Here is a 229,748-nt window from a genome sequence, read left to right on the forward strand (position 1 = left end):
ACCACCGATACCGCTACCCGTGCGCCAGCCGTACGCAATGCAGACTGATAGGCCACCTCCAGCGCCTGATCAAAGCGGCCATCCGCCGCGTAGCTTCTCGCCTGATCTAATAGCTCGCGGGCCTGAAAAAGAAAGTGAGCCCGCTTCGCGCCCTGCTTGCCAGCGAAGCGACCGATAGAGCGGGACTGCGTTGCGGAAATAATCTGTGCCATTGTTTTTCTCCTGTACTGCGCAAATAACTAACCGTGTTCGATTGCCGTTTACTTTAAGTAGCCAACCGGACATCTAGCTTCTATTATAGTTCACCTGTTCGAATTAATCAAGAGTTTCACCAGCCATAACCCCCCGTATATCGAACATTGTTCGAACTTTTCCTTGTTCGACTGAATAACCCCACCCCACCCTCGTCCGCCGGTAGCCGCACGTATCTGGTGTGATAGATACTGTGAGTTTCGAAATCCGCCGCTTAACCCCGCAAGAGTTCTCAATGTTGTCTCCTCAGCTCGTGGAGATCTACATCGAGGCAATGGGCTATGACCCGGTCACGTTTTCGCGCAGTGTTGACCATTGGCGGACGGATTCCATGCGCCCAGGGTTTACAGCGCTTATCGCCACGCATGACAACGGCGTCGTGGGTGTGGCATATGGATTTTTGGGGTCCCCGGATAGCTGGTGGGATTCCGAACTGCGCCGCGCCCTGCGCCGCAATGGCGGCCCAACGGAGTCCGAATGGCGCATGCTGCGCAGCTACTTTGAGGTGGCTGAAGTACACGTGTTGCCGTCTTTTCAAGGACACGGTTTAGGTAGGCAGCTACTAAAAGGTTTGCTATGGAATATCCCTGCCCACTACGGCTTATTGTCAACGCCGGAAGCGCCACAGGAAGCCAACGGGGCTTTTCGCCTCTACCGCTCCGTGGGTTTCTTTGATGTCGTGCGCCACCATCGCTACCCCGCAGATCCCCGGCCTTTCGCCATTTTGGGAGTGAGCCTGCCACTATAAACCTGCGTTATTTCTTCTTGGCGCTAGGCGGTATCGTGTGGAGATGTGACTATGACGAATATTCCTGAGCTTGCGGATATCCCCGGCGCGGTGCGCGAAAAATTAGCCATCTTCTTGGACCAGCGCCGGGATCACGTGGCAGAGATTGGCGCCCCGGTCAGTTCCGCCATGAGCTTCTTGGAATCGTTCGTCCTCGACGGCGGAAAAAGGGTGCGCCCCATGTATGCGTGGGCGGGTTACCTCGCCGCAGGCCGCGGTTCGGAATCCCCTGAGGCCATGCTGCGCGCGGCGTCCTCGCTGGAGTTCATCCAAGCTTGCGCACTTATTCACGATGACATCATTGACGCGTCGAATACCCGGCGCGGGAAACCGACGGTGCATCGGGAAGCAGAGCGCCTCCACCGTGAATCCGATTTCTTAGGGGATCCGGAGTTCTTTGGCACGTCCGTCGCCATCTTGGTGGGTGATTTTGCGCTGGTCTATGCCGAGGATATGTTTCAGGATTCTGGGCTTAGCTCGGAGGCTTTGCAGCGTGCGCGCAAGCCCTGGCGGGGAATGCGCACCGAGGTTTTGGGTGGCCAATTGCTCGATATTTCCCTCGAGGCAGCCGGTTCCGAATCGGTAACGCTGAGCAATTCCGTCAATCGCTATAAAACCGCAGCTTATACCATCGAGCGGCCCCTGCATTTGGGCGCTGCCATCGCGGGTGCGAGCGAAGAGTTAATCTCGGCTTTCCGCGGTTATGGGCACGATATCGGCATTGCCTATCAGCTGCGCGATGACCAACTTGGGGTCTTTGGGGATCCTGCGATCACTGGCAAGCCCGCCGGCGACGATCTGCGGGAAGGCAAGCGCACGGAGCTTCTCGCCCTAGCGCTCCAGCGCGCCGATGAACGCGATCCCAGCGCCGCCGCTACCCTGCGGAAATTCATTGGCCGCACTTCGGATCCGCAGGACTTGCTGCGCCTATCCCAAATCATTGCGGATTCCGGCGCCCCCGATGAGATTGAGCGCCGCATTACCGCATTGACGGAATCCGGGTTGGCTCATTTGCGTGCGGCGAACGTGGACCCGCAGATCACGGAAACGCTAGAGCACCTAGCAATTCAGGCAACGACGCGCCAAAAGTAGGGATTATTGTGGCCAAAACCTATTCCCTGCCAGTCCCCCGCGCGCTCCCGCTGGGCCTCGTGGCCTCGTGCGTGCTCCTTTTCTCGTCCTTTTCCAGCGGCTCGACTCGCAATCGCGGCGGCGTGCTCGAAGCGCTCAATATCGGCTTTTTGTCGTATGGTCACGGGCGCAACCTCGGGTTGGTGCTGTATTGGGTAGGCATTTTCCTCCTCGCCGCCGCCTGGGTGCTTGCCAGGCGCATGATTATTCGCCGGCAGCTTAAGAACCCGAGCCCGGAGGGAGGAGTGCGCGAGTTACAACGCATCCTTATCGCATGGGTGACCCCGCTGCTTTTCGCAGGCCCCGTGGCTTCGCGGGACGTGTATTCCTACCTCATGCAGGGCGCCATGGTCCGCGATGGGTTCGACCCGTATACCGAGGGCGCCGCCGTCAACCCGGGGCCTTTCCTGCTAGAAGTCTCACAAGATTGGCGCAATACCACCACCCCGTACGGGCCGCTGCACCTGTGGATTGGCAAGATCATCACCACTGTCGTGGACGATAACGTCACCGCCGGGATCATCATCTATAAGCTGCTTTCCCTGTCAGGCTTTGTCCTCATTGCGTGGACGGTACCACGCATCGCCCGAAAGCTCGGCGCGGATCCGGCGGTCGCGCTGTGGATCGGCGTTGCCAACCCGCTCATCATCTTGCATCTTATCGGTGGCATGCACAATGAATCCCTCATGGTTGGCTTGGTGTCCTTGGGGCTTTTGGCCGCGCTGCACCAGCGCTTCCACGCCGCGCTGCTGTTAGTCGGCACGGCGGTGGCGATGAAGGCTACCGCGATCTTTGCCGCCCCCTTCATCGTTTGGCTCATGCTGCACCGCTACGCGCCCAAGGGTTCTACCGCGGTGCGCACGGCGGTGGTCTTCTTCTGCTCAGGTGTCATCGCGGCCGTGGAAATCATCGCCTCAGTGGCGCTTATTACCTGGGCCTCTGGCACCTCTTGGGGCTGGCTTTCCCAAGTAAGCGGAAACTCCAAGGTGATTAACCCCTTGGCGGGCCCGACATTGGCCGCGGACATCATCGTCCCAGCGGTCCACATTTTTGACCCTGACGCCTCTTATAACGCCATTTTGGGGGTTCTACGCACGATCGCGATGGTATGCATGCTCATCGGATTGGTCATCGTATGGTGGCTAAGCCGGCATACGGCCCGCGATGCGATTATGGGCACCGCGGCGGCCTACCAGGTTGCCTTCGTCTTCAACTCGGTGACTCTGCCGTGGTACTACGCCTCCATCTTTACGCTTATGGGCACCTTCCGCCCGCCGCTGTGGCTGCTGAAGTTTACTTCTGGCGTAGCGCTATTTATTAGCTTGAGCTTTTCCGGCGACGGCAACCACCAGCTCTATAACTGGTTCTGGGTCATTGGCGTCATCGTATTGTCTTGGTCCGCAACGCAGTGGATGTTCGATGGCGTTGGTCCCAAAGGCCCTCAACGCCCTAGGCGCAGGGCTAAAAAGCAGACGCCTGTGCCCGCCGAATAACTTCGCGCGCAAGGTGTCCGTGCAGGGCATCGATAGGCCGGCCTGGCAAGGAGACATCTGCGGTAAAAAGGTGGCGCAGGATTTCTTCGTCGTCATAGCCGCCATCGGAAAGCACGGTAATAACGGCCGTGACATGCTTGGCGATGCTCCCCTTATCATTGAAAAATGCGAGCGGCACGCGCTTGCCTTCGGGTGAGTCCCAAACAATGAATTTGCGGTCCTGGAGCAGGTCATAAGCGCGCGTAATGGGAAGACCCAGCTTGTCTGCCACCTGCTGCATGCTGAGCAGCTCTTCGCCGGCCAATAAGGAATTCAGGGAATTTTCTGCATTAGTCACGCCACCTACTTTAACGCTGCCTAGGGGATCGGCCATACTGGGAGGTATGACTAGGTTGGAAATTGGTGACGTGTTGGAAGACCGTTACCGCATCGATCGCCCCATCGCCCGCGGCGGTATGTCTACCGTCTATCGCTGCGTGGATATGCGTTTGGGCCGCCAAGTGGCCGCAAAGGTCATGGATGAGCGCTATGACGATGACCCGGTTTTTATCAAGCGCTTTTCCCGCGAGGCCCGCGCGATGGCGCGATTGCAGCACCCCAACCTCGTGGCCATTCATGATTTTTCCGCCGATGGCGAGCCCATCTACCTCATCATGGAGCTTATCGATGGCGGCACCTTGCGCGAGCTGCTTGCCGAAGGCGGCCCGCTTACCGTCCCCGCCGCATTATCGACGCTGCGCAGCGTGCTCCAAGGATTGACCGAGGTGCACTCGACGGGGCTTATCCACCGCGATATTAAGCCGGATAACGTGCTCATTACCTCTCATCACCGGGTGAAATTGGGCGATTTCGGCTTGGTGCGTGCGAGGAATGCGCAGGCGACCTCGAATATGATCGTCGGCACCGTCTCGTATTTGGCGCCGGAACAGGTCACCGGTGAGGACATAACCCCCGCCACCGACGTGTACTCCGCAGGAATTGTACTTTTTGAACTCCTGACTGGAACCGTGCCCTTCTCCGGGGATACCCCGATCGCGCACGCTACCGCACGCCTATACGCGGATGTTCCCGCCCCATCCACACGGGGTGAGGACGTACCCAAGCTTGTTGATGCCCTCGTGGCCACCGCCACTGCCCGCGATCCCCGCGAGCGCTTTGCCGATGCCGGGGAATTTTTAGATGCCCTCGAGGATATTTGCCGGGAATTGGATCTGCCCACGGTCACCATCCCGGTCCCCCGCAATGCCGCTGCTGCGCGCACCGCGCAAACGCCCACTGACTATTCCGGCATCGGCGCCACGGATGTATTTGAGCCCACGCGGACCATCCCGCAGGGCGCCACCGAGCACTTGGACGGCGGGCCCACCGAGGTCATTCCTCCCGAGCCGGATCCGCAGCAGCCGGACTTTGAAACGCGCCTCGACGTACCCAAGGCGCCCGTGGACGATTACCCGGGGCCGGCCCCGGCGCCTGTCCCCGCCCCAGCGCCGGCTGCGGGCGTGGGCGCGGCAGCAGCGCAGCCCCCGGCGCAGGCGGCAGAAGAAGAACCCGCTGAGCGGCCACTAACCAATCGCCATCCAGCCTCACTGCTGGTCTTTCTCCTCGCAGTGGTGGTGGCAACCGGTGCGGTCGCTATCAGCGGGTGGTGGTTTGGTTCCTCCTATTACGAAGGAACCCCTTCCCTCTGGGTCTAGAGGGAACTAGTTCCGCAGCATCTCCGCGATGAGGAAGGAGAGCTCTAGGGACTGTTGCGTGTTCAGGCGCGGATCCACGGCGGATTCGTAGCGGCCCGGCAGATCCAGGTCGGTGATGTCCTCGGCGCCGCCGAGGCATTCCGTGACATCTTCGCCGGTGAACTCGAGGTGCACGCCGCCCGGGTGGGTGCCCAAATCGCGGTGTACCTCGAAGAAGCCCTGCACCTCGTCGACGATCTTGTCGAAGTGGCGGGTCTTGTACCCGTTGGACGAGGTAAAGGTATTGCCGTGCATGGGGTCGGACTGCCACACCACGGTGTGCCCGGAGTCTTCGACGGCCTTGATGATGGGTGGCAAAACACTGCGGACCTTGTCGTGCCCCATGCGGGAGATGATGGTCAAGCGGCCGGGCTCGCGGTTGGGATCCAGCTTTTCGGCATATTCCACGGCCTGCTCAGGCGTGGCACCAGGTCCGAGCTTGATGCCCACGGGGTTGCCGATCATGGCGGCAAAGTTGACGTGGAAGTCATCCAGGCCACGAGTGCGCTCACCAATCCACACTTGGTGCGCGGACAGGTCATAGAGCTTGGTGTCTCCATTATCGTCCTGGCCTAAGCGCAGCATGGAACGCTCGTAATCCTTCAGCAGCGCCTCGTGCGAACAGTAAATTTCCGCCGAGTGCAAGGTGGAGTCCTGCACGCCGCAGGCGTTCATGAACTTCAAGCCATTTTCGATCTCGCGGGCCAAGTCTTGGTAGCGAGCACCGGCGCGCGATTTACGGACGAACTCGCGGTTCCATTCGTGCAGGCGGTAGAGATCAGCGGTACCAGAGGAGGTCAGGGAGCGCACCAAGTTCATCGCCGCAGAAGAGTTAGCGTAGGCGCGGATCATGCGGGCCGGGTCGTGACGGCGATCCTCATCGGTGGGTTCCACGCCATTGACAATGTCCCCGCGGTAATTCAACAAGCCATTCGCGTCCGTATCAGAAGAACGCGGCTTCGCATACTGCCCAGCAATGCGTCCTAACTTCACCACTGGAACGGAAGCGCCATAGGTCAAAACGACGGCCATCTGCAGCAAGGTCTTGACGTTGCCACGAATATGCGGTTCGGTATTCGATTCAAAGGTTTCGGCACAATCGCCGCCTTGCAGGAGGAAGGCGTTGCCTAGTGCGACATCGGCAAGCTGCCGCTTAAGCTTCTCAATCTCCGGGGCAACCACGATGGGCGGCACCGACTCGAGAATCTTGCGCACGTTATCGGCTTGGGTGGGATCCCAACTGGGCTGTTGCTTTGCGTCACGCTTGATGACGTCCTGGAAGACCTCCTCAATGCCCTCTGGCAAAGGTGGAAGATCAGGCAGAACACTTTGCGGAATATCTACTGTCCAACTCACTCTTCCATTTAACCATCTGCTGCCTGTCGATTGGTAGTTAAATGCTAGAAATTGATTCTATTGCCCTTGGACAAGGGCAAGACCTCGGTGCAGGCGCGGAATTTGGCGAGGTTATGGCGGGCATCGACAAGCGCATCGTGATTGCCCCTAGGCACGGCCGGCAAGCTGGGGCGGCCGGCGAACTCCCATAGCTGCTTCAGCTCGCGGGTATAGCGCGGCAGCCGCTTGGGCAAGCTCGCCATATCTCCCCACAACTGCGCCAAAACCACGTGGTCATACGCACCGACCCAAGCCCACAATTCAATAGGCGTAGAACTGCGCGTGAGAAACTCCAGGATTTCCGTGCGAATGGTGCGCGCCGGCTTCCATGCGGAATCCTGGGGGCTGGGCAGCTTGGCCAACACGTTTTCCTTAACCCATGAATTGGCCTTTGACGGGTCAAAATCCGTCGATACGGCATAATATTCACTTCCGTTTTCACCGACGATGCCGATGGAGACCAATTCAATGGTCTTGCCATCCTCGATAAATTCGGTGTCATAGAAGTAACGCACGTCTCCCAAGCCTAGCGCTGCAGCGATGGGCGCGGGAAATTGGCCCCGCGATCGCGCCACTGTAAAGTTTTGCGGGTGAGCAGAACCGATAATAAAGCCCTGTGGACCACCGCCCTCCCCTTAATCCTGTCCGCGCTTGCGGCGCTGTGGTGGATTATCGATATTCCTGCCTTATTCTCCGGCGATTTTCGCGCCTTTTACCACATTGACCTCGATGTTTACCGCGAAGGTGGTGCCGGCTTCGGCAGCGATCTTTATGACCGCGACTATTTCGTAGGCACCGACCGCAACTTTTCCCTGCCATTTACCTACCCACCATTTGCGGCCCTGCTCTTCGCCCCGCTGCAGTGGATCCCCCTTACCACTGCCGCCGTGATGATCACGATCCTCTCCGCAGTCGCATTGTGGGTCTGCATTGCGCTGGTATTGCGCTCCCTCAACTGCCAGGAATGGACGGCCTGGGCGCTTTTTGCCGCCATGCTGGCCGAGCCGATTACACAGACTTTTAGCTTCGGCCAGATCAACATCCTGCTAACCGCACTCGTGGTCATCGATTTGCTTTGGGTGAAAAAGGCTCGCGGCGTTCTGACCGGCATCGCCATTGCCATCAAGCTAACCCCCGCCGTCTTTTTGGCCGTATTCTTCGTCCGCCGCGAATGGAAGGCCTTCTTTACTACCCTGGGTTCCTTCGTGGCCGCCGGCCTCATAGCCTTTGTTGCCAATCCACATAGCTCGATTGAGTATTGGACCTCCACCTTGCGCGATTCCGAGCGCATCGGCGGCCTAGCCTATAGCGCCAACCAGTCCCTGCGCGGGCTGTTTACCCGCTTAAGCCCCGATAACGCAGAAACTCTGTGGCTCATTGGCGTGATCGTCGTCATCGCAATTGTGTGGTTTGCCATGGAGCGCCTTTCCCACGGCAATCAAGTCGTGCTCATGCTGCTGGCGGCATCCGTTTCGCTACTGTGCTCCCCCGTATCGTGGTCGCACCACTTCACCTGGCTGGTATTAGCAGGCGTCTACTTGGTTGCGAGCCGCCGCTGGTTCCTCGCCGCGCTCACTTGGCTATCGCTATTTGCCCGCGGACACTGGCAAGTTCCGCATACCGAGGACCAGGAACTAGATTGGACGTGGTGGCAGCACATCGTTGGCAATGACTACGTCATTATTACCGTGTTGTTGGTTGTTTGTTCGCTACCATTGGCTCTACGGCGGGGCGGCGCCGATCGATCCGCGGCGGAACCAGTGTCCAGCCAAGGATAGGGACCTTCCCCAGTGCCCACAGCGCCAGCGAAGAAATGGCCGTAAAGATAAAGCACATACCGATCCAGAACCACGTGTTTTCCAGCGGCCACGCTCCAGCCAAGGACACGACATAATCGTGATGCGCCATGTAGTACCCATAGCCCACGGTCAAGCCAATAGGGTGCGACAGATAAATAGGTAGCGTGTGCCGTCCGACGAACTTCACGCCTTCTGCAATCCACGGAATATGGCTAATGAGCACGGCCCCAATAATGCCCGCAGGCACCTCCAGAGTCTGTTCCACGAGGCGCACTAATAGGTTGATATCTCCCCAACCCAAAAAGTCCGCGCCCAGCAGGGGCCAGTTAAAAGCAACATCAGCATCGTTGCCGTCCCACACATGGCGCAGGGCCAGGCCTGCACAATAAGCGCCGATGGCAGAGGCATAAGCTCCAACACTACGCATGCTCCACGAGCCGTGGAACACCTCTTCTGCAGCAGTGGCGAAACGCGTGATTGGCTCGCGAAGATAGGCGGCGCCTACAAAGATGGGAAGGAACATAATGGCTTTGCCAATAAACTGAAATTGTTCCTGCCACGGAATAAAAAGCACGGGAGTAAAGCTCAGTCCAATTCCTGCCCACGCCGGTAAGGCACGCACACACCACAAAAATATATTGAACAAAATGAGCGCGTGGATAAACCATGCCATCGTATGACCAAGCAAAAGATTTTGCACCATCTCGGTCATACCCATGGAGGAGTCACCGAAAACCCACTGGTATTCCAGCTGTTTGGTCATATGCTCCACGGACATCCACACCAAATAAGGGATGAGGAAAAACCAGAGCCGGCGGGTAAATAACTCCGCGAAACTATAACGAAAGACTTTATAAGAGAAGTAGCCGGAGACCAGAAAGAACAGAGGAAGGCGCAGGGGGTCGAGAAAGGTATTGAGAGTTGCTAGCCACGTTTGTTCGGCCTCTGGCACCTTCAGCGTGATGTGCAGGAGCACCACGCCGATGATAGAAATTCCTTTTGCGGTATCCGGCCACGCTAAGCGGGCCTGAGGAATTGCAATTACCTCCCTTTAATCTCCGCACCGGCGGGGTACCCGTGGCCGGCCTTTAATGATTCCTTTACATCAGCCGCATAGACATCCACATAGGGATTGCCGGAGAGCTCGGCTAATGTCCCCATGACCATGTCCGTGAACGCGCGAATGGTCTCGTGCTGCTGCGGATCCATGCCGTGTTCGCGCGCCCAATCGTGCGGGTAAATGGGGTCTCCCACGCGCACTCCCACCTTGGCGGGACGGACAATCCACGAGCCGATCGGGTTAGCCTTGCGGGAATTGATCATGGCGATGGGATACACCGGCTGATTGGTCTCCATGGCAATACGCCCCATCCCGGTACGCCCCTTGTACACACGTCCATCAGGGGACCGCGTGCCCTCTGGGTAGATACCAAAGAGATCACCGCGCCCCAAAATTTTCCGCGCGGTCTCGAGCATGGCCTGGCTGGCTGATTCATGATCCCGCTCGATGGGAACTTGCCCGACGGAGCTAAAGAACCATTTCTGCATGCCGCCCACGAGCCCGGGGGTGGTGAAATACTCCGACTTGGCCAAAAAAGTAATTTGGCGCGGGCACAGCAGGGGGAAGAAGAAGGAATCCATCACCGCTTGATGGTTAGACACCAAAATCGCGGGTCCCTCAGCAGGGATTTTTTCCATCCCTTCTGACCAAGGGCGGTTCCATACACGCAGGGCGGGACCGAAAAAGATGTGCTTAAACGCCCAGTACCATTTGTTTTTCATCTCCAGCTCGTCCTTCGCTCATTCTAGTGGCCGCGGCGGGCCAGGTCAGCTACGCCAATCATACCTGCTGCCGAGCCCAATTCCGCGGTTGCAACGCGAGCAAGGGGACGATGCCCAGCACCGACGATATCCCGGCTCATGGCCGCGGTGGCTTCCTCTAAGTACATATCTGCGTCTTGGGACACCCCGCCGCCAATTACAATGAGCTCTGGATCGAGCACATCAGCCACGATGGATAGGCCTTGACCCAACCACTGCCCAAAGTTCTCCATTACCGCAATACCGAGTGGGTCTCCCCCACGCGCCGCGCGTGCAACCTGCTCACCGGTGGGATACGGCGGCAAGGAGGTCTCATAGTCTGACCGCAGTTCGCGCGCGGTATCCGGCAGGGCCGTGCCAGAGGCATAGCGCTCCAAGCAGCCCCGTTTGCCACACGAGCACTGCCTGCCATTCGGCACCACAACGATATGGCCAAATTCCGGAGCCGTTCCAAACGCGCCGCGATAGATGGTGTCTTGGGTCATCAAGGTAGCGCCGATGCCGGTGCCGACCGCAAAAAATACCCAATCCTTCGCGCCACGCCCCGCGCCAAAACGCCATTCTCCCCAAGCTGCGGAATTGGCATCATGCTCCAGCCGGACGTGCAGACCCAAGCGCTCCGCGAGATTTTTCCGGACGGGCGCATTCCGCCACGGTAGGTGCGGGGCGAAGCGGACGGTCTCACACTCTGGATCCAAAAATCCTGCAACGGCAAGGCCCACCGCGCCCACGGGATATTCGGCGCGCAGCTCCTCGACGATTGCCACCAAGTCATCATCAAGTTGGCGCGGGTCCCCCGAGGTTGGCATAGTGCGACTCGCGAGGATTTCTCCGTCTCGAGTAATTACTCCACCGCGCACATTGGTGCCACCGACATCGAAGCCGATAGTAAGATCGGCGGAGTTGTTTTCAAGCATGGATATCAGAATATACCGACAACCGGGCCAGGGTCACATCAAGCCATAAGCTTTCTCAGCCGTTGCCCCATGATCTCCCAGCTCCAGTGCTTTTCGACGTGCCTGCGACCCGCCTGCCCCATACGAGTACGCATTTCTGGCGAGCGCAAGAGCGCTTTCAAAGCATCCACGAGCTCATCAACGGACGCGCCCTTGACGACGATCCCTGTCTCCTCTGTAACAGTCTCCGGTGCTCCCCCAGAATCACCTGCAACAACCGGGACCCCGCATGCTTGTGCCTCTAAGTAGACAATTCCCAGGCCCTCCACGTCCAAGCCTCTGCCGCGGGTGCGAGCTGGCATGGCAAAAATATCCGCAGCATGAAGCGCGGTTTCAATGCTGGGGGCCGGCTGAATCACCGCATCGGGGCAATACATCTCCGCCAATTCTTGTAAAGCATCGTGATAACGCCCGCGCCCAATCAACATCAGCTGCACATCGGGAAATTCTTCTCTGACCTGCGGCATTGCCCGCAATAATTGGTCTTGGCCCTTGCGCGGGACTAACCGGGAAATGCAGACGATGGTAGGCCCGCTCACCCCGAACTCCGCCTTCGCTGCTGCGCGCTGGGCAGGGGTTACGGGAGAAAGCGTTCCAAGGCTGACCCCAGAAGGCAAATGAGCCCACTCTGGGTGTGGGCCAAAAGGCCCGCGCAGGCGCCGCAGAGTGTAACTCGAGATATATGTAATGACGTCGGCGTTATTTCCTATCAACCGCAGGCACTGCCGGGCCAGCGGGACCATAGACCAGCCCACCTCGTGGCCATGCGTCGTTGCCACCACGCGGCGCGCCCCTGCCTGGCGCGCGGCCTTGCCCATGAGCGCCAGCGGTGCTGCCGCACCAAACCACACAATGTCAATGGATTCTTGCCGGATAATCTCCTGCATGCGGCGTGTGGTTGCCGGGGTGGGCAGCATCACGCGGTGTGGCCACCGAATGACTTTATAGACGACCGAGGCGTCATAGTCCTCGGGCGGCTCTTGGGTTGAAGCGAATACTACGACATCGTCTGGGTCGAGCGCTTCTAGGTAGTCCCGCAGGTAGGACTGGATTCCTCCAACTTTGGGAGGAAAGTCATTCGTTACCAGCAGTATGCGGGCCACTTAGAATCGTGCAGTCCCCGAAATAGGCATCGAGTTAAGCGGTACGACCTGCACCGGCACGCCATAGGTCGAGGCGTGTACTACCTGGCCGTTGCCAATGTACATACCAACGTGGGTAACTCCTGGGTAGTAGCCCACGATATCGCCAGGCTGCAGCTGGTCAACCGGCACGGACGTACCACCGGAAATTTGTGCCTGCGAGGTGCGCGGAATGGTCTTTCCAATCTGCTGGTATGCCCAATACATCAGGCCAGAGCAGTCGAACTGGTTCGGGCCGGCAGAACCCCAGCCGTAGGGCGAGCCCAACTTGGACAGAGCCGCAGAGCTAGCGCCATCGGCGATCTCTCCCAAGTCGAAATCCGGCTTATCCGTGCCACCGAATTGTCCTTCCCAGGCCTCCCGCTGCTCATCGCTCAGCGCATCCACCTGAGCTTCGATGTCGGCCTGCTGCTCCTCCAACGCATCCTTTTGCTTTACCAGCTCATCGCGCTGCTTTTCGAGGTCCTTCTTTTCCTCGCGCACCTTTTTCGCAGCGTCAGCGGCTTCTTGCTGAACCGCTTCAGCCGTTGAGGCGGCATCCGCCTTGGCATCGAGGGTGCGTTGCGCCTTGCGTGAAAGCGCGCCCAAGTACCCCATGCGCTCTACGGCGTCTGCTGGGTCTTCTGCGGCCAGAGCACCTGAGACAGCAGAACGGGAGTCTCCCCGGTAACGAGACTGTGCCAAATCGTCCACGCGGCCTTGCTGCGTAGAGACATCTCCCTGCGCGTCGTGTACGCGTTCTTGGGCCTCAGCAGCGTCTTGCTCCGCCTGAGCGACCTCTTCTTCCTTAGCCGCGAGCTTATCTTCTAGCTCTTTGACTTCCTCATTCTTGGCCGAGACCTTACGAGCGACCTCTCCGACGCGATCCACCAGATCGTCTACGTTTTCAGAGGTAGATTCTTGGTTCGGTTCCGCCTCTTGCGCGATAACTTGCGGGATGCCAGAAAAAGAAGTGACGGCGAGGACTGCGGTTAATGCAGCAGCTGGGAGCACACGTTTAGACACGAGAAGACCTTCAACTCAAAATTTTCAAAAATCGAATTTACTATAGCGGGTTTTAGCCACCGTCGCACAACAAAACCCTCCCCTTTTTGCGCAAAGGGAAGGGCATGTCATCTCACTGCCAATTAGAAACGCACAGCGTTGTTAATCGGCATGTAGTTCAAGTCGCGCTCCTGCACAGGGGTGCCGGAGTTGAGCGCGTCGATGATGGTGCCGTTGCCGGTGTAGATACCGACGTGGGAAGCGCCACCGTAGTAGGAAATGATGTCACCAGGCTGGAGCTGGTCCAAGGAAACAGGGGTACCGCCAGCGGCCTGAGCCTGGGAGGTACGCGGAATCTGAACGCCAGCCTGGGAGTATGCCCAGCTGGTCAAGCCGGAGCAGTCGAAAGCGTTAGGGCCAGCAGCGCCGTAAACGTACGGCGAGCCGAGGACGGAGCGTGCAGCTTCCAGAGCCTTCTGACCAACGGTAGACGGCGCCGGAGCAGCCTGCTGCTCTGCAGCAGCGACGAAGTTGTCGCCACCCTGGTTGGAAACCTGGCCCAAGGAGGGGACGTACTTGTCAATGTTTGGGACCTGGTCAATGTTCGGGACGTTTTCCAGACCGGCAACCTCGAAACGGTAGTCGGTATTAGGAACAACGACCTCGGCAGCCTGAGCGACGCCTGGGGCGGCGACAGCTGCGGTTGCAGCGATGGCTGCAGTAGATGCGATACGACGGGTATTTACAGTGCCCTGACGACGGTGCTTTGCCACGAGAAAAACTCCAAATCTTCCTACGCGTCTACTTTCCATATCGAAAAGCTCTGACCCTGGGGCCTAGTGTTCATTGGAGGACCGTTCCTTTAGGCCTTCCTCCACTCGGCCCCTCACTAGGAGGAGCCAGATGCGACGCTTTAAATTTTCATTTCGTATTGAGCACCTTTTCGGGCGGTAACTCAATGTCTCGAATAGGTTACGAAATCATCACAATCAATGTCCATTCGCAATCCGAGATCCGGCTTCGTTACACGTTCGTTACCTTATTTTGACCAAGCCGAGACAAAGGCCTCATAACGAACATTCAATAAAGCTATTATTGAGTTTTAACGGCTATACACTGCAGAAATGGCCAAAATTCACACACGTCAGGCCTGGCAAGACGGAATTTGAAGCTAAAGTTAAAAGCGCCGAAAATTCTATATGTGACATTCGTCACCTGCTCTTAGGTGTGACCCCTTCAGTGTCACTAGCCTAATTCTTTAACAGTGCCTCCTCATTCAACAAACTACTTAACCGCAGCCGGCAACTGGCTCACTTTGCCTGGGATATGCGGAGCATAAACTAAGCTCCAGTCCCCCTCCCGCGACTCAAGACAGGGTGCTGCCCGTCTATGCCCCGCCCTTCAACGGGCAACATCGGAGCATCCCCCTTACGTAGCAAGGTTCTGCGGAAAGTGGTTTTCTTAAGCTCACTTAGAAATATGTCTCCCCGCCCCACCGTTCCGCATGGGTTCTCCTACTATCCCCAAAATTTTGCAGTTGTATCTTCGCCTAGAACGAACTACCTGACATCAATCCCAGCAAAATTCCCTGTCAACCCCCGTACATGTATGCAGCGAAGGCGACAGTCACGTTAGGTGCGCTAATAACACCTGCGCGACGGAAGTAATGGATGCACGCGGCCCCAAGTGCTCCGTTCTACAACCACATTGGTCGCCGTAAACGATGCATCAGCTATCCCACAAGGCGGAAGTGCCCAGGGCCTAGGTTTGTTAAGCTGAAAATTAGCTGTCCCCGTACTGAAATTCAGCTGAAATTTTACAAATACTACATTACCGTGACTGGAGAGTCACGGATTGCTACACAAATTACTTACAAGAATGGAGAAGAGAATGCGTAAATCGCTTACTCTAGGAGGCGTCTTACTGGCCACTTCACTTGCAATTACTGGCTGCGGGTCCTTTGGAGGGCCAGAAAAGGCTCTAAAGAATGCCGCCGACGAGCAAATGGAAGTTCACACAAGCCTGTTGGAAGCTGCTCAGCAACACCAATCTGGCGACAGCAAAAAGGCCGAAGAATCGGCACACGACTGGGTAGACCAAGCTAATGAATTCCAGACAGATTATCTCTGTAAAGGGCAGCGGAACACAGTATCCCCAGATGAAGTTGTTGCAACAGTCCAAAGCATGAATCCCTCAGATGTTCCAAGTGAAGACGAGCTCGAAGAGCTAAGGGACAAGAAGGACGATGCGGTCAAAGATCTAGAAGAGTCTGAGTCCTCGTCCGACGATGAAGCCTATGTGACTTCAGATAACGAAGAATTTGCAGACTATTTCAATACCAGTGAAATTCAGTTGAAGAAGGAAGATGGAGACTGGAAAGTTTGCGACAGTTCTTTCCAGCTCTTCTAAACGGTACTCCGGAGAATCAGTTGTTGCTTGTTGCCTTCTCATAAAGCAATATTTGGACTACGAGATTGATGTAGCCCATTGATCGTTGGGGTTACTCTCATCGACTCGCTAACAAAGTAGAAAAGGCCCCCGTTGTATCGGATATAGGCCAGCACTACTCCCCAACAAAAGCATCGGATTCAGACGCCAATCGCACCGATGCTTTTGAATACTGCCTGACGAATCCAGTTGGCTCGCCAGGCAGTTCTTTAGTTTGCTCTCGAGATCATCAACCATGCGCATTAGGCGCGAAGTACCCAGCTTTTACGCAAGCTTTCGCGGGGAAACGTCTGCAGGCCTTCAGCAAGAGCTGAGACTATATATTTTCATTACTGAGATCGCTTAACCGGCGAACTTCTCGCAGCCTCCTTAGAAATCAGTGCGCGAAGTTACCTCTTCCAATCCATACGCACCAGCCTCCTGAAGAAGGGCCTGCGGTAAAGAACTAAGACAGCAGGACCGCCCACATCAAACAATAGATTCAAAACAAATAAGCCCGCTGGCCGCCTAATTTCTGGCGACAGCGGGCTTATCTAGTGAGCGTGTATCGAGCTACCCCAAGGGAAGATTAGATGCGGCCGTTTTCCTCGTCATCACGACGATTAGCCTCATTGAGGCGGCGGAACATCTCCGCTTCCTCTTCGTGGTTCTCCTCGTGAATCTCGTGAACGCGACGCATGAGTTCCGGATCATCTGGGCTGAAGGTGCCCTGAATCTCGGAGTCCGCGTAACCAAGGTGGTTAAGTTGCTTTGGCACCTGAGCGCCTGCGTACTCAAGCGGTACTGCATGGCCGTCCTCGTCAACCGGGCCAAGCGGCTGGTGGACTTCAATAAAGGCACCATTAGGCAGCTGCTTGATAACACCAGTAGCGATACCGTGTTCGAGCACCTCACGGTCAGAACGCTGCAGACCAACACAGATGCGGTAGGTCATGAAGTAGGCAATCGGCGGCAAGATAATCAAGCCGATACGTCCCACCCAAGTCATCGCATTCAGCGAAATCTGGAAGAAGTGCGCAACGTGGTCGTTACCACCGGACAAGGTGACCAACAAGAAGAACACGATTGCTGCAGCACCAATTGCGGAACGGGTAGGAACGTCACGCGGACGCTGCAGAAGATTGTGGTGCGCATCGTCACCAGTGAACTTCTTCTCCAAGAACGGGTAGGTGATTAGCAGTACGACCATCAGGCCACACAACAATGCGACCCAGAAAGCGGAAGGAATCGTGTAATTGCCCAAGTACAGCTCCCAAGCCGGCATGACACGAGCCACACCGTCTGTCCAGAGCATGTAGATATCGGGCTGGGAACCTGCAGACACCTGGGAGGGGTTGTACGGACCCAGCAACCAGATAGCGTTGATGGTTAGCAAACCGGACATCAGAGCCAGCACACCAGCGACCATCATGCCCATACCAATTGCCTTAGTTGCAAAGACCGGCATAATGCGGACACCGACAACGTTGTTTTCTGCGCGACCCGGTCCAGGGAACTGGGTGTGCTTCTGGAACCAGACCATGATCAAGTGGGCTGCGATAAGGCCCAAGATGATGCCTGGGATGACCAGAACGTGGAGGATGTAGAAGCGGTCCAGCATCAAGTCGGACGGGAAGTCGCCGTTGAAGATGGCCCAGTGCAACCAGGTGCCGATAATCGGCAGCCCCAAGATGATGGCGGACATAATGCGCAGACCGACACCGGAAAGCAGGTCATCCGGCAGGGAGTAACCGAGGAAGCCCTCGATCATGCCCAGCAGGATAAGGGTGCAACCAATAATCCAGTTGGCTTCGCGCGGACGACGGAAAGCACCGGTGAAGAAGATACGCAGCATGTGCGCAACCATCGACATCATGAACAGCAGTGCTGCCCAGTGGTGCATCTGGCGAACGAAGAGTCCGCCACGTACCTCGAAGGAAATATCAAGGGCCGTTGCGTAGGCGCGCGACATCTCAACGCCGTTCAGCGGTGCGTAGGTGCCGTCGTAGATGACCTTCGTAATGGAAGGGTCAAAGAATAGCGCCAGGTATGTACCGGTTAGTAGAAGAATGATGAAGCTGTACAGCGCCATCTCACCGAGCATGAAGGACCAGTGGGTCGGAAAGACCTTGTTCAGCTGCGTCCTTAGCACGCCGGCGGCGCTGTAGCGCTCGTCCATGTTGTTGCCCATTTGGGCGAGTTTATTGCTCATTATGACTTACGCTCCCAGAATGCCGGACCGACAGGCTCAATGAAGTTGCCTTCTGCAACAAGGTAGCCCTCATCGTCCACCGTGATGGGCAGCTGTGGCAGAGCACGGGCGGCCGGGCCGAAGACCGGCTTACCGTAGTGCAATGCGTCGAACTGCGACTGGTGGCAGGGGCACAGGATTCGGTTGGTCTGTGCCTCGTACAACGACGTTGGGCAACCAATGTGAGTACAAATCTTGGAGTAGGCGTAGTAATCGCCGTGGTGGAAGTTTTCCTGCCCCTCACGCTCGATCGCCTTCTGCGCATCGGAGTGGCGCAGACGAATCAACATCACAGCGTTGCGGTTGCCGTGGATGGAGTGCATGTGGTGCTCGTATACGTCGCGCTTAGCGTCGTACTGGTCACCATCGTTGACGTCTTCTTCCGCGAGCGGGAAGACGGTTTCCATACCGCCGGCAGCCAAGTCCTCGGGGCGAACGCGCACTAGGCGGGTAACGCCTTCGGTGGTGTAGTGTTCGCCGGACTCGCCGGAGTGCTTCTCAGCGATGGTGCCGGTGTCACGAGCGAGGTAAAGCTTTACGCCTTTCTCGTGCATCGTCCAGCCGGAGGTCCACAGCGTGCCGTCACCGGCGTAGTTCACCTCGTGGCGAACCTTCCATGGATTGCGGATTGCGCCGCTAAGCGGGGCGATAACAGTCAAGCCGAAGAGAACGCCTGCACCACCGAGCAGACCTTGGATGGTCTTGCGGCGGCCGAGAGTGGAGGTCTTCCAAGAATCGTTCAAGAGAGCGGTAAGAGTACGGCGGTCAACTTCTTCGGAAGGACCATCGTGGCGACGCTGCACGGAGATTTCTTCCGGCAGGATCTTCTTCACGTACTGAACGATGGCAAAGCCGAGTCCGAAAATGGACAATGCAGCGGTAATACCAAGCAGCGGGGTGTAGAGAGTGTGCCAGACGAGGCCGTCCTCCCCTAGCTGCTTGTACTGCCAAGGCCAGAAGAGGTAGACGCCCAAGAAAGCCAATCCGCCGATAACGGAGAGTGCCAGCCAAATGGCGACATTGCGACCCGCACGCTTTTCCGCGGGGTCACCTTCAACCGGGAAACGCTCCTTGCGGAACGCTACGGTGACATCATCGAGCTCGGTACCAAGTGCAGCAAGTTCATCATTGCTCATCTTATCGAGCTCTGCGTCAGTGTAATTCTTTTTCACATTGCTCATGAGCGCGATCCAATCCACATAGCAGCGGCGCACAGTGCGCTGATACCAATAATCCACATTGCCAGGCCTTCAGCCACTGGGCCGAGACCGCCAAGGTCCCAACCGGCAGGAGACGGAGTCTCTTCTGCAGACTTCAAGTAGGCGATGATGTCCTTCTTTTCATCTGCAGTCAGCTGACGGTCAGAGAACTTTGGCATGTTCTGCGGACCAGTCAACATTGCCTGGTAGATTTCCTGCTCGTTAGCAGGTGCCAGCTCCGGGGCGTACTTACCGGAGGACAGCGCGCCACCCTGACCGGTGAAGTTGTGGCAGGATGCGCAGTTCATGCGGAAAAGCTCAGAGCCCTTGGCAACGTCTTCGGCCTGAATCTGGCCGTTGTAGTTGGCGCCGCGAAGGGATTCTTGGGCGATGCTTCCATCGTCGTTGTAGACAATGTCTGCGCCGCCGCCGTTAGCAGCAACATAAGCGGCCAGCGCCAAGGTCTGCTGTTCGGTGTAACGAGGAGCCTTGCGCTCTGCCTGTGCGTCGTTGGACATCATCGGCATACGGCCGGAGTGAACCTGGAAGTACACAGAGCCGGCGCCGATACCTACGAGAGAGGGGCCACGGCCTTCGATGCCTTGCAGATTGGCACCGTGGCAAGTGATACAAGCGGTGTCGTAGATGTCCTTACCCTCTTGCACGAGGGCTTGATCATCTTTTTCCGCCGTAGCGACCTGAGCGTCAGGCGTCAAGGCAGAGGCCAAGACGCCAGCGCCGGTCAAACCGATGGCCAAAGCAAAGCCACCTGCAAGGGTGCGCTTCGCCTTGCGGCGACGGCGGGTCTTCTTAGCCGAGGCAGTGGTCTGCTCCACTGCCGCGGACTGCGAATTGTTATCCATCATTTTCCTTTAGATAACTCGAACACGGGAGGACTGTTTTGGGGAGAGGGTCGCCGACACTACTGAATCAAGTAGATAACGGTGAACACACCGATCCACACAACGTCAACGAAGTGCCAGTAGTAGGACACTGCCATCGCGGCGGTAGCCTGTGCCGGCGTGAATTTAGACTTAGCGATACGCGCCAGGATGATTGCAAAGGAAATCAAACCGGCGGTTACGTGCGCAGCGTGGAAGCCGGTGATGATGTAGAACACCGAACCAAAGACGCTGGACTGTACCGTCACGCCTGCGTGAATCAACTCAGCCCACTCAAACGCCATGATGCCCAGGAAGACAACACCCAATACCAGCGTGATGGTGTACCAGAGTCGAAGCTTGTAAACGTCACCCCTTTCTGCGGCAAACACGCCGAACTGCGAGGTCACGGAGGAAGAAATCAACACTGCAGTAATGAGAAAGCCCATTGGCAGGTTGATATGGGCAGTGTGCTCTGCCCAATCGCCTTCCTGGCCGTTCGCTCGCGAGGTGAACCACATCGCGAACAGTCCGGCAAAGAACATCAATTCCTGAGACAGGAACACGATGGTGCCCACGCTGACCATATTGGGTCGGTTCAGCGAGGCAACACGTGGTGCTGTCATACCTTGGTTAGAAACTACGCTCGTCACAGTGGTAATTATGGCTGTTCTGGACGCTAAAGTCACTTCAATTCCCCCCGCTTCCTCTATTCGGTTTTCACTAAATTGCCAGCTACCGATAAGGAATATCTTGAGGCCTATCAAGATTAATAACGCGGGAACTTTTTGCATTCTTTTACGACGGGACATCAACGCAGGTGACGCCCTTAAACTTCATCTATGGCCACGATGCCCACCGTTTCAACTACCTCGCTCACGTTGATTCGACCCTCTTCCGCAACCGGTTTCAGCAAATTTCTTAGAGATATAAATCACACGACGGTTTCCGGGGAAAATCGCTCTTTTGCAACTTTCGGTTGACCCCCGCAGAAATTGCGGTTTACGTGCTACGATGCGCTTTTGCTGCCCACTTAAAGCCTGGGCGCAGCCCCTCTCCCCCTCCCATAAAGAAATTGTGGAACCTCGGGAACTTTTCTATTTGATTTACGACGCGGATCGCCAAAGCCCTCCTCACCACGGCGTGGTGAGGAGGGCTGAGAAGTTTTGGCAGTGGTTGCGACTAGCTAAGTACTAGTGCTTTTCCTTAGGCAGGCCATACTGCAGGGACAGGCCGGCGCAAGCTGCAATCAAGCAGACAGCGCCCAAGGCGATGAGCCAGTAGTAAAGGAAGATGACGCCTAGGCCCAAGAAACCGATGGAACCAGCCATGGCCAGTGGCCAGATGGAGCTCGGCGAGAAGAAGCCCAAGATACCAGCGGAGTCTTCGGTCTCTGCTTCTTCCCAGTCTTCCGGTAGAACGTCGCTGCGGTTATCGGTGAAGTGAAGGTAGCCGCCCAGCATAAGGCAGAGCACGACGGAGAGGAACATACCCACGATGCCAACCCACTCGGCGCCGTAGAGGTAACCATCATCCTTCACGAGGGTGACGCCAAAGATGTAAACAATCAGCGAGACGAAAAGGTAAGTCGCGATTGAGTAAAAGACTTTCGATGTTGCACGCATTGTGTAATGTCCTTATCTCTTATGCCGCGGTCTTGACGGAGTTGTCACCATCGGCGGTGTCACGCTCGCCGGAGAACGGGTGGGTGGTAACTGCGTACGGATCCTGGCCAATTTCCTTCAACGCCTCAGCGTTGGTGGCATTCGGGTTCTTCTCGCGGAAGTCCATGTAAGCATTGAAGTCCTCTGGGGACACAACGCGAATCTCGAAGTTCATCATGGAGTGGTAGGTACCGCACATCTCGGCACAACGGCCAACAAAGGCGCCTTGCTTATCAATCGACTCAATCTGGAAGCTGCGCTCCTGAGCGTTGGATTCAGGGTGTGCATAGACGTCGCGCTTGAACAAGAACTCTGGAACCCAGAACGCGTGAGAAACGTCAGCGGAAGCCAAACGGAACTCGATTGCGGTATCAGAAGGAAGAACCAGAACCGGAACCTCTTCGGTGGAACCTACAGTCTCAATCTTGTTGTAGTTGAGGTAGGAAAGGTCGCCCTTGGACTTACCGTGAATTGGGTTGGGGTTATCCACACCTTCAGGGTCATGGGCGGTCTTTTCCGCTTCGGCCTGACGCTCTTCGTCCGCACCGTTGTAGTTCTCACCATTGACGTGGTTCTCGGCGTAGCCGAACTTCCAGTTCCACTGGAATGCGGTGACGTCTACGACCACCTTTGGATCCTTATCCAATGCGGTGACCTTCTGCTGGGTCTGCACCGTGAAGAAGAACAAAGTCATGATGATCAGGATTGGAACGATGGTCAACACCATTTCCAATGGCACGTTGTACTGCGTCTGGCGCGGGAATTCACCCTTGCCATCGCGCTTCGCCTTCTTCGCGCTCCAGCGGAAAATTGCAGTAAGGAATAGGCCCCACATGATGAAGCCGACGATCCAAGCTGCAACCCAGACCCAGATCCAGAAGTTGTACATTGCTTCAGCCTCAGGGGTAACACCCTTTGGCCAACCGAATCCCAGGAGGTTCTCTACAGCAGTTGGCGCCTGAACGTCACAACCAGCCAGGGCGAGACCGCCTAGGGCAAGTGCGCCAGCTACGCCCGCCTTACGGGCGAAGGTGCGCTTATTACGCTGTCCCACGTGTGTTCTGCCTTTCTGTCCACACAAACTTCTCGAATACTCACAGAGCACCCTTACCCAATCAGAATAATGGATAAATGCTTGGTTCCCAGCCTTTTTGAAGCTTTAAAAGAAACCCAGCGCGCTCAATTTATATCCACGTTTCAGTAGGTTACCGCCCCACCTGCATAATGTTCCAACCGCACCCCCTGTCTGCGCCTTCACCATGTGCCTTAACTCACAGGGTGCTGTTCCAGTCATCATCCGAAAGTTCGCACCCTTACGGGGAAGCTTAATTTAAGCTTTTCTGCAGCTTCCTCCAAGCCGTGGCGCTTTCTGGTTTCCACCCCACGCACCGTAAAGTAGAACAACGAGCACCAGTCGCTTAATTAAAAGGAGCTATCTTTACATGTGCGGACTTCTTGGCATGCTCGCGGCCACCGGTGACGTGGACAAATATGTCGACGCGCTGGAGCGGTCGCTTCCTTGCATGCACCACCGCGGACCGGACGCAGCCGGTACTTGGCATGATGGCGACGCCGCCTTCGGCTTTAACCGCCTGTCCATTATTGACTTGGAACATTCCCACCAGCCCCTGCGCTGGGGCCCTGAGGACGAGCCAGAGCGGTATGCCCTTACGTTTAACGGCGAGATCTACAACTACGTTGAGCTCCGCGATGAACTCAAGGCTTTGGGCTACACCTTCTATACGGAAGGCGATGGCGAGCCCATTGCGGTGGGCTACCACCACTGGGGCAAGGACGTCGTTGAGCACCTCCGCGGCATGTTTGGCATCGTCATTTGGGATACCAAGGCCAAGACCATGTTTGCCGCGCGCGACCAGTTCGGCATCAAGCCGCTTTACTATGCCACTACGGACGCCGGCACAGTCTTTGCCTCCGAGATGAAGTGCATCTTGGACATGGCCGAGGACATTGGTCTAGATCTCAACCTTGACCGTCGCGCTATCGAGCACTACGTAGACCTACAATACGTACCAGAACCGGAATCGTTGCACGCCAAGATTCGCCGCGTGGAATCCGGCTGTACGGTCACCCTGAAGCCGGGCCAGGAGGTCGTATCCGAGCGCTACTTCAAGCCACGTTTCCCGGTCCAGCAGGTGCTTGAAGGCGAAGAGCAGCAGCTTTTTGACCGCATTGCAGAAGCGCTGGAGGATTCCGTCGCCAAGCACATGCGTGCCGATGTCACCGTTGGTTCCTTCCTCTCTGGCGGCATCGACTCCACCGCCATCGCTACCCTGGCCAAGCGCCACAACCCAGATCTGCTGACCTTCACCACTGGTTTCGAGCGCGAAGGCTATTCCGAGGTGGACGTGGCCGCAGAATCGGCGGCAGCCATCGGCGTAGAGCACATCGTGAAGATCGTCTCGCCGGAAGAATACGCCGAGTCGATCCCAAAGATTATGTGGTACCTGGATAACCCAGTCGCCGATCCTTCCCTCGTGCCGCTGTACTTCGTGGCCCAAGAGGCCCGCAAGCACGTCAAGGTGGTCCTGTCCGGTGAGGGTGCCGATGAGCTTTTCGGCGGCTACACCATCTATAAGGAGCCGCTGTCGCTCGCGCCATTCGAGAAGATCCCTTCTCCGCTGCGCCAGGGACTGGGCAAGCTTTCCCGCGTGCTGCCGGAAGGCATGAAGGGCAAGTCCTTGCTCAACCGTGGCTCCATGACCATGGAGGAGCGCTACTACGGCAACGCACGCTCCTTTAACTTTGAGCAGATGCAGCGCGTAATCCCATGGGCCAAGCGCGAGTGGGATCACCGCGAGGTTACTGCGCCCATCTATGCGCAGTCGGAGGGCTTTGACCCGGTAGCCCGCATGCAGCACCTTGACCTATTTACTTGGATGCGCGGTGACATCTTGGTCAAGGCCGATAAGATCAACATGGCCAACTCTTTGGAGCTGCGCGTGCCATTCCTGGATAAGGAAGTATTCAAGGTCGCAGAATCCATCCCACATGATCTGAAGATTTCCCACGGCACTACCAAGTATGCGCTGCGCAAAGCTATGGAACAGATCGTTCCCGCGCACGTCCTCAACCGCAAGAAGCTGGGCTTTCCCGTTCCTATGCGTCACTGGCTGGCCGGCGACGAGCTCTACGGCTGGGCGCAGGACACCATCAACGATTCCCAGACCGAGGACATCTTCAATAAGAAGGAAGTTCTGGAGATGCTCAAGGAGCACCGCGATGGCGTCTCCGATCACTCCCGCCGCCTGTGGACCGTACTGTCCTTTATGATCTGGCACGGCATCTTTGTGGAAAAACGCATCGACCCACAGATCGAGCAGCGCGACTACCCGGTCAAGCTTTAGGCCGCACTGAGTAAAGCTACATACAGAGCCATAAAGACGTAAAAGAGGGTGAGCGCCGAGAAGCACTCACCCTCTTTCTTTATCCTTCTGTTTAGTTGAAGGAATCGCCACACGCGCAGGAGCCGGTGGCATTCGGGTTATCGATGGTAAATCCCTGGGACTCGATGGTGTCAGCGAAGTCGATCTTGGCACCGGTAAGGTACGGCACGGACATCTTGTCCACGACGAGCTTGATGCCACCTACCTCATCGACCTTGTCGCCATCAAGGCTGCGGTCGTCGAAGTAGAGCTGGTAGCGCAGGCCAGCGCAGCCGCCGGGCTGCACTGCGATGCGCAGGGAGAGATCGTCGCGGCCTTCCTGATCAAGCAGGCCCTTTGCCTTTGCAGCTGCGGCCTCGGTCAGAATGACGCCGGTTTCGGAAACTGGAGCGGTCATCACTTCTCCTCAAATGTGTCTTGGTTGCGTAGCCACTACCCTACCCGCATCTACGAGGAGGGAAAAGGTAGCCCATAGTAATAACAACGCCGTGGGCGGGCCTATTCCCCTCTTGGGGTCGAAACCTTGTAGTCTGATCAGCGTGAAACTTCCGTGGCAAAAAGATGACAAGACCTCCCCTGAACCCGCTCCCGCGCAGGAAGAAGTTCAGGAAGAACCCCACCGCAAGGGGTATACCCCTCCGAAGGGTCGTCCCACGCCAAAGCGCCAGGAACAGGAAATCGCGCGCGGCGTGAAGCGCGATCCACATGGAGTATCCGATGCGCAGCGCTATAAGCGCCGCAAGGAACTCAAAAAGTCCATGAATAAGGACGAGTGGAAAGAATATAAAAAGCAGGAGCGCAAGGAGCGTAACCAGCGCAACCGCGAAAGCCAGGAGCGCATGGCCGAAGGCGATCCACGCTTCCTCCCAGCCCGCGACCAGGGTGAAGAGCGCGCCTACGTACGCGATTGGATCGATGCCCGTCGCACGCTTTCGGAATGGGTGATGCCGATGGCGCTTGCCCTTATCGTGGTGGTCTTCGTGACCTATGCGGCTCCCAGCATCGCCGGCCTTATCAACGCGATTGCCATGGTGGTCATCCTTATCTTCGCCATCGACGGCATCTGGCTGGGCAGCCGTGCTAATAATGCGGTCCGCAAGAAGTTCCCCGGCACCACCGCGACCGGCTTTGGCCTAGGATTTTATGCATTTTCCCGCGCCAGCCAGCCCCGCAAGTGGCGCATTCCTCGCCCGCGCGTAGAGCGCGGGGCCGACGTTTAAGGAAGCACGCTCATGGCTGATTCCCCGCAGCTTTATCCCTACGGCCGGCTAAGCGATGCCGCACAATGGCTAGCCGCCTGCCAAGATCGCTCCCCCGCTTCCGAGCCACAGCGGGTGCGGGCCATCATCTTTACCGAGGACGGTGAAGGGATCCCACAGGCCACGGAGACCGCTGCGCGGCGGGTTGGGGCCAGCATTAAATCCGTCACGGTGACGGATTGCTCCACGGCCTATGACCTAGGCGTACAGACGGCGGATGCGGAAATCGATGGCGGTGCGGATCTGTTGATACCTGGCGGCATCGACAGCACGCAGGCTGCCGCGGCCGTCACGGGGGTTCTGGCGCAGGAGGAGCCGGTAGTGGTCGTCGGCAAGCAGCCGAGCGTCGAAGCCTGGAAGGCCGAGGTTGCAGCCATTCGCGATTCCATGTTTCGGATGCGCGATCTGACTGGGCGGGCGCTCATTAAGGCCAGCGGCTCCCCCGTACTGGCCGCGCTGGTGGGCTTTATGTCCCAAGCTGCGCGGCGGCGCACGCCCCTGCTTGTCGATGCCTCCTTAACCGCCACCGCCACCGTATGCGCCGCCGCAGACACGCGGATCCACGACTGGATCCTTGCCACCAATATCACGCCGCAGCCAGCTCACGGGTTGGCCTTAAAGAAGCTGCGGCTGAAGCCCCTATTGGATCTGCAAATGGAGCCGGTACCGGCGCTCGGCGCCTTGTCTGCCCTACCCCTTTTATTGTTGGGCGTAGAAATTACCGCGGACACCACACAGGCAGAGGCCTAGCCACGCGCTGCATCGCACCGCAGCTCAGCCAAGCGCACTAGCCCAGAGTGTGCAACCAGCCGTGGGCATCCTCCACAGCACCGCGCTGGATACCGGTCAGGCGCTCGCGCAAAGCCATGGAGACCTCGCCGGCCTCGTTATCGTTGACGCTGAAATCGGTGCCGTCACCAATGACGCGCCCCACCGGCGTGATAACGGCAGCGGTACCACAGGCAAATGCCTCAGTCATCTTCCCTGATTCCACATCGCGCTGCCATTCTTCGGCGGTAATGCGCCGCTCGGTAACCTTGTACCCCATGTCTTCAGCGACCTGCAGCAGGGATTGGCGGGTAATACCGGGAAGCAGGGAACCGGATAGCGCCGGGGTGACGATCTCGGCGTCGTCGCCGGTGCCGTAGACGAACATGAGGTTCATCCCGCCCATCTCTTCGATATACCGGCGTTCGATGGCATCCAGCCACACCACCTGGTCACAACCCTTTTCTTCGGCCTGCGCCTGCGCCAACAAGGAGCCAGCATAATTGCCGGCGAATTTCGCGGCACCGGTTCCGCCCGGCGCGGAGCGGACATAGTCAGTAGACAGCCATACCGAAACCGGCTTAATGCCGCCGCTAAAATACGCACCGGCGGGCGAGGCCAAGAGGATGAAACGATACGCATTGGCCGGGTGGACACCTAGCGAGACCTCAGTAGAAATCATAAAGGGGCGCAGGTAGAGCGACGCTTCCCCGCCTGCTTCCGGTACCCAGCTCTTATCGATGTCCACCAACTGGCGCAGTGCCTCAATGAACTCTTCTTGCGGTAGCTCAGGCATCGCCAAGCGCTGCGCCGAATTAATAAAGCGTTGCGCGTTTTGATCGGGGCGGAAGGTAACGATGGAATCATCGGGCTGCCGGTAGGCCTTAATGCCCTCAAAGACGGCTTGGCCGTAATGGAAGACATTGCTCGCTGGGTCCATCGTCAGTGGACCGTAAGGGCGGACCTGCGCATCGTGCCAGCCCTTCTCCGTGGACCAATCAATGGTTACCATGTGGTCCGTAAAGTACTGGCCAAAGCCGGGATTGGCCAGGATTTTGTCTAAATCCTCTGCCGCCGTTGGTTGATTCGTACGGGTAATCGTGTAATCAAGCATGCCCACAATCTACTCCTTTTATCTATAGCCGGGTAGGAATATGTTCACTTTAGCGCGGTATTATGGGCAGAAGTTTCATTAGTACCAATTAAAAAGGAGGATATTATGTCTCAGCACGCTGGACCCGCACGTGGAGCGTTTCCGGAACTTAAGCTAGAAAAGAAGGCCCCAAAGAATGCCCAGGCGCTACTCATCGCGGCATTCGAAGGTGAAGACAGCATTGAACTTCCAGGCACCTCGCTGCTCAAGCCGGCCGCGCTGCGCGAAGCATACGAGTCCCTCATTGCTGTAGGGGCAACCGGCAAGGCCAATGAGGTCACCCGCATCCCGGCGCCTAAGAAGGCAGAGGTCGATTCCATCATCGCCGTCGGCCTAGGCGATGCCGAAGACCTCGATGCAGAAACCTTGCGCCGTGCCGCCGGCAGCGCCGCACGCTCGATTTCCAAGCTGGAAGAGGTAGCCACGTCCCTGGGGGATTTTGGAATCGCGCCCACTGTAGAAGGCCTCATCTTGGGCGGCTACAAGTTCAAGGGGCTGCGCTCTAAGCCCGGCAAGGATTCCGAGCAGCCCGCCGCTTTTACCGTGGTGGCAGAAAAGTCCGCGCGCGAGGAGTTCGAGGCAGCGAAGATCACCGCAGAATCCGTGCTCATTGCCCGCGATCTGGTCAATACCCCGTCGAACCTGCTGTACCCAGAGTCTTATGCAGACTTCCTCTCCGCCCAGGCTGAAGAGGTAGGCCTCGATGTAGAAATCTTGGATGAAAAGGCATTGAAGAAGCAGGGTTTTGGCGGCATCACTGCGGTTGGTCGCGGTTCCGCTCGCCCGCCGCGCTTGGTGCGCCTGAGCTGGAGCCCCAAGAAGGCAAAGAAACACGTGGCGCTCGTGGGCAAGGGCATCACCTTCGATACCGGCGGCATTTCCTTGAAGCCAGGCTCTGGCATGTGGGACATGATTTCCGATATGGGCGGTTCCGCTGCTATGGCCGCCTCCATCATCGCCGCGGCAAAGCTCAACCTGCCAGTGAAGATCACCGCTACCCTGCCGCTGGCGGAAAACATGCCAGGCGATAATGCCACCCGCCCGGGCGATGTCATCACCCACTACGGCGGCATTACCTCTGAGGTACTCAACACCGATGCAGAGGGCCGCTTGGTGCTTGCCGATGCCATCGCGCGCGCCAGCGAGGATAAGCCCGACTTCCTCATCGAAACCGCCACGCTGACCGGCGCCCAGATGGTCGCCTTGGGCGGGCGCACCGCCGGCGTCATGGGTTCGGAGGACTTCCGCGACCGCATGGCCAGCATCGGCCGCGAGGTAGGCGAAAACGCATGGGCCATGCCGCTATTGGAAGAGCACGATGAATCCGTGAAATCCGCCAGCGCAGATATCCGCAATATCAACGCCAAGCGCGAAGGCGGCATGGAATACGCCGGTACTTATCTGAAGCACTTCGTAGGCGAGGGCATCGAATGGGCACATATCGATGTCGCTGGGCCTTCCTTCAATACCACCGGTGCCTATGGCTACACGCCAAAGATGGGTACGGGCGTTCCTACCCGCACCGTCATCGCTGCCCTGCGCGAGATTGCTGAATCAAAGTAATACCCCGCGCCGCCGACTGGGCATAAAATAGCGGAGTTATGAACACTGCTTTAATCATCGTTGATGTCCAACACGATTTTTGCCCAGCCGGCGCGCTCGGCACCGATCGCGGCAACGAGGTTGCGGAGAAGATCGCTTCTTTGCAGACCGAGTATGACACCGTCGTTGCCACGCAGGACTGGCACATCGATCCGGGTTCCCACTTTGCGGAGGACCCGGATTTTGTCGATTCTTGGCCGGTGCACTGCGTTGCTGATTCCTATGGGGCCCAGATGCACGAGGCCATCGGGCCTGCGCTAGCATATTTCCGCAAGGGCGAATACACCGCAGCATACTCCGGTTTCGAGGGCGCAGCGAATGGCGTTTTGCTCGCAGATTGGCTGCGCGAGCACGCTATCGACGCAGTAGACATCGTCGGCATTGCCACGGATCACTGCGTGCAAGCAACCGCAGCGGATGCTTTAAAGGAAGGTTTTTCCGTCCGCGTCTTAAGCGAGTACTGCTCCCCTGTTGATGCAGACCGCGGGGATGCCGCCCTGGCAAGGCTAGGAAAGGCCGGCGCCACCATTATCTAGGCCGATTAACTTAAGTCTTGCCCCGAATCAGGGTTCTCCCCGCGCTCAAAACGGGCGCGGCGAAGGCGCTGTTCTTCCCTTTTACGCAAGATGCGTTGGCGTTCCATGCGCTCGCGCATGCGTTGGGGGTACCCGGTTTCTTCGACATCAAAAACGTCGCATTGCAATAGTTTTCTTACCGCGTCAATCCCCTTCGGCCCGCCGATGCGCCGGCGAATAAACTCACCATTTTCATCCACCACGACCACAGACATTTCATTGACCACGGTCTCAGGCTCGATAAATGCCTCGACAAATGCCTTATCGGCCGCCCACATTTTGAGCTCTTGTTCATCTTCCGGGCGAATAGTTTCTCCCGGACCGCGGGGCGGTCGCAGTGGCGATCGGGACTTATTGCGGCGGAAGAGGTTGAACATAACCCACTAGTTTACCCGCATGGAGGGTATTACTAACCCCACTACTGCACGATGACGGGCATCACGCTGTAAGATTGTGTGGTAGCGATAGAATACTTCCAACTTTTCGAGGAGTCTTAAAACTCATGGCGAACTCCGTTGAGATGCCCGAGCTGGGCGAGTCCGTAACCGAAGGCACCATTACCCAGTGGCTTAAGTCCGTCGGCGACACCGTCGAGGTGGACGAGCCTTTGCTCGAGGTCTCCACCGACAAGGTCGACACCGAAATCCCTTCTCCCGTGGCCGGCACCATCCTAGAAATCAAGGCCGAAGAAGACGACACCATCGAGGTCGGCGAGGTGATCGCGCTCATCGGTGATGAAGACGAGGCTGGCTCCTCTTCCGATGATTCTGATGACTCCGATGACGATAAGTCTGAGGACAAGGAAGAATCCAAGTCCGAGGAGAAGGAAGAAAAGGACGAGAAGAAGTCTGGCTCTAGCTCCCAGGCTTCTGGTGAGACCACCGATGTGGAGATGCCTGAACTCGGCGAATCCGTCACCGAAGGCACCATTACGCAGTGGCTTAAGTCCGTCGGCGACACCGTCGAGGTAGACGAACCACTGCTCGAGGTCTCCACCGACAAGGTCGACACCGAAATCCCTTCCCCCGTCGCCGGCACCTTGGTAGAAATCCTCGCCGAAGAAGACGAAACCATCGAGGTCGGCGAAGCCATCGCCCGCGTCGGCGACGAAAACGCCGCACCATCCTCCGACGACTCCGACTCCGACGACGACAAGTCCGAAGACAAGGAAGAAACCAAGTCCGAAGACAAGGAAGAGTCCAAGTCTGACTCCTCTGCCAAGTCCTCCGGCGAAGCCACCGATGTGGAGATGCCTGAACTCGGCGAATCCGTCACCGAAGGCACCATTACCCAGTGGCTCAAGTCCGTCGGCGACACCGTCGAGGTAGACGAACCACTGCTCGAGGTCTCCACCGACAAGGTCGACACCGAAATTCCTTCCCCCGTCGCCGGCACCCTGGTAGAAATCCTCGCCGAAGAAGACGAGACCATCGAGGTCGGCGAAGCCATCGCCCGCGTCGGCGACGAAAACGCCGCACCATCCTCCGATGACTCCGACTCCGACGACGACAAGTCCGAGGACAAGAAGGAAGAGCCTAAGTCTGACGAGAAGAAGGAAGACAAGGGCGAGCCTGCCAAGGAGGAGAAGAAGGAAGAACCGAAGCAGGATTCTTCCCTGAACACCTCCACCAAGGTCAACAACGGCGATAACGTTCCATACGTCACCCCGTTGGTTCGCAAGCTGGCGGATAAGCACGGCGTGGACCTCAATTCCATTGAGGGCACCGGTGTGGGCGGACGCATCCGCAAGCAGGACGTCCTTGCAGCTGCTGGTGAGGGCGATGCGAAGGCATCGGCAGGCGAAGATAAGAAGACTGCTGACTCCCCACGCGCACGCTGGTCCACCAAGTCCGTGGATCCGGAAAAGCAGGAGCTTATCGGCACCACCCAGAAGGTCAACCGCATCCGCGAAATCACCGCTACCAAGATGGTGGAAGCGCTGCAGATTTCCGCACAGCTTACCCACGTGCAGGAAGTCGACATGACTCCTATCTGGGATATGCGCAAGAAGAGCAAGCAGGCGTTCATTGATAAGTACGGCGCCAACCTGTCCTTCCTGCCGTTCATCGTGAAGGCCACCACGGAGGCTTTGGTCTCCCACCCGAACGTGAACGCCTCCTATGACCCAGAAACCAAGGAGATGACCTACCACGAGGATGTCAACGTCGCCATCGCCGTAGACACCCCGAAGGGTCTGCTCACCCCGGTCATCCACAAGGCACAGAACCTGTCCTTGCCGGAAATCGCGCAGCAAATTGCAGAGCTGGCTGATAAGGCCCGCAATAACAAGCTGAAGCCAAATGACCTGACCGGTGCCACCTTCACCGTGACCAATATCGGTTCCGAGGGCGCCCTGCTCGATACCCCGATCCTGGTTCCGCCACAGGCCGGAATCCTGGGTACCGCGGCTATCCAGAAGCGCGCTGTGGTGGTCAATGAGAATGGCCAGGATGCCATCGCCATCCGCCAAATGTGCTTCCTGCCCTTCACCTATGACCACCAGGTCATCGATGGTGCGGATGCAGGCCGCTTCATCACCACCATCAAGGACCGCCTGGAGACTGCAGACTTCGAGGCTGACCTCGATATCTAAAAGCAGTTAGCTAACTGGCATACCTCCCGTTCCTTCTACTCGAAGGGGCGGGAGGTTTTGTCATGCCTGGGGTACCGCGCGGGGGTGTAGCGCGTGAACCTCCGCCACAGATATCAGACGAATTTTATCCCGGCACTACAAGACATATTTCACTAATTGGGAGGTAAGCAGGCTACAACACATTTTCATCGGAGAGTTACTGCATAAAAGTTTCTCAAGGGCGCTGTTTTTACCGGTTATTAAACATATACTTAGGGGCGGTTAAGACCATTGCACCCGATGAAGGAGACCTCACAGATGGATTTCATCTCCCGCCACCTAGGGCCGGATTCTTCCGAGCAGGCCGCCATGCTCGGCACGGTGGGCTACGACAGCGTGCAGGCGCTTGTCGATGCCGCCATCCCGCCCAAGATCCGCGCTACGGAACTTCCCCACCTGCCAGAAGCACTTTCTGAAGACGGGGCACAGGCCGCTTTGCGGGAGTTCGCCAATCAAAACACTGTGCTGAAGCCCTTCTATGGCCAGGGCTATTCGGACACCCTGACCCCCGCCGTCATCCGCCGCGGCCTACTTGAGGATGCCGGCTGGTATACCGCGTACACCCCCTACCAGCCTGAAATTTCCCAGGGCCGCTTGGAAGCCTTGCTCAACTTTCAGACCATGATCGAGTCTCTGACAGGTCTGCCCATCGCGAACGCTTCCTTGTTGGATGAGGCTTCCGCTACCGCAGAGGCGGTCGGTTTGATGTCTCGCGCGGTGAAGAAGGGCCGCCGCGTCGTGCTGGACTCCCGCCTCCACCCACAGGTGCTCACCGTTGCCGCTGAACGCGCCCGCGCGATTGACCTCGAGGTAGAGATCGTCGACCTGCGCGAGGGCTTGGTGGGCGAAGACCTCATCGGTGCCGTCATCGCTTACACCGGCACCGAAGGCGAGATTTTCGATCCTTCTGCTGTGATTGAAGAGCTGCACACCCGCGGCGCGCTGGCCTCCGTAGTCACTGACCCGCTGTCCCTGCTGCTCCTAGAAGGCCCCGGAAACTTGGGCGCCGATATCGTTTTGGGCTCGTCCCAGCGCTTTGGTGTACCCCTCTTCTTCGGTGGCCCGCACGCTGCCTACATGGCGGTAACGGATAAGCTCAAGCGCCAGATGCCGGGCCGCATCGTCGGTGTCTCCAAGGATGCAGATGGCCGCCCGGCCTACCGCTTGGCGCTACAAACCCGCGAGCAGCACATCCGCCGCGAGCGCGCGACCTCCAATATTTGTACTGCCCAGGCACTTTTGGCCAATGTGGCCTCGATGTATGCCGTCTACCATGGGCCGAAGGGACTCAAGGACATCGCCGAGCGCGTGCACAGCTTGTCCTCCTCCTTCGCCCAGTCCATCGTGGATGCTGGTTTGGAGATTACATCGCAGCACTTCTTCGATACCGTCACCGTCTGCGGTGTTGACGCCCAGAAGATCAAGGCCGATCTGCAGGATGCGGGCTACTTGGTGCGCGCAATCGGAACCGACAAGGTATCCGTATCCTTCGGTGAATCCGCTACGCAGCGCGATGTCGCACACTTGGCAGAGGCCTTCGGCGCCACCCCGGCTGAAGCAAACTTTGACCTGCCGGAGAACCTGCAGCGTGCCGAGGAACCGCTAGAGCACGAGATTTTCCACTCCATCCATTCTGAGACCCAGATGCTGCGCTACCTGCGCAAGCTCGCGGACAAGGACTTGGCGCTGGACCGCTCCATGATTCCGCTGGGCTCGTGCACCATGAAGCTCAACCCCACCGCGGCCATGGAGCCCATCTCCTGGCCAGAATTCGCGGGCATCCACCCGTATGCCCCAGAAGAAACCACGGCGGGCTGGCGCGCGTTGGTGGAAGAGATCGAAGGCTGGCTCGCAGAGCTTACCGGCTATGCCAAGGTCTCCATCCAGCCGAATGCCGGCTCCCAGGGCGAGTTGGCGGGTCTACTGGCCATTCGCCGCTACCACGTGGCCAATGGCGATAATGAGCGCGATGTCGTGCTCATCCCGGCCTCCGCGCACGGCACCAACGCCGCTTCTGCCACCCTGGCTAACCTGCGCGTCGCCGTGGTCAAGACCGCCGATGACGGCTCCATTGACGTCGCGGACTTGGAAGAAAAGATCGAAAAGCACGGCAACCACATCGCCGGCATCATGGTTACCTACCCCTCCACCCACGGCGTCTTCGACCCCGAGGTGCGCGATGTGTGCGATAAGGTGCACGCGGTCGGCGGCCAAGTCTACATCGATGGCGCCAACATGAACGCGCTGACCGGCTGGGCACGCCCAGGCGATTTCGGCGGCGATGTCTCCCACCTCAACCTGCACAAGACCTTCACCATTCCGCACGGTGGCGGCGGCCCGGGCGTTGGCCCGGTGGCTGTGGCAGAACACCTCATCCCTTTCCTACCCAGCGATGCCGCATCCCCTGAGCTTGATGCCACCGCGGAAACCCCTGTTGGCCAGGGCGTTCCCATTACCGGCAGCAAGTACGGCTCCGCCGGCGTCCTGCCCATTTCCTGGGCTTACCTGGCCATGACCGGTGCCGAGGGCCTCGCCGCCGCATCCGGCCACGCAGTATTGGGCGCTAACTACCTGGCGGCCTCGCTCAACGAATACTTCCCCGTCCTCTACACCGGCAACGAGGGCTTGGTGGCACACGAGTGCATCATCGATTTGCGCGAGCTTACCGATGCCTCCGGGGTCACCGCCGCCGATGTGGCCAAGCGCCTCATTGACTTCGGCTTCCACGCCCCCACCCTGGCCTTCCCTGTGGCCGGCACCTTGATGATTGAGCCCACCGAGTCTGAGGACAAGGGCGAGCTGGATCGCTTCATCGAAGCCATGCGCACCATCCGCGCCGAAATCCAGGAGATCATCGACGGTGAGGTGGCCTACGAGGACTCCGTTATCCACCACGCACCGTTTACGGCTGAGTCGGTGGCTACCGATAACTGGGAGTACTCCTTCGGCCGCGACAAGGCCGCGTGGCCGGTCAAATCCCTATTGCATAGCTACAAGTATTTCCCACCAGTTCGCCGCCTCGATGAGGCCTACGGCGACCGCAACCTGGTGTGCAGCTGCCCGCCGCCAGAAGCATTCGAGATCGACGATTCCGAGGAGTAACAATGACCGAACTTCTAACCTCCCCGCTCAATGCCAAGCACGAGGAACTCGGCGCTACCTTCACTGCTTTTGGGCCGTGGAATATGCCGCTGAAGTACAACAGCGAGCTGGAAGAACACCACGCCGTTCGTAACAGCGCAGGCCTGTTCGATCTCTCCCACATGGGAGAAATCTGGGTCAATGGACCCGACGCCGGCAAGTTCTTGTCCTACTCCTTCATCTCTAACCTGGATTCGCTCAAGGTGGGCAAGGCCAAGTACTCCATGATCACCGCTGAAGACGGCGGCATCATCGATGATCTGATTTCTTACCGGTTCGAGGAGGACAAGTTCCTCGTCGTGCCCAATGCCGGCAATGCCGATACCGTCTGGGACGAGCTCAATAAGCGCTCCGAGGGCTTCGACGTCGAGCTCAAGAACGAGTCCCGCGACGTCGCTATGATCGCCGTGCAGGGTCCCAAGGCCGCCGAGATCCTCGTCCCGCTGGTAGAGGACAATAAGCAAGAAGCCGTCTACGAACTGGGCTACTACGCCGCCACGATGGGCAAGGTGGCGCGCACCTTCGCCATCATCGCGCGCACCGGTTATACCGGCGAGGATGGCTTCGAGCTCATCGTCTATAACTCCGATGCCCCGCAGTTGTGGGAAGAATTGCTCAAGGCGGGCGCGGAATACGACATCAAGCCGTGCGGCTTGGCTGCGCGCGATTCCCTGCGCTTGGAGGCTGGCATGCCGCTCTACGGCAACGAGCTCTCCCGCGATATCACCCCGGTAGAGGCGGGCATGTCGCGCGCCTTTGCCAAGAAGGAAGCGGACTTCGTAGGCGCAGATGTCATCCGCAAGCGCGCCGAGGACGGCCCACAGGTGGTTATCTCCGGGCTCACCTCGGATCAGCGCCGCGCTGCGCGCGCCGGCGCCGAGGTCTACCTCAATGACACCAAGGTCGGCACCGTCACCTCGGGTCAGCCCTCCCCCACGCTTGGCCACCCAGTGGCCATTGCGCTGCTTGATACCAGCGCGGAGCTCGAACCGGGCACCGCGGTGGAGGTAGAAATCCGCGGCAAACGTTATCCTTTTGAGGTAACCGCGTTGCCGTTCTACAAGCGCGACAAGTAAGCCACCCACACACCCTAAAATCTCAGCCCGAAAGGACTACATACCATGTCTAACCTGCCCCAAGACTTTTCCTACTCCGAAGACCACGAATGGATTAACGCCGCCAAGGACGCCGTAGAAGGCAAGACCGTTCGCATCGGCATCACCTCCGTTGCCGCAGACCGCCTGGGCGAGGTCGTCTTTGCAGAACTGCCAGAGGTAGGCGATACCGTCACCGCCGGTGATTCTTGTGGCGAGGTCGAATCCACCAAGTCCGTATCCGACCTGTTTTCCCCGGTCACCGGCACCGTGAAGGCCGTCAACGATGCCGTACACGATGACTACGCCGTCATCAACAACGACCCCTTCGGCGAAGGCTGGCTCATCGAAGTCGAGGTGGATGAAGCAGGCGAGCTCATGGAGGCAGAGGAATACGCCTCCGCGAACGGCCTCGACTAAAGGCGTCTAATTCGAGACCCCCTCGAGCATAAAATTGGCGGGAGGATGCTATGGCATTCTCCCGCTTTACTTTTCCTCGCTTTGCTTTTCCCTACCAAAGAAGACGACACTAGAGATTATGACTGCACCACGCGATCCTTTCTTTCCCGCTGAACGCTCCATTCGCGCCTCGGACAACCCCCTTGAAATACGCCATTTGGGCCGCATGGATTACCAAGAGGCGTGGGATTATCAGGCGGAAGTGGCGGCTGCGCGCGCGCAGGGCACGCAGGACGATGTGGTCTTAGTAGTCGAACACCCCAATATCTACACCGCGGGCAAGCGCACGCAGCCTGAGGACATGCCGGATAACGATCTGCCGGTCATCACCGTGGACCGCGGTGGGCGCATTACCTGGCACGGCGAAGGGCAGTTGGTGCTCTACCCCATCATCAAGCTGGCAGAGCCTGTCGATGTCGTCGACTATGTCCGCCGCCTCGAGGAGGCCACCATCCAGGCCGTACGGGAGTTGGGCGTGACGACCGCAGGTCGCATCGACGGCCGCTCCGGGGTGTGGGTGCCTTCTACCACCCAGGCAAAAGATCCTTCAGCCTCGCAGCGCGATCGCAAGATCGCCGCGCTGGGAATCCGCATCACCCGCGGGGTTACCATGCACGGCTTGGCACTCAACTGCAGCAATACGCTGGAGTATTACGATCACATCGTGGCCTGTGGCATCGATGATGCAGATATCACCACGCTCTCGCTGGAACTCGGCCGCGAGGTCACGATGGAAGAGGCCGCACAGCCACTCTTGCAGGCGCTTGATGATGCCCTCTCGGGCCGCCTCATCGTTGCCGATCACAGTTTCGGTTCCGCACCCGATCCCACAAAGCTTGCGAATGAGAAGGCGCGAAAGCGGCGTCGGCAAGCGCAGGCTTAAGCCCCCATGGCCCTAGTTTGGGGCTAGCGTGGAATAGTTGTGCGCCCGCGCGCCTTATACCAAGAAGAGCTATTAGCCATCACCATCTTTGATCGATAAAGTGAGTATTTGTGACTGTAAAGCCTGAAGGACGCAAGATGCTCCGCATTGAGAAGAAAAATGCGGAGTCGCCCATCGAACAAAAGCCGCGGTGGATCCGCAACCAGGTTCGCACCGGACCGGGCTACGAGGACATGAAATCCCGCGTGGCCGGCGCTTCCCTGCACACCGTCTGCCAAGAAGCCGGGTGTCCGAATATCCACGAATGCTGGGAATCCCGCGAGGCAACCTTCCTCATCGGCGGCGATAAGTGCACGCGCCGTTGCGACTTCTGCGATATCGCTACCGGCAAGCCGGAGCCGCTCGACCGCGACGAGCCGCGCCGCGTGGCCGAAAACATCCAGGAAATGGACCTCAACTACACCACCATTACCGGTGTGACCCGCGATGACCTCCCGGATGAGGGCGCATGGCTGTATGCGGAGATCGTGCGCAAGATCCACGAGCTCAACCCGCACACCGGCGTAGAGAACCTCACCCCAGATTTCTCTGGCAAGCCGGACCTGCTCGAAGAGGTCTTCGAGGCGCAGCCCGAGGTCTTCGCCCACAACCTGGAGACCGTGCCGCGCATCTTCAAGCGCATCCGCCCGGCCTTCCGCTACGAGCGCTCCCTCGATGTTATCCGCCAGGCCCACGACTACGGCCTTATTACCAAGTCCAACCTGATTTTGGGCATGGGCGAGACCGAGGACGAGGTCGAGGAAGCATTGCGCGACCTGCGCGAGGCTGGCTGCGACATCATCACCATCACCCAGTACCTGCGCCCCGGCCCGCGCTTCCACCCCATCGAGCGCTGGGTGCGCCCGGAGGAATTCGTGGCTCACTCCAAGCTGGCTAAGGAACTGGGCTTCGGCGGCGTCATGTCCGGCCCGCTGGTTCGCTCTTCCTACCGCGCCGGCCGCCTGTACGTGCAGGCCATGGAAAAGCGCGGCCTGGAGCTGCCGGAGAACCTCAAGCACCTTAAGGAGACCTCCCAGGGCGCTACCGCTCAAGAGGCATCCACCTTGCTGGATAAGTACGGTCCTTCGGAAGAAACCCCGGTAACCACCCGCATGGCCAAGACTCCGGCCAATGCTAATTCGGTCGCGGCAACCGTGCGCTAAAATCCCGGAATATTCTTACTCGGCCCTCGCCATCTGCGGGGGCCGTTTACCATTTTTGTCACCTGACCCTTAAAGTAGGAACTATGGCGAAAGATGACAAAGCAGCCATGAAAGCTGCCAAGAAGCAAGAACGCGCGGCCAAGCGCCAAAAGCGTAAGCAAACCTGGTCACAGTTGTGGCAGGCCTTCAATTTGCAACGCAAGCAGGATAAGGCGCTCATTCCTATCATGCTGGCCGCCTTCCTCGGCGTCGGCCTTTTGTTCTTCCTCATTGGTACGCTCTTTAACGGTCAATGGTTCATGCTGATTATCGGCCTGGGCTTGGGCGCGCTTTTGGCGATGTTCCTTTTTACCCGCCGCCTAGAACGCGATATGTACAAGCGCGTCGAAGACCAACCCGGCGCCGCCGGTTGGGCCTTGGAGCAGCAGCTGCGCAATACCGTCGGCATCGTATGGTCCGTAAAATCTGGCATCGCCGCTACCCGCCAGCAGGACCTTATCCACAGGGTCATCGGTAATGCGGGCGTCATCTTCGTGTGCGAGGGCAATAAGAACCGCCTTCGCCCCTCCCTTAACCAGCTAAAGAAACGCGTGGACAAGATTGCCGGCGGCGTGCCGGTCTATGAGGTCTACGTCGGCACCGGCGAGGACGAGGTGCCGGTTTCCAAGCTGCGCAACCACCTCATGAAGCTGCCGCGCAACTACAATAAGAACGCTACCTACGAAAATATCCGCCGCATTGAGGCCATGGACTCCATGCCGGGAACAATGCCCGGCATGCCTAAGGGCCCAATGCCGCAACAGGCGCAGAACATGTCCGGTATGAACCGCCGCATGCGCCGCGCGCAACAGCGCAAAGGCAAGGGCTAAATACTGCTTTAGCCACTCACCCCGGCTAGGCTTTCGGCTCTCGCCTTGCTCTTAAGCAGAAACAGTCCCTGCAACCACCCGATTGGGAAAGGTTGCAGGGACTGTCGTGGTTTTCCTGACTATACCGTGCGCAGGTCTTATCCCTGCGCACTGCTAAGAGTTAATAACGATGGTGCCAGTTGCGCGGTCGTGCATGCCGCGGCCGTCCGCGTCCACCATGGCGGCGGGAAAGATGACGCCGGTAAGCAACGTGCGCACTGCCGCGCGCCACAGGCCCACCTGCGCGCCAGGCACATCTAGGCGGGCCACGCCCATGCCGAGGATGAGCATGCCCGGGGTGCGTGCGAATAGCCAGCCGCACACGATGCCCATTAACGCCCAGAGCGCGTAGCCTAAAAAGGATACGCCTCCGAGCTGCGTGGTGAACATGTGGATGAGATTGGCCAGCAGCATGCAAATGATCCAGTCAATGGCTACGGCGCCTGCGCGGCGGCCTACCGACGCCATGGACCCAGGCCCAGATTCCGGCAAGCCCAAGTTTTCACCTGGCCACCGGCCGGGGGTTCCTGCATCGTCATATTCGCCCGGAATATTGGGCCCATCGAGCCACGTGCGCTTGTCTGCCATGCTCACCAATTTAGTTGCCCCTCACCCAGAAGTGAAACGAGGCCAATGGCCATGCCGGGTAGATAAAACTAGTAGGCTATAGGCAGATAATTCATCGGCCAACAAACAGGAGGCAATCTTGTCTTTCGAGACAGTGCAGGACATCGTCCAATTTATTCAGGATGAGGACGTAAAGTTCGTGGATGTCCGCTTTACGGACGTCCCCGGCACCGAGCACCACTTTTCCATCCCTGCCAGCGAATTTACTGAAGAAGATGCCGAAAATGGCTTGGCCTTTGATGGTTCTTCCATTCGTGGTTTTACCACCATCGAAGAATCCGATATGACGCTGCTGCCGGATCCGGCCACCGCGCATATCGATCCCTTCCGTTCGGCGAAGACCCTGAATATCAAGTTCTTCGTCCACGATCCCTTTACCTTTGAGCCTTTTACCCGTGACTCGCGCAATATTGCCCGCAAGGCCGAGGAATACTTGCAGTCCACGGGCATCGCCGATACCTGTAACTTCGGCGCCGAGGCCGAGTTCTACCTCTTCGATTCCGTGCGCTATGGCACCGATATGCAGCACGGTTTCTATGAGGTGGACTCCAATGAAGGCTGGTGGAACCGCGATAACGAGACCAACCTGGACGGCACTCCCAATACCGGATACAAGACCCGCGTAAAAGGTGGCTACTTCCCCACCCCGCCGTACGATAAGCACAGCGAGGTCCGCGATGACATCGTGGCCAACCTGCAAGAGGTCGGCTTCCAGATCGAGCGCTTCCACCACGAGGTGGGCGCGGCTCAAAACGAGATCAACTACCGCTTCAACTCCTTGCTGCACGCCGGCGATGACATCCAGACCTTCAAGTACGTGGTCAAGCGCACCGCCCAGGAGTGGGGCAAGGCCGCGACCTTCATGCCTAAGCCGCTGGCTGGCGATAATGGTTCCGGCATGCACGCCCACATGTCCCTGTGGAAGGACGGCGAGCCACTCTTCCACGATGAGGCTGGCTACGCAGGGCTTTCCGATATCGCCCGCTACTTCATCGGCGGTATCCTGCACCACGCCGGCGCCGTGCTCGCCTTTACCAACCCAACGCTGAATTCCTACCACCGCTTGGTTCCTGGCTTCGAGGCGCCGATCAACCTGGTGTACTCCCAGCGCAACCGTTCGGCCGCGATCCGCATCCCGATTACTGGTTCCAACCCGAAGGCTAAGCGCATCGAGTTCCGCGCACCGGACCCATCCAGCAACCCATACCTGGCCTTTGCCGCCATGATGATGGCCGGTGTGGATGGCGTGAAGAACCGCATCGAGCCGCACGCCCCAGTGGATAAGGACCTCTACGAGCTGCCGCCAGCAGAGGCCGAGTCCATCCCGCAGGCACCAACCTCCCTGGAGGCTTCCCTAGAGGCGTTGAAGGAAGACATGGACTTCCTGACCGAGGGTGATGTCTTTACCGAGGATCTCCTCGAGACCTACATCAACTACAAGTACGAAAACGAGATCAACCCAGCGCGCCTGCGTCCTACCCCGCAGGAGTTCGAGCTCTACTTCGACTGCTAAGCCGTCACTGCAAGTTCTCAGCTTGCATTTTCTACAAAGCAGCCACCTAACCAATGCTTAGGTGGCTGCTTTCTTTTGCTTGCGGTGGCACTGCTAGGTATATCCGAGAGCTTCGCCATAATCGCTGCCCACTTTGAGGATGGACGCTCTCCAGCGCACGCATGAGGGTTTTCACCAAATTAAAAGCGGCTCAGTCTAAGTAAGAAGCTCTAGATGAAATTAGAATCTAGGTAGTGACTGATAAATTCCGCCAACTTCCCCCTCCTGGTCCTGCATGGGCCGGCAGCCTCATGGGCACCTCCATCGTCTCGCGCATGTTGGTTGAAGAAGACATGCTCGTTGCCGCAGGTGTATTTGCGGCACTCGCATGCGCCATCTTCGTCGTGCTGACTGCCGGTTACGCCCGCTACCGCAGTCCGCGGTTTGAGCGGACCACCATGGCGGAATGGTCCATGTTTTTCATCGGCGTCCTCGCGCTTGGGGCGGCACTATCCGGGTTGACGGGCATTGGAGTATTCCGCCTCGTCGGCTTTTGGATCGGTGGCCCCGTCACCGTTATCACGTGGGGCATTCAGCTCACCCGCTTCGATGGACAGCCGCGCTTTACCTGGGGCCTTCCCTTAGTAGGGCCGATGATTTCGGCATCGGTAGCCGGGTGGCTGGCCCGCGATTATGGGCAGATCTACCACATCATGGGCACCGCGCTCTTCGCCATGTCCTTGCTGACGGCAGTCCCGGTATTTGCCTACGTCTACTGGGCGGCCTGGCACGGCACGGTGGATTTTAGTGGTGGTAAATCCGCCACCGCGTGGGTGCCGCTAGGCGTGGTTGGGCAATCTACCACCGCAATGCAGATCCTCTACCCCGGCAGTATCTCCGTGTACTACGGTCTTATTGCCCTTGCTATTGCCATCCCGCTATCGCTTTATGCGATGGTGACTTTCTATCCGCAAGCAGCGCGCTGGGTTCCCTACTCCCCTGCGTGGTGGGCCTGCACCTTCCCGCCTGGCACCGTGAGCATGGGCGGGCACCAGACAGCATTGGTCAATGGTTCAGAATGGCTTGATGTTGTCGCGCTGAGCATTCCCCTGCTCCTTATCGCGCACTGGTGCCTGTGCTCGGCGCGTTTCTTAGGCTGGCTCTGGGAGGGCCGCACGCGCAAAGAACTGACTCACTAGGAGGTGTCTTTCCTCGTCTATCATCGGGCTATGAGCTCTTCGCCTATTACCTTCATCGCCTGGGATGCTGCGGACCTTACCGGGGTGAGGGAAGTGCTCGCCGGTCTGCGGCGCGACGGGGTCTTTTTGTGCCGAGCAGGCCTGGTTCTTGAAACCTCCTGGCTTGGCGATGGCGCCCAGGATTTCTATGGCACCGCCTGGGAATGGGGGCCAGAAGATTGCGAGCTATTTTTTGAGCTCGCGCGGCGGGGAAAGCTGCTGATGACTATCGGTGCCACGGTCATCTGCTGCGGATCCGATAAAGACGCGGCGGAGGCTCAAGAATGTATCGCTCAAGAGCTGGTCGTAGCGAAGAGCGCGGATGAGCTCAAGCAACTACTCATCGGCGCGGAGGAAACGCGCTAGAGCCCGGGCTGCTCGCTGCGCTTCATCCAGCCCATGCGGGGAGAAAACCCCTGCGGGTGCTTGAGGTGCGCCACGGCATCCGCGACTATCAGGCGATGGCGGCGCGACAAGCTATCCGGAAGGTGGGCCACCGAGAACCACTGCGCTTCGGTGTTTTCTTCATCGCTAATGACGGGCTCAGCGCCGTCGGCGACAGATAGGCGCAGCGCGGTGCCCATGAACATGCATTCATCGCCATTAGGATAGGTCACTGGGCCGGACTGGCCAACGCCAAGGAGCGCTTCCACCTTGGCATCGAGGCCTACCTCTTCCTTGACCTCGCGCAAGGCGGTGGTCGTAATCTCCTCGCCAGGCTCACAAATGCCTTCCACAGGGGTCCACACGGCATTATCCGCGCGCTTGACCAGAAGTACGGACGGCACCTCCCACAGGGCCGCACCGGTTGGTACATCGCGGAGAATGATGGCGCTGCACGCGGGGACGAAGATCTGATCGTGGCCGATGGATTCGCGCAGCTTCACAATATAATCGGGCGTTGGCATACCACCTAGCGTAGCCAATCTTGGCTGGTCTTATGCCACGGGGCCGAGGACCTTCAGCGCCAGTTCCTGGATATCCGGTGCGGTGGTAAAGGCCACGTCGATGTTTTGTTGCGTGTCTTCACAGCTATGCCCCTCGTCCAAGGGCTCGGTGATTCCAGAGACCAGCCCCACGATGGTCTGCCGGCCGTCTACATCGCCGTAGACGGGCCCGCCGGAATCCCCGACCGCGCTGCACATCTCCGCCAGGGCCGCATTGGAATCATGTTCTAGACCCTGGTAATTCAGTTGTGTGGAATCCACCGCGTTTTTCACGTTCCCACAGGTCACAATGGTGGAACTGCCCAGCTTGCATACCGCATCCGGCAGCTTGTCCAGCTGCGTCGCTACGGTGGTGGCTACCTCGCCTGGGGTGAAGTAGTCCGCGTCGCGGTACAGCTCGATGAAGGCAACGTCCAAGTGGTTGGTCTCCTCGGCAAAGAAATCCGAATAAATCACCTCGCCTACCGGATCGGCTGGGTATACAAAATCGCCCTCTTCGGTTCCGGCCCAGACCTTATCGCCAGGTTTGCCGCAATGGGAGGCTGTCACGGCGATGGTGCGGCCATCGGCAAGCGCGAAGGACCACGCCGCGGTGCAGGACTGGAAGTTAAAGTACTCGCCCGGCTGCGGGTCACTCGTGGTTAAATTCAGCGCGGCGCCTGGGGGTACCGGCACCACCGCGGGCTCATAAAATTCATTCGGCGGCGCCGACGGTGACGTGTCGGTGGATTGCGCAACCACCCCATCCTGCTGCTGGGTGGCATCGGTGCTACACGATGCCACCGTAAACAGCCCTGCTGCTGCCAGCAGGCTACTGGCTATCCGTACCCGCGTCACCTGCAGAGTCCTTGTCCTGTTCTTCCTTATCCGCCTCTGCTTGTGCTTTTAAGTCGCGGATGAATTTTTCCGGATCAAATTCGGTATAGTGCTCCGGTCCGGCGAAGTTTTCTAATGCCATGTGGTGGCTACACCTCCGTGTTCTTGATGCTTGAGGTAATAAAGTCCTTGACCGCTGCGGCATCGTTGGGCAGATCCGTCACGTGGCGCTCCGCGTTCAAGATGTCAGCAAACCGCTCCGGTGGCTGCGGCGCGCTCCCGATGGCCTCGGTGATGGTTTCGCTGAATTTTACCGGCAGTGCCGTCTCCAAGCAGACGATAGGCGTCGTCACGCCCTCTTTTTGGGCCGCACGCGCCACCTTGATGCCATCGGCCGTGTGCGGATCCGCCAGGTAACCATAACGCTCGTTCACGTCCTTGATGGTGGCGAGGCGGTCTTCATGGGTGGAGGAACCGGACAAGAAACCGTAGTCTTCACGCGCGGCCGTAATGAGATCTTCTTCAAGGTTAAACCCGCCTTCTTTGACCTTTGTGCCAAAGAGATCCGCAACGCGGGAGGCATCGCGTCCTAAAAGATCGAAGGCGAAGCGCTCGAAGTTGGAGGCGCGGGAAATATCCATAGACGGCGATGAGGTGGCCATGGTTTCCGCGGCTGGCCGCGGGCGGTAGTTGCCGGTGCGGAAGAACTCATCCAATACATTATTCTCGTTCGTCGCCACGATGAGGCGATCGATGGGAAGACCCATGCTGCGCGCGATATGCCCGGCGCAGATATCGCCGAAGTTACCGGTAGGAACGCTAAAGGACACCTTTTGCTCGTTATTATCGGTGACCTTGATCCAGCAGGAAATATAGTAAACCACCTGGGCCAACAGGCGGGCCCAGTTAATGGAGTTGACCGCGCCGATGCGGTAGTTGGCCTTAAATTCCGCATCGCTGGAGACGGCCTTTACCACGTCCTGGCAATCATCAAAGACACCGTCGAGGGCGATATTGAAGATATTCGGATCATCCAGGCCAAACATTTGCGCCTGCTGGAAGGCGGTCATGCGCCCAGCCGGGGTCAACATGAACACGCGGATGCCGTCGCGCCCGCGCATGGCGTACTCAGCAGAAGAGCCGGTATCGCCGGAGGTAGCGCCCAAAATATTTAGCGTCTCCCCGCGGCGAGCGAGCTCGTATTCAAAAAGCTCGCCCAAAAGCTGCATGGCCATATCTTTAAATGCAGCGGTGGGGCCCTCGGACAGGTGGCCGATAAAGAGGGCATCGCCAAGCTCAGTGACCGGCACGATCTCTGGGGAGGCAAACTTCGGGCTGGTATATGCCCGGGCTGCGATTTTATCCAGATCTTCCTCTGGAATATCATCGATAAACAGCTTGATGACCTCGGCCGCAAGGGCGGCATAGCCGTTGGTTTTCACCACATCGCGCCACGCATCCAACGTGGCGGAATCTAGTTGCGGGTAGGTTTCAGGCAGGTAAAGGCCACCATCGGGCGCGAGCCCTCCTAAAAGGATATCCGTAAAGGATGCGGGCTGGCCGGTGGTATCACGGGTCGAAATATACTTCACAAGATGAATCCTAGTAGTTAACGCGTAAGGTATCAGCCATGTCGCAGCCAAATCCCAGAGAAGTTATCACAACCCAGGCGTTAATGATTTGGATCGCGGCAATGGCGGTCTACCTCGTAGCCATTACCGGGCGGTCTTCCTTCGGCGTCGCCGGCCTCGATGCCATCGAGCGCTTCGACGTCGATGCCGGGCGCATCGCGGTATTTACCTCCGTGCAATTGGGCGTTTATGCCATCGCGCAAATCCCCACCGGCATGCTGATCGATAAATTTGGCCCCCGCATCCTGCTCGTCGTGGGCGCGGTCATTATGGGCGTTGGCCAAGTCATACTCGGCTTTACCAGCAATTACGGGGTAGCTATCTTCGCACGCGTGCTCATCGGCGCCGGCGATGCCACGGGCTTCTTATCGGTGATGCGCATCCTGCCCTACTGGTTCCCGCTGCACCGCACACCGATGTTTACCCAGGTGACTTCCTCCATTGGCCAGATGGGCCAATTCATTTCCGCCGTCCCCTTCCTCTGGTTGCTAGGAACTGCGGGATGGACCGCGGCATTCGTGACCTTGGGCGCAGTAGGCATCCTCGTTGCCATTGCCGCCGCCGTCGCGGTCGCTGACTCCCCAGAAAAGCTCGGGGTTATTCCTTTAGAAAAAGAACCGCCCAATTCCCAGGGCAGCAGCATCGGTGCCCGCTTAAAGGCGGTCTTTACCTCGCCCATCGCCTGGCAAGCATACTTTATTCACTACAGCGGCATGTTGCCGCTGATTGTCTTTGTCATGCTGTGGGGCATGCCCATGATGACCCAAGGCATGGAGCTATCCAAGGGCAAGGCCAGCCTCGTGCTCACCCTCTTGGCCGTATTTTTGGTTCTTGTCGGTCCACTGCACGGCCGGATTTCCTCCCGCGCGCAGAATATCCGCCCCTGGGTCGCGCTCGGGTTCGTAAGCCTGCACGTACTGACCTGGGTACTATTCTTCGCCTTCGGCACCGGCGGGGGTCTGGCGGCCATCACCGTGGTCTCCTTTATCCTGGCGCTGTGCACGCCGACGTCAAATTATGGCTTCGACATCATCCGCGAGAACATGGACCGCTCTGTCGTCGCTACCGCCACCGGCTTGGGCAATATGGGCGGGTTTACCTCCGGCATGTTGGGCGCGCAATTATTCGGCATGGTCTTGGACCACTCTGCCGATGCCCCCAATTACTCCATGCCCGATTTCACCTCCGCCTCACTCGCCGTCCTCGCCGTATGGCTGTGCGGCATGGCTGGTGTCGTCATCACCCACATCCTGCGCCGGCGCGGCGGCTACGCGGGTCCATCAGTGAGGATCGTGGAAGTAACCTAGCGGTCTATTCAGGCCTTTCGACCTCGTCCACCGTGATGTCGGCTGCCTCTACATCTTCTGCGTCTGGGTCCAAGATAAAGTTGATGGTTCCCACTGGATCCGCGAGGAACTCCCTAGTGGCGGCCACGGCTTCGGCCTCATCAAAGGAAATGCGCTGGAAGCCGGTGTCATTTAATTCCACGATATCGGCATTGGGACAGCCTAAGAGGATGGGTGAATGCGTGGCGATAAATACCTGCGCACCGCGGTCAACGGCCTGGGCGATTTCCGCAATCAATGCCAATTGCCGGACGACGGACAATCCCGATTCCGGTTCATCCAGAATATAGACCCCAGCGCCGTCAACTCGCTCATAGAGCACGTCGAAGACGGACTCGCCGTGCGAGCGGGCCTGCACATCCACCTGGATGGGCAGGGTGGAACGCCCGCCGGTTTCCTCGGGGGATTGCTCGCGCGATAGCAGGTATTCGTGGGTTTCCGCCCGCAGGAAATAGGCGCGCTGGATAAGCTCCGTGCACTCACAAGCCACCGGGCTTACTGGCAAGATTGCTTCCGGATCCCCCATCCGGCCGCCCTTGGGAGAGCACCCAAGATCCGTTGCCATGGCGGCCAAGAGGCTGGATTTTCCTATGCCGTTATCGCCGACGAAAATCGTCACCGGGCGGGTAAAGGAAAAGCGCCTCAAATCCGCTAGGTAATCGAAGGCAGGCAGGCTGCGGCGATAATCCCGCGGCATGGATTTCAGGCGAATGGCATCAACCAACATGCCTGGAACTTTAGCAGCAGCGGCGGTGCACAGTTGGGGTATGCACGCTATCTCTTCGCTAGTGCTGTTGCTACCTCGAGTGCGGACTTGAGGTGCAGGATTAATGGATCCCCGGTTGCGGCTTGGGCAATGGTCTCTGCTGGAACCGTATTTACCGCAAAGGCAATCGCCAATCCCCCGCTAATAGGAAATACTATGGCTGCGGCCACCGCCAAGGTTGTAGATAACTTATTCTTGATTGTCATCGTCTCCTCCATTCCCTCGGTAACGCACACCTTTATTCGTTACCGTTTCGTTATGGGATAACTCTAGGGAGACGAGCTGTTAAGGCCATGCCGTCAGTCTGCCGGTTTCCTGAAACTTCGCGGGGACCATTCGCAGGCAATCCGGGGCCACGGCACTGGTCTAATTCGCCGGGGCGCTTTCAGCCACGATGCCATCGCTGGCTGGGATGACAATCCCTTTCTCAAAGGCACCAATGATGGCCTTTTCATCGTCTTCATCCAGCTCACCAGAGGCCACGGCGCTCTTTAACTCGCGCTCTAGATACTGCCGGACATCAGACTTTCCGGATTTATTCTGGGTAATATCGCGCGGCACCGATTCCAAGGGAATCCCCAACGCCTTCGCCAGCGACATCACGCGATTGGCCTCTGAGGACGCATCGCCTCCCACTGCACCATTAACCTGGGCGGGCGCTTCTTCCTGCACCACTCCCCCGGCTACGGCATCACCCACGGTCATCGTCCCTTTAGGCGGGTGATGGCGGTTGGTTGCCCACGTGCCAACAACGACGGCGATTAAGGCCGCCACGGCGATACAGCCCCAGAGGTAGATAAGCTTTCTGCGGTGGGCTCCCGGTGATTTAGCCATGGTAATCCGAACTTCCCCCGAAGAATCCGTATCCATTACCGCGCGAGGAATTGCCAGTGCCGCGTTCATTCAAGATATCGATGAGCGAGCGGATCGTGGCCTCCCCAATGCGGTCGCCGCGCCCGCGCGAGCGGGAGTCCGTGCCGCCCTCGCGGCCAAGGTCGTCTTGGTGATGCGGCGCATCAACGTTCTGCCCGGCGCGGGACGCGCCCGTCTGTGGGGCCGAGACCTCAATGGTCAAGGTGGTGCCATCTAACTCTAGGACGTCATCATCACGGACCCCAGCCGCGCGAGCGGCAGAAAGCAACGCGGCCAATTCTCCAACCGTGGCGGAGTCCACATCGAGCTGCAGCTGAAATGACATAACCAAAGATCCTTTCTCTAACTTGTTCCTACTTTAGAGTCCGATACTTTAAAAGTTAAGGGAATTAGCGCTGCATAGACCAAGTTATGCGGCAACTTTAAGAATGCTCGAAGGATTCCTCCTCTCCCCAAAAGACTTCATCGACCACCTTGCGCGCGTGCCGGGTCAATTTCAGGTACGTATCTAAGAAATCCTGGTTATTCTCCGGCGTCCAGCCGGCCGCACCGGCCACCTGTGCCAGTTGCGGTCCGGGCCCAGGCAATTGATCCACGCGCTTGCCGCGCACCAGCACCAACGCATTGCGGGCATCCGTTGCCATCAACCACGCATCTCGCAGGTCACCGGTTTGATCGGCGCTTAATATTCCGCTTTCTTCCAGCGCATCCAATACCAGCAAGGTCCCTGGCTGCCGCAGCTTGGGATGTTCGTGCCCGTGCATCATAATCAGCAGCTGCACCGTCCACTCAATATCGGTCAGGGCGCCGCGCCCCAACTTCGTGTGAGTGGTGCGGTCAGCTCCCCGCGGCAAGCGCTCGTTATCCACCCGAGCCTTCATGCGCCGGATGGCGCGAATGGTGGACTGGCTCGCGCCGCTATCCGGGTAGCGGTATTCATCGATCATCTCCATAAAGCGCTGGCCCACTTCCTCGTCCCCAGCGATGAAGGCCGCGCGCAGCAGCGCCTGCATTTCCCAGGCCTCGCCCCACTCGCGGTAATAGCGCTTGTAGGAGGCAATGCTGCGCACCACCGCACCAGATCGCCCTTCCGGGCGCAGGCCCAGGTCGACGTCCAAGGGCGGATCCCCAGAGGGCTTGGCAAGGCGGCGTCGCAGCTTATCGACGATCCCGATGGCCCACCGCATGGCCTCGCCTTCATCGTCTGCAGCCTCAGGCTCTGCCACAAAAAGAACATCTGCATCGGAGCCGAACCCAAGCTCACGGCCACCGAGCCGGCCCATACCAATAACCGCAATGCGCGCCGGCGGTTCCGCATCCTCGTGGTCATTCCGCCAGGCCCGTACCTCCGCGCGGAGGGCGGCTTCCAATACCGCGTTCCAGATAGTCGACAGCTCTTGGCATACCTGCTCAACGGGGATAATCCCTAAGAGATCGCCACTGGCGATGCGCGCCAGCTCCACCCTGCGCAGCGAGCGCGCGACCGCCACCGCCTTATCCGGGTGCGCATGGCGCTTGCTGGAATTAACCAGCGCCTTAGACACCTGCTCCGGCTTAGTTTCGAGCAACTTGGGACCGGTCGCGCCATCGGAAAGCTGCTTCACCGAATCCGGGGCGCTGATGATAAGGTCCGCGGTAAATGGCGAGGTTCCCAGAATATGCATCAAGCGCTGGCCGACGATCCCCTCATCCCGCAGGATGCGCAGGAACCACGACTTATCCCGGGCGGCCTCAGATAGCTTGCGGTAATTGAGCAACCCCATATCTGGATCGGCGGTGTCTGCCAGCCATTCCATCAAGGTCGGCAGCAAGATGGCTTGAATGCGTGCCTTGCGGGAGGTACCGGATGCCAAAGAGGTCAGGTGCTCGAAGGCACGTACCGGCGAGCTATACCCCAATGCCGCAAGCTGCAGCTTTGCCGCCTCCGGCGAAAGTTTGAGCTCATCGGCGGACATGGTCACCACGGAATTGAGCAGCGGGCGATAAAACAGGCGCGAGTGCAACTCAGAAATGCGCATTCTGATGCGCCGCAAATGCGCAAGCATGCCCTGCACTGCAGACTTAGTGCCCTGCGGGGAAAACCCTGAAATTACCGCGAGCCAGTTCAGGCCCGCTTCATCATCGTCTGCCGGCAGCGTGTGCGTGCGGCGGAAGCGCTCCAATTGCAGGCGGTGTTCTAAAAGGCGCAAGAATTCATAAGCCTCAATGAGCTGCGTGCCGTCTTCGCGGCCCACGTAGCCGGCGGAGATAAGCGCGTCGAGGGCATCCACTGTCGACAGCGCGCGCAGAGATTCATCGGAACGCCCGTGCACCAATTGGAGCAATTGCACCGCGAATTCAATATCGCGCAGCCCACCGACGCCCAACTTGAGCTCGCGATGTTTGAGCTCATCCGGCACATTATCCAATACGCGCCGGCGCATGGCTTGGACGTCTTCCACGAAGGAATCGCGCTGCGAGGCCGTCCAGACCATCGGCCGGATTTGCTCCAAGTAATCCTCTCCCAGCGGCAGGTAACCGGTCATCGCCCGCGCCTTGAGCAGCGCCTGGAATTCCCAGGTTTCTGCCCACCGGCGGTAGTAGGTCACGTGCGAATCCAACGTGCGCACCAGCGCCCCAGACTTACCCTCTGGCCGCAGGTTCGCATCGACATCAAAAAATGTCGTCGACCCAATCCGGTTAAACTCCGCGGCGAGCCGGGTGGCCTTGGGAGTTGCCTCGCTGCCGACGAAGATGACGTCCACGTCGGAGATATAGTTCAGCTCCCCGGCACCGCACTTGCCCATCGCCATTACCGCAAGCTGTGCATCGAGCGGATCGTCGCCGTAGATCTTGCGCACCGCAACGGCAAGGGAGGCCGTGAGGGCGGCATCGGCAAGCGCCGTAGTCAGCGTGGTGACCTGCCGGAAGCTTACCTCCGGCTGCGGGCGGGATTGCCCCTTGCGGGAGTGGAAGGTACCCGCCACATCGTTCGCGGCAAGCCGCATCATCAGCGTGCGGTACTGGGTCCGCATCTCCTTTTTATGCTCGCCCTCGCTCGCGCGGTACGTACCCGGCGCGCTGAGATCGTCCCTCGCTGGATCCGGAGCATCGAGCTCTGCGGCAAACGTTGCCGGCTGCGCCCCCACCGTTTCAAGCAAGCTGGTGAGCATCTCTTCTGGCTCCGGGAGCGGCTTTTTCAGCTCCTCCCACAGCTCCGGGTGGGCGGCAAGGTGATCCCCAAACGCCGTCGACGCACCCAAGAGGGCGAGGAGGCGCACCCTCACTTGCTCATTGCTGCGGATTTCCGCATCGAGCTCCGGGGCCTGTTCGTAAATGCGCACGAGGTTATTAAGGGCCAAATCTGGATCACCGACCGCAGCCAGCGTCCATAAAAGGTCAACGGACTCCGGGGTATTCCATCCCAGTTGTTCTAAGTCTTGTGCGGCATGGGACCGGCTAAGGCCCAGCGACGCCGGCGAAGGCACCGTGGCAGGACGCATTATTCTCCTAGAAGTTCAGGTTGTTGCGCAGCTCGACTGTAGTAATTTGGCGCTGGTAATCGCGCCATTCTTCCCATTTGGCGCGCAAGAAGAACTCGAAGACATGCTCTCCCAAGACCTCCGCCATAAATTCGGACTTTTCAAACTCGCGCAGGGCCTGATCCATGCTGGAGGGCAGATCCTTATACCCCATGGCGCGGCGTTCCCGGTGGGTGAGCTGGTGGACATCGTCTTCTGCAGGCTCGTCTAATTCATAACCCTCCCGGATGCCCCGCAGCCCTGCGGCAAGGATGACGGCATAGCCCAGGTATGGGTTCATGGAGGCATCAATGGACCGGATTTCCACCCGGCGCGATTCTTCCTTGGTCAGGCGGTATGTAGGCACGCGCACCAGGGCGGAACGGTTCTGCACGCCCCACGTGACCGAGCCCGGCGCCTCATTGCCAAACATCAGCCGCTTATAGGAGTTGGGCCACTGGTTGATAATGGGGCTCATCTCCGTAGAGTGCTCCAAAATCCCGGAAATAAACTGCTTGGCGGTGTGCGAGAGCGAAAATTCATCGTCCGGATCGTGGAAGGCGTTGGACTGGCCTTCAAACAGGCTAAAGTGCGTGTGCATTCCTGAGCCCGGGAGATCCTCAAAGGGCTTGGGCATAAACGTTGCCCGCACATTGGAATCCGTGGCCACCTGCTTAATAACCCGCCGGAAGGTCATAATATTATCCGCCATGGTCAGCACGTCGGCGTGGCGGAGATCGATTTCCTGCTGGCCCGGCGCGGTTTCGTGGTGGCTAAATTCGGTGGCGATGCCGAGTGATTCCAGCGCCAGCATAGCGCGGCGGCGAAATAGCGGCGCGGTATCGTGCGTCGCTTGGTCGAAATACCCGCCATTATCGGTGGGGACCAGGTCTGTCAGTTCCTTGCTGTGCTCCAGCAGGTAGAACTCAATTTCTGGCGAGGCCATGCAGGTAAATCCATCATTGGCGGCCTCGGTGACCTGGCGGCGCAGGATATGGCGCGGATCTACCACGGAGGGCTGGCCGTCTGGCTGCGCAATATCGCAGAACATGCGCGCCGTTTGCAGGTCCGGCTCGTTGTCATCAAAGGGCAGGATTTGGAAGGTGGAGGGATCCGGCAGCGCAATGGTGTCTGATTCAGAGATGCGGGAAAATCCCTCTACCGACGAGCCATCAAAGCCAATCCCCTCCTCAAAGGCGGATTCGAGTTCGGAGGGGCTCATCACTACGGATTTGAGGGCGCCCATGATATCCGTAAACCACAAGCGGATAAAGCGGATATCGCGTTCCTCAACGGTGCGTAAGACGAATTCGTGTTGGCTATTCATGCCCTAAACCTTACCGGCTCACCGCTAGCCAGTGTGCAGTTCATTAGTCAATTTCCACATGGTCAGATTCGCAGGTCGGCAGAGTATTCAGGGGGTAGCAAGCGGGGGTTAATGCAGCAGGTACGGCTTCGTGCACGTGCTTTGCTAGTGGGGCAAGCGAACACCTGTACAAGCTTTCTGAAGGAAGAAACTAGTATGACCTCCCACGTTGATGAACTTTCTGCCAGCGTTATCGATGCCGTAGTTACTGCCGCCCAATACGGGTGGTCCCCGGACGATTTACGCCACGTCCTGGGCGCTTATTCCTATCCCCTCATCTACCGCGCTAGCCCGCACGTACCTGCCCGCATCACCTCACCCGCGCTGCGCAAAGCGTGGCTGCAATTAGAAGCACCGCAAGAAAATTTCATTCCCCGCGATAAGCTGCGCGCCATCGTGAAAGAGCTGGTGCACCTGCCGCGTTTGCGCGATACCGAGCTTTTGGCCGGCGGCGAGCTCAGTCAAGCCGATGGCTCTAGCGACAAGCAGGATAAAATCCGCCACAAGGTCTTGGGGCTATTGCGCAAGGCCGAATCCACGACCTTTGCAGAAGAGGCAGAGGTGCTTATTTCTAAGGCCCAGTCGCTGCAGCAGAAATACCGCATCGAGGATCTCTTAACCGTGGACCAGCCCCGCCTCATTTCCCACCGCGTGCACGTTCACCCGCCATATATCAAGCATCAGGTCACCTTGTTAGGCACCATCGCCAATGCCAATGGATGCACCACCCTCCTCATCCACGAAAAGGGCCTTGCCTGCATCATCGGCGCGCCCGAAGACGCCGCCCACTGCGCCGCTCTGTTTTCCTCGCTGAACCGCCAATGCGATTGGTACATGCGCAATAGCGAGGGTGCCGAGTTTGCACGCGCGACACAGACCACCGCGTCCTATCGCCGTAGCTTCCGGCTTTCCTATGCCGCTCGGATCGGGGAACTGCTGGAGCTGGCCAATGAAGACGGCATCGAAGAAAAACTCGATGAGTCTCCCTATTGCAGCCATCACGCTGAGCTCATCGCCACCCAGACGCTACCTGCACTCCAGGCCCGCACCGATCATGCCGAGGAAACCCGAGACCGCCTATTTCCCAACCTGACCACATCCTCGCTATCCATGAATAGTCTGCATGGCATCACTGATGGCATCACGGCTGCGGATAAGTCTCACTTGGGTGGGCCTGCCACTGGCATCGATTCTTAATACCGGCAGCCCTTGCTCCGTGGCCTCCCCTGTCTGCTTTCAGCCTCATGGTGTCGGCGGCACATTTCTACCCGTGCGCACAGCAAACGCTGCGAAATTTTTCAGGCGCATGCTGCTCGTCACGGGTAGGATCACAGGTGAAATTAATTGTTGTAAAAGCTTAAGGGTATGTGAATGTCAACACAGACTTTTCTGGAAGTAGAAGCGAAATTCGCCGTAGCAGAATCGACTCAACTGCCTGAACTCACTCGACTCGAATCCGTTGACCATGTTGCAGAAACGCGCCACCACGCTCTATCCGCCATTTATTACGACACGGAAGATTTGCGCCTAACTCACGCCAAAATCACCTTACGCCGCCGCACCGGCGGCAATGACGATGGCTGGCACATCAAAATCCCCAGCGAGGGTGGCCGGACCGAGATCCATGCCGAATTAGGAGACCCAGTAGACGGCAAGTACGAGGTACCCCAAGAGTTAGTACAGCAGGTGCGCTCCATCGTTCGCCACAACGAGTTAAGCCCCATTGCGCAGGTGGATAATAACCGCACCGAGATGCTGCTTGCGGACGAGCACAATAATCCGGTCGCGGAATTCTGCGATGACCATGTCACCGCCTTTTCTTTCTTGCCCGGCGGGCAGCAGCAATCCTGGCGCGAATGGGAAGTGGAGCTGGCCGGTGAGCTTCCAGGCACTGAAGAAGGAAGCCAGTTCATCCGCCGCGCGACCTCTCTTCTCATCGGCGCCGGGGCTCGCGTTTCTTCGTCCCCGTCTAAGTTGAAGTCAGCTTTGGGAGATTCCTACAACAACGCTCCCCTCCCTCCCGCTCTCGTTACCCCAGACGTTGACGAGGATTCCCCGGCAGCCGCAGTGATTGCAGCTCTGCAGGCTAACCGCGACAAGCTCATTGATTATGATCCGCGCGTTCGCCGCGATGAGTGGGACTCGGTGCACCAAATGCGCGTGGCCACTCGCGAACTGCGCAGCCACCTGCAGACTTTTCACGGCATTGTTGTCGGCCCGCAGATTGAGAAGATCGAAGCTGATCTCAAAGAGCTCGCCGGCATTTTGGGCGTAGCCCGCGATGCAGAGGTCGTGGAAGAGCGCTGGCAAGAGCTCTTGGAGTCCGAGGACTCCGATACCTTAGATGCCGCCACCCGCGAACACATCTCCCGCGACATGGGCACCGCCTACCGCCGGGCGCACCGCAGGGTTATCGCCGCGCTAAATTCTGAGGAATACCTCGAATTGCTCGAGTCCCTCGACCGCCTACTGGCTGATCCCCCAACGGCCGGTGCCCAATCTGCAGAAGATGCCGACGGCGAGGACGATTCCGCTACCGTGGACGCGGACGGGGACGGGGATACGTCTGAGGTTGCAGCCGAAAGTTCAGCCGATGAATCCGCGGAAACGCACCCCGCAGAGGAAGAATCGACCGCTGAAAAGAAGACGGAAAAGTCACCTTCCACCGGCGATGCGGAAGCCGAGGACGTCGATGCCGTCATGGCACGCCACTTGGAAAAGGCCTATAAGAAGCTAGTCAAGCGGCATAAGAAGGCCGTGGACAATTGGGATAACGCGGAGCTTTCGCTGCACGAGCGCGAGGATTATTTCCACGATATGCGCAAGGCTGCCAAGAAACTGCGTTACGCAGCAGAAGCAGCCGGTTCCGCAACGAAGCTAAAGACCAAGCGCCTATACAAGGCCTGCAAGAAGATGCAATCGGTCTTGGGGGATTTCCAAGACTCGGTTACCTCGCGGGATAAATTGCTAGAACTGGCCCACACTTCGCACCGCCGCGGGGAAGATACCTTTGGTTACGGCCTGCTGTACCAGCGCGAACGCGCCATCGGCCTAGCCGCCTTGGATGATTACAACGAGTCTTTCAAAGACATCAAGGCCGCGTTTAAGCCGCTGCGCAAGAAGCTGAAGAAGTAGCGCGCGTCAGCGGCACCAGTTATGGCGCGTTAGGCCGTATTGGTAGCTGCTAGATGGTGGTTGGGAAGTTAACTAGTCCCAGCCATCATCTTCTTTATCTGCAGCATCGGCTGCCTTGGTGCGGGCGCGCGCGATTTCTATGGCGTGCTCGGCCTCTTCGCGGGTGTCATAAGGCCCCATGCGGTTTTCCCAGCCGGATACTTTGCCCTTGCTGACTTCCTTGGTGGAAGGGTCGTAATACCACTTCTCATCTGCTGTAGTCGCCACGGTAGTCCCTTTCGTCTATATACTTTGGACAGCACGTGTGCGCTGCCCGCCTGTGGTTGGTGCCCACACTACCCATGCATGAAAACACGCGCCCGCTAGAATATGAGGGCAGTATTTCTTTTCATGCCTCCCTTGCACCGTCAAGCAGAGCAAGGGAGGCGCTTTATCGGCTACTTTGTCCATGGCGCTAGCCCGCGCCACGTAGCCGCGTGATTTTTATCCGCCGAATTGGAAAAGGAGCTTTTGCCTTCATGCCACTGTGGTCGACGCCTAAGTCCCCTATCGCTGAGCGCGTTGCACAACAACACGCCTCTATTGTGGGAACGGAGCCCACCCATGTCGCCAGCGCGCCCGCGACCTGGCCGCTCATTGGTGAGCATATCGATCATTATGGAGGCATCGTCGCCGCAAGCCTGTCGGATCTCCGCGCGGCTGCGGCCGTCAGTTCGCGCACGGATGGTATCGTTTCCGTCCACTACGTGCCGGCAATTGGGGAGCCTGCGCACGATTCCATTGGCCTCCAGGAGGTGGCTGCGCTCGCTGCGGCGCAACAGCCCACGACGGATTCGGAGGGGCAACCGGTCATTCCGCCCGCACCAGAAGGTGGGCTGGCCGCGCGCATCGGCGGCATCGTACACACCATGGTCAACCGCCAGTTACTGTCCAGGGAGACGGCTGGGGCGGATATCACCATCGTGAGCGATATCCCCAACGATATCGGCTTAGGCGCCGCATCGGCGGCGGATGTTGCCGTAGCGCTTGCCTTAATGGGCCCAACAGACAACCTCGACGCTCCCTTGCGCGTGCGCGTTGCGGATGTCTGCACCCAGGCGGTAACCACCTTTGCCCATAAGCCCGCCCTACGCGCGCGCCACACCGCCGCGCTGCGCAGCAGTGGCGACGGTGTGTGCATCATCGACTATGCCGATGGCTCGGTCACCCATGCGCCCCACGTCGTGGACCAAGACGTGGTGGCCTTCGCGGTGGCGGTGCCCGGGAACACTGCGGAAGAGCAGTCGCAGGCAATTGACGCCATCCGCCAACGCCAGCAATTTATCGATGATGCCTGTCATTCCTTCGGCACAGAGTCGCTGCGCTTATTGCCCGATGCACAACAGCGCGTGGTGGAGTGGCTCAAGGCGGTGCACAAGGTCTACGGCGAGGAGGGCCGCCCCAGCATCAATGCGGCTACCGAGTGGATGGCATTTTATGAGGAAGAGACCTCCCGCGTGGAGAACTTTGTGCGCTACCTGCGCTCGCACCGCCGCAACGAGCTTTTCCCCATTGTCTTGCAATCGCAGGCCTCGCTGACCAATATTTATGGCTTCGATTCCGCAGAAAAACTCGCGGAGCTAGTCACGGTCCGCGGCGCGGTGGCCGCGCGCTCGGCGCACGCGGGGCTATCTGGAGCCGTTATTGCTTATGTCCCCAGCAACCGCGCGGAAAACTTCGCGGCGGATCTAGCAGACGATGGCTTCCTGCTGGTGAAGCTGGCCGCAGGCGAGCCAGCCAAAGTAGAAGATTAAGGGCGAATGAGCCGGCCTATAAGCCGGATTCTGTCTAACCACGGCGCCCCATTAAACGGAACGCCGCGCGGCGAACATCCATCTAGACCAACCGTTGCCAGTTGGTTCCAGCAGCTACCTTCAGGCTCGAGCGAGCAGCCTTAAAACGCCTGATCGGGCCCTGCAACGTGGCAGGGCCGTGATGCCTTGCTCCCGGTGGGGTTTACCCAGCCACCGCCATCGCTGACGATGCTGGTGCGCTCTTAACGCACCGTTTCACCCTTACCTTGTGTCCCCAACTTGGGCCGAAGCACAAGTTGAGGCACAAGGCGGTCTACTTTCTGTTGCACTTGCCCGCGGGTCACCCCGGGTTGCCGTTAGCAACCACCGTGCTCTGTGGAGTCCGGACTTTCCTCGGCGCCCACGTAGCAGCACCAACGCTGCCCGTTTGCGGCGACGCGATCGCCCGGCCGGCTCATTCGCGCTCCTTAGTCTAGCGCAGCCCCTCCAGGTGTCCCACATCGTTGAATCCATGCACCATAGAGCCGCCGTCCCAGAACTCGACATCCGATAGCGCCGCCAGATCCAAAAACAGGTGTTGGAAGGTGGCAGGTCCTGCGTTTAGGGCCTGGCAGAGGAAGGATTTGATGGGGTTGACGTGGCTGACAATCAGCACCGTCTTGCCGCTATAGCGCCGCTGCAATTCCTTGCGGGCAGCCCGCACGCGGCGGTTGACGGCCTGCAGCGACTCCCCGCCGGGGCACGGTGTAGCGGCATCGTGGAGCCATTGCTCGTGGATCTCAGGGTCGCGCCGGTGCGCTTCGGCCGCGGTCTTTCCTTCCCACTCGCCAAAGTCCACCTCGCTCAGGCCCTCTTCGGTCACTACGCCGATATCGCGGCCATGCGCGACTGCGGCCGCCGTTTCTTGGCAGCGCTTAAGCGGCGAGCACACGATGGCGTCGATGGTGGTACCGGCAAGGGCCTGCGCGGCGGCCAGCGCCTGCTTTTTACCCAGTTCCGTAAGCTCCGGATTGGCGCGGCCAGAGTATTGCTTGGCGGCAGACATTTCGGTTTGGCCATGGCGCAGCAGAATGAACCGGGTTGTATCGCCGCGCTCGCCCAGCCAGTCGGAAGGGTGCGGCGCGGAGGTATCCCATTCCTGCTCGCCCTTAGCTGGCGCGGCATCGGACAAGGATTCGGCGGCAGGCTCGTCGGTCTCGCTCTTGACGATGCCCACCTTGTGCCCCGCCGCGGCCGCGTCCATCGCGTCATTGGATAGCGCATCCGCCACCTTGTTTTTCGCGCGCGGGACCCACTCGAGGCTGAAGGAAGAAAAGCCGTCGATAAGCGTGCGGGCCTTAAGGGCCAGCTTTTGCATATCCGGATGCTTGATTTTCCAGCGCCCGTTGATCTGTTCCACGACGAGCTTGGAATCCATATAGAACTCCACCTCACTGGCACCGAGCTCGGAGGCGGCCTCGAGCCCGCGCAATAAGCCGTGGTACTCGGCCACATTATTGGTGGCCTTGGTGCCTACCACATAGACGATTTCGCGCAGGATGGTTGTGCCATCCGCGGCATAAACGACGGTGCCTGAACCGGCTACTCCAGGATTGCCGCGGGAGCCGCCATCGGCGTAGACGATGACTTTCATGATGCCAGGCGCACCAGGTAGGAACCGCAGTCGCTGCATTGCGGCAACTCATCGGCAGGCGCATTGCGTACGGCATTTTTATCGGCGGGTGGCAAGACGATAAAGCAGCCACCGCAGGCCCGGTTGGCCTTAAACTGCGCTGCGCCGACGCCGTTTTCTTGCCGCTGCGCGTCGTATTCCTCGAGGATATCGGAGGGCAACTGCTCGCGCAAATCCGCAATGCGCACGGCGGGGTCGGGCTGGTTATCCGCGGCCTCTTGGGCGGCGTCGGCGGCGCGGCGCAGCATGTCCAGCTTGCGCTCGGAATCCGAGACGCGCGCGCCGTGGACGTCCAAGTTGGAGCGCAGCGCGTGGATCTCGTTGTGGGCTTCTTGCAGCTCACTCATCAAATCCGCGATGCGGGACTTGGTGGCGTAGAGATCGTGCTCGATGTCCTTGCGCTTTTCGGTATCCAATTCGGCGCCGAGCTGGCGCTTGTCATCGCGTTCGCGCCGACGCAGCTTGCGCTCATCGGCCTGGATGCGCAGGATTTCATTTTCCATGTCATCGACTGCCATCTGCGCGGAACCGGAGGCATCGAGCAAGCGCTTGTGTTCCTGTTGTGCCTTGTCATACTCGACCTTTTCTGGCAGCTCTTTTTCCCCGCCAATGCCTTGCGAGCGTTCCAGGTTGGCCAATTCCAGCAGTACCGGCTGTAGTTCTTGCGATAGTTTCACTTATGACTCCTTTGGGTGCGCGGAGATAGTCCACGGATCAGTTCGCAGGCTAATAATTTCCGTATCTAGTTCTAATGCTGCTTCTACGATATCGCTTGCTTGCGCCGTCCAGGGAAACTCGCTGGCCCAGTGGGCCGTATCGATGACGGCTGGTCCCCCGGCGCGCAAATGCTCGTCCACCGGGTGGTGGCGCAAATCGGAGGTGACATACACATCGACGCCCAGCTTCGCCGCAGCCCCTAGGAAGGAATCCCCAGCGCCGGACGATACCGCCACTGTGCGCGCCTTTTGCTCTGGGTCACCCGCGGCTCGGATGCCCCACGCGGTTTCGGGCAGGGCGTTGGCCACCTGTTGCGTAAACTCCCGCAGGGTCATCTCGCGCGGCAGCTCGCCTACGCGCCCCAGACCCAGTGCGGTATCAAAATCGCCGCTTCCGGCCGTTTCCACAATGTCATAGGCGGGCACCTCATACGGGTGCGCCTCGTGCAGCGTCGCAATCAACGTGGACCGCAACGAGGCGGGAGCCACGAATTCCACCCGTACCTCGTCGCCGCGGTGCAGCTTGCCGATGCTCCCTTCAACCGGATCCGCGCCCTCCTCCGGCTGGAATTGGCCTGCGCCCGCGATATCGAATGAGCAGTGGGAGTAGGCGCCGATGTGGCCCGCGCCGGCATCGAAAAGCGCCTGCTTTACCTGCTCCACGCTGCCGGTAGGGATATGCACCCCCCACTTATCAATGGCGTCTGGAGCCTCAGGCACGATGGGGCGACCTGGGGTAATGCCAACGAGTTCCGCCAACTTATCGTTGACCCCGGGCCGAGCCTTATCTGCGTTGGTGTGGGCGGCAAAAAGCGCCACCCCATTTTTAATCAAGGTATGAACAACCTTGCCCTTAGGCGTATCGGCCGCCACGGATTCCACGCCGCGCAGTAGCAGCGGGTGGTGGACTACCAACATATCCGCGCCGAGCTCAACCGCGCGGTCCGCTACCTCTTGGGTGCAATCTAAAGCAAAGGCGACGGTACGCACCTCGTCTGCGGGGTCGCCGCAAATAAGGCCTACGGCATCCCACTTTTCGGCCAAATGGGGCGGATAGGCCTTGTCCAAAACGCGGCGCACATCGCCCACTCGCACAGCAGACATGGGGATACTCCTTTATGCTCGATTCTTGTAAATTACGCTAGTGCTATATCCTGTCTCCCGCACTACAGTACTATCTGCGCAAAGGGTTTTCGCATGACTGAATCTTCTTCTCACTCGGGTCTCTACCTCGTCTTTGTGTGCACCGGCAATATTTGCCGGTCGCCCATGGCCGAAATCATCGTTCGCGATGAAATGGAAGATGACATGCTCGATCTCCTCGCCACCGTGGATTCCTGCGGGCTCGGCGGCTGGCACGTGGGGCAAGGCGCGGATGAGCGGGCCGTGGCAGAATTACGCCGCGCCGGACACGATGGGGCCTCCCACCGCGCATCCAAATTGGGCGAAGAGCACATGGACGCCGATCTCTTCATCGCGATGGACTCCGGGCACTATGATTCGCTCATCGATCTGGGCATCGACCCCGCCAAGGTTCGGCTGATGCGCAGCTTCGATCCCAATTCTCCGGAAGGCGCAGAGGTCGCAGACCCCTACTACGGCACCGAAGAAGACTTCGAAACCGCGCGCAAGAATATCGAAGCCGCCGTCCCCGGCCTGCTGGATTGGATTCGCGAAAACCACGACTAGACTTGGGGGCATGCTAAAGACGTTCCTCAAGCCTGGCTGGGTGCTCATGCTACTTTTCGTGGTGGCATTTTCCTACCTAGCCTTTAGTGTCCTTGCCCCGTGGCAACTGGGAAAGGACGATGACATTGTGGAACGCAATGAAAACATCACCCACGCCTACGAGGCCGATCCACAGCCGATTGACCAGGTCGTGGACGATGACGGCGCCATTTCCGGTGACGAATGGTCCCGTACCACGCTCAAGGGGCACTATCTGCCCGAAGATGAAGTGCTGCTTCGCCTGCGCCCCGCCGGTTCCGGCCCGTCCTATCAGTCCTTGGTGCCTTTCCGCACCGATACGGGCCTGACCATGCTGATTAACCGCGGTTGGGTCAGCGCCGAGGAGGGCAATGCGGTGCCGGATATTCCGCCCGCCCCCTCCGAAGAGATAACGATTACCGGCATGGTGCGCTCGAATGAGGCCGAGCACCAAACCGCCCCCATCACGCAGGAGGGCTACCAGCAGGTTTACTCCATCCACACCGAGCAGGTGGGATCACTTATCGGTGCCGACTTAGGCCAAGACTACATCCAGCTCTCCGAGGATCAGCCGGGCGTGCTCAACGCCATGCCCGTCCCGCAACTCGATCGCGGCAACCACCTTTCCTACGGCTACCAGTGGATTGCCTTTGGCATCATGGCCCCGCTGGGTTTGGGTTACTTTATTTGGTCCGAGATCCGCGAGCGCCGCCGCCTGCGCGAAGAAGAAGCCGCCATGCAGGCCCTCGACGCGGACGCGGAATCGCTTGCCGATGGCCCCCCCACCTCCAGCCGCCCCTCCGCCCACGGCGAGCCTGGCACCGACGCTGCTACCACCGCCGCTGCCGAATCCCATACCGCATCTCACGCCGCGGCGCTGCGCAACCGCTCCCGCTACGGCGATTCCAAGCCGGATCACTATGCCAAGCTGAAAAAGCGCCGCCGCGAGCGCTACTAACTTCCCTAGCCCGTCTGGCCTGCTTTCGATTCTGTAGTGCTGGCAGACCGGTCCCACATAAGTAATACGAAGCCTACTGCGATCCAGACCGCGAATACCCACCACGCGTACCCGACGCCCTGCCCATCAAAATAGGACAAGGAACGGACAAGGTATCCCGTAGCGCCAATGGGCATCCACTGCCCCAAAGTAGCCCAGCCATCAGGAAGCAACCATGGTCCGGTGGCCAAGCCCGAGAGTGGGTTTCCTAGGAAAATAGTGAGCACCGCACCAATCCCCACACCTGCGGTACCGATCACCGCAGCCAGGCCTGCCGTCAGCAATGAGGTGGAGAGAATACCCAGTGCGATTGCTAACCATTCCATACCGAAATTGCCAATTAACGTGCCGTACACGGTGTGTAGCATCCACGTGGCCACGAGCGATCCCCCTGCGGCGATGCCGGCGAGTACTACAAACTTGACCCACTTTCGGCGGCGGAAACCAAACGCGGCGATGACTGCGGAGACAATGCCGCCAAAGGCCAATGGCAGCCCCAGCAGCCCGATGCCCTTAGCTTGCGGATCTTCCACCGATGTCGGGGCAAGATCTTCGGTAGAAACCTCCATGCCTTGAGCCTCGAATGACTTACCCAATTGGTTCACCATCTCGGTGTAGGCAGCACCGTTACCAGAGGCCGTATAGGTTTGCGCTCCCGATGGGGTTATAACCAGACCACCTACCACGTCTCGGTTTTCAATCGCATCGCGCACATCGGCATCGGATTCATAAACCCTTAAATCGGGTCCATCCTCGCCTGCTTTATCGGTCATGTGCTTGACCATCTGCTCGGGCCCGGCCACAGCAACGGGCACGCCTTGCGGCCCAGAAGAAAAGTTGGGAGCAAGGAACGCAAATAGCATTAGCCCGATAATGACTGGTACCCCAATCACGGCGGCGAAGATTTTTGCAGTGGTGTTTGTCCGCGTGTGAGTCGCCGTAGAACTCATGACAATCTCCTTATCTGGAACAGTGTATTTCAGTTACTTAAATAGAACATAGTATTCCATTTGTTAAGATGTCAACCATGAGACAAGATGCAGCCAATAATCGTGCGGCGATAGTCACCGCCACCAGGCAACTACTCACCACTGAGGGGCCTGGTATTTCCATGCGGACCATTGCGAAGGCCGCTTCAGTGGGTGTGGCCACGGCCACCCGGCACTTCCCCGAGCGCATCGAACTCCTCGATGCAGTAAGCGCGCAGGCAACGGCCGATATCGCCGCAATCATCGAAGCCCACAGTGCGGAATTTGCTAGCGATGCACGTACCGCGTGGCGCACCACCGTCCATTCCATAGGAACTTTGCAGCTAGCAACCCTTGCCCAAGCAATATATGAAGATGCCATGCGCGATCCGGAAACTCGGAAACAAAAGGACCGCATTATTGACAATCGCGCCCAGGAATTAACCGGCATTTACGACAAACTGCTAATCCCCGCGAAAAAGGCACACCTATGCCCGGAAAGCCTCAATGCGCTGGATTTTCACATGGGCCTTGGGATAACCACCCGCCCCATCCCGATAGAACCCAAGCCCTCACTCGCCCCTGACGCACTTACTCCACGGCTCATAGACCTCATGCTTGATGGGCTGGAGGCACAAGCCGAGGCCGACATTTGACCCTGAAAGCCCATTCATCGAGACTGCACACCGGAAACAACACATTTTGCCGTTTAGGCCGCAGCCTTCCCCCATCCATGAATCCCCTCACAACGAAAAAGTCTCGAGCCACCGTTCTAGGAACGATGTCTCGAGACTTGAAAAATGGTGCGGCCTGAGGGGATCGAACCCCCGACCTATTGGGTGTAAACCAATTGCTCTTCCAGCTGAGCTAAAGCCGCATGCGCCCTTGCGCTGTTATGTACAGTAGCGCAGGATTGTGAAGCTACACAAATCAGCTGGTGAGGGCTATTTTTTGGTGTATCCGCGCGGTACCAGGCAGGAACCCTGCCACTCGCCAAAGCGCTCAGCTTTGGTCTGCACCAAGCCGGCCAGCTGTGCGGATTCAGAAATGAGACCAGGCTCCACGGTGCCGGGCTTGCCAGCGCCTGGGGTCAGCAACCACACGGATCCGTTATCCGCGAGGGGACGGCTGGCATCCACCAAACCGTCCACGAGGTCACCGTCTTCCTCGCGCCACCAAAGAAGGACTACATCGCACAGCTCATCATTTTCCTCTTCGAGGAAATCCTCACCGAGTACGGCTTCGATAGATTCAGAGATTGTGGTGTCACAATCCTCGTCCCAACCAAGCTCTAGAGCGATTTGCCCTTCCTTGATTCCGAGCTTGACTGCAGCGTCAGCCACTATGCATTTCCTTCCTTATCCGGTGAATTCTTTCTCACGCCCGGCCCGCACTTAACGCGGAGGGCGTATGTTATTACATGTAGTTTAACGTCCCAGGGCGTCTTTTACTTGCTATAGCACCCCTTTCCCCCAATTTGCAGGCCCTTTTCTGCTCACACCGGCGTCTGTTTTGTGGGAGCACTAGCGCCGTTTAGGGGTCTACTACCCACGTTTGCACGCTGGGCAGGAGAAGCAAACCGCAGGTTATAGGGGGTGCATCGGAAAGCGCCGCGATTTAGACAGCCTAGACTCCCACTCGCGATCTGGGAACGCGTATCGTAGGAGATAAACTCTGCAGACCCTTAACTAGGAGGTTTACATGGCCGAGAAGGACCCCGCCAAGGGCGATTCCAACTTCCCGCTTATCCGCGATGGTGTTGCATCGTACCTTCACGACAGCGACCCAGAAGAAACTCGCGAGTGGATGGATTCCCTCGATGGTCTGCTGGACCATTCTGACCAAGAGCGCGCGCGTTACCTGATGCTGCGCCTTCTAGAGCGCGCCACCGCCAAGCGCGTGGAGCTTCCCTCGTTGACGTCGACGGACTTCGTCAACACCATCCCCACCAACATGGAGCCGGAATTTCCTGGCGATGAAGAACTAGAAAAGCGCTACCGCCGCTGGATCCGCTGGAACGCTGCCATCATGGTGCACCGCGCACAGCGCCCCGGCATCGGCGTCGGTGGCCACATCTCCACCTACGCGGGTGCCGCCCCGCTGTACGAGGTTGGCCTCAACCACTTCTTCAAGGGCAAGGACGATCCTTCAGGCGGCGACCAGGTCTTCTTCCAAGGTCACGCCTCCCCGGGCATGTACGCCCGCGCATACATGGAAGGTCGCCTCTCTGAGGAAGACCTCGACGGCTTCCGCCAGGAAGTCTCCCTCGGTGAAGGCAAGGGTCTGCCCTCCTACCCGCACCCGCGCCTGATGCCATGGTTCTGGGAGTTCCCCACCGTGTCCATGGGTCTCGGGCCTATTAACGCCATTTACCAGGCACGCTTTAATAAGTACCTGGAAACTCGCGGCATCAAGGACACCTCCAAGCAGCACGTCTGGGCCTTCTTGGGCGATGGCGAGATGGACGAACCAGAGTCCCGCGGCCTGCTGCAAACCGCTGCTCTGTATGAGCTGGATAACCTTACCTTCGTGGTCAACTGCAACCTGCAGCGCCTCGACGGCCCCGTGCGCGGTAATACCCAGATCATCCAGGAGTTGGAGTCCTTCTTCCGCGGCGCCGGCTGGGATGTCATCAAGGTCATCTGGGGCCGCGGCTGGGACAAGCTGCTGGACAAGGACACCGAAGGTGCCCTCGTCAATGTCATGAATACCACCTCTGACGGTGACTACCAGACCTTCAAGGCAAACGACGGCGCTTATGTGCGCGAGCACTTCTTCGGCCGCGATGAGCGCACCGCAAAGCTGGTAGAGGACGTCTCCGATGAGGAAATCTGGGCGCTGCGCCGCGGCGGCCACGACTACCGCAAGGTCTACGCAGCGTATGCCCGCGCCCTGGAGAACAAGGGCTCCGGCAAGCCGACCGTCATCTTGGCCCACACCATTAAGGGCTACGGCTTGGGCCACAACTTCGAGGGCCGCAACGCTACCCACCAGATGAAGAAGCTGACGCTGGAGGATCTCAAGAACTTCCGCGATAAGCAGGAAATCCCCTTCTCCGATGAAGAGCTGGAAAAGGATCCCTACCTGCCGCCGTACTACCACCCGGGCAAGGACTCCCCGGAGATCAAGTACATGCTGGAGCGCCGTAAAGAACTTGGCGGCTTCCTGCCTGAGCGTCGCACGGACTTCACCCCATTGGAAGCACCTTCCTTGGACAAGCTGCGCTCCGTGCGCAAGGGCTCTGGCAAGCAGGAAGTGGCTACCACCATGGCCTTGGTGCGCACCTTCAAGGAGGTCATGCGCAATAAGGAACTGGGCAAGCGCATCGTGCCCATCATCCCGGATGAGGCCCGTACCTTCGGCATGGACTCCTGGTTCCCCACCATGAAGATCTGGAACCCGCGCGGCCAGAACTACGTGCCGGTGGACCACGACCTGATGTTGTCCTACCGCGAGGCCACCGATGGCCAAATTATGCACGAGGGCATTTCTGAGGCCGGTGCGGCAGCATCCTTTACCGCCGCCGCTACCTCGTATGCTACCCAGGGCGAGGCCATGATCCCGCTGTACATCTTCTACTCGATGTTCGGCTTCCAGCGCACTGGCGATGCCTTCTGGGCTGCCGGCGACCAGATGGGCCGCGGCTTCATCATCGGCGCTACCGCCGGCCGCACCACCCTGACCGGTGAGGGCCTGCAGCACATGGATGGCCACTCCCCTGTCTTGGCAGCCACCAACCCTGCGGTCATTTCTTATGACCCAGCCTTCGGCTTCGAGGTTGCACACCTGGTAGCCCGCGGTATCGAGCGCATGTACGGCGAGGACAACGAGCCGGTCATGTACTACCTCACCGTGTACAACGAGCCGGTACACCAGCCGGCCGAGCCGGAGAACTTGGATGTGGAGGGCCTGCACAAGGGCATCTACCACTTCAATACCGCCGAGAATGGCTCCACCCCGGCCAATATCCTGGCTTCGGGCGTTGGCGTGCACGAGGCTCTTCGCGCACAGAAGATGCTGGCTGAGGATTACGATGTCAAGGCATCGCTGTTCTCCGTAACCTCCTGGAATGAGCTGGCCCGCGACGGTGCCCGCCGCAACAAGGAAGCACTGCGCAAGGGCGAGGAGCCCTCCGAGGCATTTGCTACCTCCCAGCTCAAGGACTTCGAGGGCCCATTCGTTGGTGTCTCGGACTTCACCACCGAGTTGCAGGAGCAGATTCGCCCCTACGTCCCAGGTACCTACATCACCTTGGGCGCAGACGGCTTCGGCTTCTCCGATACGCGCGAGGGTGCCCGCCGCTTCTTCAACAACGATGCGGAATCCATCGTCGTCGCCGTGCTCGATGGTCTTGCCCGCGAAGGCAAGATTGAGCGCTCCGTCGTAGAAAAGGCGGCCTCCGAGCTGAAGTTGGATGATCCAACTGCACCTAATAGCGGCGAGTAATATCGCCCGCACCTCCACCATGGAGATGTAGCTCAGGCGCTTCCGGCTTAATGCTGGAAGCGCCTAAATTATTTTTCGCCCAATCCCCCCTAACCAGTACCGCGTGAACCTATTTCTCCTATGTCACGCACCAATCGCTACTACACTGGTCACTATGGCAAATGACCTCAGCGCCCAATTGCAGGCAAAATTTCAGGGTTCTGACCCGGATAAGGACCACGACCCAGATCGGGATACGCTGGGCGAGCTCATCGCCCTCATCGTCAAAGTCACCGGAACCGAGGCCGAACTTGGCAGGGACACCGCGCTTTCCGATGTCGGCGTGGAATCCCTCGAGCTTATAGAGCTCACCGTGCGTGCAGAAGAGCTCTTTAAGGTGCGACTTACTGAGGAAACAATGCTTAACTGCGAGACCATCGGCGATATCGTTGACTATTTGGAGGACCACCAATGATTTCTTACCTATCCGATATGGACGGCGTACTCATCAAGGAAGGGGAAATGATCCCCGGCGCCGATAAATTTATTCAAACGCTGAAAGATAACGACATTGAGTACATGGTGCTCACCAATAATTCCATGTCCACCCCGCGCGACTTGGCGGCACGGCTACGCAATACCGGACTGGATATTCCGGCCGAGCGTATCTGGACCTCCGCTACGGCGACGGCAAACTTCTTGGCCACCCAGGCCAGCTCCAGTAAGGCCTACGTCGTGGGAGAATCCGGCCTGACCACCGCACTGCACGAGGCTGGTTGGATCCTTACCAACGATGACGCCGATTTCGTCGTCCTTGGTGAAACCCGCACCTACTCCTTTGAGGCGATTACCACCGCTATCAACCTCATCCGCAATGGCGCCCGCTTCATCGCCACCAACCCGGACGTTACGGGGCCTGCTCCCGAAGGCGTGCTCCCAGCAACCGGCGCGGTAGCCGCATTGATCACCGCCGCTACCCACCGCGAGCCCTACTACGTGGGTAAGCCCAACCCGGTCATGATGCGTTCTGCTCTCAATCACATCGGCGCGCACTCTGAAAACACCATCATGATTGGTGACCGCATGGATACCGATGTCAAGGCTGGCCTAGAGGCCGGCATGCGCTCCATTTTGGTGCGCTCCGGCATTTCCGATGACCGCGAAATCTCCCGCTACCCTTACCGCCCCACTGCCGTGTTTAAGTCGGTTGCGGAGATTCCCGAAAAGATCATGGATCCTTTCGCCGACGACGAATCCTAAACGGCACCCCGCCGCACGACCTAGCTCGTGCGGCTTAGCTCATTTTGGCCGCGCTCGAGCCGATTCGCTCGAGCGTCTTAGCTAAAACGCACGGTGGCGCTAAAGCCATAGCGCTGCGCAAGGTAGCACACCGCGCTCTCGAGCGCGGCAAGCTCCGCCTCGGTTCCGGTAAGCACCTGGTGGCAGCCAATACCGATGCCGGAATCAATCCCCGGGCCCGTGGCTTCACCACGCACGAGTGCCTCCATAGAGATCTCATCGCGGTACCACCGAGTACACCACTGTGCGGTCAGCGGGTCATCGCCTGGGACGATGAACTCCGATTCGGTGCGAATGCACCGATCCATGGCGCGCTCTACTTCCGGGCGCAGCGCACGCGGCATCCCAGAAATTTTCAGCACACCAGTAACCACGACGGCCGCACCGTTGCGGCTGGGCCATGTGTAGTTAGAGGCCGGTTGATCAACCGGCACTGTATTGACGCAAGTATTCATAGCCGATATCTCCCTCGACAAATCACCACTGCGATCCACACGCGCGGCGTGCGGCGCAGTGCAAGACGAGCTTCGTCTTCCCCAACGAACTGTCTTTTGCGTCTGCACCCATTTTTCCTGCGCCACACTGCCCTCTACAACCCTCAACTTTCACTTCAACCCCCAACTTCTAAACCTCAACCCAAAGTCCAGACTGTGATTAAAGTGACTAAAGAAAATCAAGTTACAAGTGTGAAATTTGTGAAGTCTACCTCCCTTGAACTGTTCGCCTGAGGCGAGTTTCCGACAGGAGCCGTCCACAAGGCAGGTACCAGCAGAAACACCTATTTGATTGCGCTCACCCTCTAAAATCTCGGCCGAAAACTACCCCAACCCCCTAGAGGCAAAGCTCTCCAAAAAGTCCCGGGACGTAAACCTACGGCGGGGGTAGCCAGGCGCCACGCCCTACTCTCATCCCCCGCTTTATGAAAAAGACGCACGGCTTCAAATGCGGCGCGGTCGATATACATTTATTTTGTGTCAAGAAACAGTTTGACACGATCCGCGCACTCTGCCTATACTGAGATAAATTCAAACAATCCGGTTTGAATTCCCTCCCTACTGAAAGGAACCCCCTATGTTTGATCTTTCTTCTGCCCTCGGATTCCAGATTCTCTCCCTCGTTGACGGCATCTTCACCCAGTTCGCCATGTTCCTCGAAGGCCTTGGTCTGCAGGTATTCTAAGAAGAGCAGCTTTAAGCTCCCCACTCCACTGGAATGGGGAGCTTTTCCCGTTTTCCTATTAAGGGAAATCTGCGAAGGAGCCTCCTACAGCGCCTGCCAGATCTTCGTATTGGTTTCATTCCACAGCGGCTTTGCCCATTCACCAAAATCTCGGTCCGTTAATGCCACCATGGCGTAGTCGCCGGCCAGCCAGAGGTAGGTTCCAGACATGCCGAAGTGCCCGGTGGCATCGGCAGGCAGTGCTCCCATCCAGTGGTCTTTCTCACCGCGGATTTCAAATCCAAGCCCCCAAGTGCAATCCTTAAAGCTCCCGTAACCGGGCACGATGCCGCGCAAACCAGCAAAGTGAACGCGGCGCATATCGGCCACGGTGCTGGGGTGCAATAGCTGCGGGTCCTGGACCTCGGCAGCAAATGCAGCAAGATCCTGCACAGTAGACACCAAGCCGTGTCCAGCCGAGCCCTCCAAGCGGGTGGAGGACATTCCAAGCGGCTCGCACACGCCTTCGCGCAGGTACTCTGCAAACTCGATGCCGGTGGCTTCTTCTACGATCTCTGCCGCCCATTCATAACCGGCAGAGGAATAGATGCGCCGCTCTCCCACTGGTTTTTGTTGTTCACGCGAATCGAACTTCACGCCCGAGGCGTGTGCGAGCAAATGCTCGAGGGTAGAACCTTCCGGACCGGCGGGCTGCTTCAAATCCAGCGCACCTTCTTCCACGGCCATCATCACCGCGTACGCCGACACCAGCTTGGTAACTGAGGCAACCGGAAATTGGCGCGATGTATCTCCTACCGTGTCTATCATCTCACCGCTGTGGATCAATGCTCCGGCCACGGTATCTACGGGCCATTGATTTATCTGCTGCAACTCGCTCATGTCTTCCAGCCTACTGTGCTCTAGACCTCAGAATAAGGCGTGCCGATCGGTGCGGAGGTAAACCCGTGGTTACTGATAGAGGAATTTCTGGTGTAATGCGGCCTGAGCGGTTGCAGGCCTTTTCTATCTAAGAAAACTTATGAGTATGACTAGCAGAAACCACAGCCCGCAAACAGAGATGTCTCATGTCAACCGCCGCAAATTCCTCCAAACCAGCGGCACAGTCGGCGCCGCCCTCGCGCTGACCACTACTGCCAGCACGGCCAACGCCAGCACTGCTCATGCACAAAGCAGCCTCTCCTCGCGCTCAGAACCACACATGGTAGAGCCCACGCTCGGTGAACGCCCCTTCCTGCACGGGGTAGCCTCGGGGGATCCCATTCCTGATTCCGTTGTTTTGTGGACACGCGTGACACCAGATGCGGATGCGATGCCTGGCTCCGGTGCGGGCGCGCCTACCACCGTGGAATGGGAGATCGCGCGGGATGAGGAGTTTAGGGACATCGTCAAGCGCGGCGAGGTCACCACCGATCCCGCTCAAGACCACACCGTCCACGTGGATCCTCACGGCCTCGAACCAGAAAGCGTGTATTACTTCCGCTTTCATGCCCAAGATAAAATCTCCCCCGTAGGTCGCACCAAAACCGCGCCGGCGGTTACGGCATCCCCTGAGGAGCTAACCTTTGGTGTGGCCAGCTGTGCCAACTGGGAGTCCGGTTTCTTTCAAGCCTATGGCGATATCGCACAGCGCGGACGATCCGGGCAACTAGATTATATGGTCTTTCTGGGAGACTATATTTACGAATATCCACAGCGCGAGTACGCCGGTTTCGGTCCAGTGCGCCTGCACCACCCCGCGCACGAGATTACGACGCTGGAAGATTATCGCACGCGCCTTGGCCGCTACCGCACCGATGAAAATCTCCAAGCGGCGCATGCTGCCCTGCCGTGGATCGCGGTCTGGGATGACCACGAAACCGCAGATAATTCTTGGAGGGACGGCGCCCATAACCACACGGAGGGAAAGGAAGGTGCTTGGATCGATCGCCGCAACGCCGCGATGCAGGCCTACTTTGAATGGATGCCGGTACGGGCAAGCAACCCTTCCAATGATGGCCACCTCTACCGGTGTTTGACTTTTGGCGATCTGGTGGAACTGACCATGATGGATCTGCGCACGTACCGCGATAAGCAGGTGCTCTTTGGACCTGCCAGGATGGCCTCGGAGGGGCGAAGCATGCTCGGTTCGGAGCAGTACGACTGGCTGGTCAACAAGATCGATACCTCCGCCGCCGAGTGGAATATGCTGGGCAACTCCGTCATGTTCTCCCCCATGAACCTGGCTACCCTGCAGCGTGACGATAAGCTAGCACCCGTATCGTCCTCGCTGTCGTCCAATATCACCGGTATTCCCGTCAATGGCGACCAATGGGATGGATACTCGGCAGAACGCCGGATGCTTATCGATGCCCTTGCGAAGCACGACTCCCACGCCCTCTTTGTTACCGGCGATATCCACTCCGAATGGGCGCATAATATCAGCAAGGATGGGCACATCTTCGGGGCCGAAATGGTGTGCTCATCTGTCTCCGCGCCCAATGTCAACGAACAGCTTCACTTACCCGAGGACAACGAGCTTTCCAAGTTGGCAGAGAGGTTCCTTTTGGAGGCAAACCCCCATACACGCCACGTAAACCTCGATCACCACGGATATAGCTACGTCACCATCCGCCCGGATTCTGCGGAAATGCACTGGCTGCGCGTTGAGGATCTCCTCAATCCCGCCGCACCAGTAAACGAAGCCGTCACGCTGACATGGCGCCCGGATCAGGGATTTAATTCTTAATTTTTAGCGGGCAGTTGTTAACGCTCGCTGGGTGCACGTTCGATATAGAGAGTGAAAGATCCTCTCTGGGATATTTCACTCTCTATCACTCGCGCTCTCCCCCTACCTGCCGCGGACTACGCGTTAGTCCGCGGCAGTTTCATAATCAATGTAGCCGCGCTCGCCGCCGACGTAGAACGTGGCCTGGTCCGGCTCATTAAGGGCCAGACCTTCTTCCCACCGGCGTACCAAGTCCGGGTTAGCAATGAGCTGTCGACCCACTACAACGGCATCCACGTGATCCAATTCCAGCTCGCGCTCGGCATCTTCCTTAGTGGTGACAGTGCCGAAACCATCATTCATCAATACCTTGGTTTCGCCATTGGCGCGAGCCTTCTTTGCCAAGGCCGAGATGAGCTCGCCTTCCGGCTCGGCGTGCAGGAAGGAGACATAAGCCAGGTTCAGCGGGGCAATGGCGTCCAAAAGGCCGCCGTAGGTGGCCAGCATATCCGCCTCGTCGTCTTCAGCAATGCCTTGCACGACGTGGGCTGGGGAGAAACGCACGCCCACGCGGTCAGCACCGATTTCATCTACAACAGCACGGATCACCATCTCTGGCAGGCGCCACCGGTTTTCTGGGCTGCCACCAAATTCATCGTCGCGCTGGTTGGCAGACGGAGCCATGAATTCGTGCAGCAGGTAGCCATTCGCATTGTGAATCTCTACACCATCAACGCCCGCGTCGACGGCCCGACGTGCGGCAGCGCGGAATTCCTCAACGATGCGCGGAAGCTCATCAACCTCTAGTGCGCGCGGCACCGGTGCATCCATCTTGCCGGCGAAGCCACGAACCTGGCCGTCCCAATCCAAGGCGCTGGGGGCTTCTGCTTGGGCGCCATCAATGAGATCCGGGTGGCTGGTGCGGCCGCCGTGCATGATCTGCATGAACAGCACGCCGCCCTTGTCATGTACTTCGTCAGCTACCTCGCGCCAACCAGCGGCTTGCTCGTCATCGACGATGCCCGCCTGACCAGGGAACGCGCGGTTGGTCCATGCGGGGAAGGTTCCCTCGGTCACCACGAGACCTGCGCTAGCGCGCTGGGAATAGTACTTTTTGTGTAGCTCGCTGGGTACACCGCTGTGACCTGCACGCTGACGCGTCAGCGGCGCCATGGTCACGCGGTTGTTCAACGTATAACGGCCAAGTTCCAAAGGTGTAAATAATGATGTCATGTCTACTGAAACAGCCCGTGGTTTAAATTTGTTCCACCTTTTGCCGCATTTCCTATAAGTCCGCAGCTAGATGCTGGTTTAAATGCTAAAGTTTTCACCGTTCACACCGTCGATTCCTACCAGTTTTTATGATGCTGAAACGCCACACCTCCTTAATGCTTGCCGCCTTGTCCCTTACCATGCTCAGCGCCTGCGGCACCTCCAATGATTCCGATTCTGCCGATCCCGAACCTGCTTTTGTGCCCAGCGAGGCTTCCACGGCTCCTACGACCGTGACGGAAACCATGGAGAATTCTCAAGACTCCACCGAGGAAAAAGGCGATAAAGAAGGCGCCGAGCATGGCGATGCCGCCTCCAATGATGACGCTCCCCCAGCTGGAAATCACACGATTTACGCTGGGAAAATTGGCGGCGACTGCGGATATACCGACCAGGGAGACACCATCGAAGCCGGCGAGCATACATCCTGCGAATTTACCGGTGCTATTTTCGATGAAGCGATCAAGCACTCCTATCCATTCCGGCAGTCCGATCCGAAGGCCAACGGCGCGTATAGCACCGAGATTTCCGTCGCCAGCCCCACTACCGGTAAGACCTATGATCTTCACTGTTTTATTGGATCAGATGGTCGCGCACTCATATGCGGAAAAGACGGAGACAATAGCTTAAGAGTCACCTACCAAGACGAGAAGAACGATCGCCGTTGGCCCGACCGCCTCGAGGTATACGGCGGTTTGCACTAGCGACTAGTGGGGTTCTGAAGGAATCGCGGTCTGTTGGCTATTTGCCGCCCCGCTATTTCCGTCTGCTCCCGAGTCTCCATCTCCATTCCCTTGGCCATCGCCAGAATCGCCGTTCGAGTCAGCGGGCCCGTCTTGATTGCTGCCGTGCCCGTCTCCGGAATTCGGAGTGGAATTGGGGTCCTGGCTGGGGTAGCTAGGAACGGTCGGCGTATTGGTGGTCGTCGGTGTTGACTCAGCATCCGTCGGCTCGGTTGGGGTGCCGGTAGTAAGAGGGTCTTCCGAGGACACATTCTCTTCAGATTCCGTCGGCGCCTCGGAAGAAGATTGCGTATCCCTTTCCTTCCAATACTCTGGCGATAGCCAACCTGCATCCGCGTCCTCTGGGTTGCTTGCCGCGAGGATGAGCAGCCCAACGACGAGAAGGGCCGCCACAAGGCCTGTGGTGGAGGCGCGCACGCGCCCGCCGATGGTGGCGATCTTCTGGAATCGCGTATTTGTCTGAATCGAGCGCCAGATCTTCCGGCGCGATGTCGCCTCGTCTTCTGCGGCATCTTCGCCCGCTTCATCCGTGACTGCCTGCTCATCGAGCTTGGTCTCAGCAAGCTCAACTTCCTCTGGGGCCAGTTCCTCTTCCACCGTGGGGTCATCCACTGGCGTATTGGGGCGGGATCCTTCCCCGGCATCCAAGGCGTCCTTGGCCGATTGCGCCGCGGCATGCTTTGGTTCTGCCGAATGCTTCTTTTTCTGTTCCTGCAGCTCATCAAAGTCGATGGCGGAACCGTAGTGGTCCCAGAATTCCGAAAGCAACGCCGAGCGGATAGCGCGCTCCACGGACCACTGGCGGGCGGGATTCACAGTCACCATGATGCGGTAGCCCACCTGCCACGGCTGACCGGCAACCTGCGGGCTGACCAATTGCGTAGCGGGAAGAACCGTGAGCTCGCCGGCGACATCGACAGAGATATCTGGGGCTTCAATAGCGTGCTCAGAAATCTCTTTGACACGGCTCGTAATCTCCGGCAAAGATTCGCCCTCGTGCACGGGGACGTTGATATTAACCACCGCACGGGACCATTCCTTAGAATAGTTGGTCACCACACCGGCAGAACTATTGGGGATAGTCACCAGCTCACCAGTTGGGGTGCGCACCTTCGTGGTGCGCAGGGTCAGCGTCACCACATCGCCTTCCACCCCAGGAATGCCGGCAAAGGAGACATAGTCACCCACGCCGAATTGCTTTTCCGTCAGGATGAAAAATCCGGAGAGGAAATCCGAAATCACGGACTGGGCACCAAAACCAACCGCGGCAGAAACTATCGTCGCAGGCACCGCAGCACCCAGCGCCGGAACGCCGAGATTGGTCAGTGCGGCCGCGACCAATAGGAAGTACGCAACCGCTTGGACGATGTAGACCAATGCTCCGGTCAGTGCCAGCCGCGCCTTCGTGGATTCTTCTTGCTCATCCAAATTATGTTCGATGATCCGGATGGCTAGGCGCCCCATGCGGGGCAAAAGAATGCCGATTATCACGAATGCGATGAGCGGCAAGCCATGGTCAACGATGAGGCCCCACAGCTCAAAAAAGAAATACCTCAGGTTCATGGTTCTAGGATATGGCACCTAGCTGAAAAATTGATGCCAGTTTTCTGCCAGAAATCCAGACCCGGAATTTAGGGGGCATCGGCAAGCAGCTGCTTAGAAACCTAGTCGCGCGATTGATAACGGTCCATCAGGCGATCAATCAACTCATCGGTAAGTTTGTCATCTTCCAGAATCGTATCGAGCAGCCGCTGGGATTCCTCGCTGGAGGTCTGCTCCTCCGCCTCATAGGAATCGCCGCTAAAGTCCACTCCAAAATCCATGTCCTCGGACTCAGCTGAGACACTACTCAACTGGTCGACATCAGATTCGAAGGACTGCAAAAACTCGCTGGCCTCCTCCGCCGCATCCTGGCGGCGCTTGCCGGAACGCACTTGCTTTTCGATGCGCCGCTGCAGCGCCTCTTCCATCTGCCGGTGGCGCCAAGAGCGCACGCGGTGCGGCTCCAGCTTGCGCCCGACCGCGCGGCTTTTATTCTCAGCCTTTTTCGCCAGCGCCTTAACCTGCGCAGCCGTATCATTTATCGGCGCCCACTCCTGGTTCGCGGGCACGCGCCACCCGGCCCAAATGCCCAGCAGCGCCAAGAAAATAGACACCAATGGCCCCACGATCATGCCGACGGCCAACATATCGAAGTGGTTTCCCACGAGCACGATCACCGCACAAGCGATGGCCGGAATTACCGTCGGCTGATTATCGCCAAAGACCGCGGGCTCGCGCCCCATAGCAATATCACGAATCATGGAACCGCCAGTAGCGGTAAACACACCCATCATGATGCACGGAATCGGCGGAAGCCCATAGGTAATGGCTTTCACCGCGCCAGTGCCGGCCCACAGGCCAGAGACGACGGCATCACCATGCGCCTGGATATAATCCCAGGTCTTTCCCTTGAAATAGACAAAGCGCGCGATCAACGCGCCAGTGAACGCCAGGTACAGGTACTCCGGCTCGCTCATCGCCGCTACCGTGCCGCGATTGATAAGCACGTCGCGCACCATGCCCCCGCCTAGGGAAGAAAACATCGCGATGAAGAAAAACCCGATGATGTCGTACCCGCGCTTGCGCGCAATGGTGCCGCCGATAATTCCCATCAGCAATACACCGCTGACATCGGACCAGCGATAGAGGGATTCAATGAGCGGATCTACTTCTGTCATGCCGTTTATTAGACTGCACTGCTCACCCGCGCGCAATTCGCCTGCCCACATGCGCTGCGGTGCTACACTTTTCCTGTTCTATTGCCCCTTCTATCTCTGCCGATATTCCGCATGAAAAAGATTCTCGCGCTCTTGCCAGCGCTCCTGCTGGTTGGGTGCTCATCCGCCCCCCGCTGACGACGAGCCCAACTTCACCGATACCAGCCCGCACAGCACCAGTTCAGACAGCGGTGCGCTTGCCGATGCCGACTTCGATACCGATTCCGCGCCTTCCGCAACTGCCAAGCTTTCCAAGCCGCAGAAAGCGGAGAAAGACGATGATTCCGCACTCGCTGCGCAGGTAGGCGGCATTTGTGGCATTCGTGACTACGCACAAATCATCGCCGACGACGCCACCGATTGCGCCTTTGCCCTGGACATTTATAAGCACGCGATGGATGCCACATACAGGCTCGAAACTCCTGATCCAACCGTTACTGCAGCCTGGCAGAGCGACATTACTGTAAAGAACCCGAGCTCTGGTGAGAGCTACGATCTCCACTGCATCATGGCCACGAATCAAAAATCCGTCCATTGCAGGTCCCAAGAAGACGAAAATATCGGCACCCGCATCGAGCTGACCGCCAGGCCGATTTTCTCCGAGCGTGTGCACACCGAATACTAAAAAGGAGGCGCCAGCATTGCTTGCCGACGCCTCCTTCTACCGTGGGGCCACCGGGGCTCGAACCCGGGACCGACGGATTATGAGTCCGGAGCTCTAACCGACTGAGCTATAGCCCCACACGGATGCCATGTCGTAAAATACGACACTCCGCTCCCAAAAGATTAGTCAATAGCTCGCGAAAGACCAATTCCCTCATCTCTCCTGCTCTGACCCCTCCCCACCCCCTTAGGGTAAAATTTTTATATGGGAAAACTATTGCCTTCTCTCGTTCTTACGTCTGCTCTTGTCCTCACAGCATGCTCGAGTCCTGATGATGACAAAGACGCAGCACAACAAGGCCGGCAGGCTGAATCCGCTGAATCGCAATCCCAATCCGTGATCGGTACATGGAAGCAGGAGGACAGCGCTTCCAAAGATGGCTGGATGGAAGCCAGCATTACTGATGGCGTCATTACTGTGGAATGGACGTTTGATAATGGCAAGAATCGCTCGATCTACTGGATAGGATCATTTGACGCTGAAGCCGCCGCAGCTGGTGAAACGATCACTTCGAAACGAGACATCGTAGCAACCGATACTGCACTCATGGCAGCCTCAGCTGACGAAAAAGATTTCAAAGTGGACGGCGATACGTTATCCTTCGATGTTGCTATTCAGGACGTCACCCTTACAGCGATTTTGAAAAAGATCAGTGACGACCCAACGACCGTCAACTCTCTAAAGAGCACAGATTCCAACCGGAGCTTCAAGGACAGCGTCCTCGAGGTGCCGGCAGCTACGATCAAGATCACGGATCACCGCATAATCCCCACCGGTGAGCCGGGCAATGAGGATGGCGAGAAGCCACTCATCGTCTTTTATTATGATGTTACGAATAAGACGGATGCAGAGCTTTCGACCTTGGACTTCGTCCAGTACTTTACTGCCGTACAAGACAATAATCTCGATACTGTAAACGAGCTGGAGGTCGGTTCATTTTACGATCCAGAGCTCACCGATTCCCTGCTCGAGAAGATTAAAAAAGACGGTACCGCTTCTGGCGCGGTCGCCTACGAGCTCGATGATGAAGCCACCCCAGTAGAGCTTGTAGCTACAGACAGTTTTGGCCAAAGCGAAATTGGCCGGCAAAGGTTTGAGCTGGACTCTTCTGACAAGAAGTAGGCATTTCCATTTACCTTCCTTCTCCCGCGCTTTAAAATAAGGAGTGATTTTTCTTCATAAACCCTAACTATGTGACGGGAGAAATAAATGGCTACAGTGGACTCTCTGCTGGTGCCGGGTGCTGTGGATCTTCACGGCACTGCCAATGACTGGAGGGAAGCAATCCGGCTGGCGGGCAGACTTTTGGAAAAGGCTGGCACAGTAACTTCTGATTACACGGAATCCATGATCCAATCTGTCGAGGACAATGGGCCCTATATCGTGGTCGCACGAGGGTTCGCTTTCGCCCATGCGCGCCCTTCAGAGGCGGTAAAAGAAACTTCGCTGTCGTGGGTACGGCTTTCAGAACCTGTGGAATTTCACCATGCTTCCAACGATCCCGTACATCTAGTAGTGGCGTGCGCGGCCAAGAATTCCTCGGAGCACGTGGAAGCGATGAAACAGCTAGCTAGGCTTTTGGCGACTAAACGCGAAGACCTTGACCGCGCGGAGACTGAAGATCAGCTACGGAAGGTCATCACCTCAGATACCCCAACTCATACATCTTCCTCTGCTCCAAGTGGTACTACTTCCGCGGCGACAGCCTCTTCAGGAATCACCCACAAAACCGCAGAGGACTCCGTGGCATCCAAGGGAAAGATTCTAACCGTATGTGGCAACGGGCTGGGAACCTCGCTTTTTCTCAAAAATACCTTGGAGCAGGTCTTGGATGAATGGGGCTGGGGTCCCTACCTCAACGTAGAGGCGACAGATACCATTTCGGCGAAGGGCCGAGCTAGCGAAGCGGATTTTTTGCTTACCTCGGGTGAAATCGCTGCCACGCTGGGCGATGTCGGCGTTCCCGTGTACGTCATCCAAAATTTCACTTCCACTTCCGAACTTGATGCGGCTCTTCGCGAGCTCTATGACATTTAAGGAATAACGCATGGATATTCTTCTGGCCATAGCCAACTTTCTCGTCAACGAAATCCTCGCTGTACCTGCTTTTCTCATCGGCATCATCACCGCCGTCGGCTTAGGTGCCATGGGGCGCGGCGCCGGCAAGACCATCGGCGGCGCGATTAAAGCCACGCTGGGTTTCCTCCTTATCGGCGCCGGTGCTGGCCTAGTATCCGATTCGCTAGAACCGCTGGGGGCCATGATCACCGGCGCGACGGGTGCACAGGGAGTGGTGCCGACTAATGAAGCCATTGTCGGTATCGCGCAAGACCAGTTCGGCAGCCAAGTCGCTTGGATCATGATTTTGGGGTTTGTTGTCTCCCTCATCTTGGCCCGTATTACACCGCTTAGTTATGTCTTCCTCACTGGCCACCACGTACTTTTCATGGCCACGTTGCTGACGATGGTGCTCGTTGCCACTGGATATCCTTCGTGGGTCATCATTGCCTTTGGTGCGGGACTGCTTGGCATTTTGATGGTGTCTTTGCCCGCTATAGCCCACCCCTTTACCCGCCGCATTACCGGCGATGATTCCGTGGCAATTGGGCATTTTGGCACGGCGGGATACTTGGTCGCAGGTGGCGTCGGCAAGGCCGTAGGCGGTAAGGGCGACAAGATGTCGCCTTCGTCTGAGGATCTCAAACTCCCGGAGGGCTTGCGCTTCCTGCGCGATTCGATGGTGGCGACGGCCCTTTCCATGGCACTGATGTACCTCGTACTCGCCGTATTATTTATTGCACGTGCAGGCTCCGATGAGGCTTTCACGGCCTTCCCGGATGGCGCCACCGATGTGGGCAATTACCTCATGCAATCCATAACGCAGGGCCTACAGTTTGGCGTGGCCGTTGCTGTCATTCTTTTCGGTGTCCGCACCATTTTGGGTGAGCTTGTCCCCGCCTTCCAAGGTATCGCGGCAAGGGTAGTTCCCGGCGCGATCCCAGCGCTCGATGCCCCGATTGTCTTCCCGTACGCTCAAAATGCCGTGCTTATTGGGTTCATTTTCTCCTTCACCGGCGGGCTCGTCGGCTTGGCTGTGCTATCGCTATGGCTCAACCCGGCTTTTGGCGTCGCCCTCATTTTGCCGGGCCTCGTGCCACACTTTTTCACTGGTGGCGCGGCCGGCGTGTACGGCAATGCCACCGGCGGTCGCCGTGGAGCGGCTTTGGGTTCCTTTGCCAATGGCCTGCTCATTACTTTCCTACCCGCCTTCCTGCTTAGCGTGCTGGGATCTTTCGGCGACGCCCACACCACCTTTGGCGACGCCGATTTTGGCTGGCTTGGCCTGCTGCTCGGCTGGTCCATCCAGGCCGGCGGTGCATGGAGCGGTATCTTCATCGCAGTGATTGGCTTGGTCATCCTCGCGGTGGGTTGGGTATGCCAGCGCAAGCTTGTCGACACCCATTGGGATCCGGCACCCCATCGACCTTCTCCGGCAAAGACAGCCGAAGTAGTCGGCGCCACCGCGCCCACCACTGGCGGTACCGCCGAGAGTGCTGGGAAATCCATCCAATCGAAGCGCTACCCCAAGGTACTTCCACCAGAAGGAGCGCCCACTCCCCCGGCGCGGGTTGAGTAGGCCCGCGACACTCACTTGAGCCGTATCACCTTTTCCCAGCGCATCCTTTCACTTCTTAGGTCGCTGAACTCGAAAAACGCCGTTAGCAATTCTGAGTACAATCGGCGGCTGTACTCACCGCTAGTACGAAAATCACTTTTAGAAAAGGAGTAATCATGGATACCCTCTACACCACTGAAGCACTCGCTACCGGGGCAGGCCGCGATGGCCGCGCCGTAGTGCAAAATTCGGACCTTGACTTCAAGATGGCCACTCCAAAGGAAATGGGCGGCGATGGCAACGGCGCCAACCCGGAGCAGCTCTTCGCCGCTGGTTATGCCGCTTGCTTCCACTCCGCCCTGCAGGTGGTAGCCCGCAGCGAGAAGGCAGAGTTGGGTGATTCCTCCGTGGACGCCCGCGTGTCCATTGGCAAGGAGGGCGAAGGCTTCAAGCTCGCCGTTGAGCTCGAGGTCATTATCCCCGCCCAAGAGCACGACAAGGCACAGGCGCTTGCCGATGCCGCCCACCAGGTCTGCCCCTACTCCAATGCCACCCGCGGCAATATTGACGTCAACGTCACCGTTGCGCAGGACTAAGCAGGACTAATAAGGCCTAATACAGTCTCTTAGTCCTCGGCCCGTAAGGGCCACCATGCGTGGGCGAATCCACTGATTCGAATAAGTGAGTCAAACTACGCTGCACGTGTCCGGCGTAGCTGGCAAAATCGAATCATGTCTGTTGAAGCTCGCGCCCTTTCACTGCGGCGGTTATTACATGATTCCGCCGCAGTGCGGCTGCTGGCGGCCGATAATGCCCCGGTGATTTTGGCGCTGATTGCTGAGTATTTTCCCCGCGGCACTCGCGCACGGCCGGCGGCAGAAGTATATGAGCTCATGGTCACCGATTTCGAGGTGCTTGCCAGTGAATTCTCAATGCCGCGCACACCGCAAAGTTATTGCAATGACTGGGTAAAAGCTGGTTGGCTAGTCCGCAAATCTGGCAAGAGTTCGCGCGGGGAAACCTTGGAACCGAGCGAGGAAGCGCTGTCCGCGCTCGAGGCCGTTGAGCGTTGGGAAACGCCGGTTACTACGGTCACGGCATCGCGCGTGGAATCTATCGGCTCGGCTCTGCAGCGCTTGGCGCGGGATACGAATGAGGATATTTCGAGCCGCGTCGCCAGCTTAGAGGCGGAGCGAGACCGCATTGACCGCGAAATTGAAAAGGCTCATTTAGGGCAGTTCGAAAGGCTGACTGCGGCAGAGACCGAGGAACGCGTCCAAGACGTGCTGAACATGGCCATGGCGGTGCCAAGCGATTTCGCCAGGGTGCGCCATGAACTCGAAGCCCTCAATCACCGATTGCGCCGACAGCTTTTGGATCCAGAAGGTTACCGCGGCGAAGTGCTCGAGGAAATCTTTAGCGGTGTAGACCACATCGCGGAATCGGACGCGGGGCGCAGCTTCCGCGGATTCTATTCCTACCTCATGGATAGAGAACGCAGCGCGTGGCTGGACCAGTGGATTAAGCAGGTTCTAGAAAGCGACGTTGGCCAAGAGCTAGCGCCAGAAAACCGGCGGCAGCTGCGGAATCTCTTCCGCGATATGGAAGAAACGAGCTTCGAGGTCAATCAAACTATGACTGGCTTGGCACGCAGCTTGCGCAACTATGTCTCCTCAGAACAATTCGCAGAAGACCGGCGCATGATTGAGCTATTGCGTGAAGCGCGCGGCATGGCCATTGATGCAGCACAGGCATCGGAGCTAAAAGCCTTTCACCGCATGGAAACGCCCTTGCAGCGCATCGGTATGTCCATTCACTCCGTCTCGCGCATCCAACTAGCCAACCCAGGACGCGAGGTCGTGGAGGAAGCACCGGAAGCCTACCAGCCGGGCCAGGAGAATGCGGAGGCGTTGTATGAGCTGGTGCGCGAATCAGAGATTGATTTTGAGGAACTGCATGGGGCGATTCGCGGGGCCGTCGGCAAGGCGGGTCCGTGCACGATTGGCCAAGTATTGCAGGCGTACCCGCCCACGCAGGGCCTGGCCAGCGTCGTCGGATTGGTACATATTGCGGACCAGCACCCGCTACCGGCGCTGCATGATGCGCACGAGAAGGTCACCTGGACCGAGGAAGATGGGACCATTCGCGCGGCGTATATCCCTACTATGTATTTCGATAGCACCACCGTTGAGGAGTTGTAGTGACCGCTACTGATAACCACCGTGTCGATTCCGCGCATGAGCCCCCGCTCTGGGAAAACGATAAAGGATCGCTGACCTATAACTCGCGCCGCGCCTTGGTACAGCTTTTGAAAGGCCCGCTGGTGCGTGCGCACAAGGAACCTGTCTTATGGTCCGCCATCATCTCGGACGAAGACAACCTGCGCGCCCGCCTGCATGAGGTATTCCTCGAGCTGGTGGTCGATGAAGGAGAAGGTTTTGCCTTTACCCGGATGGTAGAAGAGGAAACGCTGCCCATTCCGCAGGTGCTGCGCACGGATAAGCTCAAGCACATCGATACCGCCATCCTGCTGAACCTGCGCCAGGAACTTGGTTTAGCGCTGCCGGGTGAACGGGTGATTGTAGATGTAGAAGATCTCCGGGAGGGCATCGGCTACGTCCGCGCGGTTGATAACCGCGATGAGGCTGGGTTCAATAACCGCTTCAATGCGGCGATTAAACGCATCCGCAATGAATATTCGCTGTTGAGCGCCACCGAGACAGAAGGGCGTTACGAGGTATCACCCGTCTTGCGCCAGCTTTTCGATGCCGCCACGGTCACCGCCATCCGAGACGAATACGCCCGCCTCGCAGAAGCCGAGGGCGACCAGGAGGATGCTTCCGATGACTAACCTGTATCCAGGCCAATTCCGCATCAGCCGTATCCAGCTCATTAACTGGGGTACCTTTCACGGCTACTTTTCCATCCCGGTAGCCCGCAAGGGCTTCCTCATCACCGGTGGATCCGGTTCGGGCAAGTCCACGCTGCTTGATGCGATGTCGGCGGTATTGGTGCCGCAGAAGGACCTCAAGTTTAACGCGGCATCGCAGCAGGACCTCGGGCGCCATAATGGGCGCAACCTCGTCTCCTATATTCGCGGGGCGTGGCGGCAACAAGAAAATGCGCGCACGGGTGAAATCGCCCCGGAGTATTTGCGTGAGGGCGCAACAAACTCGGTGGTGGCGTTGACCTACGATAATGGGGCTGGCACGCAGCACACCCTCATCGCCATCTTCCGCCTTAACGGCGGTGAAAATTCGGTGAGCCAGATTAAACGGCTCTATGGGGTGGTGCAGGGAGATGAGGACATCGATAAGCTCAGCCCCCTACTCACCCGCAGCCTGGATACCCGCAAGATTAAGGCCATGTACAAGGGGCCTGGCGCCTCGTTTACGCCGACGTACACCACGTTTGCGGATCGCTTTCGCAAACGCCTGGGCATCAAGAGCGAGCAGGGCCAGATCCTGCTTCACCGCACGCAGTCCGCCAAGTCTTTATCCAGCCTGGACCAGCTCTTCCGGGACTATATGCTGGATACGCCGTCTACTTTCGAGCGGGCGGAGGAAGCGGTGGAGCAATTCGAGGATCTGCGCCAAGCATACCTGCGGGTCGAGGATGTCAAGGCCCAGATTGAGACGCTGGCACCCCTGCCCCAATTGCATTCCCGGCGCACCACCGCGGAGGCGGATAAGCATAAGGCCGAGGCGATGAATGAGGCGCTGCCGGCGGTGCGCGCCCGCTTAGTGGCAGAAGAACTGGACTATCGCATCCGCGCGCTGACCGCCCAGCAGGCAGAGGCGCAGTCAGCGGCCGAGGCACTAGAAGCGGAGGTCGAGCACCTTGACGATGCCGAGCGCCGCGCCGCCGTGGCCGTCTCCCAGCTCAGTGCTGGCGAGCTGGCCGCGCTAGAAGCCAAAATTGAAACCGCGGAGAAGGAAATTGAGCACCGCTCCAAGGAGTTCCACCACCTTGCCGCTGCTGCTGACCAGTGGACCGATCACTTTGAGCTCAACCCGCAGGGCTTCACCGAGCTGCAGGCAAGTGCCCGCCTGCGCATCGAGGACTTTGAGGCTGACTCGGCCCTGCTTACTGAGCAGCAACAAGAAGCCGGCGTGGCCGCCCGCGATGCAGCGACAACAAGTGCTGGCCTTGAAAGTGAGCTGCACTCATTTAGCTCGCGGCGCACCAATATAGATAAGGCCCTCGTAGAGCTGCGCACCCAACTCGCGCAGGATACAGGCTATGCCGAATCGGAACTTCCTTTTGCAGGAGAACTGCTGGATATTGCCCCGCAGCAGGCCGAGTGGGAACCGGTAATCCAAAAGCTGCTGCACGGATTCGCCGCCACCCTGCTTGTTCCGGAATCCGCGCGGGAAGCCATTAACCAGTGGGTCAATTCTCGCAATGTGGGCACCCGGCTCGAGTACCGCACTATCCCGGAGTTTGCTCCTGCACCCGCACCCGCGCGCAGCCCGCAGCAGCTCATCCACAAATTGGAGTTTCAGGATCACCCCATGGCGCAGTGGGTGCGCCACCATATTTCGAGCCGTTTTAACTACGAATGCGTCAACTCGGTGGCCGCCCTCGAGCAGGTAACCAAGACCCCAGCCGTCACGCGCGATGGCTTGGAAAGCCGACCCAAGGACAAGGATGGCTCGACGCGCTTTATTAAAGATGATCGCACGCGCTTTAATGGCACGCGGTGGTACCGAGTAGGTTCTACCAATACCGCCAAGATTGAGCTCCTGCGTGCCCAATTGGAGGAAGCGAAGGCCACTGCTCGCGCCATGGCCAAACAGGTCCATGAGCTCAACCGGAAGATGGATATCCTGCGCACGCAGCGAGATAAAGCGCAGCGCGTACTGGAGACTAAATTCCAGGATATTGATACCGCTTCCGCTGAGGCGCGCAAACGCGATTTGCAAGAACAGTATGATTCTTTGGCTTCCTCCCCGGAGGCGCAGGCCTTAGCCACAGCACACGAGCAGGCAAAGGAAAAGCTCACCGCCGCCCGCGCCCAACTGAACCAAGCACAAAAACACCTCGGCAACGTGGAGGGCGAGCTGAACCGCTCCACCCAGCGGCGCCAGAGCATCGGAACGGTGCCCACGGTGGCGGATCAGGGCATCGCCAAGGCGGTCGAAGAGGCCCTGCACAAGGGCAGAAGAAAACTCACCATCGATGACATCGATGCCCGGCGCGATGAAGTGCAGGCCAGCCTGCAAGAAACCGCGCGTAGGGCCGCGCGCCGCATCGAGGAGACGAATGCCAAGATTGTCTCCGTCCTGCACAAGTACCTATCGCAGTGGCCGGCGGAAGCGGCGGATTTGGAGCCACAGGCCAGCTTCGCCGGCGAGGGCATGGAGAAGCTGAAATTCCTGCGCGCAGACCGCTTGGCGGATTTTCGCGCTCAGTTCTTGGAGCTGCTCAATGGCACGACGGTGCAAAACCTATCGCACCTCGCCTCTTCCCTTCGCCATGCCCGTAGCGATATCGAACAGCGCATGGAGTTTATTAATAAGTCACTGGAGCGCACGCCCTTCAATGGGGACCGCACCCTGCGCATTGATGTGAAGGATGCCCGGGGCCAGGTGGTGCAAGACTTCCAGCGCGATCTCGATGCCGCAACGTCCCATAGCCTGGCGGAGATTAGCGCCGATGAGCCCGAAGCTGCGGTAGCGCGCTACCACGCCCTGGATAAGATTCTCAGCCGCTTGGGTTCGTCTGAGCCGGAGGACATTCGGTGGCGCAACCTGGTTCTGGATACCCGCAAGCATGTCAGCTTCATCGGCCGCGAGTGCTACCCCGATGGCACGACCGCCAATACGTATCAGGATTCCGCCTCTCTTTCCGGCGGCCAGGCCCAAAAGCTGGTGTTCTTCTGCTTGGCTGCGGCGCTGCGCTTCCGCCTGGCGGAACCAGACCAGGACGTTCCCACCTACGGTTCCATCATTTTGGATGAGGCCTTCGACCGCGCCGACCCAGCCTTTACGCGCACCGCCATGTCCGTGTTTGCGTCCTTTGGTTTCCACATGATTTTGGCAACGCCATTCAAACTCATCCAGACGCTATCGCCGTACGTGGATGGCACCATCGTGGTCAATTACGACGAGCCCATTATCCAGGGCCGCCCGCAGGCGCGTACGGGTTATTCGCTTATCGATGCCACCTCCTATCCCCAGGAATCCCCGGAGTCCACCGATGCGGATGCCTAGTGACCTGCACACCCATGCGGCAAAATACCTGCGCAACCACTTTGCTGAGGCACTGGCCTCCCCGGATTCGCTGAGCATCGATTGGCCGCTGCACCCGCCTACTGCCGCCACCGCCGCGCGCGATGTCGCCGCCACCCAGGAGTTCATCCGCGCCTGGCAGCGCTGGCCACACCAAGAAGAGATCCACTACGAACAGCGCAATTGGTCCCGCACGGGCCTGGGAACCAATTCCGTTCCCACCCGCGCGGTCCTTATCGGTGCGCCCCGCATCGCCGCGGCCGCAGGCCTCAGCGCCGAATACTCCCGCGCGCAACAGCGCGCACACGACATCGCCGCGATCTTCCCCGACTCCCCTGCATTCGCCGACGCCGTGTACCGCACCTATGCCCAGTGGAAAGACTTAACTGCGTACGATCTGCGCTGCTTAGCACCGTGCTTGACCTGGCTGCGCGCCCATCCGAATTCCGGCGAGTGGGAGCGCGCCGTTCCTGTCGAAGGTGTGGATGGCAAGTGGATAGGCACCCACCGCCGCCTGCTGCTCGCCCTGCTTTCGCCCTTCGGCATCATGGATTTGGGGCTACGCCGCACCGATGCCCGCCTGCGCCTGCGCTACCTCAACCACGCCCCAGCGCTGTCCGATATCGAGGTTCCCCTTTCCCAGGCGGCACAGCTCTTTCCCGCCTCTCCCCCGCGCGTTCTCATCGTAGAAAACAAGCAGACCTTCCTAGCCCTGCCCCTGCTTTCCGATGCCGCCCCACCCACCATCGCCATCCTCGGTTCCGGCAATGCCGCCCGCCAACTTCACGCCCTTGCCTGGCTCCACGATGCCGAAATCACCTACTGGGGCGATCTCGACGCCGCCGGCTTCAGCATCCTCAACGGCGTGCGCGCCCACTTTCCCCACACGAAGTCTCTCCTTATGGATACCACCACCGTCACCGCGTTCCGCCACCTCGCGGTCCCCGATCCTGGTGATGGCTCCGCCATGCTTAGCCACCTCACCACCGAAGAGCAGCGTGCCTACCGCCTCCTCTTCACCGAGGGTAAGCTACGCATCGAACAGGAGCGGATTCCGTTCGCGCATGCAAATGACGCAATTCAATCTACGTTTCAACGCTAGGTTCTAAGCTTTCGAACTAGAACCTCTGCTAGTTGTTACCGTATTCTTCTTTCTCCGCAGCAGCAAGACGAACGCGAGTAAAAATACCTGTTGAGCCCTCAGCTAGTAAAACCTTGCGGCGGCGTCTCCATTTCTCAAGGCATCGCAGTCCACTCGATGTCCTCAAAGCCCCAGTCGGAGAAGTGCCAGGTGATGGTCTCGGTGGCATCGATAAGCGCGTGCTCCATTGTCTCTTCATCGTCACCGGTAACGGAGAGCTCGAGCATCACTGAAGTATCTTCTTCGTCCAATAGCCCCACGTCCAAGGGGCCGCCATCATCGAGGCCGGAGACAAAGCGCGCAGTCCAATTATCACCGCCAAAGAAACTGGAGTCCTCTTCTATAGCGTGCTTTTCCTCCAAGTCCCATACGGCTTCAATAATGTCCCAGTTGCCGGTAATTGCAGCGGACAGCTCAGCGTCACGCCCGTACAGCACCAGCTCGTGGAGCCACGAATAATCAATGATAAAGCTGCTCATAACGCCTGCCAGTGTATGCGACGAGAGCCCCACTCTCTGAACGCACTCACCGAGCGTCTTGCTTATAAACCCAGCTGTTCAAGTTCTGTACAGAGAGCATCGATCTGCGCGCGTGTATGGGTTGCCATGAGGGTGACGCGGAGTATTGCGGCGCCTCGCGCAACAGTTGGCCACCGGATTGCCGGGACGATAAATCCATGCCCTAGCAGTGCAGCGCTAGCGCTCATCGCAGCCGCCTCATCGCCCACATGCACGGGAATAATAGGACCTTGCTGTGGCGTAGTCCCCCGTGTGTGATGCCAATAAGAAATATTGTCTTGCAGTTGGCTAACCAGGCTGGGATCAGACTCAATGAGTTTTAACGCCGCAAGCACCGCGGCTGAGGTGGCTGGCGTGGGCGAGGTCGAAAACACGAAGGACCGGGCTTGTTGCCGCAAGAGCTGGGCAACCGGCTTACTGGTTGCCACGAGCCCGCCTTCAGCACCAAGCGCCTTGCTAGCAGTAATAACCTGGATATCTGGCTGAACGTCAAAGAATTCTGGGAGGCCAAGGCCGCGCTCGCCGACGGTGCCAAACGAGTGAGCATCATCGACCATAAGCCAGGCGCCGTAATCACGCGCCAATCGCGATAGCTCAGGCAAGGGCGCGAGCACACCGTCCATAGAAAAGAGGCCATCGGTAACAACTAAGGCATACTTGGTGGTCCTAGTAGCCAAGGCATCTTCCACAGCCCGGGTATCGCGGTGCGCCGTGACGACGAGACAGGCACCACTCGCCTTTGCGAGCCGGCAGCCATCGATGATGCTGGCGTGGTTGCGCGCATCAGAAATAATGGTGAGCTCGGGCGACGCTAACGCCTGCAACGTCGATAGATTGGCTTGGTACCCGGTGGCAAAAAATACCGAGTCTGGATACCCAGTCAGCTGGGCCGCAGCGGCTTCTACCGCAACGTGTAATTCAGACGTCCCGGTGGTCAACCGCGATCCGCCTGAACCGGCGCCGTAGTTATCAACGCTTTCCTTTACGGCGCTTTTAATCTCCGGATGCTCTGCCAGGCCTAGGTAATTCGACGAGCTAAAGAGCACCGCGTCTTGGGCTGTCTTCCCGGTGGCCGTCCGCAAGGAGCTTTCCGGCACTTGCCCACTTCCAAAGACCGAAGGGCTGCGCCACAGGCCGTCTTCTCGCCACTTATCCAGGCGCGCAGATGCGACTTTCTCTAGGCTCTCGTTCACTGTTCTGCCTCAAAATCCACGAGTACGGCGCGGTTTTCCAGATAATCTATCAACGCTTCGATGTCGGCTCCTGGTTTGATGATGAACGCCCGCGCTCCCTCATCCGATCCAGGCTCTTTAATGCGCGGAAGGCGGTGATACGTGCCATCTATGCAGACATACCCGGTGGTATACGCCGGATCATCAGACACACAGACTTCTGCTAAGACATCGGGATGCGCTGCTACCTTGCTCGCCAAAACAATGGCTTCACGGGCAGCGTCCTTGCCTTTGAAATCCGCGTCTTGAGCCTTGTGCGCGTCCATGTGGCTCACGCGGACGCCGCGCTGTGCGTCTGGCTCGCAGCGCTTACCTGTATCCGCCGCAATGAGCATCGCACCGCGCATATTCCTAGCGGTAAACGTCCATTCAATGACTACCTGAGAATAAGCGGTCATGGGGCGCAATAGTTCCTCGATGACGTCCCTAGCTTGCGAAGGCGCTTGCACCGCCTCTTCTCTGACGTCTACGGAAGGGACGTGCAGAATATCGGACTCGGCCAAAGCCTCCACGGTGATGAAGGTATTTTCCGCCATTCCCTTCGGGTGCGCCAAAGCACGCTCGGATAACGCTGCGCAGACCGCCGGAACCTCGTGTTCCCTGACAATTCGCTCTGCTCCCGAAATGTGCTGGCCTGCGGAATGAGACCGCATTCGCACTGAGAAATAAGTCATAATCTGAGGGTACCGGACGTATTGAACGGTGTTCAGGAAAAGAGAAAATTAGCCAGCTCGACCAGGCTTCAGGCGGCGCCTCCCAAACAGGAATACACAGGCCATGCGCTTTCCGATGCCCCTCCCACACCTCACGTCCTACACCCCTAAATTTTTCGGCTAACCAGGCGATTTGTGTGAAAACGACGTTAGCCTATATAGTTAATTCTCGTTGCACAAAGAACGGCACGTTCGAAGTACAACATGGATATTCCTCCATAGCTCAGTTGGCAGAGCATTCGACTGTTAATCGAAGGGTCACTGGTTCGAGCCCAGTTGGAGGAGCTTTCTTAGCCCCCTTTTACCTGCAAAACGCCGGTGGGAGGGGGTTTCATCATTTTCGTATACTGGGCAGTTTCGGGTGGTTTAGGGCGGTTTCCTGTCGTGCATGTCGTGGAATTGCATGATCGTTTTGCCGGTGGCGGCTCGGCATTTCGGGCCTGTCGATGGGCACGCCCTGCGGATTGCGGGGTGCTGGTAATCGGGTGCGGCCTAAGAGGCCTGACCCCCAGAAAGTGGACACGTCGGGAGTCAGGCCCAACCACCAGCAGAAAAGAAATAGCCGCCTAACCACTAGGTAGCTCCACTACGTGTCCACGATTTGCGGGCAATCCCAAAAGATTCAGATTAGATTAGCGGAGGCTTTTCGTTAGTAGCCGTTTGACTCCGCCACCACTTCATCAGAATCAGGTGCGAACATGGTTACCCGAAAGTTCAACAAGCTAGAAAGAACATCAAACAAAAAACGCTGTGCACTTAAATCCTCTGACTCATAAATGGCGAAACAAGTCTCGATTTCATCGTCGAAGATTTTTAGTTCTTCGGACAACGTAGCCGAAGCCCCGCCATCCATAACGAATCGGTAGCAGTCCCGATCATTGTCATAAGCGAGTTCACGCACCCTATCAATATCAGACAAAATCGTCAGCACCCGACCAACGGGAGCATCGGTAGTAATTCCTGCACTAGTCGACACGACGCCTCACCACCTCTTGTTGGCTTATCACTGTAACTTGTTCGAGCCCGGTTGGAGGAGCACAGTACATCCCGCCCAGCATCGCGCTGAGCGGGATTTTTCGCATGCGCCACACAGCTTGAGTTCAGAGGGTTGCGGAAGATGCGGGTTAAGCACAACGGGGACAGGAAAAGGGGCCTAGCCCATCAAGGCTAGGCCCCTTCCCTACTGCACTCTATGCGCTCACTGCAGGCGCAGGGAGCGCTGAGCGAGCCTCAACGAGTAATTAGTCGTTGATGTAGAGGTACTGCTTGTTCACGAACTCGTCCAGCGCGAAGACGGAGAGCTCGCGGCCGAATCCGGAGTTCTTGACGCCACCGAATGGCAGTACTGGGGAGAAGTACTGGCCTAGGTTGACGTGAATCATGCCGGTCTCGATCTGGTCAGCAACCTTGGTGGCGCGCTCGGTGTCATCGGAGAAGACGGCACCGCCCAGGCCGTAGTTGGAGTTGTTGGCCAGCTCTACGGCTTCCTTCTCGGAGGAAACCTTGTAGATCTCTGCTACTGGGCCGAAGAACTCTTCGTAGTAGGAGTCGGAACCAACGGGGACATCGGTAAGCACGGTCGGCTCGTAGTACGCAGCGGTCTCGTGCAGATTGCCGCCGGTGCGGACCTTAGCGCCGTTGTCCACAGCGTTCTTGACCTGCTTGTCCAAGTTCTCTGCTGCTTCGCGGGAGGACATTGGGTAGTACTGGTTCTCACCCGGCTGGGTTGGGTCAGCCTGCTTCATGCCCTCAGCAATGCGGACCATTTCATCAACGAACTCATCGTAGATGTCTTCCATGACGATGATGCGCTTGTTGGAGGTGCAAGCCTGGCCGACGTTCTCGATGCGCTTGACCCAAGCGTCCTCGGCAGCCTTGGTGATATCGGCCGCGTCCAGGATGATGTAGGGGTCGGTGCTGCCAAGCTCCAGCACAACCTTCTTCAGGTTGCGGCCGGCGATCTCAGCCACAGCGGCACCAGCGCGCTCAGAACCGGTCAGGGATACACCCTGGACACGCTTGTCCGCGATAATCTCTTCAATCTGCTCGTGGTTTGCGTAAGCGTTAATGTATACGCCCTCTGGCAGACCAGCCTCGCGGAAGATTTCCTCGATGGCTGCAGCAGACTTCGGGGTAATTTCGGCGTGCTTCAAGATAATGCAGTTGCCGTTCATCAGGTTCGGGCCAGCGAAGCGGGCAACCTGGTAGAAGGGGTAGTTCCACGGCATAATACCCAGCAAGGTACCAATTGGCAGGCGACGGAGGGTGGCCTTACCACCTGGCACGTCAACCGGCTGGTCCTTGTTGTGCTCTGGGGCGTTGTCTGCGTAGAACTGCAGGATGTCGCCGGAGAAGTTAATTTCCCACTCGCCTTCTGGGGTGGACTTACCCATCTCCTGTGCGGCAATCTGAGCTAACTCGCCCTTGCGCTCCTTAAGCAGCTCCGCTGCGCGGGAAACAATCTTTGCGCGCTCCTCAATGGAGGTCTCGCGCCAGGTCTGGAAAGCCTCGTTGGACTTAGCCAGTACCTCTTGAATCTGCTCATCGGTAAAGGTGTCGAACTTCTCTACTACTTCGTTGGTAGCGGGGTTAGTTACTGCATAATCCTTGGACATTATTGTTCCCTTTCTAATTGGATTCTTGGAACTAATGTGGCGGCGAGCACACTCTGTGTTCGCCTGCCACAAGAGTACTTAAGTTTTATTAACTGCGTCACCCATGAATGTGGGTGAATTGTTTAGGAGGCCGCGACGACCGAGCCATCCTTCATCTTGATGCCCTCATCCTGCTTCATGTAGGTGGCATCGCGGGTGAGCATCTGGCGCACTGCCTCCTCGTTCTTCTGGATTTCCGCTTCGAGAGCCTCTGGGTCTTTGCGGAGGAGATCGAAGCGCTCCTGCACCAGTGGCGCCTCCATTTCCAGGATGGGGCGCATAACCGAGTTGTCCACACCGCAGGCATCGGCGACCTCATCGCCGTGAATGATGCGCACGTGCGCAGCGGTCCAGTCCGCCAGGGTGTCATCAGGCATTCCCGTGAGCTCCTTGGCATTGACGACGAAGCCGTCCATGAGGGCATCGACAAGCTTACGGGCCGACTCGTTGATCTCGCCGTCGACGGTGTGGATGGCGTCCATGGTCTCCTGGGAGGCCTCTACTCCATCCTCGCCTTCGAAAAGGTCCGCAGAAATGCCCAGCATGCGCCCGGTAATCTTCCACAGGTAGAACGCGTCCTTTTCCTCTTCCGCGGTGAGCTTCCAGCCCATGTTGCGCAGGCCGGCGTACGGAATGTAGGTGAAGTCGAACCAGGTGCGCAGCATGTCGAACTCGCTAATCGGCGCACCGTAGTGGGAGTAGTCCAGCTCCTTGCGGGTGTGTACGCGCCGCACGTGGGCGTGGATGGCGCGCACCATGCCGGTGTGGATGAAGCCTTCGCCGCCGGGCTGCAGCGCATCCGGCAGGTAGAGCGAATAGGTCCAGTTGGTGGTGTAGGCAAGGCGCTTGACGGCGCCATCGGTAAGCTCACCGGTATTGACCAATAAGTCCGCGATCGCCGGGGTGGAATAGGTGTGGACCAGCGAGCCCGGGCCCAGCGCCAGGCCGTGGCTGAGCGGCGGGATGGACAAGTAGACGCGGCGGCCGCGCTCCAGCTTCTCGGCATCGATGCCGTCGAGGGCCTTAGTCATGTCCTCGATGAGGGCAGCAACCTCTGGGAAGGTGTCCTCGTTGGCAGTGCCGCGCGCGAGGGCATCGCGCAGGTTAGGCATGATTTCCTTGACGGTGTGGCCACTGGTAAAAAGCGCATCAGCTACTGGGTCCATCTTCCAGAAAGCCTCGTGGTAGCGGTCGGCGCGCTCTTTGCCAAAGGTAGCGATGAATTCTTCCTTATCGCCGCGACCGGCAGGCCACTCGCCTACGGTGCCTAGGGACATATTGGTAGTCATGGTGTTCTCCTCTGAGAATGGTGTGGAGATGGGTTAGCTGCGAGCTTCTTTAGAGTCATCGTGCAGCGTGTAATCGGACTTGGTCTCTGGCTCGTTTTTCGCGATGTGCGCCTTAATCACCGCGGTAACATCGGACCATGGCGGCTTATTCTTATTAGCGCGCTTAATCTTTGCTTTTTGCGCACCCGGCAGCTTGTCCCGCAGGCGGGCAACCTTGGCCTCTGCCCGCGCTGCGCCCTGGTATAGCAGGGCCCACGGCTTGAGGTTCACCTTTTCCCAGCGCGTGCCCTTGACCATGAACTTGGTGTCTTCCACACCGCAGATGGTGGTCAACGCTCCTAAGGCCACATTGGGGACCAGCGGGTGGATGGTTTCGAGAATGCTCATCAAGGCGGTGGCTACGCGCTCATGGTAGGTGGAGGAATATCCACCATTGGCGTAGATATAATCCGTCATCTTGCGCATTTCATCGCCGGTCTTAGGGATGAGCCGCTCTTCAGCACCCATCATATAAAGGATATATCCCCAGTACTGGGCCACATCGTCCCAGTCCTGGCCGGAGTGCGGCCGGCCAAAGCGCTCGTCGATGGCCAACGGCATCATCCCGAACCAGCCCTCACCGGAGACCAGGAAGCTGGAGCCAATCGGCCGGCCGAACTCGTTGTAGTGCTCCTTGCCCCACATCTTCTCCAAGCCGCGATTAGCCTGGGAGTGCAGCAGGCGGACGCGCACGGCAGCCTTGCGGCCTTCACCGAAGCGGTCAAAGACGTCCTTCTTGCCCAAATCCGTGAAGAATTGCGCCGTTTCAATGGAGCGCTGCATGGCCTTAAACTCGAACATCCCAGTCTCACCCGTGGCCGCCGATGTGCGGTCCTCCATCGTGGTAGCCCAGTATGCGAAGGCAATAGCCAAAACCTCTGAGGTGCGCGTGACGTTGTAGTAGGCCACGCGGCCGCGCTCTGCGGCCTCGAGGTCCAGCCACTCCGGAATTCGGTCTACCTCTTTAAAGAAGTCCACCAACTCCGGGGCCGGGTCCTCTACCGTCTCGATGCCGTGGTTGAGCGCCTGCTCAAACTTAGCGCGCGATTCCTTTGCACCGTCACGGCGGAAGGCCTCCGCCAGCTTTTCACCGGTCTCGTCGGTCTGCCACATGTGGTCATCGAGAAGCTTGGTTTGCAGGCTATCGTAGCCTGCCCAGTCATCTTCTACCGTGTGCCAGGAGTCGAAGACATTGTGCCGCAACTCCGACCAGCCTGGGGCCGCGGTGCGACGCTTCGGCGCCGGGCGCAGGTCCATGCCATCGCGGTAGAAGTAGCGGAAATCCTCATAAGGATTATCGGACATGGGCAGAACCTTTGGTTCCGCCTGCGACGTGTTAGCAACGTCAGAGGTATCTGTGGGAGCAGTCATTGTGTTTTATTCCCTTCCTTATTATTAAACTTTGGTAACTAGCAGCGAGTGCGCCGGCTAGTTTCGACGGGCTTCCTTGGAATCATCGTGCAGGGTCCACTCGGCCTTGACGTCTGGCTCATGGTTGTTGATGTGCTCTTGCACTTCTTCCAACGCATTGATCCACAGTGGGCGACCTTGCGTGGCGTTGTGCTTCTTGTATTCCTCCGCGCCCGGTTTTTCATCGGCTTCGCGGGCTTCCTTTGCCTCTGCGCGCGCCTTGGCTTCGAAGTCTTTGGCCGCCTGGGAAAAGTCCATATCGGCCCAGCGGGTTCCTTCCACCATGAACTTGGTGTCCTCTTCTCCCACCAGCGTGGCCAGCGAGCCCAACATTTCTAGTGGAAGGTCCGGATTCATCTGTTCCACGATGGACATCAGTGCCGTAGCCACCCGCTGGTGGTACGTCGAAGAACGCCCGCCGTTTGCGTAGATGAAGTCAGTCATCTTGCGCATTTCATCGCCGGTCTTGGGGATGATGCGCTCTTCCCCACCCATCATGTACAGCACATATGCCCAATACTGGGCAACGTCGTCCCAGTCCTGGCCGGAGTGGGGGCGTCCGAAAAGCTCGTCGATGGCCAGCGGCATGAGCGCGAACCAGCCTTCACCGGAGACCAGGAAGCTGGAGCCAATCGGCCGTCCGAATTCGTTGTAATGCTCCTTCCCCCAGAGCTTTTCCAGACCGCGGTTGGCCTGGGCGTGCAGCAGGCGGACGTGGACTGCGGCCTTGCGGCCTTCCCCAAAGCGGTCGAAGACGTCTTGTTTGCCCAAGTCCACGAAGAACTTGGAGGTCTCCAGTGCACGTTGCATGGCCTTGAACTCGAACATCCCAGTCTCGCCAGTGGCCGCGGAAGTGCGGTCTTCCATGGTGGTGGCCCAGTAGCCAAAGTTGAAGGTGAGAAGGTCCGCGCTCGGGGTGGCGTTGTAGTAGGCGACGCGCCCGCGCTCGGCGGCTTCAAGGTCGATCCAGTCTGGGATGTTATCGACCTGTTCGAAGAAGGCCACCAATTCCGGCGATGGGTTCTCGACGGTCTCGATTCCTTCATTCAGCGCCTGCTCAAATTTAGCGCGCGATTCCTTTGCACCATCGCGGCGGAAGGACTCCGCCAAAGCGGCACCCTGCTCATCGGTTTGCCACATGTGATCATCGAGCAAACGCGTTTGCGGAGTGTCGTAGCCTTCCCACTCATCATGGACAGTGTGCCAGTGGTCAAAGATATTGTGACGCAGGGTGGACCAGCCGGGCTTGTCCACGCGGCGCTTCGGCGATGGGCGCAGATCCATGCCATCGCGGTAGAAGTAGCGGAAATCCTCATAGGGATTATCGGACATGGGCAGAACCTTTGGTTCCGTCCGAGTTTCGGTAGGAGCAGTCATGGGGAGTGAACAACCTTTCCAATCTTGGTGCTACACCACACATATTTCCTAACTATGTGGTCTAGTTCACCATTTAGCTGTGCACGTAAGCCTATAGAGACACTGCCCTCCACTGCAATGAATTTTGAATGCAATTTTCCGGGAAATTACCGGGCACGAACACCGCCGCTACACCCGTCTTCACAGCACCTATCCTCTCCTGCGCAAATAGCAAAAATGCCCGTCTTGGCAGATTTTGCAAACTCTCCGCCTGCTCACCCCATATAGGTATACTAGGCGCACACGTGTCCGCTATGCGAACGCTTTTGTAACCTGTCTCTCCTTTTAGGCTGTACCATGACGTGCATTACATTCAGTGAATTGGCAATGAACCACAGCCACGAAAGTGAGGTCTATTCACCCCTATGCCTAGTTCTCCTTCCCAATCTGCATCCCAGCTTGCCGATGCCCCCTCCACCACCGCCACGGTGGAAAACGTCACCGCCGTAGCCGATGACCTTGCGGTTATCGAATTTTCGCTGGACGGTGATGCTCCGCTCGCAGATTACTCCCCCGGCTGCCACGTCGATATCACCCTCCCGGGAGCTAACGGTGAGATGCTTACCCGCCAGTACTCGGTTTTTGAGATGGCCGGTGCCTCTTCCCCTGCTGCTGGCCATCAGGAGAAGCCAACATATGGCGTCGCGGTAAAGCGGGAGGAAAACTCCACGGGTGGATCGATTGCGATGCTGAAACTGCGCTGCGGGGATAGTTTTGAAATCTCGCGGGCATTTAATAACTTCGAGCTCGTGGCACACGCCGGCTACTACGTCTTGGTTGGCGCCGGCGTAGGCATTACCCCCATGCTCTCGATGGCCCAATCCCTCGAGCGCGAGAACAAGCCGTATATCGTGCTCTTTTTCGCACGCGATGAACACCACGCGGTGCTGCTCGAGCAATTGCGCGACACCTGCGGTGATAAGCTCATTGAGGTCTTTGGCCGCCCGCGCGAGAAGCAAGCAGACATCTACCGGCATCTGCTGGGCCAAGCACCGAAGGAGACGGCCTTTTATGTCTGCGGCCCGCAAGGATTTATGGATTCCGCCAAAGAAATCGCGCTCGACTACCTACCCGATCACGCCTTTCACTGGGAGAACTTCCACCCTGATCTCAAAGCGCTATCCGGTGAGAAAAACGCCGGGGCCGGCGACGGTCCGTTCGAGGTGGAATTTTGCGGTGAGACGGTAGAAATCCCAGAAAATAAGACGGTCCTAGAGGTCCTCGAGGATCTCGATCTGCCCGTAAAATCGCGCTGCCTGGAAGGCACGTGCAGCACCTGCCTGATGCGCGTGGTCGAGGGCGAACCAGATCACCGCGATTCCGTCTATGACGCGCAAATGTATGCCGAGGGCGCCTTCGCGCCATGCGTCTCCCGCGCACTAAGCCCCAAGCTCACCTTAGAGCGCTGGCGGCAATAACCCTTCGCTCCCCCTCCCTGGCCGGGAGTGGGAGCGAAGGGAGAAAGAAGGGGGCATCGGCAAGCGCGGCACAGCCCTATAGGGCGCGCACCATAATCACACCGATAATGACCAAGACCAAGCCGATGATGCGGTGGACCGGCGGCAGGCCGCGCTTGGCATTGCCCCAGCCCAGCGATTCAATGACCTGGCCGCAAATGATTGAGCCCACCAGCGAGCCGATGACCGTCGTGCCAGTGCCGATCATGGGCGAAAGCGTCGCTCCACCAACCACAAAGAGCGCGCCGAGCACACCGCCGAGCCACATCCACCAGGGACCTGGGGCGATACCGCTCAGAAGGGCGCGGCGGGGTGCCTTCCAGCCTACGGTGAGCAGGGCCAACAGGATCACACCAACCCCCAGGGAAATGACGCTGGCGGGCATGGGGCTGTGCAACGCGCCTCCCAGGTAGCCGTTGACGGCGGTTTGGGTGGCAGAGCCCATGCCGATGAGCACGCCGAAAACCCGCCATAGCCACAGCGAAAGCCCAGTAGCTTGCGCGCGCGTGGTGGCAGCGCCCCGGCCGATTTCTAGCACCAAGGCGATGCCGCCCACAACGATGAGCGCGCCGAGGATGCGCAGGGGGCCGACGGGAACCAAGGGGGATTCAAAGAGGCCGGTCAGATCATAAATAAGGCCCATCGTCACCTGTCCCAGGATGGGCAGGATGACGGTTTCTACGCTGCCGATGCGCGGGAAGAGCAGGATATTTCCCACGATGAAGGCCACGCCCATAAAGCCGCCGAGCCACACCCACCACGGTTGCGCAGCCGCCAGCGCTAGGTCCGGTATCGCGTCACCGGTGACAATGAGCGCGAGGATGGCGGAGACGGCAAAGCCGATAATGAAGGAGAAGAACCCGGCGGCGATGGGCGAGCCCACGGACTCGCGCAGACGAGTATTAATGGCCGTTTGCGCCGGCACGATGGCGCCGACCAGCATGGCGGCAATAACCAACATTGTTTTTCCTTCCCCACACGTATGGGACTAAGCAAAGCCTGGAACCAGGCGTGACATAGAGATGTAATTGTAGAGGCTTAAAATGCAAAAGAGTGCAGGCCAGCACAAAGCGGAACCTGCACTCTCTCGCTAGAAGGAGCCGGGGTTAGTCATCCGTAGGGATGGAGTCGGTACCTTCCAGCAGCTTGGCAACGTAACCAGTGTTGAACTCGCCGCTGCGGAACTTTTCACTGTCCAACAGCATGGCCTGGAATGGCGCCGTGGTGACAACGCCTTCTACCTGCAGCTCGTCGATGGCGCGCAGCATACGGGTAATGGCCTCATCGCGGTCTTCTGCCCATACGATGAGCTTGCCCACCATGGAGTCATAGAACGGCGGGATGGTGTATCCCGTCTCGATGTGGGTATCCATGCGCACACCGAAGCCACCTGGCACGCGGTAGTGTTCGATCTTGCCCGGCCGCGGCGCGAAGTTCTGGTTCGGATCCTCGGCGTTGATGCGGCACTCGATGGCGTGGCCACGAATCTCCACATCATCCTGGGTGATGGACAGCTTCTGCCCAGAGGCAATGCGCAACTGCTCCTTGATGAGGTCCACACCGGTGATCATCTCCGTTACGGGGTGCTCCACCTGGATGCGGGTGTTCATCTCGATGAAGTAGAACTTATCTTCGGTGTTATCGAAGACGAACTCGATGGTTCCGGCGTTCTTGTACTTCACCTCTTTACACAGGTTAATCGCGGCTTCCTGCATCTCCTGGCGCAGCTCATCAGTCAGCACTGGCGAAGGGCCTTCCTCAATGAGCTTCTGGTTGCGGCGCTGCGAGGTGCAGTCGCGCTCGCCCAGGGCGACGGCGTTTTCTCCATCGGCCAGCACCTGGATCTCGATGTGGCGGATATCCGTCAAGAAGCGCTCGATGTAGACCGACGGGTCATTGAACGCGGACTCTGCCTCGTTCATGATCTCGTTGAGGTCCTTTTCCAGCGTGTCCTCGGATTCCACCACGCGCATACCGCGTCCACCACCGCCGGCGGCTGCCTTAATCAGCAGCGGGAAACCGGTGTTATGGGCAACCTCGAGGGCCTCATCGAACTCGGTGACCACACCGTCGGAGCCCGGAACGGTGGGAACACCGGCGGACTTAGCGATGCGCTTAGCCGCGATCTTGTCACCCATCAAGCCGATGTGCTCAGCCGAAGGGCCAACAAAGCCGATCTCTTCTTCTTCCACCATGCGGACAAAGTCCGGCTTCTCGGACAAGAAGCCGTAGCCTGGGTGAATGGCATCCGCCTTGTACGCCATGGCGGCAGAAATAACCAGCTCGGGGCTGTTGTAGCTCTTGGAGACATTCGCTGGGCCGATGCAGACTGCTTGATCGGCGAGCTTTACCGGCAAGGAGTCCTTATCGCCTTCGGAATAAGTAAGGATGGACTTGATGCCCAATTCCTTGCAGGCGCGAATGATGCGAAGCGCAATCTCACCGCGGTTAGCAATGAGCACGCTACCTAATAGATCTGACATATTTTCCTCCAGGTCGATTACTTCGGCTGGATGACCATGATGGGCTGGCCGTGCTCCACGGCATCCTCGTTATCTACAAGGATTTCCTTCACGGTGCCAGCGACCTTGGACTCGATGTTGTTCATCAGCTTCATGACCTCGACGATGCACAGCACCTGGCCCACCTCAACCTCGTCGCCAACCTTGACGAAGGGATCTGCACCCGGCTTCGGAGCAGCATAGAAGGTACCAACCATGGGAGCCTTCACGGTTTCGCCCTCTGCGGACGGCTCACCGGAACCGGAGGCCTTTGGCTCTTCCTTCGGAGCTTCCTCCTGCGCCGGAGCAGGCTTGGACTCAGGTTCAGCGGCCGGAGCGGAAGCCGGTGCGGCCTCCTGTGCTGGTGCTGCTGCTGGAGCTGCGGCCGGAGCGGCTTCCGGAGCCGGTGCCGGGCGGTTCAGGCCACCTGGGGTGCGGGACATCGCGAGCTCGACGTCGCCGTACTTAATCTGCAGCTCTTGGATGTCATCAGAAAGGTTGGCCCACTTCAGCAGGGACTTCAGGTCGTGCAAGTTGGTGGAATCAGTCATGGTTACTTTTCTCCTTTGGTGAGGTTGATTTCCAAGTCGGAAGTCTTGAGGTGGAAGTCGGTGGTATCGGAAGAGTCGTAGATTTGCTGTACCGGGGAGGTAAGGACGCCACCCTTGACGCCTTCACCCTCGCCGCCGCGGCCTTCGGCCACAAAGCGCTTCATTTCATCGACCTGGCTGCCGGCGAACATCACGCGCAGCAACAGAGTGTCGATGTCCTCGTCCGGGTGAGCCTTCTTCAGATCCGGCAGGACCGGCTTAAGTTCTGGGATTTCCTCCGTGATTTCGGAGGATCCGTTGGCCATGATCTTCTCCAGCACGTCTGGGTCCAGCGGGGCGAGCGGCTCGCCGTAGTAGCCCAAGGCGTACTTCTTAATCTCGTTCGGGACCACGGAGTAACGGTCACCCGTCATCACGTTCATGACGGCCTGGGTACCCACGAACTGGGCAAACGGCGTAATCATGATGGGGTATGCGAGCTCTTCGCGCACGCGTGCAACCTCGTACAGCAACTCTTCGAAGCGGTCCCCCAACCCAGCGGTTTCCAGCTGGGATTCGAAGTTGGTAAGCATGCCGCCGGGTAGCTGGTGCATGTAGTGCAGGCCATCGAATGCGCGCGGAACACCTACTGGCTTATCTTCCGTATCGGCGATTTCCTGAATGCGCTCGCTGGCGGAATCGATGCGCTCATCGTCAACGTCCACCGTGTACCCCAGCGCGCGAAGGTCGCGCACCACGGCCTGGGTGGCTGGCTGTCCCGGGCCATTGGCCAGCGGAGCGATGGAGGTGTGGATAGAATCCACGCCCAATTCCGCTGCGTAGAGGTAGGTCAGCGGGGACAGTCCGGTCAGCGAGTGGGTGTGTACCTCGAGCGGTACGTCACCGATGGAGCTGCGGATCGCCGGGATGAGGGTCTTCAAACGGTCCGGAGTAAGCAGGCCGCCGGCGTCCTTCAGCATGATGCGGTCCACATCGGTGCGCTCGAGCAGCTCCGTGGCCTTCCGCTTGTACAGGTCATCGGTGTGCACCGGGCTCAAGCAGTAGGACAATGCGCCGAAGGTTTCGGCTCCGAGTTCCTTGGCCAGCTTGAGGCCCTGGTCGATGTTGTCGATGTCATTCAACCCATCGAAGGAGCCGATCACACGGAAGCCATTGGCGTAGAGGCGCTCGGTCCAGTTCAAGATGGCATCATCCGGCAAGAAGTCGAAGGAAGCCAGGTTCTTGGAGCGAATCAGGGCGCGGAACTTAGTGCCCGGCGCGGCGTTCTCGTGCACGAGGCGAACGCGCTCCCACGGGTCTTCCTTGAGGTAGCGCACGGAGACGTCGAACTGGATGGGCGCTACCAAGTCCACGTGCTCGAAACCAGCGTTGGTGATGTCATCCAACAGTGAAAGGATGTGGCTCGTGGTCATGCGGGTGGCCCAGATGCTCTGGTGCGCATCACGCAGGGTGGTATCGATGATGTTGATCTTGCGCTCGCTATCGGCTGGGCGTCCGCCCGCGGCCATGATTTCGGCGAGGCCTTCTGAACTTAGTTCCTCGGGACTAAGAGCAGTCATAAATCCCTCCTTAGGGTGTGGCTCCGGAAAGACTCGGTTGGTTCACAGTGATGGTTCACTTTGGTGGTTCAAGACTCTTCGAAAACCTTCCGTGTCGTGGCTCACACGCTACACCACACCCAAATTTTCAGTGCTGGAATTCCGGTCAGAAATGACCTTTTCCTGCGAATTCCAAGCTCGTTACGGCAAAGATTTTACCCAAATACCCCTATCCGGGGTCACAGTGCGCACTACCGTTCACTTAGCGAACATGAAGTTTTTGCGGTCTCCTCCCCTAAAAAGTGGTGGAAGACATGCAGTTTCTAGTCAGTAACCAAATCTACCTAGCCGGTGCCGAGATTTTCGTGGCCTACATCGCGAACTAATCGAAGTATGATTTGCGTAATATCTTCCTCAATAATTCGGACCCATCCCTAGGAGGAACATTGACTTCTACCGCCCCGCCGAGCCCCACACCCACTTCGTCATCGGGCGCGACCAAAACGGACCGCAAATCCCTCGCAGCCAGCCTGACCGGCCAGGTCCTTGAATGGTACGAGTGGAGCTCCTACGCGGTCTTCGCCCCATTCATCGCCGCAGCGATGTTCGACAAGGGCGATACCGCCTCCGCGCTGCTTGCCACCTTCGGCGTCTTTGCCGTCGGCTTCTTGGTCCGCCCACTGGGTGGCATCATCTTTGGCCGCATCGCTGATCAGCGCGGCCGCAAGACCGTCTTGATGACCACCATCATCATGATGGCCAGCGCCTCCGTCCTCATCGGCTTGCTGCCCACCTACGAAACCATTGGCATCTGGGCTTCTGTCGGCCTGCTCCTTATCCGCGTGTTGCAGGGCTTTGCACACGGCGGTGAATCCGCAGCCGCCAATAGCTACATCCCCGAAATCGCCCCGAACGCCCACCGCGGCCGCTGGGGTTCCATGGTTTACGTCTCCATCTTCGGCGGCTCGGTCATCGCCTACGTCTTGGGTGGCGGCATTTCACTGGTCCTGACGGACGAGCAGATTGGCGCTTGGGGCTGGCGCATTCCGTTCCTCCTGGGTGCCGCGGCAGCGTTGGTTGCGTTGTATCTGCGCCGCCACATGAAGGAATCGGATCACTTCCAGGAAATCGATAGCGCCGAGCCCACCGTTGAGGCTCCGAAGCGCACCAAGAAGTCCGTGAACTCGGAAAAGCCGGCCTCTGTTGTCCGCCCGGCGTGGCAGAATATCTTGCTCGTCGTGGGTATGGTCTCCGGCGTTACGGCCTCGCACTACACGTGGACCTCCTATGTTTCCACCTACGCCATTAGCCACGAGGGGATGTCCACTCAGGGTGCTTATTGGGTCACCGTGGCCGCACAGACTGCGGGTCTCATCGCCCTCCCGCTGTGGGGCAGCCTGTCCGATAAGATCGGCCGCAAACCCGTCATTTATATCTGCGCCATCGGCCTAGCCATCCTGCAGATCCCACTGATGAACTTCATCGATGACCGCCCCTGGACCCTGCTGGTGGCCTCGACCATCGGCGTGGTCATCGTTGCTGCCGGCGGCGCGCTATTGTCCTCCATCATGTCCGAGGTCTTCCCCACCGCCCAGCGCACCCGCAGCATCGGCCTGGCCTACTCGCTGTCTGTCGCCGTCTTCGGCGGTACCGCACCGTATATCTACCAGTGGTTCGTGGCCCACGGCCTTACTTGGGCTTCTGGCTTCTACGTCGTCGCACTGTGCATCCTGACGCTTATCAGCATGTACATCCTGCCTGAAACCAAGGGCGTAGACCTGCGCGATGTCTAATCCACTCACGGAACACTAAATCGCCGCTTCCCAGCCTTTCCCGGGAAGCGGCGATTTTTCACGTCCACAACTAATTAGTCGAGCGCTACCTTAAAGGGTGCGTCCGTGACCTCGCGGATGGACTCCTCGGTTTCGCCCTCGGCGACCTCGATAAGCGTCAGGCCCTCCAGCTCGTCCACGGTGAATACGGCGCGGTCCGTGATAATCAGATCCACACAGCGAGCGCCGGTCAGCGGCAGCTGGCACTCCGCCAGAATCTTGGAATCGCCGTGCTTGGATACGTGTTGCATCATCACCACGATGCGCTTGGCTCCATGCACTAGGTCCATCGCACCGCCCATGCCCTTGACCATCTTGCCGGGGATCATCCAGTTGGCTAGGTCGCCAAACTGGGATACCTCCATGGCGCCGAGCACCGCAACATCGATGGCGCGGGAGCGGATCATGGCAAAGGACTCGGACGAGGAGAAGAAGGATGCACCAGGGGCTTCGGTAATGGTTTCTTTACCGGCGTTGATAAGCTCCGGATCCACCTTGTCCTCTTCAGGGTAGGCACCAACGCCCAAGATTCCGTTCTCAGAGTGCAGGACCACCTCGCGGCCCTCTGGCAGGTAGCCGGGGATGAGCGTCGGCATGCCGATGCCCAGGTTGACGTAGTCACCATTGTCCAGTTCTTGTGCGGCGCGTGCCGCCATTTCTTCGCGTGACCAGGTCATTACTTGCTCACCGTCCTGAATTCGATTCCGGTTTCTTGCTTGCCCACTTCCACTACGCGGTCTACGTAGATTCCGGGCACATCCACCTCAGCGGACGGTACGGCCTCGACCAGCTGCTCCGCTTGCACGATGGTGATATCGGCAGATTTGGCCGCATCGGGGTTGAAGTTCTGGGCGGTCTTATTAAAGGCGAGGTTGCCAAAGCGGTCCGCGCGAGCGGCGTGGACGAAGGCGAAGTCTGGGGTGAGGGCTTCTTCCATGACGTAGAGCTCGCCGTTGAACTCGCGGGTTTCCTTCGGTGCGGAGGTCTCCGCAATGGTGCCGTCGGGGTTGTAGCGGGTGGGGATATCGCCATCGGCAAGCGGCGTGCCCACGCCAGCCTTGGTATAGAAGGCTGGAATGCCCGCACCACCGGCGCGCATGCGCTCTGCCAAGGTACCCTGCGGGGTGAACTCGACAGTGAGCTCCCCCTCGAGGTACTGACGCGCATATTCCTTATTGGTTCCCAGGTAGGAACCGATGGAGCGGGCGATGCGGTGATCCTTGAGCAGCAGACCTAGGCCGAAATCATCCGTACCAAGGTTATTGGAAATGATGGTGAGCTCGCTCGCACCTTGGGAACGCAGCGCGGTAATAAGCTGCGCTGGAATACCCACAAGGCCGAATCCGCCCACCGCGATGGAGGAACCGTCCGGGATATCCGCGACGGCCTCCTCTACTGAGGCTATGACTTTATTCAACATGGCCTTAGACTACGTGTGGTTCACAGACAGCACAAGGGTTCAGAATGCGAACATTATCGGGTACACTAAAGAGACCTGGGCCACTTAACCCTAAAAATAGCTTGGAGGACACACCGTGGCAGACACCCCCGTAGTGCAATCACTAGCCCGCGGACTCAACGTCATTCACTCGTTCAATGGCGAACGCCGGCGGCAAACACTGGCCCAGGTTGCCGAGTTCACAGGCTTAGCGCGCGCTACCGCACGCCGCTTTCTACACACGCTTGTCGCAGAAGGTTACGCCCGCACCGATGGCTCAGATTTTTGGCTCACCCCGCGCGTTTTGGAACTGGGCTATTCGTACCTATCAAGCTTGGGATTGCCGGATATTTCCCAGCCCCATTTGAGGGAGTTATCCACCAAACTCGATGAGTCCTGCTCCGTGAGCGTGCTCGACCGCGACACCGTGGTCTATATCGCCCGCGCCGCAGCGCACCGCATCATGTCCACCAATATCACCATCGGCACGCGCTTCCCGGCGCACGCCACGTCCATGGGCCAGGTGCTACTCGCTGATTTAACGCCGGCGGAGCTGGATGAGTATTTCGCCACCACCGCTCCGCTCGAGCAGGTCACCCCGCACACCTTGGTATCCCAGGACGCGCTGCGAGCCCGCCTCGGCGAGGTGCGGCGGCGCGGCTGGGTCATCGTGGATCAAGAGCTAGAAATCGGCCTGCGCTCCATCGCCGTTCCGATCCGAGATCGCACCGGGCGCGCTGTGGCGGCCATCAATATTTCCACCCAGACCTCCGTGTATTCCACCCAAGATCTCACCGCGCAGATCCTCCCAGAGCTCCTCAGTACGTGCGCGGCCATTTCCCACGATCTCACTACCACCGAAATTTCCTAAGGAGAATCCATGCATACTCAAGACGTCGTCCTGTGCTACCCCAAGCGCACCCCAGTCGGTCGCTACGGCGGCGCGCTCAAATCCGTCGCCGTCCAGGATCTAGCCAGCTTGGTGGTATCTACCATCGTGGAAGAATCCGGCATCGATCCGAACGCCATCGATGACATTATCCTCGGCCAAGCCTCCCCCAACGGCGCTGCGCCTGCCCTCGGCCGCGTCGCCGCACTCGATGCCGGCCTGCCCGTCTCCGTGACCGGCATGCAGCTCGACCGTCGCTGCGGCTCCGGCCTGCAAGCCATCGTCACCGCCGCCGCCCACGTCGCCACCGGCGCAGCCGAGGTAGTCATCGCCGGCGGTGCCGAATCCATGTCGCGCACCGAGTACACCGTGGACGGCGACATTCGGTGGGGCGCGAAGGGCGGCAACATGGTCTTTCGCGATCGCCTCCAAGAGGCCCGCGAAACCGCCGGTGGTAAAAACCACCCCATCCCCAGCGGCATGATCGAAACCGCCGAGAACCTCCGCCGCGAGCGTTCCCTGTCGCGCGAGGACCAAGACGAGCTTGCGGTGCGCTCCCACCACAACGCCGCCCGCGCGCAGGAGCAGGCGCTTTTCGATGCCGAAATCGTCCCCGTCTCCGTCCCCCAGCGCAAGGGGGATCCCATCATCGTGGACAAGGATGAGCACGTGCGCGCCGATTCCAGCGTGGAGAAGCTGTCCAAGCTGCGCCCGGTGATGGGCAAGCAGGACGACGAGGCCACGGTGACCGCAGGTAACGCCTCCGGCCAGAACGACGGCGCTGCCGCCGTTCTCGTGACCACCCGTGAAAAAGCGGATGAGCTCGGCCTCGAGCCGATGGTGGTCTTGAAGGGCTGGGCGCTTGCCGGCGTGGAGCCAGAGCGCATGGGCATCGCACCGGTTGAGGCCACCCGCAAAGTCATGGACCGCCTCGATCTCACCTTCGATGACCTCGACCTCATCGAGCTCAATGAAGCCTTTGCCGCGCAAGCCCTCGCGGTACTAGATCAGTGGGGTATCTCCCCCGAAGATCCTCGCTTCAACCCCAACGGTTCCGGCATCTCGCTGGGCCACCCGGTGGGCGCGACCGGCGCCCGCATCGTGGTTACCGCCGCGCACCACCTGCGCCGCACCGGCGGCAAGCGCGCGCTGGTCACGATGTGCATCGGCGGCGGCCAGGGCCTTGCCGCCATAATCGAAACCGCCTAGTCCTCGCAGTGAGGACCTAGGCGGTATCGGGGGACGGGCGACCAAGCTAGCCTTGGACGCTCACGCTGCCATCTGCATTAACGTTAACTTGCGCCGCCATGGCGCGGGCCACGTTAAGCCGCTGCCAGGAGCCGTCCTTGCCTTGCCAATCCAATGGATTGCCGGCAGGGCGTGCGGTCTGGCGTAGCACCTCGGCGCGCTGTTCCGGAGTCAGATCCGGGTGGGAAGCAGCGAGTAGTACCGGGGCGGCCTGCGGCACAACCATCGGCGCATCCTTCGGATTGCTTGGAGTGAAATCATAATCCAAGAAATCCGTGTATTCATCTACGGCATCTGCGGTGGACCGGTATTCCTTGCCTTCGGCCTTATCCTGTGCGACGAGTTCTTCTACAGATTTGCCCGTCCGCCACTGAATCTCTTCCCGAATTTCCTGCGCAGCCTGTTGCAATGCATCGCGCATGCGGTCATCGTTCAAACGATCCGCCGCCGCAGCTTGACCAGTCATGCGGCCTCCGATGACGTCCAATGGGTAGTGCACGCCCAGGACGACGCGGTGGTTTCCTGCTTCGGCGCCGCGCAGCATCAACTGCGGGCCTACCTCTGGGAGCATTGAGGCCATCAAAGTGGTGATCCACGTTGCCTGGTTAGTGTGCCCGGAGGGGAAAGCCGGCGAGGTGGAATAGAGATCCTTCGACTCGTCTTCGTAGCGGTTAATAGCATCGGGTGCCTGCACGAATGGGCGGTCGTAATGGAAATAGTACTTTTCTGCGAAGGTGGAGCTAGCTATCCCACCGGCACGGGCGGCGTAGCCATTGCCCAGCAAGTACTGGGTCTTTGGCAGTCGATGCTCTGCCAAGGCCTCGCGGAACGCGCCGCCCAGGCTCTCTCCCATGGAGTCAGAAATGGCTTCTAGCATCCCACCGGAGCTTGCCTTGGCATCGGATTGCGCACGGGCGATCAGCTCAGGGTCATCGGCAGCCGCATTGTTAATTGCCACTACCTTGTCCATGTTTTCTTCAAGGACCTCAGGCTGGTGCTTAATCTGGTCAAACCCGCGGACAACCTGCCAATAGTTGCCAAATTGGTAGGACGAGATATCGGATTCAAAGCCTGCAAGATAGTCCACACCAAAGGGCTGAGGAACCGGCGCGCCTGGGTGTTGCACTGGAGAGGGGCCAATGCTGGATCCACTGCTAGATCCCTGTACCTGCGGCACCTTGGACGAAAGCTCACCCGCCTGCGCGGCGGGTGCAAAGGAAGCAACGGTGAAGCTGGCGGCCGCTCCGAGAGCAAGTACTCGGCGCGAAACACCACGATTGAAAATACGGGTCATATATCGCAACTTTCAGCTAGAAGTGATTTCCTCTGCACACTAACCAGCTAACGTTAAGGAAGAATGAACTTCGCACTAACCCTTTTCAGCGCTTTTTTAAACAAATAGTTATATGACCGCTCAAGCTAATCGATGCCTCCCTGCCTACTCCACCCAGAACCGTGTCTCCTCGGCCGGTTCGGCACCTAGCACGGACAAGCCCGCCGTGGCGAGCGCAGCAAATGCCACCGCGGCGGCCATGGCCGAATCTCGCTGCTGATGAAGAATCATTAACTCAACCTAGCGCGAATAGGTGCCAATGAAAACAGGAAAGCACTTCCAGCGGGCAGTTTCGGCGCGAAAGCGTACATACGCGGTAAGCTAGAGAGGAACTTTTGCTCGCATAGGATAAAGGGGAATTAGTCAATAATGATCCAATTCGTCTTCGGCGCCGCCGCAGGGTACGTATTTGGCACCAAGGCGGGCCGCAAGCGCTACCACCAAATGAAAAGCGCCTACCAAAAGACCGTCAACTCCCCCGCCACCAAATCTGCGGTGCGCTCCGCGCGCAAGATGGTAGCCAACCGCCTAGATCCAGAGCCACGCATGCGCGAAATCCACGACCTTTCCGAAAAGCGCCGTGGCAAAGGCAAGGCTCGCGGGAACCAGGCTCCACCGGCCGACCGGATTTATGAACCCGATGAGGATTAAGGCCTTTCCCCGTTAGCCCCTCCCCGCGCAGCACCTGAACTAATGCTCGAGTGCCTGCCCGGGGATTTTATATACCTGGCGTACCGCGAAAGGCGCGGTCATTGAGCTCGCGGCGGGCTTGTTCCAAGGCAATGAGGTCCGCGAACAGGGAGTTATAGCCGGCCTCATCATCGGTTGGCCGCATTCGGCCCAATTGGGCTTTCAGCTGCGCAATCTGATCTCCCACGACGGTTTCCTGCAGCCGCGAGAGCACCGAGTCCGCATATTTTTCTGCGCCTACGTCCGTGGGCAGGATGGCCTCGACTGCCAGCTCGGAAACGAAATTCCTTCCCGTAAGATCCTGCATCTCCCCGGCAACGGCGGCAATCCAATCCACCCCAGACATGGTGGCGCCCTTGTCTGCCCCGCCCACGGCGGAAATCGCCTGGCGCACGATGCGGTAGGCGTCGTTGGTATAGGCATCGGCAGTAATGCCATCAAAATACGAGCCAACTACCTCCGGCATCTGCAAAGCCAATTTCAGCGCCTCCCGCTGTGGCCACAGGTGGGTCTCCTTCGGACTGGGCGGATGGATCATGGGCACATCCTGCTGCGCCGGCTGCGGCTGTGCATTATCAAAGCGGCGAATCGTCGGCTTGTCCGCCTTCTTCGGCCTCTTTGCCTCCGCGCGCACTTGGCGCAGCACCTCTTCCGGATCATTCCAGCCCACCCAGCCGGCAAGCCGGCGGGCGTACTCCCGCTGCAGGGGCTGGTCCCGGATTTGCGCGACGATGGGCACCGCCCGCCGCAAGGCCTGCAAGCGGCCCTCGGCAGTATCGATCCGGAAATCAGCAATTACTGACTGAATGACGAACTCGAACATGGGGATGCGGTCTGCCACCAGATCGCGCACCGCGGCATCGCCCTTTTCAAGGCGCAGGTCGCACGGGTCCATGCCGTCTGGGGCCACGGAGACGAAGGATTGTCCGGTAAACTTCTGCTCCCCGTCAAAGGCACGCATCGCGGCTTTCTGTCCCGCCTCATCACCATCGAAGGTGTAGATGAGCTCGCCGTGGAAATAGGAATCATCCAGCATGAGCCGCCGCAGCACCTGCAGGTGCTCCCCACCAAAGGCCGTACCGCACGAGGCCACGGCAGTCTTAATGCCTGCCGCGTACATGGCCATCACATCCGTATAGCCTTCCACCACCACGGCCTGGTGGCCTTCTGCGATATTGCGCTTGGCCAAATCCAGCCCAAAGAGCACTTTAGACTTGTGATAAAGCATGGTCTCGGGCGTATTCATGTACTTGCCCAGCTTGTCATCTTCAAAGAGCTTGCGCGCACCAAAGCCAATGACGTTGCCGGAAAGATCCTTAATGGGCCACAGCAACCGGCGGTGGAAACGATCAATGGGACCACGCTTGCCCATCTTGGAAATGCCGGCTGCCTCTAGTTCTTCAAAGGAAAAGCCCATGCGCAATAGGTGCTTTGTGGCAGTATCCCAGCCTTCTGGGGCGTACCCGCACTCGAAATCATAAATAACCTCGCGGCTAAACCCGCGGTCCAGCAAAAAATTGCGCGCCGTTGCGGCCTCTGGGGTTTCCAGCTGCTTCCGGTAGAACTCGTGCACCGCTTTATTCGCAGCAATTAGCCGCTGCCTCGTCCCCGGTTTCTCATTGCGAGCACCGGTCGAGCCACCCTGATAGTTAATGTGGTAGCCAATCTTTTGCGCTACGGCTTCCACGGCCTCCGGAAAAGAGACCTGTTCCATCTCCATCAGGAAGCTGAATACATCGCCACCCTTACCGGTGGAAAAGCAGTGATAATAACCGCGCTGCGGGCGGACGTGGAAGGACGGCGTCTTTTCATCCTTGAATGGGCTCAAGCCCTTCAAAGAATCATGCCCTGCTGGTTTGAGCTGCACATATTCGCCCACGATTTCTTCTAAAGGCGCGCGTTCACGGATAGCTTGGATATCACTGTCCGGAATTCTGCCCTTTGCCATGGCTACAGCCTACCCCGCCCATTTATCGAATGCTCAACCGCCAAAGCCAGGATGGTCGCATTGGATTGTCCCGCTCAACAAGTACACAGAATTACCGTGTTTTACCCACATGTGGGGCAGCCTTTCGCCGGGTATTCCCACCCCCGGGACGGGGCAATTTTGGATATCGCTCTTGACGCAGTGGACGTTTATGTTTTCGAGATATTTCCTGCAACAATAGGGAATATGTCCAAGTCCAAAGCGTCTAAGAAATCGCTTCCAGTGGCCCTTGGTGGACTCGCCATCGTCGCAGGCGCTAGTTATTTCGGCTTCGACCTCGGCGGTAACGGGGATGCATCATCGACGGATGAGACCTGCGCAATTTCTTCCCTTCCCAGCGAGGCCGAAGAAACCGCAGACGATATTCTCGCAGGCGGCCCTTATGACTACCCCGACAAAGATAATTCCCATTTTGGCAATTATGAAGGCGTCCTCCCCCAGCAGGCGCAGGACTATTACCGCGAGTACACGGTAGAAACCCCTGGCAGTAATCATCGCGGATCGAGGCGCATCGTCACCGGCGGCGGCACCGAAGCCGACCCCGATGTGTGGTACTACACCGACGACCATTACCAAACATTCTGTTCTATCCCAGACGCAGAGGATTAATAGTGCACCGCATTTTAATTACGGAACCCATCCGTACCCGTACGGATTTCTTCAATGCCTTAGGACGCACCCATGGATGTGTGGATTGTGGCCCGCGCAGCCTGGAGGATCTAGCTAGCTTCCTGCGTGAGAATGAAGTATCCACCATTGTGGCTGCCAACATGGAAATGGAGTTGGATGACTTCGCGGCTATCGCCGCCGTTGTCCAAGATGAAGGAGTTAGGCTCGCGCGCTAATAGCTAGTCCGCGGATGCTGCGGCTCCGCGAATACTGGCGTCCCGCAGATGCTGGCATTCCGCGGATGCTATAGGTCCTCTGCTACAACTGAGCATCGCGCGCCCTCAGTTATCACTTTTTCGCTTCAAAAATTGCAGCGGAGGTTGCACTTTTGACGAAAGTCCGCAGCCAAGCACCTCAAAAAGGGCAACCAAGCCTGCATAGCTACTAGTCCAAGAACCCCGAAAGGTCAGCGCTCCGGCGCGCAAGCCGCTCGAGGCGGGATTCGGTCATGGAGGCGATCTGGTCGATGATGGCGCGGTCGCGGGCGGCGTCGGTATCGGCTTGTTCCCACCACAGGCGGAAGGTGGCATCGAGCGAACCGGGCGCACCGGCAACGAGGTAATCGTAGACGCGGTAGATGCGCTCGCGCTGGCGGTCTTGGCGCGCTAAGTGCGCTGGTTCATCCATCACATAAAGCACGGCGATCGTCTTTAAGAGCTTGACCTCTGCCTGCGCCAAGGGAGGAATGCGCAGTTCACCGTGCATACGGCCGAGGGTATTGGCACTGATGAGTTCGGCATTCGCCTCCGAGGTGGCACCGATGGTGGCGCCCACATAGCGTCCCACCAGCTCAGAGGTCATCTTTTTCAGCTTGGCATAATCGCGCAGGGTGTAGTCGAAATTACCAAGGGCGTTGATGACATCGAGGTTGCGCAGGCTATCGGCGGCTTCCAAGAGTTCATCGGCAGTTCCGCCAAAGGCCTCGGCGCCCTTTTCTGCAAGGTGGGCTAGCTCCACCAAATCCCACAACACGTTCAAGGAAATGCGCTGGGAGATGATGCCATCTTCCACGTCGTGCACGGAATAGGCAATATCATCGGACCAGTCCATGACCTGGGCCTCGATGCACTTTCGGTTATCGGTGTGGCCCTCGCGCAACCACGTTAAAAGGTCCGCGTCCTCATCATAAGCGCCGTATTTCCGGTTGATGGTGCTATCCGGATTGGTCTTGGTCCAAGGATATTTGCACGCGCCATCGAGCGCAGCGCGGGTGAGATTGAGGCCAAAGCTGTGGGCGGTGCCATCGGCGTCCTCGACGAGGACTTTGGGCTCAAGTCGGGTGAGGATGCGCAGCGTTTGCGCATTTCCTTCAAAACCGCCCTGTGCAACCTCATTGAGCGCATTTTCGCCGTTGTGACCATAGGGCGGGTGGCCAATATCGTGGGTGAGCCCGGCCATGTCACAGAGATCCGGATCGAGGCCGAGGCCGGCGCCGATGCCACGGGCAATCTGGCCAACCTCGAGCGAGTGGGTAAGCCGCGTGCGCGGGGTATCGCCATCGCGTGGGCCTACGACCTGGGTTTTATCCGCCAATCGCCGCAGCGCAGCCGAGTGCAAGACGCGGGCACGGTCGCGGGAGAATACCCCGCGGTGTTCTTCGATATCGCTAATCGTGGATCCCTTGGGCCGTTCTTCGGCCAGCCGGGCAAAATCAGCTGCAGCATAAGAATAAGACACGCTCTAAGTTTATTCTGTGAACTGGCCTTTTGGGGCAACAACGTGGCTGCTTAGCTCTTTGTACCTTGCGGACCTTTCACGAAATTACCGCCGATCGAAGCCAAGCCGACGACCACAACTAAGAAAAAGATGAGCCCAATAGGAACAGCGGGGAAATGTAGCACAAGCTTTTGCGCAATATTGTAGTTCATGTACAGACTCAAAAGTCCGGCTGATCCTAGCGATAAAACTACTGCAAAGGCAGACGGCAGACAGTTAGCAAGTATCCTATTGCGGTGTGCTTCTGCGGCTGAAACTCCTTGCTGCCAAGCGATGGTAACGAAGCGGATGAGCCGACCTTGCTGTGCCAAGGCGAGTCCGAAAATGAGAACCGCTCCCCCAACAATCACATAAGCGAACAGAGGGATAAACTCGCTAGTACCTGTACCATTCGGACCGTAAAACAATGTCGAAGGTAAGTTCTCGGCCCATTGATTAGCGCCTATAACGTGCAATGCCCCGAAATCCCGCAGCTCTACTTCCTTCGAGAATACAGCTACAGAGTAGGCTGCACCTTCTTCTTCGGCCCTTTCCCACGCAGGATCCTCCCGAGAATTAAAGGTTTGATCCCATGGCCGCATCCAAGTCTGATCAAACGGCGATCTAGGTTCCCGCTCGGTTACCGTTGGGTTTCTCACCAACGAGCCGACCGTTCCTTCCCGATCTTCCACTAAAGCAAAGACCGCGCCTTCTTCTGGGGTGGAAGGCTGAAGTCCGTTTGGGCCCTCGACAGCAGGCACCCAGCTAAGAACACCTAAGCAGTCTTCCGAGTGGGTCCGGCAAGCATTCTCAGCGTTAACCGAGCTAGAAGTGTCGCCTTCCTCCGGCGTCGCGACGTACACATCCTTAGCGTTGTCTGCTAATGCTTCTCTAGCGGAGAAAAGTGCAGAATCATTCGCAATAAAAAGAATGATTGGAAACATGACAAAGATACAAGAAACCCGCAATACGGTAGTAGCAATAAAGGACCGTGTGTACCGGACTCCCAAAAGCAAAGGACTCCATCTCCTGAGCTTAAGGGCAAAAAATTCGACAAGATAGAGGACAACAGCGTAAATAAATGCAGAAGCCGCACTCACCAAAAACGGAACGCAATATACAAAGATCAATGGCCACCTACTTGCAGGTGTCGCCTGAGGAATTAATCCAAGTCCTCCAAGTAGCACGGCAAAAGCCACTATACCCAGCGGATAGCGAAGAAGCTGTGCAGCTCGTGGGCTTCGTGGTATTGAATCCCTACTCGTCGGGCCCCGACTCAAATTCTCCAAAACCTTCGTTTCCTGTTGAAAGGGAACAAAGCTCAGAACTGTGAGTATGCACCACGAAATTGGCGCAATTAGCAACGGTGAAGGAAGTCCTTTGGGAAGCTCAACGCCAAAGCCCGAATACAAAAAGAGAAAGATTGGCTTCATCAACACGGGAACAAGAAGGGCGCTGATAATAGCAAAGCACGCATACGCCGTAAGTAATTCGAGAAATAATTCTCGCCGAATTCGCTTAAGCGACAGTCCAAATAGACGAAGAGCTTCATAGTGGTGGCGCCTCCCTTCCACCACATGCCTTATGCAGTATTTGAGAGCTAGGGCAAAGGGAACAGTGGAGATAATAGCTGAATACATCAGCCCCATTGACATAGATTCAGCTACCTCTTCCGCAGCTATAGTCGAGATCAACAGGCTCACGAAGAACATAAGTACAAGCGCCGTTGTGAGCAATGGAATACTTTCCGCGAAAGTGTCTTTGCGTATCCTAGATTCGACCGCGCGAAAGTTCATTAGTTAACCCCCGATTTCCAAGACCTGATCAGTAAATTTCTCTAATCGGTCGTCATGGGACACGACCAATGCGATTGTCCGGTTTTCTTTTACATAGTTATGCAAATAGCGCAATACTGAGTACGCATTTTTCTCATCTAACGCGCTCGTTGGCTCATCGGCGAGAATTAGTCGAGGCCCTTTGGAAATCGCCGTGGCTATGGCTGCACGTTGACGTTGCCCGCCCGAAAGCTCGTGTGGAAGTGAGTCAGCATATTCACTCATGCTAAATTGAGCCAACAGCGAACGATTGTCTTCCTGCGTTGTAGAAGTCCCACTTAGCTCTCGAGCGAAGGATAGGTTTTCGTCGATCGTCAGACAGGGGACTATGCCGGAATCTTGAAAGACAATTCCCATTGACTTCGCTCGAAGCCTATCCCTGCTCTTTTCAGAGGAGCTCCACAAATCGTTTCCGAAGATGTTAACTGTTCCCGATGTGGGTTTTTGGAGACCACAAACCACGCGGAGCAGCGTAGTTTTACCAGACCCAGAGGCTCCACGGATCCAGGTAAGGGTACCGGGCTCATGCTTGGAATTGATGGAAAATAACGGTCCACTCTTCCTGCTTAACTGTACCGCTAGGCCCTCTAGTTGCAGCATGTTCTCCACGTGAATCTCCGAAGCATTTCAAAATGTGTGAGGATAGTTTTTCATGATGCCCCAGTAACCACATTAATAAACAAGATACCCTATTTGAAAAGTATCATCAGGTTATAAAATAACATATGAAAATCATTTTTAGGTTTAAGGAGTCCTCTCTTCCTTTTGCATCGTTTCGTGCCGCAGCTTCTGATTCGGCCGCAGCATCAGCTCAATGCGGTACAGGCGCCTTTTCCAGGCACGCGCGCATCGGGGAGAGACAATGCTGGAAATACCTATATAAAACAGCCCGCCGCATTCGTGCGCGAGGTAGCGCCACCAAGGCTTAGAAAACCGCCGGGCGGGATAATAGGGCGTGCCGGACACTTGGGCGTTGAGCCCTTCCTGCTTAGCGACGACCCACGTGCGCAACCTATGCAAGGGATCGGTGACGATGATGGCATCGGCAAGGCCGTGGGCATCGATAACCGCAGCTAAGGACCCGCGCGTATCGAGGCCTTCTTCCACGGCGGATACCTGCAGCTCAGGGAAATGCTCGCGCAGGTAATCGCGGGCAACCCCGGCCTCCGTAAACCGATCCCCGGGAAGCTGGCCGCCCACGGTAATCACCGGCAGGCCGCGGGAGGTGGCCAGCTCCCCGGCATGGCGCAGGCGCCCGGCCAGGATGCGGGAGGGGCGGCCATCGTATTGCGCGGTGCCTAAAACAACGACGTATTTCACAATGCTTCCCACCCTACTGCCTGCGAAAGAGGTTCTCCGGATTGAGCGTTCGGGCAGGTATGGTTGTGGGCATGAATCTTAGTGCACGAATCGGCCGCGCTACCGTCGCGGCATTTTTGCTCGGCTGCACCTCCATTGGCGCAGGCCAAGCCCTAGCCGCGGAGACCACTACCCTTGCCCAAGCCCCGGATACGGCGGCGGTGACAGACAGGGTAAATGATGAGGCAGGGGTCTTAAGTAGCGAGGAAATTAAGGAGATCAATGAGAAGATCACCCAGCTGCAAAAAGACCAGTCGCTCATCATCTTTGTAGTCTTCGCAAACGATCTTGGCACTGATCCAGAAAGCTATGCGCGCAGCATAGTCAACGAGAAGGGACCGAATTCCGCGGCCTATGTCGTTGGCGTCAATGAGCGCCAGGTGAGCGTGCAGACCGGCGATCAATGGCCCGAGGGCCGCCTGGATCAGATGTACGATGCCGCCTACAGCAAGCTATCCGCAGAAGAATACGGCGCTTCTGCGATCGCGCTTGCCGATGCCGCCCTTGGCACCTCCAGCTCCTCTGATTCCTCCGGCATAGCCTGGCTGGGCGGTGGCGCCGCCACCATCGTCGCTGCAGGCGGCGGCATCTGGTACTACTCGCGCCGCAACACGAAAAAGAATCAGGCGAAAACTTTAGAGTCCGCCCGCGAGATTGCGCCAGAAGATACCGATCAATTAAACCGGCTGCCGCTGGATACCTTGGATAAATTGGCCCAAGAAGAATTGGTCTCCACGGATGAATCCATCCGCCGCGGCAAGGAAGAGCTCAATATCGCCCTGTCTGAGTTCGGTCCGGAGCGCACCCGCCCATTTACCAAGGCGATGAATCATTCCACCTCTACCCTGCAAAAGGCCTTCAAGATTCGCCAGCGCCTCGATGATGCGGTGCCAGAATCCCAAGCCGAGCGCCGGCAGATGCTGGTAGAAATCGTCTCCACCTGCGGCCAAGCCGATGACGCTTTGGATAGCCAGGCAGAAGAGTTTGCCCAGATGCGCGACCTGCTGCTGCAGAGCGACTCCAAGTTGGACGAGCTCACCCAGCGCACCGTCGGTCTGCGCACTCGCCTTCCTGGCGCCGAAGGTACCCTCACAAAGCTCCAAGAGGACTATTCCGCAGAGGTCCTATCCTCCATTGCGGATAACCCAGAATTGGCCAGCGCCTCCCTCGATGAGGCGGAAAAGCTCCTGGACCAAGCCCGCGAGGTGCAGGGCCAGCCGGCCGGGAAGCAGGGTTCGCTCGTGGGGCTTATCCGCGATATCGAGCACGCCACGGAGGTCACCGATAGGCTCCTTACCGGAGTGGAGCACGCCGAGGAGAATATTTCCTCCGCCCGCCGTAATCTGGGTGCGCTTATCACCGAGGTCGAGGGCGAAATCGAGGAAGCCCGCGAGCTAGAGCGCCAAGGCAAATCCCAGGGAACCCAGGCGGATTGGCAAGCCCTCGAAGAACTGCTGCAGCGCGCCTCTGCTGCGGTCACTGACGCCAAGCAGCAGGGCGATACGGATCCCTTGGGCCAGCACACCGCGCTCATGAGCATCGATACCGAGCTTGATGAACGTCTTGACCGCGTGCGGGAAAAGACTTCTACCCACGCGCGCCAGATCGAGCTTTTCCACCAGCAAATGTCGGTGGCAGAATCCAATATTCAGGCCGCCGAGGATCTCATTTCCTCGCGCGGGCGCATTGTTGGTTCCGGCGCCCGCACCGCGCTTGCCGATGCCAAGCGTCTCCACGCCCAAGCCCTGCACACCCAGCGCAGCGATATCCGCGGCGCGTTGCAATCCTCTCGCGAAGCCGTTGCCGCAGCGCAAGCCGCCTTGCAACGGGCCAAGGATGATTCCGACGAGTATCGCCGTCAGCAACAACGCCAGCAGACGAGTTCCGCAGCCGGAAATATCATCACCGGTATGGTGTTGGGCCAAATCCTTGGCGGCGGTGGCCGCGGCTTCGGCGGTGGTTTCAGCGGCGGCGGCGGAGGATTCTCCGGCGGCGGTGGCGGAGGCGGTTTCCGCGGCGGCTCCTTCTAAGGCCTGCTTTGTTGGCGCTTAGCCGCGCACGATGCGCGGTGCGGCATCAACAAGCAGGCAGCTATAGCTCAGCACTACCGCATCCACGTCCGGAAGGCCATTGTTATCAGCGGCCGCTACTTCTAGGCCATTGCCCCGCGGGTTAAGGCGCGCAACCTCGCAGCCCTCCGCGCTACCATCTTCGGCAAGGGCCACGATGCGGCGCTGCTTGCCAAAGATGGCGGAGCGATCCAAAAGGTAGTGGGTGTCTCCGCAGGTCGCGCGCAGGCGCGTGACGGTCAATCCCGCCTGCGAAACTTCATAATGCTTCGCAGCTCCGGAACCCGCGCTGCAGCTGCTACGCGGCCGGGCCCGCAGGAAAAAACGCGGGGAGGCGGTTGCACCGTCTAGCGAGGTCTCTACGTCAAAAAGCGTATCTGGTTGTGTGGGATCCCCGGAGAGCGCGCCGGCAATGGTCAGTACCCCGTCTCGCACCCAGGCAATGTCGGTGCCGCGTACGTCGCGCAGAGTAGCACCATTCCACTGCCACGGCATCGTTCCCGCCATTAGAAAATGAACACCGCCAGCAGGGCGACGATGGAGGCCAATACCAGCATGATGATCCATACCCACGCGGAGTTTTTGGTGTTCTTTTCCAAAATCGCGCGGGTAAACCAGCTCAGACCGGCGATCTCGGCGGTGCTTAAGCCTTTCGCATCGTCTTCGAATTCCAAGATGGCCTTGCGCACGCCAGAATTCTTGGCGGAAAACTGCGCCACCTTGTTGTCATCGACATCATCGATGATCCAATCGCCGCTATTTTCATTGACGTAATGAAAGGTGCGGCCATTGAGCGAGGCTTCAAGGCGCTTATCGCGGCCGAGGCGGCCGGCGAGGCGGTAGACGGAGCCATCGTCAAGCGTGGCCGAAGCCCCCAAATCGCTGACCTCGACGCGCCAAAAGTTCCCGTCTACCTCGGCGGAATGTTCCGCAAAGACGCCTAGGCGCTCCGGGCCCTCCTCAACGAGGAGGACGGGCTTGTCGCGCTCGGAGCGATCCCAGCTGGTGTAGTGCATCTGCTTAGCACCCAATCAGGCGCGCGGAGAGGTAGGACTCAAGATCCTCAATCTTTACGCGCTCTTGCTCCATGGTGTCGCGCTCGCGCACGGTTACTGCGTTATCCTCGAGCGAATCGAAGTCGAAGGTGACGCAGAATGGCGTACCAACCTCGTCCTGACGGCGGTAGCGGCGGCCGATGGCTCCAGAGACATCGAAGTCCACGTTCCAGTAGGCGCGCAGCTTATCCGCCAGCTCGCGGGCCGGAGTGGATAGCTCCTCCTTCTTGGACAACGGCAGGACGGCAACCTTGATGGGCGCCAAGCGGCGGTCCAAGCGCAGAACCACGCGCTTGTCGGTGCCGCCCTTAGCGTTCGGTGCTTCTTCCTCGTCATAGGCATCTACCAGGAAGGCCATCATGGAACGGCCCAAACCAGCGGCCGGCTCGATGACGTACGGAATCCAGCGCTCGTCATTGGCCTGGTCATAGTAAGACAGATCCTCGCCAGAGCCCTTGTCGTGGACGGAAAGGTCATAGTCGGTGCGGTTGGCCACGCCTTCCAGTTCGCCCCACTTGGAGCCCTTGAAGCCGAAGGCGTACTCCACGTCCACGGTGCGCTTGGAGTAGTGCGACAGCTTTTCCTTTGGGTGCTCGTACAGGCGCAGGTTTTCTTCCTTGATGCCCAGGTCGGTGTACCACTTGTAGCGGTCATCAATCCAGTACTGGTGCCACTCTTCGTCCTCGCCAGGCTTGACAAAGAACTCCATCTCCATCTGCTCGAACTCGCGGGTGCGGAAGATGAAGTTACCCGGGGTGATCTCATTGCGGAAGGACTTACCAATATTGGCGATGCCGAATGGCGGCTTCATGCGCGAGGAGGTCATCACGTTCTTGAAATTGATGAAGATACCCTGTGCGGTCTCCGGGCGCAGGTAGTGCAGACCCTGCTCGTCATCGACCGGCCCCAGGAAGGTCTTCAGCAGGCCAGAAAAGGCCTTCGGCTCGGTCCAGTCACCCGGCTGGCCGGTTTCCGGGTCGTTAATATCAGCCAGGCCGTTTTCTGGCTCGTGGCCGTGCTTTTCTTCGTAGGCCTCGAGCAAGTGGTCGGCGCGGTAGCGCTTACCGGTGTGGCGGGATTCCACCAGGGGATCGGTAAAAACCTCCACGTGGCCGGAGGAGACCCACACCTGGCGCGGCTGGATGACGGAGGTATCCACACCTACGACATCGGGGCGAGATTGGACCATGTGGCGCCACCACTGGCGCTTAATGTTTTCCTTCAACTCCACACCAAGAGGACCATAGTCCCAAGCGGAGCGGGAACCGCCGTAAATCTCACCCGCCTGGTAGACCAAGCCGCGGCGTTTACACAGATTAACAACGGTATCGATAAGGGATGCCATGGTTGTAAAGGACTCCTCTGGTAGGGGATAGTCGTGACAATCTCATTCAGTCTAACCCTTATCCCCCATCAGTAGTGAGATCAGGGGGTGCAAATTTAAATCGGTTAATGTACAGGTAATGACCAACTTGAGGTAATATAGTAGTGGTCGACAGATAATAGATACCGTATTGAAGGTGCCCACTCCCTATGACGACCGTTCAATTAGCATTTAATAACTCTGCGGCCGCAAGCGTTATCGCGGCCCTCGATTCCCCGCTGCGCATTTCCATCATTACCCGCCTGGCGGAGCGCGACCATTACGTACATGAGCTGGTTAAAGCCACCGGCAAGTCCCAGCCGCTGATTAGCCAGCACCTGCGAGTTCTTAAGCAGGCAGGGATTGTCAGCTCTGAGCGCAATGGGCGCGAGGTGACCTACTCTCTGGTCGCACCGGAGGTTTTAACCCTTTTGGAAGACGCCGCGAAAATCGCCTCTTAATAACCGGTCTGCATATAAAGACGATTTATTATAGCGCTTGTTGAAAAAGAGTTGATAATATGAATGTCATGTCCATTCATGAGAGTATCCCCAAGCTCGGCTCGCGCAATACTAAACAGCGCACCGCGGTTGTTGAGGTCCTGCGGGACATCGACAAGTTCGCCTCCGCCAAGGAAATTTATCACCAGCTCCAAGAGCGGCAAGAAAAAGTCGGTCTCACCACCGTCTACCGCACCCTACAATCTCTTTCCGATATTGATGCCGTAGATGCACTACACATGCCCAATGGCGAGACCCTGTACCGCCATTGCGAAACCGATGCGCACCACCACCACTTGGTATGCACCAAATGCGGCCGCACCGAAGAAATCGATGGTGGACCCATTGAAAAGTGGGCTTCGGCCGTAGCCGCCGAGTACAACTTCGAGCTTACCGGCCACGACGCGGAGATCTTCGGCGTGTGCTCGCAGTGCGCGGCCGCACAGTAGTCACCGCACGGTAGTCTCGCGCGCCTTCCTTAGCTGCTACTTCCCTACTTCACAGCACCGAAGCGGCGATCCCGGCGGGCATATTCCTCAATGGCGGCGAAGAGGTCCTCCGGGGTGAAATCAGGAAATAGCTTGTCCTGATAAATCATCTCGGCGTAAGCGGACTGCCACAGCAGGAAGTTCGAAGTGCGCTTCTCACCGGAAGGCCGCAAGAATAGGTCCACGTCCGGCATGCCGGGATCATAGAGATGCTCTGCGATGGTGCTTTCTTTAATATCGCGCGGGCGAATTTCACCAGCGGCGACCTTTTCCGCAAGCTGGCGCACGCCATCGACCATTTCCGCCCGGCCACCGTAATTAACGCACATGGCCAGCGTCATTTTTGTATTATTCTTGGTCAATTCTTCGGCGGTTTCGAGTTCCTTAATCACCGAGCGCCACAGGCGCGGTCGACGCCCTACCCACACCACGCGCACGCCGCGCTCATTGAGCCACTCGCGCTGCCGCCGCAGCACATCGCGATTAAAGCCCATCAAAAAGCGCACCTCTTCCGGGCTGCGCCGCCAGTTTTCAGTGGAAAACGCATATGCCGAAAGATACGGTACACCGGCGGCGAGGCAGGCATCGACGACATCGAGAAGCACCGCCTCTCCCCTGCGGTGGCCTTCCGTGCGTTTCATGCCCTTTTCTTGGGCCCAGCGGCCATTGCCGTCCATCACCAACGCAATATGGCGTGGCAGCAGCTCATCCGGAATATTCGGCGGGGTCAGGCGACGAGAAGGATCTGGGGTAATCACGGGCTACAGTTTACTGTTCCATCACCTGTAATGCGGACACATTTCGCTCCATGTGCCACTGCAGGTGCGCCCGCGCTAGCCGATGCCCCTCCTGCCGCTGCGCATTAGTCGGATCCGTCGGGTAGCCATGTGCCAAAAGCCACAAGTGGTGCAGGGTTTCCGGATCCACCTCCGCAGCTCCTGGCGGCCGGCATTCGTGGCAGGCGGCGCCGCCGACGGCCGGGTGAAAGGCATGGTGCGGGCCGGGGCGCTGGCACTGGGCGCAATCAAAAAGGCTCGGTGCCCAGCCGGCATGCGCCATGGCCTGCAATAAGAACGCATCAAGCGTTTGCGTCGGCTCCTCGGTTTGCAGCTGCTCGAGCGTCGCCACCACCGCGTTGTAGAGGTACGGGTCGCCGTCTCCATCCGCGTAGATGAGCCGCTCGGCCGATTCCAAGACCGCACAGGCGGCCGTATAGCGCTCGTAGTCTTCGATGAGGCGCGCACCAAAATAATTCACCGTATCCGCCTGGGAAATCGTGGCCAGGTTCTTTCCTATATACAGCTGCACATCCAAATTGACGAAGAGCTGCAGCCGCGATCCAAAGCGGGATTTTGCTCGGCGCACGCCCTTGGCCACCGCACGCACCAACCCATGGTTTTGGGTGAGCAGTACGATGACGCGGTCGGCTTCCCCAAAATCATAGGAGCGAATGACCACGGCGCGGTCGCGATAATTTTCGCGCATGGCCTTTTAGAACCCGAGCCTGCCCAGCGACTTGGCATCAGATTGCCAGTTCTTCAGCACCTTGATGCGCAGATCCAGGTACACGTTCTGGCCCAGTAGCTCCATGATTTCCTTGCGGGCATTGCCCACGATGCGGCGGAAACGCAGGCCATCTTTACCCTCGATGATCCGCTTTTGCCCTTGACGCTCCAAGTACATGATGGCGTGAATATCCAGCACTCCCTCACGCGTGCGCGAAGGCAGCATTTCATCAATCTGCACCGCAACCGAGTGTGGTAGCTCTGCCTTCAGGCCAGAGAGCGCAGCCTCACGGATGAGTTCTTCGATGCGCTTTTCTTGCCCCTCATCCGTGATGTGATCATCCGGGTAGAACTTCGGGCCCTCCGGCAAGTGCTCCACGATGACCTGCACCAAGTCATCCAGTTGCACGCCCTTTTTACTAGAAACCGGAATCACCACGGCCTCCGGATCTTCTTGCGCCAAGAGCTCGTGCAAGGCCAAAAGCTGCGCGCCCACCTGGTCCTTAGAGGCTTTATCCAGCTTGGTCACGATGCCGATGATGGGGGTCTTCGGCGCAATCGAGCGCACATTATCCAGGATCCACCGGTCACCCGGACCGATCTTCTCATCAGCAGGAATGGTCAAGCCGATGACATCCACATCCGCATACGTTTCTTTAACCACTTCATTAAGCCGCTCGCCCAACAAGGTGCGGGGGCGGTGCAGACCCGGTGTATCCACCACGACGACCTGTGCGTCCTCGCGGTGAACCAGACCGCGGATGGTGTGGCGGGTCGTTTCCGGCTGGTCCGCGGTAATGGCGATCTTTTGGCCCACCAGCGCGTTGGTCAGCTTGGATTTACCCGTATTCGGGCGGCCCACAAAGGATACGAATCCAGAGCGGAATCCTTCTGGGGTATCCGTGTACTGCGAATAATCTAACGGAGCTGCCTTCTCCCCGGCGGCTTCCGGAGCAGCATCATCGGGGTCATCTGGCAGGCCCTCGAATGCCGCATCAAACTGTGTATCAATGTCAGAACTCATTACCTGCAATGATAACCCACCGCACCAAAATCTCCGATTGTTTCACGCACTAACAAATCTGCAGGCTAAGCTAAGACCGTTCTCTCCTCCTCGGTGTATTTCTCACCGCTTCCTGAAAGACACTCCGCCATGCCAACCAAGTCTCCCCTACTGCTCCTAGGTGCCATCCTCACCATTTCCATTAGTGCTTGTTCATCCCCTGATGCTGGCCCCTCGCCTTCCGAAGAGGAATCCACCAGTACTTCAATCAGTCCATCTTCCAGCTCACCTAGTGCGACCTCATCGAGCAGCATTGCACAATCAACCACGCAAGAGCCCACTACCGAAATCCCAACAGAACCAGAAACCCAAGTAGCAGCTGAGGAGCCAGGTGCACAACCGCAGGCGGCAGCCGCTGAGCCAGAGCTGCTGTATTGCGAAATAGGCCTTGGAGCATTCGGGAAGTTTTCTGATGACTCTTCCCACCAAACCGAACTGTGCAATACCCCTGCACTCCAGCGTTCCATGCGCGCGGAACGAGTATGCGGTGGCCTTAATGGGCACTTGCTTTATCCAGACGAATGGCCAGAGCTTTGCAACGGTGGCGCTCCATATTCGGGAACGCCGCAGGGCGGAGCGTCACCAGAATCCTATGACGACGATTCTCTTGCGGAAACGCCCTCGCAGGCACAAGGCCTCTAGAGCTGCGTCTTCAGGCTGTGCCCCGTCGGCTTTTCGCAGATGCTATAGGTCCACTGCTATAACTGAGCATTTTCGCACCTGAAATGTAGCAAATCGCGCTCAGATATACCCGAGGACGTTGACCTTTTGCATTTTCGATCGGCCCAACACCAGCCCGAAGGCCCCGTACCCTCAAAATGTACGAGGGTGCGGGGCCTTCAGTAGCTAATAGCCGTGTACCTATTTCTTGAATTCGTCCGGAAGCGGGCCAAGCTGCGGTCCGTCCGGATAGTACTTCCAGCCGTCCTTAATACGGACATCGTCGGACCACGGTAGTTTGTACTCGCCCTTGGCGAGGTCTTCTACCCAGGTGAGGTAGTTTTCGGTCTTTCCGCCTGGGGAACCAACGTAGCCGCGGTTGCCCAAGTTGAAGATGTTGTTTTCTAGGCCCCAGTTGATGCGCGCCTTATCGGCCAGCGCTGGGAAGACCTCTGCAGTGACGATTTCGCCCGGGTTGCGGTGCCCCTCAGAAATCATGTGGCCGTCGTAGTTGCAGACATTGCCTTCACCGAAGTAGTAGAAGACCTGGTCATAGCCCGCCAAGTTCACCGATGCCGTGTACATCAGGTTCTGGAAGGCGTTGGTCTTGTTGGTCATGATCCACTGGTCTTGGGTCTGGGTAGAATAACCCGAGATGCGGATGTAGACATTGGCACCCTTATACGCTGCTTCGCGGGCGAGCTCTGGGAACATGCCATCGTGGCAGATATTGACCGCGAGCTTGGAGCCCTTGGGGCCATCGCATACCGGCATACCCAAGTCACCCGGGTACCACGGCTCGATGGGGGTCCATGGCTGCAGCTTGCGATAGTGCAACGCAATCTCGCCGTCGGAGTTGATGATAATCGCCGTGTTGAACGGGGGCTTCCCCGCTTCGTGGTTGGGTTCCATGATGGAGAAGACGCCCCAGACGTCGTTATCCTTACAAGCCTGCTTGTACTGGTCCACCTTGGGGTCATCGAGGCCGATGAGGAATTCATCGTAGGACCAAATCTTGGTGTTCAGGCCCGAAGAGGAGTATTCCGGAAAGACGATGAGATCTAGGTCTGGGTAGCCAGCCTTGGTCGAGGCCACCATGCGGCAGATTTCATCGACGTTTGCTTGAACGTCTTCCGGGGAATTGACTACGGGAACTGGGTATTGAATAAGGGCCATCAACAGGCCGTCGGGGGATGCGCTGATACTTCCGGTGCTGGACAAGACGGGACTCCAATCACGTCGTTGATTACGTTACACCTATCACTTTATAGGTATTCACCAAGTTATGCACCAAAACAGCGGATTACTTGTCTCGGATTGCAGACCACACCACTCCACCAGTGCAGCTTTAGAGCTCCTCCGCCTGGAATTGCATACTCGGGTGGGCGAAGGCGTCCTGAGCTTGAATAAGCTGCAGCTCAGTGGATTCCGCCTCATACGTCGTGCGCAGAAGCTCGTAGACGGAAGATGCGGTGCGGCGCAGCGCCTCTTTCACGTCATGGGTTTCAACGTAGTGGCCGGTGAACAGCGCCGCGGTCACGTCACCAGAGCCGTTGCGCTTAACCGGCAACAGCGGGGTCGAGAGCAAGAAAGCGCGCTCACCATCAACGGCGAGCATCTCAATCTGATCCGCAGGGGTTTCCGGGCGCTTGACGGAAGTAACCAATACCGTCTTCGGCCCCATTTCCTGCGCCTTCTTCACCGCAGCCAAGGTCTGGTCCAAGGTGCTGACCTCGGTATCGGTCAGATAGCCCAGCTCAAATTGGTTCGGGGTGATGATATCGGCCACGGGCACCACGCGGTCACGCAGCAGCGGCGGAATGTCATCTGAAACGAAGCAGCCCGACTTCGCATTACCCATCACTGGGTCGCAAGCGTACAGCGCCTTGGGGTTAACGGCCTTGATGCGGCGAACGGTGTCCACGATGGCATCGGCAATGTCGGAGCCGCCTTGGTAGCCGGAAAGGATGGCGTCGATATTTTCAAAAGCACCGCGCTTTTCGATGCCATCGATGATCGACGTGACATCACTGGCCGGAATCATCGGTCCGCCCCAGTCACCGTATCCGGTATGGTTGGAGAAGTTCACCGTGTGCACGGGCCACACCTCGTGGCCGGCGCGCTGGAGAGGAAAGACGGCCGCGGAATTTCCCACATGGCCGTAGGTGACATGAGACTGGATGGAAAGGATAGTCATAGCTATCCATTGTGCTACTGCTTATGCACAGAGACAAAGGAATGGGCGAAATTATTCTGGGGTTTCCTCGTCGCGTGGTTCCCCAATCGCGGGGATGCCGCCGCCGGGTACCTGTTCATCGAGGCGTGCTCGCTCGGCAGCATCCGGAAAGGCCTTCGGGCCCGAAGGCTTTGGCTGGTAGCTCTTCCCGCGTGCGACGAGGTCATCGTACCAATCCGCCAGCAGTTCATTCTGCCGGGCAAACATTTCCTTTTCTTCCGCCGCGGTGGCGTGATCGTAGCCCAGCAAGTGCAGGCAGCCGTGCACCGTCAACAGCGCGAGCTCGTGCCCGAGCGAATGTCCGGCGGCATCGGCCTGTCGCAGAGCGAACTCGGGGCATAAGACAATATCGCCAAGCATGGCAGGGCCCGGATCGGCGGCATCGGGGCGCCCGCCACCAGAAGTGGCGCCGGGGGTAAGCTCATCCATGGGAAAGCTCATCACATCGGTAGGGCCTTCCAAGTCCATCCAGCGGATGTGCAGATCCTCAATGGACTTCAGATCCACGCAGGTAATGGTGCATTCCGCATCGGGGTTGATGTCCATGGTACCGAAGGTATAAGAGGCGACATCGATAAGCATCTCCTCGTTGACGCCATCAAAACCCGACTCATTGAGAAACTCGATACTCACTTATTTCCCCTCGTTTTCCGCAGCCTGTTTATTGTCAAAGGAATCATAGGCATCCACAATGCGGCCGACCAGCTGGTGGCGCACCACGTCTTGGGCGCTGAGATCCGCAAAGTGGATATCGTCCACGTTATTGAGAATTCGCCGCACGATGCGCAGGCCGGATACCTGCCCGCGCGGCAGATCCACCTGGGAAATATCGCCGGTGACCACGATGGTGGAGCCAAAGCCCAGGCGGGTCAAAAACATCTTCATCTGCGCCGGGGTGGTGTTTTGCGCCTCATCGAGGATGACGAAGGCATCATTGAGCGTGCGCCCGCGCATATACGCCAGCGGGGCGACCTCGATGATGCCGGCATCCATCAGCTTGGGAATCATCTCCGGATCGAGCATGTCCCGCAGCGCGTCATACAGCGGGCGCAGGTACGGGTCAATCTTGTCATTGAGCGTGCCTGGCAAAAAGCCCAGGTTTTCGCCCGCCTCAACCGCCGGACGGGTAAGAATAATGCGCGAGACCTGCTTATTTTGCAGCGCCTGCACGGCCTTCGCCACCGCCAGGTAGGTCTTGCCGGAACCGGCCGGACCAATGCCAAAGACCACCGTATTATTGTCGATGGCCTGCACATACTCGGATTGCCCCACGGTTTTGGGGCGGATGGACTTGCCGCGGCGCTTGACGATGTCCGCCGCCATCGCCGCCGCCACCGACTGCGGCGCCTCTACGGCAACCATATCCATGGTGTGCTTGACCGTATCGGTGGATACGGCGTGGCCGCGCCTAGCGATGGCCTCGAGCTCATCGAGGATCTTCGCCGCGCGGGCTACCTCGTAATCGGGGCCGGTGACGGTGACAATATTGCCGCGGGCAAAAAGATCCGCATCGAGGCGGTCATTGAGCACGCGGAGGTTATCGTCCGCGCTGCCCAAAACGCTGCTGACATACGCGGAATCGATCTCACATTTCTTGGTGATGATAGGCACGTCTAATAGGCTACCAGCGCTCAGTCCGCATGCCGATAGCCGCCAAGGCCACCATCGCCGCGCTGGCGGTGCGCAAAACCTCCGGGCCCAATTTGATAGGAACGGCCCCGGCCTCGCGCAGGGTTGTCAGCTCATTTTCCCCGATTCCGCCTTCGGGGCCGACCAGGAGGAAGACCTCGCCGCGCAAGTCAACCTCGCGGATGGATTCGGTGGCTTCCTCGTGCAGGACTAACACGCGCGCGGATTCTGCGCGCTCTGCTAGCTCCGCAACCAATTGGCGGGTAGTCAGCGGGCCGCGGATCTGCGGGATGCGGTCTCGCCGAGATTGCTTTGCGGACGCTTCGGCCGCGGCCTGCCATTTGGTTATGGCCTTCGGCGCCTTCTTCCCGTCCCACTTGGCCACGCAGCGATCCGCCTGCCAGGCGATGATCTCATCCGCCCCGGCCTGTGTAGCCAGGTCAACGGCTAGCTCGGCGCGCTCGGATTTGGGAATCGCCTGCACCACGGTTACCCGCGGATTCGGCTCCGGTAGCTGGGTAACGGACTCGACGGTGCCGGTTAAGTGGTCCTTGCCCGAGGTCTCGGTGACGGTAAGGGTGAGGCGGATTCCGGTGCCATCGATAAGCGCCAGCTTCTCCCCCTGCTGCATCCGCTTGACCGTCACGGCGTGGCGCGCCTCGGGTCCAGACAGCGTGATGCTGTCTCCGGCCTGGGCGGCAGAGAGATCTGGGTGGATGAAGACGGGCAGCGACATTAGCGGCGGAACTTATCGCGCAGGCGGGTAAAGAAGGAGTCCTCCTGCCCGTCGCTGGCGGTGCGCACGCGGGCGCCCTCATCGCGGGTATTGCGGATCTTTTCCAGCGCCTCGCGACTCTTGCGGTCCAGATCCTTGGGAACAACCACATCCACGTGGGCAAAGAGGCTGCCGTAACCGTCGGTGCGCAGGCGTGGCATGCCCGCGCCTTCCACCTTGATCGACTCGCCCGGCTGGGTGCCCGGCTCGATATCGATGGTGAGCTCCTCGCCATTGAGCTGATCGATGGTGAAGTTGGTGCCCAGCGCTGCATCGATCATCGGCACGTGCACGGTGACGTTCAGGTCATCCGCATTGCGCTGGAAGACCTCGTGTTCCTGGGTGTGCACCTCCACGTAGAGGTCACCTGCAGGGCCACCGCCGTGGCCGACCTCGCCCTGGGAAGCCATGCGGATGCGCATGCCATCGTTGATACCAGCCGGGATGGACACCGTGAGATCGCGGCGCTTTTTCACGCGGCCATCGCCGGCGCACTGGTTGCAGGGATCCTCAATGATTTCGCCAAAGCCCTGGCACTTCGGGCACGGGCGGGTGGTCATCACATTGCCCAAGAAGCTGCGCTGCATCTCCTGGATTTCGCCCATGCCGTTGCAATTATCGCAGGTGACGGGCTTGGACTTAGAGTTCGAGCCGGTACCGCCGCAGGAATCACACAGCACCGCGGTATCGACGGTGACCTTCTTCTTCAGGCCGGTATAGGCCTCTTCGAGGGTAATCCGGGTGCGCAGGAGGGCATCGTTGCCGGGCTGCACGCGCGACTTTGGCCCGCGGGATCCGCCGCCGGCGCCACCGCCGAAGAACTCGGCGAAGATATCGCCTAAGCCACCGCCGCCGAAGCCGCTAAATCCGCCGGCACCGGCGCCAGCGCCACCGCCGCCTTGCTCCATGGGATCGCCGCCCATGTCGACGATCTGGCGCTTTTGCGGATCCAGCAAAACTTCTTGGGCAACCGAGGCCTCGCGAAATTTCTCCGCCGCTGCCTCATCATCCGGGTTCACATCCGGGTGATACTTGCGGGCCAGCTTGCGGTACGCCTTCTTAATTTCTTGGTCCGTTGCGTCCTTATCAACACCGAGGATGCCGTAATAGTCACGAGCCACTGTTAGAGATATTCCTTCTCGATCGTTTTGTTGGTATTACCTTGCAAAAATTTATGTAGCGACCGGCTAGTCTACTCGCACTACTCGCCGGCCAAAATTTCACTCACGTATTGTGCAACAGCAGAGACCTTAGAGATTGTTCCCGAATAGTCCATAAACGTCGGCCCCACCACACCAAGGCCGCCAAGCGTCGCCGCCTGTCCCCCGGTTCCAAAACCATACCCGGCGGCAACGACGGAGGCATCGCGCAGTTGATCCTCCTCGTTTTCGTCCCCGATCACCACGGAAACATTGCCTAAGTCCGGTACGCGTGCCAGCAATTTCAACACGACGACCTGTTCTTCTAAAGCCTCGATAATTGTGGGCAGCCCCTCCGGAAATTCGCGGGCGACGCGGGTGAGGTTGGAAGTCCCCGCCATAATCAAGCGATCGGATGGCTGTTCCACCAAGGTTTCAATGAGCGTGGTCGCCACCTTAAGCACGTGGTGGCGGATATCCAGCGGGGCGTCATCGACGAGGTGGGCGAGCTCCACGGAGGCATCAGTAAGCGTCTTGCCCACCAGCGCATTATTGACGATGTCCCGCAGGCGATACGTCTGATCCTGGTCAATGACCTCATCTAGTTCCACGTTGCGCTGATCCACGCGGCCGTTATCCGTAATCAGCACCAGCAAAACCCGCACCGGAGATAGTGTGACGACCTCGCAGTGCTTGACGCGCGAGACCTTCAAATTAGGCAGCTGCACCACGGCCGCCTGCTCAGTGACCTGGGCCAAAAGCTGCACGGAGCGGCGCAGCACATCTTCGAGGTCTACCCCGCCTTCCAAGAAGTTCAGCATCGCTTTGCGCTCTGGGGTAGAAAGCGGCTTGACCTCGTGCAGAGAATCAACGAACTGCCGGTACCCCTGCTGCGTGGGAACGCGCCCGGAACTGGCATGCTGCTGCGAAATCAGCCCCTGCGATTCCAGCACAGCCATGTCATTGCGGATGGTCGCGGAAGAAACGCCCAGCCGGTAGCGCTCTACCAGCGTTTTGGAGCCCACGGGTTCCTGGGAGGCAATGTAATCCGCAACGATGGCCCGCAGGACTTCCTTGCGGCGGGCATCAGTTGAGGTAGACACTTCTCAGCGCTCCTATTCTCTGCGGGTTAGTTTAAGTCGATGTACCGGCGTCTCTCTATAAATACAGCGTAAATCCAGTGCCAATTTTAAAAGTCTAACAAGAATAAGCCCGAATAAGGGGTTTTGGTGGTTCAGGGGCGAATATAAGAACTTTCTGACGGCGGCTAGGACTCTTCGGCGATGAGGAGATCGGAGACGATGCCATCGGCAAGCAGGCGCCCGCGCTTGGTCACGCGCACGCGCTGGCCGGCGCGCTCGAGCAGGCCGCGGTCGATGAAGTCCTCCACTGCCGGGGCAGCGTGGGCATCGAGCCAGGATTCTGGGATGCCCTCGCGCAGGCGCAGGCCGAGCATCACCTTCTCCATGTGGCGATCTGCCCCCGTTAAGGTTTCGCTGTCTTTAATGGGCAGCTCACCGTTTCCTATCGTTTGGATATAGCGGTTGGGGTGCTTGACGTTGTAAAAGCGCTCGTCACCTAGGTGGGAGTGGGCACCGGGCCCTGCGCCCCACCAGTTGCCGTCGACCCAGTAAATGCGATTGTGCTCGCATTCTCCGCCGGGTAGCGACCAATTGGAGACCTCGTACCACTCGAAGCCGGCATCCTCGAGGGTCGTAGAAATCATTTCATAGCGCCGGGCCAGCACATCTTCATCCGGGGCGGGCAGCAATCCCTTATTGACCTTGCGGGCCATGCGGGTGCCGTCTTCTACGATGAGCGAGTACGCGCTGACGTGGTCGACGCCGGTCTCGAGCACGCGGTCCAAGGTCTCGCGGACGTTATCATCGGTTTCGGTGGGCGTGCCGTAAATCATGTCGAGGTTGACGTGTTGGAAACCGGCAGCACGGGCTTCGCGCGCGGCGTCAAACGCACGTCCAGGGGTGTGGGCGCGCTCGAGCACCTGGAGCACGCTGTGCGAGGCAGACTGCATGCCGAGGCTGATGCGGTTAAAGCCGGCATCGGCAAGCGCGGCAAAGTACTCCGGCGAGGTGGACTCCGGATTGGACTCGGTGGTGACCTCCGCGCCTGGGGTTAGGCCAAAGGTAGAACGCACCGTGTCCAGGATGCGGCTCAGGCCCTGGCCTCCCAAGAGTGAAGGCGTGCCGCCGCCAATGAAGACGGTATCCGCGGTGCGCCCCACGCGGGCGGCCGCCATCTCCAACTCCTTGTCCAGGGCGTCGAGGTACGGGCCAGTGAGATCGCGCGGGCTGCCCAACTCGCCGGGGGTATAGGTATTGAAATCGCAATAGCCGCAGCGGGTGGCGCAAAAGGGAACGTGGATATACAGCCCGAATGGTTCAGTCATGAATCAAACCCTAATAGGAGGGGAACAAAATGGCCGAAATGGGTGTTAAACATGTAGTATATTGCCAACTTCCCGCGTATAGAAAGGTACCTTCAGTGGAGCCTCCCAGTCGATGTCCCCGCCACCTTATAGGCGGTGGGGAGTAACTCATGTTATCGGCTATTTTGATGATCCTGGCAGGCTTTGTCGTCATCGGGCTCATCATCGTCGCGAACGCCTACTTCGTGGCGCAAGAGTTTTCATTCATGTCCGTGGACCGCACCCAATTGCGGTCCATGGCCGCTGAAGGTGATAAATCCGCCCAGCGCGCGCTCGACATCACCAAGCGCACCTCCTTCATGCTTTCCGGCGCGCAGCTCGGTATTACCATTACCGGCCTGCTTATTGGTTATGTGGCAGAGCCCCTGGTGGGCCAGGGCCTTGGCGTGCTGCTTGGCGGAGTGGGAATTCCCACCGGCGTGTCCGTGGCTATCGGCACCATCGCGGCGCTATTTATTTCCACCATCGCCACGATGCTCTTTGCGGAGCTTTTTCCTAAGAACTACACCATCGCCGCGCCCATGAAAACGGCACTGCGCCTGGCCGCATCCACGCAGTGGTACTTGCGCATTTTCGGCTGGCTCATCCGCTTTTTCGAGTATTCCTCCAATGCGATTTTGAAGCTCTTTCGCATCGAGCCGGTAGAAGACGTCGACTCTTCCGCTACTGCCGATGACCTCGAATCCATCGTGGATTCCTCGCACGAAACCGGCGTCTTGGATGAGGACACGTACATGGTTTTGGACCGTTTGCTCGACTTTCCCGAGCACGACGTCGAGCACGCCATGATCCCCCGCTCCCGCGTGGACGTCATTGACCCCGGCACCACCCTGGGTGAGGTGCGCGAATTGATGTCTGAAAACCACACGCGCTACCCCGTCATCGATGATGAGCACAACCCCATCGGCGTGGTGCATCTTTTCGATGTCCTGGGATCCGATCTCCCTGCCGCCACCAGCGCCACCGCCATCATGCGCGAGCCCCTGGTGGTTCCGGAGCTTATGCCGCTTCCCGATGTCGTTGATGAGCTGCGCGGCGAAGAACAAAAGCTGGCCTGCGTCATCGATGAGTACGGCGGATTCGTCGGCATCGTCACCATGGAGGACCTAGCTGAAGAGATTCTTGGCGATGTCACCGATGAGCACGATTTCGAGGAAACCGAAGAAATCACCGAGCAGGACGAATCCCACTGGCTGGTCGATGGCGATACGCCGCTGGATGAAATCGAGCGCGCCATTGGCCACGATCTTCCAGAGGGCGATTTCGAAACCATCGCCGGCCTGCTCATCGCGCACGCCGGCGCCCTGCCAGAGGTAGGCGAGGTCCACACCATCGACCTAGAGGCCGAGCCGGACGACTGGGTGGATCAGGACGAAGCACCGACTCGCTCCATTCGCATGCGCGTGGATGACGTAGACCGCCACGTGCCATCCTCCCTGGCCATCGAGCTTATTGAGGACTACGTTCATGACAGCGAAGAAGAAGAGGAGGAGGCATAATGACCGATACGTGGTGGTTCAACCTCATCGTCACGCTGCTCATTATTGCGGCTTCCGGCTTCTTCGTGGTCATCGAGTTTTCCCTCATGGGCTCGCGCCGCAACCGGCTTGAAGAAAACGCGGAATCCTCGCGCACCGCCCGCGCCGGCCTGCGCTCGCTCAATGAGCTGACCATCATGCTGGCGGGCGCGCAATTGGGCATTACTGCTGCCACCTTCGTGCTCGGCGCCGTGACCAAGCCCTGGGTCCATCACCTCCTGATGACCCCGCTAGAGGCCCTTGGCCTGCCGCTGGGCATTGCCGATGTCGCCAGCTTCATCCTCGCGCTATTCATCGTCACCTTCCTACACTTGGTGCTGGGTGAAATGGCGCCCAAGTCCTGGGCCATCGCCCACCCAGAATCTGCCTTGCAGGTCATTGCCGTCCCCGCCCGCGGATTCGTGTGGGTCTTCCGTCCGCTGTTGAAGTGGATTAACACGATGGCCAATAAGTTGGTGGCCATGACGGGTGAGGAACCGGTCGACCGCGCCGGCGCTGCCGGCTACGATGCCGAGACGCTGCGCACCTTGGTCGAGCACTCCCGCGAGACCGGCGCGCTTGACGATAATTCCGCCAACCAGATTTCCGATGTCATCGAGCTCGAGAACTCCACGGTGGGCGCCATGGCGCGCGCCCACGGCTCCGAAGTTGTGCCCCTGCCTTCCGATGCCACGGTGGAACAGCTCCAAGAGCTCGTCCTGCGCAAAAACATCATGCGCGTGCTCGTCTTCCCCAAGGATTCCCGCGTTCCCCGCGTGGTGCACGTACGCGATACCCTCATGGCGGATCCCGATACCCCCGTCCTCGAATTCTCCCGCGCCCCGATCTCCGTCTCTTCCGCCACCACCGTGCAAAAGACGCTCGATCACATGCGCGCCCGCAATGAGCAGCTCGTGGTCGTAGGCAAAGCGGACAAAGACAAGGCCGTGTGGATCCTTACCTGGGATGACATCATGGGCCAGCTGTGGCCGCAGATTACCGAGCAGCTGGACAAGGTCACCCCTCCCCCTGCGGTATAGCGTCCTCACCGAAACCAACCAGTCCCGTTGGTTTCGGTACCTAATAGTTTTATAAACACAATTCAAAAGATAAACAAGCGTACACAAGCGCGGTGTTTTACACTTGAGCTATGACCCACCGGAAGAATCCGTTTACCGCCACGCTTGGAGCCACGCCTCCCTACCTAGCTGGCCGTAAAGACTCCATTGAGGAGTTCGCTTATGCCTTGGACGATGGCCCCGGATCCCATGAACGTATTTCTCTCGTCGTGGGTCCGCGCGGTATCGGCAAGACGGTGTTGCTCAATGCTTTCGAAGACACCGCGTCAGATCACGGTTGGCGCATCCTTAATGACACGGCATCTGCCGGTTTTGCAGAGCGGCTCCGAGCTGAAATTATTAATACCCTTCAACTCAACCGCACAGCGCTAAAAGGTTTCAACCTGCACCTTTTTCAATTAGGCATAGGGATGGAATGGGATCCAAGGACATTATCCGTGGAATCCTATCCCTTAAGAAGGGCTTTGAAAGACCTCCTCCATGCGCAGCGCGAACTCGACCGGATTTCCCACGGCGAGCCCACCGGGGTGCTCATTACGTTGGATGAAATGCACCACCAGCGCAGTGATGAGGTCATCGATTTTGGTGCTACCATCCAGCACCTCGTGCGAGAAGGGGAAAATATTGCCGTGGTCATGGCAGGGATCCCTTCCTCGATTAAACCGCTTTTAGCCAGCCAGGATGACTCTAATCCTGTCACTTTTCTCCGCCGTGCGAACCGTATTGAATTGGACCGAGTGGCGGATACGGACGTCCGGAAGGCACTCAAGGCTCCCGTAGAAGAAACAGAGGTTAATTGGGACAAGGACGCGCTGAAATCTGCCGTATCCGCTTGCCAGGGATACCCCTTTATGATTCAGCTCGTCGGCCTATGGGCTTTCCGCCACCGAACAGACAATACGATTTCGGTGGAAGCTGCGCAGGAAGGCATTTCCAAAGCACGACGAAAGCTAGGGCAGCTAGTCCATGAGCCCGCCCTAGCGGAGCTTTCCCCCATCGATCGGACATTCCTGCTCCATATGGCGCAAGACAATGGCCCCTCATCCATGAGTGATATCACGGCCCGCCTAGGAAAAAGCTCGCAATATGCATCCAATTACCGCCGCCGCTTGCTTGACTCGGAATTAATCGAGATACCAGCCAGTGGCCAAGTAGACTTTGCCCTGCCCTACCTTCGAGATTATTTGCGCGAGCATGCCGCTAGCTTGGTAATCGATTCGTACTAATCGAGCTCAGTCGCGCAACCCACCCATAGCGCGGGTGTGGATAACTTAAGCTCGTGGCGCCACTCGAGCACCACGGTTCACACTTAGTGAAGATTCAACGAGAACTCCACAGCCTCGCGCGCATTCGGGTAGCAGGCATCGTGCGCCTCATATGTGCTCGGGGTCATGAGCAAAGCACTAACTAATATTCCTTCCATCCGGCACAACCATCCCACCTTCGGCCGCGACCTCGATAACGGCACCTACCTCAAGCTCGCGCCCCGCATCGCGGTACACCGCGACCATTACCACGGTTTGAGCCTATCCTCCCAGCTGCGCCTGCGCGCCATCGCCGCCGCCCGCAGCGCTTATACCGCGGTGCTCATCTCTAAGTCCGCCGCCCGCGTCCACGGGCTATGGGTGCTTGCCTCCGCGGAAGAAAAGGTGGAAATGGCCCTTCCCCATAACTCTTTACCCAATAAAGATCGGCGCCATCCAGAACGCATGTACCGCAAAACGAAATTACCCGAACCGATGCTGGTGCATGGCTCCCGCACCGTTTCGCCAGCCCGAGCTGTGATCGATATCGCCCGATTCCACGGTTTTCGCGAAGGCCTCATTGCCGCCGACTCTGCCTTGCGGGCAGGGATAACGAAGAAGAAACTCAGGCAGGAGTTCGCGCGGATGGGCAGGGTGCGCAATAGCGCGGTCGTCCGGGACGTGATCCACCACAGCTGCGCCGCCTCCCCGTCTCCCCATGCCTCCTTTGCCCGCGCCCTGCTCATCCAGGCGGATTTTCCGTGGCCAATGTTTTTCGAGGTTCAGTACACTGCCCTTCCCGGCATTACCGCGGAGTTGTGTATCAATAAGACCTACATCATCGACATCACTGAACCGAACGATGACCATACGGCCGGGGCCTCTTCCACAGCCGTTGGGCGGCCAGACGACGCCGCGGCCACCACGATGCCAACGAAGCCGCGGGACCAAACCGGCCAATCCCGCGAAAAGCGCCTGCACGATGCGGGTTTTACCGTCATACGATTTTCCCCGCGTCAATTAGTACAGCACCCGGAACGCTTCATCACTGAGGTCACTGCCACTATCTCTGCGCGCCAGAACGCGGTACGCACCCAGTGGTCTCGCCGCTGAATTCTCACTAGCACCGGAGATTTCGGCAGGTTCGCGGGATGGTCATTTACAGATGAAACGGCCACCGAGAGAGGGAATCTCGGTGGCCGCTAAAATCCCCTTGCTTTAAGCAAGGAAGTCTAAAGTAGCTATGCAGTTGTGGCCCGGCGGGCTGCCTCGCGCTTGGCGCGGACTTTTTCTACGACCGCGGCAATGCGGGCGCGTTCTTCTAGGAATTGCGGCGGGTTATGCCCGCGCATGGAGCGCACGTACGCCGGGTGCGTATCGAGCACGGTGTGCTTCCACGCCTGCACGGCGATGAGCGCGGATTCCCCTGTGCACTTATACAGGTGCGGCAGGGAGACCATGTCGAGGTTGCGGGCGACGGCATCGGTTTGCGCCAGCACGTAGTCCACGACCTCACGCAGGTAATCTGCTACCGCCTGCGTGCGCTGCCGCAGCGCTTCTGCCAATTCATGCACGACGATGGGCTTGGCAATGGGATAGCTCTCGTCCAATAGGCGCGGGGTGAGCTGCTCCGGCTCCTCCGCATCATTCGCGCCTGAGGGAGCGGCAGAAATGGTTCCTGAACGCACGCCGGACACTAGCGCTTGGCGAAGCCCAATTAGCTCACCCACGCAGCGCCCCGAGTCCACGCGGGCATCGTCGACGATATCGCCGAGTTCTGCCAAGCAATCCATGGACAGTTCCTCATCCCAATCCTCGATTGCTTCAATGAGGTGCTCGAGGTATTCCGCGACTTCGTCGCCGATATTATAAATCTCCTGGGTGAGCTCGCGGTGACGCAGCTCGGCGGCGATCTTCTGCATAGGCTTCGAGCCACTCCTTCCGCGGTTTTCTTTTTCTAACCTCTAGTAGAGGTTGAGGTTTTCGGCGACGACTCATGACTCTATGCCAGATCGTCCACCGCGAGAGCGCGACACTCCGAAGCGTTTCACAGGTTTATGGCAGGTTCGCGCTTGCGTCCTTTTTGACCTGCAAGAAGAAAAACACCCGAGGAATAAAATCCCCGGGTGTACCCGTTTCGCGCCTTTCTAGCGCTTGTAAATGTGCTCGATGGCGCTGGCGTAGCGTTGAGCCACCACGTTGCGCTTGACCTTCATCGTTGGGGTGAGCTCATTTTCATCCTCAGTAAGGTCGCTTTCTAGGATGTAGAACTTCTTGATGCCCTCCGCGTGAGAGACTGTGGAGTTCACCTTGTTGACGGCGTCTTGCACCTCGGCGCGCAGGGTAGCATCGGTAGCCATGTCGCTCATGGAGCGGTTTTCTGGGATATTGTGGTCCAATTTCCACCGCTTGAGAATATCTGGATCCAAGGTGATAAGCGCTCCCACGAACGGCTTACCATCACCTACGACCATGGCCTGCGAAATCAGGGGGTGCCCGCGCAGGATATCCTCCATCGGGCCAGGCGATACATTCTTGCCACCTGCGGTGACAATCAAGTCCTTCTTGCGGCCGGTGATGGTGAGCTTGCCATCATCGTCGATTTCCCCCAAGTCACCGGTGTTATACCAGCCATCCTCGAAGGCTTCCTCCGTGGCCTCGGGGTTATTCCAATACCCTTGGAAGACCATGCCGCCCTTGATGCAGACTTCGCCGTCATCGTTAATGCGCAGGGTCACCCCGCCCAACGGTGGGCCGACGGTACCAATGGATTGGTCGAGGTAGTCCACGGCCGCGGCCGCAGCGGTCTCGGTCAGGCCATAGCCTTCAAAAACGGGAACGCCAATGCCGCGGAACCAATGCAATAAATCGTGGCCCATCGCGGAGCCGCCGGTGATGCAGTACCGAACATTGCCGCCCACGCCCTGGCGGATGGTGGAATAGACCAGCTTGTCAAAGAGCTTGTGCTTAATTTTCAGCAGGCGGTCTGGGCCTTCCGGCGTATCGAGCGCCTTGGAGTATTCGATGGCAATCTTTTCGGACTGCTCAAAAAGGAAGCTCTTGATGCCAGAATCCGCAGCCTTCGAGGCCGCAGAGTTGCGGACCTTTTCAAATACGCGCGGTACGCCCAAAATCACGTTGGGGCGAGAGCGGGCGAACTCGATGGAGATGGTGGAGAAATCGGACCAGTGGTTCTGCGAAGCACCGCGAATGGCCACGGCGATCGATACGGCACGGGAAAAGACATGTGCCAGGGGCAAAAATGTCAGGGTATGGCTGCCCGGCACGGCGAATACACCGATGGGATTGGTGGTCAGCGCCCTAGCTTCTGAGAGCCAATTCCGGTGCGTCAGGATGCAACCCTTCGGCCGGCCGGTGGTGCCGGAGGTATACACCAAGGAGGCAAGATCATCGGTATTGGTGGCGGCAATGCGCGCAGATACCTCGTCGGTACCAATGCTGCGGCCTTCGAATTTCAAGGTATCGATAGCAGAAGAATTAATCTCTAGTACGCGCCGCAGCTGCGATGGCGAGCCCTTCAGGTTTGGTTCACCGTCGTCTTGTAGGACTAGGTTTTCTACCAATTCGGAGTGCTCGCGGGTTTCGGTAATGGCCAGCACCGCACCGGAATCCTCGATGATCCAGCGCACCTGGGAGGCGGACGAGGAAGGATAGACCGGAACCGATGCCGCGCCGGCTGCCCAAATGGCGTAGTCCAGCAGGGACCATTCGTAGCGGGTAGCAGAAATGAGGGCAATGCGATCGCCCTGCTTCACGCCTAGCGCGATTAAGCCCTGAGCTACTTCAAAGACCTCATCGATAAATTCTTTACCGGTGACATTGACCCACTCGTAATTTGCTGGGCGGGTAAACATGACGCCGTGCGGACGCTTCTTCGCGGTATCCATTAGGGCGGTGAGGCAGGTCTCCCCCGGCTCAATGGTAAATTCCGCCGGGGTGTGCACTTGTTGCAGGGTCACGCGATATCCTTTCGCACAGCTAATAATAATCTGTGCCTACTGTACCAACCGGAGAGCGTATCAACGCGTTTCACCCACGATCGAAGCTGTAATTATTCAGGGCTTATAACACCAGAGTGGCCTATTTATTGGAGCAATCCACCAGCTTGCCCTAGGGCCACAGGCTGCCGATGAGTGCAACGATGAGAACTAGCGCAATCATGGACCACAGCGTAAGCGAGACCCGCGATTTGGGCAGGGAGCGCTTGCGGCGAACGGACTGGGAGGTGCCGGCAACCGGCGTAGTTGTAGCGCGCTCATCCTTTTTGCGCTCTGGATCCCACAGGCCTTCGCGGGGATCTACCGGCTGGATCCTATCCGAGCTGGCGCCGGGTACGTCGCCGCTAGCTGCGTTATTGCCCGCGCCCTCCGAATGTTGTTCAGCCATGGTCTTTTACTGTAGTGCCGCGATCGCGAAACTGGGAAATTAGGGCAGCGCTGCGGTCCACGGCCCACATCAGGCACCACGCAAGGCCAATCATGATGGGCACCACGATGATGACCACGATGATCATCTGTACCCACACGGGCGCCTGCACCAAGAACTGCGAAAATGCGCTGCTCACCTCAGTCAACCACTCCATGGGTTCTTATATTACTTCCCCACGGTAATCTGGCAGGTATGTCGAGCGCACAGATACCCGTCACCATTGCCACCCCATCTGGACGCATCACCGGCTTTAGCCGCGATGGCCTCTCCTACTTTCATTCGCTGCGCTTTTGCGAAATCCCTAGCCGCTTCGCCCCGGCGCGGCCACTGGAGCAGCCCCTCGACCAGGATGCACGGACACCTCAACCGGACGAGGTAGCACTCAGCATCACCGCCCCCGAAAACGCTGCGGATTGCCCCGTGGTGGTCTATATCCACGGGGGAAGCTTCGAAGGCGGCTCGCATGAGGACGAGCGGGTGCCAAGCACGGTAACTGCCCGCAAGGGCATCATCCAGGTCCGGGTGGGCTACCGCGTGGGCCTAGCCGGATTTGCTCGCTTTGCCGACGATGAAGCGGACCGCTACCGCGGCATCGATGACTGCGTGCTGGCTTTGGAGTGGTTACAGGACAATATCGAATCCTTTGGCGGGGATAAAACGAATATCACCCTGGTGGGCCAATCCGCCGGCGCGGCGATTAGCCTGTGGCTTGCCCGGCGCGATCACTACCGCGGTGCTTTTCGGCGGGTCCTCGCCCTATCGCCTGCCTATCCCCGCGACACTTTTGAACACCGCGTAGCGGGATTGCACAGGTACCTCTCGGTCCCCATCGAACAAAGCGCTTTGGAATCGCTGTCGCCCGAGGCATTAGAAAAGGGTTACAAAAAGTTCCGCAAGAAGCACCGCTATGACTTGGCCCTCGGCCCAGCGCCGATGCAGGCCTCCGAATTGGCGGATATCCCCATCGTGGTGAGCTCTACCCGGGATGAGTTTTATGATCTTCCGGCCGGCAAGCGCATCGATAATATGGCCCTGGGCAAGTTTATTTGTAATTACCTTTCCCAACGCTTCGGCTTCCCACACGGGCGCTACACGCAATGGCGCCAGCTCGCGCAGTACGTGGACCCGGACCGCCTGATGGGCCGGATGATCGGCGATTCCCTCGTTCGCCGCTGGACGGCGCAGGTAGCCTCCGGCGCGCCAGGGCCTACCTGGATGATGGAGTTTACGAGGAAGCTTAAGCCAGCGCTGCACTGCGATGAGCTCTACCCGCTCTTCGGCACCGACTGCGAGCTAAATGAGTGGCTCTACCACTTCGCCACCACCGGCGAGCCGGGTTTCCCTCGCTATGGCAGCGACCACCGCGTCCTCGAGTTTGATTTGGATACCGGGGATCGGCGCATTGCTTATGCCACCCTGGATTACGTGGCGGCGGCGTTTTATGAAGAGGACTAACTGCTACTACGCCTGAAGCGCCGTGCGCAATTCAGCTTCCGCCAGTTCCTCGCACATCCACGGGCTAAATACCGCCGGCACGGCATTGGTTGCGGCGATGAGGCGAGTTGGCTCGACCCATTCCCAAGAGTCGACCTCGTCCGAGTTCGGCTGCCACTGCGCTTGGGAGTCGAGCTCTACGCAGTAGACGGGGCAGATTTCATTTTCCACCAGGCCGGAAGAATCTACCGCCCGATAAGAAAAGGTGGGCAGCACCTCGCGCAGGTTAGATAGCGCGTCCGCGGGAATCCCTAACTCGAACTCAGCGCGGCGAATGACGGCATCGGCAGTCGGCTCTCCCGGGCCAGGATGCCCGCAAAAGGAATTGGTCCACACGCCGGGCCAGGTTTGCTTGCTCAGCGCCCGGCGGGTGATGAGTACCTTGCCTTGGCAGGTAACCCACGCGGAAAAGGCAAAGTGCAAGGCGGTGTCGGTGGTATGCACCTCAGATTTGAGGGCAGTACCAATGGCTTTCCCATCAGCACCCGCCAGGACTACCCGCTCCGTCATAGGTTCAGATCCCCCACCCAGGTGACGTTTCCAATGTGCAGGCGAGCATTCCAGAGGTTGCCTGGCGCGACATCGTAACGGTATTGCAGGTTGACCGAGGCGCCCGCGCCCAGCGGGTGATCGAGTCCCGGTGGTTCCACGCCGGGCGCGGAGTTCTCGTCATAGGGCAGGGCCTTTACCTTAGACCAGCCGCCGTTCCCGTCGGCGCGCTCAAGGACGGGGTCATCGAAGGCATCGGTGGGCAGGGCCATTTCGTTTTCATTCTTGAGCAAAATGGTCACCACGGAGCCGCCGGAATTATTATCCGCATAAACCCCCTGCAGCTCCCAGCTGACCCCGAGGCCGGCATCTTTCACCGGGCTCGCCAGGTTGGAAGTAACCTCCTTATCGTCGGTGTCTTCCGCTTGATAAGGCGCTTCTTCCGAGCTGGAGACGGTGATATTGTCCCCCAAGCCGGTCTCTTCCGGCTGGAGAATGCTGCATCCGGCCAGGGTCACGGCGAGAAGGCTGATCACGCCTGCGCCTAAAGTGTGAGAAATTTTCACCGTGGATGGATCCTTTGCACGCGAAGATAACTTTATTTCTGCACAGATACCTTAGCCGAAAGCCCGCCCAAGGTATGCATCTGGGCTGCGCGCCGTGGCGTGTGGCATACTGGACTGTCTCTTTTAGGTACTCTTCCTCCGCGCGTCTTTGAATTGAGCATCCCCCCATGAAATCCCTCGTACGCATTACCCGCAGCGCTTCTGCCCTGTGGCCTTATTATCTCGGCGTCTTGCTCGCAGCGACGGTCACCGCCGTCCTAGCGTTGATTTCACCCTTCCTTACCAGGGAAGCCACCGACATCATCGTTGAGGCGCTGCAAACAAACGAGCCGCTTGGCGATGCCCTCCGTGCCGTCCTCTTCCTAGCCCTCGCCCTTTTCCTGGCCGATGCCGCCAATGCTTTATTCCGGAATGTCGGCAGCTATATCGGCGATGTCATGGTCTCGCGCTTGCGCCAGATTTTATCCAATCGCTACTTTGCCAAGCTCTTGGCGCTGCCGCAGGGCTATTACGATAATCAGGTCACCGGCACGATCATTGCCCGGCTGGATCGCTCCATTGCGAATATCACGCAGTTTATCCAGTCCTTTGCCAATAACTTCTTCACAATGATCATCCAGACCATCGCGGTCTTGGCCATTACCGCCTGGTATTACTGGCCGCTGACCATTTTATTGGCGCTGCTTTTCCCCATTTATATGTGGCTGACCGCGCTAACCTCGAAGCGCTGGCAAAAATTTGAGGCTGTTAAAAACGAAAACATCGACCAGGCCAATGGCCGCTTTGCTGAAGTTATAGGCCAGGTCAAGGTCACCAAGTCCTTCGTCGCCGAATCCCGCGAGCTGGACCATTTTGCCCAGCGCTATGGCACCGTGGTCGATACCACGCGGCCGCAGTCGCGCTGGTGGCACATGATGGATACCTTCCGCGGCATCGCCATGGCGGTTATCTTTTTGGGTATCTACGCGGTCATCTTCTGGCGCACCCTTGAAGGCCACTTTTCCATCGGCGATATGGTCATGCTCTTGCAAATGGTCACCATGGCCAAGCAGCCCGTATTCATGATGAGCTGGATGATCGATACGGCCCAGCGCGCTATCGCCGGCTCACGCGACTACTTCAAGGTCATGGAAGAAGACTTAGAGCCCACCGCCCCGCGCGAGCTGGTCGCAGCAATCACGGATTCCGGCACCCCCGATCTCAACCTCACCCCCATCGCCCCATTGGAGCCAACGCCCGGCGCGCCAGTCTTTGCCTTTGATGATGTCTCCTTTGCCTATGAAGAAGGAAAGCCCGTCGTCAACAACATCTCCTTTACCGCCCACGAAGGCCAGAAGGTCGCGCTCGTGGGCGAATCGGGCGGCGGTAAATCCACCCTGGTCAACCTGCTGCTGGGCTTTTATCACCCCTCGGCCGGCCACCTCGATGTACTGGGCCACCGCGTCGATGACCTCACCGCGTCTCGCTTGCGCGCATCGGTCGGCGTGGTCTTCCAAGAGTCCTACCTCTTTTCGGGCACCATCCGCGACAATATTGCCTATGGCAAACCTGGGGCCACGGAGGAAGAAATCGTGGATGTGGCCAAGCGCGCCAATGCCCATGACTTCATTGAGGCCTTTCCGGATGGCTATGACACGGTCATCGGCGAGCGCGGGCTGAAGCTTTCCGGCGGGCAGAAACAGCGCGTGTCCGTCGCGCGCGCCATGCTAAAAGATGCGCCCATCCTGGTGCTCGATGAGGCCACCTCCGCGCTTGATACGAAGGCCGAACGCGCCGTCCAAGCCGGCCTGGATGAGCTGATGAAGGACCGGACCACGCTAATTATCGCGCACCGCCTATCCACCATCGCGGATGTCGATACCATCATCACCCTCGAGGCAGGGCGGATCGATGAAATGGGCTCGCCTGCCGAACTCGCGCAATCCGGCGGTATCTATGCCGAGCTGCTCAAACTCACCCAATCCAGCTCCGCCGCGGACCGCCGCCGGCTGAAAAAGTACGGCTTTGTCACCGGCACTAATTCCCACAGCGAGCACGGCGAAGAAAGTGAATAAATCCACTGGGACTGCTGCGCTTAAAGCGTTAAGCTTGTGTGCATGCAGTTTCCTAGCCTAGAAGAGTTGCAAGCCCGCGGTACCCGCAAGTGGACCGTCTTTGACGAGGACATCCTCCCGCTGTGGATCGCGGAGTCCGATTTCCCCACCGCCCCCGCCGTCAAAAAGGCGCTGCAGGAAATGGTGGATAATGAAACCTTCGGCTATACCCCCTCCCCCAAAGCCTCGGGGCTGCGCGAGGCAGTCGCCGATTTCTATGCGGAGCGCTACGACTGGCGCCCCAATGCCGATCACATCTTCTGGATAGGCGATGTCGTCCGCGGCCTCTTGCTCGGCGTGCAGTACTTTACCCGCGATGATTCCCCCGTCATCGTGCCCGTGCCCTCCTACCCACCGCTGCTGGAACTACCCCGCACGGCGGGGCGCGAGAAGATCGAAACCAGCCTCGAGCTAGATGAGATTGAGCAGGCTTTCAAGGACGGCGCCGGTTCGATTCTCCTGGCCAATCCCTATAACCCGCACGGCCACGTCTTGTCGGAGGACTACCTCCGCGGGCTGGTGGAGTTGGCGGAGAAATACGATGCCCGCATCTTGGCCGATGAGATCCATGCCCCGCTGGTTTATGAAGGAAAGCATATCCCGGTGGCATCGCTAAGCGAGGAAGCAGCGCAGCGCACCGTCACCGTCACCGCCACCTCCAAGGCCTTTAACACCGCGGGACTTAAGTGCGCGCAGATCATCTTTTCCAATGCCGCCGATGCCCAGAAGTGGAACGGGCTTACCGGCGTGGCCAAAGACGGCACCGGCACCTTGGGCGTGCTTGCCGCAGAGGCCGCCTACCGCCACGGCGGGGACTTCTTGGACGAGGAAATCGAGTACCTGCGCGAGACCCGCGACTGGCTGGTAGAAGAACTGCCGCAGCGCATCCCCGGGCTGAAGACCTCGCAACCGCAGGCCACCTACCTGTTGTGGCTAGACTTTTCCGATACCGCCATCGCCGGCAATCCCCAGCCCGCCAAGTGGTTGCGGGAAAACGCCCGCGTGGCCCTCAACGAGGGCGATACCTTTGGCACCGGTGGCCCGGGTCACGCGCGGTTGAACTTCGCCACCTCCCGCGAAATCTTGGGCGAGGCACTCGACCGCATGGAAAAAGCCTTCGCCGAGCTCGACTAGTTCTCAGCCGCCCTTTCTCCTCGCCCCATCGCACACGCGATGGGGCATTTATTGTATTTTCACCATGCTTTGATTTCTCAACAGGTGGGCAGTAATATCTCATTACACGAATAGTCCCTATAGGGCTACAGAATTCGCATTCTCGTTCGCGTCGCTTGCCACCACGGCCCTCGGCGCGGCCGACGGTTTTAGTACGCAATGTTAAGGAGCCAGGATGGCTACCACCACTGCCTCAGGCACCCCCAAGAGCAAGGCCACCGTTGTCATTGCCTCGCTCATGCTCTTTTCGATGTTCTTCGGCGCCGGCAACCTCATTTTCCCACCGATGGTGGGCGTTTCCGCCGGCACCAACTTCTGGCCCGCCGTGCTGGGCTTCCTCGCCGCCGGCGTGCTCTTGCCCGTCCTAGCCATCATCGCGGTCGCGATTTCCGGCCGCTCCGTCCGTGACTTAGGAGCAAATGGCGGCGCGATCTTTGGCGTCGTCTTTTCCGCCCTGTCCTATCTTTCCATCGGTGCGTTCTACGCGCTTCCGCGTACCGGCGCGGTATCCATGGAAACGGCGATCACTCCCCTGTTGGGCTGGGAAGGCACGATGGCCAGCGGTGCATTCAATACCGTCTTCTTCCTTATCGCGCTAGGCCTGGCGTGGAAGCCCAATTCCATCATCGATACGCTGGGCAAATTCCTCACCCCAGCCCTGGTGGCGCTGCTGGTGGTCCTCATTACCTTGGCGGCGCTAAACCACCCGCGCGACCCCCAGATGCCCACCGAAGATTATGCCTCTTCTCCCATGGTCACCGGCCTTTTCGAGGGCTATAACACCATGGACGCCATCGCTGGCCTGGCCTTTTCCATCGTCATCGTGGGTTCCCTGCGCTCTAAGGGCTTTAAGACCCAAAAGTCCCTGGTGAAGGGCACCATTACCGCAGCGCTTGTCGCCGGCGCCCTGCTTGCCGCCATCTACCTGGGGCTGGCCTGGGTGGGCCAGACCTTGCCCGATGGCCAGTCCTATGAATCCGGTGCGCCGCTGCTTGCCGAGGCCGCCAATCTCACCATGGGCACCTTCGGCCAGGCCCTCTTCTCCGCCATCGTCGTCCTCGCCTGCCTGACCACCGCGGTGGGCCTTATCACCGCCACCTCCGCATTCTTCGAGATGTTGGTGCCGAAGACGAGTTACCACTTGTGGGCCTGCATCTTCACCGCGATGTCCATCCTCTTCGCCTTCCAAGGCCTCGACACCGTGCTGTCCATCGCGGTGCCGTTTATCACCTTCCTGTACCCACCGGCCATCTCCCTTATCCTGCTCACGCTTATCCAGCCGGCGGTAAAGAAGTCCATCGTGTTCTACTGGACGTACCGCCTTGCCCTGTGGGTATCGGTCATCTGGTCCGCCCTGACCGTTATTTCCGCACAAGGTTGGGGCACGTCCGCCCTGGATCCCATCTTGTCGCTGGCGCCGGGCCAAACAGTGGATCTCGGCTGGATTGTACCTACCGTCATCGCGGCAGTTATTGGCCTGATTGTGGATATCTCCACCAAGGCCGGGGAGAAGCACTCCAACTCCGTGACCGCGGCGGCCGATGCTGATGACGAGGCCGTCGTTGACTCGCCGCTCGATGCCGCGGCATCGCCAAAGAGCTAAGCTCTCTCCTTCCACACCCCGCCGTGGGCCCGCATTCCTCGGGCTCCGCGGCGGGGTTTTGTCTGCGATTTCAACTCAGCTAGGGACGCCGGGATGCGCATGGTCGCGCGAAAAAGTACGGAATAGCCCCGCCCCGCGTACCGTTGCACTATAGGTACTATCCCCGCGAGAAAAAGGATTATTTTCCCATGACTGATCACGCGCCACTTTCCGTATTGGACTTTTGCACCATCTATGACGGTGAAACCCCTGCCCAATCCATTAACCGGTCAGTGGAATTGGCCCAAGAAGCCGAAAAGCTGGGGTATTCCCGCATGTGGTACACCGAGCACCACAATATGAAGTCCATTATGTCCTCCGCGCCCGCCGTCCTCATCGCGCACATCGGCGCGAAGACGGAGCGCATCCGGTTGGGCTCTGGCGGCGTGATGCTGCCCAACCACTCGCCGTACGTCATCGCCGAGCAGTTCGGCACCTTGGAGGAGATGTACCCGGAGCGCATCGACTTGGGCGTCGGCCGCGCCCCCGGCACGGACATGAATACCTTGGGCCGTGCGCTGCGCCGCGACGGTCAATCCGCCGAGCGTTTCCCCGAAGACGTCAAGGAGCTTAATGCCTACCTAGAGGGCAAGGCCTATATCCCAGGCGTCAGCGCGGTTCCAGGCGCTAATACCAACGTTCCAATCTATATCCTGGGCTCGTCCATGTTCGGAGCTTCGCTCGCGGCAAAGCTCGGCCTGCCCTACGCCTTTGCCTCCCACTTCGCCCCGCAGCACCTCGAGGAAGCAACGACTTACTACCGTGAAAACTTCCAGCCTTCCGAGCGGTTTAGCAAGCCCTACGTCATCGCCGGTGTCAACGTCACCGCCGCCGATACTATGCAAGAAGCGGAGGCCGAATACGAGCGCGTGTGCTTCAACCGCGTGAAGTCCTTCGCCGGCCGCGGCAAGTACCTGACCGACCAGCAGGTCGAGCAAATCATCGAGTCTTACCAAGGCCAGCAAATCCTGGACATGCTGCGCTACTCCGCGGTCGGCACCACCAAGGAAGTCACCGAATATTTGGAGAAGTTCCAAGAGCACGCCAAGGCCGATGAGCTCATGATTTCCCTGCAGTCCAGCTCACACGAGAATGTTATTAAGAACATGCACGTGCTTGCCGAGGGCTGGCAGCTCGATCCAGCCAACGTGGCGGGCACCCCGCGCTAAGCCCCCGCCTCGCTGCGCTACACAGCGCCGCGTTGGGCCGCCCCTCGGCCTCAATGCTGGCCGCGCAGCGCCACCGAATCCGCCGCACAACAACCCGCTGGGATTGCCCTAATTAATGGCAATATATGCCTCCCCCCGAATGGTTTTAGGGCGTTTATGTGTTGAGTAACACACAAGTTATTCTTCATCTATGAAAATTTTGCGTGCGCGCTCAGCGCTGGGCTGTCTCGCGGTGGCGACAGCGCTGGGCACGGTAACAGCTTGTTCAGCGGGCCATACGGCGGTGGTAGATACCTCCGGGAACGAAGCCGCCCTGACGGTGGCGTCCAGCTCGGGAGCCACCTCGCTCGACTTCACCACCACGAGTGGGGCCGCCGCGCCCTCGGTGCTGATGGATAACGTCTATGAGACCTTGGTGCGCATCGATGAAGACGGATCCATCACCCCAGGCTTGGCCAAGGACTGGGACATCAGCGAGGATGCGAAGACCTACACCTTCCACCTGCGCGATGACGTGACTTTTTCCAACGGCGATCCCTTCACCGCGCAGACCGCCGCCTTTTCCATTAATTACGTCAAAAATGACTGGGCCAACGGCATTTCCTCCGCCATGGACCCGGTCGAAAGCGCCACCGCAGTAGATGACCACACCCTGAAGGTGCGCCTGGCTAAGCCCTCCAACGGCTGGCTGTGGTCCATGGGCACCACCATCGGCGCGATGATGTCACCTAAGGGCATGGATGACCTCGCAGCGAAGCCTATCGGCACCGGCCCCTACGAGGTGGCGGGATTCTCGCCCTCGGAATTCGTCTCCTTGCACAAGCGCGATGATTACTGGGGTACACCGTCTGAACACGATGTCACGGTGCGCTACTTCCCCGATGCCATTTCCTCGGTCACCGCGCTGCGCTCGGGCGGCGTGGACGTCGTCTGGGGCGTGGGCAACCCCGAAATCCTCGATTCCCTGGATGATTCCATCGATACCAACGTAGGCACCACCAATGGTGAAGTCCTGCTATCGATGAATAATGACCGCGCCCCCTTCGACGATCCGCGCGTGCGGCAGGCCGTGGCCTACGCCGTCGACCGCAAGGCGGCCAATGACATCGTGTGGTCCGGCATGGCCACCGATACCGGCGGCGCGCCCATGCCGCCCACCGATCCTTGGTTCGAGGGCAAGAACTACTACGACTTCAACCCGGATAAGGCCCGCTCGCTGCTAGCCGATGCCGGCGCCGAGGGCACCCCACTCACCATCACCGTGCCCACGCTCTACTACGCCCAGGCCATCTCCGAGCTGCTGTACTCGCAGCTTTCCGATGTCGGCTTCGACGTCACCCTCGAAACCGCCGAGTTCCCCGCCGTGTGGCTGGGCCAGGTCCACGGCGCCAAGGACTACCAGATGTCGATTATCTCCCACGTGGAGGCCCGCGATATTCCGGCGCTTTTTGGTAACCCGGATTACTACCTGAATTACGATTCCGCCCGCACGCGCGAGCTGCTCAATAAGGCCGATACCGCAGCGCCTGAAGACTATCCCCGCCGCATGACGCAGGTGGTGGACCAAATCATGGCCGATGCCGGCGCGCTGACCGTGATGAATATGCCGAATGTCGTTTTAACGCGCCACGGCATTAGCGGCTTGCACACAGATCAGGTCACCGACGCGATAGTCTTGCGCGATCTCACCGACAAAAAGGAGGACCAATGAGTAGCTCTCGGGCACAGGCCATAATCCGGCCGCTGCTGCGCTTTGTGCTCACGCTTTTTCTCGCCTCCCTCATAATCTTCGCGCTCATGCGCGCCGTGCCGGGCAACCCGGCGCGCGTCGCGTTGGGGGTTAATGCCACTGATGATGCCATCGCCGAGCTCAGCGCGGAACTCGGCCTGGACCGGCCGCTGCTCGCACAGTACGGCGAGTGGGTAAAGGGCCTGGCCACCGGCGATTTCGGCAAGTCACTGTCCTCGCAGCAGGACATCACCCCGCTCGTCCTTGACCGCCTGCAGGTCACGCTCATCCTCATCAGCCTGGCCATGGCCTTGGCGCTGGCCTGCGCGATTCCCATTGGCATGTGGCTGGCGCACAACCGCAATTCGCGGGTTGCCGGCTTGGTCTCTGCGGGAACGCAGCTGGGCATCGCCGTACCAAGCTTCTTGGTCGGCATCATCTTGGTGGCCATCTTTGCGGTCCACCTGGGCTGGCTGCCGGCCAATGGCTGGGTGCCGCCCAACCGCGGCGTGGGCGATTTCCTGCGCCACCTCATCCTGCCGGTCATCGCCTTGGCCCTGGTCCAGGGCGCTATGCTCACGCGCTACATGCGCTCCTCGGTGCTCGACGTTATGGACCAAGACTATATCCGCACCGCGCGCGCCCTGGGGGATTCCCCGTGGGAGGCATTGCGCCGCCACGGGCTGCGCAATGCCGCGCTGCCGGTACTGACGGTGTCTGGCCTGCAATTGACCTCGATGGTGGTAGGCGCCGTGGTCATTGAATCCGTCTTCGTCATCCCCGGCGTGGGTTCCATGCTGCTTGATGCTGTTTCCGTGCGCGATCTGACCACGGTGCAGACGCTTGTCATGTTGCTGGTCACCTTCGCGCTGGCAGTAAACATGCTTACCGATGTCGCCTACCGCCTCATCGATCCCCGAATCAAGGCAGGTGACGCACGATGAAAATGCGTTTTTCTGGTTGGCTAGGCGCCGTGCTCGTCGGCGCGGTCGTAGTAATCGCCCTCGTATCGCTGGTGTGGACACCGTACGATCCCACCCTCGCCCAACCTGGTAGCCGACTGTCCGGCCCCACCGCAGATCATCTCTTGGGCACGGACCGCTTTGGGCGCGATACCGCCTCGCGCATCATGGCGGGCGCGAAAATCACGGTCTTCGTGGGGCTCATCGCCGTCGGCATCGCAGGGCTCATCGGCATCCCGCTGGGGATTCTCGCGGGCATGCGCCGCGGCACCTGGGTAGAAGCGGTGGTCATGCGCGGCGCGGACGTGGTGATCGCCTTCCCGGCGCTCTTGCTCGCCATTATCGCCGGCGCGGTCTGGGGCCCATCGACGCTTACGGCCATGATTGCCATCGGTATTTCCGGCATTCCGTCCTTTGCCCGCGTGGCGCGCTCTGGCACGCTGCAGGTGGTCACGCAGGACTATATCGCCTCCGCCCGCATCTCCGCGGTTCCGGGATGGAAAGTGGCGGTGCGCCACGTGCTGCCAAATATCGCGGGCCTTATCATCGTCCAGGCCTCGGTGTATTTTGCCCTCGCCATCCTCGCGGAGGCGGGCCTATCCTACCTCGGTTTGGGCACCCCTCCCCCGGCCGCCTCGTGGGGCCGCATGCTGCAGGATTCCCAATCGCTGCTGAGCACCGATCCCCTCCAGGCCCTCTGGCCAGGCCTTGCCATCGCCGCCACGGTCTTGGGCTTTAACCTGCTTGGCGATGCCCTCCGTGACGCCCTCGATCCCCGCATGAAAGGAGCCACGCGATGAGCCTTTTAAGCGTGCGCGATCTCAGCCTCAGCGCCTCCGAATCCTCCCTCGTCGGCCCTATTAGCTTCGAGCTCGAGGCGGGCGAAAAGCTCGGCATCATCGGCGAATCCGGCTCCGGTAAATCACTGACCGCGCTGTCCATCATGGGCCTGCTGCCCACGGGCATTTCCGCCACCGGCGAGGTCACCGTGGCCGATCACCAGATCATCGGCGCGCGGGATTCCGCCATCCGCCCGCTGCGCGGCAAGACCATGGCCATGGTTTTCCAAGAACCCATGAGCGCGCTGGATCCTTTGATGCGTATTAGTGCCCAGCTCACCCACGCCGGCGCGCACGATACCGCCGCGGCCCTAGAAGAAGTCGACCTCGACGCCGACCTCGCCTCGAGGTTTCCCCACCAGCTATCCGGCGGGCAGCGCCAGCGCGTCCTCTTAGCCATGGCCATGGCGAGCAGCCCCGACGTGCTCATCTGCGACGAGCCCACCACCGCCCTCGATGCCACCACGCAGGACGGTGTCCTCCGCGTCATCGAGCGCGTTACCGAACAACGCGGCACCGCACTGCTTTTTATCACCCACGACCTCAATGTCATCCAGCGCATGTGCCCGCGGGTGTTGGTCATGCGCGATGGCTACATCGTGGAAGAAGGCCGCACCGAGCGCGTGCTTACTAAGCCCCGCCACGCTTATACCCAAGAGCTGGTCTCGGCCTCGCAGCCGCCCGACTTCGCCCTCACCCCGGCGGGCGAGGGGAAGGATGTGGTGGTATTGGAGGGCATCGGCAAGCAGCATGGCTCCCAGGCCGCGCTGGCGGGGATCGATCTCCGCGTGCGCCGCGGCGAGCGGCTCGGCATTGTCGGTGGCTCCGGTTCCGGCAAGACCAGCCTGCTGAAGATTGTGGCGGGCCTGGATGCCCCGACCTCTGGAACCAGCACCGTGGACGGGCGCGTGCAGATGGTTTTCCAAGACCCGCAAGGTTCACTGAACCCGCGGCTGAAGATCTGGAAATCCATCGCCGAGGCCATGCCCGGGCGCCTATCCAAGGCCGAGCAGCGCGAGCGCGCCGCCGCCGCACTGGAAGAAGTGGGAATTTCCGGCAAAGCGCTCGACCGCTATCCCCACGAGTTTTCCGGCGGGCAACGCCAACGCATCTCCATCGCCCGCACGCTGTGCGGCGAACCGGATATTCTACTTGCCGATGAAGCCGTCTCCGCCCTCGATATGTCCGTGCAAGCCCAGGTGCTGGAATTGCTCGCCCGCCTCATTGAGGATCGCGGGCTGACCCTGCTATTTGTCACCCACGATCTCTCCGTGGTGCGCGGGCTCTGCGATAGGGTCGCCGTGCTCAACCGCGGCGAACTGGTCGAACACGGGTCTACCGAGCGCGTGTGGTCGAAGCCCGAGAGCGATTACACCCGCCGGCTCATCGCCGCTGCAGGGCAATAAATTCCCACGGCGTAGGGTGGTTGCGGTAGACGTTTCTAGCGAAAGGAGTCCCGCAGGCTCGTGAGCATCGACCACCCTATCCCGCAACGCCCCAGCACCACCCAGTTGCTGACCGCCTTTAATACCGCCTCCGTGCGCTGGCCCGGTGCCCTGCGCGCGGCTTTGGCGCTGCTGATTCCCGGCGCCTTCGCCATGCTCACCGGCCACGACTACGCCATCTTGCTGCTGGCCACCGGCGCCTTTGCCGTGATTTTCGGCGAAGGCCATCCCTTTCGCACTCGGCCCCGCGTCATCCTCACCGCTGGCTTGGCCCTGACCACCGTGGCGACCGTGGGCGTACTGGTCGGCCACCTCATTTTCGTCCCCGGGCACGGGCAATGGTGGCTGCTGCTCGCTGGCCTTTATTCCCTCCTGCTCGCCGCGCTTTGCGGCTTTACCCAAAACGCGTTGCGCTTGCCACCGCCGGGTGCCTTCTTCCTCGTCTTGGTCGGCGGCGGTTCGGTGATGCTAGCGCGGACGGATACGAGCGTCGGCCAGCTATTCTTGTGGTCCCTGACCGGCGTGCTGGCCAGCCTGATTTTGGGCATGGCGCCCGCGCTCATTGATGTGCACGGCCCCGAACGCCGCGCCGTCGCCGCCTTGGAGAAGGCCACCGCTGCGTTTGTCTCCGGCGAGGATGATTCCCTCGCCCGCCACCACCAGGCCCAAACGGCGCTGTCGACGGCGTGGCAAGCGCTTGCCGATGCCGGCGTCATCCGCGGCGGCCGCATCATCAATACCGCCGCCGCGGGCTTGGTGGATCGCACTTTGCAGGCCCAAGGGCGCATCGTCGCGCATAACCGCGCGCTGGATCTGGGGTCCTCTTCGGACCTGCTGACCGATCACGCCACCGATGTGGATCCGCACCGCACCGCCATCCCGCACACCCGCCCCACCGGCCGCTACCGCATCTACCGCGCCGCGGTGCGGGATTCGCATGCCATGGTGACCACGCAAAAGATCGTGGTCTCCGCCGCCATCACAACGGTGGTCAGCCTGTCTTTAGGCTTTGACCGCCCGGACTGGGGCGTGGTCTCCGCCTTCCTCATGCTGCAGTGGGGACCGGACCACGTCGCCGGCACCGTCCGCGGCATCCACCGCATGCTCGGATCCATCGTCGGCGTCATGCTGTTTTCTATCTTCCACTACTTCGGCGTATCCGGGTGGAGCTTGCTCTTAGCCCTCGCCGCCTGCCAATTCTGCGCAGAGATTTTCGTGGCCAAGAACTACGCCATCTGCGTCATCTTCTCCACCCCGCTCGCGCTCCTGATGGGCAATTCCGCGCAGCGCCCCCTCTGGCCCACCATCCAGGCGCGCATCAGCGAGGTCCTCATCTCCATCATCGTGGCCACCATCGTGCTGTGGTTCTGGCAGCGCTCCGCGCCCGTCCGCAACCAGCACCGCTTGCAAACCCGCGCCATGGAATCCATGTCCACCCTGCTCGGGTTGCTGTTTATCAATACTCCCGAAGAGGTCCTCGCCAGCCGCCGCGACCTGCAATACGAGCTGTTATCCGAGCGGCGCGCCATGCAATCCCTCGCCGCCGATAACCCAGCCACCGCCCGCGAATTGTGGCAGCGACACATCGCCATCCAGCACGCGGGCTATTTCTTGCTCGACTATTGCTCCACGCACCCGTTTAGGATGGCGAGCAAGGAGGAGCTAGATGGCATCGTCAAGCAGATTCACGCCGCGCATGCCCAACCGCGCTAGCTTGTGGAATGCGCTGCGGTGCTGAACAATTGAGGCCACTGCCGCCGAGTTAAGGACACCGTGACTTCTTCCTCCCGCGCCTATATGCGCTCCCTCGAACCGCACGATAAGGGCAGCGCCGTCGGGCTCTACCCGCACAATATGCACCCCGGGCTGGTGCCGGGCATCAGCGTTGAGGACCAACGCAACCGCTTCGGCCTGGATAAATCGTTATTTTCCATCACCGCAGTCCTCATCGTGGCCTTTATCATTTGGGGCATTACCATGCCCGATAACCTGGCCGCCGCCTCCTCCACCGCCTTTAACTGGGCCATCACCAATACCGGATGGCTGCTGAACATCACCATGCTGCTGGCCACCGTGACCATGGCCTATATCGGGTTCTCCCGCCTCGGCCGCATCAAGCTTGGCACGGATACGGAAAAGCCCGAATTCAGCTACTTCAGCTGGGTAGCGATGATGTTTGGCGCCGGCATCGGCGTCGGCATCTTCTTCTACGGGCCCTCCGAGCCGCTATCGCACTACCTCAGCCCTCCCCCGCACACCGTGGATAACGGCAGCTCCGTCGAGGCATTGCACCAAGCGATGGCCCAATCGCACTTCCACTGGGGCATTTCCCCGTGGGCAGCCTATGCTTTGGTTGGCGCCGCGATTGCCTACTCCTCCTACCGGCGCGGGCGCGTTCCCCTCATCTCTTCCATCTTCCAGCCGCTCTTCGGCTCCCGCGCCACGGATGGTCCGCTGGGCAAGCTTATCGATGTCATGGCGCTTATCGCCACCCTCTTCGGCACCGCCGCTACCCTGGGGCTTTCTGCGATTCAAATCGGCGAAGGTGTCAGCATCATTCGCGGCGCAGGCCCCATGACCAATTCCGCGCTCATCATCGTCATCGCCGTTTTGGGCTGCGCGTTTATCGTCTCCGCAGTCTCTGGCGTCGCGCGCGGCGTGCGCTACCTGTCCAACTTCAATATCACCTTGACCTTGGGGCTAATTGCCTTCGTCTTCTTGGTCGGGCCCACCCTATTGCTGCTGAACCTGATTCCTTCGGGCATCGTGGTCTACATCGATCAATTCCTGCCCATGATGGCCAAGGGACTGTCCTGGGGCGATGAGACCATTGAATTTCAGTCGTACTGGACGGCGTTCTACTGGGCCTGGTGGATTGCGTGGACGCCGTTTGTGGGCATGTTCGTCGCCCGCATCTCCCGCGGCCGCACCATCCGCGAATTCGCCGCCGTCACCATCTTCGCGCCCACCGCCATTTTGGCGCTGGCTTTTACCATCTTTGGTGGCACCGCCATTTCCTTCAATCAGGATGGCGTAGAGGGTTTCGACGGTGAATCCTCCAATGAGCAGGTGCTCTTTTCGATGTTCCAGGATCTCCCCCTTGGCACCATCACCCCGTTTATCCTTTTAGTCATCCTCGCGGTCTTCTTTATCACCTCGGCTGACTCTGCCTCCGTAGTCATGGGCACCATGTCCTCCAAGGGCGACCCGACCCCGAATAAGCTCATCGTCATCTTTTGGGGCTTGTGCATGATGGGCATTGCCATCGTCATGCTGCTGACCGGCGGCGAAGACGTGCTCACTGGCCTGCAAAACCTCACCATCTTGGCCGCGCTGCCCTTCTGCCTCGTGCTGCTGGCCATGATGGTGGCGTTCATCAAGGATTTGCGCTCTGATCCAATGTTTATCCGCCGCACCTATGCCCGTTCGGCGATGGACAATGCGGTCATGCGCGGCATCGCAGAGCATGGCGATGAATTCGAGTTCTCCGTCCAGCACGCCGAAGACGGCCGCGGGGCCGGGCATGACTTTGATTCCACCGCGGACCGCTATACAGAGTGGTACCAGCGCACGGATGAAGAAGGCGAAAACGTCGATTATGACTTCGAAACCGGCGAATGGTCCGATGGTTACGCCCCAGAGGATGAGGAGAAGTAATGGGTCTTCCCAGCGAGGTCGTCCTCGATGGCTACACCCTCATCGAGCAACACGAGATTGACCACGAATTCTTATTGCGCGGCTCGCCGCTTAGCACCAACACTCCCCTGCTCTTCACGCTCACCATCGCCGGCATCGCGCTCGTCGCCGCCAGCTTATTCCTGCGCGGGCGCGGGCGGGTCATCGCTGGTCTACTGGGCGCGGTGCTCACGGTGAGCAAGCTGTGGTGGATGCCTTTCGCTTTGGCACGGCACTTCGATGACGGTCAGGTCTTTGGCTATACACTCAAGTACTTCCCGCAATACTGGCCGGTGGCCTCGGTCATTGTCGGCGCCATCGCGCTCATCGGCCTTGCCTCTGCCTTTATCCGACGGCCTTAGCCGCCGAGCACGGCACCTCCAGCGACCTGCCCACTACTCTGGCGCCGCGCAGTTCACAGGGATGAATTACTTCTGCACGCCGGCGGCCTCGCGCATGGCCTTGGTCTGCGCGGAAGGGTGCTCGTTTTCGGTGGCTAGGCGCTCGAAAGCCACGGCGGCGAGCGCTGCCGCCTGCATACCGAGCACGGAGTCGTCGAAACGCATCATCGGCGAGTGGTTCCACTCGCGCTGGTTTTCGGGTGTCGAAGGGTTGGCCGTACCCATCCACATAAACGTGCCCGGCACCTGCGAAAGGACATAGCCGAAGTCCTCGGAGGCCATCATCGGGGCCTCGAAAGGCTGCATGTTTTCCGCGCCAAACATCTGCCCCCACAGCGTAGCGGCGAATTGATTCTCCCGCGGGTTTGTCTTCGTCGTGGGATACAACACCTCGAAATCCACCTGCGCGGTGCACCGGTGCGAGGCGGCCACCGAGCTGGAGACCTCGGTAATCATTTGGCGGACGGCGTCGATCTTTTCGTCGCGAAGCACGCGCACCGTCGCCCCCAGCGCCGCGCGATCCGGAATGGCGTTATACGCACCATTGCCCGCCCATAGGTTGGTCACGGTGATCACGATGGGCTCCAGCGCGTCGAAGCGGCGCGTGAGCGCGGTCTGCAGCGCCATCTGGATTTCCGCCAGCGCCGCGACGGGGTCGATAGCATCGTGCGGGCGGGACCCGTGCCCGCCCTTGCCCAGCACCGTAATGGTTAGGTTGGACGAGCTTGCCATCATCGGCCCGGGAACATAGTGGAACGTGCCCCGATCCTGCGGGCCCACGTGCAGGCCGTAGGCGGCGATTGGGCGTCGGCCAGCGGCATCGAGCACGCCCTCCTCGATCATCGGTTGGGCACCGCCCGGACCTTCCTCGCCGGGCTGGAACATAAAGGTGACATCGCCATGCAGCTCCTCGCGGTGCTCACACAGCATGCGCGCCGCCCCAATCAGCCCCGCAGTATGCAGGTCATGGCCGCAGGCGTGCATGTACTCATTAATCGACGCAAAGGGGCTGCCGGTCTGCTCATGCACCTCCAGCGCGTCCATGTCCGCGCGCAGCAGCACCGATACCGGCCGCTCGCCGCGCTTGCCACCGCGCAGCACCGCCACCACGGAGCTAAGATCCTGCCCCACATGGATCTCGAGTGGCAGTCCCTCGAGCGCTTCAAGAACCTTTTTCTGGGTGCGCGGCAGGTCCAGCCCGATTTCCGGGTGGCGGTGCAAATCGCGGCGAATTTCTTGCAGGTCCTCCACCATGTTTTCGCCCATGTCCTGGAAAATCTCCGTCGCCGGCTGCTTGCCGATGCGCGCCCTTGTCACCGGCAGCGGCGGCAACTCCTGCGCTTGGCGCGGCGCGGACTTACGGCCGGGGTGGTTGGGGCGGACAATTTTCGTGGGATCAGTCATGTAGGCTCCTTTACTCGCTGTCATATTCGACAATACCGCAGGTTATCCACAGGGTGAATGGGCGGCGAGGCGACAGGTGTGACGCGTGGGGCGAGTTATCCACAGGCGAGGCGGAGCGGGCTTTCGCGTGGGTGGACGGTGGCTTAACCTCGCAGGCATGACCCGCTTGCAGGACTACGCCCGACAATTAACCTCGCCGATGGAGCTTCTCGGCGAGGTATTCGGCCTTGCCGAGACGGACCTGCGGCGGCTCGGCATTTCCCGGCAAGAATCGCGCGAATTGCTGCTGCTTGCCGATGCCTACTTCGGCCCTACCTCCTTCACCCGCCGCCAGCGCACGTGCCGGGAAACCAAGCACTGCTTAACCACGCTCAAGCTGATTGAAAAATACGTCTCCCGCACCAAGACTAAGCGAGACGCTTGGGCGCTGCGGGCGGAGTTGTGTGCGACGTCGCGGGACATCGACAAGCTGGCGCGCACCCGGCTCAAGGAGATGTATCCTCCCCGCCAGCCCCAGCGCGGGGTGCGCATGACCCGGCGCAAGGGCGGGCCCTCCACACTGTCTATTACGGGCGATTCCGATTTCATAGCCGACCTGCACTCCACCATTGGGGAGGATTCCCCGCTCGAGGCCGTCGACCGCATCTTCTTCCGCGGTGGTGCCACGCGCCCGGTGGCTAGCACCAATATCGTCATCCACCTCGATGAGCTGGATGAGATATTAAATGGTGGCGGCGAAGAGGTCACGCTGCAGATGACCAACGGTGCCGAAATTTCCGGGGCCAAGCTGGTGGAGAAAAAGCTTGCCGAGGTTGGACTTGTCACCCTCATTCATCCTTTCGAGGGCCCGGTCAACCTCTATAGAACCTCGCGGTTCGCCTCCGAAAAGCAGCGGCTGATGGCCGCTGCCGAAAACCCCTCCTGCCCGTGGGCGGAGTGCAATTACCCAGCCGATAAATGCCAGGTCCACCATCTCCAAGCGTGGAAGCACGGCGGCGAGACTAATATGGATAACCTGACCATTGCTTGCCCCTACCACAACGGCGTCAATGACGATGACCCGCACGCCCCACCGGTGCGCGGTCGCCTGCATCGCCACCGCGGCCGCATCGAATGGCTACCACCCTGGGCCTCGCCGCCCAGCTAGGTGCTCCCTTAGACTGGCGCCACTGATCTGGAGCCGGAGTGATTCTGCACTCGCCTGGAAAGCTGCGCTCCGCCTGCCGTCGCTTTTCAACTTGCCACCTCTATTAGCAATCGCTGGTCCAGCGGTTGCCGGTTTGGCGCGCCGTGAGACCTGTGAACCTGCGGTGTGGTCTGGGGCGTCGCGAGCAGGGTACGTTTTGGTGTGTCGTGGGCCCTGCGTGCTGGCGGTGCAATTTGGCGTGCCTTCTCGCTAGATCGAGGCAATGCCACGCCCTTTGCACTGCGGTGGAAGCAAAATGCGTGGTTGCCCAGAGATTAGCTGGGCAGCGGGCTTTTAGGCCTCGAGGAGGCTGCGGCCGAAGTAATCGGAGTCGTCGGTAACGCCGGGAAGTGCGTAGAAGTAGCCGCCGCCGTAGGGGCGGATATAGTCCGCCAGCGGTTCGCCCTCGAGGCGTTTTTGCACCGTAATGAATTGTCGCTCCAAGTCCTGTTGGAAGGAGATAAACACCAGCCCCACGTCGAGGGTGCCATTATCGCGCACGCCATTGTCGTAGTTATAAGCGCGGCGCAGCATCAACTGGTCAGCGGTTTCTGGGGTGCGAGGATTGGCCAAGCGGATGTGGGCATCGGTGGGAATGACATCACCGGTGGCATCATCGAGGTAATCCGGTTCGGCGTGCTCATCGCCGCCCGATAGCGGGCCGCCGGTTACGCGGTCGCGGCCGAAGATTTGCTCCTGCTCGGCGATGGAAATGCGATCCCAAAACTCGGTGTACATGGCAATAAGCCGCACCGCCATATAGCTACCGCCCGCAGCCCAATCGGGTTCATCCGAACCGGCCCACACAAGCGAATCATAATCATCGGGGCTGGGATTGACGATGCCATCCTTAAACCCCAAATGATTGCGCTGCGTGCCCGATGGCCGCGGGGAATTCATGTAACCATTCTGCCGCCAGCGCACCGCCACATCGCCGCGGGTATGGCGCAATATATCGCGCAGCGCGTGGAGAACGGTATCGCGTTCATCGGCGCAAATCTGTAAAGCGAGGTCGCCGTGGCACATTTCTTCTTGCAGGGAGTCATCTGCAAACGCTTCCATCGCGCGCAAGTGGGCGGGCTTGTGGGAGGCAAGGCCGAAGCGGTCATCGAAAAGCGAATCGCCCACAGCGAGGGTGATAGATAAATGATCGGCTGGAAGTTCAGGGCCCAACTCGCCCGAATCCATCGCCGGGTAAGCAATGCCATCGGGCGCGGGAGTGCCACCTGCGGTTAAGAAGCGTGCCCTTTCACTTAGCGTACGCAGGAGCTTGTCCAAACGGGCTTTTGTCTTGACCTGCACGTCCAAAGCCACGATTTCCGAGTATTTCTGCGGGGGATTTATGATGCCTTGCTGGTGTTCGCCGTGAAAATCTAGCGCGCCCGGCTGATCCAAGGAATCGGCGGATTCCAGTGGAAGCGAGGTGGACTGCGCCTCTGCTCCGGGGTCAGCTGCGCCTGCGGCCGCGGAGGCGGCGAGGCCAGACAGAAAAGAGCGGCGGGAAAAGTTAAACGGGCACGGCACTAGCTCATCCTCCGAATAACGGTCATGGTGGCAACTGGGGCGAGCAGCTCATTCGCCTTGGCGACGCCCGCCTGCAAACGCAAGCGATCCTCCTGCGACCAGTCCTCAAAAGCCACGCTCGGCGTACCACCGTATTTATCGTCGAATTCCTCAGCAAGGGAGTCTAAGTCTGCGAGCTGATCGTAGATGGGCGCGGTGTCCAAGCCGCGATCCACGACCAAAGAGCGCACGGGATCCAGCGTCATCCGCGTTGACATTATGATTCCACGCAGGGCGGTAGGCAGGGCGTGGGCGCCGAAATCGCGCTCGCCGCGCAGGTCAAAACGTTCGAACTCCTCCATCACCTCATGCGCGCGCAGCCCATAATCCGGGGCGGGGATAGCGAAATGGGAGGTGTCGAGGGCGTGGGCGGTCTGGTCGGTGGCATCGGCAAGCTCGGCGGCGGGGCGGGCGGCATCGCTCGGCGGGCGGCTGGACCACAGGATGCGCTCGATGTCTTCGTAGCCCTCCAATTCCGGGCCCGGCCACTCCGCGCTGGAATCGTCGAAGGAGCGGTAATACTCCAGGTAGTCCAGGTAGGCGGCTTGGGCGGCGGGGCGGGAGGAAGAAGTGGCATCGGCAAGCGCATGGGCGCGCTTTTGCAACTCCGGCACGCGCTTTTCCTGCTCTTCAGCCTGCTTGATGGAAACCGCGGCAACCTCGTGATCCGTAATGGGAACCATCTTGGGCGCATTTCTCACCGTGGACCCCGTCACCGTGAAATCCTCCGACTCCACAGCGGAATCGTTGTGGAATACGCAGGTCAGATGGTAGGTCCCATCCTCCAGCTGCGGATTCCATTCGCGCACGGCAGGGGTGCCGACGCGCTCGAGGACCTGATAAGCGTTGCCCTTGTCATCTGAAACGTAGACCGTGAGGGCAAGCCCGGTAGTGTTATTGATCTTCCATTTCGCCTCGCCCTGCACGTCCTCAGGTGCCGGGCAAGAATACACATCGCGCACGGCGAGCTCGCGCGTGGGCTGCTCGCTGCCCTGCCCACTGAGCGTGGCCTGGGCACCCGTTTGCGGGATGGAAAGTCCAACGGCGAGCACGAATGCGGTGGCGAAACGGGAAATCTTCATCAATTAGAACGGAAATTTAGGCAGGTTTTTCAAATCCAAGCCGGGGTGACCACTCATGACCCAACCGATGATGCCAGCGGCTACGCCCAATGCGGCGAGAATACCAATAATGCCCACCTTGGTGGAACTGGATGCGGCGTGGTTGGTATCCGGCTGCTGGGCCTTATCCATCGTGGTCACGGCAGGAACGCCCTGCTCGGTGACCTTGGTGTCATTCATGCCATCGACAACCGGCTTCAAGTTGGTGCCAGCGCGCGAGGTGTCATCCACGCGCTCTACGGATTCATAATCCTCCGCGACGGTGCCATCGGTTTCATTGAGGAAGAGCTTCGGGGCCCTGTCTGCAGCCGCGAAGTCGAACATACCGGTGAGCTCACCCGCGCGGTCATCGAAGGAATCTCCGCCCAAGCGGCCGAGGCCCCAGTTGTCCTGGATGAACTTCGTCACCGAGGTCTGCTCGGTATAGGTGGAATCGATGTGGTTGGTCTTGGCGTAGGGAGAGACAACCAAGAGGGGCTGGCGGGTGCCGGGGCCGCACTGGCCGTTCTTATCGCCCTTGATGCCTACCTTCGCGGCAGCGGCGGTGCAGATTTCCTTGTCCTGGTGCGGATCAGTGGAACCGTTGAGGATTTCCGGCGCCTTGTGGTCGTACCAGCCATCGGAATCGTCATAAGCGATGACGACTGCGGTGGAATCCCACTCCGGGGAGTTTTGCAGCTCGTTGATGTAGTGAGTGATAAACGCCTGCTCATCTAGCGGGTTGGAGTAGCCGGCGTGGCCATCCTGGTAGTTGGAGGCCTTAAGGAAGGACACGGAAGGCAGGTTGCCCTGCTCGATGGCGGTATCGAAGTCCGCGAGGTCGTACTGGTGGTTTGCCTGGTCGGTCTTGCCAATCATGTCATCGCTGGACGGAGCTAGGTGGTGCGGGTTGGCGGTAGAGGCGTAGTACTGGAACGGCTCGTGGTGCGGATTGTAGTCCGTCTGATTCTGGCCGGTCAGCGTGGTGTGCGAAGAGCCGCAACGGGCGCGGGAGTCTTTCGTTGCCTTATCGGTGGGGCGGAATCCACCTTGGAACCAGCCCCAGGTGACGTCCTTATCGTTGAGTTGGTCACCAATGTTCTTGGAGTGCATCGCGGTGACCTGGTTGGTACCAGCGGAGGAGTTGTTGGAGCAGTCATCGAAAAGCGGGTCAGGGTCGCCCACCACGGTGGCGGTAGAACCGTCCTCGGATACGCCGGCCAAGGCGTGGTTCTTGCCATCCTCGATTTTCTGCTGGTCGCCCGTGTCCGGGTCGTGCATGGTGGCATCCGCAACGGTGCCGGAAATCAGGTTCAGCGCGCCCGGGGTGGAGGGGCCGAAGATGGTGGAAAAGCTATTGTCATTCAGCGCAAAGTTCTGCGCGTAGTTCCACATGCCGGTCACGGTATTGCCGTCGTAGTATCCCATGGTCATGCCGGGAGTGGCGTAGGAGCCTTCGCCATACTTATCGATGTCCGTGGAGACCGTCTCCGGGAACTTGTCCATCTTGCCGCCGTTGTAGGCTTCCTGCTCATCGGCGTAGTGGTGGTTCTGGTCCGTGGTCACGGCGTGTTCAGGCGAGATGCGAAAAGGATCGATGGAATTCGGATTGTCCTTCAGCTTGCCGCTGTTTTCGAGATTATCCGCTTTAGGGGTGTTGGCCTTGGCGGTGAACTTAGGGGCGGGTTTCTCGCTTCCCTGCAGCTTTTCGGTCTCGTCATTGAGCGCGTTCGGATAGGTACCGAAGTAGTGGTCGAAGGAAATGTTTTCGGAGTAAATGACCACGACGTGGTCGATGGGGGTTTTGGTTTCTGCCTGTGCGATACCGGGGACCAAGGAGGTCGTAGCAGCGGCTGCGGCGCACACTGCCACAGCGCGAGAGCGAAGCTTCATCTTATTTTCCGCCTTAAGTTAAACGAGTGAAACAAAGAGGGAGAAAGTGGCTGTGGCTCGCCGAAGAGTCATCGGTCGCTTTCGAATCGAAATTAAACGCCGCGAAACCATAAACCGCAAACACTCAAAAAGGGCATTCCCAGTCTCAGGAATGCCCTATATGTGCAGCTCAACCTCGCTTTTGCACAGCCGACGCCACAAAGATTGTTAACTGAAAGTTAAGGTACTATTACGCTGCGCTTTCCAGTGCCTAGTCGTCCGCGTCCGTCGACAGCGCCGCCACGAAGGCCTCCTGCGGCACCGACACGGAGCCCAAGGTCTTCATGCGCTTTTTACCCGCCTTCTGCTTTTCCAGCAGCTTGCGCTTACGCGAGATATCGCCGCCGTAGCACTTGGCCAGCACGTCCTTGCGCATGGCGCGGATGTTTTCGCGGGCGATGACCTTGGTGCCAATGGCCGCCTGGACGGGAACCTCGAATTGCTGGCGTGGAATCAGTTCCTTTAGCTTCTTGGTCATCTTATTGCCGTACCACTGGGCGGAATCGCGGTGGATGATGGCGGAGAAAGCATCCACTGGGTCACCATTAAGGAGGATATCGACCTTGACGAGGTCAGATTGCTGCTCGCCGGCCTCCTCGTAGTTGAGCGAGGCGTAGCCCTTGGTGCGGGATTTCAACATGTCGAAGAAGTCGAAGATGATTTCGCCCAATGGCATGGTGTAGCGCAGCTCCACGCGGTCTTCAGACAGGTAATCCATCCCTCCCATCTGGCCGCGCTTGGATTGGCAGAGCTCCATGGTCGGGCCGACGAACTGCTCGGGCACGATGACGGTCATGGAGACAATGGGCTCGTAGACCTCGTTGAGCTTGCCTTCCGGCCAGTCCGAGGGGTTGTGAACCCAGCTTTCCTCGCCGTCCTCTGCCACCACGCGGTAGGTCACGGACGGGGCGGTAGAAATCAGGTCGAGGCCGAACTCGCGCTCCAGGCGGTCGCGGGTGATTTCCATGTGCAGCAGGCCCAAGAAACCACAGCGGAAGCCAAAGCCCAGGGCGACGGAGGTCTCGGGCTCGAAAGTCAAGGAGGCATCGTTAAGCTGCAGCTTTTCTAGCGCATCTCGCAGGTCGGGGAAATCGGCCTGGGAGATGGGGAAAAGCCCGGAATAGACCATCGGGTCAGGGTCCTTGTAGCCCTTCAGCGGGGTCTCGGCGCCGCCGTGGGACCAGGTGACGGTATCGCCCACCTTGGTCTCGCGCACGTCCTTCACGCCGGTAATCAGGTAGCCCACCTCGCCGGGGCCCAAGCCCTCACACTTCTGCATCGTGGGCGAGACGATGCCGATTTCCAGCAGCTCGTGGTTGACGTTGGTGGACATCATCGTCACCTTCTGGCGCGGGGTGAGCTTACCATCCACCATGCGGATATAGGTCACCACGCCACGATAAGTGTCATAGACGGAGTCAAAAATCATCGCGCGCGCTGGCGCATCGGGCTCGTACTCCGAGGACGGCGGCGGCACCAACTCGCAGACCTTATCGAGCAGCTCAACCACGCCTTCGCCGGTCTTGCCCGATACCTTCAGCACTTCCTCAGGCTCACAGCCGATGATATTGGCGATTTCCAGCGCGTACTTATCCGGATCCGCCGCAGGCAGGTCGATCTTATTGAGCACTGGGATGATTTCCAGGTCATTTTCCATCGCCAAGTACAGGTTGGCGAGGGTTTGGGCTTCGATGCCCTGAGCGGCATCGACAAGCAGAATGGCGCCTTCACACGCCTCGAGCGCACGGGAGACTTCGTACGTAAAGTCCACGTGGCCGGGCGTGTCGATCATCTGCATGACGATCTGCTCGCCTGCCGATGCCCCAGATTGCGGCACCCACGGCAGGCGCACGTTCTGCGCCTTAATAGTAATGCCGCGTTCGCGCTCGATATCCATGTTATCGAGGAACTGGTCACGCATATCGCGCTCCGCAACCACCTTAGATAGCTGCAGGATGCGGTCTGCCAGCGTCGACTTTCCGTGGTCGATGTGAGCAATAATGCAGAAGTTACGGATCCGGGCGGGATCCGTAAACGTCGTGGCCGCAAAGTTTTCAGACATACGTCTACAATAGTCGACATGAATTCCGGCATGCTCACCCGTCTGCGCGAGGCGCTCGGAATCAGCGAGCGCGAGCCCGTGGACTCCGGCCTCAACCGCATCAACTCCCAGTTAGGGCTGGACAGATCCACCCAAAGCCACGAGCCGCGCAAGGCCGCCTCCATCCAGGTCGAGGCCACCGCGGCGCACCCCCGTTCCATCTTCTTCTCCCCCGATATGGACGGCCAGGCCGATTCCGGCGAGGTCGTGTGGGTGTGGACGCCTTCGGAAGGCAAGCAGTCCTCTCCCCGCGAGCGCGCCATCTTGGTGGTCGGGCGCACCCGCACCACCGTGACGGGCCTGCTCATTTCCGCCAATCCGGAGCATGCGCTTGACGATGCCTGGCTAGAAATCGGTTGCGGCGAATGGGACGCCTCCGGGCGCAATTGCTGGGTGCGCCTGGACCGTTTATTGGAGGTTTCCGAGGAACAGGTACGCCGCCAGGGTATTCTTTTTCCAGAACGCAGGTTCGAAAGAATCGCCAACCGGCTGCGTTCGCGGTACCACTGGGCCTAATTCGGCGGCCTGGCGGCTGCGGACTTGGATCAGGGTCGGCTGCGCTGCTATTATTTGCGAGTTACTTACTTTCCGGGCGCGTTGGTCGGGGCGGGCAGGGCCTTGGGTTCGCTCTTCGAATACCAGCGCCGAGCGGTTCCCGCACTTGGCGGGGATCGCGGGACACGTCCGGTGGGTTTGTTTCTGAATCAATCATTTTCGATTATCAAGAGGTATTTTCATGGCAAATATCAAGTCCAAGCAGAAGCGCGTTCTGACCAACGAGAAGTCTCGTCAGCGCAACAAGAGCGTGCGTTCCGCGGTTCGCACCGAGATCCGCAAGTTCCACGCAGCCGTAGAGACCGGCGACAAGGCTGCAGCAGAAAAGCAGCTGCGCGTTGCTTCCCGTGCGCTGGATAAGTCCGTTTCCAAGGGCGTCTTCCACCGCAACGCTGCTGCCAACAAGAAGTCCGGTTTGGCCACCGCCTTCAACAAGATGGACTAGTAACTAGCCTTCTTGTCTCCCCCCGAACAAAGCGCTGCCTGCGTGCAGCGGCTTGTTCGGGGGATTTTTATTGCGCCGTTTTCATTGCACCTGATGGATCTAGGCTAGATCATCGGCAAAGTAGGCCTCGAAGATCTTGCCCGCATCTGCATAGGCCACCGACAAGGATGTCCGGCCATGGGTTTCCACAAAAGTCTGGATGGCGGTTTGAAACTGCGTGTGGATGATATTGACCGCCGGGATGAGCCGGGGATCCGAGGCCCTCCACCCCTCGCGGGCTTGCAATGCTCGGCGGATGTGCATCATGACGCGCTCGTTTCGGCGCCAGTACATGGACAATAATTTCTCATCCTGGGAGAGCGCCCGGGCGGTCAATTGGGAAATTTCCGGGAAATGATCGTTGCCCACAGCGTGCTCAAATTCTGTGTTTGCCATGACTGCAGAATCCTCCCGCAGGCTACCGGTGGGCAGGCCAGCGGCGAAGTTTTGCAATTGCTGGTCGAACTTTTCCGAAACTTCTGGGCCGAGTACCGCTGACTCCTTGTCCTTGACGTAGTTAAAGAGGGTGCGCCGAGATATCCCGACGTCGTGCGCGAGCTCTTCCATAGTGAACCCGTCATAACCGTGGTCAATAACGAGTCGCAGTGCTGCGACTCGGATCTCTGAAATGCGCGGCATACTCTCTCTCCTCTTCCTCACGATATTCAACCCGTGAGAAACCCAACTATTCAACCCCATAAATATGGTATTTTCTTCACCTTATAGTCTTTCTCCCCACCAAGAAAAACCGACCCTTGGTAGGCTTCCCTAACCACTACGAATCGCCGAAGTTTCAGCATGCCAAAGCGACATTCCCCGCCCACGACGGCAAAGCAGGCGCCAACTCAGACGTTAAGACAACTACTGAAGCGGTAGCTTGCCCGCATGGTTTTTGCACTGGAGCACCCAGTTTATGGGCTTGTATGTTCGAAAGGGTGATAGTGTTCGTGTCTGCATGGGCGGCTAAGATAGGTGACCAATGAAAAACGTCAAGCCTCTGGTGAAATGGGCCGGCGGGAAACGCCAGCTCCTGCCGCATATTCACGCCGCCCTGCCCGCTGGGACCCCGCGGCGTTATTATGAACCCTTCATCGGCGGCGGCGCAGTTTTATTTTCGCTCACTCCGGCCTCCGCGCGGGTCAATGACCTCAACTCGGAGCTGATTAATTTATATGAGGTAGTGCGCGAAGGCGTCGACGAGCTGATTAGCTTGGTGTCGACTTGTCCGAACGACGCCGATTTTTTCTATCGGCTGCGCGCGGTAGACCGCGATGCGGAACGGTTCGCGGCGCTTTCTGCTACAGAGCGCGCCGCGCGGACGCTGTATCTGAATAAGACCTGCTATAACGGCCTGTACCGGGTAAATTCCGCGGGGCAATTCAATGCGCCTTTTGGCCGTTATAAGAACCCCACAATTTGTGATGCAGAAACGCTGCGCGGGGTCCACCAGTATTTTCGGGACAATGACATCGCCTTCACGCAGGGTGATTTCGCTGCGGCGGTGGCAGGTGCCAGTGAAGGAGACTTTGTCTATTTCGATCCGCCTTATGACCCGGTCAACGTCACCAGTTCCTTTACCGGTTATCAAAAGGGCGGTTTTGACCGCGCGGAACAAGAGCGCTTGAAGGCGGTGTGCGATGACCTCGATGCCCGCGGGGTGAAGTTCCTCCTCTCTAATTCCGCCACGGAGTTCATCCGCGACCTCTACGCGGATTTTTCCATCGACACCGTTGCGGCTACCCGCGCCATCAACTCCGTGGGTTCGCGCCGCGGCAAGGTAGATGAAGTGCTCGTGCGCAACTACGAGGTGGGCGATGAGTAAAGTACCGGGCGCACAAGAGCAGCGGGAACTTCGCGCGCTTTTTGATGTCCCAGAAGGCGAAAAGCTTGGCCTCGATGATTGGGGATGGCTGCGCATCATGGCCTCGGGGTGTGGCGAGGAGCTAGAAGAAAACGGATACTTCTACCTCACGGCCAAGGAGCTAAAGGAGCTTTCCGGCCGGGAACCGCGGCTGATGGCCAAGCACGATTTTTCTACCTCTCGACCGTGGATTTTCAAGGAACTGGGCCTGGGGATTCTTCCGGTTAGCCGCAGCGAATACTTCGTCGGGCCGTTGGACCTGTACGAACGGTTCCCGGACCCCACCCACGCCGGGCCAGGTTCTGTGCGCACGTTGGACATGCCAGCGGGCCTTGACACCCTCGATATCGAAAGCGTGAACTCGGAATCGATGGCGTTGAATGTGGCATCGGCAAGCGGCATGCTTGAGCACTTTTTGAGATGCGAACCATTGCAGGCCACCGTCGCCGGGCGCATGTCGTCGCTGGAAATGACGATTCCGGTGCCGGATCTGGGGCTGGAAGTCAAGGTCGAGCGCGCGCAGATGGAAATCGACGGCGGCTTCGAATCGCTCGAGCATTTGGTGCTGGTGGAGGCGAAAAACCACATCTCCGAAGACTTCAATATCCGGCAATTGTATTTTCCGTACCGGCGCTTCCAGCAGCGGCTAACTAAAGCCGTGGTGCCCGTGTTTTTGGTCTACTCGAATGGGATTTTCCACCTGTATCGGTACGATTTCAGCGATCCCGCGGATTTTCGCAGCATCGCGCTGGTAGACCACGCCCGCTACGCCCTGAGCGCTTCGCACCTCAGCGTGGATGATGCGCTGGGCATTATTGGCTCCGTCGATGCTGAGCCGGAGCCGGCAGGGATTCCCTTCCCACAGGCCAATAGCTTCGAGCGCGTGGTTAACCTGGTGGAGCTCATCGCGCAGCAGCCGATGAGCAAGGAGGAAATCGCGGAGCAGTACGACTTCCATCTGCGCCAGGCAGACTATTACGCCAATGCGGCCTGCTATCTCGGGCTGCTGGCGCTTGCCGATGACCACTATCAGCTCACCCCTCGCGGTGACAAGGCCATCGCGCAGCCCCGGCGCGATGCGCGCAATGCTGCCCTGCTGCGCGCGTTGGCGGCGCGGCGGGTATTCCGGCAGGCGCTGGAAATGAGCCTGCGGCGTGGGAAGGTGGCGGAGACACACGAGATTGCGGCGGGGATACAAGGACTCGGCTTGGGCGCTGGCACGGCGAGGCGGCGGGCTTCGACGGTGGCGCGGTGGATCCAGTGGGCGCTGGATGTGGTGGCAGTGGGCGAACCTGAAACCCTGCCTGGGCTTTAAGCCATGAGCTGCTGCACACCAGCGACCACGAGCGCGACGCCGGCGATGATGAAGAACAGGCCCGATCCGATATCGATCCACGGACCGGCGGCGATGAGCTTGCGGCGCACCGCATTCGTGGAAATCACCGTGGCCACCACGAGGAAGAAGGCGAAGGCCGATAGCGCCAGCGCCAGGGTTAAGGCGATGGCCAACCACAACGGTGGGGATGCCGGCAGCTGCGGGGCGATCATGGCGGCGAGGAACAACACGATCTTCGGGTTGGACAGGTTCGTTGCCAGCCCCATCTTGAAGGAATGGCGCAGCCGACCCAGCTTGGCCTCGGCGTCCTCCAAATCAACGGGCGGGTTGGTGCGCTGTTCGAGGCCGCTGCGCAGCGCCCGCCATCCCATGAAGACGAGGAAGCTGCCGCCGATGGCCTGGACCGCGCCTAAGATTCCGGGGAAGGCGGTCAGAAGGGCGGCCGCGCCAAAGACCGTGGCACCGCACCAGAACAACACGCCGATTTGAATGCCTGCGGCCGCAGCGATGGCGTGGCGGCGCGACTTGGTGGCATAGCGGGTGACCAGGATGATATCTGGGCCTGGCGAGGCCACGCCCACTAGGTTCATCAGGAGAATGGTGAAAAAGGAAGTCCAGCTCACTGCGCGGACTCGCCTTCCAAGCGGCTGAGCAGATCCTCGCGGCCAAACATGCGGGCCGAATCGATGGCGGTTGGCTGGCCGGCGGTAGCGGAGGCGCCGGCGTTTAGGAGGGCATCGATAACCGCGTCTTCTTTTTTGAAGATCGCACCTGCCAGGGGCGATTGGCCGCGATCATTGAGCAAGTTCACGTCGGCACCGGCGCCCGCCAGCGCGGTGACGAGTTCCGCGTGGCCGTGGTAGGCGGCAAGCATGAGAAAAGACTGGCCTTCTTGGTTGACCAGATTGATATTGACGCCCTGGTCAATATAGTTCAGGAGTTCCGGGTTTCCTTCCCGCGCCATGTCAAAGAGCCGGCCGGCGAATTCTTGCACTTGTTCCTCAGACATGGACTCTAGCTTAACGTGCCAATTCCGCGATTCGTTTTACGGCCGCCTCAACGGCGAATTCGGGCTCGCCACCTTGGCCTTTAACGGCGGCATCCAGTTCAGAGACGAGGATGACGGCGGCGGTGATGTCATCGGCAGTCCAGCGCCTGGCTACCGGTTGGGTCATTTTTACAACGTACGGGGCAAGCCCGGTTTGGCTGGCAAGTGTGTACTGGTCCCCGCGGGCGGAATACAGGCGCGCGATGGCACCCACCTTATTGGCCAAGGCCGCGGCGATGGCCACGGGGCTGGCGCCGAGTTGGAGGGCGCGCCGGCAGGTAGAGACGGCGGCCTCAACGCGGCCGGCGACGGCGGCATCGGCAATGTCCCAATTGGCTACCTCGGCCACGCCGACGTAATAATTACGCACCGCTTCCTGCGTCACGTTTCCACCAGTATCGGCCACGAGCTGGGAGATGGCGGAGGCAAGCTCGCGGAGGTCGGAGCCGACGCCGTCGAGTACCGCGTGCACGACATCCGGGGTGGGGCGAACGCCGTGAGAGGCGAACTCGCGGGTGGCCCACTGGCCCAGCTCATTGGGGTAGAGCGAAAAGACTTCGTGCACCTCCGCAATCTTGCGCAGCTTCGCCACCAGCTCGGGCGCCTTCTTCTTTTTCTTCAGCGTCTTCGCGGCCACGGAATAGACCACCACCATGGTCATGCCCAGCGCGGGATTGGCGCAGGCGCGCAGGATGATATCGACTACTTCTTTCCCGGCGCGTTCGCAATCCGTGATGACGATGACGCGGTTATCGCCAAACAGCGACGGGCTGGTGGCCTCTAAGATTTCGCCCTCGGATACCTCGGAGGCCTTGAGCGTCATCAATTCAGGGCGGGTGGCCTCGCCTTCGGCCGCGGCCTTGTGGATGGTGTGGCGGGCGCGTTCGGTGAGGAATTCATCGTCGCCGAGAATGAGGTGTACAGGAGGCATGCCCATCATTTTAGCGCTAGGCGGCAAGCACACCCAGACAAGCGATAACCCCCGCCAAGGTCAGCCATGGCCGGTGATAGAGCAGCCCGGCGATGACCCATCCGTATCCCAGGAGCGTAAAGAGCGGGTGGGCGGTGATGGTGACCACGGGCAGGCTGGCCACGCCGTGGGCGATGGTATTGATCCACCACGACGCGGGTTCGATGAGTTTCAATAGCCCCGCGGCGACGATGCTCAAGGGGCCTAGCTGCGCGGCGATGGCCGCAAGCAGCCCCACCACTGTAATGGGTGCGGTGGCGGGCGCTACTAAGACATTGGCGAGAACCGAGACAACGGATACCTCGCCGGACATTAGCGCGATAAGCGGCAGGGTGAGGACATCGGCGGCAATCGCCACCGCGATAGCGCGCAGGAAGATGGCGGGCCAGCCGGTGACCGCGAGCTGGGAATAGATGAGCGGGCTCAGCATGACGATGCCGAAAGTCGCCGCGCACGATAGCGCGAAGCCAAAGTGCACCGCGAGGTCCGAATCCACAAAAAGGAGGGTGAGGATGCCGAGGCTGAGCGCGTGGATGGGTTCCATGGTGGAAGAGTGCAGCACCGCTAGCAGACCTACTACCCCGGCGACGGCCGCGCGCTGTACCGATGGTTCAAGGCCCACCAAGACGACATAGGTGGCTAGCGCGGCCAAGGACACCGCCACCCTAGTGCGCGGTCCGGCCGCACACGCAGCGCAGACGATGGCGGCAAAGGAACAGACGATGGCCACATTGGCACCGGATACAGCGCTGAGGTGCGATAGCCCGGTATCGATGTAGAGTTCGCGGTCCGCGGGGCTTTGCAGGGAGGTATCACCAAGCACCATGCCTGGGATGAGCCCCTGGCTGCTCGGGCCTACCGCCTCTAGTACGACCGCTCGGAAGTTATCGGCCACCCGTGCGGCCCAGCCGGCCACGCCCGAAGGTGGCGCGGCGATGCTCAAGTGGGAGGCGTTGGCTATAACGGTCCCGACTCCGGGTTGGTCGGACTCGGAAAGCTGAATCGCTGCCGTGACCTGCGTTCCGACGGGTGCGCTCAGTGGTTCGGGGCTAAAGACCGGAAGCTGCGCGGGGTAGCCTGGGACATCGAGCCGGATGAGCCAGCCGCCGGTGCTCGTTTGGGTCGGCGCGGTGACCACGCGGCCGGTAATCTCGCGGCCGAAGTCAAAGGCGGCCGCACGCGCCTGTCGCACGCCTGCTACGAAGGCGGCGGCGCTGGCAATCACGCCGCAAAAGATGGCTTGGCCCCAGTGCCGGGCGAGCAGGCATATTCCTACGACACTGCCGATGCACGTGACGGCCCACCCCTGCCCGAAAACCAGCACCGCGATGACCGCCACCCACGCGGTCAGGGCGCCGGGAAGCAAGCGGAGTTCTTTCATCGCGGCGTGGCCTCTTACGTCTACAGCTGCACGTTATCTTTGAGCTTGGCAAACTTGGCAGGGCCAATCCCACTGACCTCGAGGAGTTCCTCGACGTCCTTAAAACCCCCGCGCTCTTCGCGGAAGGAGACGATGGCTTCCGCGGTGACCTCCCCTACCCCGTTGAGATCCATGAGTTCGGCGGCGGTCGCGGAATTGAGACTGACTTTATCGCCGCCGGCGGGTGCGGCGGTGGGGGCATCGGCAAGCGCGGGGTCGGGCGGAGCACCTTGGGGCAGGATGTGGAGCTGCTGGCCATCGGCAAGCCGCTGCGCTTGGTTGAGCGTCATGGTCTCCGCCTCCGGCAAGGGCGTGGCGGCCGCGAGGGCATCGGCGACGCGGGCACCAGGCTCGAGGGTCTTCAGGCCGGGCGCTGCAACTTCGCCGACGACGGATACGACGATTTCGCTCGCCTCCGCGCTAGGCTCGGCGGTGGTACTGCCCATCGCCGCGGGTTCGGGCATGCCGGACTCATCCGAATTGCGGGTACTAAGGCCCAGCCAGATAATGACGCCCACCACCACAATGATGGCTACCGCGCAGGCCTGCCAGCGGCTGATGCGCACGCGCGGGCGCGGGTAATCGACGTGGAGGAGTTCTTCCTCGCCGGTGGGTTGGGTAAATTCGCGGAGTCGTTCGCTGATTTTGGGTGCCGCCATAGCCCACAGGCTAGGAAGCCGCCGCGTGCGGTGCGAGAACGTGGGCGGAGGCGCTGTGGATAAGTCGTTGTAGGAAGCAACCAAACGGGTCCTGGCGGGGTGGTTATCCACAATCGGGGGCGCACAGGCCGTCGGGCTTCGCCCGTGCGTGCGAGGGCCTAGGAGCTAAATACCGCAAATACCCCAATGGCGGAGGGTCCAGCGTGCACGGCGAGCACCTCGGTTAAGGGCGTAGTGATAAAGGACGTGCCTTCTGGCAGGGCATCGCGCAAGAGGCCCTGCAGCTCGTCCGCCGCCTCGCTAGCCTGATTGTGTTGAATGGCGATGAAGGCTGGATCCCCGGCGGCGCGGGCGGCGATGATCTCTACTACCTTGGTAAAAGCCTTTGTCTGCGTGCGGGTTTTTCCCACCAATTCCAGTTTGCCGTCCACGATGGACATAATCGGCTTGGTGGCTAAAAGCGCGGTGGACAACATGGCGGTGGCGGCAGACATGCGGCCTGAGCGGCGCATATCCTCCGTGGAATGCAGGTACACCCAGGTAGCCGCGCGCTCGATGCTGTCTAGCGCCGCCGCGTGGCATTCTTCCAGCGCTTTGCCCTGTGCTGCCTTGGTGGCCGCCGCCATCGCCGCCGCGCCCATGACCATGCCGGCAGAGCCGGAATCGATAACGCGAACCGTATCGGGGAAAACCCCAGCCGCGGCCACCGCGGCCGACCACGTGGACGAAAGCTCCTTGGACAGGTGAATGGCGATGACGCCATCATCCTGTGCCTTTTCCATCTCCCGGCCGTAGGCAGCGGCCAATTCGAGGGAGGAAAGGCCCGAAGTGGTGCGCAGTTTTCCGCCCTTATCCTCGCTATCCATCACGTGCAGGTCAATGACGGTGATATCGAGTTCTTCAGCAATCTCTGGGGGCAGGCTGGCCGCGGAGTCAGTAATGACGCGAACGGTCACTAGGTATCTGCCCCTCCATCACCGGTGACCTCGCCACCCATATTCCAGCCATCGAAGTACCACTGCGCACTCGTCACCGTCTGCGGCGTAAATTCCAGCGAGGTCACGGGGGTTTCCGGATTGAAATCCGGGCGGGCGGTCAGTTGCGACCAGTGGGTATTTTTCAGACCGGACAAAATGCCGTACTGTCCGTGATCCAGACCCAACAGGTGGCACGTCAGCGCGGAGATGGCGCCACCGTGGGCGACGATGAGCACGGCGCCGTCATCCCAGCCGGAAAATTCCTGCATGAGCTCGTCGACGACCGGGCGTGCGCGCCGCGCCACATCTACGCGGGACTCGCCTTCTGGCGGCGCCCAGGTGGGATCGTGGCGCCAGATGGCACGGGCGCCGGGAAATTCAACATCCACTTCGGCAGAGCTCTTGCCTTGCCACTGCCCCAGATTGGTCTCGCGCAGGCGGGGATCCGTAGAAAAGTCCAGGCCGAGCGATTCTGCCACCACCCGCGCGGTTTCTCGCGCGCGCTGCAAGTCGGAGGCGACGATTTTTACCACGCCCTGATCCCGGAGCAGGCGGGCGGCGGCGCGGGCCTGCTCATAGCCGACATCGGAAAGCTCAGTGTCCAAGTGGCCCTGCATGCGGCCGGAGGCATTGTAGGTGGTTTGTCCGTGGCGGATCAGAATCAGGCGGCGGCTCATGGTGGGGTTAAAGCTCCTCGTCCTCGCCAGGGGCCTTTTGCGCCAATGGCAGCTCATCAATGGAATCCACGGTGCGCGGATTGATGCCGTTGGTCCAATCGCCGGGGCGCTCGGGTGGCTCAATGCCCTCGATGTCCACCAAAGGGCAATCGTGGTAGAGGCGGTCGAGCCCATAGTGCTCCCGCTGGTCCGTGCGCTGCACGTGGATGACGATATTGCCATAATCCAACAGCACCCAGCGGTTTTCGCGGTTGCCCTCGCGGCGCTGCGGCTCGAAGCCCTGAGCCGTCATCTGGTCCTCCACCTCATCCACGATGGAGCCGACCTGGCGCTCGTTATCGGCAGAAGCCAGCACAAAAACCTCGGTGATGGCGAGGACATCGGAGACATCGATTGCTGCGATATTGCTTGCTAGCTTGTCCTGTGCGGCATGCGCCGCGGTTGCCGCCATGCGGCGGGCGAGATCAGAAATAGACAATGTATAAAAATTCCCTTTTCGCGTCTGGTGAGGAAGTGTCTTTTAGCTGTCTATTCTTGCACGTTCGGCGCGATTGTGCCCAAACTTGAACTATAAAGGTTTATCCGGCTGCGCCGAGTAGAGGTTATTTTTGGTGATGTATTGCACCACCCCATCCGGAACCAGGTACCACACCGGGCGGTTTTGGGCGGCCCGCTCGCGGCAATCCGTGGAAGAAATGGCCATGGCCGGGATATCGATAAGGTTGATATCCTCCCGCGAACCGGCGGGCAGCATGTCCGTACTCAGCTCGTAGCCCGGGCGCGTGACGCCCACGAAGTGCGCCATTTCCAGCATCTCTTCCCAGTTATGCCAGCTCATAATGGATTGCAGGGAATCCGCACCGGTGATGAAGTAAAACTCGGCGTCCGGAAAAAGCTCGCGCAGATCCCGCAGGGTATCGATGGTATAGGTAGGGCCCTTGCGGTCGATGTCCACGCGGGAGACGGTAAAGCGCGGGTTGGAGGCCGTTGCCACCATGGTCATCAAATACCGGTGCTCCGCGGCGGTGACCTCGCGGGAGGCCTTCTGCCACGGTTGGCCGGTGGGCACAAAGACTACGGTATCGAGGGCAAAGCGGTGCGCCGCCTCGCTGGCGGCGACCAAGTGGCCATTGTGGATTGGATCAAAGGTGCCGCCCATGATCCCAATGCGCTGGGAATTAGTCATGGCTGGAGAGTATAGCCGCTACCCTGCTGGGGAGTTAAGCCAGCCAGCCACGGTATCGGCCACGCGGGCATTGTCCTGTTCCACTGCCGCATCGCCCTCACTATCGCGGAAATACGAGGCGTGGTGGGCGGCCTTGGTGGCCAGGGTGTCTTTGGCATTGCGCAGGTTGAGGTCGCAGACGAAGTCGCCGGCAAGGCAGTAATCGATCCGGCGATCGGCCGACAGTGCGGCGCTGTGAGGAATGAGATATCGCGGAATCGGCCCGGCCATGCCGTCGGGACGCCGCAAGGGATTGCCCAGGTAGATCGCCCCGGCAAGCTTGTCCTGGGACGCGAGGTAGCGCTCCGCGCTGGTGGCGATAATGGCTCCCTGCGAATACCCAGCGGTGATATAGCGCGGGCTGCAGCCGGTTTCCTCTTCGTACTTCTCCACCACGCGCGGCGCGTTATTCATGCCGCTGCGCAGGCTCTGCACAAAGCCGACGGTGACCTGATAGACCAGCTCGTGCAAGGGGTGTTCCAGCAGCACCCCGCCCAAGCGGCGCATCAGCTGCAGCAGGCCCAGGTTTTCGCCCTCTTGGGCCAACGGTGGAAGGTTCATAGAGGCCGGATATGCATCCGCATCCAACGCCAGCACGTAAGCATTATCCATGGTTCCGGGGTGGCGTTGTTCTACCAGGTGGAAGAGCGCTGCGAGGTTGGGACCTTCATAGCCATTGGATTCCGCGCCCTAGTCCGAATAGCGCTGCGGGCCGAAGTACTCCCCGTGTTCCTCATTTTGGTCCGAGCCGCGCGCGGCAAGGAATACATAGTCGGGGCAGGTCTCGGCCGGCGGATGAGTCTCCCCCGCTGCCGCGACAGGTGTGAGCACAGACATGCCAAGCGCCGCCGTGGCGGAGATAGCTACAAAGCCAGCGGCGGCGCGAGAGAGAGGAAAAAGGCGCACGTTCTTATGGGCGTACGTGACCGGTGCCTTGGAGGACCCACTTGGAGGAGGTCAGCTCCGGCAGGGCCATTGGGCCACGAGCGTGCAGCTTCTGGGTAGAAATACCGATTTCTGCACCCATGCCGTAGACCTCGCCATCGGTGAAGGCAGTGGAGGCATTCAGCATGACGGCTGCGGCATCAACCTCGTTGCCGAACTTGACCAAGACGTCCGCATCCTGGGCGGCGATGCCCTCGGTATGGCCGGTGGTAAATTCCGCGATGTGGGCGATGGCAGCGTCAACGCCGTCGACCACCTTCGCACAGATATCCATGGACAGCGACTCTTCGCGCCAGTCCTCCTCGGTAGCCTGAACAACGTCCGTGGCGCCGAAGCCCTCGAGCTCGTCTACATCACCGTGGACGGTGACGTCTGCGTCCTGGAGGGCGCGGACGATACGCAGCTTGGTGGCATCATCAAGCGCGGCATCAATAAGCACGCACTCGGTGGAGTTGCAGACAGAGGTGCGGCGGGTCTTGCCGTTGATGACCATGTCGATGGCCTTGTCCATATCGGCCGAAGCATCGATGTAGAAGTGGCAGTTGCCGGTACCGGTCTCGATGGCCGGAACGGTAGCGCCGGTAACTACAGCCTCGATGAGCTTGGCACCGCCACGGGGAATGACTAGGTCCACCAAGCCGCGGGCGGTAATCAAGTCCTGGACGGAATCGTGGGTCTCACAGGGCAGGAGCTGGACTACCTCGCGCGGCAGATCAAACTCTGCAAGGGTGTCCTGCAGGAGCTCCACCAGCTTGGTATTGGAGTTGCGCGCGGACTTGGAACCGCGCAGCAGCGGCACGTTGCCGGATTTCAAAGCGAGGCCGAAGGCATCCACGGTGACATTCGGGCGGGCCTCGTAGACCATGCCCATCACACCGAGCGGGACGCGCACCTGCTTCATCTGGATGCCGTTATCCATGGTGCGGCCCTGCAGGATCTCGCCTACCGGGTCTTGCAGGCCAGCGACCTGGCGCAGGCCATCGGCAATGCCCTCGACGCGGGCAGCGTCCAAGGTCAGGCGGTCAATCAGGGAATCGGACATGCCGCGTTCGCGGCCTGCCTCAATGTCCTGCTGGTTGGCAGCAAGGATGTCATCGGTGTGGGCAATAAGATTTTCGGCTGCGCGCTGCAAGATTTCATTCTTACGCGGCGTGGACAGCTGCGCCACGATGGGCGCAACATCCTTAGCAGCACGGGCTTTGGACAGAACTTCTTCGCGTTCAGTGTTGCTCATGTCATACCAGAGTAACGTACCTGCCCGAGTTTTTCAGCTGCCCGCCTTTTATCTCACGCTTTGCCTCAATTGGGCAGGCCGCGCAGAGAAAACCACTTCCCTACCCTAGCCCGAAAGTGCAGTGAACCTCACAATACCAAATCTTATTGTTCAAACCCTTGAAACTTTTAATTGGGTGTGCTTATTCTTTGTTTGATAAGTTTCAGCCTGAAAAAGGAGCACTCATGAAAAAGAACGTGGCCAAGCTGGGCCTGATGTTGACCCTGAGCGGGCTCGCCCTCGCCGCCTGCAGCACGAATGACGGCGGCAGCGGTTCCAACGCGGGCTCCGGTTCGGGCGACGATCAGACCATCAAGGCCGTCGCCACCACCACGCAGATTTGCGATTACCTCACCCAGATTGCCCAGGGTGGCATGACGCTTCACAAGGTGGATTCCAGCGGCAAGGAGACCACCGAGGGAGGGGGTGATACCACCCTCGATCTCACCTGCCTGCTGGCACCGAATGCCAGCGCGCACGAGCATGAGATGACCCCGCAGCAGATGAGTGCCATGGCGGATGCGGACTTCCTCTTTAAAAACGGCGTTGACCTCGAGCACTTCCTCGATAACGCCGTGGAGTCCTCCGGCTTCGACGGCGAGACCATCGTCACTGCAGGCGATGACGATTCCAACCACAAGGTAGACCTTCGCCCGTGGCCCTTCCCCGGCGAGGACGGCGAGGAACCGGAATTCACCCACGACCCACACGTATGGACCTCCCCCAAGAACGCCAAAATCCAGGTACAAAACATCGTGGATGCCTTGGCCGATAAGGAACCATCCGTGAAGGAAGTCGGTGAAAAATACACCAAGCAGCTCGACGAGCTGGATAAATGGGTCACCGAGTCCTTAGAGACCGTCCCTGAGCAGGACCGCGTGCTCTTTTCATCGCACGATGCCTTCGGCTACTTCTCCAACGACTATGACGTGGAGTTCATCGGATCCGCGCTCACGGACTTCAATAACCAACAGGATGCTACTTCCTCGCACATCGAGGATGCCGCCAAGGAGGTCCGCGATTCCGGTGCCAAGGCCATCTTCGCGGAAAACTCCAATAACTCTAAGTCCATCGAAGCCATCGCCCGCGCCGCAGGTGTCAAGGCCATTACGGATGAAGACGCCTTGTACGGCGATTCCTTGGGCGTGCCGAATAGCGACGGCGCCACCTACATCGGCTCCATCATCCACAACGTCACTACCCTGGTAAAAGCCTGGGACGGTGAAGCGGCCGATCTGCCAGACAGCCTGGATAACGCATAATGAGTGCACCGCTTCTAAAGCTTTCCCATGCCTCCTGTGGCTATGGCACCACCACCATCGTGGACAATGTCTCCTTAACCATCCACGAAGGTGAGGCCATCGCGCTGCTGGGGGCTAATGGTGCCGGTAAGTCCACGCTCTTAAAGGCCATCGCTGGCCTTGCGACGCTGCGCGGCGAGCACGAGCGCACGGCGACGCTGGGATATGTTCCCCAGCACCACACCTGCGATCCCACTTTCCCCGTCACCGCTGGCCGGGTCGTGGAAATGGGCCTGCTCAATAAGGCCTCGTGGTGGGAGCGCATGGGCAGCATGCGCCGCCTGCACCCGCAAATAACGCAAGCGCTGGAACTCGTCGGCATGACGGATAAGGCGAAGACGCGCTGGGACAAGCTATCGGGCGGGCAGCGCCAACGCATATTCATCGCCCGCGCGCTCGCCTCGCACCCTGACCTCGTGCTCATGGACGAGCCTTTCAATGGCCTTGATCAGGATAGCAGGCAGGTGCTTTTAGGGATCATCGCCAAGCTTAAGGAAAGCGGGGTTGCCCTGCTCATTTCCACCCACGATCCCATTTTGGCGCAGCGCGCCTGCGATGCCGGAATGCTCATCGTGGACGGCCACAGCGAGGTCCTTGATACCGAGGATGCCGTCGAGCGCTACCTGGAGGCCACGTCGGTATTTCAGGGGGAGATGTGACGCTTCTGCTTACTGCTCCTTATATGCAGCGCGCGGCCCTCTTTTTGCTGTGCGTGGCCTTGACCGGCGCGATAGTCAGCGTGGTGGTCAACCTGCGCCGCATGGAATTTAGCGTCGAGGCGCTGGTCCACTCGGTATTCCCGGGCATCGTCATTGGCCTGGCCGTGGCGGGGTTTCCCGGCATCTTGCCCGGTGCCGCCGCTGCTGCAGGCATCGCGGTGCTTATTTTGGCGCGCCTTAATTCCGGCGGCGATGGCCACGATCATGAGTCCGGCACCGCGGTGGTACTGACCTTGATGTATGGCATCGGCGTGGTCATCAGCCTCGCCGTGGGGGATCGCTCCGGCCAGCTGGAGGCCCTTATGTTTGGCCGCCTGCTCGATATCACCACTGACCGCATGATCCCCTCGATCATCTTGTGTGCGGTTGCCGCCCTGCTCATCCTGGCCACCTGGCGCTCGCAAGTCGCCGTAGCCTTTGACCGCGAATCAGCGCACGCCACCGGCATCCGCGTGGGGCTAGTCGATGTCATCGCCAACGTAGCGGTGGGCCTTATCGTCGTCGCCGCGAGCTCCGCCATCGGCGTGTTGCTCGTCTTGGGTTTCGTCGTGGTACCAGGCCTGGTCGGGCGCGTCTTAGCCAGTACCCCGGTGCAGATGCTCCTGTGGGCGCTGGTCGGCGCGGTGCTAGCCGTATGCGTAGGCCTGTGGCTCATGCTTTCGGTAACCTCCCACCAGATTTCCCCGCAGGCCATCGTCGCGCTGTCGCTTTCCCTGACCGTTCCGCTCGCACTTTTAGGCAGGCGCATATGGGTGTCTTAACATTGCCATTCTTCGAAGCCATCGCGGTGGGTTGCCTCTCCGGGCTGGTGGGCACGCTCATGGTGCTAGGCAACCGCGTCTTTTTTGCCGAAAGCCTCTCCCACGGCACCTTTCCCGGCGCGGTCATCGGCGTCGTCGTGGCCAATGCGGTGGGCGCCAACTTAAGCGATGGGCTCATGCTCGGCTCCGTGGCGGTCTGCATTCCGCTGGCGATTTTCATGCATTACCTGGGTAAGGTGCATGGCGTATCCTCTACCGCTGCGGCGGGCACCACGCTCACCCTGGGCTTTGCGCTGGGCATTTTGCTACTGCGCTGGTTTCAGCCGCTGCCGCTGCACGTCGATAGCTTCCTGGTGGGCTCGCTCACCACGGTCAACCACCGCGATGTCGCCGTCGCGGCTGGCCTTGTCATTATCTGTTTGCTGGCGGTATTGGCCTGCCGGCGCCGCCTCTTCCAGGCCTATTTCGACCCCAGCACGTCCCCGCATAGCGGGCTTTACGATGCCCTGACGCTCGGCCTTATCTGCTTGACGATGGCCGCCGTCATCCCCGCCGTCGGCACCATCTTGTCCATTGCCCTACTCGTGGCCCCGGCCGCGGGCCTGCGCCCGTGGGTATCGCGCCCAGAGGCGCTGCTTATCGGGGCGGGCATCATTGGTATCACCATCGCGGTCGCCGGGCTTTTTATCGCCGCGCACTTAAGCCTTTCGGCCGGCGGCACCATCGCCATTGTGGCCGGCGTCTTTTACCTCGCCAGCATGACGGCCTATAAGGCGATTTCCTAACGTGCGGCGCGGCATGGCGTCGCACGGCGCGGCGCAGCACTGCGTTGCTGCGCCGCGCGTTAATTAGACGAGGACAGGCGGACTGTGATCTCGCGGGCGGCCACCTCCGCCAGCGACATCTCGCCGCCTTTGGTCTGCACCGTCAATAAGCCGGCCACGCTATCGCTTACGCGCAGCTCATTGCCCAGCTCCACCCCAAAGCGGTCGAGGTAGCGCAATAGGCCAGGATCCTCATCGCAGACGCGCTCCACGGTCACGGGCGCATCGAGCGGGGCGCTGGCGAGCGTGAGCGTGCCAAGATCCTCGATCCCGCCGCCAATATCGGGAATGGGATCGCCGTGCGGATCGCGGTCGGGGGATCCCAGCAGCGCATCGATGCGGCCAATAAAGCGATCGGAGCAGGCGTGCTCGAGGCGATCAGCGTCCTCGTGCACCTCGTCCCAGGAATAGTCCAGGGTCTCTACCAAGAAGGTTTCTAAAAGCCGGTGGCGGCGCACCATCTGCATCGCCAGCTCGCGGCCCGCAGGGCTCAATGAGACGCCCTGATAGCGCTCATGCTCCACCAGCCCTTGAGCGGCGAGCTTTTTAATCGCCTCTGAGGCAGTAGGCACCTTTTGATCCAGGCGCCCCGCCACATCCTTCAGCCCCACTGGGGCGCCGCCGGAATGCTCCGATAAGTCCCACAGAACTTTGAGGTAGTCCTGGCTGCGGGTAGGGAGTTCTTCTAGGTGCATGTCCACCATCTTAATAATCGTGCTTGTGTTGCCCTTGGATAAGTGTTAAATTAGCAGTAGTTCAACACATTGAACTTTTAATTTCACTTGCCACGGACAGTGGGCGGTACGTCCTTTCTTCGGTACACACACGACGCACCCAGGCTTCGCTGTCCGTGGCTCTTAAGCTTTCTAGTATCCCGCCTCCGGATCTACCTGGGTGGGCATGGGCTCACCCTTATCCCACGCGGCGGCATTGGCATTAAAAATATCGCCCATGTGGTACTGCGCCACGTGCTTTGTTGCCCCGATGTGCGGGGTCATGGTGCAATTGGGCAGGGAGAGCAACGGGTGGCCATCGGGAAGCGGCTCTGGGTCCACAACTTCCAAGCCGGCCCCGGCGATTTCACCCTCGCGCAGGGCATCCACGAGGTCATCGGTAACCACGGTGCTGCCGCGCCCGACGTTGATAAACAGCGAGGACGGTTTCATGGCGCGGAACTTTGCGGCATCGATTAGCCCCTCCGTTTCCTGCGTGGCGGGCAGGATGCAGAAAATAACATCGGCCTCGCCCCACACGTGTGCGGCATCAGCCATGGCAACCACCTCATCGGCGCCCTCCACGGGGCGCCCAGAGCGATTCACGGCGGTGATGTACACCCCAAAGGGCTTGAGCAGGGCAATGAGCTGCTTGCCGATGCCACCAGCACCCAAAATCGCTACCTTCTTCGGCCCCTGCTGGTCATAGATCCACTCCTGCGCTTCATCCAGCTCCTTGGCCACCGACCAGGTGCCGGCCTGCACAAAGGCCTTGTGCTGATGAGCTTGGGAGAGCAGTAGGCCCAAGGCGCATTCGGCCACCGGCTTGGCAAAGGCGCCGGCGGAATTGCACCACGGCAAGCCCTCAGGGGTAATCAATCCAGCATCAATGAGTTGGTTTACACCGGTAAAACAATGCTGCACCCAGCCGATATTGTCCGGCATCTCTGGGATGCGGCGTGGGCTGGGTGTGTTATTGACATAAACCTCTGCGTCTTCGAGGTTTTCTACGCGTTCGTGGCCGGCAGCGCTTAAGTCATCGACCATCGGCTGCCACGTTTCTGGTCCCATAAAATACTTCATGGGACCAGCGTACGGCACTTAGCTAGATGCGAGAGGCGAAGTTGGACAGGTAATCCGCGTGCACGACGGAGCGGCGCTTATCTTCTGGCAGCTCACTCATCTGCATGCCCTTGATGGCGTTCAATTCCTCGGAATCGAAGCGGACCTCACCGCGGCCGATAACCTCGCCCTTCGGGCCCAAGATATCGATGATCTCGCCCTTGTTGAATTCACCGCGGACATCGGTAATACCCACGGCGAGCAAGGAGGTACCGCCCTTGGTCACGGCCTCCTTCGCGCCCTCATCCAGGCGCACGGCTCCGCCGGTATCGGCGCAGTAGAGTGCCCAGAACTTCCAGGCCGAAAGCTGGCGTTCCTCGCGGGTGTGGAAGACGGTGCCCACGGAGGCATCGGAAAGCGCGGGGCCGATATTATCGGTAGAGGTCAACAGCACAGGGATACCGCCGCGGGTGGCCAGGCGGGCGGCCGAGACCTTCGTGGCCATGCCGCCGGTGCCGACCTTGCCGCCATCGCCGGCAACAACGCCCTTGAGGTCCTTACCGGTGCGCACCTCGTCGATGAACTTCGCATCCGGCTCGGCCGGATTCTTGTCATAGAGGCCATCAACGTCAGAGAACAGGAAGAGCGCGTCTGCGCCCACCAAGTTGGCGACCAAGGCCGACAGGCGGTCGTTATCGCCGAAGTGCATCTCAGAGGTAGCAACGGCGTCGTTTTCGTTCACGATGGGAATGGTGCGCAGCTGGCGCAGACGATCAATGGTGCGCTGCGCGTTGCGGGCGCGGTCGCGGTGTCCGGCATCGGAGGCCGTAAGCAGCACCTGACCGATGGTGCGCTGATAACGCGCAAAGGAACGGCCCCACTCATAGGCGAGGTGTACCTGGCCCACAGACGCCGAAGCCTGCTTCGTAGCCAGGTCGGTGGGGCGCTGGTGCAGGCCGAGCGGGCCCATACCGGCAGCAACCGCACCGGAGGAAACGATGATGACATCGGAGCGTCCCATGCGTGCGTGGACAGCATCAACGATGTGATCGATCTTTTCCTGCGCCACGCGGAAATTCTCATCCGTCAGCGACGAGGAACCAATCTTTACAACGACGCGCTTGGCCTCAGCGATAGAGTTGCGCAATTCGGATTCAAACCCGGAGGCTATCGGGTTTTCATCAAGGGCTTCGGGGAACGGAGTATCAGCGGTAGGGCCATCAAACGGCTCTACGGGGAGCGGAAGAATGGGCTCTTTCTGTTGATCAGAAGACATAACTCAATAGTGTACAAAGCTTATGCCTCCCGCCCCCTTCATTGGGGCACATTTCTCCCATGTGCGCAGCATAATGCGTCTGAACTGGGGGCAATCGTCCGGTGGAATTGCCCCCACTTCCCTTCGCCAGAAGTTAACAACTAACCCTGCCACCGGTCACGGTTAGCGCCTTCGCGGGTGATCTCTTCCTCATCTCCGTAGTCGAGCTCATCGACCAAGCCACGCCGGGCTTGGGAGGCACGCTTGCGCTCCGCTGCCGACACGCGGTTGGTGCCCTTCAGGCGGGCATCCTCGCCGCGGCTGGCCATAGTTGGATCGCCGCCGGTCATCGGCTCCCATTCGAATGTAATGCCGCCGATGGTCACGGGACAGCCTTCCACCGCGCCCTGCTTGTGCAGCTCGTCTTCCACGCCGGCCTTGGCCAGGCGGTCCGCCAAGTAACCCACGGCCTCATCGTTTTCAAAGTCGGTCTGGGTAATCCAGCGCTCGATCTTTTCGCCTTCCACAATGAATCCGCCCTGCACTTCTGGGTCCGGTCGCACGCTAAAGTCTGCGAAGCTGCCGGTGTTTTTCTTATGCGCTTGGGCCTTGGGGTGAATAACGGTATGGGAAGGATCCCGCTTCGGCTTAGGCTGTGCCTTGTGATGCTCGGTGACCATTTCCATGAGCTTGAATTTCAGCGGGTCCAAGCCCTTGCGTGCTGCCGCAGAAATGATGAACACCGGCCAGCCAAACTTTTCCTTCAGGTCATCCTTGACGAACTCCGCAAGCTCTTCCGCCTCCGGCACATCGGCCTTATTCAAAATAATGACGCGCGGGCGCTCGCGCAGGTCACCCAAACCGGTATCGCTTTCTAGCGCCTCCTGGTACTTAGCCAGCTCATTTTCCAGCGCCTCAATATCGGATTCCGGATCGCGGCCAGGCTCGATGGATGCGGTATCAACGACGTGGGCCAGCACGGCCGTGCGCTCGATGTGGCGCAGGAAGTCTAGGCCTAGGCCCTTGCCATCGGCGGCGCCAGGGATAAGGCCAGGGACATCGGCAATGGTAAAGGAGCTATCGCCCATATCCACCACACCCAAGTTGGGCTGCAGGGTGGTAAACGGGTAGTCACCAATCTTCGGCTTGGCTGCAGAGAGCACAGAGATCAACGAGGACTTACCCGCCGAAGGAAAGCCCACAAGCCCCACATCCGCCATGGATTTCAGCTCGAGCACCAAATCATGAGCTTGGCCCGGCTCGCCCTGCAGCGCAAAGCCCGGTGCCTTCCGGTTCTTAGACGCAAGCGCCGCGTTGCCCAGGCCACCGAAACCGCCCTCGGCCGCAACAAAACGCGTGCCCGGCACGGTGAGATCAGCCAAGGTCTCACCTTTTTCCGTGCGCACAACCGTACCCGCGGGAACCTCCAGAATCAGGTCCTCACCGCGCGCGCCATTGCGCATATCGCCGGCGCCGTTGCCACCGCGCTCGGCCTTAATATGCGGGCGGTAGTGGAAGTCCATCAAGGTATGGATCTGCTCCGAGACTTCCAAGATGATGTCGCCACCGTGGCCACCATTGCCGCCATCTGGTCCACCCAATGGCTTGAATTTCTCGCGGTGCACAGACACACAGCCATGCCCACCGTCGCCAGCCTGCAAGTGCAAGACGACGCGGTCAATAAATCGTGCCATGATGTGCCACACCCTTCTTATTTAAATCTATTGTCTTAGCCAGTGTAATGCGTAGCCAAGCTCGGACTCCAACCCATGCCCTGCCAGCACAGTGGGAGGTAAAACGAGAAAATCCTCGAGCCGCCCTCACCCGTAGTGAAAGCTGCCCGAGGATTGACCGCTGCGGTCGTGCTTAAGCAGTAGCTTCTGCAGCAACCTCTTCAGCCGGGATGATGTTGACCATCCGGCGGCCGCGCTTGATGCCGAACTTCACGGAGCCAGCAGCAAGTGCGAACAAGGTGTCGTCGCCGCCGCGACCAACGTTCTCACCTGGGTGGAACTTGGTGCCGCGCTGACGCACGATGATCTCGCCGGCGTTAACCTGCTGACCACCGAAGCGCTTGACGCCGAGGCGCTTGGACTCGGAATCGCGACCGTTGCTGGAGCTGGAAGCACCCTTCTTGTGTGCCATGTCGTTTCCCTCCTTCGGGGATGATTTGCAGCCCGGTTAAGGCTTACTTGATACCGGTGATCTTCAAGGTGGTCTGAGGCTGGCGGTGACCCAAACGCCTCTTGTAACCAGTCTTGTTCTTGTACTTCAGGATATCAATCTTTGGACCTTTACCCTGTTCAACGATTTCCGCAGCGACGGAAACCTTCTCCAAGTCGGAAGCCTTGGACTTCACAGCGGCGCCATCGACGAGCAGAACCGGGGTGAGAGCCACGGCAGAGCCTGGCTCACCCTCGATCTTCTCGACCTTGACGAGGTCACCTTCAGCAACCTTGTACTGCTTGCCGCCGGTCTTGACGATCGCGTACATAGAGGGTTACCCCTTATCTAAACTCGCTCGGACACGGCATCCAGGCCGTCATCCGAATGGACACTTACATATTGCGTTCAGACCCCGCGCGAACATATCCGCAATCACCGGGCGGCAATTGTGGGCTGATCCAGCGCCGAGTGTTCTAAACAGCGACTGTCAAAGACTACCCCGCCGCGGGTACAAAATACAAACCACGCACTTCGCACCCGCGTGGCGATGCCCTAGGAAGTAGCCCGCCGTGTTACGCGGCGCCGCCGCCGACCCGCGTCCTTAGCACCAGTTTGCGGGGTCTCAGGCACTTTAGTGGGCACCTTTTCCCCAGCACGTTCCTGTCGCGCAGCTGCTGCCGGCGCCCCGGTCTTTTTCACCGCGCGCTTCTTCCCGCGGCGAATAACCTTCGTTTCGGCCTGCGGAGCACTAGCCTTCTGGGAATCCTTCTCCCCTTGAACAGGTGTAGCTGTAGGCGTACCCGCGTTGTGCGAGGTGGCCTTATCCCTTGGGTTGGTGCGTACCACGCGGCGCTTGCCGCGACGACCTCCCTGTACCGAGGAATTCTTCTTCCCGCCACTGATATTCTCGTGGCGTTGCTCCGCCGTCCGCGAGGTGTCCCCGCGCTTGTTGTTCTGCTTTACATCTTGCACGTTAGCCCGGTGCGAGGCCTGCACATTTGCCCGGCGGGAGTTCGGCTGGGTGCGAACGCTACGACGCCTACCGCGCCCGCGCGACTTGCTACGGGGATTTTGCTGCTCGCCTTCCTGCTGGGTCGCATCGTCACGCCGTGCCTCATCCGAGGACTCCGCAGATTCCGCCTGTTGCTGCTGGGCAAAATCCTCTGGGCGCGGGCGATTATCGGAACGCGAATTCCCGCGCGTGCGGCGCTTGCGGCGCGGAGAAGCCTCATACTCGGCGACTGCCTCCTCGTAAGAAGTCTTCTCCGGGGCATCGGAAGCTTCTGCCTTCTTCTCTTCAGCCTTTTCTTCAGCGGCCTGCTGGCGCTGGTTCGGCTGCTCCTGCGTGCGACGGGACGCGGGCGAGGTCCGCGTTGCCCGGCGCGGCTTCTTGCCCCGCTGGGTGCGCTTTTTCTCCTTCGCCGGTGCTTCTTGGCCATCGGGTACATAGGAATTAAATTCCTGGACCTCATCGCTTTCGGCGGCGTTGTCCGCCGCGGCATAGGCGATGGCCTCGATTTCAGAGACCTCAGACTTCTTCTGCACTCGGCGGCGCTTCTTCTGCTTGTCTTCGCTGCGGCCACGGCTGCGCTCGTCACGGTGTCCGCGCGCGTCGTCGCCGCGCTTCTGTGGGGCCTTCTGCGTGGAGTCGGCGGACTCATCGTCTACGACGACATTGGCCACGAGCTCCTCCAGGGACGGTGACTGCTCATCCTCGTTGCCGTAGAGCGGGGCATCCGTCTTCCGGTACTTTTGCGGCTGGGACGTGGCATTCCTGCGGCCCTTGCGGCCCTTCTGCCCCTTCTTCTCCGCGCGCTCGTCCTCATCGTCGTGTTCGTGCATGGCCACGGCAGCTGGGTGCTGCTGGGGATCGTGCTCAGGCTTCTTGTGCGGCTTAGAGGAACCGTGCGAATGGTGGCCGGAGTGGTTGTCTTCAGCTTCATCGACCGGGTACTCGTGGATGATGATGCCGCGGCCATGGCAGTGCTCACACTCGGTAGAAAAGGTCTCTACCAGGCCGGTGCCTAAACGCTTGCGCGTCATTTGCACCAAGCCCAGGGAAGTGACCTCGGATACTTGGTGGCGCGTGCGATCGCGGCCCAAGGCCTCCTTCAGGCGGCGCAAAACCAGATCCTGGTTTTCCGGCAGGACCATGTCAATAAAGTCCACCACGATCATGCCGCCCAGATCGCGCAGGCGCATCTGGCGCACGATTTCTTCGGCCGCCTCCAGGTTATTGCGGGTCACGGTCTCTTCCAGGTTGCCGCCGGAGCCGGTGAACTTGCCGGTGTTGACGTCGATGACGGTCATGGCCTCGGTGCGGTCGATGACCAAGGTGCCGCCAGAGGGCAGCCACACCTTGCGCGAGAGCGCCTTATGCAGCTGCTCATCAATGCGGTAGGCGGCAAAGGCGTCCTGGCCACCGTGGTCCTTCGGCTTATAGCGCACCACGCGGTCTGCAAGATCCGGGGCCATGGATTCCACGTAGGCATTGACCGTATTAAAGGACCGCTTCCCATCCACGATCAGGCGGTGGAAGTCTTCATTGAAGAGATCGCGGACAACCTTGATGAGCATATTCGGCTCTTCATACAGCGTGACCGGCTTAGCACCCTTGGAGGATTTTTCCTTCTTGGCCTGGGCGGAAATATCTTCCCACCGGTTATGCAGGCGCTGCACATCGGTTGCGATGGCCTCTTCGGGAACGTTTTCGGCAGCGGTGCGGATGATGGCGCCGCCATCGCCTGGCACCACGCGGCCCAGGATGTCCTTTAAGCGCTTGCGCTCTGGTGCCGGCAGCTTGCGCGAAATTCCGGCGCTGCGCCCACCTGGAACGTAGACGAGGTAGCGGCCGGCCAAGGAGATCCGGGTGGTCAGGCGCGCGCCCTTGTGGCCAATCGGGTCCTTTGCCACCTGCACCAAAATTTGGTCGCCGGATTTCAGGGTATTTTCTACCTTCCGGGAGCGCCCATGCAATTTGGTCTTGCGCCAATCAATCTCGCCGGCGTAGAGCACGCCATTGCGGCCCTGGCCGATGTCCACGAACGCCGCCTCCATGGACGGCAAGACGTTTTGCACGCGGCCCAAGTAGATATTGCCGATGAGGGAAGCCTGGGCCTCGGTGGTAACGAAGTGCTCGACCAAGAGGTCATCTTCAAGCACGCCCACCTGCGTGACGATGCCCGCGCCGTCCTCGCGCTGCTTATCGCGCACTACCATGGTGCGTTCCACGGCCTCGCGCCGCGCCAAAAATTCCGCCTGGGACACGATGTGCTGGCGCTCGCGGCCCTTTTCGCGCAATTCTGCGCGGCGGCGCTTCTGCGCCTCGATGCGGGTGGAGCCGCGGATGGCCTTGGGCTCATCGATAAGCTCCGGCTCCTTATCCGCCGCATCCTTCTTGGAATTCTCGTTCCCGCCGCGCCCGCGGGAGGTACCGCGGCGGCCGCGGCGGCGCTTGTCAGAACCCCCGCGCGCTGCCTTATTGCCTGCCTCGGCCTCGTCGGCCTCAGCGGCCTCAGCATCTTCGGCAGGATCCGCGGCATCAGCGGCTTCAGCGATCGCCGCCATGTCCGCGGCATCGTCCTCACCAAGATCTGCGGCGTCCTGCTGCTGCGGTGGCATAAATAGCGGCGCGAAGTCATACGCGGCGGAATCGTCGTCGGTCTCCGCGCGCGGGACTATGCGCGGTGCATAGTAATCATCGTCAAAGTCCTCGCCGGCCTCTGCCAGCACCTCATGCAGCTTCGCTGGATCCACGGTCCCCGTCGTCTCGTCCGCACCAGCAGCGTCAGCGTCGGCAGGGGCATCATCTTCAGCGCGCGCAGGCGCTTTCGCCGGCTCAGGATCCGGCAGACGGTCCGGCGCCTGCTTTATATCCGGCAATGCGCTTTTAACCAGCGATGCATCGACCTTTTCTTCAATCTGGGAGATTTCATTGTCCACATTCTTGCGCACGCGGTAGCGCAGGTTCTTTTCCTCTTCCGCATTGGCTGCGGTGTTGTCAGCCGGGGTGCCAGCTTCTTCCCCGGCATCGGCCTGCGCCGGTTCTTTCTTTGCCGCGGGCGCGGACTTCTTCGTGGCCTTGCGGGTGCGGCGAGCGCGCTTGGTGGCCTTGGCCTTGCCCTCGGGCTTTGCTTCTGCTGGGCTCTCGTCCGCAGTCGCAGGTTGCTCCGCATCCGCGCCCCTAGCATGGCGAGCTAAAGCGGCGAAGAGGTCGCCGGCTTCCGCGCGGGTAATAGAGCTCTGCGCGGTCTTGTTTAGACCCATGTCCTTAAGCTGCGCCACCAGCTGGCGTGATGATAGGCCGAGCTTTTTGGCCATGGCATATACGCGGGTTTTATCTTTTAGCTCGCTCGGGTCTATCCGCTGGGCCAAAGCCGCAGCTGCCTGCAGGTTTTCAGTTGTTTCTTGAGAGTTCTGTGCCGCCATCAGTTGGGCTTACTCCTGTACTTCGATTGTATGGTGCGCCGGCTACTCGGGCGCAGGCACAGCCCATAGAGGAACTGTGCCGCTGCCGCACGAATAGCCACGATAAACGCACTGCGTTAAAGCTTGTGGGGTTATGAAATTATGCGCGCGCTGAGCGTGAGTTCCATTGTGTCACAGAATCTTGGCGGGGCGAGCAGGCTGTGGGCGATGATACGCTTGAACTTATGGCAGAACTGGCACCACGTCCCGCCCGAACATTATCGCAGTACCGGCAGCGCAATGAGATTACGCCGAAAGAGGCGTGCTTATTCGGCGTTCCGGCCGGCTTTGCCCTCGGTTTTGCACAGACGGAGGCCAGCTACATGCTGATGGGTGCCGGCGTTTTTGCGGTCTTTGCGGTCATCGGATTAGTGCCCCTCATCCGCCACTATCCCCGCTCCATTGGGGCTAGCCAGGATGTCTACCTCGAAGGCGATTACCCCACCATTGCTTATTGGGCGCCAGTAATTCCACTTGCTCTACCGCTGGCCATGGCCCCGCTATCCGCGGCTGGCTGGTTGCCGGACATTTCCCTGGCCCCACCCGTGGAAGGTATCTTAACCGGCGCGGTGTCGGCGTTCGCATTTCCACTGGGATTGTGGGCCATGTTTTCCCAGTCCTTTCGCATTGGCCGCCGCCGCATGCAGCGCATCGTGGCTGAAGATCCACTAGAAGGGGTCACAGATAGTGCCATGCAGCTTGCCGATGCCCACCTCGATATCCTCACCGCCCTCGTCACCGCCGGGGCCGTCCAGGGCAATACAACCACCACCAAGGCCTTGTCCCGACTGATGCAGGTGGAGCTAAATACCCTGTCCGATGCGATCCAGGAACTAAAAAAGCATGGGCTAGTGAAGGTAGAAAATATTGGGCTGCGCTCCAAAGTAGAAAGCTGGCGCATCACCCTCACCCCTACTGGCGTGCGGTGCTTATATCAATTTGGCAGGCGCTAATTCGGCAGAGTCCGGTCTCCAGGAAATAACTTGGGACCAATCCAGAGCATTACGTATACCAGGCCAACCAAAACCGGAATTTCGACAAGGGGTCCGATAGTACCGGCCAATGCTTGAGCAGAGGTAGCTCCAAAGGTACCAATGGAAACCGCGATGGCTAACTCAAAATTATTTCCCGCTGCGGTAAAGGCCACTGAAGCAGATTGTGCATAGTTCATTCCGACAGCCTTAGCTACGCCCAAAGCCAAAAAGAACATCCCGACAAAGTACAGCATCAGAGGCACCGCTACCCTAACTACCGCTATCGGCTGCTCCACGAGCTGTTCTCCCTGCAGGGAGAACAGTAAGACAATTGTGTACAGCAAACCGATCATTGCCAAAGGAGACACGGCGGGAAGGTAACGGCTTTCAAACCACTCACGCCCTTTAGTCTTCTCTGCCCATACTCGGGAGATGATCCCAAGCAAAAGCGGAATACCTAAGAATACGAGCACTGAAGTAACAATGGACCAGAAAGAAAATTCGACAGAGGTGGTATCAAGGCCCAGCCACCCTGGCAGTATCTGCAAATAGAACCAACCCAAGACTCCGAACATCGCAACTTGGAAAACGGAGTTGATTGCTACTAGTACTGCCGTGGCTTCCCGGTCACCGCAGGATAGGTCTGACCATACCAAGACCATAGCGATGCAGCGGGCAAGGCCGACAATAATAAGACCCGTGCGCAACTCAGGTTGATCCGCCAAGAATAGCCAGGCCAGTACGAACATGAATGCTGGCCCCACAAGCCAATTTAAAACGATCGACACGGTCATCAGCCGTCTGTCAGTGGCAATCTCCCGAGTCTTTTCATAGCGCACTTTAGCAAGCGGTGGATACATCATCACCAGCAGCCCTAAAGCGATTGGGAGGGAAATACCTCCAATTTCCAAAGCTGAGAGCGCGTTCCCTATTCCTGGAAGGAAATGACCTATGAGCAGGCCAAGGACCATAGCTAGAATGATCCACAGGGGTAGAAAGCGATCGAGAAAAGCTAAACGCGGCTGCTGTGAGGTAGCCATACTTGTCTCCTTCATTGACCCAAGTCGCACCGTACCGTGCAGCACTGTAGCCATTCATATCGATACCTGTCAATATGAAAGGGTGTGTCAAACGCCCATATACTAAAGGCATGGTTTCTTCGCACGGCATGACCAAAGATCCCCACATCAACGAATGTTGTTCACTCAGCAACGGCCCCCTAGACCAGGCCGATTCCGTGCATCTTGCCCAGCAATTCAAGGTACTTGCAGATCCCGCCCGACTTCGTCTTTTATCCATCTTGTGCGATAAAGGCTGCGGCCCGATGAGCGTTTCCGAACTGACCACATTATCCGGTCTCAGCCAGCCAACGGTATCTCACCATCTTGCAAAATTGCGGGATGCTGGCCTCCTAGCCAAACGACAGACTGGCCGCACCGTCACCCACGAAGTGCAAAAGCAAGCTTTCACCGCACTGTGCAAGCTACTCTCCTTCGACTAAAAAGCCGCCAACCTTAAAATCTTGGCCTAATATGTCTGCAACACTGTGAATCAAGCAAAGTTTTTAGCCCCTCAATAAATCCCCTTATAAATGAAAAGGCCCGAGCTTAATGCTCGGGCCTCCTTGAAATCTAGGTAACGTCAGTACTTAGAGGTTGGGGAACCAAATTCCGATCTCGCGCTCTGCGGACTCTGGGGAGTCGGAGCCGTGCACGATGTTCTCGCCCACGCTGAGTGCAAAGTCACCGCGGATGGAACCGGGCGCGGCCTTGGAGACTGGGTCGGTGCCACCGGCCAGCTGGCGCCATGCCTCGATGGCGCGCTCGCCTTCAACGACGCCGGCAATCAATGGTGCGGAGGTGATGAAGTCCACCAGCTCGCCGAAGAATGGCTTATCCTTGTGCTCTTCGTAGTGCTTTTCTGCGGTCTCGCGGTCAGCTACTCGCAGGTCCAGCTCGGCCAGCTTGAGGCCCTTGCGCTCGATGCGGGCAATAATCTCGCCCACGTGGCCGTTCTTTACGCCGTCCGGCTTAATAAGGATCAATGTACGTTCAGTCATGCCCCATACTGTACCGAATACCCACAATTCTTCCACGACCGAGGGCTATATGCGGGGGCAGCGCAGTGGGCGGCACTAAGTAAGCTGCTGGACTATCTCCGTCGCGCGCTCGTGGGAGGTCCCCCTAAACCAGAGGCGCACTTGGTTAACCGCCGTGCCGAACTGGCCGTTGCCCAGCAAGCGCTTAATCTCTGCGCGCTGCTTTTCATCCAAATCATCAAGGGTGGCTTCTTCCGCCCGTTGAAAATTAGTACGCAGGGCCAAGACCAAAAATACGGCGGCAATGATTAGCGCCACCGCCGGCAGCCACGGCGCTCCCGTGGCCGCGCGGGCAGCTACCGCGGCAATGCAGGCTAGGGCCGCGAGGACGAGATAGACGGTGCGCATGGACACTACTTCTGATTGAGGTGCTGGGTAGTTAAGTAACCGCGCTTCATGCGGGCGATGAGGTTGCTGCGCAAATACACCGCGAGGAGCCACTCCATGCCAAAGATGATGAAGATCGCGGCGATGGACCAGTGCGCCATAAAGCCAAGGATAAGGCCCAATAGCTGCGCCCATACGATGACGGTCAGCGCCCACTTCTTATTCATAAACGCGATCATTCCCAAGTGGAATATCAGGGCACCTATCACCAGGCCGTAGTTAAAGGGCGTCCACAGCGTTCCGTCATACAGCTTGTACAGAAGCGGCAGGGCCAAAACGAGGGTGATCGACTCCATGATGAGCGAGCTGGCGATGACCATGCCATTAAAGCTCTTGAGCGGATCCTTGACGGGATCCTGCCCCAGGCCCAATGGGCCGATTTCATTATCCGCGACTTCATCGCCGCGGCGCGGCGGACGAGACGGACGATGCGGACGGGACTGGGGATCAGGGCTGGTCATGCGGGCTCCTTTCCAAACATCGCGCGGGCTTCGCCGGCGGTGACCACCGAACCGGTAATGACAATACCGGAGCCGGATTGCACCTCAGATTCCTCGGCCAGCTCCACGGCTTGCGCGTAGGCACCGGGCAGATCATCGGCCACATAGACGCGCTCTTCGCCATAAATATCGCGGGCCGTTTCCGCCAATTCATAGGCATCGATCGCGCGCGGCGAGGAGTTCTGGGAGATTACCACCTCGCTCAAGTACGGCTCCAGCGCGGCGAGGATGCCTTGGGCATCCTTATCGCCAAAGATGGAGAGCACGCCGATGAGCCGCGCAAAATCGAAATCGCGGTCGAGCGCCGCGCCAAGCGCCTTGGCGCCGTGGGGATTATGGGCGGCATCGATAAACGTCGTGGGCGAGGTGCGCACTCGCTCGAGGCGGCCGGGCGAAATCGTCTTGGCAAAACCGTTGCGCACGGAGGCAATATCCAGAGGATGCCCGGAAGAGGCACCGAAGAAGGCTTCCACCGCTGCAAGGGCAACGGCCGCATTCTTGGCCTGATGCTCGCCGTGCAGTGGCAAGAAAATATCCTCGTACATGCCGCCGAGGCCCTGGATATTGACCTGCTGGCCACCGACCGCGATGCGGGATTCTAGGGCCGCGAACTCCGCGCCGGAGCGGGCCACGCCCGCATCCATATCCACCGCGCGCTGCAGGATGACCTGCATGGCCTCAGGGTCTTGCTCGGCGATGATGGCGATGTTTTCATTCGGGGTCAGCGGGTCTTCGGCATCGGCGCGGCGCTTGATGATGCCCGCCTTCTCCCCCGCAATCTCCCGAATATCGCTGCCCAGGTAATCCGTGTGGTCTAGGCCAACCGGGGTAATCACGGAGACGTCCGCATTGACCACGTTCGTGGCATCCCACAGCCCGCCGAGGCCGACCTCGACGACGGCGACGTCAACGGGGGCATCGGCAAACGCTGCATAGGACAGGCCCACCAAGACCTCGAACTTGGACATGGGGACCTCGGAACGCGCATCCACCATCTCCACGTATGGCTTGATTTCGTGCCACAGGCGCACATAGTCGCGCGGGTGGATGGGGCGGCCATCGATGCCGATGCGCTCGGTGACCCGCTGCAGGTGCGGGCTGGTGACCAGGCCCACGCGGCGGTGGAAGGAACGCAGCAGCGAATCGACCATGCGCGCGGTAGAAGATTTGCCGTTGGTGCCCGCGATGTGGATGACGTCAAAGGACTGCTCGGGGTGACCCAGCAAATCCATGAGCATCTCGATGCGCTCCAAGGTGGGCTCGATCTTGGTCTCCGGCCAGCGCTGGTTGAGCTCGTCTTCCACCTCACCGAGCGCCTGCAGCTCCTCCGGGGATACCTCTTGGGGCGCGGCGTCGTTATATTCTTCGTCCTCGCCCATGCCCAGGTTCAGGGTCAGGCCGGATTCCGTGATCTCCACTGGGGTGCCATCGGTGCCCTCCTTGAGGGCGTCGACGATTTCAAAATCGTCCTCTCCCCCGGCTGCCTCGCCGTTCCCGTTGGGATCGTGATTGAAGCGCTGATCTGTCACTACTTAAGGCCCTCCAAACGGCTGGTAATGCGCTCGACTTCCTCGCGCGCGATATTCTGGCGCGCCCGAATCTTATTGACTACGTCTTCCGGAGCCTTAGCTAGGAAATTTTCATTGCCCAGCTTCTTGCCGGTCTGTTCCAGTTCCTTATTGGCCTTGGCCAGATCCTTTTCCAGGCGCTTGCGCTCTGCTTCAACGTCGACCGCGCCGTGGGTATCCAGCGTTACCTCCACGGTGGCTTGGGACAGGCGCACCTCGATGGAGGCCGAGGGGTTAAAGTCCTCACCCGGTGCGGTGGTATTGGCCAGGTTGCGGACCAGTTCCTCTTGGCCCTGCAGGTCTGCCGCGGCGAAGTCGAGGCGGCCCGGCACCTTCTGCGAGGGCTTAACGCCCTGATCGGAACGGAAGCGGCGCAGCTCGGTGATGAGCTTATCGGCATCGTCGATGCGGCGTGCAGCCATCGCGTCCTTGGTAGCACCGCCGTTGGTATCGGCCACCGTCGGCCATGGGGCGATGACGATGGATTCCCCACCGGTCAATGCCTTCCACAGCACCTCGGTCACGTACGGCATGGTGGGGTGCAATAGGCGCAGCACCACGTCAATGACGCGACCCAGGACGATCTGGGTATTGCGGCCTTCTACCGTCTCGCCATCGCGCGGGATCTGTGTCTTGGCAATCTCCAGGTACCAGTCACAAAGCTCATCCCAAGTGAAGTGGTAAAGCAGCTCGTTGGCCTTGGCAAATTGATAATCGTCCAAGTAGGCATCGACCTGGGTGCGCACCTCTTCGGCGCGGTCGAGGATCCAGCGGTCGGCATCCGAAAGCTCCGTGCGGCTAGGCAAAGGTGCCACGCTGGCGCCGTTCATCAGCGCAAACTTGGTGGCATTAAAGAGCTTGGTAGCGAAATTGCGCGATGCCGCGGCGGCGTCAGAACCCAGCGGCAAGTCCACGCCCGGGTTGGCGCCGCGGGCAAGGGTAAAGCGCAGCGCATCGGCGCCGTAATCGCGCACCCAGTCCATCGGGTCAATGCCATTGCCCAGGGACTTGGACATCTTGCGGCCCTGCTCATCGCGCACGAGGCCGTGCAGGTAGAGGTCCTTGAAAGGAATCTGCGGGCGGCCATCGGTGCCCTCACCCAAAAGCGCTGGGGTCTTGGTGCCGGCGAAGGTGCCGAACATCATCATGCGCGCGACCCAGAAGAACAAGATGTCATAGGCCGTAACGAGCACGTTGGTGGGATAGAACTTCTCCAGATCCGGGGTCTTATCGGGCCAGCCCAGGGTGGAAAATGGCCACAGCGCCGAAGAGAACCAGGTATCGAGGACATCCGGATCCTGCTCGTAGCCTGCCGGCGGCTCCTCATCGGGGCCGACGCACACGATGTCACGCTCGACCTCGCCGGACTCGTTCGTGCGTTCTGGGCCGTACCAAATGGGGATGCGGTGGCCCCACCACAGCTGGCGGGAAATACACCAATCATGCATGTCATCGACCCACTCGAAATAGCGCGGCTCCAGCGACTTCGGGTGCAAGACGGTATCGCCCTCGCGCACGGCATCACCAGAAGCCTTCGCCATCTGCGAAACATCGACGAACCACTGCAGCGACAAGCGCGGCTCGATGGGCTCACCGGAACGCTCCGAGTGGCCCACGGAGTGGACATAGGGGCGAATTTCTTTGACTACGCGCCCCTGTTCCCGCAGCGCCTCGCGGATCTCCACGCGCGCTTCTTCTCGCGTCATGCCATCAAAACGGGTGCCGGTATGCGCGATGTGGCCGGTGGTATCCATGACCGTCGGCATATCCAAGTCATGGCGGGTACCCATGGCGTAGTCATTGGGATCGTGGGCCGGGGTGATCTTTACCGCACCAGTACCAAAATCCATGTCCACGTAATCATCGGCGATGATCTTCAGCTTCAGATCATCGCGGAAAGGGTGATCCAATTCCTGACCCACGAGGTGGGCGTAGCGCTCATCGTCGGGGTGGACGGCAATGGCGACATCGCCAAGCATGGTTTCCACGCGAGTGGTGGCAACAATAAGGTGCGGCTCATCGTCATTGAGCGAGCCATAGCGGATGGAGACCAGCTCGCCCTCGACGTCCTTGTAGACGACCTCGATATCAGAAACGGCGGTCTCCAGCACCGGCGACCAATTGACCAGGCGGTTGGCCCGGTAAATCATGCCCTCATCATAGAGGTTCTTAAAGATGGTCTGCACCGCGCGGGACAGCCCCTCATCCAGGGTGAAGCGCTCGCGGGTCCAGTCCACGGAGTCACCAATGGCGCGCATCTGGTTCTGGATGGTGCCACCGTATTGCTCTTTCCATTCCCAGACCTTGTCGATGAACTCCTCGCGCTCATAGTCCCAGCGCTTCTTTCCCTCCTGCTCACGCAGACGGGCCTCCACCTTGGTCTGGGTGGCGATGCCTGCGTGGTCAGCGCCCGGCAGCCACAGGGTGGCATAGCCCTGCATGCGCTTGCGGCGAATGATGGAGTCGATCAGAGTGTGGTCCAAGGCGTGGCCCATGTGCAGCTGGCCGGTGACGTTCGGCGGCGGCAGCACGATGGAATAGGGCTCCGCCTCCGAGGATGCATCCGGGGTGAAGTAACCGGCGCTTACCCAGCCTTCGTAGAGGTCTTTTTCTACTGCCTGCGGCTCCCAGGACTTGGGAAGCTGGTCCGCGCGGTTGGTGCCAACGAGTTGCTCTTTATTCTGATCAGTCACCTGGCCAACTCTACCCTGTGCGTCAACTGGCACCACCGGCCTGTCTAGAGTAAGGGCATGTCTCACAACCCTGGCCACCGCGCCCGCCTCCGCACCCGTTACTTCACCCAAGCCAAAGACAACTCTCAGGCCTTCGCGTGCCTGACGAGCTACGACTGCTTGACCGCCGAAATCTTCGATGAAGCCGGGGTCGATCTCCTGCTCGTCGGCGATTCCCTGGCCAACGTGGTGCTGGGCCGCGAAACCACGCTCTCGCTCACCCTCGATGAGATGATCCCGCTGGCCCGCGCGGTGGTTGCTTCGACCTCCCGCGCCTTCGTGGTGGTGGACCTTCCCTTCGGCTCCTATGAGGACGGCCCCTCCCAGGCGCTGGAGACCGCGGTGCGCGTCATGAAGGAAACCGGCGCGCAGGCCGTGAAGCTGGAGGGCGGTGCGGAGCGCGCTCCCATTGTTGCCGCGCTTGTCGCCGCCGGCATCCCGGTCTGCGCCCACATTGGCTTTACACCCCAGCAGGTCCACGCCTTGGGCGGCTTCGTGGTCCAAGGCCGGGGTGCCGGTGCGGAGAAGCTTCACGACGACGCCCGCGCCCTCGCCGAGGCCGGCGCCTTCGCCGTGGTGCTGGAGATGGTCCCGGCAGCCCTTGCTGAGCAGGTGACCAAGGAGCTGCCCATCCCCACCATCGGCATCGGCGCCGGCGCGCAGACCGACGGTCAGATTCTGGTGTGGACCGATGCCTTCGGCCTGGGAGGTCCCAAGGCGCCGCGTTTTGTGCGCCGCTACGCGAATCTGCGCGGCGCGCTGCTGGAAGGAGCGAAGGACTATGTCGCAGATGTGGGTGAACGTTCCTTCCCCAACGCCGAGGAGTCTTTCGAGGACTAAGGTCTTAAGCCATGCAGATCCTCACAACTAAATCCGAACTCCGTGCCTTCCGCGCGGCAGCGTCCGGTTCCGTGGGTTTGGTGCCCACGATGGGCGCGCTTCACGACGGCCACGCTTCCCTCATTCGCCGCGCCCGCGAAGACAACGACACCGTGGTGTGCTCGGTCTTTGTCAATCCCCTCCAGTTCACGGACCTGGGCGACTGCGAAGACTACCGCGCCTACCCGCGCACCCTCGACGCGGATGCCGCACTGCTGGACTCGTTGGGAGTCGATGCGGTCTTCGCCCCCAGCGTGGAGGAAATGTACCCGGGTGGCACCCCGCGGGTGTGGGTGCGCACGGGTGAGATGGGCTCGGTCTTGGAAGGTGCCTCGCGCCCCGGCCACTTTGACGGCGTGGCCACCGTGGTGAGCAAGCTGTTTCACCTTGTCACACCAGACCGCGCTTATTTTGGGCAAAAGGATGCGCAGCAAGTAGCGATCATCCGCCGCCTGGTGGCGGACCTCGACCTGCCGCTGGACATCATCAGCGTGCCCATCGTGCGCGCAACGGACGGCGTGGCCGAGTCCAGCCGCAATGCGCGCCTCAGTGCCGCCGAGCGTGAGCAGGCGGTCGCCTTATCCCAGGCACTCTTCGCGCTGCAGGATGGCGCCTCACGTGAAAAAGCTGAGGCCCAGCTCGCTTCCTCCCCCGGCGTGACGGTGGATTACCTCACCGTGGTGGACCCGGCCACGCTCGAGCCCGTAGATGCACAACACCGGCCCGCCTTGGCGCTGGTAGCAGCGCATGTGGGGCCGGTGCGGCTCATCGATAACTTGGTGCTGGAGGCTTAACCTTTCAGCAGGTGGGCTACGGCCTCGCGCTCCTCACGCAGCTCCTGCACGGAGGCCTCGATGCGCTCCTTCTGGAAATCGCTCAACTCTAAGCCTTGGACGATTTCCCACTTGCCGTCGCGGCAGACGGTGGGGAAACCGCAGATGAGGCCTTCATCGACGCCGTAGGAGCCATCCGAAGGCACGGCGGCAGTGCGCCAATCCTCGGTGCCGTGGACCCAATCGTGCATGTGGTCCACAGCGGCGGAAGCTGCCGACGCAGCAGACGAGCTGCCGCGCACCTCAATGATCTCCGCGCCGCGCTTGGCCACCTTGGGGATCATCTCCTCGCGGTACCACTGCTCATCTACCTCGGCGTTGGAGAAGGCAATATCCGGGAACTGGGTCGCGGAGTGATTGCCCCACACCGCGATCTTGGAAAAGTCCTTGGTGGCCTGGCCCGTCTTGGCCGCCAGCTGGCCCAAGGTGCGGTTGTGATCCAGGCGCATGAGCGCATTGAACTGGGAGTTATCCAGATCTGGAGCGCTATGCGCAGCGATGAGCGCGTTGGTATTCGCCGGGTTGCCCACCACCAGCACGCGAATATCGCGCGCCGCATAGTCATTGATGGCCTTGCCTTGCTCGGTAAAGATGGCGCCGTTGGCCTCGAGCAGGTCTGCGCGCTCCATGCCCTTGCTGCGTGGGCGAGAGCCAACGAGGAATGCGGCAGACGCATCGTCGAAGGCTACCTTGAGGTCATCAGTAACTGTGATCGAGTTGACCAGTGGCAGGGCGGAATCGCGCAGCTCCATAGCCACGCCCTCTGCCTTTTCTACTACCGCCGGGATTTCCAAGAGAGCAAGGTCCACTGGGGTGTCCTTGCCAAATACGTCGCCTGCGGCGATCCGCCACAGCAGGGAGTAGGCGATATTTCCAGCGGCGCCGGTGACGGTTACTTTTACTGGTTGGGTCATGCTAATTCCTCCTCGTATGTCGTGGAGTTGTAAGCGCCCCTCATGCGCGCCACCCTCCACGGGATGTATCCACCCCCGAGCTTAGCGCCATCCGGAGGTAATGTGTTGTGAAATTAATCCCCCTCTTTCGGAGGGAAAACGCCGCCAAATTTCCGGATATTACCCCCATTTACCTCCAAATTAACGCCCCCAATGGGCACATTGCTCCCGCGGGGTGGGATTAATCGGGCATGATGGAGGCGGCACAGCCCCACCGGCGGGTGCGCTTGCAGGGATGCATTCACTGCCTTTGGGCGGGCTGCACGTTGGTCAACCGCTACCACATCGGACCCAATAGTACGGCCGCCCAAGCAGCACTCGAGACACTACCGACTATCGCCACATCGGCGCCGCGAAGCAGAGATAGGACACATGCTATGAGCACTGAGCACACCGAACCGCTGCACGCTGCGGAGCAGGCGGAGGACTCCGACGCTCACGCTGCGGATTCCATCAGCACCGATGCCGTGGTGGATATCGCCATTTCCCAGTTTTCCGCGTGGGGGTTTACTGAAACCAAGCTGGACACCATCGCCGCGGAATCCGGCATGTCCAAGCGCATGATCCACTACCACTTTGGCGATAAGCAGGGCCTGTACTTGAGGGCCTTGAGCACCGCCGCCGAGCGCCTCCGCCCCGACGAAGAGGATCTGGAACTCGATTCCGCAGTCCCGGTCGAGGGCGTGCGCAAGCTGGTGGACTGGATTTTTTGGCAATACGTCAACCACCCCGAAGCCATTCGCATGATGACCTGGGAAACCGCGCAGTCCATCGTGGGGTCTTCCACCAATCCCGTGGCGGATTTCAGCGGCGTCGCCCTGCACCTCGATCGCCTGCTCATGCTGGGCCAGGACGCCGGTGCCTTCCGGCCAGGCATTTCCACCAATGATATTTTCACCATCATTGCCTCGCTCACCTCGTACCGCGTGACCAACCGGGCGATGATGGACAACCTGTTGGGCGTGGATATGTCCAGCCAGGCAAATACCGACGGCATGCACCGGCTTACCGTCGATGCCGTGCTGGCATTCCTCACCGCCAATATCCCCGATTCCGGCCACGAGTCTTATTTGGTGCCTTCTGATGCCGACGAGGGCGATGAAGCCTCCCCGCAAGATATCTACGGCGAGGCATAAAAGTAGGGGCACCGGCTGCTTGCCGGTGCCCCCTTCTCACTAAGCCGATTCCTTCGCCTCATCCTTGTAGGTGAATTCGGGCTCTGCGCCCTGGGTGACGCAGTCTGCGGTGATGTGCACGGCGGAAATATCTTCTCTGTCTGGCAGCTCAAACATCACTGGAACGAGCAGCTCTTCCAGGATCGCGCGCAGGCCGCGCGCGCCGGTTTTGCGCTCGAGGGCGAGCTCAGCGATAGCATCCAGCGCCCCGTCCTCCATGTGCAGCTCGCAGTCATCCATCTCAAATAGGCGGCTGTACTGCTTGAGTAGCGAGTTCTTGGGCTCAGTAAGCACCTTGACCAGGGCCTCGCGGTCCAAGTTATCCACCGTCGCCACCACGGGCAGGCGGCCGATAAATTCTGGGATCAAGCCGAACTTCACGAGGTCTTCCGGGCGCACCTGGGAGAATAGGTCCACCTTTTCCCGCTCGTCTTCGGTGCCCAGCTTCGCGCCAAAGCCAACGCCCTTCTTGCCCACGCGATCCGCGATCACCTGGTCGAGGCCCGCAAACGCGCCAGCGACAATGAAGAGGATATTGGAGGTATCTAGCTGGATAAATTCCTGGTTCGGGTGCTTGCGCCCGCCCTGTGGCGGGATGGCGGCCACGGTTCCCTCCAGGATCTTCAGCAGCGCCTGCTGCACGCCCTCGCCGGAGACATCGCGGGTAATGGAGGGGTTTTCAGACTTGCGGGAAATCTTATCCACCTCGTCAACGTAGATGATGCCGCGCTGGGCACGCTCCACGTCAAAGTCCGCTGCCTGCAGCAGCTTCAAGAGGATATTTTCTACGTCTTCGCCCACATAACCGGCCTCGGTCAAGCTGGTGGCATCCGCGATGGCGAAAGGCACATCCAGCAGGCGCGCCAAGGTCTGCGCCAGGTAGGTCTTACCGGAACCGGTAGGCCCCAGCATCAAAATATTGGACTTAGAGATCTCTACCTCTTCGCCCTCGGCCTTCTTCCGGCGCGCATCCAACGCGGCGGATTCTTCGGCCTTAATGCGCTTGTAGTGGTTATACACCGCTACCGACAGCACGCGCTTGGCCTTGTCCTGGCCAATGACGTACTTATCCAAAAAGGAAGAAATCTGCGAAGGCTTGGGCAGGCGCACCTCCGCCTCGGAAGACTCCTCGGCCTGCTCGTGGCCGAGCTCTTCTTCAATAATCTCATTGCAGAGCTCGATGCACTCATCGCAGATGTAGACCCCGCCACCGGCAATGAGCTTTTTCACCTGCTTTTGGCTCTTTCCGCAGAAGGAACACTTCAGGAGATCAGCGCTTTCTTGCATACGTGCCATTCAGTACTTTCACACTCGCTCTTGTTTACCGCTTCTAAAGGTGGGGCGGGAAGGCTCGCTTACTTCCATCCCCGCGGTTCGTTGTTCAAAAATCTACCTTAGTAAATCAACCCGACGCGGCTCCTATTCATTCCCTCCGCGTGGCGAAATTCGCAGATCTTTCTCCGCCCGCACAACTAAACTTGGAAAGTGGATCCTCCACCACCCCACCACCAACGAAGGAGCCATTTTATGTTCGACCTCACGGACCGTACCGCGATTGTCACGGGCGGGGCAGCGGGCATCGGCAAGGGCATCGTTGCCTCCCTGCGCGAAGCCGGCGCTAACGTTGTCATCGCCGATATTGACATCGACAAGGCCGAAGCCACCGCCGCGGAACTCGGCGCCACCGCTTATCCCGTCGATGTCACCGATAGGGCCTCCATTAAAGAAATGTTTGCGAAGGTCCACGCCACGCACGGTGCAATTGACATTGTCTGTTCCAATGCCGGTGTCTTTCCCAACTGCCCACTGGAAGAGATGACGGATAAGCAGTGGGAAACCATGTTTGATATCAATACCCACGGCACGTTCAAGGTTGTACAGGAAGCCTTGCCGTATATGAAAGAACGCGGCTACGGGCGCATCGTCATCACTACTTCCATTACCGGCTCGCACACCGGCTTTCCCGGCTGGGCGCATTACGGCGCCTCCAAGGCGGCCCAACAGGGCTTTATCCGTTCCGCTGCCTTAGAAATCGCCCGCGATGGCATCACCATCAATGGCGTTTTGCCCGGCAATATCCTCACCGAGGGACTGGAAGCACAGGGCCAAGACTACCTCGATGAGATGACTCGCTCCATCCCGCTGCACCGACTCGGCAGCCCCCGCGATATTGGCAACGCCGCAGCCTTCCTTGCGTCCACCGAGGCCGGATATATCACCGGCCAAACGCTGATCATTGACGGCGGCCAGCTCCTGCCCGAAACCCCTGAGGCCATCCTGCCGCCGCGCTAGCGCTTGCCGATGCCCAGCCCTATAACGCAGATAACCCCGCCGACACCGAGGATGGTGCCTGGCGGGGTTATCTAGTGCGGCTTTTATTGCAGCCAGCCGAATTCGAGCAAGAATGCCTCGACATCGAGCATTTCCAACTCATCTGGCGCGTGGCCGGCAACGAATGCGAAGGACTCAGCGACGTCCTTGGTCGTCGCGGGGGTCAGCCCCGCGTCAACGAGATTTTCCGCTACGCGGGCAGAAACCGGCGTCTGCGACACCGTATCCAAACCCGTACCCGTGGTGGAGTCCTTGAACATATCGCTAATGCCACCAAAGAAGGTCCGCATTGTGTTCATCTCTCACCTCTCAATGTTGCGTTGTTGATAGGCATCAATATACTTGGTACTTACCCACTAAGCAACCCCAAAGCCACTTAAAGTTAACCTTTTGTTAACTTTAAGTGGCTGTGAGGCATATTACATGGTCACGGGCCTGCCCCTGGCCCGCGGGTTATTTTAGAGTTCGCCAAATGGGGTGAAGCCAAAGTAGTGGTCTAGGCTATCGCGCGCGATCCACGCGATTGCTACTACGATGACGGCACCCAATACGGCATAAACGGTCCATCCCAGCACCTTCATCTGCCGGCTAGCGGGAGTATCTCCTACCACCACGCCGTTATCATCACGGATGGGATCTCCCGTCATGGAACGCATGCCCAGAGCGAAGAGCAGGGGAATGCCGGCGCCGAAGACAAGGGCCAAGCCAGCGACTCGGAGTATAGATTCAAAGATTTCTGCAACAGTCATGTTCTAGCGCTCCTCGTGCGGAGTAGATGAGGTGGAGTTAGTGTCCCCGTCGACCGCCGCTACTGGGGTCATGCCCCCCCCTGCGGCTGCGACGGACTCTTTCGCACCAACGCGCGGCTCCAAGGAAGAATCCACGGACTCAGCATTTTCCTCCCAGTCATTATTGACGTTGGAAGCATCGACTGGGTTCATGCGGGAGCGGATGACGATAAGTGCGGCCATGGCCAAGAGCAGGACGAAGTCCACGATGGCGCCGGTAGCTACTGTCGTGGCAGAGGACACGCCGTGGGCCAGCCACCACGATGCGAAACCAACAAAGGCGGCGCAGGGCAGCGTAATAAGCCAAGCCGCCACCATGCGCATCGCTACGCCCCAACGCACTTCCGCGCCGCGGCGTCCCAAACCAGTACCAAGGATGGAACCGGTGGACACGTGGGTCGTAGACAGCGCCATGCCGCCGGAAGCGGAGGTCAAGATGATGGCTGCAGATGTAGCCTCGGCTGCCATACCTTGCGGGGATTCGATCTCCACCAAGCCCTTACCCAGGGTGCGGATAACGCGCCAGCCACCGGACAAGGTACCGGCCGCAATGGCAATCGCACAAGCGACAATGACCCAGGTTGGAATGCGAGCATCGGCAGCCGCGTGGCCCGAAGCCACGAGCGCGAGGAAGATAACGCCCATGGTCTTCTGAGCGTCACCGGCACCGTGTGCCAGCGATACCAAGCAGGCGGTCACAATCTGGCCATGGCGGAAGTGCTCGTTCTTTTCCTTATTTGGAATGGTGTTGGTCACCCAATAAACGAGGAAGGTGGCGCAGGCGGACACCAACGCGGCGATAATCGGGGACGCCACCGCCGGAATGATGATCTTGGCCATAATAGAGGTCCACTCCACTCCCCCAGTGCCCATCGCTGCAAAGCCTGCACCGATAAGGCCGCCGAAAAGGGCGTGGGAAGAGCTGGACGGCAGCCCGAGCAACCAGGTGAAAAGGTTCCACAGAATACCGCCGATAAGGCCAGTAAAGACCACCATCAACAGGGCCTGGCCGTCCGAGTCAGCGGCTGCACCCGAAAGGTCATAGGAATCGAGGTTGACGATTCCTTTGGCCACCGTTGCCGCGACATTCACGGACAAGAATGCGCCAACGAGGTTAAGTACGGCAGAAATCGCCACCGCAGTAAATGGCTTCAACGCGCCAGTAGCAATGGAGGTTGCCATCGCATTGGCGGTGTCGTGAAAACCATTGGTGAAGTCGAAGGCTAAGGCGGTAAACACCACAATGCCCAAGATAATCAGAGTCGCTGTCACAGCATTGGCCCCTTGTAAGCAATTAACAAATGAGAAGAAAGTGCAATTACGGCGCCGTCACGCGTCGCGTACGAAGTGCAGCGTACTCCGCAATAATAAGCTGAGCCAATAGTGTTTCTAAGAAGTAAACTGCACTTTGCCTAGTGTTAACTTTCCGCACCTACCTCCGCGTTAGTCGCTTGTCGAAAATATACGGTTTACCAGCAATTTTTAGGAAACCTAATCTATTTTCTGCCTTTAATACCGTGGCAGAAAACACTAAGAGAGGTGCGCCGGCTTAACACCAACGCACCTCTCGAAATACAGGCTTTAGTTTCCCTTTTTAGCGGAAGGTAGCAAACTTCTTGACCACCCAGCGGCTCAGCACGAGCAGAACGATGCCCAGTGCGATGGAGACGACACCCAAGGAAATAAAGAAGGTGTTTTCTGCACCCGCATCCTCTGGGTTGTAGAAGCTAGCCAGCGAACCGGCAAGCGCGGTACCCATGGCCACGGCCATCATCCACACGGCCATCATGCGCGACGGGAACGCCTCTGGCGCCACCTTGGTGGCCAGGGAGTTACCCACTGGTGACAGCATCAGCTCACCCATGGTGAACAGGAAGAGGATCCAGATAATGACATACATTGGCGTGGAGTTTGCGCCCGAGCCAGAGAACGGCAGGAAGAAAAAGAGCGAAATACCGATGATGATATTGGCCACGCCGAACTTCACCGGCGTGGACCACTGACGGTCACCAAGCTTCGTCCACATAGCTGCGAAGATTGCAGAGAAGATAACGATGAAAATCGGGTTAATGGACTGCACCAATGACGGCGGGATCTCGATACCAAAGATGTGGCGGTCTAGGCGCACATCGGCGTAAATGGTCATCACGGTGAATTGCTGCTGGAAGATACCGAAGAACAGCACACCGGAGATGAACATCGGAATAAAGCCCAAGAGGCGGTTCTTTTCTTTCCGGCTCACCAAATCAGAGGTGTACATCTGAATCCAGAAGTAGACGGCGGCGATCAGGGCAACAGCAGTGACGATATTGGACAGCCACTCCACCTTGATGATTCCGGTACCCAGGCCGATGACCATGACGAGGATGGCGACGACAATCGCACCAAGGCCCATCAGGCGCTGCTTGGAGTCCGCCGGGTTCGGAATGTCATGGCCGGCATCCTTAATGGTGGTCTTACGCATGGCGGTGTACTGGATAAGGCCTAGCGCCATACCGACGGCAGCGATGCCGAAGCCCCAGTGGAAGCCCTTCCAGCCCCACATTGCGGTGGTAAGAAGCGGACCAAAGAGGGCACCAATATTAACGCCCATATAAAAGACGGAAAAGCCGCCGTCACGGCGAGGATCGTCGCGACTATACAGCGAGCCCAGCACCACCGAAGCGGTGGTCTTCACACCACCGGAACCAACGGCGATGAGGATCAGGCCGATAGCCAGGCCTGTTACGGCAGGGATGAAGGCCAAGACGAGGTGTCCAGCCATCACCATGACTGCAGAGTAGAACAGGGTGCGTTCCGCACCGAGGATGCGGTCAGCTACCAACGATGCCAGCAGGCACGCCATGTACACCAAACCGCCGTAGGCACCGACGATCGACGTCGCATCGCCGCGGTCGAGGCCCAAGCCGCCATCGGTAGTTGCGTAGTACATGTACAGCAGCACGATGGACTGCATGCCGTAGAAGCTGAATCGCTCCCACATTTCCACACCGAACAGGTTAGCCAGCCCCCACGGGTGGCCGAAAAATGTACGCTCCCCGCTCGAAGCAGCGGGTGCGGAGGTTCGATCCTCCGCCTCTGGTTCCTTATTTGTCATAACATAATACGACCACTCAGAGGCCTAATTCACAAATCGGCCATTATACGTGAAACATCGCACTATATTAATCTGCCTAACGACCTGCAGATATTTCTCTGAAAGATTCACCCCGTTTGGGGTAGATGTTCGCCCTCCGTTGCTCCCCTGACATACCCCTCATAGGAATATACTGCAGTCACTTATGCGCAAATAATAAAAGCCCTGCGAGCGCTCCTCTCGAAGCGGCCTCGCAGGGCCTCCACTGATGGATTCAGTCCATCAGGACCGTATTAAGAATTGAGCTTGCGGTACTCAAAGACGGTATCGATGATTCCGTATTCCACGGCATCTTCCGCGGTCAGGATCTTATCGCGGTCGGTGTCGATGCGGATTTGCTCGGCCGTACGGCCGGTGTGCTCCGCCAGGGTGTTTTCCATCAAGGTGCGCATACGCTCAATCTCTGCGGCCTGGATTTCCAAGTCCGAGACCTGACCCTGGGTGCCCTGGGTTGCAGGCTGGTGGATCAATACGCGGGAGTTCGGCAGCGCCGCACGCTTGCCCGGAGCACCAGCAGCCAACAGCACTGCGGCAGCAGAAGCCGCCTGGCCCAGGCACACGGTCTGCACGTCTGGGCGCACGTAGCGCATAGTGTCATAAATTGCCATCAAGGCAGTAAAGGAACCACCAGGCGAGTTGATGTACATGGTGATGTCACGGTCCGGATCTTGGCTTTCAAGAACCAACAACTGGGCCATGATGTCATTGGCGGAGGTGTCATCGACCTGTGTACCCAGGAAGATGATGCGCTCTTCAAAGAGCTTGGAGTACGGGTTGGTTTCCTTCGTCCCCTGAGCGGACTGCTCAATAAAGGAAGGCAGTACGTAACGGGAACTTGGCATCTGCGACTTATTCATAATGATTTTCTCCTTATTCCCTAGTTGCTCAGTGGGCCGTTCACGGACTCGATAACGTGGTCAACAATGCCGTAGTCCTTGGCTTGCTGCGCAGTCATCCAGCGGTCGCGGTCAGAGTCCTTGGTGATCTGCTCGAAGGTTTGGCCGGTGTGCTCTGCAATGAGCTCAGCCATCTCGCGCTTGGTCTGGGCGAATTGCTCCGCTTGGATGGCGATATCGGCAGCGGTACCGCCCACACCAGCGGAAGGCTGGTGCATCATGATGCGAGCGTGCGGCAGCGCATAGCGCTTGCCCTTCGTACCACCGGAAAGCAGGAACTGACCCATGGAAGCAGCCAAGCCCATGCCGTAGGTGGAGATATCGCAGGGCGAGTACTTCATCGTGTCATAAATGGCCATGCCCGCGGTCACGGAGCCACCCGGGGAGTTGATGTAGAGCGAAATATCGCGCGTGGGATCCTCTGCGGAAAGCAGCAGGATCTGTGCGCACAACTTATTGGCAATTTCATCGTCTACCTGGGTGCCCAAAAAGATAATGCGCTCGTGCAACAGGCGCTCGTAGACGCTGTCACCCAAGTTCAGGCCGGAGCCTGCCGGGGTGGTCATCTGAAGCTGGTCAGATTTCTTAGACATTCGAAAAGTCTCCTTGAGGACGGTTAATCTCTAATGCCACCACACTACTTAATGTGGCGATAATTGTGGGGTCTGTTCGCTATCAGCGTTTGCACCGATCTTTGTCTGCGTTTTCGACCCGGCGATGAGAAAAGCCCAGCCAGACTTCCTCGTGTATGCGAGGAGTCAAGCTGGGCTTTAAGAAGAGGATTTACTCCGCGTCGGTAGCTTCGTTTTCGTCTTCTTCTACTTCACCGAAGTACTGCTCAACGTCAACGTCGTTGCCCTCTTCATCCTTGACGGTGGTGCGGCAAATGGCGGCAGCCAGTGCCTTGCCGCGGCGTACGTCAGAGAACAGGTTGGCAATCTGGCCGTTGGACTGCAGCTGCTGGATGAACTGGTTCGGGTCCATGCCGTAGGACTGAGCGGTAAACAGGATGTGATCCGAGAGTTCCTGCTGGGAAACTTCCGGCTCTTCCTTTTCTGCCACAGCATCCAAGAAGATCTGCGTGCGCACGGACTCTTCAGCCTGCTCGCGGGTCTGCTTATCAAACTCTTCGCGGGAGGTGCCTTGCGCCTCGAGCAGCTGTGCCAGTGCTTTCTCATCGTGTGCCAGCTGGCCCAGGATCTGGTGCAGCTGGGCGTGAGCCTGCTCGTCGACGACGGACTGAGGCAGTTCAAAGTCGACATCGGCAAGCGCAGCCTTCAAAACCTCATCGCGGATCTGGCCAGCCTGCTCAGCCTTCTTGGACTCCTCGACCTCGGTCTTGGTAGATTCGCGCAGCTCTTCGATAGTGTCGTACTCGGAGGCCATCTGGGCGAACTCATCGTCCATGTCCGGCAGCTTGCGCTCCTTCGTCTGCTGCACGTGGACCTTGAAGGTAGCCTCTTCGTCCTTGTGCTCACCGGACTGAATGGTGGAGGTGAACTCGTTATCCTCGCCGGTCTTCATGCCACGCAGTGCGGTGTCCAGACCCTTGATGAGGTTGTCATCACCGATGGAGTAGGACAGACCTTCGGTGGAAGCATCCTCGATCTTCTCACCGTCTACCTCGGCGGTGATGTCGATGATGGCGTAGTCACCGGTCTTCATCTTGCGCTTGGTGTCCTTCAGCTCACCGAAGCGCTCTGCAAGATCCTCGAGGGCCTTGTCCACGTCTTCTTCGTCGGCCTTGATGGCTGGGACGGTGACGGAGATTTCGGAGAAGTCCGGAACCTCAAACTCAGGGCGAACATCAACCTCGGCGGTAAACTCAACGAAGTCATTGTCCTCGATCTGGGAAATGTCTACGTCCGGCTGGCCGATGACCTTCAGCTCTTCCGACTGAACGGCCTGCTCGTAGCGGGAAGGCAGCATGTCATTGACTACCTGCTCCAGAATCGGGCCGCGGCCGAAGCGAGCGTCGATCAGCTGGCGCGGGGCCTTGCCCTTACGGAAACCTGGAATAGAAACCTGCTGCGCGATTGCCGCGTAAGCTTGATCGATTTCCTGGTCTAGCTCCCCAAACGGAACGTTGACGGTGAGCTTAACGCGGGTATCGCTCAGCTTGTCTACGGTGGTCTTCACGAGTGAATCTCCCTGGCTTCATTGTTTTCTACGTACATAAAGTTAAAGGGGGTCTGAAAAACCTTATTAGGGTATTTTCAGACCCCCATACGTCGGGGCGACAGGATTTGAACCTGCGACCCCCTGCTCCCAAAGCAGGTGCGCTACCAAACTGCGCCACGCCCCGTATGTAGGCCACCAAGTTTCCTTGGCTGCGTTGCATACCTGAGCCAGTTTAGCGTGTTGGTTTTAAATCTCCTAAATCAACCCCCTGTTAAGGGCGTAGCGGCAGGTCAAAGGAATGTTTTCCAGCAGCTTGGCTTAGAAATCAAAGTCAAACATGCCATCAAAGAAACCACCGCCGTCGCCGTCAGATAACCCGTCAAAGAGGCCATCCCCGTCACCGGCGTCGCCCCCTCCGGCATCGCCGCCCATATCTCCGGCGTCCCCGGCGTCTCCGGCATCTCCTGCGTCTCCGCCGCCGTCGGCTCCGTCCATGCCTTCGCCACCCTCGGCGCCGCCCCAATCGCCGTTTTCTGCGGCAGCTGCGGAATAGCCCACGCCGGACATGCCGGCAAACATGGCGTTAAACATCATGGAATACCCCATCATCCACACGCCCGTTTGCAGGGCATCCGCCCACCAAGGGCGGGAGTACCAACCGGCCGGAACGGGGCGCCCGGCCACGGTTCCGCCTGGGTAATAATTCGGGGTTTCCTCGGAGGCGTACGGGGAGGCAGTCAGCTGCTCGCCATTCGCATCCACCGTGCGCTTCTCGGTAACCTTACCGGCGGCGCGCTGGCCTTCTAGCGGCGGCAATTCCGGCCCCGGATTCATATCCATAATCTCGCGGGCAGCATTGACGTAATGCATGCCCTCAAGCGCCGACTCGCGGGCCAAGTTGGCCTGCTTTACCGTGGTGGCCTGCGAAATGGCGGAGTTGGCCGCGGTAAAGCGTTCCGATGCATCAGCCATTGCCTGCTGCGAGGCGGTATCCGTACCGGAGATTTGCATCACCTGGCCACCCAGGCGCTCGATCCACCGACGCGCGTCCGCTTGGGCATCCGCTAACTGCTGCGCCTCTCGCTCCTCTCGGTTCTTTTTCGAGTTGCGCGACGTTAAATACCACGCGCCACCACCGAGTACGATTACAAGAAGTAGGAGTTCCACAACAATCATCGCTTTCTTTACTGGAATTGGTCCTACCTATTTTAACGGCCTACCCACTGCGCGTGTTCCCTATTTTCGTTTTGGGGCGCTCATGCGCTAAAGTAGCCGACAGCGTTCAAGGTAACGCTGTGGGAATGTCGTATAGTGGCTAATACCTCAGCCTTCCAAGCTGAAGACGCGGGTTCGATTCCCGTCATTCCCTCGCTTTAACCCACCGTATGGTGGGTTTTTCCATATCTGCAGCTAGGCTCCTGCTTGCCGATGCCCATCTCCCGCCAAGCGCAGCTATAAATACATCACATTGGGGCGGTGGCCAGAAAAGCGTAATCTGGTGTCCATGACCGTACCTAATATTACTTTGAACGATGGAAATACAATCCCCCAGCTGGGCTTTGGTGTCTTCCAAATGGACCCGGAAAAGACCGAGGAATACGTAGCTGAGGCGCTGCGCGTGGGCTACCGCCACATCGATACCGCAGCCATCTACGGCAATGAAGAAGGCGTGGGCAAGGCCATCGCCAACTCCGGCATCCCGCGCGAGGAGCTTTTCATTACCACCAAGCTGTGGAATGACCGCCACACCGATGCCGCTGCCGCACTGGATGAATCCCTGCAGAAGCTGGGCCTTGACTACGTAGACCTGTACCTCATTCACTGGCCTACCCCGGCCAAGGGCACGTACGTGGAGGCTTGGAAGCAGCTCATTGAACTGCGCAAAGAGGGCAAGGCGAAGTCCATTGGCGTATCCAACTTTGAGCCAGAGCACTTAGATCAGTTGGAAGTACACACTGACGTCGTCCCCGCGATTAACCAGGTGGAGCTGCACCCTTACCTGCAGCGCTGGCGCGAACTGGACGCTGGCCGCGCCCACGGCATCGCCATCGAGGCATGGGGCCCGCTGGGTCAGGGCAAGAGCGATATCTTGGAGGCACCAGAGGTTACTGAAGCCGCCGAGGCGCACGGTGTTTCCCCAGCCCAGGCCATTATCCGCTGGCACCTGCAAAATGGGGTCATCCTCTTCCCTAAGTCCTCGACGCCATCGCGCATTGCAGAAAACTTCGATGTCTTCGGCTTCGAGCTCACGGAAGCAGAGATGGCCGCCATTACCTCTTTGGAGGAAGGCGAAGACGGCCGCGGTGGACATCACCCCAATGACATGAACGACGCCTAATGCGTTTGGTGTAACCACCATATAAAACGCCGCGTGGCCCAAAGGCCCGCGGCGTTCATTTATGTCTGTGCAAGGAACCTGGCGGCTTTAGCGCGGGTCCTTGGGCAGCTCGGGTGGGATATTGGTGCGCTCGTATTCTGCGAGGATATCGATGCGGCGCTGGTGACGGTCGGCGCGGGACCATTCTTGATCCAAGAAGGCATCCACAATTTCTAGGGCCTCTTCTTGCGAATGCATGCGCCCACCGATGCCGATGAGCTGCGCATTATTGTGCTCGCGGGCCAGGCGCGCGGTCTCCGGCGACCACGCCAGCGCGCAGCGCGCGCCCTTGACCTTATTGGCAGCAATCTGCTCGCCATTTCCGGATCCGCCCAGCACGATTCCCAGGGAACCTGGATCGTTGACGGTACATAGGGCCGCCTCAATGCAGAATGCGGGGTAGTCATCCTCGGCGTCATAGGTATGAGCGCCGCAGTCGATAACGTCATGGCCTTGTTTGGTGAGGTGTTCAGAAATCAGGTTTTTGGTCTCAAAACCTGCGTGGTCAGCTCCAAGATATACGCGCATAACCCCCACAATACCGGCACCGCCGCCTTCTAGGCACCACTTTGCATAACCTATTTCGCTCATAGCCCGGCGCTGTTAAACTAAAGCGCAGACTACGTGCTGCACAGAAAGGCTAAAACATGAGCCCTCGCGTCCTCGCACTCTACGGCAGCATCCTTGCCATCGCGGTGCTATTATTTGCGGCAAATATTTTCTTAACCAATAAGAACTACCTCGTGCCGCTTATCCATACCGTACTTTTCACTGTCACCCACCTTGCTCTTGGGCTGTGGTGGCTGAATCAGCGGGTGCTAAAGAAAAATCGCCTCGGCGGTTTGGCCGCAGTGATTGGGATCTTATCCCTACTCACCGCGGCATCATGGGCCACGTGGGTGGCCGCCGCTTGGTCAGAATTTCAAGCGCAAACGGCCCTGCCCATCATCAATATCGCCGGGGTGCCAGCGTTTTTACTCACGCCGGTGATCGCTGGTTGTTGCCTCGCCGCCGCCGTGCGCCGCAAGCACAGCCAGCAGCGCTCATAACTAGTTTTCTTCTACCTGCGGCATCTCCGTGCGGGAGCGCTTGAGCTCGAAGAAGTAAGGGAACTGGGCTAGGCGCACGGAGGCATCGAAAAGCTCGCCGGCTTCCTCACCCTTGGGAACGCGGGTAATAACCGGGCCAAAGAAGGCGGTATCGCCCAGCTTAATAACCGGGGTTCCTACCTCATCGCCCACGGAAGAAATGCCGTTGTGGTGGTACTCGCGCAGCTTCTCGTCGTATTCCTCGGTGTGTGCCACCTCCGCAAAGTCTGCGGGGAGGCCAACCTGCTCTAATGCCTGGGCGATGATCTCGTCATAGCCGCCATCGCCCTTCTTTCCGCCGTTGCCCTTGGCGTGGATCAGGGTGCCCATGGCGGTATAAAGCTCATCAACCTTTTCTGGCTGCTCGGTCTTAACCTTGGCGAATACGCGGGCAGGGCCCCAGTTGGCCTCCATCATTTCCATGTATTCGGGATCAAGATCGCGGCCATCATTAAGCACCGACAGGGACATCGGCTCGAATTCCACGGCAATATCGCGGACCTTTTCTACCTCTTTGATCCAGCGGGACGTTGCCCATGCAAACGGGCAGGAAGCGTCGAACCAAAACTTAACTGGGGTAGTCATTATTCCTCCTTGAAATAAGTGCAGTTTGCCCCACCACTGTAAACGCGCTGCTAACCTTGATGCATCACTATTTTCGTTAGCAAAGGAGAATCTAGGCAATGACCTCTGTAAACCTCACGTGGGAGGAAGCAAAAAATCGCTCCCAGATGCTCAAGGTTGACCATTACGATGTCGCTTTAGACCTTAAGCATTCCGATACCCACTTCCTGTCCACCACCACGGTGCGCTTTAGCACCCAGGAGGCCGGTTCTACCTTCATCGATCTGCGCGCGGACAAGCTGCACGAGGTACGCCTGAACGGAAACCCGCTGCCCACGCAGTCCTATGACCCCACCTACGGCATTCCCCTCTCCGGGCTGCAGGTAGCGGACTACACGCTCGAGGTCACCGCGGAAATCCCCTTCTCCCGTACCGGCGAGGGCCTGCACCGCTTCGTGGATCCCGCCGATAACGAGGTCTACCTCTACACCCAGTTTGAAACTGCCGATGCCAAGCGCGTCTTTGCCTGCTTCGACCAGCCGGATCTGAAGGCCACCTACTCCCTGCACTTTAAGGCCCCAGAGGAGTGGACCATTATCACCAATGGCCCGGTCACCCGCGAGGGAGATACCTCCCATTCTGAGATCGACTATCCGCTGTCGACCTACCTGGTTGCCCTGTGCGCCGGCCCCTACCACGAGGTCACCGATACCTGGCACGGCGAGCTGACCGAGCACCCCGAGGGCAAGCCGGCGCAAAAGCTCGAGGTTCCACTCGGTATTTATTGCCGCGCTTCGCTGGCAGATTCCCTCGATGCCGAACGCCTCTTTACTGAGACCAAGCAGGGCTTCGACTTCTACCACCGCAACTTCGGCTTCCCCTACCCCTTTGGCAAGTATGACCAGATTTTCGTCCCCGAGTTCAACGCCGGCGCGATGGAAAACGCCGGTTGCGTGACCCTCCGCGATGAATACGTCTTTACCTCGCAGGCCACGCACTACAAGTATGAGCTCCGCGCCGATACCATCCTGCACGAACTCGCCCACATGTGGTTCGGTGACTTGGTGACCATGCAGTGGTGGAATGACCTATGGCTCAACGAGTCCTTTGCCACTTGGTCCGCGGCCATCTCGCAGGCGGAAGAAACCGAATACGATACCGCCTGGGTCACCTTCGTCAACGGGGAAAAGTCCTGGGCCTACCAACAGGATCAGCTGCCTACTACCCACCCCATTTCCACCGATGCCAGCGATATCGAAACCGTGGAGCAAAACTTCGACGGCATTACTTATGCCAAGGGCGCCTCGGTGCTCAAGCAGCTGCAGGCTTATGTCGGCCGCGAGAACTTCCTCGCCGGCGTACGCCGCCACTTCGCCGCCCACGCGTGGGGCAACGCCACCTTCGACGATCTGCTGCGTCACCTCGAGGAGGCATCCGGGCGCGATCTGTCCTTCTGGGCGCAACAGTGGCTTAAGACCACCGGCATCAATACCTTGGCGGTTGCCACGGAGGCCGACGATGATGGCACCATCACCCAGGCGCACCTCACCCAGCGCGGCGATACCCTGCGCACCCACCGCGTGGCGGTGGGCCTGTACGGCGCGCAGGACGGCAAGGTCGTGCGTACCGAGCGCTTCGAGATGGATGTCGATGGCAAGGCCACCGAGATTCCAGAATTGGTCGGCCGCAACCTGAATGACATCGACTTCATCCTGCCCAACGATGACGATCTGACCTACTGCCTCATCGATCTGGATGCAGGCTCCCTGCAATTCCTGCTCGATAATATCGAGAAGTTCTCCGACCCCATGGCCCGCACCCTGTGCTGGTCCACCGCTTGGGAGATGACCCGCGCCGGCACCATGCGCGCCCGCGACTTCATCCGCCTGGTGGCACGTGGCATGAAGGCGGAAACCGAACTCGCAGTCCTCGAGCGCATCGTCTCGCAGGCCTCCTCCGCGCTGAAGAACTATGCCGATCCTGCTTGGGCGGAAGACAGCACGGTTTTGGCGCAGGCGCTTGTTGATGGCGCCCGGAGCACCGATGCGCAGCGTTCCATCATCTGCACGCAGGCCCTGTCTCGGATTCGGCTGCACGAGCCGGCCCGGGACTACCTGCACGATCTCCTCGCGGATTCTGATGATGCCGGACTGCGCTGGTCCGCCGTCGCAGCGCTTGCTGCCGCGGGTGCGCTTGCTGATGCCGATGCCGCCATTGCCGCCCAGCTCAAGCGCGATAATTCCGCTACCGGCTACTACTCTTCCCTGCGCGCCCGCGCCGCGATTGCTACTGCGGACAATAAGCGCGCGGTATGGGAAGAAATCGTCGCCGGCGACCTCACCAACCGCGAGCTCACCTCCAAGCTGGAAGGGCTAAATTACCCGCACTCCGATGATCTCTTGCCCACCGCGGAATTCTTCGAGGTGGCCGAAAGGATCTGGGATTCCCAATCCTCCGAGGTGGGCCTGACCACCGTCACCGGATTGTTCCCGTCCTGGGATATCACCCAGGAGGGCCTCGATCGCGCAGATGCTTTCCTGCAGAAGGATCTGGCAAG

211 protein-coding genes, 5 tRNA genes and 1 other RNA gene (2 of these 217 running past the window's edge) are annotated in these 229,748 nt (G+C 59.1%); 88 read left to right on the plus strand and 129 right to left on the minus strand.

The features are described from left to right. A protein-coding gene (locus tag ACLI1T_RS07915) for an SAV_6107 family HEPN domain-containing protein (protein ID WP_023023092.1) crosses the window boundary here: on the minus strand, positions 1-212 show its beginning. 232 nt of this gene lie to the left of the window's left edge; the window shows 212 of its 444 coding nt (coding positions 1-212); its start codon is at positions 210-212; the stop codon falls past the left edge of the window. A gap of 233 nt (positions 213-445) precedes the next feature. On the opposite strand from ACLI1T_RS07915, the gene ACLI1T_RS07920 reads away from it, so the two are divergent. Genes ACLI1T_RS07920 through ACLI1T_RS07930 form a run of 3 tightly spaced genes read left to right on the plus strand, consistent with a single transcriptional unit; the run spans position 446 to position 3,663 of the window. After that, positions 446-1,000: a GNAT family N-acetyltransferase gene (locus tag ACLI1T_RS07920; protein ID WP_034659110.1), complete on the plus strand. Its 555-nt coding sequence runs from the start codon at positions 446-448 to the stop codon at positions 998-1,000. A gap of 51 nt (positions 1,001-1,051) precedes the next feature. Then, positions 1,052-2,131, plus strand: coding sequence for a polyprenyl synthetase family protein (locus ACLI1T_RS07925; RefSeq protein WP_411702361.1), 1,080 nt, complete (start codon positions 1,052-1,054; stop codon positions 2,129-2,131). Between the two features lie 8 nt (positions 2,132-2,139). Continuing rightward, positions 2,140-3,663 carry an alpha-(1->6)-mannopyranosyltransferase A gene (locus tag ACLI1T_RS07930; RefSeq protein WP_411702362.1) on the plus strand — a complete coding sequence of 508 codons (1,524 nt, stop codon included), beginning with the start codon at positions 2,140-2,142 and terminating at the stop codon, positions 3,661-3,663. Here ACLI1T_RS07930 and ACLI1T_RS07935 read toward each other — a convergent pair. Then, positions 3,632-4,036: an Rv2175c family DNA-binding protein gene (locus tag ACLI1T_RS07935; RefSeq protein ID WP_023023100.1), complete on the minus strand. Its 405-nt coding sequence runs from the start codon at positions 4,034-4,036 to the stop codon at positions 3,632-3,634. The genes ACLI1T_RS07930 and ACLI1T_RS07935 overlap by 32 nt on opposite strands. 10 nt (positions 4,037-4,046) lie before the next feature. Between ACLI1T_RS07935 and ACLI1T_RS07940 the strand changes: the two genes are divergently transcribed. After that, on the plus strand, positions 4,047-5,357 hold the full coding sequence (locus tag ACLI1T_RS07940; protein WP_023023102.1) for a serine/threonine-protein kinase: 1,311 nt from the start codon (positions 4,047-4,049) through the stop codon (positions 5,355-5,357). Positions 5,358-5,363: 6 nt separating this feature from the next. Here ACLI1T_RS07940 and ACLI1T_RS07945 read toward each other — a convergent pair whose 3' ends face one another. Together ACLI1T_RS07945 and ACLI1T_RS07950 are read right to left on the minus strand one after the other, a co-directional pair. Next, on the minus strand, positions 5,364-6,752 hold the full coding sequence (locus tag ACLI1T_RS07945; protein ID WP_023023104.1) for a class II 3-deoxy-7-phosphoheptulonate synthase: 1,389 nt from the start codon (positions 6,750-6,752) through the stop codon (positions 5,364-5,366). A gap of 44 nt (positions 6,753-6,796) precedes the next feature. After that, positions 6,797-7,306, minus strand: coding sequence for a polyadenylate-specific 3'-exoribonuclease AS (locus ACLI1T_RS07950; protein WP_023023106.1), 510 nt, complete (start codon positions 7,304-7,306; stop codon positions 6,797-6,799). 75 nt (positions 7,307-7,381) lie between these two features. Between ACLI1T_RS07950 and ACLI1T_RS07955 the strand changes: the two genes are divergently transcribed. Then, positions 7,382-8,569, plus strand: a complete 1,188-nt coding sequence (locus tag ACLI1T_RS07955; RefSeq protein WP_349887297.1) for a glycosyltransferase 87 family protein — start codon at positions 7,382-7,384, stop codon at positions 8,567-8,569. Here the strand turns inward: ACLI1T_RS07955 and ACLI1T_RS07960 are convergent. From ACLI1T_RS07960 to ACLI1T_RS07985, 6 genes are all read right to left on the minus strand, one after another. Continuing rightward, entirely contained in the window at positions 8,475-9,566 is a 1,092-nt protein-coding gene (locus tag ACLI1T_RS07960) for an acyltransferase family protein (protein ID WP_232208503.1), read from the minus strand. The genes ACLI1T_RS07955 and ACLI1T_RS07960 overlap by 95 nt on opposite strands. A 65-nt stretch (positions 9,567-9,631) precedes the next feature. Next, on the minus strand, positions 9,632-10,372 hold the full coding sequence (locus ACLI1T_RS07965) for a lysophospholipid acyltransferase family protein (protein WP_023023112.1): 741 nt from the start codon (positions 10,370-10,372) through the stop codon (positions 9,632-9,634). Positions 10,373-10,395: 23 nt separating this feature from the next. Further along, positions 10,396-11,328 carry an ROK family protein gene (locus ACLI1T_RS07970; protein ID WP_023023114.1) on the minus strand — a complete coding sequence of 311 codons (933 nt, stop codon included), beginning with the start codon at positions 11,326-11,328 and terminating at the stop codon, positions 10,396-10,398. A 38-nt stretch (positions 11,329-11,366) separates the two neighbouring features. After that, a complete protein-coding gene (locus ACLI1T_RS07975) occupies positions 11,367-12,470 on the minus strand; it encodes a glycosyltransferase family 4 protein (protein WP_411702363.1) in 1,104 nt (367 codons plus the stop codon). Continuing rightward, a complete protein-coding gene (locus tag ACLI1T_RS07980) occupies positions 12,471-13,514 on the minus strand; it encodes an NlpC/P60 family protein (RefSeq protein WP_349887295.1) in 1,044 nt (347 codons plus the stop codon). Between the two features lie 122 nt (positions 13,515-13,636). Then, the gene (locus tag ACLI1T_RS07985; protein WP_023023120.1) at positions 13,637-14,266 is read right to left on the minus strand and encodes a C40 family peptidase; all 630 of its coding nucleotides are present in this window, start codon (positions 14,264-14,266) and stop codon (positions 13,637-13,639) included. A 1,117-nt stretch (positions 14,267-15,383) separates the two neighbouring features. On the opposite strand from ACLI1T_RS07985, the gene ACLI1T_RS07990 reads away from it, so the two are divergent. Beyond that, the gene (locus tag ACLI1T_RS07990; RefSeq protein ID WP_349852659.1) at positions 15,384-15,902 is read left to right on the plus strand and encodes a hypothetical protein; all 519 of its coding nucleotides are present in this window, start codon (positions 15,384-15,386) and stop codon (positions 15,900-15,902) included. A gap of 607 nt (positions 15,903-16,509) precedes the next feature. On the opposite strand, the gene ACLI1T_RS07995 is transcribed toward ACLI1T_RS07990, so the two are convergent. From ACLI1T_RS07995 to ACLI1T_RS08020, 6 genes are all read right to left on the minus strand, one after another. Beyond that, complete coding sequence (locus tag ACLI1T_RS07995) at positions 16,510-18,132, minus strand: cytochrome b (RefSeq protein ID WP_023023124.1); 1,623 nt, start codon at positions 18,130-18,132, stop codon at positions 16,510-16,512. After that, positions 18,132-19,352, minus strand: coding sequence for a ubiquinol-cytochrome c reductase iron-sulfur subunit (locus ACLI1T_RS08000; RefSeq protein ID WP_411702364.1), 1,221 nt, complete (start codon positions 19,350-19,352; stop codon positions 18,132-18,134). Before ACLI1T_RS08000 ends, ACLI1T_RS07995 begins: the two co-directional genes overlap by 1 nt. Beyond that, on the minus strand, positions 19,349-20,236 hold the full coding sequence (locus tag ACLI1T_RS08005; protein WP_005283937.1) for a c-type cytochrome: 888 nt from the start codon (positions 20,234-20,236) through the stop codon (positions 19,349-19,351). The genes ACLI1T_RS08000 and ACLI1T_RS08005 overlap by 4 nt, the downstream gene beginning before the upstream one ends. Positions 20,237-20,292: 56 nt before the next feature. Beyond that, on the minus strand, positions 20,293-20,904 hold the full coding sequence (locus ACLI1T_RS08010) for a heme-copper oxidase subunit III (RefSeq protein WP_369707792.1): 612 nt from the start codon (positions 20,902-20,904) through the stop codon (positions 20,293-20,295). A gap of 540 nt (positions 20,905-21,444) precedes the next feature. After that, positions 21,445-21,876 carry a cytochrome c oxidase subunit 4 gene (locus ACLI1T_RS08015; RefSeq protein ID WP_023023132.1) on the minus strand — a complete coding sequence of 144 codons (432 nt, stop codon included), beginning with the start codon at positions 21,874-21,876 and terminating at the stop codon, positions 21,445-21,447. 19 nt (positions 21,877-21,895) lie between these two features. Further along, complete coding sequence (locus tag ACLI1T_RS08020) at positions 21,896-22,969, minus strand: cytochrome c oxidase subunit II (RefSeq protein WP_411702365.1); 1,074 nt, start codon at positions 22,967-22,969, stop codon at positions 21,896-21,898. Positions 22,970-23,357: 388 nt separating this feature from the next. On the opposite strand from ACLI1T_RS08020, the gene asnB reads away from it, so the two are divergent. Then, entirely contained in the window at positions 23,358-25,280 is a 1,923-nt protein-coding gene (asnB, locus tag ACLI1T_RS08025; protein ID WP_411702366.1) for an asparagine synthase (glutamine-hydrolyzing), read from the plus strand. Between the two features lie 91 nt (positions 25,281-25,371). Here the strand turns inward: asnB and ACLI1T_RS08030 are convergent, their stop codons facing one another. Then, a complete protein-coding gene (locus ACLI1T_RS08030) occupies positions 25,372-25,716 on the minus strand; it encodes a HesB/IscA family protein (RefSeq protein ID WP_005283948.1) in 345 nt (114 codons plus the stop codon). Positions 25,717-25,858: 142 nt separating this feature from the next. Between ACLI1T_RS08030 and ACLI1T_RS08035 the strand changes: the two genes are divergently transcribed. Both ACLI1T_RS08035 and ACLI1T_RS08040 read left to right on the plus strand, forming a co-directional pair. After that, on the plus strand, positions 25,859-26,539 hold the full coding sequence (locus ACLI1T_RS08035; protein WP_411702367.1) for a DUF3043 domain-containing protein: 681 nt from the start codon (positions 25,859-25,861) through the stop codon (positions 26,537-26,539). Positions 26,540-26,551: 12 nt separating this feature from the next. After that, positions 26,552-27,328 carry a nicotinate-nucleotide--dimethylbenzimidazole phosphoribosyltransferase gene (locus ACLI1T_RS08040; protein ID WP_411702368.1) on the plus strand — a complete coding sequence of 259 codons (777 nt, stop codon included), beginning with the start codon at positions 26,552-26,554 and terminating at the stop codon, positions 27,326-27,328. 37 nt (positions 27,329-27,365) lie between these two features. On the opposite strand, the gene ACLI1T_RS08045 is transcribed toward ACLI1T_RS08040, so the two are convergent. Continuing rightward, the gene (locus tag ACLI1T_RS08045) at positions 27,366-28,460 is read right to left on the minus strand and encodes a branched-chain amino acid aminotransferase (RefSeq protein WP_411702369.1); all 1,095 of its coding nucleotides are present in this window, start codon (positions 28,458-28,460) and stop codon (positions 27,366-27,368) included. 105 nt (positions 28,461-28,565) lie between these two features. Between ACLI1T_RS08045 and ACLI1T_RS08050 the strand changes: the two genes are divergently transcribed. Then, complete coding sequence (locus ACLI1T_RS08050) at positions 28,566-30,062, plus strand: leucyl aminopeptidase (RefSeq protein ID WP_411702370.1); 1,497 nt, start codon at positions 28,566-28,568, stop codon at positions 30,060-30,062. Between the two features lie 38 nt (positions 30,063-30,100). After that, complete coding sequence (locus ACLI1T_RS08055) at positions 30,101-30,637, plus strand: isochorismatase family protein (RefSeq protein WP_349852655.1); 537 nt, start codon at positions 30,101-30,103, stop codon at positions 30,635-30,637. Between the two features lie 5 nt (positions 30,638-30,642). On the opposite strand, the gene ACLI1T_RS08060 is transcribed toward ACLI1T_RS08055, so the two are convergent. After that, positions 30,643-31,053: an oxidoreductase gene (locus tag ACLI1T_RS08060; RefSeq protein ID WP_349852654.1), complete on the minus strand. Its 411-nt coding sequence runs from the start codon at positions 31,051-31,053 to the stop codon at positions 30,643-30,645. A 125-nt stretch (positions 31,054-31,178) separates the two neighbouring features. Here ACLI1T_RS08060 and sucB point away from each other — a divergent pair, with 125 nt between their 5' ends. The 7 genes from sucB (at position 31,179) to ACLI1T_RS08095 (ending at position 40,956) form a co-directional block, all read left to right on the plus strand. After that, entirely contained in the window at positions 31,179-33,269 is a 2,091-nt protein-coding gene (gene sucB / locus ACLI1T_RS08065; RefSeq protein WP_411702371.1) for a 2-oxoglutarate dehydrogenase, E2 component, dihydrolipoamide succinyltransferase, read from the plus strand. 297 nt (positions 33,270-33,566) lie between these two features. Then, positions 33,567-36,410, plus strand: coding sequence for an aminomethyl-transferring glycine dehydrogenase (gene gcvP / locus ACLI1T_RS08070; RefSeq protein WP_411703308.1), 2,844 nt, complete (start codon positions 33,567-33,569; stop codon positions 36,408-36,410). A 2-nt stretch (positions 36,411-36,412) separates the two neighbouring features. Next, a complete protein-coding gene (gene gcvT / locus ACLI1T_RS08075) occupies positions 36,413-37,525 on the plus strand; it encodes a glycine cleavage system aminomethyltransferase GcvT (RefSeq protein ID WP_349864250.1) in 1,113 nt (370 codons plus the stop codon). 45 nt (positions 37,526-37,570) lie between these two features. Beyond that, positions 37,571-37,963 carry a glycine cleavage system protein GcvH gene (gene gcvH / locus ACLI1T_RS08080; protein WP_023023155.1) on the plus strand — a complete coding sequence of 131 codons (393 nt, stop codon included), beginning with the start codon at positions 37,571-37,573 and terminating at the stop codon, positions 37,961-37,963. A 118-nt stretch (positions 37,964-38,081) separates the two neighbouring features. Beyond that, positions 38,082-38,885 (plus strand): lipoyl(octanoyl) transferase LipB, encoded by an 804-nt coding sequence (lipB, locus tag ACLI1T_RS08085; RefSeq protein WP_023023157.1) that lies wholly within the window; start codon positions 38,082-38,084, stop codon positions 38,883-38,885. A gap of 137 nt (positions 38,886-39,022) precedes the next feature. Continuing rightward, entirely contained in the window at positions 39,023-40,087 is a 1,065-nt protein-coding gene (lipA, locus tag ACLI1T_RS08090; RefSeq protein ID WP_023023160.1) for a lipoyl synthase, read from the plus strand. A gap of 83 nt (positions 40,088-40,170) precedes the next feature. Next, positions 40,171-40,956 carry a DUF4191 domain-containing protein gene (locus ACLI1T_RS08095; RefSeq protein WP_023023162.1) on the plus strand — a complete coding sequence of 262 codons (786 nt, stop codon included), beginning with the start codon at positions 40,171-40,173 and terminating at the stop codon, positions 40,954-40,956. A gap of 153 nt (positions 40,957-41,109) precedes the next feature. Here the strand turns inward: ACLI1T_RS08095 and ACLI1T_RS08100 are convergent, their stop codons facing one another. Further along, positions 41,110-41,583: an RDD family protein gene (locus ACLI1T_RS08100; RefSeq protein WP_023023164.1), complete on the minus strand. Its 474-nt coding sequence runs from the start codon at positions 41,581-41,583 to the stop codon at positions 41,110-41,112. Between the two features lie 118 nt (positions 41,584-41,701). On the opposite strand from ACLI1T_RS08100, the gene glnA reads away from it, so the two are divergent. The 3 genes from glnA (at position 41,702) to ACLI1T_RS08115 (ending at position 44,718) form a co-directional block, all read left to right on the plus strand. Beyond that, on the plus strand, positions 41,702-43,135 hold the full coding sequence (gene glnA, locus ACLI1T_RS08105) for a type I glutamate--ammonia ligase (protein WP_023023166.1): 1,434 nt from the start codon (positions 41,702-41,704) through the stop codon (positions 43,133-43,135). Between the two features lie 233 nt (positions 43,136-43,368). Continuing rightward, positions 43,369-44,313 carry a TDT family transporter gene (locus ACLI1T_RS08110; protein ID WP_349868336.1) on the plus strand — a complete coding sequence of 315 codons (945 nt, stop codon included), beginning with the start codon at positions 43,369-43,371 and terminating at the stop codon, positions 44,311-44,313. 30 nt (positions 44,314-44,343) lie between these two features. Next, the gene (locus tag ACLI1T_RS08115) at positions 44,344-44,718 is read left to right on the plus strand and encodes a hypothetical protein (RefSeq protein ID WP_411702372.1); all 375 of its coding nucleotides are present in this window, start codon (positions 44,344-44,346) and stop codon (positions 44,716-44,718) included. Here ACLI1T_RS08115 and ACLI1T_RS08120 read toward each other — a convergent pair. The 4 genes from ACLI1T_RS08120 to thrC are packed head-to-tail and all read right to left on the minus strand — an operon-like array spanning position 44,715 to position 47,707. Then, a complete protein-coding gene (locus ACLI1T_RS08120) occupies positions 44,715-45,260 on the minus strand; it encodes an NUDIX hydrolase (protein ID WP_411702373.1) in 546 nt (181 codons plus the stop codon). The genes ACLI1T_RS08115 and ACLI1T_RS08120 overlap by 4 nt on opposite strands. Before the next feature lie 30 nt (positions 45,261-45,290). Beyond that, the gene (locus ACLI1T_RS08125; protein ID WP_411702374.1) at positions 45,291-46,136 is read right to left on the minus strand and encodes a trypsin-like serine protease; all 846 of its coding nucleotides are present in this window, start codon (positions 46,134-46,136) and stop codon (positions 45,291-45,293) included. Then, on the minus strand, positions 46,111-46,257 hold the full coding sequence (locus ACLI1T_RS08130; RefSeq protein WP_005278279.1) for a hypothetical protein: 147 nt from the start codon (positions 46,255-46,257) through the stop codon (positions 46,111-46,113). The genes ACLI1T_RS08125 and ACLI1T_RS08130 overlap by 26 nt, the downstream gene beginning before the upstream one ends. 7 nt (positions 46,258-46,264) lie before the next feature. Next, entirely contained in the window at positions 46,265-47,707 is a 1,443-nt protein-coding gene (gene thrC, locus ACLI1T_RS08135) for a threonine synthase (RefSeq protein WP_411702375.1), read from the minus strand. Positions 47,708-47,745: 38 nt separating this feature from the next. Between thrC and ACLI1T_RS08140 the strand changes: the two genes are divergently transcribed. Then, positions 47,746-49,053: an MFS transporter gene (locus ACLI1T_RS08140; protein WP_411702376.1), complete on the plus strand. Its 1,308-nt coding sequence runs from the start codon at positions 47,746-47,748 to the stop codon at positions 49,051-49,053. A 4-nt stretch (positions 49,054-49,057) separates the two neighbouring features. On the opposite strand, the gene ACLI1T_RS08145 is transcribed toward ACLI1T_RS08140, so the two are convergent. The 6 genes from ACLI1T_RS08145 to ACLI1T_RS08170 form a co-directional block, all read right to left on the minus strand. After that, positions 49,058-49,819, minus strand: coding sequence for an AAA family ATPase (locus tag ACLI1T_RS08145; protein ID WP_411702377.1), 762 nt, complete (start codon positions 49,817-49,819; stop codon positions 49,058-49,060). Positions 49,820-49,866: 47 nt separating this feature from the next. Beyond that, entirely contained in the window at positions 49,867-50,064 is a 198-nt protein-coding gene (locus ACLI1T_RS08150) for a hypothetical protein (protein WP_411702378.1), read from the minus strand. A 160-nt stretch (positions 50,065-50,224) separates the two neighbouring features. Next, positions 50,225-50,692 (minus strand): hypothetical protein, encoded by a 468-nt coding sequence (locus tag ACLI1T_RS08155; RefSeq protein WP_411702379.1) that lies wholly within the window; start codon positions 50,690-50,692, stop codon positions 50,225-50,227. Continuing rightward, positions 50,685-51,056: a hypothetical protein gene (locus tag ACLI1T_RS08160; RefSeq protein WP_284869824.1), complete on the minus strand. Its 372-nt coding sequence runs from the start codon at positions 51,054-51,056 to the stop codon at positions 50,685-50,687. The genes ACLI1T_RS08155 and ACLI1T_RS08160 overlap by 8 nt, the downstream gene beginning before the upstream one ends. Before the next feature lie 97 nt (positions 51,057-51,153). Further along, entirely contained in the window at positions 51,154-54,213 is a 3,060-nt protein-coding gene (locus ACLI1T_RS08165; protein ID WP_411702380.1) for a bifunctional [glutamine synthetase] adenylyltransferase/[glutamine synthetase]-adenylyl-L-tyrosine phosphorylase, read from the minus strand. A gap of 7 nt (positions 54,214-54,220) precedes the next feature. Next, positions 54,221-55,558 (minus strand): glutamine synthetase family protein, encoded by a 1,338-nt coding sequence (locus ACLI1T_RS08170; RefSeq protein WP_284869822.1) that lies wholly within the window; start codon positions 55,556-55,558, stop codon positions 54,221-54,223. Positions 55,559-55,753: 195 nt separating this feature from the next. Between ACLI1T_RS08170 and ACLI1T_RS08175 the strand changes: the two genes are divergently transcribed. Together ACLI1T_RS08175 and ACLI1T_RS08180 are read left to right on the plus strand one after the other, a co-directional pair. Next, positions 55,754-56,794, plus strand: coding sequence for a DUF2786 domain-containing protein (locus ACLI1T_RS08175; RefSeq protein ID WP_284869821.1), 1,041 nt, complete (start codon positions 55,754-55,756; stop codon positions 56,792-56,794). 174 nt (positions 56,795-56,968) lie between these two features. Continuing rightward, positions 56,969-58,732, plus strand: coding sequence for a CYTH and CHAD domain-containing protein (locus ACLI1T_RS08180; protein ID WP_284869820.1), 1,764 nt, complete (start codon positions 56,969-56,971; stop codon positions 58,730-58,732). Between the two features lie 72 nt (positions 58,733-58,804). Here ACLI1T_RS08180 and ACLI1T_RS08185 read toward each other — a convergent pair whose 3' ends face one another. Next, on the minus strand, positions 58,805-58,999 hold the full coding sequence (locus ACLI1T_RS08185; RefSeq protein WP_023023202.1) for a hypothetical protein: 195 nt from the start codon (positions 58,997-58,999) through the stop codon (positions 58,805-58,807). 251 nt (positions 59,000-59,250) lie between these two features. Here ACLI1T_RS08185 and ACLI1T_RS08190 point away from each other — a divergent pair, with 251 nt between their 5' ends. Beyond that, positions 59,251-60,525 (plus strand): galactokinase family protein, encoded by a 1,275-nt coding sequence (locus ACLI1T_RS08190; RefSeq protein ID WP_284869819.1) that lies wholly within the window; start codon positions 59,251-59,253, stop codon positions 60,523-60,525. A gap of 3 nt (positions 60,526-60,528) precedes the next feature. Here ACLI1T_RS08190 and rnpB read toward each other — a convergent pair. The 4 genes from rnpB to ACLI1T_RS08210 form a co-directional block, all read right to left on the minus strand. Further along, an RNA gene (gene rnpB / locus ACLI1T_RS08195) (RNase P RNA component class A) lies at positions 60,529-60,982 on the minus strand. Positions 60,983-60,997: 15 nt separating this feature from the next. Further along, positions 60,998-62,158 (minus strand): bifunctional RNase H/acid phosphatase, encoded by a 1,161-nt coding sequence (locus ACLI1T_RS08200; RefSeq protein WP_284869842.1) that lies wholly within the window; start codon positions 62,156-62,158, stop codon positions 60,998-61,000. Beyond that, entirely contained in the window at positions 62,155-62,874 is a 720-nt protein-coding gene (locus ACLI1T_RS08205) for a zinc ribbon domain-containing protein (RefSeq protein WP_411702381.1), read from the minus strand. Before ACLI1T_RS08205 ends, ACLI1T_RS08200 begins: the two co-directional genes overlap by 4 nt. Beyond that, positions 62,875-64,017: a Nif3-like dinuclear metal center hexameric protein gene (locus ACLI1T_RS08210; protein ID WP_411702382.1), complete on the minus strand. Its 1,143-nt coding sequence runs from the start codon at positions 64,015-64,017 to the stop codon at positions 62,875-62,877. A 93-nt stretch (positions 64,018-64,110) separates the two neighbouring features. Between ACLI1T_RS08210 and ACLI1T_RS08215 the strand changes: the two genes are divergently transcribed. Together ACLI1T_RS08215 and ACLI1T_RS08220 are read left to right on the plus strand one after the other, a co-directional pair. Then, positions 64,111-64,602: a low molecular weight protein-tyrosine-phosphatase gene (locus ACLI1T_RS08215; protein ID WP_284869816.1), complete on the plus strand. Its 492-nt coding sequence runs from the start codon at positions 64,111-64,113 to the stop codon at positions 64,600-64,602. Positions 64,603-64,612: 10 nt separating this feature from the next. Further along, positions 64,613-65,578 carry an SURF1 family protein gene (locus ACLI1T_RS08220; RefSeq protein WP_411702383.1) on the plus strand — a complete coding sequence of 322 codons (966 nt, stop codon included), beginning with the start codon at positions 64,613-64,615 and terminating at the stop codon, positions 65,576-65,578. A gap of 5 nt (positions 65,579-65,583) precedes the next feature. Here ACLI1T_RS08220 and ACLI1T_RS08225 read toward each other — a convergent pair whose 3' ends face one another. After that, on the minus strand, positions 65,584-66,480 hold the full coding sequence (locus ACLI1T_RS08225; protein ID WP_411702384.1) for an ABC transporter permease: 897 nt from the start codon (positions 66,478-66,480) through the stop codon (positions 65,584-65,586). A gap of 164 nt (positions 66,481-66,644) precedes the next feature. Between ACLI1T_RS08225 and ACLI1T_RS08230 the strand changes: the two genes are divergently transcribed. Continuing rightward, positions 66,645-67,241 (plus strand): TetR/AcrR family transcriptional regulator, encoded by a 597-nt coding sequence (locus ACLI1T_RS08230; RefSeq protein WP_411702385.1) that lies wholly within the window; start codon positions 66,645-66,647, stop codon positions 67,239-67,241. A 145-nt stretch (positions 67,242-67,386) separates the two neighbouring features. Here ACLI1T_RS08230 and ACLI1T_RS08235 read toward each other — a convergent pair. Beyond that, positions 67,387-67,462: transfer RNA gene (locus tag ACLI1T_RS08235), tRNA-Val, on the minus strand. 67 nt (positions 67,463-67,529) lie between these two features. Beyond that, positions 67,530-67,928 (minus strand): DUF3052 domain-containing protein, encoded by a 399-nt coding sequence (locus ACLI1T_RS08240; protein ID WP_023023218.1) that lies wholly within the window; start codon positions 67,926-67,928, stop codon positions 67,530-67,532. Positions 67,929-68,286: 358 nt separating this feature from the next. On the opposite strand from ACLI1T_RS08240, the gene aceE reads away from it, so the two are divergent. From aceE to ACLI1T_RS08255, 3 genes are all read left to right on the plus strand, one after another. Next, positions 68,287-71,031: a pyruvate dehydrogenase (acetyl-transferring), homodimeric type gene (gene aceE, locus ACLI1T_RS08245; protein WP_411702386.1), complete on the plus strand. Its 2,745-nt coding sequence runs from the start codon at positions 68,287-68,289 to the stop codon at positions 71,029-71,031. A 154-nt stretch (positions 71,032-71,185) separates the two neighbouring features. Next, entirely contained in the window at positions 71,186-71,485 is a 300-nt protein-coding gene (locus tag ACLI1T_RS08250; RefSeq protein ID WP_284869811.1) for an acyl carrier protein, read from the plus strand. Next, positions 71,482-72,270 (plus strand): HAD-IIA family hydrolase, encoded by a 789-nt coding sequence (locus ACLI1T_RS08255; protein WP_411702387.1) that lies wholly within the window; start codon positions 71,482-71,484, stop codon positions 72,268-72,270. Before ACLI1T_RS08250 ends, ACLI1T_RS08255 begins: the two co-directional genes overlap by 4 nt. A gap of 77 nt (positions 72,271-72,347) precedes the next feature. Here ACLI1T_RS08255 and ACLI1T_RS08260 read toward each other — a convergent pair whose 3' ends face one another. Both ACLI1T_RS08260 and ACLI1T_RS08265 read right to left on the minus strand, forming a co-directional pair. Further along, positions 72,348-72,764 (minus strand): hypothetical protein, encoded by a 417-nt coding sequence (locus tag ACLI1T_RS08260; protein ID WP_284819289.1) that lies wholly within the window; start codon positions 72,762-72,764, stop codon positions 72,348-72,350. 808 nt (positions 72,765-73,572) lie between these two features. Continuing rightward, the gene (locus ACLI1T_RS08265) at positions 73,573-74,367 is read right to left on the minus strand and encodes a serine hydrolase domain-containing protein (protein WP_411702388.1); all 795 of its coding nucleotides are present in this window, start codon (positions 74,365-74,367) and stop codon (positions 73,573-73,575) included. Positions 74,368-74,512: 145 nt separating this feature from the next. Between ACLI1T_RS08265 and ACLI1T_RS08270 the strand changes: the two genes are divergently transcribed. Then, positions 74,513-76,213 (plus strand): alkaline phosphatase D family protein, encoded by a 1,701-nt coding sequence (locus tag ACLI1T_RS08270; RefSeq protein WP_411702389.1) that lies wholly within the window; start codon positions 74,513-74,515, stop codon positions 76,211-76,213. Positions 76,214-76,336: 123 nt separating this feature from the next. Here ACLI1T_RS08270 and ACLI1T_RS08275 read toward each other — a convergent pair whose 3' ends face one another. Next, entirely contained in the window at positions 76,337-77,425 is a 1,089-nt protein-coding gene (locus ACLI1T_RS08275; protein WP_411702390.1) for an alkene reductase, read from the minus strand. 167 nt (positions 77,426-77,592) lie between these two features. Between ACLI1T_RS08275 and ACLI1T_RS08280 the strand changes: the two genes are divergently transcribed. Then, on the plus strand, positions 77,593-78,168 hold the full coding sequence (locus tag ACLI1T_RS08280; RefSeq protein ID WP_411702391.1) for a hypothetical protein: 576 nt from the start codon (positions 77,593-77,595) through the stop codon (positions 78,166-78,168). A gap of 3 nt (positions 78,169-78,171) precedes the next feature. Here the strand turns inward: ACLI1T_RS08280 and ACLI1T_RS08285 are convergent, their stop codons facing one another. Continuing rightward, positions 78,172-79,770 carry a mechanosensitive ion channel family protein gene (locus ACLI1T_RS08285; protein WP_411702392.1) on the minus strand — a complete coding sequence of 533 codons (1,599 nt, stop codon included), beginning with the start codon at positions 79,768-79,770 and terminating at the stop codon, positions 78,172-78,174. A gap of 101 nt (positions 79,771-79,871) precedes the next feature. Next, on the minus strand, positions 79,872-80,927 hold the full coding sequence (locus ACLI1T_RS08290) for a trimeric intracellular cation channel family protein (RefSeq protein ID WP_284869804.1): 1,056 nt from the start codon (positions 80,925-80,927) through the stop codon (positions 79,872-79,874). Positions 80,928-81,078: 151 nt separating this feature from the next. Between ACLI1T_RS08290 and ACLI1T_RS08295 the strand changes: the two genes are divergently transcribed. Further along, positions 81,079-81,591: a hypothetical protein gene (locus ACLI1T_RS08295; RefSeq protein WP_411702393.1), complete on the plus strand. Its 513-nt coding sequence runs from the start codon at positions 81,079-81,081 to the stop codon at positions 81,589-81,591. 42 nt (positions 81,592-81,633) lie between these two features. Here ACLI1T_RS08295 and ACLI1T_RS08300 read toward each other — a convergent pair. Next, positions 81,634-81,707 (minus strand) — tRNA-Ile (locus ACLI1T_RS08300). A 127-nt stretch (positions 81,708-81,834) separates the two neighbouring features. On the opposite strand from ACLI1T_RS08300, the gene ACLI1T_RS08305 reads away from it, so the two are divergent. The 8 genes from ACLI1T_RS08305 (at position 81,835) to ACLI1T_RS08340 (ending at position 92,581) form a co-directional block, all read left to right on the plus strand. Continuing rightward, positions 81,835-82,752, plus strand: a complete 918-nt coding sequence (locus ACLI1T_RS08305) for a DUF5067 domain-containing protein (protein WP_411702394.1) — start codon at positions 81,835-81,837, stop codon at positions 82,750-82,752. An 87-nt stretch (positions 82,753-82,839) separates the two neighbouring features. Next, entirely contained in the window at positions 82,840-83,667 is an 828-nt protein-coding gene (locus ACLI1T_RS08310) for a PTS sugar transporter subunit IIA (RefSeq protein WP_411702395.1), read from the plus strand. A 10-nt stretch (positions 83,668-83,677) separates the two neighbouring features. Continuing rightward, the gene (locus ACLI1T_RS08315; RefSeq protein WP_411702396.1) at positions 83,678-85,267 is read left to right on the plus strand and encodes a PTS ascorbate transporter subunit IIC; all 1,590 of its coding nucleotides are present in this window, start codon (positions 83,678-83,680) and stop codon (positions 85,265-85,267) included. 155 nt (positions 85,268-85,422) lie between these two features. Next, entirely contained in the window at positions 85,423-85,842 is a 420-nt protein-coding gene (locus tag ACLI1T_RS08320) for an organic hydroperoxide resistance protein (protein WP_411702397.1), read from the plus strand. Between the two features lie 135 nt (positions 85,843-85,977). After that, entirely contained in the window at positions 85,978-87,447 is a 1,470-nt protein-coding gene (locus ACLI1T_RS08325; RefSeq protein WP_411702398.1) for a DUF3375 domain-containing protein, read from the plus strand. After that, positions 87,447-88,097 carry a DUF4194 domain-containing protein gene (locus tag ACLI1T_RS08330; protein ID WP_349887934.1) on the plus strand — a complete coding sequence of 217 codons (651 nt, stop codon included), beginning with the start codon at positions 87,447-87,449 and terminating at the stop codon, positions 88,095-88,097. The genes ACLI1T_RS08325 and ACLI1T_RS08330 overlap by 1 nt, the downstream gene beginning before the upstream one ends. Next, the gene (locus ACLI1T_RS08335) at positions 88,090-91,461 is read left to right on the plus strand and encodes an ATP-binding protein (RefSeq protein WP_411702399.1); all 3,372 of its coding nucleotides are present in this window, start codon (positions 88,090-88,092) and stop codon (positions 91,459-91,461) included. Before ACLI1T_RS08330 ends, ACLI1T_RS08335 begins: the two co-directional genes overlap by 8 nt. Beyond that, positions 91,448-92,581 (plus strand): DUF3322 domain-containing protein, encoded by a 1,134-nt coding sequence (locus ACLI1T_RS08340; protein WP_411702400.1) that lies wholly within the window; start codon positions 91,448-91,450, stop codon positions 92,579-92,581. Before ACLI1T_RS08335 ends, ACLI1T_RS08340 begins: the two co-directional genes overlap by 14 nt. A 134-nt stretch (positions 92,582-92,715) precedes the next feature. On the opposite strand, the gene ACLI1T_RS08345 is transcribed toward ACLI1T_RS08340, so the two are convergent. From ACLI1T_RS08345 to ACLI1T_RS08355, 3 genes are all read right to left on the minus strand, one after another. Next, positions 92,716-93,099, minus strand: coding sequence for a hypothetical protein (locus tag ACLI1T_RS08345; protein WP_005278156.1), 384 nt, complete (start codon positions 93,097-93,099; stop codon positions 92,716-92,718). A gap of 62 nt (positions 93,100-93,161) precedes the next feature. Further along, positions 93,162-94,331, minus strand: coding sequence for an aminotransferase class I/II-fold pyridoxal phosphate-dependent enzyme (locus ACLI1T_RS08350; protein WP_411702401.1), 1,170 nt, complete (start codon positions 94,329-94,331; stop codon positions 93,162-93,164). After that, positions 94,328-95,044 (minus strand): 6-carboxyhexanoate--CoA ligase, encoded by a 717-nt coding sequence (locus ACLI1T_RS08355; RefSeq protein WP_411702402.1) that lies wholly within the window; start codon positions 95,042-95,044, stop codon positions 94,328-94,330. Before ACLI1T_RS08355 ends, ACLI1T_RS08350 begins: the two co-directional genes overlap by 4 nt. A gap of 251 nt (positions 95,045-95,295) precedes the next feature. Between ACLI1T_RS08355 and ACLI1T_RS08360 the strand changes: the two genes are divergently transcribed. Beyond that, positions 95,296-95,368: transfer RNA gene (locus tag ACLI1T_RS08360), tRNA-Asn, on the plus strand. 364 nt (positions 95,369-95,732) lie between these two features. On the opposite strand, the gene ACLI1T_RS08365 is transcribed toward ACLI1T_RS08360, so the two are convergent. From ACLI1T_RS08365 to ACLI1T_RS08385, 5 genes are all read right to left on the minus strand, one after another. Further along, the gene (locus tag ACLI1T_RS08365) at positions 95,733-96,059 is read right to left on the minus strand and encodes a hypothetical protein (RefSeq protein ID WP_284850028.1); all 327 of its coding nucleotides are present in this window, start codon (positions 96,057-96,059) and stop codon (positions 95,733-95,735) included. A 265-nt stretch (positions 96,060-96,324) separates the two neighbouring features. After that, a complete protein-coding gene (locus ACLI1T_RS08370; RefSeq protein WP_411702403.1) occupies positions 96,325-97,698 on the minus strand; it encodes an NAD-dependent succinate-semialdehyde dehydrogenase in 1,374 nt (457 codons plus the stop codon). A 122-nt stretch (positions 97,699-97,820) separates the two neighbouring features. Next, positions 97,821-99,026 (minus strand): oxygenase MpaB family protein, encoded by a 1,206-nt coding sequence (locus ACLI1T_RS08375; RefSeq protein WP_411702404.1) that lies wholly within the window; start codon positions 99,024-99,026, stop codon positions 97,821-97,823. A gap of 33 nt (positions 99,027-99,059) precedes the next feature. Next, on the minus strand, positions 99,060-100,436 hold the full coding sequence (locus ACLI1T_RS08380) for an oxygenase MpaB family protein (protein ID WP_284869523.1): 1,377 nt from the start codon (positions 100,434-100,436) through the stop codon (positions 99,060-99,062). 57 nt (positions 100,437-100,493) lie between these two features. Beyond that, on the minus strand, positions 100,494-101,852 hold the full coding sequence (locus ACLI1T_RS08385) for an oxygenase MpaB family protein (RefSeq protein ID WP_411702405.1): 1,359 nt from the start codon (positions 101,850-101,852) through the stop codon (positions 100,494-100,496). Between the two features lie 404 nt (positions 101,853-102,256). On the opposite strand from ACLI1T_RS08385, the gene ACLI1T_RS08390 reads away from it, so the two are divergent. Continuing rightward, positions 102,257-103,309, plus strand: a complete 1,053-nt coding sequence (locus tag ACLI1T_RS08390) for a PDR/VanB family oxidoreductase (RefSeq protein WP_411702406.1) — start codon at positions 102,257-102,259, stop codon at positions 103,307-103,309. Between the two features lie 76 nt (positions 103,310-103,385). Here the strand turns inward: ACLI1T_RS08390 and ACLI1T_RS08395 are convergent, their stop codons facing one another. The 4 genes from ACLI1T_RS08395 to ACLI1T_RS08410 all read right to left on the minus strand — a co-directional run bounded on the left by ACLI1T_RS08395 (position 103,386) and on the right by ACLI1T_RS08410 (position 107,959). Next, positions 103,386-104,309 carry a DMT family transporter gene (locus ACLI1T_RS08395; RefSeq protein WP_023017154.1) on the minus strand — a complete coding sequence of 308 codons (924 nt, stop codon included), beginning with the start codon at positions 104,307-104,309 and terminating at the stop codon, positions 103,386-103,388. Between the two features lie 145 nt (positions 104,310-104,454). Further along, positions 104,455-105,831, minus strand: a complete 1,377-nt coding sequence (gene accC, locus ACLI1T_RS08400; protein ID WP_005284133.1) for an acetyl-CoA carboxylase biotin carboxylase subunit — start codon at positions 105,829-105,831, stop codon at positions 104,455-104,457. A gap of 17 nt (positions 105,832-105,848) precedes the next feature. Further along, positions 105,849-106,400 (minus strand): acetyl-CoA carboxylase biotin carboxyl carrier protein, encoded by a 552-nt coding sequence (gene accB, locus ACLI1T_RS08405; RefSeq protein ID WP_349857563.1) that lies wholly within the window; start codon positions 106,398-106,400, stop codon positions 105,849-105,851. A 2-nt stretch (positions 106,401-106,402) separates the two neighbouring features. Continuing rightward, complete coding sequence (locus tag ACLI1T_RS08410; RefSeq protein WP_411702407.1) at positions 106,403-107,959, minus strand: pyruvate carboxylase; 1,557 nt, start codon at positions 107,957-107,959, stop codon at positions 106,403-106,405. A 425-nt stretch (positions 107,960-108,384) separates the two neighbouring features. Between ACLI1T_RS08410 and ACLI1T_RS08415 the strand changes: the two genes are divergently transcribed. After that, on the plus strand, positions 108,385-109,731 hold the full coding sequence (locus tag ACLI1T_RS08415; protein ID WP_411702408.1) for an MFS transporter: 1,347 nt from the start codon (positions 108,385-108,387) through the stop codon (positions 109,729-109,731). A gap of 74 nt (positions 109,732-109,805) precedes the next feature. Here ACLI1T_RS08415 and ACLI1T_RS08420 read toward each other — a convergent pair whose 3' ends face one another. Further along, the gene (locus tag ACLI1T_RS08420; RefSeq protein ID WP_005278126.1) at positions 109,806-110,447 is read right to left on the minus strand and encodes a 3-oxoacid CoA-transferase subunit B; all 642 of its coding nucleotides are present in this window, start codon (positions 110,445-110,447) and stop codon (positions 109,806-109,808) included. Continuing rightward, positions 110,447-111,190 (minus strand): CoA transferase subunit A, encoded by a 744-nt coding sequence (locus ACLI1T_RS08425; RefSeq protein ID WP_411702409.1) that lies wholly within the window; start codon positions 111,188-111,190, stop codon positions 110,447-110,449. Before ACLI1T_RS08425 ends, ACLI1T_RS08420 begins: the two co-directional genes overlap by 1 nt. 115 nt (positions 111,191-111,305) lie before the next feature. On the opposite strand from ACLI1T_RS08425, the gene ACLI1T_RS08430 reads away from it, so the two are divergent. Beyond that, positions 111,306-112,079 (plus strand): IclR family transcriptional regulator C-terminal domain-containing protein, encoded by a 774-nt coding sequence (locus ACLI1T_RS08430; protein ID WP_411702410.1) that lies wholly within the window; start codon positions 111,306-111,308, stop codon positions 112,077-112,079. Positions 112,080-112,088: 9 nt separating this feature from the next. Then, positions 112,089-113,306 carry an acetyl-CoA C-acetyltransferase gene (locus tag ACLI1T_RS08435; RefSeq protein ID WP_284641420.1) on the plus strand — a complete coding sequence of 406 codons (1,218 nt, stop codon included), beginning with the start codon at positions 112,089-112,091 and terminating at the stop codon, positions 113,304-113,306. Positions 113,307-113,352: 46 nt separating this feature from the next. On the opposite strand, the gene ACLI1T_RS08440 is transcribed toward ACLI1T_RS08435, so the two are convergent. Continuing rightward, a complete protein-coding gene (locus tag ACLI1T_RS08440) occupies positions 113,353-114,639 on the minus strand; it encodes an acid phosphatase (RefSeq protein ID WP_284641422.1) in 1,287 nt (428 codons plus the stop codon). 144 nt (positions 114,640-114,783) lie between these two features. Then, entirely contained in the window at positions 114,784-114,909 is a 126-nt protein-coding gene (locus tag ACLI1T_RS08445) for a hypothetical protein (protein WP_411702411.1), read from the minus strand. 138 nt (positions 114,910-115,047) lie between these two features. On the opposite strand from ACLI1T_RS08445, the gene ACLI1T_RS08450 reads away from it, so the two are divergent. Beyond that, positions 115,048-115,329, plus strand: a complete 282-nt coding sequence (locus tag ACLI1T_RS08450; protein WP_284641424.1) for a hypothetical protein — start codon at positions 115,048-115,050, stop codon at positions 115,327-115,329. 67 nt (positions 115,330-115,396) lie between these two features. On the opposite strand, the gene dnaG is transcribed toward ACLI1T_RS08450, so the two are convergent. Next, entirely contained in the window at positions 115,397-117,316 is a 1,920-nt protein-coding gene (dnaG, locus tag ACLI1T_RS08455) for a DNA primase (protein ID WP_284641426.1), read from the minus strand. Between the two features lie 225 nt (positions 117,317-117,541). Between dnaG and ACLI1T_RS08460 the strand changes: the two genes are divergently transcribed. Together ACLI1T_RS08460 and ACLI1T_RS08465 are read left to right on the plus strand one after the other, a co-directional pair. After that, positions 117,542-117,964 carry a ribonuclease domain-containing protein gene (locus tag ACLI1T_RS08460; protein WP_284641428.1) on the plus strand — a complete coding sequence of 141 codons (423 nt, stop codon included), beginning with the start codon at positions 117,542-117,544 and terminating at the stop codon, positions 117,962-117,964. 2 nt (positions 117,965-117,966) lie between these two features. Continuing rightward, positions 117,967-118,200 carry a hypothetical protein gene (locus ACLI1T_RS08465; protein WP_023029081.1) on the plus strand — a complete coding sequence of 78 codons (234 nt, stop codon included), beginning with the start codon at positions 117,967-117,969 and terminating at the stop codon, positions 118,198-118,200. 208 nt (positions 118,201-118,408) lie between these two features. Here ACLI1T_RS08465 and ACLI1T_RS08470 read toward each other — a convergent pair whose 3' ends face one another. From ACLI1T_RS08470 to ACLI1T_RS08485, 4 genes are all read right to left on the minus strand, one after another. Further along, complete coding sequence (locus ACLI1T_RS08470) at positions 118,409-119,701, minus strand: deoxyguanosinetriphosphate triphosphohydrolase (RefSeq protein WP_411702412.1); 1,293 nt, start codon at positions 119,699-119,701, stop codon at positions 118,409-118,411. A gap of 50 nt (positions 119,702-119,751) precedes the next feature. Continuing rightward, positions 119,752-121,515 (minus strand): ABC transporter permease, encoded by a 1,764-nt coding sequence (locus ACLI1T_RS08475; protein WP_411702413.1) that lies wholly within the window; start codon positions 121,513-121,515, stop codon positions 119,752-119,754. Between the two features lie 3 nt (positions 121,516-121,518). Next, on the minus strand, positions 121,519-122,154 hold the full coding sequence (locus ACLI1T_RS08480; protein WP_411703309.1) for an ABC transporter ATP-binding protein: 636 nt from the start codon (positions 122,152-122,154) through the stop codon (positions 121,519-121,521). A 144-nt stretch (positions 122,155-122,298) separates the two neighbouring features. Then, positions 122,299-122,874, minus strand: coding sequence for a YdcF family protein (locus tag ACLI1T_RS08485; protein ID WP_411702414.1), 576 nt, complete (start codon positions 122,872-122,874; stop codon positions 122,299-122,301). Positions 122,875-122,945: 71 nt separating this feature from the next. Between ACLI1T_RS08485 and ACLI1T_RS08490 the strand changes: the two genes are divergently transcribed. Beyond that, a complete protein-coding gene (locus ACLI1T_RS08490; RefSeq protein ID WP_411702415.1) occupies positions 122,946-124,943 on the plus strand; it encodes a TPM domain-containing protein in 1,998 nt (665 codons plus the stop codon). A gap of 18 nt (positions 124,944-124,961) precedes the next feature. Here the strand turns inward: ACLI1T_RS08490 and ACLI1T_RS08495 are convergent, their stop codons facing one another. The 3 genes from ACLI1T_RS08495 to ACLI1T_RS08505 are packed head-to-tail and all read right to left on the minus strand — an operon-like array spanning position 124,962 to position 127,382. After that, positions 124,962-125,489 (minus strand): hypothetical protein, encoded by a 528-nt coding sequence (locus ACLI1T_RS08495; RefSeq protein ID WP_411702416.1) that lies wholly within the window; start codon positions 125,487-125,489, stop codon positions 124,962-124,964. After that, on the minus strand, positions 125,489-125,998 hold the full coding sequence (locus tag ACLI1T_RS08500; RefSeq protein ID WP_411702417.1) for a hypothetical protein: 510 nt from the start codon (positions 125,996-125,998) through the stop codon (positions 125,489-125,491). The genes ACLI1T_RS08495 and ACLI1T_RS08500 overlap by 1 nt, the downstream gene beginning before the upstream one ends. Before the next feature lie 4 nt (positions 125,999-126,002). After that, positions 126,003-127,382 carry a glycine--tRNA ligase gene (locus ACLI1T_RS08505; RefSeq protein WP_284853558.1) on the minus strand — a complete coding sequence of 460 codons (1,380 nt, stop codon included), beginning with the start codon at positions 127,380-127,382 and terminating at the stop codon, positions 126,003-126,005. 188 nt (positions 127,383-127,570) lie between these two features. Here ACLI1T_RS08505 and ACLI1T_RS08510 point away from each other — a divergent pair, with 188 nt between their 5' ends. Further along, on the plus strand, positions 127,571-127,861 hold the full coding sequence (locus ACLI1T_RS08510) for an ArsR/SmtB family transcription factor (protein WP_005278104.1): 291 nt from the start codon (positions 127,571-127,573) through the stop codon (positions 127,859-127,861). A 68-nt stretch (positions 127,862-127,929) separates the two neighbouring features. Beyond that, positions 127,930-128,349, plus strand: coding sequence for a Fur family transcriptional regulator (locus tag ACLI1T_RS08515; protein WP_034658244.1), 420 nt, complete (start codon positions 127,930-127,932; stop codon positions 128,347-128,349). 44 nt (positions 128,350-128,393) lie between these two features. On the opposite strand, the gene ACLI1T_RS08520 is transcribed toward ACLI1T_RS08515, so the two are convergent. The 11 genes from ACLI1T_RS08520 to hemW all read right to left on the minus strand — a co-directional run bounded on the left by ACLI1T_RS08520 (position 128,394) and on the right by hemW (position 139,802). Further along, the gene (locus ACLI1T_RS08520) at positions 128,394-129,146 is read right to left on the minus strand and encodes an isoprenyl transferase (protein ID WP_411702418.1); all 753 of its coding nucleotides are present in this window, start codon (positions 129,144-129,146) and stop codon (positions 128,394-128,396) included. 10 nt (positions 129,147-129,156) lie between these two features. Further along, on the minus strand, positions 129,157-129,873 hold the full coding sequence (recO, locus tag ACLI1T_RS08525; RefSeq protein ID WP_349852878.1) for a DNA repair protein RecO: 717 nt from the start codon (positions 129,871-129,873) through the stop codon (positions 129,157-129,159). Positions 129,874-129,879: 6 nt separating this feature from the next. Further along, a complete protein-coding gene (gene era / locus ACLI1T_RS08530) occupies positions 129,880-130,917 on the minus strand; it encodes a GTPase Era (protein WP_411702419.1) in 1,038 nt (345 codons plus the stop codon). A gap of 900 nt (positions 130,918-131,817) precedes the next feature. Beyond that, positions 131,818-132,837, minus strand: coding sequence for a formamidase (locus tag ACLI1T_RS08535; RefSeq protein WP_411702420.1), 1,020 nt, complete (start codon positions 132,835-132,837; stop codon positions 131,818-131,820). A 127-nt stretch (positions 132,838-132,964) separates the two neighbouring features. After that, entirely contained in the window at positions 132,965-133,813 is an 849-nt protein-coding gene (gene pdxY / locus ACLI1T_RS08540) for a pyridoxal kinase PdxY (protein WP_284782352.1), read from the minus strand. Between the two features lie 51 nt (positions 133,814-133,864). Next, positions 133,865-134,485 (minus strand): rRNA maturation RNase YbeY, encoded by a 621-nt coding sequence (gene ybeY / locus ACLI1T_RS08545; RefSeq protein ID WP_411702421.1) that lies wholly within the window; start codon positions 134,483-134,485, stop codon positions 133,865-133,867. Continuing rightward, the gene (locus ACLI1T_RS08550) at positions 134,486-135,463 is read right to left on the minus strand and encodes a PhoH family protein (RefSeq protein ID WP_005284200.1); all 978 of its coding nucleotides are present in this window, start codon (positions 135,461-135,463) and stop codon (positions 134,486-134,488) included. 10 nt (positions 135,464-135,473) lie between these two features. Beyond that, complete coding sequence (locus ACLI1T_RS08555; RefSeq protein WP_411702422.1) at positions 135,474-136,217, minus strand: 16S rRNA (uracil(1498)-N(3))-methyltransferase; 744 nt, start codon at positions 136,215-136,217, stop codon at positions 135,474-135,476. Beyond that, positions 136,217-137,377: a molecular chaperone DnaJ gene (gene dnaJ, locus ACLI1T_RS08560; RefSeq protein ID WP_023023431.1), complete on the minus strand. Its 1,161-nt coding sequence runs from the start codon at positions 137,375-137,377 to the stop codon at positions 136,217-136,219. The genes ACLI1T_RS08555 and dnaJ overlap by 1 nt, the downstream gene beginning before the upstream one ends. 80 nt (positions 137,378-137,457) lie before the next feature. Continuing rightward, positions 137,458-138,498, minus strand: a complete 1,041-nt coding sequence (gene hrcA / locus ACLI1T_RS08565; protein ID WP_411702423.1) for a heat-inducible transcriptional repressor HrcA — start codon at positions 138,496-138,498, stop codon at positions 137,458-137,460. A 164-nt stretch (positions 138,499-138,662) separates the two neighbouring features. Beyond that, positions 138,663-139,802 (minus strand): radical SAM family heme chaperone HemW, encoded by a 1,140-nt coding sequence (gene hemW / locus ACLI1T_RS08570; RefSeq protein ID WP_411702424.1) that lies wholly within the window; start codon positions 139,800-139,802, stop codon positions 138,663-138,665. 149 nt (positions 139,803-139,951) lie between these two features. Between hemW and ACLI1T_RS08575 the strand changes: the two genes are divergently transcribed. From ACLI1T_RS08575 to ACLI1T_RS08590, 4 genes are all read left to right on the plus strand, one after another. Beyond that, entirely contained in the window at positions 139,952-141,340 is a 1,389-nt protein-coding gene (locus ACLI1T_RS08575; RefSeq protein WP_411702425.1) for a hemolysin family protein, read from the plus strand. Then, positions 141,340-142,398: a CNNM domain-containing protein gene (locus ACLI1T_RS08580; RefSeq protein WP_411702426.1), complete on the plus strand. Its 1,059-nt coding sequence runs from the start codon at positions 141,340-141,342 to the stop codon at positions 142,396-142,398. The genes ACLI1T_RS08575 and ACLI1T_RS08580 overlap by 1 nt, the downstream gene beginning before the upstream one ends. Positions 142,399-142,508: 110 nt before the next feature. Then, positions 142,509-143,663, plus strand: coding sequence for an AAA family ATPase (locus ACLI1T_RS08585; RefSeq protein WP_411702427.1), 1,155 nt, complete (start codon positions 142,509-142,511; stop codon positions 143,661-143,663). 165 nt (positions 143,664-143,828) lie between these two features. Continuing rightward, positions 143,829-144,794 (plus strand): hypothetical protein, encoded by a 966-nt coding sequence (locus tag ACLI1T_RS08590; RefSeq protein WP_349886652.1) that lies wholly within the window; start codon positions 143,829-143,831, stop codon positions 144,792-144,794. Positions 144,795-144,922: 128 nt separating this feature from the next. Here the strand turns inward: ACLI1T_RS08590 and ACLI1T_RS08595 are convergent, their stop codons facing one another. From ACLI1T_RS08595 to ACLI1T_RS08610, 4 genes are all read right to left on the minus strand, one after another. Continuing rightward, positions 144,923-145,603, minus strand: coding sequence for a hypothetical protein (locus ACLI1T_RS08595; protein ID WP_411702428.1), 681 nt, complete (start codon positions 145,601-145,603; stop codon positions 144,923-144,925). A gap of 225 nt (positions 145,604-145,828) precedes the next feature. Beyond that, positions 145,829-147,661 carry an AMP-dependent synthetase/ligase gene (locus ACLI1T_RS08600; protein WP_411702429.1) on the minus strand — a complete coding sequence of 611 codons (1,833 nt, stop codon included), beginning with the start codon at positions 147,659-147,661 and terminating at the stop codon, positions 145,829-145,831. Between the two features lie 151 nt (positions 147,662-147,812). Then, positions 147,813-148,088, minus strand: coding sequence for a hypothetical protein (locus ACLI1T_RS08605; RefSeq protein WP_349886647.1), 276 nt, complete (start codon positions 148,086-148,088; stop codon positions 147,813-147,815). Then, the gene (locus ACLI1T_RS08610) at positions 148,081-148,284 is read right to left on the minus strand and encodes a hypothetical protein (RefSeq protein WP_349886646.1); all 204 of its coding nucleotides are present in this window, start codon (positions 148,282-148,284) and stop codon (positions 148,081-148,083) included. The genes ACLI1T_RS08605 and ACLI1T_RS08610 overlap by 8 nt, the downstream gene beginning before the upstream one ends. A gap of 38 nt (positions 148,285-148,322) precedes the next feature. Between ACLI1T_RS08610 and ACLI1T_RS08615 the strand changes: the two genes are divergently transcribed. Next, positions 148,323-149,585, plus strand: a complete 1,263-nt coding sequence (locus ACLI1T_RS08615) for a carboxylesterase family protein (RefSeq protein WP_411702430.1) — start codon at positions 148,323-148,325, stop codon at positions 149,583-149,585. 6 nt (positions 149,586-149,591) lie between these two features. Here the strand turns inward: ACLI1T_RS08615 and idi are convergent, their stop codons facing one another. Further along, positions 149,592-150,134, minus strand: a complete 543-nt coding sequence (gene idi, locus ACLI1T_RS08620; RefSeq protein WP_411702431.1) for an isopentenyl-diphosphate Delta-isomerase — start codon at positions 150,132-150,134, stop codon at positions 149,592-149,594. Next, a complete protein-coding gene (locus tag ACLI1T_RS08625) occupies positions 150,131-150,649 on the minus strand; it encodes a hypothetical protein (RefSeq protein WP_411702432.1) in 519 nt (172 codons plus the stop codon). Before ACLI1T_RS08625 ends, idi begins: the two co-directional genes overlap by 4 nt. A 197-nt stretch (positions 150,650-150,846) precedes the next feature. Here ACLI1T_RS08625 and ACLI1T_RS08630 point away from each other — a divergent pair, with 197 nt between their 5' ends. The 11 genes from ACLI1T_RS08630 (at position 150,847) to ACLI1T_RS08680 (ending at position 165,768) form a co-directional block, all read left to right on the plus strand. Continuing rightward, positions 150,847-152,733: an ABC transporter ATP-binding protein gene (locus ACLI1T_RS08630; protein WP_411702433.1), complete on the plus strand. Its 1,887-nt coding sequence runs from the start codon at positions 150,847-150,849 to the stop codon at positions 152,731-152,733. A 42-nt stretch (positions 152,734-152,775) separates the two neighbouring features. After that, the gene (locus ACLI1T_RS08635) at positions 152,776-153,906 is read left to right on the plus strand and encodes a MalY/PatB family protein (protein ID WP_411702434.1); all 1,131 of its coding nucleotides are present in this window, start codon (positions 152,776-152,778) and stop codon (positions 153,904-153,906) included. Between the two features lie 214 nt (positions 153,907-154,120). Next, complete coding sequence (gene brnQ, locus ACLI1T_RS08640; RefSeq protein WP_349886639.1) at positions 154,121-155,548, plus strand: branched-chain amino acid transport system II carrier protein; 1,428 nt, start codon at positions 154,121-154,123, stop codon at positions 155,546-155,548. Positions 155,549-155,736: 188 nt separating this feature from the next. Then, a complete protein-coding gene (locus tag ACLI1T_RS08645) occupies positions 155,737-156,756 on the plus strand; it encodes an LLM class flavin-dependent oxidoreductase (RefSeq protein ID WP_005278049.1) in 1,020 nt (339 codons plus the stop codon). Positions 156,757-156,946: 190 nt separating this feature from the next. Further along, on the plus strand, positions 156,947-158,467 hold the full coding sequence (locus tag ACLI1T_RS08650) for an ABC transporter substrate-binding protein (RefSeq protein WP_411702435.1): 1,521 nt from the start codon (positions 156,947-156,949) through the stop codon (positions 158,465-158,467). After that, positions 158,464-159,429 (plus strand): ABC transporter permease, encoded by a 966-nt coding sequence (locus ACLI1T_RS08655; protein WP_411702436.1) that lies wholly within the window; start codon positions 158,464-158,466, stop codon positions 159,427-159,429. Before ACLI1T_RS08650 ends, ACLI1T_RS08655 begins: the two co-directional genes overlap by 4 nt. Then, a complete protein-coding gene (locus tag ACLI1T_RS08660; protein ID WP_411702437.1) occupies positions 159,426-160,247 on the plus strand; it encodes an ABC transporter permease in 822 nt (273 codons plus the stop codon). Before ACLI1T_RS08655 ends, ACLI1T_RS08660 begins: the two co-directional genes overlap by 4 nt. Beyond that, entirely contained in the window at positions 160,244-161,692 is a 1,449-nt protein-coding gene (locus ACLI1T_RS08665) for an ATP-binding cassette domain-containing protein (RefSeq protein WP_411702438.1), read from the plus strand. The genes ACLI1T_RS08660 and ACLI1T_RS08665 overlap by 4 nt, the downstream gene beginning before the upstream one ends. A 60-nt stretch (positions 161,693-161,752) precedes the next feature. After that, positions 161,753-163,444: an FUSC family protein gene (locus tag ACLI1T_RS08670; RefSeq protein ID WP_411702439.1), complete on the plus strand. Its 1,692-nt coding sequence runs from the start codon at positions 161,753-161,755 to the stop codon at positions 163,442-163,444. Between the two features lie 84 nt (positions 163,445-163,528). After that, positions 163,529-165,388 (plus strand): BCCT family transporter, encoded by a 1,860-nt coding sequence (locus ACLI1T_RS08675; RefSeq protein WP_411703310.1) that lies wholly within the window; start codon positions 163,529-163,531, stop codon positions 165,386-165,388. Further along, on the plus strand, positions 165,388-165,768 hold the full coding sequence (locus ACLI1T_RS08680) for a hypothetical protein (RefSeq protein WP_411702440.1): 381 nt from the start codon (positions 165,388-165,390) through the stop codon (positions 165,766-165,768). The genes ACLI1T_RS08675 and ACLI1T_RS08680 overlap by 1 nt, the downstream gene beginning before the upstream one ends. A gap of 66 nt (positions 165,769-165,834) precedes the next feature. On the opposite strand, the gene ACLI1T_RS08685 is transcribed toward ACLI1T_RS08680, so the two are convergent. Further along, entirely contained in the window at positions 165,835-167,211 is a 1,377-nt protein-coding gene (locus ACLI1T_RS08685) for a M20 family metallopeptidase (protein ID WP_023023481.1), read from the minus strand. A gap of 157 nt (positions 167,212-167,368) precedes the next feature. Here ACLI1T_RS08685 and ACLI1T_RS08690 point away from each other — a divergent pair, with 157 nt between their 5' ends. Further along, a complete protein-coding gene (locus ACLI1T_RS08690; protein WP_411702441.1) occupies positions 167,369-168,358 on the plus strand; it encodes an HNH endonuclease signature motif containing protein in 990 nt (329 codons plus the stop codon). A gap of 333 nt (positions 168,359-168,691) precedes the next feature. On the opposite strand, the gene efeB is transcribed toward ACLI1T_RS08690, so the two are convergent. From efeB to lepA, 4 genes are all read right to left on the minus strand, one after another. After that, on the minus strand, positions 168,692-169,921 hold the full coding sequence (gene efeB, locus ACLI1T_RS08695; RefSeq protein ID WP_411702442.1) for an iron uptake transporter deferrochelatase/peroxidase subunit: 1,230 nt from the start codon (positions 169,919-169,921) through the stop codon (positions 168,692-168,694). Further along, positions 169,921-171,042 carry an EfeM/EfeO family lipoprotein gene (locus ACLI1T_RS08700; RefSeq protein WP_411702443.1) on the minus strand — a complete coding sequence of 374 codons (1,122 nt, stop codon included), beginning with the start codon at positions 171,040-171,042 and terminating at the stop codon, positions 169,921-169,923. Before ACLI1T_RS08700 ends, efeB begins: the two co-directional genes overlap by 1 nt. A 3-nt stretch (positions 171,043-171,045) precedes the next feature. Further along, positions 171,046-172,953: an alkaline phosphatase family protein gene (locus ACLI1T_RS08705; RefSeq protein WP_349886622.1), complete on the minus strand. Its 1,908-nt coding sequence runs from the start codon at positions 172,951-172,953 to the stop codon at positions 171,046-171,048. A 250-nt stretch (positions 172,954-173,203) separates the two neighbouring features. Beyond that, the gene (lepA, locus tag ACLI1T_RS08710) at positions 173,204-175,054 is read right to left on the minus strand and encodes a translation elongation factor 4 (RefSeq protein WP_411702444.1); all 1,851 of its coding nucleotides are present in this window, start codon (positions 175,052-175,054) and stop codon (positions 173,204-173,206) included. 18 nt (positions 175,055-175,072) lie between these two features. Between lepA and ACLI1T_RS08715 the strand changes: the two genes are divergently transcribed. Beyond that, complete coding sequence (locus ACLI1T_RS08715) at positions 175,073-175,609, plus strand: type II toxin-antitoxin system PemK/MazF family toxin (protein ID WP_411702445.1); 537 nt, start codon at positions 175,073-175,075, stop codon at positions 175,607-175,609. A gap of 220 nt (positions 175,610-175,829) precedes the next feature. Next, the gene (gene rpsT / locus ACLI1T_RS08720; protein ID WP_023023493.1) at positions 175,830-176,093 is read left to right on the plus strand and encodes a 30S ribosomal protein S20; all 264 of its coding nucleotides are present in this window, start codon (positions 175,830-175,832) and stop codon (positions 176,091-176,093) included. A gap of 99 nt (positions 176,094-176,192) precedes the next feature. Here the strand turns inward: rpsT and ACLI1T_RS08725 are convergent, their stop codons facing one another. Then, a complete protein-coding gene (locus ACLI1T_RS08725) occupies positions 176,193-176,771 on the minus strand; it encodes a TetR/AcrR family transcriptional regulator (protein ID WP_023023495.1) in 579 nt (192 codons plus the stop codon). Between the two features lie 340 nt (positions 176,772-177,111). Between ACLI1T_RS08725 and ACLI1T_RS08730 the strand changes: the two genes are divergently transcribed. Beyond that, positions 177,112-177,954 (plus strand): DNA adenine methylase, encoded by an 843-nt coding sequence (locus ACLI1T_RS08730; RefSeq protein ID WP_411702446.1) that lies wholly within the window; start codon positions 177,112-177,114, stop codon positions 177,952-177,954. After that, a complete protein-coding gene (locus ACLI1T_RS08735; RefSeq protein ID WP_411702447.1) occupies positions 177,947-179,308 on the plus strand; it encodes a type II restriction enzyme in 1,362 nt (453 codons plus the stop codon). Before ACLI1T_RS08730 ends, ACLI1T_RS08735 begins: the two co-directional genes overlap by 8 nt. On the opposite strand, the gene ACLI1T_RS08740 is transcribed toward ACLI1T_RS08735, so the two are convergent. The 12 genes from ACLI1T_RS08740 to ACLI1T_RS08795 all read right to left on the minus strand — a co-directional run bounded on the left by ACLI1T_RS08740 (position 179,305) and on the right by ACLI1T_RS08795 (position 188,484). Then, positions 179,305-179,952, minus strand: coding sequence for a LysE family translocator (locus ACLI1T_RS08740; protein WP_411702448.1), 648 nt, complete (start codon positions 179,950-179,952; stop codon positions 179,305-179,307). The two genes, ACLI1T_RS08735 and ACLI1T_RS08740, sit on opposite strands and share 4 nt — an antisense overlap. Beyond that, positions 179,949-180,338 carry an ankyrin repeat domain-containing protein gene (locus ACLI1T_RS08745; protein ID WP_411702449.1) on the minus strand — a complete coding sequence of 130 codons (390 nt, stop codon included), beginning with the start codon at positions 180,336-180,338 and terminating at the stop codon, positions 179,949-179,951. The genes ACLI1T_RS08740 and ACLI1T_RS08745 overlap by 4 nt, the downstream gene beginning before the upstream one ends. A gap of 10 nt (positions 180,339-180,348) precedes the next feature. Next, the gene (holA, locus tag ACLI1T_RS08750) at positions 180,349-181,317 is read right to left on the minus strand and encodes a DNA polymerase III subunit delta (RefSeq protein WP_411702450.1); all 969 of its coding nucleotides are present in this window, start codon (positions 181,315-181,317) and stop codon (positions 180,349-180,351) included. 7 nt (positions 181,318-181,324) lie between these two features. Beyond that, on the minus strand, positions 181,325-182,728 hold the full coding sequence (locus ACLI1T_RS08755; RefSeq protein WP_411702451.1) for a ComEC/Rec2 family competence protein: 1,404 nt from the start codon (positions 182,726-182,728) through the stop codon (positions 181,325-181,327). A 20-nt stretch (positions 182,729-182,748) separates the two neighbouring features. After that, positions 182,749-183,426, minus strand: a complete 678-nt coding sequence (locus tag ACLI1T_RS08760; RefSeq protein WP_411702452.1) for a ComEA family DNA-binding protein — start codon at positions 183,424-183,426, stop codon at positions 182,749-182,751. Between the two features lie 158 nt (positions 183,427-183,584). Then, the gene (locus ACLI1T_RS08765) at positions 183,585-184,382 is read right to left on the minus strand and encodes a DegV family protein (protein ID WP_411702453.1); all 798 of its coding nucleotides are present in this window, start codon (positions 184,380-184,382) and stop codon (positions 183,585-183,587) included. Next, positions 184,382-185,080 (minus strand): histidine phosphatase family protein, encoded by a 699-nt coding sequence (locus ACLI1T_RS08770; protein ID WP_411702454.1) that lies wholly within the window; start codon positions 185,078-185,080, stop codon positions 184,382-184,384. Before ACLI1T_RS08770 ends, ACLI1T_RS08765 begins: the two co-directional genes overlap by 1 nt. Positions 185,081-185,087: 7 nt before the next feature. Beyond that, positions 185,088-185,531: a ribosome silencing factor gene (gene rsfS, locus ACLI1T_RS08775; RefSeq protein ID WP_198010486.1), complete on the minus strand. Its 444-nt coding sequence runs from the start codon at positions 185,529-185,531 to the stop codon at positions 185,088-185,090. Between the two features lie 117 nt (positions 185,532-185,648). Next, positions 185,649-186,266, minus strand: coding sequence for a nicotinate-nucleotide adenylyltransferase (gene nadD / locus ACLI1T_RS08780; protein ID WP_411702455.1), 618 nt, complete (start codon positions 186,264-186,266; stop codon positions 185,649-185,651). A gap of 18 nt (positions 186,267-186,284) precedes the next feature. Beyond that, the gene (locus tag ACLI1T_RS08785) at positions 186,285-186,917 is read right to left on the minus strand and encodes a cutinase family protein (RefSeq protein ID WP_411702456.1); all 633 of its coding nucleotides are present in this window, start codon (positions 186,915-186,917) and stop codon (positions 186,285-186,287) included. A 78-nt stretch (positions 186,918-186,995) separates the two neighbouring features. Next, positions 186,996-187,211: a hypothetical protein gene (locus tag ACLI1T_RS08790; protein ID WP_411702457.1), complete on the minus strand. Its 216-nt coding sequence runs from the start codon at positions 187,209-187,211 to the stop codon at positions 186,996-186,998. A 4-nt stretch (positions 187,212-187,215) separates the two neighbouring features. Next, positions 187,216-188,484, minus strand: a complete 1,269-nt coding sequence (locus ACLI1T_RS08795) for a glutamate-5-semialdehyde dehydrogenase (RefSeq protein ID WP_411702458.1) — start codon at positions 188,482-188,484, stop codon at positions 187,216-187,218. Positions 188,485-188,708: 224 nt separating this feature from the next. Between ACLI1T_RS08795 and ACLI1T_RS08800 the strand changes: the two genes are divergently transcribed. The 4 genes from ACLI1T_RS08800 to ACLI1T_RS08815 are packed head-to-tail and all read left to right on the plus strand — an operon-like array spanning position 188,709 to position 192,089. Further along, positions 188,709-189,785 (plus strand): metal ABC transporter substrate-binding protein, encoded by a 1,077-nt coding sequence (locus tag ACLI1T_RS08800; protein ID WP_349852857.1) that lies wholly within the window; start codon positions 188,709-188,711, stop codon positions 189,783-189,785. Next, the gene (locus ACLI1T_RS08805) at positions 189,785-190,483 is read left to right on the plus strand and encodes a metal ABC transporter ATP-binding protein (RefSeq protein WP_284771602.1); all 699 of its coding nucleotides are present in this window, start codon (positions 189,785-189,787) and stop codon (positions 190,481-190,483) included. Before ACLI1T_RS08800 ends, ACLI1T_RS08805 begins: the two co-directional genes overlap by 1 nt. After that, positions 190,480-191,304: a metal ABC transporter permease gene (locus ACLI1T_RS08810; RefSeq protein WP_023023529.1), complete on the plus strand. Its 825-nt coding sequence runs from the start codon at positions 190,480-190,482 to the stop codon at positions 191,302-191,304. The genes ACLI1T_RS08805 and ACLI1T_RS08810 overlap by 4 nt, the downstream gene beginning before the upstream one ends. Then, on the plus strand, positions 191,292-192,089 hold the full coding sequence (locus tag ACLI1T_RS08815; protein ID WP_023023531.1) for a metal ABC transporter permease: 798 nt from the start codon (positions 191,292-191,294) through the stop codon (positions 192,087-192,089). The genes ACLI1T_RS08810 and ACLI1T_RS08815 overlap by 13 nt, the downstream gene beginning before the upstream one ends. A gap of 59 nt (positions 192,090-192,148) precedes the next feature. Here ACLI1T_RS08815 and ACLI1T_RS08820 read toward each other — a convergent pair whose 3' ends face one another. The 7 genes from ACLI1T_RS08820 to ACLI1T_RS08850 all read right to left on the minus strand — a co-directional run bounded on the left by ACLI1T_RS08820 (position 192,149) and on the right by ACLI1T_RS08850 (position 201,752). Then, the gene (locus tag ACLI1T_RS08820; RefSeq protein ID WP_034659051.1) at positions 192,149-192,823 is read right to left on the minus strand and encodes a metal-dependent transcriptional regulator; all 675 of its coding nucleotides are present in this window, start codon (positions 192,821-192,823) and stop codon (positions 192,149-192,151) included. Positions 192,824-192,994: 171 nt separating this feature from the next. Next, positions 192,995-193,924: a D-isomer specific 2-hydroxyacid dehydrogenase family protein gene (locus ACLI1T_RS08825; protein ID WP_411702459.1), complete on the minus strand. Its 930-nt coding sequence runs from the start codon at positions 193,922-193,924 to the stop codon at positions 192,995-192,997. Between the two features lie 22 nt (positions 193,925-193,946). Beyond that, a complete protein-coding gene (gene proB / locus ACLI1T_RS08830) occupies positions 193,947-195,179 on the minus strand; it encodes a glutamate 5-kinase (protein WP_023023537.1) in 1,233 nt (410 codons plus the stop codon). Positions 195,180-195,319: 140 nt separating this feature from the next. Further along, positions 195,320-196,852, minus strand: coding sequence for a GTPase ObgE (obgE, locus tag ACLI1T_RS08835; protein ID WP_411702460.1), 1,533 nt, complete (start codon positions 196,850-196,852; stop codon positions 195,320-195,322). Positions 196,853-197,024: 172 nt separating this feature from the next. After that, positions 197,025-197,303, minus strand: a complete 279-nt coding sequence (gene rpmA, locus ACLI1T_RS08840; RefSeq protein ID WP_005277951.1) for a 50S ribosomal protein L27 — start codon at positions 197,301-197,303, stop codon at positions 197,025-197,027. Positions 197,304-197,346: 43 nt separating this feature from the next. Then, positions 197,347-197,652, minus strand: coding sequence for a 50S ribosomal protein L21 (rplU, locus tag ACLI1T_RS08845; protein WP_023023542.1), 306 nt, complete (start codon positions 197,650-197,652; stop codon positions 197,347-197,349). Between the two features lie 224 nt (positions 197,653-197,876). After that, positions 197,877-201,752, minus strand: a complete 3,876-nt coding sequence (locus ACLI1T_RS08850; protein WP_411702461.1) for a translation initiation factor IF-2 N-terminal domain-containing protein — start codon at positions 201,750-201,752, stop codon at positions 197,877-197,879. Between the two features lie 224 nt (positions 201,753-201,976). On the opposite strand from ACLI1T_RS08850, the gene ACLI1T_RS08855 reads away from it, so the two are divergent. Then, positions 201,977-202,744 (plus strand): hypothetical protein, encoded by a 768-nt coding sequence (locus ACLI1T_RS08855; protein ID WP_411702462.1) that lies wholly within the window; start codon positions 201,977-201,979, stop codon positions 202,742-202,744. On the opposite strand, the gene arsB is transcribed toward ACLI1T_RS08855, so the two are convergent. Then, complete coding sequence (gene arsB / locus ACLI1T_RS08860) at positions 202,741-203,805, minus strand: ACR3 family arsenite efflux transporter (RefSeq protein ID WP_349852849.1); 1,065 nt, start codon at positions 203,803-203,805, stop codon at positions 202,741-202,743. The genes ACLI1T_RS08855 and arsB overlap by 4 nt on opposite strands. A gap of 110 nt (positions 203,806-203,915) precedes the next feature. Between arsB and ACLI1T_RS08865 the strand changes: the two genes are divergently transcribed. Next, positions 203,916-204,266: an ArsR/SmtB family transcription factor gene (locus ACLI1T_RS08865; protein ID WP_284771605.1), complete on the plus strand. Its 351-nt coding sequence runs from the start codon at positions 203,916-203,918 to the stop codon at positions 204,264-204,266. A gap of 147 nt (positions 204,267-204,413) precedes the next feature. On the opposite strand, the gene ndk is transcribed toward ACLI1T_RS08865, so the two are convergent. From ndk to ACLI1T_RS08890, 5 genes are all read right to left on the minus strand, one after another. Further along, positions 204,414-204,824 carry a nucleoside-diphosphate kinase gene (gene ndk, locus ACLI1T_RS08870; RefSeq protein ID WP_005277934.1) on the minus strand — a complete coding sequence of 137 codons (411 nt, stop codon included), beginning with the start codon at positions 204,822-204,824 and terminating at the stop codon, positions 204,414-204,416. Positions 204,825-204,899: 75 nt separating this feature from the next. Further along, positions 204,900-205,211: a hypothetical protein gene (locus tag ACLI1T_RS08875; protein WP_349852848.1), complete on the minus strand. Its 312-nt coding sequence runs from the start codon at positions 205,209-205,211 to the stop codon at positions 204,900-204,902. A gap of 5 nt (positions 205,212-205,216) precedes the next feature. Further along, a complete protein-coding gene (locus ACLI1T_RS08880) occupies positions 205,217-205,711 on the minus strand; it encodes a DUF4233 domain-containing protein (RefSeq protein ID WP_411702463.1) in 495 nt (164 codons plus the stop codon). Next, positions 205,708-207,279, minus strand: a complete 1,572-nt coding sequence (gene folC, locus ACLI1T_RS08885; RefSeq protein ID WP_411702464.1) for a bifunctional tetrahydrofolate synthase/dihydrofolate synthase — start codon at positions 207,277-207,279, stop codon at positions 205,708-205,710. Before folC ends, ACLI1T_RS08880 begins: the two co-directional genes overlap by 4 nt. Then, positions 207,279-210,011, minus strand: a complete 2,733-nt coding sequence (locus ACLI1T_RS08890; RefSeq protein WP_411702465.1) for a valine--tRNA ligase — start codon at positions 210,009-210,011, stop codon at positions 207,279-207,281. The genes folC and ACLI1T_RS08890 overlap by 1 nt, the downstream gene beginning before the upstream one ends. Positions 210,012-210,068: 57 nt before the next feature. Between ACLI1T_RS08890 and panB the strand changes: the two genes are divergently transcribed. Both panB and panC read left to right on the plus strand, forming a co-directional pair. Next, positions 210,069-210,890 (plus strand): 3-methyl-2-oxobutanoate hydroxymethyltransferase, encoded by an 822-nt coding sequence (gene panB / locus ACLI1T_RS08895; RefSeq protein WP_005277923.1) that lies wholly within the window; start codon positions 210,069-210,071, stop codon positions 210,888-210,890. A gap of 11 nt (positions 210,891-210,901) precedes the next feature. Beyond that, positions 210,902-211,723, plus strand: a complete 822-nt coding sequence (gene panC / locus ACLI1T_RS08900) for a pantoate--beta-alanine ligase (RefSeq protein ID WP_349852846.1) — start codon at positions 210,902-210,904, stop codon at positions 211,721-211,723. On the opposite strand, the gene ACLI1T_RS08905 is transcribed toward panC, so the two are convergent. Next, positions 211,720-212,676 carry a malate dehydrogenase gene (locus ACLI1T_RS08905; RefSeq protein ID WP_349852845.1) on the minus strand — a complete coding sequence of 319 codons (957 nt, stop codon included), beginning with the start codon at positions 212,674-212,676 and terminating at the stop codon, positions 211,720-211,722. The two genes, panC and ACLI1T_RS08905, sit on opposite strands and share 4 nt — an antisense overlap. 416 nt (positions 212,677-213,092) lie before the next feature. Here ACLI1T_RS08905 and ACLI1T_RS08910 point away from each other — a divergent pair, with 416 nt between their 5' ends. Continuing rightward, positions 213,093-213,851, plus strand: coding sequence for a TetR/AcrR family transcriptional regulator (locus ACLI1T_RS08910; RefSeq protein ID WP_349852844.1), 759 nt, complete (start codon positions 213,093-213,095; stop codon positions 213,849-213,851). A gap of 39 nt (positions 213,852-213,890) precedes the next feature. Here the strand turns inward: ACLI1T_RS08910 and clpX are convergent, their stop codons facing one another. Next, on the minus strand, positions 213,891-215,186 hold the full coding sequence (gene clpX / locus ACLI1T_RS08915; RefSeq protein WP_023017073.1) for an ATP-dependent Clp protease ATP-binding subunit ClpX: 1,296 nt from the start codon (positions 215,184-215,186) through the stop codon (positions 213,891-213,893). Positions 215,187-215,417: 231 nt separating this feature from the next. On the opposite strand from clpX, the gene fabG reads away from it, so the two are divergent. After that, entirely contained in the window at positions 215,418-216,182 is a 765-nt protein-coding gene (gene fabG / locus ACLI1T_RS08920; protein ID WP_411702466.1) for a 3-oxoacyl-ACP reductase FabG, read from the plus strand. 83 nt (positions 216,183-216,265) lie between these two features. Here the strand turns inward: fabG and ACLI1T_RS08925 are convergent, their stop codons facing one another. The 9 genes from ACLI1T_RS08925 to ACLI1T_RS08965 all read right to left on the minus strand — a co-directional run bounded on the left by ACLI1T_RS08925 (position 216,266) and on the right by ACLI1T_RS08965 (position 224,338). Then, the gene (locus ACLI1T_RS08925) at positions 216,266-216,520 is read right to left on the minus strand and encodes a hypothetical protein (RefSeq protein WP_005277906.1); all 255 of its coding nucleotides are present in this window, start codon (positions 216,518-216,520) and stop codon (positions 216,266-216,268) included. 159 nt (positions 216,521-216,679) lie between these two features. Further along, on the minus strand, positions 216,680-216,970 hold the full coding sequence (locus ACLI1T_RS08930) for a hypothetical protein (protein WP_349852843.1): 291 nt from the start codon (positions 216,968-216,970) through the stop codon (positions 216,680-216,682). Between the two features lie 3 nt (positions 216,971-216,973). Next, on the minus strand, positions 216,974-218,281 hold the full coding sequence (locus tag ACLI1T_RS08935; protein ID WP_411702467.1) for an anion permease: 1,308 nt from the start codon (positions 218,279-218,281) through the stop codon (positions 216,974-216,976). 322 nt (positions 218,282-218,603) lie between these two features. Next, a complete protein-coding gene (locus tag ACLI1T_RS08940) occupies positions 218,604-220,106 on the minus strand; it encodes a peptide MFS transporter (RefSeq protein ID WP_349852841.1) in 1,503 nt (500 codons plus the stop codon). 272 nt (positions 220,107-220,378) lie between these two features. Then, on the minus strand, positions 220,379-221,005 hold the full coding sequence (locus ACLI1T_RS08945) for an ATP-dependent Clp protease proteolytic subunit (protein ID WP_198010484.1): 627 nt from the start codon (positions 221,003-221,005) through the stop codon (positions 220,379-220,381). 17 nt (positions 221,006-221,022) lie between these two features. After that, positions 221,023-221,634 carry an ATP-dependent Clp protease proteolytic subunit gene (locus ACLI1T_RS08950; RefSeq protein ID WP_023023580.1) on the minus strand — a complete coding sequence of 204 codons (612 nt, stop codon included), beginning with the start codon at positions 221,632-221,634 and terminating at the stop codon, positions 221,023-221,025. A 190-nt stretch (positions 221,635-221,824) separates the two neighbouring features. Continuing rightward, positions 221,825-223,180, minus strand: coding sequence for a trigger factor (gene tig, locus ACLI1T_RS08955; RefSeq protein WP_411702468.1), 1,356 nt, complete (start codon positions 223,178-223,180; stop codon positions 221,825-221,827). Between the two features lie 92 nt (positions 223,181-223,272). Then, a tRNA-Pro gene (locus tag ACLI1T_RS08960) sits at positions 223,273-223,346 on the minus strand. A 134-nt stretch (positions 223,347-223,480) separates the two neighbouring features. Continuing rightward, positions 223,481-224,338 (minus strand): DUF1542 domain-containing protein, encoded by an 858-nt coding sequence (locus tag ACLI1T_RS08965; RefSeq protein ID WP_411702469.1) that lies wholly within the window; start codon positions 224,336-224,338, stop codon positions 223,481-223,483. A 121-nt stretch (positions 224,339-224,459) separates the two neighbouring features. Between ACLI1T_RS08965 and ACLI1T_RS08970 the strand changes: the two genes are divergently transcribed. Together ACLI1T_RS08970 and ACLI1T_RS08975 are read left to right on the plus strand one after the other, a co-directional pair. Continuing rightward, a tRNA-Gly gene (locus ACLI1T_RS08970) sits at positions 224,460-224,531 on the plus strand. A gap of 135 nt (positions 224,532-224,666) precedes the next feature. Beyond that, a complete protein-coding gene (locus tag ACLI1T_RS08975) occupies positions 224,667-225,500 on the plus strand; it encodes an aldo/keto reductase (protein ID WP_023017069.1) in 834 nt (277 codons plus the stop codon). Positions 225,501-225,587: 87 nt separating this feature from the next. On the opposite strand, the gene ACLI1T_RS08980 is transcribed toward ACLI1T_RS08975, so the two are convergent. Continuing rightward, entirely contained in the window at positions 225,588-226,067 is a 480-nt protein-coding gene (locus ACLI1T_RS08980; protein WP_023029160.1) for a ribose-5-phosphate isomerase, read from the minus strand. A 119-nt stretch (positions 226,068-226,186) separates the two neighbouring features. Between ACLI1T_RS08980 and ACLI1T_RS08985 the strand changes: the two genes are divergently transcribed. Continuing rightward, a complete protein-coding gene (locus ACLI1T_RS08985; protein ID WP_411702470.1) occupies positions 226,187-226,588 on the plus strand; it encodes a hypothetical protein in 402 nt (133 codons plus the stop codon). Here ACLI1T_RS08985 and ACLI1T_RS08990 read toward each other — a convergent pair whose 3' ends face one another. After that, positions 226,589-227,212 (minus strand): disulfide bond formation protein DsbA, encoded by a 624-nt coding sequence (locus ACLI1T_RS08990; RefSeq protein ID WP_411702471.1) that lies wholly within the window; start codon positions 227,210-227,212, stop codon positions 226,589-226,591. It abuts the gene before it with no gap. A 98-nt stretch (positions 227,213-227,310) separates the two neighbouring features. On the opposite strand from ACLI1T_RS08990, the gene pepN reads away from it, so the two are divergent. Then, positions 227,311-229,748 carry the 5' portion of an aminopeptidase N gene (gene pepN, locus ACLI1T_RS08995; RefSeq protein ID WP_411702472.1) on the plus strand. It continues 79 nt past the right edge of the window, so only the first 2,438 of its 2,517 coding nucleotides appear in the window; it begins with the start codon at positions 227,311-227,313; the stop codon falls past the right edge of the window.

Source organism: Corynebacterium tuingiense (genome assembly GCF_046718165.1).
Taxonomy (GTDB): Bacteria; Actinomycetota; Actinomycetes; order Mycobacteriales; family Mycobacteriaceae; genus Corynebacterium.

Bases quoted from the DNA above. Each gene is read 5' to 3' on its own strand.
- ACLI1T_RS07925 (WP_411702361.1), top strand. From the start codon at position 1,052: ATGACGAATATTCCTGAGCTTGCGGATATCCCCGGCGCGGTGCGCGAA.
- ACLI1T_RS07935 (WP_023023100.1), bottom strand. From the start codon at position 4,036: ATGGCCGATCCCCTAGGCAGCGTTAAAGTAGGTGGCGTGACTAATGCA.
- ACLI1T_RS07940 (WP_023023102.1), top strand. From the start codon at position 4,047: ATGACTAGGTTGGAAATTGGTGACGTGTTGGAAGACCGTTACCGCATC.
- ACLI1T_RS07965 (WP_023023112.1), bottom strand. From the start codon at position 10,372: ATGAAAAACAAATGGTACTGGGCGTTTAAGCACATCTTTTTCGGTCCC.
- ACLI1T_RS07970 (WP_023023114.1), bottom strand. From the start codon at position 11,328: ATGCTTGAAAACAACTCCGCCGATCTTACTATCGGCTTCGATGTCGGT.
- ACLI1T_RS07990 (WP_349852659.1), top strand. From the start codon at position 15,384: ATGCGTAAATCGCTTACTCTAGGAGGCGTCTTACTGGCCACTTCACTT.
- ACLI1T_RS07995 (WP_023023124.1), bottom strand. From the start codon at position 18,132: ATGAGCAATAAACTCGCCCAAATGGGCAACAACATGGACGAGCGCTAC.
- ACLI1T_RS08000 (WP_411702364.1), bottom strand. From the start codon at position 19,352: ATGAGCAATGTGAAAAAGAATTACACTGACGCAGAGCTCGATAAGATG.
- ACLI1T_RS08005 (WP_005283937.1), bottom strand. From the start codon at position 20,236: ATGATGGATAACAATTCGCAGTCCGCGGCAGTGGAGCAGACCACTGCC.
- ACLI1T_RS08015 (WP_023023132.1), bottom strand. From the start codon at position 21,876: ATGCGTGCAACATCGAAAGTCTTTTACTCAATCGCGACTTACCTTTTC.
- asnB (WP_411702366.1), top strand. From the start codon at position 23,358: ATGTGCGGACTTCTTGGCATGCTCGCGGCCACCGGTGACGTGGACAAA.
- ACLI1T_RS08030 (WP_005283948.1), bottom strand. From the start codon at position 25,716: ATGACCGCTCCAGTTTCCGAAACCGGCGTCATTCTGACCGAGGCCGCA.
- ACLI1T_RS08040 (WP_411702368.1), top strand. From the start codon at position 26,552: ATGGCTGATTCCCCGCAGCTTTATCCCTACGGCCGGCTAAGCGATGCC.
- ACLI1T_RS08045 (WP_411702369.1), bottom strand. From the start codon at position 28,460: ATGCTTGATTACACGATTACCCGTACGAATCAACCAACGGCGGCAGAG.
- ACLI1T_RS08050 (WP_411702370.1), top strand. From the start codon at position 28,566: ATGTCTCAGCACGCTGGACCCGCACGTGGAGCGTTTCCGGAACTTAAG.
- ACLI1T_RS08055 (WP_349852655.1), top strand. From the start codon at position 30,101: ATGAACACTGCTTTAATCATCGTTGATGTCCAACACGATTTTTGCCCA.
- ACLI1T_RS08060 (WP_349852654.1), bottom strand. From the start codon at position 31,053: ATGTTCAACCTCTTCCGCCGCAATAAGTCCCGATCGCCACTGCGACCG.
- sucB (WP_411702371.1), top strand. From the start codon at position 31,179: ATGGCGAACTCCGTTGAGATGCCCGAGCTGGGCGAGTCCGTAACCGAA.
- gcvP (WP_411703308.1), top strand. From the start codon at position 33,567: ATGGATTTCATCTCCCGCCACCTAGGGCCGGATTCTTCCGAGCAGGCC.
- gcvT (WP_349864250.1), top strand. From the start codon at position 36,413: ATGACCGAACTTCTAACCTCCCCGCTCAATGCCAAGCACGAGGAACTC.
- gcvH (WP_023023155.1), top strand. From the start codon at position 37,571: ATGTCTAACCTGCCCCAAGACTTTTCCTACTCCGAAGACCACGAATGG.
- lipB (WP_023023157.1), top strand. From the start codon at position 38,082: ATGACTGCACCACGCGATCCTTTCTTTCCCGCTGAACGCTCCATTCGC.
- lipA (WP_023023160.1), top strand. From the start codon at position 39,023: ATGCTCCGCATTGAGAAGAAAAATGCGGAGTCGCCCATCGAACAAAAG.
- ACLI1T_RS08095 (WP_023023162.1), top strand. From the start codon at position 40,171: ATGGCGAAAGATGACAAAGCAGCCATGAAAGCTGCCAAGAAGCAAGAA.
- ACLI1T_RS08100 (WP_023023164.1), bottom strand. From the start codon at position 41,583: ATGGCAGACAAGCGCACGTGGCTCGATGGGCCCAATATTCCGGGCGAA.
- ACLI1T_RS08115 (WP_411702372.1), top strand. From the start codon at position 44,344: ATGAGCTCTTCGCCTATTACCTTCATCGCCTGGGATGCTGCGGACCTT.
- ACLI1T_RS08120 (WP_411702373.1), bottom strand. From the start codon at position 45,260: ATGCCAACGCCCGATTATATTGTGAAGCTGCGCGAATCCATCGGCCAC.
- ACLI1T_RS08130 (WP_005278279.1), bottom strand. From the start codon at position 46,257: ATGGCATTAGAAAACTTCGCCGGACCGGAGCACTATACCGAATTTGAT.
- ACLI1T_RS08140 (WP_411702376.1), top strand. From the start codon at position 47,746: ATGTCGCAGCCAAATCCCAGAGAAGTTATCACAACCCAGGCGTTAATG.
- ACLI1T_RS08145 (WP_411702377.1), bottom strand. From the start codon at position 49,819: ATGTTGGTTGATGCCATTCGCCTGAAATCCATGCCGCGGGATTATCGC.
- ACLI1T_RS08150 (WP_411702378.1), bottom strand. From the start codon at position 50,064: ATGACAATCAAGAATAAGTTATCTACAACCTTGGCGGTGGCCGCAGCC.
- ACLI1T_RS08155 (WP_411702379.1), bottom strand. From the start codon at position 50,692: ATGGCTAAATCACCGGGAGCCCACCGCAGAAAGCTTATCTACCTCTGG.
- ACLI1T_RS08160 (WP_284869824.1), bottom strand. From the start codon at position 51,056: ATGTCATTTCAGCTGCAGCTCGATGTGGACTCCGCCACGGTTGGAGAA.
- ACLI1T_RS08165 (WP_411702380.1), bottom strand. From the start codon at position 54,213: ATGCGTCCTGCCACGGTGCCTTCGCCGGCGTCGCTGGGCCTTAGCCGG.
- ACLI1T_RS08170 (WP_284869822.1), bottom strand. From the start codon at position 55,558: ATGAATAGCCAACACGAATTCGTCTTACGCACCGTTGAGGAACGCGAT.
- ACLI1T_RS08175 (WP_284869821.1), top strand. From the start codon at position 55,754: ATGACCTCCCACGTTGATGAACTTTCTGCCAGCGTTATCGATGCCGTA.
- ACLI1T_RS08180 (WP_284869820.1), top strand. From the start codon at position 56,969: ATGTCAACACAGACTTTTCTGGAAGTAGAAGCGAAATTCGCCGTAGCA.
- ACLI1T_RS08190 (WP_284869819.1), top strand. From the start codon at position 59,251: ATGCCACTGTGGTCGACGCCTAAGTCCCCTATCGCTGAGCGCGTTGCA.
- ACLI1T_RS08200 (WP_284869842.1), bottom strand. From the start codon at position 62,158: ATGAAAGTCATCGTCTACGCCGATGGCGGCTCCCGCGGCAATCCTGGA.
- ACLI1T_RS08210 (WP_411702382.1), bottom strand. From the start codon at position 64,017: ATGTCTGCTGTGCGAGTGGGCGATGTGCGCCGCGTTTTGGACAAGGCC.
- ACLI1T_RS08215 (WP_284869816.1), top strand. From the start codon at position 64,111: ATGACTGAATCTTCTTCTCACTCGGGTCTCTACCTCGTCTTTGTGTGC.
- ACLI1T_RS08220 (WP_411702383.1), top strand. From the start codon at position 64,613: ATGCTAAAGACGTTCCTCAAGCCTGGCTGGGTGCTCATGCTACTTTTC.
- ACLI1T_RS08225 (WP_411702384.1), bottom strand. From the start codon at position 66,480: ATGCTATTTGCGTTCCTTGCTCCCAACTTTTCTTCTGGGCCGCAAGGC.
- ACLI1T_RS08230 (WP_411702385.1), top strand. From the start codon at position 66,645: ATGAGACAAGATGCAGCCAATAATCGTGCGGCGATAGTCACCGCCACC.
- aceE (WP_411702386.1), top strand. From the start codon at position 68,287: ATGGCCGAGAAGGACCCCGCCAAGGGCGATTCCAACTTCCCGCTTATC.
- ACLI1T_RS08250 (WP_284869811.1), top strand. From the start codon at position 71,186: ATGGCAAATGACCTCAGCGCCCAATTGCAGGCAAAATTTCAGGGTTCT.
- ACLI1T_RS08255 (WP_411702387.1), top strand. From the start codon at position 71,482: ATGATTTCTTACCTATCCGATATGGACGGCGTACTCATCAAGGAAGGG.
- ACLI1T_RS08260 (WP_284819289.1), bottom strand. From the start codon at position 72,764: ATGAATACTTGCGTCAATACAGTGCCGGTTGATCAACCGGCCTCTAAC.
- ACLI1T_RS08265 (WP_411702388.1), bottom strand. From the start codon at position 74,367: ATGAGCGAGTTGCAGCAGATAAATCAATGGCCCGTAGATACCGTGGCC.
- ACLI1T_RS08270 (WP_411702389.1), top strand. From the start codon at position 74,513: ATGACTAGCAGAAACCACAGCCCGCAAACAGAGATGTCTCATGTCAAC.
- ACLI1T_RS08275 (WP_411702390.1), bottom strand. From the start codon at position 77,425: ATGACATCATTATTTACACCTTTGGAACTTGGCCGTTATACGTTGAAC.
- ACLI1T_RS08285 (WP_411702392.1), bottom strand. From the start codon at position 79,770: ATGAACCTGAGGTATTTCTTTTTTGAGCTGTGGGGCCTCATCGTTGAC.
- ACLI1T_RS08290 (WP_284869804.1), bottom strand. From the start codon at position 80,927: ATGACAGAAGTAGATCCGCTCATTGAATCCCTCTATCGCTGGTCCGAT.
- ACLI1T_RS08305 (WP_411702394.1), top strand. From the start codon at position 81,835: ATGGGAAAACTATTGCCTTCTCTCGTTCTTACGTCTGCTCTTGTCCTC.
- ACLI1T_RS08310 (WP_411702395.1), top strand. From the start codon at position 82,840: ATGGCTACAGTGGACTCTCTGCTGGTGCCGGGTGCTGTGGATCTTCAC.
- ACLI1T_RS08315 (WP_411702396.1), top strand. From the start codon at position 83,678: ATGGATATTCTTCTGGCCATAGCCAACTTTCTCGTCAACGAAATCCTC.
- ACLI1T_RS08320 (WP_411702397.1), top strand. From the start codon at position 85,423: ATGGATACCCTCTACACCACTGAAGCACTCGCTACCGGGGCAGGCCGC.
- ACLI1T_RS08325 (WP_411702398.1), top strand. From the start codon at position 85,978: ATGTCTGTTGAAGCTCGCGCCCTTTCACTGCGGCGGTTATTACATGAT.
- ACLI1T_RS08335 (WP_411702399.1), top strand. From the start codon at position 88,090: ATGACTAACCTGTATCCAGGCCAATTCCGCATCAGCCGTATCCAGCTC.
- ACLI1T_RS08340 (WP_411702400.1), top strand. From the start codon at position 91,448: ATGCGGATGCCTAGTGACCTGCACACCCATGCGGCAAAATACCTGCGC.
- ACLI1T_RS08345 (WP_005278156.1), bottom strand. From the start codon at position 93,099: ATGAGCAGCTTTATCATTGATTATTCGTGGCTCCACGAGCTGGTGCTG.
- ACLI1T_RS08355 (WP_411702402.1), bottom strand. From the start codon at position 95,044: ATGACTTATTTCTCAGTGCGAATGCGGTCTCATTCCGCAGGCCAGCAC.
- ACLI1T_RS08370 (WP_411702403.1), bottom strand. From the start codon at position 97,698: ATGTCCAAGGATTATGCAGTAACTAACCCCGCTACCAACGAAGTAGTA.
- ACLI1T_RS08375 (WP_411702404.1), bottom strand. From the start codon at position 99,026: ATGACTACCAATATGTCCCTAGGCACCGTAGGCGAGTGGCCTGCCGGT.
- ACLI1T_RS08380 (WP_284869523.1), bottom strand. From the start codon at position 100,436: ATGACTGCTCCCACAGATACCTCTGACGTTGCTAACACGTCGCAGGCG.
- ACLI1T_RS08385 (WP_411702405.1), bottom strand. From the start codon at position 101,852: ATGACTGCTCCTACCGAAACTCGGACGGAACCAAAGGTTCTGCCCATG.
- ACLI1T_RS08390 (WP_411702406.1), top strand. From the start codon at position 102,257: ATGCCTAGTTCTCCTTCCCAATCTGCATCCCAGCTTGCCGATGCCCCC.
- ACLI1T_RS08395 (WP_023017154.1), bottom strand. From the start codon at position 104,309: ATGTTGGTTATTGCCGCCATGCTGGTCGGCGCCATCGTGCCGGCGCAA.
- accC (WP_005284133.1), bottom strand. From the start codon at position 105,831: ATGTCAGATCTATTAGGTAGCGTGCTCATTGCTAACCGCGGTGAGATT.
- accB (WP_349857563.1), bottom strand. From the start codon at position 106,400: ATGACTGATTCCACCAACTTGCACGACCTGAAGTCCCTGCTGAAGTGG.
- ACLI1T_RS08410 (WP_411702407.1), bottom strand. From the start codon at position 107,959: ATGACTGCTCTTAGTCCCGAGGAACTAAGTTCAGAAGGCCTCGCCGAA.
- ACLI1T_RS08420 (WP_005278126.1), bottom strand. From the start codon at position 110,447: ATGACCTGGTCACGCGAAGAAATGGCGGCACGCGCCGCACAAGAACTG.
- ACLI1T_RS08425 (WP_411702409.1), bottom strand. From the start codon at position 111,190: ATGTTGAATAAAGTCATAGCCTCAGTAGAGGAGGCCGTCGCGGATATC.
- ACLI1T_RS08435 (WP_284641420.1), top strand. From the start codon at position 112,089: ATGCATACTCAAGACGTCGTCCTGTGCTACCCCAAGCGCACCCCAGTC.
- ACLI1T_RS08440 (WP_284641422.1), bottom strand. From the start codon at position 114,639: ATGACCCGTATTTTCAATCGTGGTGTTTCGCGCCGAGTACTTGCTCTC.
- ACLI1T_RS08445 (WP_411702411.1), bottom strand. From the start codon at position 114,909: ATGATTCTTCATCAGCAGCGAGATTCGGCCATGGCCGCCGCGGTGGCA.
- ACLI1T_RS08450 (WP_284641424.1), top strand. From the start codon at position 115,048: ATGATCCAATTCGTCTTCGGCGCCGCCGCAGGGTACGTATTTGGCACC.
- dnaG (WP_284641426.1), bottom strand. From the start codon at position 117,316: ATGGCAAAGGGCAGAATTCCGGACAGTGATATCCAAGCTATCCGTGAA.
- ACLI1T_RS08460 (WP_284641428.1), top strand. From the start codon at position 117,542: ATGTCCAAGTCCAAAGCGTCTAAGAAATCGCTTCCAGTGGCCCTTGGT.
- ACLI1T_RS08475 (WP_411702413.1), bottom strand. From the start codon at position 121,515: ATGAACTTTCGCGCGGTCGAATCTAGGATACGCAAAGACACTTTCGCG.
- ACLI1T_RS08480 (WP_411703309.1), bottom strand. From the start codon at position 122,154: ATGCTGCAACTAGAGGGCCTAGCGGTACAGTTAAGCAGGAAGAGTGGA.
- ACLI1T_RS08490 (WP_411702415.1), top strand. From the start codon at position 122,946: ATGAATCTTAGTGCACGAATCGGCCGCGCTACCGTCGCGGCATTTTTG.
- ACLI1T_RS08495 (WP_411702416.1), bottom strand. From the start codon at position 125,489: ATGGCGGGAACGATGCCGTGGCAGTGGAATGGTGCTACTCTGCGCGAC.
- ACLI1T_RS08500 (WP_411702417.1), bottom strand. From the start codon at position 125,998: ATGCACTACACCAGCTGGGATCGCTCCGAGCGCGACAAGCCCGTCCTC.
- ACLI1T_RS08505 (WP_284853558.1), bottom strand. From the start codon at position 127,382: ATGGCATCCCTTATCGATACCGTTGTTAATCTGTGTAAACGCCGCGGC.
- ACLI1T_RS08510 (WP_005278104.1), top strand. From the start codon at position 127,571: ATGACGACCGTTCAATTAGCATTTAATAACTCTGCGGCCGCAAGCGTT.
- ACLI1T_RS08515 (WP_034658244.1), top strand. From the start codon at position 127,930: ATGTCCATTCATGAGAGTATCCCCAAGCTCGGCTCGCGCAATACTAAA.
- recO (WP_349852878.1), bottom strand. From the start codon at position 129,873: ATGCGCGAAAATTATCGCGACCGCGCCGTGGTCATTCGCTCCTATGAT.
- era (WP_411702419.1), bottom strand. From the start codon at position 130,917: ATGAGTTCTGACATTGATACACAGTTTGATGCGGCATTCGAGGGCCTG.
- pdxY (WP_284782352.1), bottom strand. From the start codon at position 133,813: ATGACTATCCTTTCCATCCAGTCTCATGTCACCTACGGCCATGTGGGA.
- ACLI1T_RS08555 (WP_411702422.1), bottom strand. From the start codon at position 136,217: ATGTCGCTGCCCGTCTTCATCCACCCAGATCTCTCTGCCGCCCAGGCC.
- hemW (WP_411702424.1), bottom strand. From the start codon at position 139,802: ATGACTGAACCATTCGGGCTGTATATCCACGTTCCCTTTTGCGCCACC.
- ACLI1T_RS08575 (WP_411702425.1), top strand. From the start codon at position 139,952: ATGTTATCGGCTATTTTGATGATCCTGGCAGGCTTTGTCGTCATCGGG.
- ACLI1T_RS08580 (WP_411702426.1), top strand. From the start codon at position 141,340: ATGACCGATACGTGGTGGTTCAACCTCATCGTCACGCTGCTCATTATT.
- ACLI1T_RS08585 (WP_411702427.1), top strand. From the start codon at position 142,509: ATGACCCACCGGAAGAATCCGTTTACCGCCACGCTTGGAGCCACGCCT.
- ACLI1T_RS08590 (WP_349886652.1), top strand. From the start codon at position 143,829: ATGAGCAAAGCACTAACTAATATTCCTTCCATCCGGCACAACCATCCC.
- ACLI1T_RS08595 (WP_411702428.1), bottom strand. From the start codon at position 145,603: ATGCAGAAGATCGCCGCCGAGCTGCGTCACCGCGAGCTCACCCAGGAG.
- ACLI1T_RS08605 (WP_349886647.1), bottom strand. From the start codon at position 148,088: ATGGCTGAACAACATTCGGAGGGCGCGGGCAATAACGCAGCTAGCGGC.
- ACLI1T_RS08610 (WP_349886646.1), bottom strand. From the start codon at position 148,284: ATGGAGTGGTTGACTGAGGTGAGCAGCGCATTTTCGCAGTTCTTGGTG.
- ACLI1T_RS08615 (WP_411702430.1), top strand. From the start codon at position 148,323: ATGTCGAGCGCACAGATACCCGTCACCATTGCCACCCCATCTGGACGC.
- idi (WP_411702431.1), bottom strand. From the start codon at position 150,134: ATGACGGAGCGGGTAGTCCTGGCGGGTGCTGATGGGAAAGCCATTGGT.
- ACLI1T_RS08630 (WP_411702433.1), top strand. From the start codon at position 150,847: ATGAAATCCCTCGTACGCATTACCCGCAGCGCTTCTGCCCTGTGGCCT.
- ACLI1T_RS08635 (WP_411702434.1), top strand. From the start codon at position 152,776: ATGCAGTTTCCTAGCCTAGAAGAGTTGCAAGCCCGCGGTACCCGCAAG.
- brnQ (WP_349886639.1), top strand. From the start codon at position 154,121: ATGGCTACCACCACTGCCTCAGGCACCCCCAAGAGCAAGGCCACCGTT.
- ACLI1T_RS08645 (WP_005278049.1), top strand. From the start codon at position 155,737: ATGACTGATCACGCGCCACTTTCCGTATTGGACTTTTGCACCATCTAT.
- ACLI1T_RS08650 (WP_411702435.1), top strand. From the start codon at position 156,947: ATGAAAATTTTGCGTGCGCGCTCAGCGCTGGGCTGTCTCGCGGTGGCG.
- ACLI1T_RS08655 (WP_411702436.1), top strand. From the start codon at position 158,464: ATGAGTAGCTCTCGGGCACAGGCCATAATCCGGCCGCTGCTGCGCTTT.
- ACLI1T_RS08660 (WP_411702437.1), top strand. From the start codon at position 159,426: ATGAAAATGCGTTTTTCTGGTTGGCTAGGCGCCGTGCTCGTCGGCGCG.
- ACLI1T_RS08665 (WP_411702438.1), top strand. From the start codon at position 160,244: ATGAGCCTTTTAAGCGTGCGCGATCTCAGCCTCAGCGCCTCCGAATCC.
- ACLI1T_RS08675 (WP_411703310.1), top strand. From the start codon at position 163,529: ATGCGCTCCCTCGAACCGCACGATAAGGGCAGCGCCGTCGGGCTCTAC.
- ACLI1T_RS08680 (WP_411702440.1), top strand. From the start codon at position 165,388: ATGGGTCTTCCCAGCGAGGTCGTCCTCGATGGCTACACCCTCATCGAG.
- ACLI1T_RS08685 (WP_023023481.1), bottom strand. From the start codon at position 167,211: ATGACTGATCCCACGAAAATTGTCCGCCCCAACCACCCCGGCCGTAAG.
- ACLI1T_RS08690 (WP_411702441.1), top strand. From the start codon at position 167,369: ATGACCCGCTTGCAGGACTACGCCCGACAATTAACCTCGCCGATGGAG.
- ACLI1T_RS08700 (WP_411702443.1), bottom strand. From the start codon at position 171,042: ATGAAGATTTCCCGTTTCGCCACCGCATTCGTGCTCGCCGTTGGACTT.
- ACLI1T_RS08705 (WP_349886622.1), bottom strand. From the start codon at position 172,953: ATGAAGCTTCGCTCTCGCGCTGTGGCAGTGTGCGCCGCAGCCGCTGCT.
- lepA (WP_411702444.1), bottom strand. From the start codon at position 175,054: ATGTCTGAAAACTTTGCGGCCACGACGTTTACGGATCCCGCCCGGATC.
- ACLI1T_RS08715 (WP_411702445.1), top strand. From the start codon at position 175,073: ATGAATTCCGGCATGCTCACCCGTCTGCGCGAGGCGCTCGGAATCAGC.
- rpsT (WP_023023493.1), top strand. From the start codon at position 175,830: ATGGCAAATATCAAGTCCAAGCAGAAGCGCGTTCTGACCAACGAGAAG.
- ACLI1T_RS08725 (WP_023023495.1), bottom strand. From the start codon at position 176,771: ATGCCGCGCATTTCAGAGATCCGAGTCGCAGCACTGCGACTCGTTATT.
- ACLI1T_RS08730 (WP_411702446.1), top strand. From the start codon at position 177,112: ATGAAAAACGTCAAGCCTCTGGTGAAATGGGCCGGCGGGAAACGCCAG.
- ACLI1T_RS08735 (WP_411702447.1), top strand. From the start codon at position 177,947: ATGAGTAAAGTACCGGGCGCACAAGAGCAGCGGGAACTTCGCGCGCTT.
- ACLI1T_RS08745 (WP_411702449.1), bottom strand. From the start codon at position 180,338: ATGTCTGAGGAACAAGTGCAAGAATTCGCCGGCCGGCTCTTTGACATG.
- holA (WP_411702450.1), bottom strand. From the start codon at position 181,317: ATGATGGGCATGCCTCCTGTACACCTCATTCTCGGCGACGATGAATTC.
- ACLI1T_RS08755 (WP_411702451.1), bottom strand. From the start codon at position 182,728: ATGAAAGAACTCCGCTTGCTTCCCGGCGCCCTGACCGCGTGGGTGGCG.
- ACLI1T_RS08760 (WP_411702452.1), bottom strand. From the start codon at position 183,426: ATGGCGGCACCCAAAATCAGCGAACGACTCCGCGAATTTACCCAACCC.
- ACLI1T_RS08770 (WP_411702454.1), bottom strand. From the start codon at position 185,080: ATGAGCCGCCGCCTGATTCTGATCCGCCACGGACAAACCACCTACAAT.
- rsfS (WP_198010486.1), bottom strand. From the start codon at position 185,531: ATGGCGGCAACCGCGGCGCATGCCGCACAGGACAAGCTAGCAAGCAAT.
- nadD (WP_411702455.1), bottom strand. From the start codon at position 186,266: ATGACTAATTCCCAGCGCATTGGGATCATGGGCGGCACCTTTGATCCA.
- ACLI1T_RS08785 (WP_411702456.1), bottom strand. From the start codon at position 186,917: ATGGATAATGCTTACGTGCTGGCGTTGGATGCGGATGCATATCCGGCC.
- ACLI1T_RS08795 (WP_411702458.1), bottom strand. From the start codon at position 188,484: ATGAGCAACACTGAACGCGAAGAAGTTCTGTCCAAAGCCCGTGCTGCT.
- ACLI1T_RS08800 (WP_349852857.1), top strand. From the start codon at position 188,709: ATGAAAAAGAACGTGGCCAAGCTGGGCCTGATGTTGACCCTGAGCGGG.
- ACLI1T_RS08805 (WP_284771602.1), top strand. From the start codon at position 189,785: ATGAGTGCACCGCTTCTAAAGCTTTCCCATGCCTCCTGTGGCTATGGC.
- ACLI1T_RS08815 (WP_023023531.1), top strand. From the start codon at position 191,292: ATGGGTGTCTTAACATTGCCATTCTTCGAAGCCATCGCGGTGGGTTGC.
- ACLI1T_RS08820 (WP_034659051.1), bottom strand. From the start codon at position 192,823: ATGCACCTAGAAGAACTCCCTACCCGCAGCCAGGACTACCTCAAAGTT.
- ACLI1T_RS08825 (WP_411702459.1), bottom strand. From the start codon at position 193,924: ATGAAGTATTTTATGGGACCAGAAACGTGGCAGCCGATGGTCGATGAC.
- proB (WP_023023537.1), bottom strand. From the start codon at position 195,179: ATGTCTTCTGATCAACAGAAAGAGCCCATTCTTCCGCTCCCCGTAGAG.
- obgE (WP_411702460.1), bottom strand. From the start codon at position 196,852: ATGGCACGATTTATTGACCGCGTCGTCTTGCACTTGCAGGCTGGCGAC.
- rpmA (WP_005277951.1), bottom strand. From the start codon at position 197,303: ATGGCACACAAGAAGGGTGCTTCCAGCTCCAGCAACGGTCGCGATTCC.
- rplU (WP_023023542.1), bottom strand. From the start codon at position 197,652: ATGTACGCGATCGTCAAGACCGGCGGCAAGCAGTACAAGGTTGCTGAA.
- ACLI1T_RS08850 (WP_411702461.1), bottom strand. From the start codon at position 201,752: ATGGCGGCACAGAACTCTCAAGAAACAACTGAAAACCTGCAGGCAGCT.
- ACLI1T_RS08855 (WP_411702462.1), top strand. From the start codon at position 201,977: ATGGCAGAACTGGCACCACGTCCCGCCCGAACATTATCGCAGTACCGG.
- arsB (WP_349852849.1), bottom strand. From the start codon at position 203,805: ATGGCTACCTCACAGCAGCCGCGTTTAGCTTTTCTCGATCGCTTTCTA.
- ACLI1T_RS08865 (WP_284771605.1), top strand. From the start codon at position 203,916: ATGGTTTCTTCGCACGGCATGACCAAAGATCCCCACATCAACGAATGT.
- ndk (WP_005277934.1), bottom strand. From the start codon at position 204,824: ATGACTGAACGTACATTGATCCTTATTAAGCCGGACGGCGTAAAGAAC.
- ACLI1T_RS08875 (WP_349852848.1), bottom strand. From the start codon at position 205,211: ATGCGCACCGTCTATCTCGTCCTCGCGGCCCTAGCCTGCATTGCCGCG.
- ACLI1T_RS08880 (WP_411702463.1), bottom strand. From the start codon at position 205,711: ATGACCAGCCCTGATCCCCAGTCCCGTCCGCATCGTCCGTCTCGTCCG.
- panB (WP_005277923.1), top strand. From the start codon at position 210,069: ATGTCTCACAACCCTGGCCACCGCGCCCGCCTCCGCACCCGTTACTTC.
- panC (WP_349852846.1), top strand. From the start codon at position 210,902: ATGCAGATCCTCACAACTAAATCCGAACTCCGTGCCTTCCGCGCGGCA.
- ACLI1T_RS08905 (WP_349852845.1), bottom strand. From the start codon at position 212,676: ATGACCCAACCAGTAAAAGTAACCGTCACCGGCGCCGCTGGAAATATC.
- ACLI1T_RS08910 (WP_349852844.1), top strand. From the start codon at position 213,093: ATGAGCACTGAGCACACCGAACCGCTGCACGCTGCGGAGCAGGCGGAG.
- clpX (WP_023017073.1), bottom strand. From the start codon at position 215,186: ATGGCACGTATGCAAGAAAGCGCTGATCTCCTGAAGTGTTCCTTCTGC.
- fabG (WP_411702466.1), top strand. From the start codon at position 215,418: ATGTTCGACCTCACGGACCGTACCGCGATTGTCACGGGCGGGGCAGCG.
- ACLI1T_RS08925 (WP_005277906.1), bottom strand. From the start codon at position 216,520: ATGAACACAATGCGGACCTTCTTTGGTGGCATTAGCGATATGTTCAAG.
- ACLI1T_RS08930 (WP_349852843.1), bottom strand. From the start codon at position 216,970: ATGACTGTTGCAGAAATCTTTGAATCTATACTCCGAGTCGCTGGCTTG.
- ACLI1T_RS08940 (WP_349852841.1), bottom strand. From the start codon at position 220,106: ATGACAAATAAGGAACCAGAGGCGGAGGATCGAACCTCCGCACCCGCT.
- ACLI1T_RS08950 (WP_023023580.1), bottom strand. From the start codon at position 221,634: ATGTCTAAGAAATCTGACCAGCTTCAGATGACCACCCCGGCAGGCTCC.
- ACLI1T_RS08965 (WP_411702469.1), bottom strand. From the start codon at position 224,338: ATGATTGTTGTGGAACTCCTACTTCTTGTAATCGTACTCGGTGGTGGC.
- ACLI1T_RS08975 (WP_023017069.1), top strand. From the start codon at position 224,667: ATGACCGTACCTAATATTACTTTGAACGATGGAAATACAATCCCCCAG.
- ACLI1T_RS08980 (WP_023029160.1), bottom strand. From the start codon at position 226,067: ATGCGCGTATATCTTGGAGCTGACCACGCAGGTTTTGAGACCAAAAAC.
- ACLI1T_RS08985 (WP_411702470.1), top strand. From the start codon at position 226,187: ATGAGCCCTCGCGTCCTCGCACTCTACGGCAGCATCCTTGCCATCGCG.
- ACLI1T_RS08990 (WP_411702471.1), bottom strand. From the start codon at position 227,212: ATGACTACCCCAGTTAAGTTTTGGTTCGACGCTTCCTGCCCGTTTGCA.